The organism is Hyphomicrobium sp. DMF-1 (assembly GCF_027886585.1).
Taxonomy (GTDB): domain Bacteria; phylum Pseudomonadota; class Alphaproteobacteria; order Rhizobiales; family Hyphomicrobiaceae; genus Hyphomicrobium_C; species Hyphomicrobium_C zavarzinii.
In genome coordinates, this window is record NZ_CP115706.1 from 747,501 (window position 1) to 974,327 (window position 226,827).

Genomic DNA, 226,827 nt, shown 5'->3' on the forward strand with positions numbered 1-226,827 from the left:
CAGGTTGGTCGGAAATCAACCGTCGAGTGCAATGGCATAAGCCCGCCTGACTGCGAGACTGACAAGTCGAGCAGAGTCGAAAGACGGTCATAGTGATCCGGTGGTTCTGTGTGGAAGGGCCATCGCTCAACGGATAAAAGGTACGCCGGGGATAACAGGCTGATGATTCCCAAGAGTCCATATCGACGGAATCGTTTGGCACCTCGATGTCGGCTCATCTCATCCTGGGGCTGGAGCAGGTCCCAAGGGTATGGCTGTTCGCCATTTAAAGAGGTACGTGAGCTGGGTTCAGAACGTCGCGAGACAGTTCGGTCCCTATCTGCCGTAGGCGTAGGAGAATTGAGAGGATCTGACTCTAGTACGAGAGGACCGAGTTGGACGCACCTCTGGTGGACCTGTTGTCGCGCCAGCGGCACAGCAGGGTAGCTATGTGCGGACGGGATAACCGCTGAAGGCATCTAAGCGGGAAACCCACCTCGAGACGAGTTCTCCCTTGAGAGCCGTTGTAGACCACAACGTTGATAGGCCGGGTGTGGAAGTACAGCAATGTATGGAGCTTACCGGTACTAATAGCTCAATCGAACTTCGATCGCTCTCATTAAGCAATGCTCATCTTGGATCTCACGCAGCATGTCCGCGCTGACGCGCAGACTGCTCCGATGGGGCGGCATTTATGCCGGCGCGCCTTGTGCGCTCGGGCTTTGGCCTGAGTGACGGCGCGCGAAGATGAGCGTAGGAGCAAGCACGGAAAGACCAGAAATTCGCTACACGCTTCCGCTGACCTGGTGATTATGGCGGGGTGGCTGCACCCGATCCCATTCCGAACTCGGCCGTGAAACGCCCCAGCGCCAATGGTACTTCGTCTTAAGACGCGGGAGAGTAGGTCGTCGCCAGGTCTGCCGAAGCGTGCTGCGAATTCGAGTTCATCATCCTCTTCACAATGAAATTTAAAACGCCGCCTTGGCTCACGCCGAGGCGGCGTTTTTCGTTGTTTTGCGGCCCCGCTGCGGCGGCCGTGCCTGCTCAGGTGGCTGAGATGAGGGCGAGGCCCACCAGAGCGGCGATCGACATTGCCGTCGACAGGTTGATGTCGCCGAATTCTCGCACTTTGATCTCGCGGATAACCTCGCGGGTCTCGACGCCGCCGCGCGCCTCCGGCTCGCGAGCTCGTATCCAGTTCCAGAAAAATTTGAAGAACGTTTGCGAGCGGCGCCAGATCTCGAAAGGCGCGCGCTTCCACCCATATTTAACTCCGTAGATGGCGACTATGAGAACAGCGATCTGGAGGAGCGTCGAGACCCATCCGCTTATCAGAAACCAGATCAGCGACCAGGCAAATCCGACGGCCGACAGGATAAAAGAAAACAGCCAAGCAAGGATGTCCATGAAGCTCCACCCGCGGAAAACGTCGGCGCCGGTTGTCGGCTCGCGGAAACGTTACGGCCCACTCTGCAACCGGGTTCGCCCATTTCCGTAATGGTTGATGCACATACGCATTCCCTGAGGTGTGACAATGTTGTTCTCGAGAAAAAATACTGAAATGCCGACGCGAGAGACCGCGCTCGCGGGGCGTTCCGCGCCGCTTCGCACGGCAGACGAGCACTTCATCTTTGGGCGGCCGCTCAAGGGGCCATACCCGGATGGCCTCGAGACGGCGATGTTCGGTTTGGGCTGCTTCTGGGGCGCAGAGCGGAAGTTCTGGCAGCTCGGAGCCGGGATTTGGGTCACGGCCGTTGGGTACGCCGGCGGTTTTACCCCGAACGCGACGTATGAGGAGGTGTGCACGGGGCGCACGGGGCACAACGAGGTGGTGCTGGTGGTGTTCGATCCCAAGGTCATTTCCTATGACGCGCTGCTCAAGACGTTTTGGGAAAATCACAATCCCACGCAGGGCATGCGGCAGGGAAACGATGTCGGTACGCAATACCGGTCCGGGATTTATGTTTTCTCGGATGCGCAGCGCAAAACGGCGGAGGCCTCGAAGGCTTCCTTTCAGGAGCGCCTTTCATCTGCCGGATTTGGAAGGATTACGACCGAGGTTCTGCCGGCGCCGGAGTTCTTTTTTGCGGAGGATTATCACCAGCAGTACCTCGCCAAGGTGCCCCACGGCTATTGCGGCCTCGGCGGCACGGGCGTGACCTGCGCCGCACCGACCGGTGTCGACGCGGCGTGAGGTAAACTCTGTTATTATTCAGATGGTTGAGGTCGCGCCGATGGTCAATTTCGGTGCGACCTTGATGCGCTCGATTCTTCTCCACCGAGACGCCATTGTTTGGCGGCTGCATTTTGCGGCCGCTTGGGCCAGCGCGCTCTCACAGGATTGGCGCGCTACGGATCTGATTCAAATTTACCCAATTCACCATTGACTTAGTGCGCTGCACAATTTGGCCCTTATTGTGCAGTGAATGAACCAATTGATAAGCAAAAGACGAGGGTGTCATGAGCGCAAAGCGTTCCCTTTTGGCTTGTGCCGGTTTCGTGGCGGCGACGGTTGCTGCCGCTGAGGACTTCAAGATGCCGCCGGAGGTGACGCCGCAGTTGCGCGCGGCCTGCGAGACGGATGTCCGCCGGCTCTGCATTGGGCAAAATCCCACGGTTGCGAAGGTGAAGCGTTGCGTCGCGCTCAAGTATTTCCAGCTTGGCCGCAAGTGCCAGGTGGAGCTCGCGTCGCTCGGTTTCGGCGGGCGCTGAGCGCCCCTCCCACCTTCGGCTTCTTTCCCTGAAATGCCTATCGGCCGTCCGTTCGGGCGGCTTCTTTGTTTATCGGGCCGAAACGACGCCCTTCTTTTTTGCGGCTTTGGTGGCTGTTCACGTCTGTGTGATCAGGAATATCTCCCCGCCATTATAGGAAAATGCCCCCTCGCTGTTCTGGTATAACATCCCTACCGTGCTTTCCGTTGGTGAGGGCATTCCGCGGGGACGTTTCCAATGGAGTCGTCCTGGCGTTTGGCGCTCATCAGCGCTTGTTTCTTGAAAACCAGGGAGCAGACGAGCGGTTCGACTGGGAGATTTTCCTGCGAATTCTGCAGGCTCACAGTCAAGAGACCTCCAAGAGTCTCGATCGCATCCGAAATGCCAAAAATTCGCGTGGCGCGCCGTTTCGCATGAGGCTCCGAGGAGCGCCTTGTGCAGCGGATGGCGCAGCTTTGCCTGGTGAGCGCGAGAAGCGAGCCTCTGTAGCTAGGAGAGGAGACCGCAATGACTCATAAGCTAGGCCTGCTCGCGGGCGGCCTCATGCTCGCGATGCTGGGGATGTCCGCCCCCGCGTTTGCGAACGACGAGGTCGACAAGCGCGCGGCCGACCCCAATCAGTGGGCCGCGCCCGGACGCGACAACCACCTGACACGTCACTCGCCACTCAAGGACATCAACACCGAAAACGTCGGCAAGCTGCAGATGGTGTGGTCGCAGTCGACGGGCGCGCTGCGCGGCCATGAAGGCCAGCCGCTGTTCATCGAGGACGTCGGCGGCAAGCCGATGCTGTTCTTCGTTTCGGGCTGCCCCAACATGGCTCAGTGCAACATTGCACAGGGCATCGACCTTTCGGACCCCGACAATCCGAAGCAGATCTGGAACTACGTGAAGACGACGGACCGCGATGAATCGGCCGTGCCGCGCGCCTGCTGCGACACTGTCAACCGTGGCCCTGCCTTCGCCGACGGCAAGCTCTACTACGGTACGCTCGACGGCTTCCTCATCGCGCTCGATGCCGCGACCGGCAAGGAAGTGTGGGTGGTGAAGCACGCCTGGCCCGAGAAGGGCGAGACGAGCACCAGCGCTCCTCTGATCGCCGACAACGTCGTGATCCTCGGCTTCGGCGGCGACGAGTTCGCAGCTCGCGGTCGTGTTACGGCTTACGATCTCAAGGACGGCAAGAAGGTCTGGGAGTGCCACTCGACGGGCTCCGACAAGGACGTGTGCCTGACGCCCGAGACCAACAAGGCCAACCCGCACTACGGCACGGCCGGCAAGGACCTCGGCATCCACACGCACGTCGGCGAGGACTACAAGATCGGCGGCGGCGCGGCGTGGGCCTGGTTCAGCTACGATCCCGAGCTGAAGCTCGTGTATTACTCGACCGGTAACCCGGGTCTCTGGAGCCCCGCCTACCGCTGCTCGAAGAAGACGCACGAGGAGTGCAACACGGGCGAGTTCGACAACAAGTGGTCGATGACCATTTTCGCCCGCAAGGTGGACACCGGCGAGGCCGTCTGGGCTTACCAGATGACGCCCTTCGACCAGTGGGACTATGACGGCGTGAACGAGAACATCCTCGTCGACATGGACGTGGACGGAAAGAAGCGCAAAGCGCTCGTTCACTTCGACCGTAACGGCTTCGCCTACGTTCTCGACCGTGCGGACGGCACGCTGCTGCGCGCCCACAAGTACGTGACCGTGGACTGGGCCGAGAAGGTCGATCTCAAGACCGGCCGTCCGGTCAAGGTTCGCGAGCACTCGCCGCTCGAGCGTGGCCGCAACGTCTCGGCTTGCCCGTCGGCGATGGGCGGCAAGGACCAGCAGCCTTGCGCTGTCGATCCCGCGGAGCCGACCAAGTTCTATTGCCCCACCAACAACTGGTGCATGGAGCTCGAGCCGCAGGAGCGCACGCACACGCAGCAGGGCACGGTCTACGTGTTCGCCAACGTGTTCATGTATCCGGAGAAGCCCGGCACGACGGGCAAGATCAAGAAGTTCGACGTGCTGACCGGCACTGCGGACTGGGAGATTCCGGATCCGTATCCGAACTGGGGCGGCACGATGGTGACCGATGGCGGACTCGTGTTCTACGGTTCGCTGGGTGGTGACTTCCGCGCTGTCGATCGCAAGTCGGGCAAGATCCTCTGGCACCGCAAACTTGCCTCCGGCATCATCGGCAACCCGATCACCTACAAGGTGAAAGGCAAGCAGTACGTCTCGATCCTGGCCGGCATCGGCGGCTGGATCGGCGTGCCGGTGACGGCAGGCCTCGATCTCAACGACAAGTTCGGTGCGATCGGCGCGACGGCGATGACCAAGGCCGCCAACCTCGACAAGATCCCGCAGGCGGGCACGCTGTTCACCTTCCGGGTCTTCGAGTGATCACACGCTGAAAAGGAAACGCCCGGCGTCGACGACGCCGGGCGTTTTTGCTGTCTCGGATCGGGAAAGATGGCTCGGGATCAACGGAACTTGATCAACCGGAGCAGGTTGATTGCCTTGTAGGCCCGTGATCGCAACGATATAGAGTTACAATAATTCGCATGTACGAGAAGCGCGTGACGGTGCAGCGGTTCCCTATTCTGACGTCGATCCTCGCGGCGGGAGCCTTTCTGGGCTTTGCCGCCGTTGCGGCGTCCGCCGAAGAGCCGGGCTTTCGGGCGAACAAAGAGTTCGACGAGCTGACTGCCGCGGAAAAGACGGCGGCGCGGGCGGCAGGCAAGAAGGTTTTCGAATCCAAGAATTTCGGCGCGCTTCGCGTCTGTGGCGACCCTGGCAACATGCCGCTTTCGGCGATGGACGGCGGGGGCTTCCAGAACAAGATCATGGCCGTGCTCGCAAAATCGATGGGCGCGGAGGTGATCAACTTCTGGCGGCCCTATCTCGAGCGCGGCATCACACGCCAGACGTTCGAGACCAACGATTGCGACGTGCTCGTCGATATGCCGAGCGCCTACGGCGGGGTGCTGACGACGGTTCCGGTCTATCGCACGACTTATGTTCTCGCCTGGCGCAGCGATCGCGGGCTCGACATCAAGGGGCTCGACGATCCGAAGCTGCGCGATCTCAAAATCGGCGTCTATCAGACATCGGCGATCCGCGAGGTTCTGAAGCGGCGCGGGCTCAGCACCAACGTGGTGGTGCATACGGTGAGCCACAACGGCGACCTGCTGCCCGAGCAGCAGCCGACCTATCAGGTCCAGCAGGTCATCGATGGCAAGCTGGACGTTGCAGCCGTGTGGGGGCCGTTCGCGGGCTGGTTTCCGAAGATGAAGGGGGAGCCGCTGTCGGTTCTGCCCGTCAATCTCATGGATGATGACGTCCCGCTCGAGTTCGATCTTTCGCTTGGCGTGCGGCCGACCAACGTCGTGCTCAAGTATGCGCTCGACTACGCGCTGGAAGCCAACCGCGCCGAGATCGAGAATATCCTGCGCGACTTCGGCGTGCCGCTGGTTTCGTGCAGCAAATGCGTGGTGCCGGGCGATCTGCCTTCGCATGGCTCCTATACCAAGCCATTCGAGGTGAGCGAGGGGCCGAAAGTCGAGGCATCGCCCGATCAGCGGGTGACGCGGGAGCGGCTCGAGGCGTGGCTCGCTGAAGGCGCAGACGTGCAGGCGGAGCTCGCGAACGCGGTGCTGGCGGCGGACGAGGAGCGTATCCGTTTCCTCGTAGAGAAGGGAGCCGACATCAACAAGCCCGACGCGCAGGGCTATGGCGCGCTGCAGAGCGCGGCGCGCAACCGCAGCGACAAGATCATTCCCTTACTTGTTTCTCTCAAGGCCGACGTGAACGGGCGCGACAAGGACGGCTTCACTGCGCTGATCCATGCCGCGCAACGTAATCATGTGCCGTCCATCCGCGTGCTGGTGGCCAACGGCGCGGATATCGAAGCCTCCGTCGATGGCGGGTTCGGCCCCCTGTCGCTCGCGATCGAGGACGGGAAGCTCCTGGCGGCGAAGGCGTTGATCGAGCTCGGCGCCAATGTCAACGCCGCAGCGGGCACGGATCGCGTTACGCCGATCATGGTGACGGCCAGCCAGCTCGCGGTGGGCGAAGCAGCCAAGGAGATCGAGCGGCGGCAGGGGCTGAGGTCCACGGATATCGCGACGGCGCTCATCGAGCGGGGCGCGAACGTCAACGCCGTAAACGCGCAGGGCGTCAGCGCCTTGATGATCGCGGCCGCGCGCGGGAACATTCCGATGATCGGTCTGCTGTTGGAGGCGGGCGCGGATCCAAGCCTCAAGTCGAAAGCCGGCAAGACGGCGATCGATGTGGCGCGGGAGAACCTCAACGAGGACGCCGTGAAGTCGATCACGCTGTTCGAGGCGACCATTTCCGAGCGGTCACAGTCGCGCGGCGGAAAGGAGAAGCTTTGAAAAGCTCACGCCTGGCCCGCGCTTTTTTTGGAAATCTCTGCAAGCACGGGGAGAGAGGCGCAGGTGCCTCACTGCAACTCAACTGAAACTTCGAGGCGGATATCAATTGCCATGAAACGAGGGACCTAAACGTGAAAAGCAATTTCCTCACCCTGCTGCTCGCCGCAGCGGTTTCGAGCGGAGCCTTCGCGGCCGTCTGCGCCGCCGCCGACGAGCCTGCACCGGCTGCCAAGACGGAGCCCGCCGAGGCGGAGAAGAAGTCAGACGCGGCAGCTCCGGCCGCGGCCGACGCCGCCGGCGGCGCGCCGATGAAGCCGATCGACCGCGTGAACGCGACGGAGAAGGGCAAGCTCAAGAATCCCTTCGATTACAAGGATCCCAAGATCGTCGAGGAAGGCCACAAGATCTACATGGGTCTCTCCTGCAACGGCTGCCACGGTGGTGGCGGCGGCGGCGGCATGTGCCCGCCCTTGACCAACGAGACCTGGGTCTACGGCGGTGACGACGATACGCTGTTCCGCCTGATCGTGCTCGGCAGCCAGGAGCTGCAGAAGCACGGCTATGCGCGCAAGGGGCAAGAGGGCGTCGTGGGCCCGATGCCGCCCTACAAGGATCTGATCGACGACGAAGCCAAGCTCTGGAAGGCGATCGTTTGGATCCGCAGTGTCTGGAAGGGCCGCGAAGAAAAGAAGGTGTGGTGAGATGACCGCTTGGCGGCTGATGAACTTGGGCAAACGTATCACGCTCGGCTCGGCGGCCGCTGCAGCAGTTCTTCTGGGGTGGCTCGCGACCGTTCAGACGGCGCGGGCCATTCCGGAGGCCCCCACGGAAGCGGCGCCCGGCGCGCTCGTGACGAAGATCATGTTCGTCGGAAAGCGCTATGCCGAGCCGCCGCCTCTTTCTCTTCTCGACAAGGTTCTGACCGACGAGGGTCTGCAGGGCGCACGCCTCGCGATCAAAGAAAACAACATGACCGGGCGGCTGGTCGAGCAGCACTTCGAGCTGGTCGAGGTGATGGCCGGAGAGACGGAGGACATCGTCCCCAAAGTGCGGGCCGAGCTTGCCAATGGACACAAGCTCATCGTCGCCGATCTGGAGCCGTCCGACCTCTTGGCTGTCGCGGATCTTGCCGAAGCCAAGAACGCCGTCATCTTCAACGCCCGCTCGAGCAGCGACGATCTTCGCCAGCAGGAATGCCGGGTGAACGTGTTCCACATCACCCCCAACTGGGCGATGCGGGCGGATGCACTGGCACAATATCTCATCTGGAAGAAGTGGCGCCGCTGGCTCCTGGTCTACGGTACGACGCCGGGTGACAAGGAGTATGTGGCGGCGATCAAGCGCGCTGCGCAGAAGTTCGGCGCGAAGATCGTGGAGGAGCGCCCTTACGAGTTCGATGCCGGATCGCGGCGGACCGACTCGGGGCATCAGCAGATCCAGACGCAGATGCCTCTGCTCACGCAGGGGGCCCCGGAGTACGACGTGATCTTCGTCTCGGATGTGGGCGAGGCGTTCGGCGACTATCTCATGTTCCGCACCTACGAGCCACGCCCCGTCGTCGGCTCGCAGGGACTGCAGGCCGTGGCCTGGCACCGCTCGTTCGAACAGTATGCCGGCACGCAGCTCCAGAACCGTTTCGAGAAGCAGGCCAAGCGCGTGATGACCGAGCGCGACTACACCGCCTGGCTCGGCGTGCGCGTGGTGGGTGAAGCCGTGACGCGGACGGCGAAGAACACGCCGGAGGACGTGAACGCTTACATCCTGTCCAAGGATTTCGAGGTGGCCGGCTTCAAGGGGCTTGGCCTCACCTTCCGCAGCTGGGATCATCAGATGCGCCAGCCGATCCTGCTCTCGGGGCCGCGCGCGCTGGTTTCGATCTCGCCGCAGGAGGGCTTCCTGCATCAGAAGCACGTGGCCGACACTCTGGGCTTCGACGAGCCTGAAACGAAGTGCCGGATCTCAAAAAAATAATCCGAGGAGAGGAACCCCATGACGCGTATCCTGGCTGCTGCAACCATGGCGGCGGCGCTCGTATCCTTGTCTGTGTCGTCCACTTTCGCGGCGACCATTTTCGTTTCTAACGAGAAGGACAACACGGTCACGGTGCTCGATAGCGAGACGCTCAAGGTCGTGAAAGTGATCCCGACCGGCGCGCGCCCGCGCGGCATGGTGCTCACACCTGATTTCAAGGAGCTTCTCGTCTGTGTGGGCGACGACAACCGACTGGATGTCGTCGATACGGAAAAGCTAGAGGTGGTGCGGACGCTCGAATCCGGTCCTGATCCGGAACTGCTCGACGTGGACCCCAAGGGCGAGCGGATCTACATCGCCAACGAGGACGAAGGGTACGTCACCGTCATCGAGCGCGTGAGCGGGAAGGTGCTCGCCGAGATTCCGGTGGGCGTCGAGCCCGAGGGCATGGCCGTGTCGCCGGACAACAAGTTCACGGTCGCCACGTCCGAGCAGACGAGCATGGCGCATTTCATCGACAACGAGACGTTCAAGGTGACGGCGAACGTGCTCGTCGACACGCGGCCGCGCGTTGCGGAGTTCACGCGGGACGGCAAGCTCGTGTGGGTGTCGGCGGAGATCGGCGGCACGGTTGCGGTCATCGATCCCGTGACGCGCAAGATCGTAAAGAAGTTCGGTTTTGAGATCCCGGGCGTTCGCCGCGAGCTGATCCAGCCGATGGGCATCCGCTTCACCAAGGATGGCAAGACGGCCTTCGTTGCGCTCTCGACTGCGAACCGCGTGGCGGTGGTGGATGTTGAGACCTATACGCCCAAGCATTACATCCTGGTCGGCCAGCGGCCCTGGCACATGGCGCTCTCGCCGGATGGCGCGAAGCTCTACGTGGCCAACGGGCTCACCAACGACATGACGGTGGTGGATGTGGCAAGCCTCAAGCCCGAGAAGTCGGTGCCGGTGGGCCGCCTGCCGTGGGGTGTTCTGGTGAAGCCCTGAGGGCATCAGCGGCGGACTGCAGATAGATGCGGGCTACGCGCTGGGGCGGTTGGTCGTCGTGAATGCGGCGCGCGGGCGGTGCTGCGTCTTCTCCCAGATGTAGGGCGTGAAGGCGAGCTGGAACAGCGCGCGATAAGCGGCCAGCGACACGAGCAGCCAATAGACGGGCATCAGCAAAGCCGAAATCGCGAGCCTCTGGCGTCCGCGGCCGGCGACGGCCACACAACCCAAAGCCACGCCGGAGACATAGCCGAGCACCAGGTTGGTGAGCCCGATGACTTTCACCGCGTCTGACAGTGTGTGGTGGTGCGGCGCGCTCAATGGGCCGAACGCCAGCTCGGCCGCCATGACGGCATAGAACCACGGGTGCACCAGGGCGGAGAGGATGACGCCGCCCATCAGCACTTGAAGCCCGAAGAACTGGAGCCAACCGAGGTCGCGGGCGGTCCGCACCGGGTTTCTCATGTGGACCAGGTAGGTCTGCATCCAGCCCTTGAGCCAGCGGGTACGCTGCTTCAGCCAGGTGCGGAAGGTGGCGGGTGCCTCCTCCCAGGTGGTCGAGGTGAGCACCTTCACGGTCCATCCGCTGCGCGCGAGGCGGATGCCGAGGTCGGCGTCCTCGGTCACGTTGAAGGGATCCCAGCCGCCAACCTCTTCCAGAACTGCGCGTGGAAAATGGTTCGAGGTGCCCCCGAGCGGGACCGGCAGCGCCAGCCGCTGGAGCGTGGGGAGGAGGCAGTCGAACAGCACCGTGTATTCGATTGCGAACTGGCGGGTCAGCCAGTTCTCCTCCGCGTTGAGGACGTTGAGGCGGGCCTGGACGCAACCGAGATGCGGGCTCGCCGCGATCAGGCGTGAGGCGCGCCGCAACTGGTCCGGCTCCGGCACATCCTCCGCGTCGTAGACGACGACCAGATCGCCGGTCGCGCGTCGAAGAGCGTAATTGAGCGCGCGGGGCTTCGTGCGTGGCTTTCCGTCCGGCACGACGACGATGGAGACGTGATCAGGCAGCGGCGTCTCGGTCACCGCGCGGCGGGTTGCCGTGTCCGTCTCCTCGAGGATCAAAAGGATCTGAAGCCGCTCTGCCGGATAGTCGATGGCGGAGAGCGCCGAGACGAGGTCGCGCACGATGCCGGCTTCGTCGTAGAGCGGAACGAGCAGCGTGTAGCGCGGCAGCTCGACCGGGTGGGTTTCAATATCCTGTTCAGCGGCGTGGCTCTTGCTGCCGAAGGCGGTGTGCCAAAGGGCAGCGGTGCGGAGCGCGACAACGCAAAAGAACGGCAGAACGAGAAGGGCTGCGAGGGCAAATATGAGCTGATCGAGCGCGATGAGCGCGGCGGCGAGACATGCGGGAGGGAGAAGGGCGAGCGTCCACTTCTGCCATCTCCACGCCGCTTCTCCGGCGGAAAGCTCGGGGTGGCTTCGGCGGAGGCTGTTGACGGCGTGGTCGAGGTCGCCGCGCTCGCGCGAGCTATCCCAAGCCGGAACGTTCTGGGGACTGCGCGAGGTGCCGAGGATGTTCGCTCGCGCCGCCGCCGCATCTCGTTGCAGCGGCATGTCCGGGCCTCGGGGCTCCGGGTCCCAACTGCCGTCGAAATCTTGAGGCACCCTCGTCCCCCGAAGCGCTCGGCTTTATGCGCGCGATTTTCGGCCGCGCGCAGATGTAATGATCTTGCCATATTGCTTTCGATGTTAAATAGGGAGATTGCGTTTGCGCCGTTTCTCTTCGAGAGGCCTGCTGCATCATGACGTCCGAGACATCTCATTGCGTTGCAGCACGCGGCGCGGCGGGAACGCGAGGCAGGGCGCTTGCGTGGGCGATGGCGTGTTTCTGTCTGCTCGCCGGTGTGGGCCTCCTCGCCGCATCTGGCCACGGGCAAGAGAAGAGCGTCATTCCGGGCGCCGCCGAGGAAGCCGCGCCGGCGGAGCCTCGCCGCTTCGTCATCCGCTTTCTCACCGAGGGTGAGTTTCCGCCTTTCAACTACTACGACGACGAGGGCGTGCTCTCGGGCTTCAACGTCGATCTGGCGCGCGCGATCTGCCTCGAGGTGGGGGCGGCCTGCGATATCAAAGTGCGCCCCTGGGAGGAATTGCTGATCGGCTTGCGGCGCGGCGATGCGGATGCCGTGATCGCGGCGCACATGGTCACGGCCACCAGCCTCGCGGAGGTCGATTTTTCCGATCGCTATTTCTACACGCCCGGGCGTTTCGTCAGCCGGACCGGGAGCGGAATCACGGACATCAGCCCCGACGCGCTCGACGGCGTCAGCATCGGCGTGGCGAAAGGGACGGCGCACGAGGCATTCGTCAAAGCGTTCTTCCGCGACAGCCGGATCGTGCTGTTCGAGAACCCGGAGCTCGCGCGTGAGGGCCTGCAGCAGGGCAAGGTGGATTTGATCTTCGGAGATGCGATCAGCCTCGCGTTCTGGCTCAACGGGTCGCTCTCGCGGCAGTGCTGCGAGTTCAAGGGGGACGCGTTCCTGGAGCCCAAGTACTTCGGGGACGGGCTCGCGGTTGCGCTGCCGCGCAACGATCCACAGATCAAAACTCTGATCAACGGCGCCTTGAAGCGGGTCCGGCAAAGCGGGCGTTTCCAGGAGCTCGTCGAGCGCTATTTCCCGGTCCGCATTTACTAAGACCGGCGCAAACGTTGCGGTTGGGGCACGCCGCGGTGTCGCGGGCCGGCCATTGTCATACTCCTGAAATGCAAATCCCTTTGTAAGGGAGCCTAAGGATACCCGCAGACGACGCGGATCGGAGGCTTGCCGATGGGGATCGAACGCTCATACCGGACACTGTTCATTTCGGATGTGCATCTCGGGACACGTGCCTCTCAAGCCGAAATGCTCCTCGACTTCCTCAAATATAACGACGCTCAGACGATCTATCTGGTTGGCGACATTCTCGATTTCTGGCGGATCAAGCGCGGCGCGATCTGGCCTCAGGCGCACAACGACGTGCTGCAGAAGCTCTTGCGCAAAGTCCGCAAGGGCACGCGGGTGATCTATATCCCCGGCAACCACGATGAAGGCATCCGCGACTACGCGGGCATGCACTTCGGCGGGATCGAGATCGAGCGGCAGGCCTTTCACACCACGGCCGACGGACGCCGCTTTATCGTGCTGCACGGCGATGAGTACGACGTGGTGGTGCGCTACGCGCGCTGGCTCGCGTTCCTCGGAGATCGCGGCTACGAGCTCGCGCTGTGGTCCAACTGGCCGCTGAACTTCATCCGGCGCCGGCTGGGGCTCGGCTACTGGTCGCTCTCGGCTTACCTCAAGCATCGCGTGAAGACGGCGGTGAGCTTCATCGGCGAGTTCGAGAAGAACCTGGCGGAGGAAGCGTGCCGGCATCAGGTGGATGGCGTGATCTGTGGGCACATCCATCACGCGGCCAGCCGGGATATCGGCGGCGTTCACTACATCAATACCGGCGATTGGGTCGAAAGCTGCACGGCGGTGGGCGAGACCGAAACCGGCGAGATGGAGCTGATCCGGTGGCTGGATGTGGTGCGCGAGCGTAGAGAGGCTCCCGTGGCGGATGCGGCGCTTCAGGCCGCCTGATGCGAATCCTGCTCGCAACCGACGCCTGGAGCCCTCAGATCAACGGCGTCGTGCGCACCTATCAGCGGCTCGCCCACGAGCTTCAGCTCATCGGGTCCGAGCTGGTGGTGCTGGGGCCCGAGAATTTCCGCCGCGTGCCCTGTCCGAGCTATCCCGAGATCGGCCTTGCCGTGCCGGATCAGCGCCATTGCTCGAAGCTGATCGAGAATGCTCGGGTGGATGCAATCCACATCGCGACTGAAGGCCCCGTCGGCTGGATGGCGCGCGCACACTGTCTGCGCCGGCGCCTGCCGTTCACGAGCAGCTTTCACACGCGGTTCGCGGATTACGTGAGCGCGCGCTGGCCCATTCCTGAGTCCTGGGTCTATGCGTTCCAGCGCCGCTTCCATGCCCGCAGCGCGGGCGTAATGGTGGCGACCGAGAGCTTTGCCGCCGATCTCAGGCGGCGTGGCTTCGAGCGGCTGCTTCCCTGGACGCGCGGCGTGGATACGGCATTGTTTCGTCCCCGGCCGGTGCGGCTCTTCGGAGAGGGGCCGGTTTTTCTCTATGCGGGCCGCGTGGCGGTGGAGAAGAATATCGAGGCGTTTCTGCGTCTCGATCTCCCCGGCATTAAAGTCGTCGTGGGGGATGGGCCGCAGCTCGCGGAGCTCGAAGCGCAGTATCCGGAAGTGATTTTCACGGGCGTGCGTGAAGGCGAGGGGCTTGCCGCCTGCTACGCCTCGGCGGACGTTTTCGTGTTTCCGAGCCTCACCGATACGTTCGGCATGGTGATGCTGGAGGCGATGGCGAGCGGTGTTCCGGTCGCGGCGTTTCCGGCGATCGGTCCGAAAGATCTCGTCACGTCCGGCGTCTCCGGCATTTTGAGCGATGATCTCAGGACGGCCGCACTCGCCGCGCAGGCGCTCGACCGGGCGCAGGTGCGCGAAAAGGCAATGGCATTCACGTGGCAGGCGGCCGCCAAGCTCTTTCTCGCGAACATCGACACTGCGCTCGCGCAGGCGCGCCAGCGCGGCGATAGCGTCTCGCGGAATTTCCCCATGGCACGCGCCAGGTCAGTCTAGGCCTGCGTCCGCCGGGGCCTTGCGGCTCTGTCTTCTTACAAATTCTCAATTCTCAGGAATTGCTCTGGCCAGCGATTCTGAATTGGCTATGCTCACCCGCTCTCGGGAAGGAAAGGCGCACGGTTTGCTCGCTCGCCAGCCCGCAGGAATACACGCTCAGGCACGGCTGCGCGGGTGGGGGGACCGGGCTTTCATGTCATCTCGTTGGATGCTCGGCGTGCATGGACTTGCTGTGTTGCTGCTCTTGCCGCTTGCAGCGGATGCGGCAGCGGCCAAGTGCCGGATACGCAATCCGGACGTGTCGATCGCGGGTGTGATGCTGACGGATGCGGAAAGCGCAATCGCGGTCGTGGGCAGCAACGCGAAACTGATCGAGAGCGAGGACGATCTTCCGCACGCGCGCTTCGTCTCGACCAATGGCGTCGAAGAGTTGGTGCTGTTCGCGCCCTACGGAGCGGTGGCGGACGAATATGCCGAAGCCGAGGTGCGGTATGCGGGGCCCGAGGCGCTGGTGCTCAAGGATCTGCCGATCGAGAGCTTCAAGACGGGCCGGGGTGTTCAGCTCGGCATGAGCGTCGCGGAGGTCCAGGCGCTGTTCGGAACGTGCTTCAAGTCACGCCAGAAGACGGGACCGGATCTGTTTTTCGAATACGAAATCGAAAAGGCCGATCGCGATCCCGAACTGACGAAGTTCGGCTTTCCCGTCTATTACGCGGAATACGAGTTCAAGAACGGCAAGCTCGTGCGTTACCGCTTCGGGTTTGCCTTTCCCTGAAAGACCGGCTCGGGACTGGTCTTGAGAGCGGGCTCTCGACCGCTCGTCTCAGCGAGGGCGGCGCGGTCCGCCGCCGGGGCCAACCGAGGACGGAGGGGGACCCGAACGGGCGTCCTTATGGCGGAAGTTGATGCGACCCTTCGTGAGGTCGTAAGGCGTCATCTCGACGGTGACCTTGTCGCCGGCGAGAATGCGAATGCGGTTCTTCTTCATGCGCCCGGACGTGTAGGCGATGACCTCGTGTCCATTGTCGAGCTTCACGCGGCAGCGGGCGTCGGGCAGCACCTCCTCCACCACACCTTCGAACTCGAGCATCTCTTCTTTCGCCATTCACACTCCCTGGGCGATCCCGACAGCAATCAAAGTAAGTATAGAGGATACTTCAGCCCTGCCGATGGCAACGGCGCGAGCCGACAGAACATGGCCTCATTACGATCTTGCAAAAGCAACGGGGAGCAGACACCGCCGCTCCCCGTGCTCGTCCGTTTTCTCTTGGCTCAGAGCGGACGCAGGTTGACGGCAGCGATCTTGCCGTTGCGCCCACGCTCGGTCTCGTACGCGATCTTCTGGCCTTCGCGGAGAGTCTGCAGCCCGGCGCGCTCTACGGCCGAGATATGCACGAACACATCAGCCCCGCCTTCTTCGGGCTGAATGAATCCATACCCCTTTTGACCGTTGAACCACTTTACAGTGCCGTTCGACATTATAGTGCCTCCAAAGCATCGTCATATCTCCGGACCCGATGACCGGAGAGTCATCAAATCGCGCGATGGAGACTTCTAGTTTCAGCGTGGGGCGCTGTCGCAGAGTGAACCAAGGCGTGTTCGATGGCCTTATATGAACCGGCTTTTCTATAAAGGCAAGATGTTGCACGGGGACGGAGGAGCATGATCTCGAAGCTGTTTTACCGTCGGTAAATTGAACAGCATGAGTAAATGAACGCGTTTCTGTAGCACATCTCTGGTGTCTGCTCTTTATCCGGGCACTAATTCTATGACGAAGGCGCAAGAGCGAGAATAGAGGCAAGTCCCTCTTTCAGATCGGTCTAAGCAACTTATGTAACGCGCTCTCCCGGCTGGGTTATTTTTTTTTGGATCAAACTTCGGGTTTTCCCGGAGCCGCCTCCCGTCCGGGGGCGGGCAACCTGCTTTCAAGGGCAGTTGCAAATGCGAAGACACGCCCGTATAAGTCCCGGCTGAGCCGCCCGGCGGGGCATGCCGTGGCGGCTTTTCATGCTTTTACTATCCGCGCTTTCCGCAAAAAGCGTCCCTCCTCCCGTGGCGAACCGCCTGGCGAGGCGGAGGGTTTGTCCAGCCGTTCGCGGCCGGACTGCGGAGCGCTTCGAACTCAAGGAGAGCAAAATGCCCAAGATGAAGACCAAGAGCGGCGCCAAAAAGCGCTTCAAGATGACTGGCACCGGCAAGGTGAAGGCGGCTGCCCAGGGCAAACGCCACGGCATGATCAAGCGTCACGCGAAGTTCATTCGCGACGCGCGCGGCACCATGGTGCTGAACGACAGCGATGCGAAGATCGTCAAGAAATACATGCCCTACGCCCGCTGAGCTCAAGTCGAGCTCGCCTCAGTCCATTCCAGTCATTAAGGAAGCAAATCCATGGCTCGTGTAAAACGCGGTGTTACCGCTCACGCCAAGCATAAAAAGGTTCTGAAGGCCGCCAAGGGCTACTATGGCCGCCGCAAGAGCACCATCCGCGTCGCCAAGCAGGCCGTCGAGAAGGCGCTGCAGTACGGCTATCGCGACCGCAAGCGCCGCAAGCGCACGTTCCGCGCGCTCTGGATCCAGCGCATCAACGCTGCCACCCGCGAGCACGGCCTGACCTACGGCCGATTTATTCATGGCCTCTCGAAGGCCGGTATCGACATCGACCGCAAGGTGCTGGCGGATCTCGCCGTTCGCGATGCGGCTGCCTTCAAGGCGCTCGTCGAACAGGCGGCTGCAGCGGCAGGCAAGGCTGCCTGACCTTTCGTTTCGTGCTCGATAGTCTTGGCCGCGCGATGTCCGGGGTGACGCCCCGGTTTCGGCGGCCTTTTCCTACGCCGCCCACCCAAGGGCCACTGATGGCAGGCATGGCATGACTGGCACGACCGAACTCGACACTCTAAAGGACGAGCTTCTGGGGCAGATCGCGGCGGCGAAGGATCTTGCGCAGCTCGAGGCGGTGCGCGTCGCGGCGCTCGGCAAGAAGGGGCGCATTGCCGAGCAGATGTCCAAGCTCGCGACGCTGCCGCCCGATCAGCGCAAGGCCTTCGGCGCCGCAAACAACGCGGTGAAGGAGGCGGTTACCCAGTCGCTCGAGGCGCGCAAGACGGATCTCGAGGCGGCCGCTCTCGAAGCCCGGCTCGAGAGCGAGCGGGCGGACGTGACGCTTCCTGTGCGGGCGGGACCGGAGGCGCTGGGGCGCATCCATCCGGTAAGCCAGGTGTTCGACGAATGCGTCGAGATCTTCGCCGATCTCGGTTTCGATGTGGCCGAGGGGCCGGATATCGAGACCGACGACATGAACTTCACCAAGCTCAACATTCCGGCCGAGCATCCCGCGCGGCAGGAGCATGACACCTTCTATTTTCCGGCCAAGCCCGACGGCTCGCGCCTGCTCCTGCGCACGCATACGAGCCCGGTGCAGATCCGCACCATGGAGAGCCGTAAGCCGCCGATCCGCATCATCGCGCCGGGGCGCGTCTACCGCTGCGACAGCGATCAGACGCACACGCCGATGTTCCACCAGATCGAGGGGCTCGTCATCGACGAGACGACCCACATGGGACATCTCAAGTGGGTGCTCGAGGAGTTCTGCAAGGCGTTCTTCGAGGTGTCGGACGTGAAGATGCGCTTCCGCGCTTCGCACTTTCCTTTCACGGAGCCTTCGATGGAGGTCGACATCGGCGCGGAGGCGATCGGCAAGCCCGGCCAGTGGCTCGAAATTCTCGGCTGCGGCATGGTGCATCCGAATGTGCTCAGGAACTGCGGTCTCGATCCCGAAAAGTACCAGGGCTTCGCCTTCGGCATGGGCCTCGACCGGCTCACGATGCTGAAATACGGCGTGCCGGACCTACGCGCGTTCTTCTCGGCGGATCTGAGGTGGCTGCGCCATTACGGCTTCTCCGTGCTCGACGTGCCGACGCTCGGCGGCGGACTCTCCTCTTAGGCGGCGCGCGTGGGTTCACCCCGATGAGATCCAGGATCGCCGCTTTCTCGCTCTGCCTCCTCGGCGCTCTCGCTTCGGGCGGGGGCGCGGCGCGAATTGCGGAAGCGGGGGACGGGCGTGAGTCTGTTTCGCTTGCGCGCGCCGACCGGGAGCATCTGCTGGCCGGCATGCGCCGCTATCTCGACAGCGTCCAGGGCATCGTAGACGGTCTCGCACGCAGCAACATGGCTGCGGTGGCGGAAAGTGCGCGCAAAGCTGGCGCGGCCATGGTGTCGGATATCTCGCTCGTGGCGATCGTCGGCTTGCCGCCGGATTTTCTGCTGGCCAGCATGGCGACGCATCAGAAGTTCGACGAGCTTGCAGACGAGGCGAAGGCGGGGGCGACGCGGATGGCCGTGCTCGACAAGCTCAGCGGAATTCTGGCGACCTGCAACGCCTGCCACGAGACTTATCGCGTCGCGATCCGGTGACGCAGCCGGGCATCCGGCGGTTGTTTTTCGCCTCGGGCCACATGGGCTCGGGCGACTACGGTCTAGAGAGGAAAGACGTCCATGAAGTTCACGCTCTCCTGGCTCAAGGATCATCTCAAGACCAAGGCGACGGTCGAGGAGATCTCGACCAAGCTGTCGGCCATCGGGCTCGAGGTCGAGAGCGTCGAGGATCCGGCCGCGAAGCTCGGCGCGTTCCGCGTCGCGCGCATCGTGGAGGCCAAGAGGCATCCCAACGCCGACAAGCTGCAGGTGGTGCAGGTCGAGGTGGAGAAGGGCCAGCCGCTGTTCGAGGTGGTGTGCGGAGCGCCCAATGCGCGCGCCGGCATGATCAGCGTGTTCGCGCCGCTTGGCACTTACATCCCGGGCTCCAAGATCACGCTCGAGAAGAAGCCGGTGCGGGGCGTCGTCTCCAACGGCATGATGTGCTCGGCGGCGGAGCTCGAGCTCGCTGAGGACAGCGAGGGTATCCTGGATCTTCCGGCCGAGCTCGCCGAGCAGGTGGGCGCGCGCTACATCGACGTAGCGGGCCTCAACGATCCCGTGTTCGAGGTGAAGCTCACGCCCAACCGTCCGGACTGCACGGGCGTGCGCGGCATTGCGCGCGATCTCGCGGCGGCAGGGCTCGGCACGCTCAAGGACGAGAAGACGATCTCCGGTGTCGAGGGCAGCTTCGACAATCCGGTCGCGGTGAAGCTCGACTTCGCGAACGGCACGGAGGATGCGTGCCCGGTGTTCGCGGCGCGTCTCGTCAAGGGCGTCAGCAACGGGCCGTCGCCGGAGTGGCTGCAGAACCGGCTCAAGGCCGTGGGGCTTCGGCCGATCAATGCGCTGGTCGACGTCACCAACTACATCAGCCAGGATCGCGGGCGTCCGCTGCACGTCTATGATGCGGACAAGCTCAAGGGCGCAGTGCGGGCGCGGCTTGGCAAGGGGGGCGAGACGTTCCAGGGCCTCGACGGCAAGGAGCACACCGTCGACGAGACGATGTGCGTGATCGCGGACGACAGCGGTCCGCTCGGCCTCGGCGGCATCATCGGCGGGGAGGCGTCGGGCTCGACCGAGACGACGACAAACGTGCTGATCGAGAGCGCCTACTTCGATCCGCTGCGCACGGCGGCGACCGGCCGCAAGACCGGGCTCGTCACCGATGCGCGCTACCGGTTCGAGCGCGGCGTCGATCCCGAGAGCGTGCTGCCGGGGCTCGATCTCGCGACGCAGATGATCCTCAAGCTCTGCGGCGGTAAGCCATCCAAGGCGACGGTTGCCGGGCGCGTGCCGGATACCAAGCGGGCGATCGTGTTCGAGCTTGCCCGCGTGGAGAAGCTTTCCGGCCTTTCGCTGCCGGCGGACGAGATCAAGACGATCCTGGAGACGCTCGGATGCGTGCTGGTGGGCGGGGGCGAGACGCTCGAGGTCACGCCGCCGTCGTGGCGCCCGGACATTCATGGCTCGGCGGATCTCGTCGAGGAAGTGGTGCGCATCGCGGGCATCGATCGCGTGCCGGCGACGGCGCTGCCGCGCATGAGCGGCGTGTCGCGGGCGGTGCTCACCGACAAGCAGAAGCGCGCCCGGCGCGCACGCCGGCTGCTCGCTGCACGCGGCCTCGTCGAGGCGGTGACGTGGTCGTTCCTTCCCAAGGATCAGGCTGACGCGTTCGGGACGGGTGCTACGCTCGTCGAGCTTGCCAATCCGATCTCGGTCGATCTCGCCGTAATGCGTCCGAGCCTGCTGCCGGGCCTGCTGACCGCCGTCGAGCGCAACCGCAATCGCGGGTTCGCGGACGTCGCGCTGTTCGAGCTGGGGCAGGCCTATCGGGGCGACAAGCCGGAGGATCAATACCTTGCGGCGGCAGGCGTGCGGGCCGGAACGGCCGGTGTCTCAGGTGGCGGGCGCCATTGGGACAGCAAGGCTCAGGCAGTTTCGGTGTTCGATGCCAAGGCCGATGCGGCCGCCGTGCTCGCGGCGCTCGGTATCGACGCAGGCAAGGCCCAGGTCACGCGCGATGCGCCCGCCTGGTATCATCCGGGCCGGTCGGGCACGCTGCGGCTCGGGCCCAAGACCGTGCTCGCGCATTTCGGCGAGCTGCATCCGCGGACGCTTGCGGGCCTCGACGTCGAAGGCCCTGTCGTGGGCTTCGAAGTGTTCCTGGATGCGCTGCCGCCCGAGAAGAAGAAGGGCCGCGCCAAAGCGCCGTTCGCGCAATCGGATCTGCTGCCCGTGCGGCGCGACTTCGCGTTCGTTCTCGATCGCGGCGTCAATGCAGGCGATGTGGTGCGCGCCGCGCTGGGTGCCGACAAGGCGCTGATCTCGGGCGTCTCGGTGTTCGACGTGTTCGAGGGGGGCGCGCTCGCGGCAGAGGGCAAGAAGTCGGTTGCGATCGAAGTGACGCTGCAGCCGACCTCGGAAACGCTGACCGACAAGGACATCGAGGCCATCTCCCAGAAGGTCATCGCGGATGTGAAGAAGGCCACTGGCGGAGAAATCCGGAGCTAGGACGTTTCAATTTCTCCGGCATCACCGCCGCCGCCTCTCTGTCTCGGATTGATGTCCCCTGTTCGACAGTCCTGTTGCCAGAGGATCATTCCTGGTATGAGACTGCCCGCGGAAGTGCGGGAGATACGAGATGGTTGCTGACGTCGGCACGGATACCTCGAAGCCTTTGGTTCTGCCCAAGCCGGATTTGCATCACATCATCGTGGTGGGCGGCGGAGCGGGCGGCCTGGAGCTGGCGACGCGGCTCGGCGACAAGCTGGGGCGGCGCAAGAAGGCGGCGATCACGCTGGTCGACCGCTCGCGCACGCATATCTGGAAGCCGCTGCTTCACGAAATCGCCGCGGGCAGCATGGACGTCGACCGGCACGAGGTCGAGTACATGGCGCAGGGCCACTGGCACGGCTTCAAATTCCGCTATGGCGAGATGATCGGCCTGGACCGGGCGCGGAAGCTCATCCACCTGGCGCGTACCGTCGACGAGGACGGGCGCGAGATCACGCCGGATCGCTGGCTTCCCTACGACACGCTCATCATTGCCGTCGGCAGCGTCTCGAACGATTTCGGCGTGCCGGGCGTGAAACAGAACGCGATGATGCTCGATACGCCCGAGCAGGCGGAGCGCTTCAACCGCCGCCTGATCAACGCCTGCGTGCGGGCCAATACGCAGCCGGGCCCCATTCGGCCGGAGCAGCTCCACGTGGCGATCATCGGCGCGGGCGCGACGGGTACCGAGCTTTCCGCCGAGCTGCACGGCACGGCGCGTGGCGTCGTGGCGTTCGGTCTCGACAAGATCGATCCGGAGAAGGACATCCGCATCACCCTGATCGAGGCGAACGATCGCATCGTTCCGGCGCTCCCGCCGCGCATTTCCCAGGCGACGGCCGAGATCCTGACGGGGCTCAACGTCGATATCCGCACGAGCGCTCGCGTGACGGAGGTGACCGAGCACGGGGTGAAGCTCGCGAGCGGCGATTTCATTCCTTCGGAACTCGTGGTGTGGGCGGCTGGCGTGAAGGGGCCGGACGTGCTGAGCAACCTCGACGGGCTCGAGGTCAGCCGGTCCAACCAGCTCATCGTCAAGCCGACGCTCGAGACCACCTTCGATCCCAACATCTTCGCTTTCGGCGATTGCGCCTATCTGGTGCCTCCGGGCGAAACGCTCGCCATTCCGCCGCGCGCCCAGGCGGCGCACCAGGAGGCGTCGCATCTCGTGAAGCAGCTCAAGGCGCGTCTCAATGGCGAGCCGTTGAAGCCGTTCGTCTATCGCGATTTCGGATCTCTGGTGTCGCTCGGCGACTACTCGACGGTCGGAAGCCTCATGGGCTTCGTGACCGGGCGCAAGATGCTGATCGAGGGCTTCGTCGCGAAGCTCATGTATCGCTCGCTCTACAAGATGCACGAGACGGCCTTGCACGGATATTGGAAGGTGATGCTGGATTCGATCTCGCGCCTTCTGACGCGCCGCACGGAGCCGCACGTCAAGCTGCATTAGGGAGGCAGCGGGCAGGGCAGTAAGGCAGTGGGGGCGTGGAGATGGTGCAAGAGGTGAATGCGGCCGGGGGCTGTCTCTGCGGTGCCGTGCGTTTCAAGGTCCACGGCGTGCCGATCCGCATGGCGCAGTGTCACTGCCGCGATTGCCAGCGCGCGTCCGGCACCGGCCACATGTCGAATGCCATCTTCAAGACGGCCGACGTCGAGGTCTCAGGAACGACGGCCAGCTATGCGAGCACGGCCGACAGCGGAAACACGCTCACCCGCCATTTCTGTCCGACGTGCGGCGGCCGCCTGTTTCTCTACAGTGCAGCGCGGCCAGGCATGATCGTGATGGCGGCCGGGGCTTTCGACGACATGAGCTGGTTCGAGCCGCAGATCGTGCTCTACACGAAGAACAAGCCGGCCTGGGATCTCGTGAGCGAGGCCGTGCCGCATTTCGAGGGGATGCCGCCGCCCCCGCCGCCGAAGGCTTGAAAGCCGGGCGGCTGACTATTGCTTCAAATTTTAAGAAAGCCTTCAACTAGGGATTGACGGGGCTTTGTTATCCTTACTCCGCGGGCCATGAGGGATCCGATGGAGGGCGCACCCGTGTGTGAGCTCAGTGTCGTCTTAATGTTCGTCGTAGCGCACATCGTGGCCTGGGCCGCGCTCGGCGGGGGCTGGCGAGGTGCCGCCAGGGCTCCGTTCGCCGTGCTCGTTCCCGCCGTCGCGCTGATCGTCCTCAACGCGGTGTTCTACGACTCCTACAACGATCTCCTGATCAAGATCTGGGCTTTTCTGAGTTGGGAGTTCCTGTATCTGCTCGGCTATCTGACGTTGCGCATCATGACGCGCGCCTCGCCCGTGCGGTCGTAGGGTACGTCCGGTTTTCGGTGTTCGAGGCTAGGGCTTGCCGCGCAGATAGCCGATGCGGCCGCCGGAGGTCTCGCGCAGCCGTTCCAGGTGATCCAGAAGCTCCCGGGGATGGAGCGGAAGCCCGGTCATCCTCACATGATCGTCCTCGAGCGCGGCGAGCGAGGGCATGATCCCTTCGGCCGTCTTGTGCAGCATGGCGATGGTGGCGACGCACGAGCGGGTCATGTTGCGCGGGACCTTCGGGATCGCGCTCGAGATCAGATTGCGCGCGCGGTCCGACAGATAACTCGACAGGCGGCCGAACACGGCGATGAGCTTGATGAAGAAGTCCTCGCGGAAGCGATAGCCCCGCGTCTCCATCCATTCGAAGAACTTGGTCATGATCATATCCTGCCGGCGCAGGATTGGCGTGAGGCGGTAATCCTGCCACTCGGCCACGAGATCGAAGCGGGGATCTAAGTCGATGTCGCCGGGGGCGAAAGTCTCCCTGGCCTTGACGCCCACGCTCTTGAAGAAGTCCTTGTTGCTGCGCGTATCGAGCCGCGTCTTGAAGGCGGGCAGCTCCACCGCGCCGTCGCTGGCATCGGAGAAGGCCTGCGCGACCAGCTTGGCGCAGAACAGTTTGCGGCGGCCCTTGAGGCGCATGCTGAAGTCGTAGGGGATGTGACGCGCTTCGCCCGTCTTGGTCGCTTGGATGCGGGCATATGCGAGGGCTGCGGCGCGGGCTGCAAGATCCGCATCGCGGAAGCGGTAGAGCACCGCGCGCCCAAGGCCGTGGTCGAGCACGTGCTCCAGCGTGTTGATCACCGAGCCGTCCTCGATCAACGCCTCGACGACCCAGTGCTGGCCCTTGCCGTCGATGTGGATGATCGCGATGTGGCTGAACTGGGTGTCCACGTCGCCGATGCGGGCGATGGCCGCGCTGTTGTGCGCGCTGCCGCGGACGAGGAGCACGTCGCCCGAGCGGAAGGGGATGTTCTGGCCGGTGTAGAAGGCGGGATTGACGAGGGTGTTGTAGGCCTTGCCGGTGAAGCCGCGTCCGCCTTTCTCGCCCGATGCAAGATGCGGATTGCCGGCGGCGATCTCGCCCAGGATGTCGGAGCCGTAGCGTGCGATGCGGAACACGTCGCGCAGCGCGATCTCGGCCGGGCGCGTCAGCAGGCCTTTCGAATGCCAGACGGCGATCCGGTCGCGCAGACGCATGCGTCCCCTGAACAGCTCGCCCAGGAGCGCGGGGGCGGCTTTTGTGATCTCTCCGCTGCCTGTCGTCACGTCGATGGAGTTGAGGAGGTCGTAGAGCGTGCGGAGCGCGGCTGCCAGCTCATCGGGCGTCTCGAACTGCCGGTCCGCCACGATGCTGAATTGGGCAAGACGCTCCTCAAGTCCCGTCACGACAGACCGTTGCACAACACGCCCCCTTACTCGCGGCCCGCTTCGACACGGGCACTGCCCCTTGGCCAGTATGGCATTCTACTACGACAGCTCTGCCCGCGGAAAATGCTCCGGGTTCTTATTAAGCGCGGGCTTTGCGTGCGGAATAAGGGCCGGACGCCCCGTTGGGGCGCCCGGCCTCGATTCTATCCGCGGCGAAGCGCGGCCAGAAGCTCTGGGGTGGGGTAGGAATCGGCCGGGAGCTTATATTTCAGCTGCATGGCCTTGATGGCCTGCCGGCTCTTGAGGCCGATCAGGCCGTCGATCTCGCCCACGTCGAAGCCCCGCGCGGTGAGAAGGCGCTGCAACTCCTTGGCCTCGTCCTGGGTGAGGGTGGGGATGCCCTCGCGTCCGCGCCGCATGGCCGGGGCGCCGTTGATGCGCGTTGCCAGGTAAGCGGCGGTGGTGGCGTAATTGAGAGACTGGTTCCACTGCAGATAGACGTTGAAATTCGGGAAGGCGAGGAACGCCGGTCCGAACCGGCCCATCGGCAGCAGCAAGGAGGCGGGTAGCGCGTCCTTCTCGAGCGGCGCGCCGTCCGCCTGCGTCACGCCCCACGCCGCCCACTGCGAGCGCGGATGCGTGATGGCGAGGTCCGACTGATCCCAAGGCATCTGCTCCGGCACGCGCACCTCCTGGATCCACGGCTCGTTGGGCCGCCAGCCGAGGTGGGCCATGTAGTTCGCGGTGGTGCCGATGATGTCGGTCGCGCTGTCGAACAGGTCCGGGCGGCCGTCGCCGTCATAGTCGATGGCGTGCTCAAGATAGCGGGTGGGGAGGAACTGGGTCTGCCCGATTTCGCCGGCCCAGGACCCGATCATCGTGGAGGGGGTCATGTCTCCGCGATCGATGATCTGGAGCGCGGCCTTGAGCTCATCGCGGAACATTGGGCCGCGGCGGCAATCGTAGGCGAGCGTCACGAGCGAGCGCATGATCGGCAGCTTGCCCATACCGGCGCCGAAGTCGCTTTCGAGTGCCCAGAACCCGGTGATGACGCCGGGGTCGACTCCGAACTGCTTCACGGCGCGATCGAAGGCCGCGCGGTTCTTCTGGATCTGCGCGCGCCCGTTGGTGACGCGGTTCGGGGTGGCCAGCTTGGCGGAAAAGTCGAGGAAGCTCTGCGAGAAGAAGCCCTGGCGGCGATCGCGCGAGATGACGCCCTGGTCGGGCGTCATGCCGTCGAGGGCGAGCGAGATGGTGCGCTGGCTGATGCCCTCGGCGGCGGCCTCGCGGCGGAAGTCACGCATCCAGGTGTCGAAGGCCCAGCTCGTCTTGCAATTGCGCGGAGCGGCGGGCGGCGGCATGCCTTTGGTCGAGACGCGTCCACCGGTCGCCTGGCCGACAGCCGGGGTCTGCACGGCAGCCGGAGTGGCAGCAGCCGGCGTTCCAGCGGGGGGCGCGGCCGAAGGGGCCGCGGCCTCGCCCGCCAGGGGGTCGCCCGCGTCGGGCGCGGGCTGCGCCTTCTTCTTCTGCGGCTTTGCTTTCGGTGCCTGGTCGGTCGGGCCGAATTCGATGCCCCCTGCCATCACGGAGGATGCGGGGAGGAGAGCGGCTGCGGCGAGAGTTGAGAGGGTGGCGGAAAGAAATAGAGCAAATCGCATTTCGGTCCTTCCGGATCTCGGGTTCGCCGCCACTCATGCCGACCCATGTGGCGCCGTCAAGACTCAAGCCCCCCGGCTGTTTTCCTTGAGTGCTGATGATTTCCGGTGAGTACCGGTGGCCCGTTGCCGCATAGAGTGACGCAGCGCGGAGATCCGCGGCGCCATTTCCGTTTTGTCGGAGGGGTTTCAGGCACTTCCGATGAGAATGCCGACCGCGAAGACGATGAGGCCGCCGGCCACGACCTCGACGGTTGCTCGCATGAACGGGGTATCCATGTAGCGGGCGCGGATCCAGGCGATGGTCCAAAGCTCGATCAGCACGACGACGGCCGCGACGCCGGTGGCGGTCCAGAAATCCGGGATCAGGTAGGGAAGCGTGTGGCCGAGGCCGCCGAGGGCGGTCATGAGGCCGGTGATGGCGCCGCGAATCCATGGGTGTCCGCGGCCGGATATCAGGCCGTCATCGGCCATGGCCTCGGCAATTCCCATGGAGATGCCAGCGCCGACGGAGGCGGCCATGCCGACCAGGAAAGTCGCCCAGGTGTCGTGGGTGGCGAAGGCGGCGGCGAAAATGGGCGCCAACGTGGACACCGAGCCGTCGATCAGGCCGGTGAGACCCGGCTGAACGTACTGGAGCACGAACGCGCGCCTCTCCGCCTGCGCTTCCTCCACACGGGCGTCCGCCGAGATGCCGGTTTCCCGAAGGCGAACGGCCAGGCTCGCGTGTTTGTCCTCGGCCGCGATCAGGTCGCCCAGGAGCTTGCGGATGGAGGCGTCGGTGGTGCGGGCAAGGATGGACCGGTAGAAGCGGCCCGTCTCCTGCTCCATGGATTCCGCCTGGGCGCGCACCTTCTCGAGCCCCAGCGGGCGAACCATCCAGATCGGATCGTGGCGTATGAATCCGCGGACATCCTGCCGGCGGATCAAGGGGATGTGGTCGCCAAATTTCTGGCGATAGAGGTCGATAAGCCAGCGGCGATGCTGGTTCTCCTCCTCCGCCATCTCCGTGAAGAGCTTGGCGGAAGCGGGATAGGTCTCCTCGAGGGCGTGGGCATACTCGGAGTAGATGCGGCCATCCTCCTCCTCGAGCGCGATGGCAAGCGCCAGCACCTCCCGCTCGTCCAGATCCTCGAACCTGCGCATGAACTGCCCCTTTTTGCCCAAATAGTTTAGAATAATTCTAATTAACAGAGCTATGCGATGCAAGGGCGCGAGACCCGGCGCGACACTCCGCCGAGGCCCGGATTTTCGCCGATTTTGGGAAAAGCGACGCGGTCCGCGCCCCAAGCTTGTGAGACCCAAGCGCGAGGTGATAAGGACGCGCGCATGACCGACATCTCATTGATCCGCAACTTCTCCATCATCGCCCACATCGATCACGGCAAGTCCACGCTTTCGGACCGCCTGATCCAGATCTGTGGCAACGTTTCGAACCGCGAGATGAAGGAGCAAATCCTCGACTCGATGGACATCGAGCGCGAGCGCGGCATCACGATCAAGGCGCAGACCGTGCGCCTCGACTACAGGCACAAGGATGGCAAGGTCTATCAGCTCAATCTGATGGATACGCCAGGCCACGTGGACTTCGCCTACGAGGTCTCCCGCAGCCTCGCCGCGTGCGAGGGCGCAATCCTGGTGGTGGACGCGAGCCAGGGCGTTGAGGCGCAGACGCTCGCCAACGTCTACCAGGCGCTGGACAACAATCTCGAGATCCTGCCGGTTCTCAACAAGGTGGATCTGCCGTCCGCCGACGAGGACCGCGTCAAGCAGCAGATCGAGGACGTGATCGGCCTCGATGCGTCCGACGCCGTCGGCGTTTCCGCCAAGACGGGTCTCAACGTCGAGGCCGTTCTGGAAGCCATCGTCGAGCGCCTGCCGCCGCCGAAGGGCGATGCCTCGAAGCCGCTGAAAGCCATGCTGGTCGACAGCTGGTATGACGCCTATCTCGGCGTCGTCGTTCTCGTGCGCATCATCGACGGCACGCTGAAGCGCGGCCAGAAGGTGCAGATGATGGCCACCGGCGGCCACTATCAGGTGGAGCGCGTCGGCATTTTCCGTCCCAAGCAGGAGATGCTGGATCAGCTGGGCCCCGGCGAGGTCGGCTTCTTCACGGCCGCCATCAAGGAGGTGGCCGACACCCGCGTCGGCGATACCGTGACGGATGAGAAAAACCCGACGCCGGAGCCGCTACCGGGCTTCAAGCCGGCGCAGCCGGTGGTGTTCTGCGGACTCTTTCCAGTCGATGCGGCGGACTTCGAAGATCTGCGCGATGCGATGGCGCGGCTTCGGCTGAACGATGCGAGCTTCTCGTTCGAGGCGGAAAGCTCCGCGGCGCTGGGCTTCGGCTTCCGTTGCGGCTTCCTCGGCCTCCTGCATCTCGAGATCATCACCGAGCGGCTCGAGCGCGAGTTCAACCTCGATCTGATCACGACCGCGCCCTCGGTCATCTATCACATCCATATGACCGACGGTTCCGTCGTCGAGCTGCACAATCCGGCTGACATGCCCGATACGGTCCGTATCGATCACATTGAGGAGCCGTGGATCGAAGCGACGATCCTGGTGCCGGACGAGTATCTGGGCTCCGTGCTGAAGCTCTGCCAGGATCGCCGCGGGCGCCAGAAGCAGCTTACCTACGTCGGCACGCGCGCCATGCTCGTCTATGAGCTGCCGCTCAACGAGGTGGTGTTCGATTTCTATGACCGCCTCAAATCGGTTTCGCGCGGCTATGCGTCGTTCGACTATCAGATCAAGGGCTACGAGGAGAACGAGCTCGTGAAGCTGTCGATCCTCGTCAACGACGAGCCGGTCGATGCGCTTTCGATGATCGTGCACCGCACGCGCGCGGAAAGCCGTGGCCGGTCCATGTGCGAAAAGCTCAAGGAACTGATCCGGCCGCACCTCTTCAAGATCCCGATTCAGGCTGCTATCGGCGGCAAGGTGATCGCGCGCGAGACCATCAGCGCGCTGCGCAAGGACGTCATCGCCAAGTGCTACGGCGGCGACATCACGCGCAAACGCAAGCTGCTCGACAAGCAGAAAGCGGGCAAGAAGAAGATGCGCGAGTTCGGCAAGGTGGAGATCCCGCAAGAGGCCTTCATCGCCGCCCTCAAGATGGACGAGAACTGACGCAGACGCGGGACCAACAATTTCTGACGTGTGTCTGGGCCCCGGCCGGCCGTGCGTAGCGTGGCTTCGCCATGACGCCGGGATGACGGCCTAGCCCTGATGCAGGCCGATCCAGCCACACTACGATCGCATTCAACGCCAACTCGATAGACACCTAGAAAGGATATCTCATGCCCACGATGACCGATCAGCGCCGCAAGAAGATCCAGGCTCGCCAGCGCAAGGCCAAGAACGCGCTGAAGCGCGAAGCCAAGGCGACCAAGCGCGCGCGCAACAAGGCGAAGTAAGGCGAGGGCTCGCTCGCAGACGACGGCCTCGCGCGAGCGGGCGGGTCGGCGGGGGCCACGAGGCTCTAGCGAATGAAAACGGAGGGCACCGGCCGGTGCCCTCCGTTTGCGTTAGGTGGCCATGATCGAAGCGTGTGCGCTCAATCCCAGCGGCGCGTGAGACGGCGGACCTGGGGCATATCGAACACGTCGAAATAAGGGCTGGTGCCGGGCGCATAGTCTTCGGCGTATTTGTAGCCGCCATCGCACCAGGGATTGCCATAATAGCCGTAGGGGCCATTGTAAGGCTTGCAGTCGCGTGCGACCTCGCGATCGCGAACCGGCTTGCGCTTGCCGTGGGCAAAGGCGTCGGCCGGCGTCATGGCGAAGGCGGCAATGCCAAGCGCGGCGATTGTCAGCAGCGGTTTCAGGGTCATGGGGCTCGGCTCCTGTCGGAAAGCACTTGCTCGGTATTTGGTACCCACTGGCTGATTACGCAAGAAACGGGTCAGGGCATTCCTGAGGTTTGCTTCCTACCTGTGACCATTAAAGCGCGTTCGATTCGGACGGACGCGCGAGTTTTCTCGATTTACTCGAAGTGACGATACCTGACGATGGCCTGAACCGGCGCTAGCCCCCGTGGATCGCGCCGGTCGTGGTCTGTCACTCGGCCGCGGTATCGAACGCGTCGCTCTCGATCATGGGCAGCGTCAGCGCGTCGATCTCGTCGAGCGCCTTGCCAGCGATGCCCTGCACGTCGCCGTACATGCCGACGGTGGCTTCGATCACGCCTTTGATCTGCGCCTCGCGCTTGGCCCAGAGCCGGGTCATGGCCTTGCGCTCGCGATCGAGGTCGGCCTGCATGTCCGAGAACTTCTCGACGATCGCCTCCACGCGATGGCGGAAGCGTGGGCCGGTGAGGTACTCGTAGACCAGCTCCATCTTGGTCTGCTGGCCCTCCTTCGAGTGGCGCGCGGCGGCAAGCTCGACCAGCGACTGGCGGAGCGCGATGGCTACGGGAATGGCGCAACGCGAATCCGTGACCCAGATGCCGTCGATCAGATCGAACGTATCGACACCCTTCGGCAGCGCGTTGGAGACGAGGAGCGCGATCTCGGCCTTGGCGGCGCGCTGGTCGCCGCGCAGCTTGGCGAGCCAGCCGTCGCTCCAGTTCTTCGTGCGCTTCGATTCCCATAGGATGGTGCCGCACGGCTGATCGAGCGGGCCCATGACCCGCTGCAGCACGTCGCCGCCAAACTCTCCCTTCGGGACCGCCTCGATGAGATCGCGGGGGAACTTGCCGCGTAGCGTCTTCTCGAGCTCGAGCTCGAGGGCTTCGCCCTGGAGTTGCTGCGAGCCCTGCTCGGCCTTGCGCTTCAAGTCCTCGATCTGGCGCTGCATGGAGGAGATCTGCTCCTCCTTTTCGAGGACGCGCAGCTTCAGGGCCTCCTCGGCTTCGAGCTTCGCTTTCTGGCGCACGTCTCCCAGCGAGTCCTGCACGCGCTTCTCGATGGTCAAATCCATCTCGCGCTTGGCGTCGTCCAGCTCGCGTTGCTTGCGGATGAGGTCCGCCTGCACCTTCTGCGCTTCGGCGAGCTTGCCGTCGCGCTCGCGCAGGACCTCCTGGAGATCCTGGAGCTGCTTGTTCTTCTGGTCCATGTCGGAGGCGACGAGGAGTTTCGCCTTCTTGGTCTCCTCGGCGGCGATACGCTCCCGCTCGGCCTGGACGCGGGTGGCGACCTGCTCGGCAATGGCGGCCTTCTCCTTCGCGAGGGCCGCCTGCTGGTTGCGGATCTCCGCTTCGCGCCTGGCGACCTCGGCATCCTTCTCGGCGAGCGCCTGCTCGAACTTCCTGCGCGTCGCTTGGATGATCGGCGCGGCGAGCTGTTCCGTGAGCTTGATCTCGGTGCTGCAGCTCGGACATTTGATGGCGGGCTCGGTCATGCCGTCCTTTCGATGCTTTCGAGTTCAATACGGATTCGCGAATCCGAATCCCTCGCGGGCCTCTCGGGGAGGCTCACTTAGGCGTGGCTGCCGACGCAACCGGTCAGATGATTTCGCGAGTCGATGTTCTCTAAATGTTCTCACCCTTTCCCCTGCCGGTCAACAGCAATCTTCGGGGAAGTGGCGGATACAAGCGAAGGCGCCGCCGCGGCCAGCGCCTTCGATTTGCTGCGTTACTTGCCGCGCTTGGCCAGCCATTCCTTCATAAAGGCGATCTCCGCTGTCTGGGCTTTGACGACCTCCTCGGCGAGTTTCCGCACCTCGGGGTCCTTGCCGTATTTCAGGACGACCTCGGCCATGTCGATCGCGCCCTGATGGTGGGGGATCATGCCGCGCATGAAGTCCACGTCGGCGTCGCCGGTCAGCGGGATCGACATCCCCGCGTGCATCTTGGCGTTCACGGCCTCGAAGGCTTTCGCCGCGTCGTTTGCGGGTTGGGCGGCGGTCTCAGCGTGATGGTGCTCGTGCCCCGCGTGCGGGTCTTCGGCCCGGGCGTAAAGCGGCAGGGCGACGGCCGTCAGGGCTGCGAGGGGAATAGCGAGAAGATGCTTCATCAGGGCTCCCAAGTTTAGGCCGCTCTCTCCGCGGCGCATGCGAAAGGTTATGCAGGTCGTGGCGATCAACGATTGACGACGGTCATCATCGCCTCGGGGTAGCGGGTGCCGGAGGCGGCGCCCGCAGGGAAGGCGGCTTCGATCTCCGCGAGTTCGCCGGCCGCGAGCGTGATGTCGGCGGCGCGCGCATTTTCCTCCAGGTATTTGCGGCGCTTGGTGCCGAACAGGGGCACGACGAACTCGTCCCTGCCGAGCAGCCACGCGAGCGCCAGCTCCGAGGGCGTGACGCCTTTTGCGGCAGCGATTTCGCGCACCTTGCCGACGAGCTTCAGGTTCTTGGCGAAGTTCTCGCCGGTGAAGCGAGGGCTGGTACGGCGGTAGTCGGCCGGCTCGAAATCGTCGGGGCTCTTGATGGCGCCGGTCAGGAAGCCGCGGCCGAGAGGGCTGTAGGCGACGAAGCCGATGCCGAGCTTGCGGCAGGCTTCCAGGATGCCGTCCTCCTCGGGATCGCGCGTCCACAGCGAGTACTCGGTCTGCACGGCCGTGATGGGATGCACCTTGTGAGCGCGGGCGATGGTCTCCGCGGAGGCCTCGCTCAGTCCGATGTGGCGGACCTTGCCTGCTTTCACCAGCTCGGCCATGGCGCCGACGGTCTCCTCGATCGGCGTCGCGGGGTCCACGCGGTGCTGATAGTAGAGATCGATATGATCGACGCCGAGGCGTTGGAGGCTGCCTTCGACGGATTTCCTCACGTACTCCGGCCTTCCGTCGATGCCGCGCGCGGCTGGGTTCTTCGGATCGCGCACGATGCCAAACTTGGTGGCAAGGAAGACGCGGTCGCGCTTGCCCGCGAGCGCGCGGCCCAAGAGTTCCTCGTTGGTGTGAGGCCCGTACATGTCGGCGGTGTCGAGGAAAGTGATACCGAGCTCGATCGCTCTGTGAATGGTGGCGATCGACTCCGCGTCGTCGCGCTGGCCGTAGAAGTCGGTCATGCCCATGCAGCCGAGTGCGAGTGCGGAGACTTCCGGCCCGTTGGGGCCGAGCTTGCGGGTTTTCATGTGAGCTCCATGGCGTTCAAATTTGCGTTGGGCCGCAGCGAATATGGGGGCCGGATGCCTCCGGCAAAGCCCCTCTCAGGGGCCGAAAGGCCAGTGTGGACGCCGTCCATCAGCCTGCCCACCAAGTGTTTCCCGACATGATTGCCGTTCAGTCCGGCTATATGTGCAACATATCCCGATGATCATTGCCTCATCTGACCTTGTTAAAGTGTCGCACACGCTGGCTGAATTGCTCTGCACTGAGAGTGACCGACGCGTGGCCGGGCTCGCTCGTTTTCGTCGCGTTTGGCTGGAGGCCTCCGGTGCGCGAATGCCCAGAAGGGCAAGGCAACCATACTTGGGAGACGAAACGATGAGGAAAGTACTTCTGATTGCAGCAGCGGCGATGATCCCGGCCTCTGCGGCTCTGGCCGATTGGGCAAGCAGCTTCAAGACCCTCGACACCGACGGCAACGGCCGGATCAGCCGTACCGAATACGAAGCCAACGTAGCGAAGCTGAAGCTCGATCCGGCGCCGACCTTTACGGCAATGGATGCCGACGTGAACAACGGCGTCGACGAGGATGAATGGGCCGCTGCGGAGAAGATGGCGAAGGCCTTCCCCGTGTCGTGCAAGTCGTCCGGCGAATCCTGGTGCCCCAAGCAGTACTGATACGTTCGTACGCTCAGACCTAACCCGAAACCCGGCAGGCAACTTCCGGGTTTCGGAGACGCTGTGGCGGCGACGGCCGGTCTGGCCGGCCACTTCGAGACACGTGACGCACTCGGCAACGGCGTCATGCGCTGGATCGATGTGGAGCGGCAGGTGGGCGGGTGCGTCATGCACTGTCGATCACTCTCACACTCGGCTTGGTTAGAGCCTCGCGTCCGCGGCGGGATGTGAGGTGGGGCGCCCGTTCGCATAAGCGGGGTGCGGGCGCAGGCGCCCCTTTCTGCCGAGCGCCGCTACGTTGCGAAGTCTGCCCCTGCCAAGCGGCCGGCATTCATAGCTCCACGCGGTTCAAGCGCAGCGCGTTTGCGACCACGCTGAACGATGACAGCGACATCGCAGCGGCTGCGATCATCGGCGAGAGAAGCACGCCGAGGACGGGATAGAGAACGCCCGCTGCGATCGGCACGCCGGCCGCGTTGTAAACGAAGGCAAAGAACAGGTTCTGGCGGATGTTGGCCATCGTGGCCGCGGAAAGTGCGCGGGCGCGCACGATGCCGTTGAGGTCGCCTTTGACCAGTGTGACGCCCGCGCTTTCCATGGCGACGTCTGTTCCGGTACCCATGGCGATGCCGACATCGGCTGCGGCGAGCGCCGGGGCGTCATTGGTGCCGTCTCCTGCCATCGCCACGATGCGCCCTTCCCGCCGCAAGCGTTCGACGACCTTGCTCTTGTCCTCGGGCAGCACCTCCGCCTCGACATTCGCGATGCCGAGCGTGCGTGCGACCGCCTCGGCCGTCGTGCGCTGATCACCCGTCAGCATCACGACGCGGATGCCGGCGGCCTTCAGCGCGGCGATGGCCGCGGGCGTGGTGGGCTTGATGGGATCTGCGATAGCGATGAGGCCCGCCACCTTGCCGTCGATGGCGACGAAGATGGCTGTTGCGCCTTCGCGGCGCAGCTCGTCCGCCGTCGCGTCGAGGCTTCGCGTGTCGATCCCGGCATCCGCCATGATCCTGACGTTGCCGATGACGATCTGGCGGCCTTCGACCTTGCCGACGACGCCCTTGCCGACGGGGCTGTCGAAGCCTTGGGGCTCGGCGAGGGCGAGGCCGCGCTCCCCGGCGGCGGCGACAATGGCCGAAGCAAGCGGATGCTCGCTGCCGCGCTCGAGGCTCGCAGCAAGACGCAGGAGGTCGAGCTCTGCTACGCCGTTCGCGGGGCGGATGGCGACGACGCGCGGCTTGCCCTCCGTCAGCGTGCCGGTCTTGTCGACGAGCAGCGTGTCGACCTTCTCCATGCGCTCCAAGGCCTCGGCGTTCTTGATCAGCACGCCGGACTTTGCGCCGCGCCCGACGCCGACCATGATGGACATGGGCGTGGCGAGGCCGAGCGCGCAGGGGCAGGCGATGATGAGCACCGAGACCGCCGCGATGAGACCATAGGTGAGCTTGGGCTCGGGGCCCCAAATCGACCACGCCGCGAAGGCCAGCAGCGAAACGAGGATGACGGTGGGGACGAACCAGGCCGAAACCTGGTCCACCAGACGCTGGATCGGCGCGCGGCTGCGCTGGGCGTCAGCCACCATCTGCACGATACGGGCAAGCACGGTGTCGCGTCCCACCTTATCGGCCCGCATGACGAAGCCGCCGGATTGATTGGTGGTGCCGCCGATGACGGCATCACCGATGGTCTTGGTCACGGGCATGGACTCGCCGGTCACCATGGATTCATCGATGGCGCTACGGCCTTCGAGGATCTCGCCGTCGACGGGGATGTGCTCGCCGGGGCGCACGCGCAGGCGATCGCCGGAGGCGACCTGATCGAGGTCGATGTCCTCGTCGGCGCCGTCGGAGCGGATGCGGCGTGCCTTCTTGGGGGAAAGGTTGAGGAGCGAGCGAATGGCGCCGCTGGTCTTGTCGCGGGCGCGCAGCTCCAGTACCTGGCCGACGAGCACGAGCACGGTGATGACGGCTGCTGCCTCGAAGTAGACGGCGACCGATCCATCATGCTCGCGCATCGAGGCAGGGAATAGGCCGGGCCAGAGCGTGCCGACGATGCTGTAAATCCATGCCACGCCCGTGCCAATGGCGATGAGCGTGAACATGTTGAGGTGGCGCGTCTTGATCGAGGCCCAGCCGCGCTCGAAGAACGGCCAGCCCGCCCAGAGCACGACGGGGGTGGCGAGCGCGAGCTGGATCCAGTTGGAATTCTGCCGGCCGATCCAGTGATGCAGCCCGGTGAGATGGCCGCCCATTTCGAGGGCGAAGACGGGGAGCGTGAGGGCGAGCGCGAACCATAGCCGCCGCGTCATGTCGGCGAGCTCTGCGTTCGGCACATCGTCGGCGGTCGCGACCTCGGGCTCGAGCGCCATGCCGCAGATCGGGCAGGAGCCGGGGCCGACTTGGCGAATTTCCGGATGCATGGGGCAGGTGTAGATCGCGCCAGGTTCTACCGGTTCCGGCTCCTTGGGGGGCTCGAGGTATTTCTGCGGGTCGGCCGCGAACTTCTCGCGGCAGCGCGCAGCGCAGAAATAGTAGGTGTGCCCTGCGTGGGTGTGCTGGTGCTTGGCCGTCTTGGGATCGACGGTCATGCCACAGACGGGGTCTTTGACGCCCTCGCATGCCTGTGCGCCGTGATCATGATGATGAGGCTTGGCCGCGTGAACGGGCGCGTTGTGCTGGCAGCAGCACCCCTGTTTCGGCGTTTCCTGCTGGGTCATGACGTTTTCTCCGCCGCAAACTTTCGGACAGCCCCTCATGGGGCTCTATACCCTGTGGGGGTATGTATTGACAGATATACCCCCATAGGGTATCCGTCAAGGCATGATGAAAGCATCGAAAGCCGCACGTCTGAAACGCCTCTCGCGCATCGAGGGACAGGTGCGCGGGCTTGGCCGGATGGTCGAGGAGGATCGTTACTGCATCGACATCGTCACGCAGATCGCGGCGGTGAGGGCCGCGTTGCGGCGGGTCGAGGAGGACGTGCTGCGCGATCACATCTCGCATTGCGTTGCGCACGCGATGGCCAGCGGCGACGCTGCGGAGCAGAAGCAGAAAATCGAAGAGCTGATGGACGTGCTGGCGCGCAGCGCGCGCTGATCAGGGCACGTCAGGAGCGGTTTGTTTTTTCCGGGAGCGCGCTAGGCCGTATAGGCGAGACGCAGTCCGCCCCAATGGCGTTCCTTGATCATGATGGGCGCTGAGATGTCGACCATGGGCACGTAGTTGCCGCCGCCCATGTCGCGCATGTAGGTCTGCACGAGAAACGGGCGATGATTGCGGCCGGCGCCGAGACCCACGCGATCGTTGAAGATCCTGCGGTTGCGGCAGTGGGCGGCATTCCAGATCGGGTCATTGCCCTGGGGCGATGAGAATTTCGTGTTGTGCGTCGGCAGGAAGCCGTTGCCGTCCACCGGCGCGCAAAAGACGACTTTGTTGTCGAAGCGCAGCGCTTCATCGATGATCGGCGTGATGATGCGGTCGAAGACCTCGATGTAACGCGTGCGATACTGCTGCGGATTGGTGCCCGCGATCGGCACGTAGGTGGTGTCGAATACCTGATCGAGTGTCGCGTCTCCGCGGTCGACAGCCGCCTCGAGCGCTTCGGATACGATCTTGGCGCGCCGCATCACCTCCTTGGCGAACGGGCTGTCGTCGGTTTCGACGCCGGAGCCGATGCTGATGGTGATCAGAGCTTCGCCCGATCTCTGAAGCTCGCCCAAGCGTCCCTCGATGCGCGCGATGTTCTCGGCCGACTGGCTGAAGCTCGCCGACATGTCTTCCACGCCCTGGATCAGGGAGCGGCTGCGGGTGTCGATCGAGGCGGCCGCGGTCTGGATGGCCGAGGTGTCGGCGACGATGTTGTTCACCGTCGCTTCCATGGAGTCGAACGTGGCGGATATGAGAGAGGTGCTCTCGTCGACAGCGTGCGCCAGATCCGCGCTCTTAGTGCCTTTTTCGATCAAGAGGTTGGCCTTGGTGGTCAGGTCGCCGACCGTGATCGAGATTTCGCGGGTTGCGATCGCCGTTTGTCCGGCCAGCGCTTTCACCTCGCTCGCGACCACCGCGAAGCCGCGTCCCGCAGCGCCCGCACGCGCCGCCTCGATGGTGGCATTCAAGGCGAGCAGGTTCGTCTGGTGCGTGATGGTTTCAATGCCGGCCGCGACGATCGACACCTTCTTCAGGGCGTCCTGGAAGAGACGCAGAAGCTCGCGCTGCTCGGAAACGGTGGTGGTTAGCGCGTCGATGCTGGCGATGGAGGCGCGGATCGCGGTCATGGAGTCCGCGATCTCTTTGCTGGTGCGCTGGGCAACCTCGAGGCTGTTCTGGGCGCTGGTGGCAACGCGGGCGTTCTCGGTTCCGAGATCGCGCATGTCGGTGCCGATCTCGATCATGCGGGCGGACTGGGTGGCCATGCGCGTGCTCAGCACCTTGGCGTTGCATGCGATGTCGACGATCTGGTGCCCGACGCCTGTCGCTTCCTCGGCGAATACCTTTACAATGGGAGTCAAGTCGCCTGAACCTGCGGGATCGGAAGCGCAGGACGACAGCGGATCTAGCACAGCGGTGTGAGACGGGTGCTTTGTCATGCGGCAATTGGTACCTGATTCGTGAACCTAAATTGTTGATCCAAGGCTTAGACTTAAGTCCATCAGTCGGCCCATTGTCCGGGTACACCTAGGTCCGAGACAGGCTCGGCCGTCGGATGAGCTCGAGAGGAGTGTGACGCATGTCATTCGATTTTTCGGCAAGCCTCAGCAGGCGCTTCGTGCTCGGGCTGGCGGTGTCGGGCGCGGGGCTTCTCGTCTGCGGGGGACGCGTGAACGCGACTGCGCTGCCTCAGATGGTGGTCCATCGTGATCCGACGTGCGGATGCTGCCACAAGTGGGTCGAGCATCTCGTGGCGAACGGTTTCCCGGTCACGGTGAACGACGTGCCGGGGATGAGAGCGGTAAAAGCCAAGCTCGGCGTTCCGCCCGATCTCGCCTCATGCCACACGGCGGAAGTCGATGGCTACGTCGTCGAGGGGCATGTGCCGGCCAGCGCCATCAAGCGTCTCATTTCGGATAAGCCCCAGGCGCGCGGATTGGCCGTGCCGGGGATGCCCGTCGGCTCACCGGGAATGGAGGGCGGCGAGCCCGAGACCTACGACGTCATTCTGTTCAACGCCGATACGCGCCAGACATTCGGCCGCTATCGCGAGGACAAAGCTGTTTGAGGCGGGAGCTGCCGCATCGCGGTAGCGTGCCCTTGCGCTTCCATACCGTTAACAGCGGATCGTGGCTCGCGCGCCAGCGTTTGCGGAGAGGGAGGTGCAAGGCGAGCGGTGCGAAGCTCTTCTTCCTCGCCTAGACGACGCGCCAGCATTGCGTAAGATGGGCCTTCACCGGCCGCTTGCCTTCGATGCGCTGTGGCTTATTCCGACGCGCAGCCGCTGGAGCGACGCAATTCATTTCTCTCTGAAGCAAGACATGAGCAAGAAGAGTGTTCGCCAGCGGGAAATCGTTTCCTTGCTTTCCGATCAGCCGACGTTGCGCGTCAGCGAGCTGGCGGAGGCGCTTCGCGTCACGACGGAAACCATTCGCCGCGACCTCGACGAGCTGACCGGCCGGGGGCTGATCAGCCGGACCTACGGTGGCGCGATCCTGCGCAAGGCCGCGGAGCCTTCGGTTGCGCAGCGGCACACGCTTCTGATCGAGGAGCGCACGCGGATCGCAAAGACGGCGTGCCGGATGTGCGACGGTGCGCGCGTGTTCATGATGGGGTCCGGCGCGACCACTCTGCATGTGGCGAGGCGCATGGCGGCGGGCATGCAGAACGTGACCGTCATCACGCATTCTTTTGCGATTGCGACGGCGCTTGCCTCCAATCCGACCATCACCGTGCTCATGACGCCGGGCTTCTATCATGCCGGTGAAGGGGCGATGTTTGGGGCGCAGACGCTGCGGTTTCTGGAGCAGTACAATGCGCAGTGGGTCATTCTCGGGGCGAGCGGTCTTGCGCCCGAAGGGGCCAGCGATGCCCTGATCGAGATGGCGGACGTCTATTCGGCGATGATCGAGCGCGCCAACCGCCGGATGATCGTGGCCGACGGTTCCAAGTTCAATCAGATGTTCACGGCGCGCTATGCGAGCTGGAGCCAGGTCGATTTGCTGGTGACCAACGAGACGCCGAACAGCGTACTGTTCAAGGCCATGCAGGTGGCCGAGGTCGAGCTCAAGATCGCGGAAGCAGACTAGAGAGCTTTCCTCCGATGCGGCGGGTTCCGCATCGGAGCTCGGTTCGCTGCTTCAGGCCGCCGGGAGGGCCGAGAGGGTGTCGGCAAGGCGGTCGACGAAGATGTCGGCCTCCTCCTCCGAGAGCGACAGCGGCGGGCGAACCTTGAGGGTGTTGCCGAACTTACCGGCCGCGCCGATCAGCACGCCACGATCCTTGAGACCGTTGATCACGCTCGATGCCACCTCGGCATCCGGCTGGTCCCTCTTCCCGGACCGGCAAAGCTCGATGCCGAGGAAGAGGCCCGCGCCGCGAACCTCGGCGATGCGGTCGTCTTTCGCCGCGAGGTCGCGCAGGCGCTCCTTGATGTGATTGCCCTGGCGGAGCGCGTTCTCCTGAAGCTGCTCCTCGTCGATGACGTTGAGCACGGCCATGCCCGCCGCAGCAGCGACGGGATTGCCGCCGAAGGTGCTGAAATAGCCGGTATCCTCGCAGAAGCGCTCGAGCAGCTCAGGGCGCGTCACGAGGCCCGCCATCGGGAAGCCGTTGCCCATGGGTTTGCCCATGGTGACGACATCCGGCATCACATCGTGGCGGGCGAAGCCCCAGAAGGCATCTCCGGTGCGGGCAAATCCAGGCTGTACCTCGTCGGCGATGTAGAGGCCGCCGGCCTTGTGAACTGTTTCGATAGCCTTGCGCAGGAAGCCGGGCGGATCGGCATAGACGCCGTCGCTCGAAAAGATCGAGTCGCAGATGAAGGCCGAGAGCTTGTGGCCGCGCCGCCCGAGCTCCGCGATGGCGCGCTTGATGTCGGCGGCGAAGGCGTTCTCGATCGAGTCGCTCTGTCCGGCGTTCGAAGGCGCGGCGACCGTGACCACGTGATCCGGCAGGCCGCGCCGCTTCAGGGCGGAGGGCGAGATGTCGGAGATGATCGAGGTGTTTCCGTGATAGGCGTTCTCGGACACGATGATGCCGGTTCCGCCCGATGTGGCCGCCGCGATGCGGAGCGCGAGGTCGTTGGCCTCGCTACCGCTGCACGACAACACCACGTTGGAGAGCGATGCGGGGAATCTGGCTTTCAACGCATCCAGATAGAGATCGACGACGCTGTTCAGGTAGCGCGTGTTGATGTTGAGGCGGCCGATCTGGTCCGTTACCGCAGCCACGACGCGCGGGTGGGTGTGACCCACCGAGGGGACGTTGTTGTAGAAATCGAGGTAGCGCTTTCCGTCGGCTGCCGTCATCCAGGAGCCGCTGGCGGAGACCACCTCGATCGGCTCGCGATAGAACAGCACCGCGGAAGCACCGACGTTGGCGATGCGCCGTTCGAGAAGGGGGTTGAGCGCGCCGGTGTGAGCACCTGCATCGAACGCGTTCATGTCCAGGATCTGGCGTGCTGCCGGGAGCACCTTTACGTTCTTCTTAGCCATGTCGGCGAGCACCTATCGCTCTGTTTTTGAAAGGAACGCCTCGGCGAGCTCTACGGTGCCGTGCGTGAACGGCGCGCCGAGAGACTGTGCCGTGGGTGTCTCGGCGTGGCTTGCCACCCAAGCCGTGAGAAGAAAGCGCCGCAGAAAAACGAAAGTCGGGATGGCCGCTACGTCGGCTGCCGACAGGGGCGCGACCGAGCGGTATCCCTCTGTCCACGACTCCAGAAGCTCGGGGACGATCGGCTCGTGCTCGAAGAAGCTCACGGCGGATGCGAAGTCGTAGACGAACCAGCTGAACCCGCAGTCGTCGAAATCGATCACGCCGAGGCGGTCGCCGTCGACCAGCAGGTTCGCCAGCCGAAGATCGGCGTGGATGAGGCCGAAGCGTTCGGGGCCTTCGCCGAAGTCCGCGAGGAACTTCTGGAGTGCGCGGCTCGCCCGCTCGAGAATGGACATGCCGACGGCATTGAGGCCGAGCGCTTCGCGCCAGTCGCCCCACAGGGGAGACGAGCCGAGCATGGTTTCGTAGTGCCAGGTCTTGCGGCGGAACGTGCCGGGGCGCTTCCAGCCCTGGGCATGGCGGTGGAGGCGGGCGCTGATGGCACCCAGCTCGCGGAAGCCGGCGACGATGCCGTCGCTCGCCTGGGACGGCTCGGCGCCGCTCATGAATTCGAAGGCGACCACATCGCGATTGTCGCCGGCGGCGAACATGCTTCCGATGTAGCTGCCATCCTTGCGGGCGAGGGGTTTGGGAGTTGCAACAATGCCTTCGCGCCGCAGGTCGTGAATCCACTGGAGCTCGGATTCGATCTCCTGGCGGGTGTGATAGCCGGGGCGATGGACGCGCAGGATGACGGGCTGACCGGTGTCAGGGTCGACGGCTTTGAAGGTGGCGTTTTCCGAGAGATTCAACGTCGTTACGTTGCACTGCGGTGAAAGCCCCCATCCTTCCGTCAGGCCGGAAAGGCCTTGGCGTAGTTGCTCGACGAAATTGTCCTCGTACATGCCTGCCATTGGTCGCGCCCTGCTTTCTCGCTACCGATGGAGATAAAGAAAATTTCTGCGTTCTGCAACATTCCGCTTGCGTTTCACAACAATTCCCGTTGATCCTACGCTCAATCCGGCGTGACGCGACACGCGCGCGGCGGATCAAGACAAGGGCCGCAAAAACAATGGTCCAAAGGTTTCTAGGGGAAACACCGCCTAACCGTCCCAGGGAGAGGTTTGATGGAGCTCACTCGTCGTCATTTCACGAAAGGTATGGGAGCCGTCGCGGGTCTTGCCGCGTTCGGATCCGCGCGCCAGGCCTTCGCCGCGCGCGAGAAGGAAATGAATATTCTGTGTTGGGAGGGCTACAACACCGACAACGTGCTCGGTCCCTTCCGCAAAGCGTTTCCCGGTGTGACGACGCGCGCGGAAAGCGGCACGTCCGATCCGGACATGATCAACAAGCTGCGCGCGGGCGAGCTCAAGGTCTGGGACCTCATCAACGTCAACCAGCCGTGGGCGCGCCAGCAGCTCTTCCCCGAGAAGCTGATCAAACCGCTCAACAAGGATCGTTTTCTCCCCTATTTCGCGAAGATGTCGCCCGAGTTTTCGGCGCCCTATCCGCTGGCTTTCGCCGAAAGCGGAGAGCTCATCGGAATGCCGCAACGCTACGGGCCTTTCTGCTTCGTCGTGAATACAGACAAGATCAGCCGCGAAACGGCCGAGGATCAGGGCTGGTCGATCTTTCTCGATCCGGCAATGAAGGGCCGCTACGGCATCCTCACCTACGACAACTGGAACGTCATCCATTTGTGCCTCACGGCGGGCGTGGATCCGTTCAAGTCGGTCGGCGCGGAGGGCGTCACGAAGTTCACGGAAACGACGAAGGCCGTGTTCGCCGGCGCCAAGATGCTCAGCGACGATCTCGTGGCGATGAACACCGCGCTCATCAACGGCGAGATCGATGCGTACTTCACGGGCGGCACCTATACCGCGAGCCCGGCTCGCTTCGACGGCGCCACCAACATTCGCGGAATCACGCCCAAGAAGGGTCCGGTGGACGGCAAGGGCGGCGTGGTCTGGGTGGAGCTGACCTCGGTCGTCAACAACCCGAATGTCAGCCCGCTCGCCGAGGACTTCCTGGAGTTCGTGCAGAAGGCGGAGATCGCCAAGGCCGTGAGCTTCGCGGAGGGCACGTACAATCCGGTGAGCCAGATGGGCAATCCGGAAACCTTCAAGCTGTGGAACAACACCGAGCTGGACGCGATCCAGTGGGATAGCCTGTCGGAAGAGCTTCATCGCTCGGCAGACTTCTCGGTGGTTCCCGACTACGACGAGCTGCTCAAGATCTATACGGCGGCGAAGCGTCGATGAATATCGCAGCACCGGTCCGCCTTCCCGACGGGAAGGCGGACCTTTCCAATTTTAGCGACACGTCTAGACTGACCCACATGAATGTGAATGCGCCGCCTATCCTTCGCGTTGTCGATCTCAAGAAGACTTTCGACAGCTTCACGGCCCTCGATTCCGTGAACCTCACGGTGGCCGACGGCGAGTTTCTCGCCATCGTCGGACCGTCGGGTAGTGGAAAGACGACGCTCATCCGGCTGCTCGTCGGCATGGAAGAGCAGACCAGCGGCGAGATCTGGCTGCGCGACCGGCGCATCGACGACGTGCCCGCCAACCGGCGGCCGACGTGCATGGTGTTCCAGTCGCTCGCGCTGTTTCCGCACCGCACGGTCGGGCAGAACATCGAGTTTCCACTCAAGATCCGCGGCGTCGATCCCGCCGCGCGCCGGGCGCGTGCGCTCGAGCTGCTCGATCTCGTGAGGCTGCCGCAGCACTACTACGATAAGCGCATCCAGCAGTGCTCGGGCGGCGAGCGTCAGCGCGTGGCACTTGCGCGTGCGCTCGCGTTCGATCCCGAGATCCTGTTCTTCGACGAGCCTCTGTCCGCACTCGACTTCCGGCTGCGCAAGATGCTCGAGAAGGAGCTCAAGGATCTTCACCAGAGAACCGGTAAGACCTTCATCTACATCACGCACAGCCTCGAAGAGGCTATGGTGATGTCGGATCGCATTGCGATCATGCGCTCTGGCCGGTTCGAGCAGCTCGGACCGGCGGAAGAGATCTACGCCAAGCCCAAGAGCCGCTTCGTCGCGGAATTCATGGGCGAGGTGAATCTGTTTCGCGCGAACGGAAACGGCAAATCCGTTTCTTTCGAGCATGTCACGGTGGATCCCGTCGCGGCCGCGAAGAGCGGACTGAAGCCGGGGTTTCAGGGTTACATGATGGCGCGCCCGGAGAGCGTGCGGCTCTTGAAGCCCGGCGAAGGCGCGGACGTGACGGCCAAGGGGCTCGTCGAGTCCGAGTACCTGCTCGGCTCGCGCGTGCAATACCTCGTACAGCTCGACAGCGGCTACAAGGCTACGGTCGAGCTTTCGCGCGAGAACCGGGTGACCTGGGAGCCGGGCTTGAAAATGGGCATCGGTTTCGACCTCGATCGCACGCATCTCATCCAGGAGGCGTAGCGTGGAGCGGATCAACCAGCGCCTCGGTCTTCTGAGCGCTCTTCCGGTCGGCGTTTTCCTGGCGGCGGGATTTCTTGCGCCTCTCTGCGTCGTGGCTGCCTTCTCGGTCATGCCGCAGAAGGTGTTCTCGCTCGCGAACCTGCCGGATTTCTCCTCCTATGCGATCATGCTGCAGGAGGGATATTGGGAGTCGCTGCTGATCTCGCTCGCGATGGCTTTCGCGGCGACGTTCATCCTCTTCCTCATCTGCTGGCCGCTCGCGTTCGCCATGGCGAAGGTGTTCGGGCGCTTCACGCTGGTGCTCACCATCGGCGTGGTGATGACGCTGTTCGTCTCGGAGAATATCCGCCTGTTCGGCTGGGTGCTGACCTTGATGAAAGGTGGTCTCATCGAGGGCTACTGGCGGAACTGGACGGGACAGTCGTTCGACGGACTGCTCTACAACGTTCCCGTCATCATCTTCGGCCTCGTCTACGTCTATTTGCCGTTCATGCTGTTTCCGCTGGCGCAGGGCATCTCGATGGTGCCGGATGATGCGCGGCAGGCGGCCTTCGATCTCGGCGCGACGAGGTGGCAGATCTTCCGCGAGGTCGAGCTGCCGCTTTCGGCTCCCGGCATCGTCGTCGGCAGTCTCATCACCTTCGTGCTGACGGCGGGTGCCATCGCGGAATCGAAGCTGCTCGGCGGGCGCGCCGTGATCGTCATCTCGGACGAGATCGAGCGCGCGTTCACCTACGGCCAGAACTGGCCCCTCGGCTCGGCGCTCGCCATGACGCTGATCGCGGTGGTCGCGTGTTTCGCGATCGCGGGCGTGACGCGCATCGATCTCGACAGCATCATGGGGAGGAAACGCTGATGCATCCTTCCAAGTCGGGCCGCATCGGCCTCTATCTCTATGGCGTGCTCATTCTGGCGTTTCTTTATCTTCCGCTGGTCGCCATCGGCTTCGCGTCGGTCTCGACGGCGCGCTATCTCTCGTTCCCGATCCGCCAGTACACCACGCAGTGGTATGCCCAGGCGCTCGAAAGCGACACGGTTTCGGACCTGCTGTGGATCTCGCTCCAGGTGGCGACGATCGTGACCATCGTGTCGATGGTGCTCGGCTTCTTCGGCGCGCTCGCTTTCGCGCGCTACCAGTGGCGGTTCCGGCGGCTCTATCAGAAGCTCATCCTGCTGCCGATCTTCTTTCCGCAGTCGGTTCTCGGGCTCGCGCTGCTGATGTGGTTCAATGCCATCGGCATCACGCCCACGTGGCACACCGCCATTATCGCGCATCTGGTTTGGATCGCGCCGATCGCGACGCTGATCATCGCGATCCGGGCCTACAGTTTCGATCCGGCGCTGGAGGAAGCGGCTCGCGACATGGGGTGCTCCACGTGGCAGACCCTGCGGGAGGTCACCATTCCGCTGCTGATGCCGGGCGTGGTGTCGGCGGGACTGTTCTCCTTCCTTCTGAGCTGGGGGAACTTCCCGCTTTCGCTGTTCACCACGGGTGCGGATCTCACGCTGCCCGAATGGCTCTATGCCAAGATGGTATCTGGCTACTCACCGCTCGTGCCGACCGTCGGCATGCTCTCGGTGGCGGCGTCCATCGTGCTCGTCGCGCTTGCGCTCACGGTGCCGCTGCTGATCAACCGCTTCACGCGCAAATCCTCGGACTGATACGGGAGACTTAGACAATGCTGACGTCAATTGCCGGCCAGAGCGTCATCGTGACCGGTGGCTCGAAGGGAATCGGAAAAGGCATCGCCAAGGTGTTCGCCGCCCAAGGCGCGAAGGTGATGGTCACGGCGCGCGGGCTCGCCGATGCGGAGGCCACCGTCAACGAGATCCGCAACGCGGGCGGCACCGCGGTTGCCCACGCGTCCGACGTTTCCAACTGGGAGAGCGTGCAGGGGCTCGTGGCCAAGACCATCGAGGCCTTCGGCAAGGTGGACATCCTGTGCGCCAACGCCGGCGTGTTCCCGCAGAAGAAGATCGTCGAGTTGACGCCCGAGGATTGGGATCAGGTGCTCAGCACCAATCTCAAGAGCACGTTTCTCTGCGTGAAGGCGTGCATTCCTGCCTTCGAGAAGGCGGGCAAGGGGCGCGTCGTGGTCACCTCCTCGATCACCGGGCCGATCACGGGCTATCCAGGCTGGTCTCACTACGGTGCCTCGAAAGCGGGACAGCTCGGCTTCCTCAGAACGGCGGCCATGGAGCTTGCGCGCTACAACACCACCATCAACGCTGTGATGCCGGGCAACATCATCACCGAGGGTCTGCAGGATCTCGGCCAGAGTTATCTCGACGGCATGGCGAAGGCCATTCCGCTGAAGCGGCTCGGCAAGGTGGAGGACATCGGCTACGCCGCGCTGTTCCTCGCCTCGCAGGAAGCTTCCTACATCACCGGACAGACGATCGTCGTTGACGGTGGACAGATCCTCCCGGAATCTGTGGAAGCGATCGACAGCATCTAAGATAGTTTGTGATACCAGCACCCCGGAGCCGGAAAGCGGCTCCGGGGTGCTGTCAAAAAAGAAGCAGGCAGATGGGCAGATATTGGGACGTCTATAACGGATGGCTGGCCGATCCCGAGGCTTTCTGGGGGGAAGCGGCCAAGGCGGTCGACTGGTTCAAGCCTGCCGACAAGATCTTCGACGCGGGCAGCGGACAATATGGCCGCTGGTTCGCGGGTGCGGAGTGCAACACATCCTACAACTGCATCGATCGCCACGTGAAAGCGGGGTGTGGTGCGCAGCCTGCGATCATCTATGACAGCCCGGTCACGGGCACCAAGCGCACGGTGACCTACGCCGAGTTGCTCGACGAGGTGGAGGTCTTCGCGGCTGCGCTCGCCGGGCTCGGTGTCACCAAGGGCGATCGCGTTGTGATCTACATGCCGATGGTGCCCGAGGTCGCGGTGGCGATGCTCGCGGCGGCTCGGCTCGGCGCGATCCATTCGGTTGTGTTCGGCGGGTTCGCCGCGAACGAGCTCGCCGTGCGGCTGAACGATGCGAAGCCGAAGGTCATCGTCTCCGCGTCTTGCGGTATCGAGCCCAAGACCATCGTCAAGTACAAGCCGCTGCTCGACGCCGCCATCGAGATGGCCGCGCACAAGCCCGCGCATTGCGTCGTTCTCCAGCGTCCGATGGAGACGGCCGCGCTCAAGGCCGGCCGCGATCTCGATTGGAGCGAGCTTGTCGCGAAGACCCGCGAGAGCGGGCAGAAGGCGGCATGTGTGCCCGTCAAGGCGACAGACCCGCTCTACATTCTCTACACGTCAGGCAGCACCGGGCAGCCGAAGGGTGTCGTGCGCGACAACGGCGGGCACATGGTGGCGCTCACGTGGACGATGCGGAACATCTACGGCGTCGCGCCGGGAGACGTGTTCTGGTCCGCGTCCGACGTGGGCTGGGTGGTCGGCCATTCCTACATCATCTACGGCCCCCTTCTGAACGGCAACACGACCATCATCTACGAGGGCAAGCCCGTAGGCACACCCGATGCCGGCGCGTTCTGGCGTGTGATCTCGGAGTACAAGGTGGCGGCGTTCTTCACCGCCCCCACGGCGCTTCGAGCCATCAAGAAGGAGGATCCGACGGGAAGCCAGATCGCGAACTACGATCTTACCGGCTTGCGCACGTTGTTCCTCGCGGGAGAGCGTGCCGATCCCGATACGGTGCGCTGGGCGGAGCAGGCACTCGGCATTCCCGTGATCGACCATTGGTGGCAGACGGAGACGGGCTGGGCGATCGCGGCCAACCCGATCGGGCTCGAAGCCTTGCCGGTGAAGCCCGGCTCGCCGACAGTTCCGATGCCGGGCTACGACATCCACATTCTCGACGAGGATGGGCACGCCGTGCCGCAGGGGCAACTCGGAAACATCGTCGTCAAGCTGCCGTTGCCGCCGGGCTGCCTGCCTTCGCTCTGGAATGCGGACGAGCGTTTCGGCCCGAGCTACACCGACCATTTCCCCGGCTATTACAAGACCGCAGACGCGGGCTACCGCGATGAGGACGGCTATCTCTTCATCATGGGACGCACGGACGACATTATCAACGTCGCTGGCCACCGGCTTTCGACGGGGGCTATGGAGGAGGTGCTGTCGTCTCACAAGGATGTAGCGGAGTGCGCGGTGATCGGCGCGGCGGATGCTCTCAAGGGCGAGCTTCCGGTCGGCTTTATCGTGCTCAAGGCCGGTGTCGAGCGCGACGCGAAGGACATCGAAAGCGAGATCGTGGCGCTCGTGCGCGAGCGGATCGGGCCGGTTGCGGCGTTCAAGACGGTGCGTGTCGTAGGGCGCCTGCCGAAGACGCGCTCCGGGAAAATCCTGCGGGGCACCATCAAGAAGATCGCCGACAAGGCGGACTTCAAGATCCCCGCCACCATCGACGATCCGGCGATCCTGGACGAGATCGGCGCGATCCTGAGCACGCGGCCGATTGCCGGGTGAGGCGAGGCGCGGAACCGCAACGCGTGCCTTGTGTTGGATTGGGGTTTTATGAGGCGCGGCCGCCGAGGCGGACGCGCGCCTCGTTGTCTTACATCAGGGCATTCTTTAGTGTTGTCTGGCGGGCGGGGAACAGAGGCCCTGGCTAGACGGAGCCGCACATGACAACCGAGGATCCAGTCCCGGTCAGCGGGCGACAGATACCCCTTCTCCTTCAGATACTCGGGCTGAGCTCGCTTCTCGGGGTGGCCATTGGCGTCGCTTTCGTCTCGGTCTTGCTCTTGACCAACGTGGCGGGGCTCAAGGATCTGATCGCGAGCTCCAGCGAGCCTTATCTCGCGCTTTTCCTTCTCTATTTCTTCAATGGGCTGACCTTTTCGAGCGTGACCATGGGCGTCACGATCATGGGGCTGCCTTGGGACAAGCCCTAGCCTGCCCGATGTCGTGATAACGATCTGATTTAATTTGGGCCGCAATCGTCGGCGGCGCGGGGCGTGGCTCTCAGGCTGGACATCTCGTTGAGGTGGGCCGGACTATCCGCTGAACTCCGAAGCATCGCAGACTCTGTTCCTGCCGAGTGCCTTGGCTCGATAGAGCGCTTGGTCCGCCCGCTTCAGCAACACCGCAAATTCACGTGCATCGCTGGGAAAGCTCGCAATTCCGATACTCACGGTCACCAGTTGGTCAAGGCCGGGATGAGGACTGTGTTCCACGGCTGCACGCACGCGCTCCGCGAGTGTCTGCGCGTCCGGGCGGGATTCAGGACATAGCAGCACGAACTCCTCGCCGCCAAAACGGAACAGTTCATCGTCATCCCGCTTCACCTTGGCAATCGTCTCGGCGACGCTACGCAGCACACGGTCACCGGCAAGGTGCCCGAAGTTGTCATTGATGCTCTTGAAGTGATCGACATCGATCATCATCAGGCTCACCGTCAATCCCGCACGTGATGCAACCCGGAGCATCGCGGGCCCTTTGGCGTCAAGTTGTCCGCGATTCTGCAACCCCGTCAGAGAGTCCTTACCCACGCGCGCGACCAGCTTCTCGTAGTGGTGCCGGTAGGTCAGCCGGTCGAAAACATCTCCCGTTGTGTGCGCCTCGCTGCGGAGTTCGCCGCGCTCAACAAACGCCAAATAGGCCGATACCATGAGCGTAAAGAAGACCGCTGCGCCCATCTTGGCAATCCAGCCGCCGTAGAACGCCGAAATCGGCACGCCCGTCACGTACTTCAGGCCGGCATAGAAAAGAACCTGGTCGAAGCTCAAAACAATGGCCAAGCTTATAAACATGCGGCCTGGAATGGTGTTCGTCACAACCGCGCCTAAACGCTCGTAGATCAGCACCAGGGCAATGAGGTCGATGAAGAGAAGGCCCGTGCCCCAAACCATGAGCAGGCCGATCTGGTCAATGAACTGGAGGTCTGAATTGTAGCCGGGCAGCCCCGCCGGGTCGCTGTGAAGGCGTAGGAACGACGCCAACGCCACCATAAGGAGGTTGCCGACCAAGAGCCCGTAAACGGGCTGGCGCATGCTCTCCGCATCTTCCTTGATGTAAAGAAGCAGAAAAAAAGCGAGCTTGCCCGTGAACATAACTGTCGAGCCGGGCGAAATCAGGCCGAACGGAAGCTCTATGAAATAGACGGCGGCAAGATAAGTCTCGAGAAAATGTATCGCACCGATGACGCAGAAGAAGACGCCAATACCGATGGTCTTCCTCTTGTAGAATATGTAGGCCAAGCCGACGAAGTAGACGATGGCCTGCCCAAGCAGCAGCAAAAACCCAGACATGTCGTCGCCCCCCAAGATGGCCAGCCGCACTAGCCTCACGCGGTCGCCACTTCTCATAAACGCTCAAGAGAATCAACGCCGGGATAACGCCCCCGACCAAGACCCGCGCTGTCTCGAGCGCGGTGTCGTGTGGTTTTGTGCGATGAGCTTTCTTCACGGCCTGTGCTGGCCACTGGCCGGCCGCGAGGCTGCGTCCTAACGCCAGCCGGGTTTAGCCCACCCCACCCAAGGTGACACGACTTAAGCGCTGACGGATGTCATCTTCCTGACGATGATCCCGATCGCGTCACGCGGGCCAGGGCTCGCCGCGCTCGACGGGCATTGGTTGCGCGCCGGCTGAGCGACGCAAGCTTTATCGATGACAGACCGGCAGGGGCGACACTGAGGCTCACGACGACATTTTGCCGGATTACAGTTTCGGGTATGCCGGCTCAATCCGACCGCCAATGGAAGATGTGCGCGGCGGTCGGCCATCAACGCCACATCCGCGGTCTCAAGGGCAACGTCGGAGCCGCCGCTCCCATGACGCTGCCGACCGTGGCGTTTGCCATTGCCGGCGCGTCGGTCGCGCCGTCACCGACCATTGCGACCTTTGTCTGTGCCCGCAGTTTACGGATCGCTTCCAGCACGGTGCTCGGCGTCGTTATGGCAAGCGCGCACGGGGTTTGCGGCCACGAGGCCTGCCATTGCAGAGCACGGGCTTCAGAAGGCGGCCAGAGAGCTTTAAAAAATCAATTGCTTAATTGGTGGACCTCTCCGGAGAAATGTCGAACCAAGTCTTTGATGAACTTGCCAATTGGGAGGAAATTTTGAAGAGTTCCTCACTGGCGGACCGAACGCGCTCAACACCATAAAATAACTCCGCTAGGTGGCCTCCTTTCTGTCTCGACGCCAAAGCAGGCGGGCGACACCGTCGTCGCCGCCTTCGATCAACGCACCCCAGATTGGATGGGGCAGCGTTGGATCGTCGATCTTGATGCGCAGGTAGGTCTCCTCGGTCCCGTTGCGCTTGCGCCGCCAGGCGACGCCGATCTCGTTGGTGCCGGTCGTGATGCGGAAGTCAGGACCGCTGTCTCCTTCCTTGCGGTCGTTGGCCATGATCAGCACTTTGGCATTGATCATGAGCGTGCGGATCGTCCCAGAGTACCCGTCCTTGACGGCTGAGAAGGTTCCTATGACTGACATCGGGCCTGGGCTCCTTTGCGATATGCGGTTGTCTCGATGGCGGATGGCTCTGATTAGTTGGCAGCGCTGGCGCGGTAGGGTCTAAGGACAATGTCCTTGTGAACGATGACACGGAGCGGCCAGCCAGGGCGCACGGTGATGGTCGGCTGGACGTTGAGATTGCGCTCGATGAGCCGCTGGCCAGCTCGATTCGTGGTCGTCTGCGTTGAGAGCTGCAGGGCGCGGATGAGATCGCTGTCGGATGAGCCGAAGGCGAGCTCGCTTCCGACACCGAGGACGGTGGCCAGCGCCACACCCTTGAGTAGCTTCCAGGTGTGCAGATCGACCTCGTCGGCAAGGCCTGCATAGCCGCCAGTGTCGGTCGCGGGGAGATTGTCGATGACCACCGAGCTGCCATCGGGGAGGATGATGCGCTGCCAGACGACGAGCGCGCGTTCCTGGCCGAAGGCGACGACGTTGTCGTACTTGCCGATCAGTCTCGTCCCTTGGGGGATCAGGAGAAATCGGCCGGAAACAGTATCGTAGATGTTCTCTGTCACCTGAGCAGTGACGAAGCCGGGCAGACCGGAGTTGAGCCCGGTGATGAGGCTTGCGGCGATGACGGTTCCGGCCATCAATTGAAAGGGTGAGGCCGGCGTCTGCAAACCGTGCGGATTGTAGATCTCTTTGTCCGGCCCCGACTTGAGGAACGCGAGCTTGCGCGTCGCCTCGGTCGGATCGGTTCCGGTGTACTCGAGCTCACCCGTTGCGAGCGCTTGTGCCCGCTCCGTGGCGCGTAGCAGGGAGAGCGTGGCGAGGCCCCCATCGGCCGTGGGCGTGCTCGAGCGCGGCGTCGGTTCGGATTGTGCACCGCTCGGCGTCGAGTCCTGGGGCGGCTGTTTGAGCTGCAGACGAAAGAACACCTGCGATTCCCGAGCCTGCCCCGCCATGCGGGCAATGCGTGCCTTTTCCGCGCTCTCAGCATCATCGAGCGGCAGGCCGGTGTCGGGCAAGATGAGCTTGGGCACAGCCGGCGGCGTGCTCTGGGGCGCGGGGTTGGCTGGCCGCACGCCTTCGTACGTGGCCGGTAGCTTGCTGAGCCCGTCGGTGATCGGCTTGTTCTCGACGTTGATGAGCTCCTGCCGCTCGGCGACCTTGAGGCTTGGTGGCTTCAGGGCTACGAGCACGATCCCGGAGAGGAGCATCAGGAACACCGCCGCGCCGCCGATCAGGACCTTGCGATTGATGCGCGTCACCGGCTGCGGACGTGCGCGCAATTCCAGCGTCTCCGGCGCAGCCTTCGTCTCTTCCGGCTCTTGGATCTGGTCGGTCTCGCTCATGAGCGAGTCTCCCGCCAGATCGCGTCCGTGCGGACAATGCGAACCACCCGCTGCGGCTCGGTGCCAAGCCTCAGCTCTGCGGCGGCGAACAGCCTGTCGACGATGTAGGTGGTGCCGCGGACACGGTAGTTGACGAGCGCCGACTTTCCGTCTGGGCCAATGATGAACAGCGGCGGGGCTTCGCTCTTGGATATGCCGGATGGGAACTGGATATAGACCTTGTTGCCATCGTCGAATACCTGTCGCGGTTTCCACGGCGCATCGCCTTCGATGCGATAGCGGAAGCGCAACTCGTCGATGTTGATGCCGCCGTCGGCGATTGCGGCCACGGCGAAGGCGGCTTCCTCGCTCTGCTTGCGCAGGGAGACGAGTTCGGCGGCGGGATAAGTCCACGACACCGAGGCCATGTACGTTGCCTCGGAGGAACGCATCTCGAGATGATAGGTGCGTCGATCCGTGGTGATGACGAGGTTGGTCTCGAGGTCGGCGCCAACCGGCTTCACCAGGATATGGACCTGAGCGTCCTTGCCGTCGCCGCTGCTCGTGTCGCCGACGACCCACCGCACCGTATCTCCAGCCGAGACCGAGACCAGCTTCTCGCCGGCCTCGAGCGCGATGTCCGTTACCTGGTTGACGGCGGCGTAGAGCTGATAGAGCGCGCCTTTGGTATACGGATAGACCTGGATGGCATTGATATAGCCGTCCTTAACCGGCTCAAGGCGCGCTGCCTCGTTGGCTCCGGTCACGCGATCCGCTGGCGGTCGCGTATCCTTCTTCTTGCCGGCGTCCTTTCCGACGGGCTTGAGCTGGCCGGGAAGCGGCAGCGGTGTCGGAACCTCGACGTAGCGCACCGGCAGCTTGGGATCTGGCTCGCGATGGGCGGCCATCGCCGGGCTGTCGAAGATCGGAATCTCGGGGACCTTGATGTTGGTGGCGCAGGCGCCGAGCCCGATCGATGTCATGAGGAGGGCGACGAGGGTGCGGTGGGTACTCATTTGGACTCTCCCGTGGTGACGTCCTGCGACCAGTTGAAGGCGTGCACGTAGATGCCGAGCGGGTTCTTGCGCACAGCATCGACGGTTCTCGGTGGGGTGAGAGCGATGGAGAAGAGGCCGGTGAGGCGCTTGGTGTCCTTGAGTGCGCCGCCCTCGAAAGTGCGCTCGGTCCAGCGTACCTGGAACGAGGAGTCCGAGGCCCGCACGATGCTCGTCACCTCGACGGCAACGGTTTGGCGGCCGATACGGGCAAAGGGGTCGTTGTCGCGGGCGTATTCATTGAGCGTGACCGCCGCCTTGTCGGTGACGAAGTCGTAGGCCTTGAGCCAGTTCTGGCGCACGACCACGGGATCGATCGAGAGTGCGCGAACGTTATCGATGAAGCGCGCCAGGTGATAGGCGATCTGCGCGTCGCTGGGCTTGTAGCTCTCGTCCGCTGGGCCAACGGTGCGGGCGCCGCCGCGCGAATCGACCTCGACGACATAGGGGACGACGCCGCTCGTACGGCCCATCCAGAACAGGATGCCTGCCAACAGCAGCGACATGCCCAGATTGCCGAGCGCCATCAGGCGCCAGTTGTGGGCCTGGACGCGGGCGCTGCCGATCCGCTCGTCCCAGGCTTGGGCGGCCTTCTGATATGGCGTGACCGGCTCCGGTGTCTCGCCGTAGCGCAAGGCCGATCGCTTGAACACCATGGTGGATGTCTCCTTCTAGCTCTTGTTTTTGAGATCGGGGCCGCCACCGCTTGCCGGGCGGTCGCCATCGCGAAGGGCATGAGCCGCCATGAGGCCGGCTTGGGTTATGCGTTGGCGGCGGGCGAGGCTTTGCGCCCAGGCCGGTGGGCTGGAGGCCGCGGCACTGGCCGCGGCTGCGTCTCCGGCGTGACCGGAGCTGTCGGATCCCGATCGTGGTGAGGCATCGCGGATTCCTTGCGCGGCGCCCTGCCGGAAGGCTGTCGTCACCGGCGCCGCGAATGCAGCGGCCATCCTGGATGCCGGTGCGGCCATGGTAGTCCGTGCGACACCGGCCATGCCGCCGGCCTCATAGGCCGCGCCAACGCGTCCCGCGAGTGAGGCTGCGGCTCTGGTCCCGCTACCGGCCGCGCTGCCAGCCAACCGCGCAGTACCCGTTGCAGCCAATCCGCCGGCTACACCAGCGCCGCCGATAGCTGCCGTGGTGGCGACCGCTGCGCCAGCACCGAGTTGAGGCGCACCGGAGATGAGACCGGCCGCAATGGCGGGCACATAGATGGCTAGTCCGAACACGGCGATGGCTGCCAGGATGCACGACGCGGCCTGAGTCAGCGTCACTTCGCCGGTTGGACGGATCACGGTTCCGAACAGCGAGGCGCCGATGCCGACCACGATTGCCAGCACCATGAGCTTGATACCGGAGGAGATGACGTTGCCGAGCACGCGCTCGGCGAGGAATGCCGTCTGACCGAACAAAGCGAACGGCACCAGGACGAAACCGGCGAGCACCGTCAGCTTGAATTCGATGATGGTGATGAAGAGCTGGACTGAGAGCACGAAAAAGGCGAGCAGCACGATCATCCACGCCAGCATGAGGACGGCGATGGTGACGAAGTTCGAGAAGAATGTCGTGAAGCCGATCAGCTCGCCGGCTTTCTCCAGCAGCGGCTTCGAGGCGGTGAAGCCTGTGGAGGCGACAAATCCCGGGCGCATGAGATCGGCGGCCGTAAGTGACGTGCCTGATGCCTTCAGGCCCAACCCAGCAAACGAATGAAAGACGATATCGGCGAGGCCCTGGAAGTTGGACAGGAGCAGCGCAAAGAAGCCAACGTAGAGCACCTTACGGATGAACTGTGCGATAACGTTGTCCTCGCCCATCAGCGCCCAGAAGAGGCCGGCGAGCGTGATGTCGATCGCGATCAGTATGCTCGTTAGGAATGCGACGTCGCCGGCGAGGAGGCCGAATCCGCTGTCGATGTAGCGGCTGAAGGTTTCCGTGAAGCGGTCTATGATCGCTAGGTCGTCCATGTCTGCGCGCCCCGTGCTACCGGCAAGGCTCCGCCAGCGGCACAAACTGCGTTGGCCGTTGGGGACATCAGCTAGAGAAGGTTGGGGCGGGTCAGGTGAGCATCACCGTTCTGGCGCCACCCGATGTCTGGGAGATCGGGCAAGGCCATGATGCTGGAGAGGTTGATGCCGCGTGAATGAGGAAACGCCGCAATACGCGGGAGCGATCGGGAACTCTAGGTGGAATGCAGGAAGATGCTTGTGAGCAAGCAGATTTTGATCTTTCTCTAGCCCCGGAGGAGTGAGTTCTCAGACCGACGAGAAGCCGACATCGCTGGTGTCGACGGCCTGCGCTAAACAGCGCCCTCTCGGAGAAGTCCCCTTCGTGGGGTTGAGCGGACGTCGGCGTACGACGGTCGAGCGTGGGTCCGCTAGGTCGTGTAAGTATTCGCCCGCTGATTCCGTTCAACGAAAGTGAAAAAACCCGTCACCGCCGGTTACTAATGCTCTGCTATCAGATAGGCTGCTGGAGGGGAAGCGACCACTGAGCAATATCAAAAATGCGGATCGTCTATCTAGAAGTTGAGAATTTTAGAGGCATTAAGAAGCTTAGTTGGTCTCCCTCCGCCAAGTTCAATTGTCTCATTGGCCCGGGCGACTCTGCAAAAACAACAATCCTCGATGCCATTGAGCTGGTGCTGACGCCGCGCTCCTATGCGTTCGCAGACGATTCCGATTTCCACAATCTCGACTACAATCAGCCCATAAGGATCGTGGCGACCATCGCAGGATTGCCTCCTGAATTCATTGCCGATGATCGGTATGGCCTCCATCTTCGAGGCTGGAACGCTGACGCTGCCAAGGTCGAAGACGAACCGAGGGCGGGCTTGGAGAGTGCGCTTTCGCTGCAACTAACAGTCGATAAGACCCACGAGGCGCGATGGTCGGTGTTCAACGACAGAATTGCCGCCGACCAGGAAAGCGATCCGCCGTCTCTGAAATACATAGACGCGCAGACACTGGCGACGACGCGGCTTGGCCCCTATGCCGAGCGGCATCTTGGATGGGGCCGCCAATCGGTCCTCAACCGTTTGGGGGACGCAGCGGAAACCCTGGGCGGTCAGATGGCAGACGCAAGTCGCGCCGCCCGCGAGGCTTTCACGAAAGGCAATCCGTCAGTTTTCAAGGACACCGCCGAACGCGCAGAGAAGCTAGGCAAGCTTTTCGCTGTTCCAATTCGCGACAAGTATGGCGCTGCGCTGGATGTGCAGGGCGTCAACATATCGGCTGGCGGCATTTCCTTGCATGACGGCAAGCTGCCGCTGCGCCGTCTTGGCACCGGCTCCTCTCGCCTCATTGTCTCTGCCCTGCAGCACGACGCGAGTGGTTCACACGTCGCGCTGATTGACGAGATTGAACATGGGCTGGAGCCTCATCGTATAGCGAGGCTTCTGAAGTATCTCAAAGCGCCGGCTGATGCCGGCAGCACGTCACCCTCGCAGATTTTCATAACCACGCACTCTCCCGTGGTGATCCGCGAGTTGAATGCTGCCGATATTTTCACGGTTCGTGCCGAAGCGGGGATGGTGCGCGTCACCGCTGCCGACGCGGCGGCAGCCGACCCCAATACTGCGCAAAAGCATCTGCGCGCGGCCCCGGACGCGTTCCTCGCCCGAAAAGTGGTAGTTTGCGAGGGGAGGACCGAGCAGGGGCTCTGTCGCGGGCTCGACGCTTACTGGAGTTTGCATGAGGGAAAAGAGTCGTTCGCTCTGCGCGGCTTGATCGAGATTAACGGAAATGGCAACGCGAGCGCGCTGGTGCTTGCAGACCACCTCGCCAATCTCGGATATGACGTTTTTCTTCTGTTGGACACGGACGAGAGGGCCGACGAACAGAAGCTCACCGAGCTGCGCGGTAAAGGCGTTCGTGTCCATGAGTGGCCAGACAATGTTGCGACCGAGGAGCGGATATTCCTCGATGTGCCCTGGGCAAGTGTACAGGCGCTCGTAAAATTTGCGTGCGAGTGCGTTAATGCCGACAGCGTGATGGCGCAGATCAACAAGGTGGCTAAGGCCGCTGGCGCAGCCGAGCTTTCCAGTCTGGACTTGCCGACCACGCTCGACACCGAAGCCATGAGATCCATCCTAGGCAAAGCGGCAAAGAACAAGGATAGGCCCTGGTTCAAGGACATCACCCGCGGCGAGGAGCTTGCCGCCATATTAGGCCCCGTACTTGCAAAGATTCCTGACAACCCGCTTGCCCTTGGCATGGGCGCTTTCCGCGCGTGGGTCGATGGCTGAAGATGCGGACCGAAAAATCGCCGAGGAGGCAGCGGAATCCGCGCGAGGGAGCATTGTCGCGGCGGCTGGCTGCGGAAAGACGGAGCAGATCGCGCGGGCTACTTCGCTCGGCAATGGCCGAAGACTGATTCTCACTCATACACATGCCGGAGTAGATGTTCTACGGGCCCGGCTGGCGTTTCACAAAGTCCCCCGGTCACGCTACCGTCTTGAAACCATCGCCGGATTTTGCCTGCGCTACGCGGCAGCTTTTCCTGTCACGTCGGGGCTGAAGACCTCCAGTCCCGCCAGCGATGCCGAATGGCGCGATGTCTACAAAGCGGCGTCTCAGTTGATCATAAACCAAGCGGCGGACGAGATACTGAAGGCCTCTTACAGCGGCGTGTTCGTGGACGAGTATCAGGACTGCTCTCTCGCCCAGCATGATGTCGTCAACGCGCTCTCAAGGGTGCTCCCCGTATGCGTGTTCGGCGACCCCTTGCAGGCGATCTTTGACTTTAAGGGTCAACAGCCGGTCGATTGGGACAAGGACGTATTTCCTGTCTTTCCGAAGAAGGGCGAGCTGCTGACACCCTGGCGATGGCACAAGAAGGAGAACCCGAAATTTGCGGAGTGGCTTGCGATGGTCCGCGTAGCGCTCGACGCCGGCGGGCATGTTGATCTCGCTGGCCGCCCCCCATGCGTGAACTGGGAAGCACTCCCGACCGATCAGAACCGCCGCACGATGAAAATCGTCGAGGTCTGCAAGCGCGTGCGCGGCGAAGCGGGGAACGGATCCGTTGTCGTCATTGCGGATGCGTCGAGCATCGGCATTCAGGCGTACATCGCCAAGCAGCTTTCAAAGACCGGCTATTCCAAGATTGAACCGGTGGGCTGCGAAAGCCTCTACGCATCCGTGAAGAAGCTGGAAAAGGCCAAAGACTTTAAGCAACTGCAGGAAACCGTGAGCTTCATCACCGATTGCATGACGGGTGCGGAGGAGACCCCATACCTGGCGGCGGTGAACGCACGGCTGGAGGGACGCCGCGCCGGGGCTGCAAAGTTCGGTGACCTGATCGATCTCGGCGTGGCATTCCTGGCCAACCCCACTTTTCAAAATCGCCTTGCGCTTCTCGACGCATTTCATCAGCGCGAAGAGTGTTACTGTTTCCGGCGCGAGATGTTTCATGCGATGCGGGCGGCGCACCTGCTGTGCATCAGCCGCCCCGGCCTCGCTCTCGCCGATGCCGTTCGCGAAACCCAGACCCGGGCGCGTCATGCGGGGCGTGTGGTTCCCCGGCTTTCCGTAGGCAGTACGCTTCTCGTCAAAGGTCTCGAATTCGATCATGCTGTGGTCGTGCACACCCCCAAGATGACGAGGCGCGATTGGTATGTGGCGCTAACCCGGGCAACGACCGGCCTGACGGTCCTTTCCCCGACGCAAAAATTCGAGCCAGCGGCTTAGGGCATTCTGTCTGTGACAGCTGGCCTATCGGAGAAGATTGCCGGCTCGCAACGTAAGTTATTGACATACTTGTATTTATTTTGGTGCGGGACCGACGTGTATAGCCCGATGTCTACTTGTATTATAAATAGCGTTGTGTGACAGGGGACTAGACCATGAAGTCTTTCCAGAACATGGTCGAGGATACGCTCCTTAAGGACGGGCCGGTCCTGTCGTCGATCCTCGCCAAAAACTTGGAAGCGTCCGGCCTTACGCCGGAAGCGGCACGTCAGCGGATATCGAGGGCGAACGGCAAGGTACGCCGGTTGTCGGGCCTGCCATTTCCGAAGCGCGCCAGCATTCTCTACCACGAGGCCACGTATAACTCCGGCAAGTACTGGAACCAGCTAGTCAAGATTACGATTGGGTCGAGCCCTGCCTATGGCCCCGCGCTCGCTGCAGTAATGGCCCGCGACGGCATCGTACCGGAAGCTCATTTTGCAATCATCAGCGGATCTCCGCAGGCCCAGAAGGGACAACTTGCAAGCGAGACGGTCCTGAGCCGCCTTGTTGCTAACGGCTTTTTCAAGAGGCTTCACATTGAAGGGATCGGCCCATGCATAGCGCTCGATGCTAACGGCCAGATTCAACACGCCAAGAGCACGGAGCTCACGGCCCGTCTTGTGACCGAGAACATGATGCTTCTTGCGGTCAGGGACTGGGCCAGAAATCTCGGCATGGCCAGCTACGATAAAATCACCTTGCGCACCGACGCCAAGCTTCCGAAGTACGGCACTTTTCACTGGGATCTCTGCGGACCATCCTACATCCGTCCCCTCGCGACCCGGGAGAAGGATGGAAAGCCCACGCCCGGATTCTTCCTATGCGATGTCATGGCAGGCAACGCCATAAACGCGAACGGCATCGCGGCCTTCGTAAGGAAGTGCAGCATGCTCTCGGGGCTGAAAAATCTTCCGCCCATGATGCCGATGCTATTGGCGGATGGCTTTACCCGCGAGGCGTTCAACCTTGGGCGCGGGCACGGCATACTCATGACGACGCCGACCAATCTGTTTGGGGCGGAAGTGGCGACCGGCCTGCGAACGCTTCTGCAATCGGTGACAAAGGCCGCGGCAGTGGCTACCGAACAGCCGGAAGTCATTCCCGAGCTTTTCAGCAAGCTAAGTCACATTGAGGGAGCAGCCGCGAATCTTCGCGGCGCTCTTTTTGAAATGATCATGGGTCATGTTGTCTACGCGCGGGAAGCGGACCCAATTGAGATTGGCAAACGCATCAAGGACCCCTTGAGCGGAGCGAGCGCCGAGATTGATGTGTTCCGCGTCAAGGAACGGCAGGGAGTATGGATTTACGAGGGGAAGGGTCACCAGCCTTCTGAAATTGTCGATCTCGTCACGGTGGAGAAGTGGGTCAAAGACCGCGTGGCGCTGATCTACAGGGTGTTGAGCGCAGAGCCACGGTTTCGGGAAAGCGAATTCCATTTCGAGTATTGGACTTGCGGCACGTTCTCCGCCGAGGCGCGCGCTTTTCTAGAGAAAGCGGCAGCGAATACGCATCGCTATACGATCTCTTACAAGGACGGCGCTGCAGTTCGACAGTACGCCTCGCAGATAAGATCAACCTCGATCATGCAGACGCTGGATCAGCATTATTTCAACCATCCAATCTCGCGGTTCGATAAGAAGTATGACGCGACGGAGTCGCTGCTTCGCGTTCAACTCGACACGCCGACACTCATAGCGGACATGCGATCGCGCGGGATCGACGAAAGCCTTTAGTTTTATTGACGTGCCTGGGACGACGGCGCCGCGATGCATCCGCCGACTGACGTCAACTTGCAGGTGAGCAGCGGACCTTTGCCCGCTCAGTCACAATAACACAGATGACACTGAACAGAATGAAGGTCTTGCGCGTTCGTTGGAGGCCCGGTCGAGCCGGGCTTTTATGGCTGTTCGCGCAAGGGTGTAAGGAGCCCGCCGCCCACCAAAGCGAGACCGGTCAAGGAGACTCGTCCGAAGGATCATCCCCAGGATCCCAATCAATGGTCCATTCAACGGGACCACCAGCCCAATCATGCGGGGGAGGAGCTTTGTAGTCATGATTCAATTGGGTGACGAGGAAGTTTACGCGCACGGAAAGCACACCTATCTCCGCGACGAGCCGCTTCTGAACCTCGGCCGTAAAGTCCTCCAGCTCGACGGGCTGTGGTGCATTCTTTATTAGACGGGAACGAACTGGAGGAAGCCCTGCCTCTGTGAATTCCATAATGTACTGAGAGTGGAGCAATTCGTTTCGGCGAATTCTTTCTCTATCGACCGCGCTCATTAGCGCTTGGAATGATTGTACCCATCCGGGGCGCGCGTGAACGCGATCAAAATCCGGAGAGGTCAAAACAATTTTCGTAACCTCCTTGATCCGATCATCGAAGTTCATCTTCGCGATTTTTTGCTGACGCTTAGTCCGATTTTCATGGCCGTAAGCGAGCAACAGAATCTGATCGAGCTTGGCCTCGATGTACTGGAAGATAAAGACATAGCGGCCGATGGCCGCAAACATCGCTTCGGTGTCGTCTTCCGTCCACAACGGTGTTGGTGAATTAGTGTTCATGAATCGGCTTGCTGGCTGGCAAGGAAGCTTCAGCAAACGCTATCAGGATCTGGAATGTACGCAACGGCGTGAGATCGCCTCCGTCGCGGATCTTTTTTTGGGATGGCTTCCGACCCTTGGCCGAACACATCCTTCGTGCTCTCGCGAGCGACAGGGAAGGATTGAAACTCAATGATCCGCAGGACCCTCTCGAGCAATTCAAGAAGCAGGGTCAGTTCGGAAGTGCGTACGGCGCGTCCTGTAACCAAGGCGGGGCCCGAGCAGTTGCCAATCCTGGCAGCGTCCAGGCATCACCCCAGACTCAACGCCCGCTTGAAATCGAACGGTAATCGTCGGGCGCCTAGACGCCTCCACGTGCGCTGTTGATAACCGCATGGGCTGACGGTGATAGTGCTTTGCCGCAAAGCGGCGCTGGGCATACTGCCGGACTGGCTCGCGAGAGAGGGCTTCTGAATGCCGCCTGAAACCACAGTCATCCGATGCCTAGACAGCGTAAGGGCTCAAGCTGAGAATGCCGTCAGCGCCCAGGCGGAGCGCGCCTTCGATAGCGTTTATAAGGGTATGGCGCGCGCAATTCGGCAGGCAGCGGTGTACACGACGCCTCGCCAGCTCGATTACATCTATAGTTTCGCCACTCATGAGAAACGCAAGGCGTTCGGGCAGAAGCTTCGATCAGGCTCGCATGCCCTGTTCCTAGGTGATGGCAAGCCCGAACCCTACCAGCTTTTCGTCGTTCCCGGCGAAGACGGGGAAACGTGGGTCTTCCTCGCCAGCAAGGAGGGAGACAATGGTAGTCTAGTAGTATTTCAAGCCATGTCAGGCGGCAGTCCGCGCCCCACGAATCCCGTGATCAAATTTAGCTTTAGCCGCGAAGGCGTGACAGCCGAGAATAGCGCGCTTTGCCAAGCACCGTCCCTCCCTCGCGACTCTATCGCGGAGCTTGGTGGGTTCTATTGGAGCGTCCCTGTGTACTTCAACGAGATGCTAAGCACGCCGACTTATGGCGATGGCGTCAAGCACGTGACGATTCTCGATCCGAGGTTGTTTGTCCCGTAGGTAGGGTTCAGGACCACTGCACCGCAACTTCAAAAAACGATCGGTCGCTAGGGCCATCGCATAATCGTCGCACTTTAGCATGTTTCCGGCTGCTGAAGCGCTTACTCCTGCGGTCGAAGACCCTTCTCCCGCTGGTCAAATGACCGCTTCCTCGGCTTTGCATCGATATCAAGCTGGTTCCATAACGGCGCTGGCTATCCAATTTTATGGATGCTTATTGGCTCGACATATATCCCGTTCCGGCCCCGACAAACGACTTAAACCGCTGCCGCCCTTCATCCTCGGTTGCCAACTCTCGCGCGCGAGCAATGGTCTCTGACCGCGCCTGCGCTGCAACCAGGCTTTGGAGTGCGAGAGACTGCTTGACACCAAGCCCTGTGAGCTCGTTGCCGGCTTGCGTGGCTTCCAATGCTCCGGCCGCGTCGCGTGAACGGCTCAAGGCGTCGCCGAGCAGGTGCGCGTCATTCTCGATCCCGTCGGCAATTTCGCCCTGAAGGAAAGCTGAGCGCTGGAAGGCCGCGTAGCTCTCTTCCCATCGCGAGCGCGCATTGCGCAGGGATTCGTCGTAGGTCAGCGCGGCCGATGCCTCCTTCGGAAACATTTGCTGGTAGTTGTTCTGCGTTTCCTGTAGCCGCATCGCAATGCCTTCGCCGGCGCGAAGCTGGGTCTGGATGTCCGTCAATGATCGCTGAAGGTCGGGCGACAGCGTACCCTGAAGGCGCATGAGGTTCTGATCCATGCGCAGGATCATTTGGGCTTCGTTCTGAAGCGTGCGGATCTGATTGTTGATTTGCTCGAGCGCGCGCGCTGCCGACAGCAAGTTCTGGCTGTAGTTGCTTGGATCGAAGACGGTGTATTGCGCGATCGAAGATGTCGCAGAGCTTGCGATCAGGCCGACCGCGATTGGAATCCTGGTAAGAATCTTGCGTATTGGCTTCATCGGTTGTTCCTCTTTGATTTGCTGGGCACGGCCCGGAATGGAGAGAGGCGTTGAGGCATCGGCGGACCTCCTGGCAGTCCCGGGAGCGGCGTCTGATCCACCGCCACTGCCGGCACATCTGGCCGCAGGGCCTCCGTGACGTGCTCGCCGACACCGGCACTGAGTATTTCTACCGACCGTCTCTCGGATGGCGCTGTATTCCGTGTGGTGAGCGATGCCGGGAGAGGTGGTGGCGTAGTTGGCGGCCGCCACTGCTGGATCAGGTCGCCTGCCCAAGCGAGACCTTTCGCGGTCAGGAAACGTGCAGTGAACCCGCTGGCAGACTCCTCTTGCAGGCAGTGGTCGATCAGTTTCTGGTCATCGGGCGAGGAGGCGCCGCAGAGCGCCAGCGCTACCGGCCCGAGGCCGAGCTCGAACAGGCGATTGCCGCGCGCGGTTTGAGCATAATAGTCGCGCTTCGGCGCGGCGACTGAGAGAATCTCGATCTGGCGCTCGTTGAGGCCGAAACGCTCGTACACCGCTCGCGCCTGCGGCTCGCGGGCGCGGTCGTTGGGTAGAAAGATGCGCGTCGGGCAGCTTTCGATCAGCGCCGGCGCAATCGTCGAGCGCTCGACGTCGGCCAATGATTGCGTGGCGAACACAACGGAGACGTTCTTCTTGCGCAATGTCTTCAGCCATTCGCGGATGCGAGCCGCGAACAGCGCATCGTCGAGGAAGGTCCAGGCCTCGTCGAGGACCAGCAGCGTCGGCCGGCCATCGAAGCGTTCCTCCAGACGATGAAACAGGTAAGTCAGGACCGGCGGAATCAGCGCCTTGTGTCCCATTAGTGCCTCGAGCTCGATATGCAGAACGTCGGCCGCGGCGATCTGTTCTGAGGCGCCATCAAGGAGCCGGCCGTAGGCGCCTTCCAGCGCGTAGGGTGACAAGGCAGCAACCAAGGGCGCGGATTGGATCAGCACGGCGAGGCCAGTCAGCGTGCGCTCGGCCTTCGGCGCCGAGGCGAGACTCTGCAGCGCTGTCCACACGGCATCCTTCACGTCCGGCGTCACGCGCACACCTTCGGCGGATAGCAGGGCCGTCACCCATTGTAGGGCGAAGGCGATTTCGCCGGGCTCGTCAATGCGGGAGAGCGGCTGCAAGGAGAGCGATCCCTCAAGGCCGAGCTCGACGCTGGCTCCATTCATGGCCAGCGTGGCAGCCCGTGCGGAGCGGCCGCGGTCGAACATGATGACCTGCGCCCCGATGAAGCGGCGGAACTGCAGGGCAAGCAAAGACAGCAGCACGGATTTGCCCGATCCGGTGGGGCCGACCACGAGCGTGTGGCCGACATCGTCGATATGGAGATCCAGCCGGAACGGTGTGCTGCCGCGCGTTTCCGTCACCATCAATGCTGGTGCGTTGAGGTGCCTGTTCATGGTTGGTCCGGCCCAGACAGCCGAGACCGGCATCATGTGCGCGAGGTTGATCGTATGTACGATCGGCTGGCGGATGTTGGCGTAGGGATTCCCGGGAAGGGAGCCGAGCCAGGCTTCGACGGCATTCAACGTCTCGCGGATGGTGGCGAAGCCGCGGGTGTTGATGATGCGCTCGACGGCGAGCAGCTTCTCGTTGGCGAGCTGCAGGTCTGCGTCGGCGATGACGATTGCCGTGGTGAGATAGCCGAATGCCACGTCGTCGGCGCCGAGCTCCTGCAGGGCCTCATCGGCATCCATGGCCTTGTTGTCGGCGTCCGTGTCGACGAGGGCCGACTCGCGGTTGAACATGACCTCGCGGAGCACGGCGGCGACGGATTTGCGCTTGGCAAACCACTGACGCCTGAGCCGAGACAAGTTGCGTGCGGCTTCGGTCTTATCGATCCCGATCCAGCGCGTGGTCCAGCGGTAGGAGAAGCCGAGGTCGTTCAGTGCGTCGAGCAGTCCCGGCACGGTCGCGTTCGGGAAGCCGAGCACGCTCAGGATCCTCAGGTGCTGACTGCCGAGTTTCGGGTCGACACCGCCGAGAAACTGCCGATCACAGAGGATGGCGTCGAGGTGGGCCGGGATGTCCGGAACGGCCACAGGATGGCGCGTGTCGGAGATGGTGCCGTGCAGGTAGGTCAGCGTCCCCATGTCGTCGAGCGCTTCGGCCTCGGGAAGAATAGAAGCAAGCATCTGGAGCGCACGGTCGGTTTCGGTAATGAACCAGGCGAGCTGCGCGCGGGGCGTGGTCTCGATGTTCGCCTCGGCGCTGCGCTCGTACAGGAGCCGTTCGGCCTGCGATTCGCGTTCCGGCGGCGGCAGGTAGAGGAATGTGAGGTAGTAGCGGCTCTCGAAATGCGTGCCGTCGGCACTGAAGGCGGCATGACGCTCCTGGTCGACGAGCCAGGATGCGGCGTCCTCAAAGCGCGCCCCTGGATACTGGTTGGCGGGAATTCGTTCGGCCTCGAAGAAGAGTGCCCATCCGGAGCCAAACCGCTTCAGGATGTTGTTGAGGCGCGCAGTGACCGAGACGAGCTCGGCCTGTGTGGCGCTGTCGAGATCGGGGCCGCGGTAGCGGATGGTGCGCTGGAACGATCCGTCCTTGTTCAGCACGACGCCGGGAGCGACCAGACACGCCCACGGGAGGTAGTCCGCCAGGCTGGTTGTCTGCTTGCGGTACTCGGCGAGGTTCAGCATGAGAGGGCTCCCTTGTGGCGGGCGTGACGGGACAGGACAGTCAGGAAGGCCGGGTCCTTGCGGGTGATCCAGACTGCAGCGGCGTGGCCGGCCAGCCAGATCAGAAGCCCCGCGATCCAGAGCCGGAGCCCGAGTCCGATGGCCGCGGCCATGGTGCCGTTGAGGATCGCGAAGCTGCGCGGGGCGCCGGCGAGCAGGATCGGCTCGGTCAGGGAGCGATGCAGGACGACCTCGTAGCCAGGTACGAGACTCGATGGGTGACGCATGAGGCGGGTTCCTTGATCAGTGGATGAGGGCGCCGCCGGCAAAGGAGAAGAACGATAGGAAGAACGAGGTGGCGGCGAAGGCGATGGAGAGGCCGAATACGATTTGGATCAGCCTGCGCATTCCGCCGCCCATGTCGCCGAAAGCGAGGCTCAAGCCGGTGACGATGATGATGACGACGGCGATGACCTTGGCGACCGGGCCTTCGATCGACTCCAGGATGCGCTGAAGCGGGGCTTCCCAGGGCATGCCGGAGCCGGCGGCGTATGCGGCGGTGCCGAGCACAGCAACGTGGCTGACCTGGGCGGCCAACGCCATAAGGAACCGGGTTTTGGATCGGATCATGTGCGCCTCTCGTCAGATGGTGTGCAGGGTGGGTCGGCCGATCGGTGTCAGTTGGTAGTTGCCGTCGTCATCGAGGCCGGTGAGCTCGAGCAGCGTCTCGATGCGGCGCGCGTTGCCGCGGCCGGCGATGAACACGATGATGTCGATGGCCTGGACGATGAGATCACGAGGGACCGTGACTACGGTCTCCTGGATCAACTGCTCGAGGCGGTAGAGGCCGGCCTCGGCCGAGTTGGCATGGAGTGTTGTGATGCCGCCGGGGTGCCCGGTGTTCCAGGCCTTGAGCATGTCGAGCGCCTCGGGGCCACGTACCTCGCCGACGACGATGCGGTCCGGCCGGAGACGCAGCGTCGAGCGGACGAGGTCGGCGAGCGACGCCACGCCCGGTTTGGTTCGCAGCGCAACGCAGTCGGTCGCGGCGCACCTGAGCTCGCGCGTGTCCTCGAGGATGAGGATGCGCTCGTTGCAGTCGGCCACTTCCGCCAGAAGCGCATTGACCAGCGTCGTCTTGCCGGACGACGTGCCGCCGACAACAAGGATGTTCTTGCGGTCGCGGATTGCTGCCTGCAAGGCATCGGCCTGCAATGGGGAGATGATGCGGGTGGCCACGTAGTCCGGTAGGCGGTAGAGGACGTCAGCGGGTTTGCGCACGGCGAAGCACGGTGCCGTGGCGACGGGTGGCATAATGCCCTCGAAGCGCTCTCCGGTCTCTGGCAGCTCGGCAGAGACGATCGGTGCGTGCGCGTGGACCTCGCGGCGGACGTGAGCGGCAACAAGGCGGATGATGCGTTCGACTTCGGTGCTGCCGAGCCGCTCGCCGGTGTCCTGGCGGCCAACGCTCGCGCGCTCGATCCAGAGCTTGCCGTCGGGATTGACCATGACCTCGATCACGGTCGGATCGGCCAGCGCCGCAGCTATGGTTGCGCCGAAGGCGGTGCGCAGCATCTGGCGGCGCCGGCCTTGGGCTTCTTCGGCGGCCGGTAGGGACAGGAGGTCAGCCATGATCGTTCTCCTCGAGGGGATGCGCGCTGGATGCGTGGCCGTTGCGATCCGTGGGATGACTAGTCGTCGATGTGTCGTCCGGCGGCTTCGCGAACAGATCGGTCTGCGCCACGGGAATGGTCGCGATGACTTCCGCAACGAGACGTTCGTTCTCGGCAACGCGGCGGCCGACCTCGGTGAGGAGCACCTGGTAACGCTCCCTCCCGAGTAGGCGCGCGGGCTCCTGCTCGTCCTGCGGTAGCGGCGGCGTCACGGTCAGGAAGTAGCGAACGAAGATCGCCAGCGTTTCGGTGGCAACGGCCATCTCGCGCCGGAGTCCGGCGACGACGCGGTTGAGCTCGTTGAGCCGGCGGGCAAGCCCCTCCTCGAGGCCGGCATGCTGTTGCGGCTCCAAGGCTGCTCGCAGCGCTTCCTCGACCAGGGCGGATTTGGCGCCATTGCGCTGCTGCGCGATCAGGTCGAACCGCCGGGCGAGCGGGCGCGAGATATAAAGAGTGTAGCGCTTCTTGCTCATGTCAGAGACGCAGCCCCGGGAACTGGATGATTTCGTTCTGATTGTCATCCGCCGGCGCTGTTCCGATTTGGGGTGTCGCCTCCGTCAACTGGGCCGCAAAGAGAGGCAGGTCGCCGACGGGACGCTCGGCTTTGATGGTCTTGCGCCGTGCGATCTCTCGCGTGCGGGGAGGTGGATCCGCATCGCCCCCGCTCGAGGTCACGAGGTCTGCCCAAGCCTTGTCGAGACGGGGATCGGGACTGCGGATGCTATCCGTCCAGGCGTGCGGTCGCATCGGACCGTCGCCCTTCTCTCTGCCGGCCACCTCCGGCGCCGGCAAACACCGATCCAGGAAATTGCGATCGTCGTAGTAGCGGAGCTTTCTTGCGCGGATCGGCGGCACGCCGGAGACGAAGACCAGCGCGTCGTCCTGTGGGAGCTGCAGCACTTCGCCCGGCGTCAACAGCGGACGTGGCGTTTCCTGCTCTGAGACGGACGTATGCGACAGCCAGGCCGCCAAGCGCTTTCCGGAGAAGTTGGTTTGTGCGCGTTGCTCGGTTGCAGTGCCGAGCGCATCGGACAGGCGCCGGGCGGTGCGTTCGTCGTTGGGCGCGAAGGCGATCCGCACATGGCAGTTGTCCAGGATTGCGTGATTGGGGCCGTAGGCCTTGTCGATCTGGTGGAGCGACTGCGCAACGAGGAAGGCACGCACGCCGTAGCCCGCCAGAAACGCGAGCGAGGACTCGAAGAAGTCGAGGCGGCCGAGTGCCGGGAATTCGTCGAGCATCAGTAGGAGCCGGCGGCTCGGCGCCTTGTTGGGGTCGGGCAATGTCTCGGTCAGGCGGCGGGCGATCTGGTTTAGGATCAACCGCACGAGCGGCTTGGTCCTGGAGATGTCCGACGGTGGCACGACCAGATAGAGGGAGATGGGTCGTTCCGGCTCCAACAGGTCGGCGATACGCCAGTCCGAGCTGGCGGTGTTGGCGGCAATGAGCGGATCCCGGTAGAGCGCCAGATAGCTCATGGCGGTCGAAACGACGCCGGAGCGCTCGTTCTCGGACTTGTCGAGGAGTTCGCGCGCGATCGAGGCGACGACGGGATGCGCCATCGGTTCCACCTCGGTGCCGAGGTGGTTGGTCGTGAGCATGATCTTGAGGGTGCGCAAGATGGAGCGCGCGGGGTCGGCCAGGAAGGTTGCGACGCGCTCCAGGGTCTTTGCCTCTTCCGCGTAGAGCACATGCAAGATGGCGCCGGTCAGCAGCGCGTGGGCTGTCTTCTCCCAATGGTCGCGCCGTTCTCGGGCGCCTTCGGGATCGACCAGGATGTCGGCGATGTTCTGGACGTCGCGTACCTCGTGCGTGCCTTTGCGCACCTCCAGCAACGGGTTGAAGCGGGCTGACTCCGGATCGGTGGGGTCGAAGCGCAGGCAGTGCGAAAAGCGTGATCGCCAGCCTGCTGTGAGGGCCCAGTTCTCACCTTTGATGTCGTGGATGACGGCGGATCCGGTCCAGCTCAGGAGTGTCGGCAGCACGAGACCAACGCCTTTGCCCGAGCGCGTCGGGGCGACCGCAAGGACGTGCTCCGGGCCGTCATGGCGCAGGTATCGCTCGTCGTAGAGGCCGAGAACGATGCCGCTGTCGCCGAGCAGATCCGCGCGCATCACATCGGAAACGTCCGCCCAGCGGGCAGAACCATAGGTCGTCGACGGTGTCCTATGGCTCGCCCGCCAGGCGGCTCCCCCGAACGCGAGCGCGCCGCTCAGCAGCCCCCCGGCTGCAGCAAGGGCGCCCGCGCGCGCGAACACGTGCGGCGCTTGGCCGTCGAACGCGAGCCACCAGGAGAAGAGCTGCCACGGGGCATAGATCCTGGTGTTCGCGAACTCGAGCCAGGCGGCTCCGAGTGCGGGTTGATAGAGGAAAATCGCGGCCGTCCACTGGGTCGCGATCCACATCGTGGCGAGGGACACGCCCAACGCCATCGATATTTGAAGGGGATGAAATCTGGTCGACATGACGGCCTCGCCTCGCTGTGCGCTAATGCGCTCGTTCAGGCTCAGCGTGTCGTTGGCGCGATGTCAGGTCGATGCGGAAACGGCGCAAAACGCGGGAAGCAGAAGGCGTGTGCGGGAAGTGGAGGGAAGCGCGACTAATGTAGGTCGCGCGCTTGTATGACCGCCAGGGCGCTGGGTGAGTTCCGCTTCAGGTTCAAGAACGATCATCAACAAGCGTAAGGGGAGGTCACCTTAGGGCCAATAGCGGTCATTCGCAGCAAAAACTTTCGCGCCTCAACGAGTTCGTAGACCACGTCCGCATTCGGGTGAGGAGCGGGCATCAATCTCTTTCGGCGAGCCGAAGCCAATGACCCGGAGCGGTCTTTCTCGACGGAGCAACAAATGTCCGTTTGAGCTTGTCAAGCGATCAGTCTCCTAGAGGCGGAAGCGTCACAGACATATCTCCCGGCGTGTTGTCGCTGGAGTCGCTATACCACCATTGCCAAGTTCGGCTGGCGTTGCTATTATTCGCACATGAATACGAATATCGGAATGCGCGCTTCGTGCGCGAAGTCGGATGACGCTCTCTGCGAAGTGCCGTGCTTCAATGGGAAGCTGGTCCAGAAGCTAAAGGCGAAAATGCCTGCTGAGGAACCGCTTGATGAGGCCCAGAGGCTCTTCGCTGCTCTCAGTGATCGAACGCGCATCAAGCTCCTACTCGCCTTAGGCCCAGACCGAGAACTCTGCGTTTGCGACTTGGCTCATGTGGCTGGGACCACATTCTCAACCGCCTCCCATCATCTTCGAAAACTTCGTGATCTTCGCCTTCTGACCCATCGAACCGATGGCCGAATGTCATTCTATGCGCTGCGCGATCCGCGCTTGGCACAGCTCGTGGCTCTCGCGCTTGGCCACAGAAAAGCGTGAAGCCGGGAAGACTAGTCATCACCACCGATCACCCGGGGCCTGCATGAGGTTGGGAAGAAGCTTGTTTGCGCATGTACTGGCTGCTTGTGTCCTGTTCGGCTGCGAAGCGGCGACGGCCGCAGACCTCGCGAACTGCTGCGCGGACATTGAGGCGCGCATTGCGGAGCTGGAGACCGCCGGCAAAGGCAGCCGCAAGGTCGATCTGACGGTCTATGGTCAGGTCAACCAGGCGATCATGGCCTGGGATGACGGCTACGAGCGCAATGCCTACCTCGTCACCAACGATGCCTCGCGCACGCGGTTCGGCTTCCGCGGACAATCGAAGCTGAACAGCCACCTATCGGCCAGCTTCCAGATCGAGGTCGGCGTGCGCTCCCTCAACTCCAAGCGCAGCGACCAGCTCACCACCCGCTCCGGGCTTGATCTTCGCCGCGCGTGGTGGGGTGTGACGAGCAAAACTCTGGGTACGGTCCAGGTCGGTCGCGCCATCACTGCCCTTGAAGAAATCACGGAAGCCAATCTCGCCGGGACGAACCGGGCCGGGAAGTACTCGGACGTGGAGGACAGTGGCCTTGGCCTGCTGCTGCGTCCGAAGTCCACCCCAACGCTCAGCCGGGTGGCGTGGCGGCGCCTGCTCAAGCATACGGGCAACCAGCCCGGCGAAGGCGATGTCCAGTCCGGTATTCGGTATGTTACGCCGACGGTCGCCGGCTTTTTCATGAGCATCGCTTGGGGCGCCGACGACTTATGGGATGCAAGCCTCGAATACGAAGGCCAAGTGTCCGACTTCAAGGTGGCGGCAAGAGCCGGCTATGGAGCCTCCACAGATGGCAGAGAGGGTGCAAGCTTCGAGTGCGTGGCCACGAATCTGGCGTCAGCTCCGAACGAAGCCGACTGCGCGACGCTCGGCGGATCGCTCAGCATCCTGCATGAGCCAACCGGCCTCTATGCCAAAATGGCGGGGGGATGGTTCAAGGACCACAATGTGAAGTACGCGCCGTTCTTTGCGAACATGAGTCCTGACGCAACGAGCACATTCTGGGCCTTCGAAACCGGTATCCAAAAGGACTGGCTTGACCTCGGCGCGACGACGATCTTCGGCCAGCTCTACCAGGTGGACGGCGGCGCCAATGCCCGTCTGACGGTCGAAGCGGACGATGCGATAAATCCGATCGGTGCTGACGCCGGCCTCTATGCGAGCAAGGTGGAGATGTGGGGCGTTGGCTTCACGCAGGATATTTCGAACGCGGCTATGAAGCTCTATGTCCTCTATCGCCACTATGATGCGAGCGTCACGCTCGCAGGGGCAGGTCAAGTCAAGGCATCAGAGCCGCTTGAGAACTTGGATATCGTCATGGCAGGCGCCCTCATCAGGTTCTGATTGAGAGCATCGCAGCGATAGGCACACGCGGCCATGTCGGCATGGAGATCATTTTCAGTCATCAATCGTCTTCCTGGTCGATGACAGGTCCTGGGACGAACCTGCCAATTGGCCAAGGTTCGCTACGGGCCAAAAGCAGATCTCAACGATGCTGCCAGACCTTCACAGCCGACAGGACGAGAATGGCCGCAAGGATAGGAAGCAGCACCGCGCCCGACACGACCCCGAGTAGCAGGCCACCGATGAAGGTGCCAACCAGAGAGCCTGCCGCCATAACAAGCAGGAAACTCTTGTTTTTGCCGATCACCGCGAAGCTGCCATCTTGGCTGTAACGCGTGAAGCCCACCAGCATGGTCGGAAGGCTGACGGCAAGCGACAGACTACCCGCTAACTTGATGTCCGCACCGAACAGCAGCACCAGCGTTGGGATCAAAAGCTCGCCGCCTGCAACTCCGAGCAGGGACGCCACCACGCCAATCGCAAAGCCCGCCACCACTCCTGCGACAGCCAGCGGTATGCCGGAAAGGGAAGGACCTGATGGGGCGGCCGCGTCATGCGTAAACAGCAGGACCGCCGCTATCACAACCAATAACACCGCGATGATCTGATACAGCAGCTCCTGCTTCATCTTCACCGCCCAGCTCGCGCCGCACCAAGCACCCAGCAGGCTTCCGCAGAGTAGGTTCACGATGATCGGCCAGTTGGCGGCAATCGCCGAGAATGGCACGGTCGCAGCGCGGAACGGCAACGCCGACGCCACCACCACCAAGCTCATTGTCTTGTTTAGGATCACCGCTTCAAGCGCTGCAAAACGGAACAAGCTGATTAGCAAGGGCAGCCGGAACTCGGCGCCGCCGAGGCCGATCAAGCCGCCAAGGGTACCGATGAGTGCGCCAGCGCTGAAGGCCGATGCAGGTTGCTTGGCGCCTATGCCAGTTTCAGACCTTTGATCCATCGGGTCCCGCTCAATATGGGCCGCTGCGGTTATATCTTTTGGGATATATCACTGTCGATGGTTGATTGGTCTCATCAGCCCGATGTCCGCTTAGGGTCAAACTGCGAAGACGATCTACTTCTGAGTGATGTCCACTTTAAAGCGGAAACCGAACATCTGCTTACGGTCACTGGGAACGTTTCTGATGGGACGCGAGGTTGGGGGTGGGACGGCTGAATGAGTTGGGGGTCTTTAGCTGCGTCTGGGAAGGCCTCGTCCTCGATCCAAGCTCCACGTCACGCGGTTGGGACCGATCATGCCAGAAACAGCGCGCCCCCTGAGCGGCTCGAGCGCCGGGCGCCACGGTGCCAGCGTGAAGGTGTCCTGACGGTGGATCACGGCGAGCTTGCCGGTGGGCGTGGCAATCGCGTGATCGTACACGCCGGTGATGCGCACTCCAGGCTCTGTCGGCACATAGGCGGCGTTTAGCTCGCGCGAGACTTGCTGGACGATGCGATCGGTCTCGGCGTTGCGGAGGATCCGCATCATGTCGGGATTTGGTGTCAGACCACCACCGGGCGCGATCGTTGCGACGCGGCGCTCGACCAGCCAATCTCTTCTCGCGGCCAGTGCGGTTCGCATTTGGCTGGCGAAGCCGGGCGTTCCCGGCTCGGGTTGCCATCGTGAGAGGATGGCTTCGTCAAGCCAGGTCGGACCGTCGTAGGTCGCCTGCTTCTCGAGCGCGACGGGCGAGAGCACTTGTAGCTTGGGCACCGGCGACGGCTTACCGTCGAGGCTGTCTCCGGCCAGCGTCACGATTGTCCCGCGCATAGGCGCGTCGGTGGGCTTGAGGCGGCCGAGCTCGGCGTAATGCGCGCGTCCGTCCATGGCGTCGATCACGACCCATGTGTGATCGGAGATCTCGTCGACGAGACCGACGCCCACGACTTTGCCGACCAGCGGGGTCTTCCGGGGACCGCGCTCGAATAGGGCCATGGCGGCCGCGCCACGTTCGATCCCGGCTTCCTGCAGGGCGCGCTGCATCATCTTGAACTTGTCGGCACGTTGTCCGAGCTGGCGAAGTTTGCCCTCCATCTGGCTATCGAGTGCCCAGACGCCCTGTTGCCGTTCGTCGGCGAGGCCGAGCCGCTCCAGGGTCTTGAGCCGGCCGACCCGGAGCGTGTGCTGTGTGGGATCGAGCTCCTCGGCGGCTGTGACGACCAGAATGTTGTCCTTGGAGCGGCCGATGAGCGCGCGATCGAGGCGCGTCAGTCGTTCCTGGCCGACCTCGTTGAAGAGCTTCTGCATACGCTCGAGCTGGGTTTCCGGTCCGAGCTCCAGGGTCACGAGGGATTGGGCGCGGGCCCGGACACCATGGGCGATGTAGTCGCGCGCCATCACCAGGTCCTTGCCCTGATCATCCTTGCCGCGGAGGACGACGTGAGTATGCGGGTGTCCAGTGTTGAAATGATCGACCGCCACCCAGTCGAGCTTCGTGTCGAGGTCGCGCTCCATCTGGGTGAGGAGGTCACGGATGAACGGTTTGAGGTCGCTGAGCTGTGCGCTTTCGTCGGCGGAGACAATGAAACGAAATTGGTGCGGGTCGTCGGCCGAGCGGGCGAGGAAAGCACTACCATCGACGTCATCCCCATTGGCGTCATAGAGCCGTCCAGGGGCTCCCTCTCGGGTGACGCCATCGCGCACGATGTATTTCATGTGCGCCTGTGCGGCGCCGAGGTCGCCGTTCAGGATCCGCGTGTAGCGCGCTTTGACGATGACGCGTCGGCTCCCGGGTGCAATGAGCCCCGCCGCAGCCCGCACGCCTGTCCCCATGCCGCGCGTCAGGCTGCCGGGTGCGATGTGTCCGCGCTGCAGCACCGCCCTTGTGCCCGTCTTGCCAGCCTGGCGGAACACGAGCGCGGCATGCCGCTGTGAACGGCTGCTGCGACTATCGCGAATGCGACCGAGCTTGGGATCGAAGTCGTCTTGCGCCATGTCGAACCTCGCAAGTTGCGGTGGTGGCAAGACGAGATGGCGTGGCGATCGCCGCGTTCAAGATGGCGTCAAGTTGTGTGCTGATTGCGCAAAGGAATATCGAACACTGACGGTATGGTCGCTTTGTTGACGTCGTCCGTAAGTCGACCCTTGCACGATCTGACGGGCAGATGACGTCAGTCCTTTATCTTGATGTCCGGAAATGCTCTCTCAGACTTCCCGCAACTTCCTTTGTCGCGCTCGCTGGTCCGTTCAGCAGTTTGGGTGGTCGAGGCACACGCAGCCGGATCATTTCCGGCGAGAGTTGCGCACGGCCAGGCGTTGCCAAAAGCGATCCGTCAGACCGACAAGGAGCAGCGCTGCGGTGTCGGGACAGCCACACAGGACCGTTGCAACCGTTCGACAGGGCGCTCACGCTGCTCTCAGCGAACCCGATCGCGGGAGCGTTACGCAACCGAGCCGGCTACGGTCTGCAGCCGCCGCGGCTACAGCGTGCGCCGTATCGGAGAGCCGAAAAGGAGTGGCCGGACGTGCCGCGCGTTGCGCGTTCGGGCTGACGTCAACCGCCCCCAGATCGGTGGACGATGGTCTGACGCTATGCACCGACGCTGCTCCAGGCGGCGTCAGCGCCGTGGTGGGGCGGGTGGGTGGGGGAGGCTGGCGGACGAACGTCGCCACAGAAAGAGCCTCCGCGCCGCGGTGAGCGGCGCGGAGGCGAAACCCGGTTAGTCCTGCGGGGTCCAGATCAGCGCGTAGGTGTTCGGATCGGCCTGACCGGCAGCTCGGCCGAGGTTGGCGTAGAGCGTCTTGCCGAACTCGGGAGCGGAGATGGAGAGCGAGATGTACTCCTTGCCCGAGGTCTGTCCGATCCGCTGCCAGCCGGCGCCGATCTCGATGCCCTGGGCCAAGACGCGGAAGTCCGGCTGGGTCTCGGTCTGCTTGTCGCCGACGGGAAGGATGGCAATCGATGCCCGGAGGGAGAGGGTGCGGAGCTCGCCTTCGTAGCGTCCGTCCTCGCGCTTCGTGACGTAACCGATGGTAGCCATGATGCTGATCCTCACGTTGTTCCGACGGAGGCCTATTCCCCCGCCAGCGCGTGCAGATCGTGGCGGGCTGGAGCCTGAGGCACCCGCAGGGCCGGAACGCAGTGGAGGACCCGCGCGCAGCGCGGGTTGCCGCTAAGGCGATGCCTGCCACATCGTCGCACAAAGCTTGGCGGGGAAAGGGCCTCCCGGCCACGGCGAGAGGATGGTGGCTTGGCGCTCGGTTCGCGACTAACGAGGCCTCAGCGGAGGTAGGCCGCAGCACACTCGACTCAGCCGACAGCGATGCGGAGCTGAGCCGCCGATCGGGACACCTTTCCGCGTCATGGTCTTAGTGGCTGAGGCGCCGACGGAGAAGAACGGGCCGAGGGCTCGCAACAGATGCGCTGTTCGGCTTCTGGGGCAGGAGCGTGCCACGGGCTCCGCGGAAGGGATCGTTACACGCATGTGCCGAGACGCCGGTTCCCTCTTGCCGGCGGCTCGGTCGCGCGGCTGATCGAGGCCGCGCGATAGAGCCCGACCGCCCGAGATCATGGGATCGAGGGCGGGTCCGCCCAGACTTCACTGAGTCTCTGCAACCTGCTCATTATTGAACCGTGACGACGTCAGCCAACCTCGTGTATCGCCTCGCGAACTGACGTCGCCGGAGGCGAATGTTTATCTTGTCCAATCACCTAGAGAATGTCAGTCCAGCCAAGGGTTCAGGTTTATCGGACAAGCAAAACCAGGATGGCGGTTCCGACGACATGCCTAGCATACAGCGGGCTAACACAGCGGCAGTCGGAGCTCGCAAAATTATCTGCCAGCAGGAGGAGTTCGCTGTTCTGCGGTGGCTCTGCACGAAGGATCCACGTTGCTCGTCGTATTTAATGCGCTGCGGCTACTCGCTTTTAGCGAACCTGTTTTAGCTGCACCGAAGTAGTTGTTCTACGCAACCTTCACCGTGACCATGTGCCCATAGATGTCCGGCTTCTCGCACCACGCTTAAACGTCGTCGGCCATCGCGGTGATGCCTGCCTCGATGTCAGCCGGAGCAAAAATCCTCCAAGAAGGTAGTTTGGCTACCGGACGATTTTCGTTCCGGTTCGGCACGCGCCCAACGTTGGCGAGCAGTGTCGAAGCGAAACTAACAGCGAACACCACCCCCTCACAGGAGCTGACGATAGCCTCCGCCAGAGAGCCATAAGCCGCGCTTCAGCGCGCGGCGAATGCGATCTTTCAGCGCGGTGCTTGAACTCCGCCACGCCTCCTGCGTACGCTTTGATCCAAAGATAACCCCTGAAATATCACGATATGTTGCGCCGACACAGTGACCGTCGAGAGCAATGAGAGCATCACGCATCTGGAGACTTGTTGCCGTCCACCCCTGACCAACCGCCACGGGCGCACCTCCCGGACAAAGAAGAGCACTCAACGCTGCAAGGGAGTCACGCGCGCGATCAAGCTGAGCAAGACCTGGCACCCGGAGCGTGACGCGAACCGCACCGATCAAGACGGAACATCCATCGAGCGCAACCGGAAGGGCGGCAGCGTCCTTCTCGAAAAGGAGATGCTGTAGACCTTTGGCATCGATCAGGAGCCGCTTTGCATTCTTGTGAAGCTCGAGGCTTAGATCGTCTGCAGTGCAAGGATCGCGCTGGCGCTCGGCACTTCCCTGTAGGGAAAGCGCCACGGTATCAGGAGACCAAAATACGTGACATTGAGGGGCAGGCTTTTGAGGATCGGCGAAAGGAGCACAAGCCCCACGCTTCGGCTCGGCACGAGCGACGCCTCAACCGACACAGGGCAATCCCGGTCTTATGCCAACAGAATGATGGGCACCCGGCTCTGCAGAGTTTGTAGTCGCGCTGATAGACCGGATTGCGGCGCAAGAACTCCCATCCCCATCCTGTCCTCGGCAAAGTACGAGCATATTCGTACGCGCTGACGTGAGGTGGCCAGGCCGGGCCGACATAGAACCTCTTCCTTGCCTTGGAATTCATCCAGAGACATCGAGCCGGCACGGCTCGCCCCTTGGAGAGAGGCCGCACCCCTCTTCATCGGTTGAAACCTGATTCAGAGATGATCGGAACGCTAAGGTACACGACCGCCTCCCCCGCAATACATCTTCAGCTTATCGCCACGTCTTGTAAGTTGTCCTTGTCCTCATTCCTTCATCGTGAATGAAAGAGAAACCCTCGTACCTTGAGGGCACGAGGGTGAAGGTGAGAGTTCTTGGACACGGGCGAGAGATTGGCTCTCAGGTCGGCGTCAATAGATCGAGCAACAAAGAGCGTCGCGCTTCATCTGCTGTGCATTCAGCCCACTCGCGTACCATCTGCATGGTCGTCAAGGGAACGACACCAGCCTGCAGAAGCCGATCGACTGTGGGGCTCTGTGCATGCTTGTCACAGCTCAAACAAGCATCCATGAGCACAAAGACATCGAATCCATCGGCAAGCGCATTGAGCGCCACAAACGTAATATTACCATCGAGCCAGAAGCCGCAGAGCACAAGACAGGCTCTGTCCTCTTTGGCAAGCGCAGCGCCGAGCCCGCTGGTGGACCACAACGATCCGGCGTAGCTGGCCTCGTGAACGCGAGACCTCGAGCGCTCACAAGGTTGTATTATCCAGTCTCGCTCGCTTGTCGGATTGCCGTCGATCACAAAAAATTCTGGCACATCGAGAATTCTCGCAGCCTGTTGAAACAAGGCGTAGCGGCCAATAAGAGAGTACTGACCGTCGTCATCGATATCGCTACGTTCGACGTTACGACGAACGGGATCAATCAACAGCAAGCTACATTCCTCAGGCTTAAGGAGCGGCGCCATAGGTGCATCTCTCCGCTAGTTCCGCGAGATGAAAGTAAACGGTCCATGCCTCAGCTGCGGGCGCCATCGATATGTGCGGCGCTAGAGTGACTCAGCGCGGCCGCCGCATCCGCGGTCAACCGATGAGGCATGTTCCGGGAAGAGGAAGGGTCACTTGCATTGCTGCTTACTCGCTCCGCAAGGCAAATTGCTCATGCTTGGCGCCGATAGAAGCGCAGCAGCTGGGCGTTGATCGCGACAATGACCGTGCTGGCCGACATGAAGACAGCGGCAACGGCAGGCGTCATCAGAAACCCCGTCCCGAAAGTAATGCCTGCGGCCATCGGGATGGCAATTGCGTTGTATCCGGTCGCCCAGATCAGGTTCTGCACCATCTTGCGATAGGTCGCACGTGACAGACCGAGGATCGCGGCTACATCGCGTGGATCGCTTCTGACCAGGACCACGTCGGCCGATTCCACGGCAACGTCGGTGCCAGCGCCGATGGCGATCCCGAGATCAGCCACGACAAGCGCGGGTGCATCATTCACGCCGTCTCCGACCATGGCGACCTGAAGTCCGCGCGCCTGCAACTCCTTAATTTTCTCCGACTTCTGATCCGGTAGCACTTCGGCAAAATATTCGCTGATGCCCAATTCCTCAGAGACCGCCTGAGCAACTCCCTTTGCATCGCCGGTCAGCATGACGGCATTGACGCCGAGCCTCCTCAGCTCGGCGATGGCCTCCTTCGATTCCGGCCTGACGATGTCGGCCAATGCAAACAGGGCGCGTGGCTCTCCGTCGCGGACCAGAACGACGACGGTCTTTCCCTGCCCCTCCAACTGCTTGAGGCGCGCGCTGGCGACCTCCTTTCCGAGACGGGCAAGATGGCCGGGGCTGACGATACGGATATCTTGGCCGTCCACCTTGGCGACGATTCCCTCACCGGTGATATTGCGAACATCGCTGGCCTTCAGGACACGCAAATTCCGGTCCTTGGCCTCGGCGACAATGCCATGGGCGATCGGATGCTCAGACTGGCTCTCGGCGGCGGCGGCAAAGGCGAGCTCCTCATTCTCGTCTTTGCTGGCGAGCAGCACAATGTCGCTTACCCCAAAGCGGCCCTCAGTCAGCGTGCCAGTCTTGTCGAACACCGCGGCGTTGAGATTTCGCGCCCGCTCGAATGCGGCGCGGTCGCGGATCAGAAGCCCGTTGCCGGCGCTCAGCGACGTGCTGACGGCGACCACGAGCGGTACTGCAAGGCCAAGCGCATGCGGACAGGCAACGACCATTACCGTCACCATCCGCTCCAAGGCGAATTCGAGCGACTCGCCAAGAAAAAGCCACGCGACGAGCGTGCCGAAGCCGACGGCCAGTGCGATGTAGGTTAGCCAGGAGGCCGCACGGTTGGCGATGTCCTGCGTTCGCGACCTTGTGGCCTGCGCCTTCTTCACCAAGTCGATAACCTGGGCGAGATAGGTTGCGTCGCCAGTGGCAGTCACCTCGATGGTCACGGCGTTGGCACCGTTGATCGCACCGCCGATCGCGGTGGCACCCACGGTTTTTGAGACGGGGCGGGATTCGCCCGTCAGCATCGCCTCGTTGAAGCCGGAGGATCCCTCGACGATGCTGCCGTCGACGGGAACTTTGGCGCCCGGTCGGATGAGTACCCGGTCGCCCGGCTGCAATGCGGAGATGGGGACCTCGTGTGTCGTGCCGTCGGCGTCAATTTTCGTGGCACTATCCGGAAGCAGCCGCACCAGTTCTTCGAGCGCCCGCGACGCACCCATGACGGACCGCATCTCGATCCAATGACCGAGGAGCATGATGGCGATCAGCGTCACCAATTCCCAATAGAAGGATTCCCCGGGGAAGCCGAACGTCGTCGCGGCCGAGAAGAAATAGGCCGCTGAGATCGCGAGTGCGATCAGGGTCATCATTCCGGGCTGTCTCTTGCGCAGCTCGGACGTAAAGCCGGTAAGAAAGGGCCATCCGCCATAGACGTAGGCGACGGTCGAAAGTGCGAAGAGGACGAGCCCGTCGCCCGGGAAAGCCAGCGCGTCGGCAATGCCCAGCCAATGCTGGATCATCGGCGAGAGCAGCAGGACAGGCGGCGTCAGGACCAGCGTGACCCAGAACCGGCGTCGGAAATCGGCGACCATGGCGGCATGATCATGACCTCCATGCCCCGCATGACTGGAACCACCGGCGGTGACGACAACAGTTTGATCCTTGGAAACGCTGCTGAGCTGACCTTTGCCGGCGTGGTGGTCATGATGGGTGTGGTGACCGTGATCCGTGTTCATGGCGATACGTAACCTGTAAGAGGTTGAGGGTAAGCAGCACTTGCGCTGCGATGAACAGATCGACGGCAACTAGAGGAGACGAACCTCACCGTACGCGTGACGCTCGACATGAGCGATAAACGACTCCGCTGGCTCGGCCCGCGTGCAATCGATGGCCGTAGCCGTCTCGTTGTCAAATGCTGTGTTGCTGTTGCCGCGCGCGATGGGACGGCTGCGCTCGCCTCGACGGACGGACACTCGATCAGACGGATAACATTTATCCCAAAGTCGGCGGAGGTGGTGAGCGGGGTAGCTTCAGGCTGTTGCAGGTTCATACGATCGAGAATCCTGAAGCATTTTTGCAGCGCGAGGACAACTCACAGCTCCACTCCGGCCGCGCCCGAACCGGACGTACGGACGGCGATGAGACGGAAAAACACATGATGAGCACCCGATCGGAATCGCTCGAGCGCGAGTTGGCTCTCCGATCTTGATGTCCCTCCTAGTCTATACCGACCCCAGATTAAGGCTCGGATCTGTATCCCGACGTTTCTAAACTGTTACAAATTATTGCGTGTTGAGGACGATCAACCATTTGCGGGCTCGCGCTGCTAGAAAGTCCACATATCGGGCCGAGGCTGACGATTGACCTTTCAGCGAACGAGCCTTCGCCCAACAGCCGATCAAGAAGCGCAAGGCAGGCAAGAATGTCTGCCTGCCTTGCGCATGATGGAGAGAGAAAAATGACCAGCCTGACCCGTTTCCTCTCGATTGCGACAGCAATGCTCGGAGTCATCGCCATCGTTCCCACGGCAGCGTTTGCGCAAACAGCCCAAGAGCATGAGCAGCACCATCCTCAAGGCGCGACCGAAAATGCTGCGCAGCCCGAGCCGGCGCCGGTCGACAAGGGTCAGAGTCACTCCGAGACGCAGAAAGGCGGCATGATGGGAGGGGACATGATGGGCCGCATGATGCAGGGTGGCATGGGGATGAAGGACGGCTGCCCCATGATGGGCATGATGGCCGGAGCAAACGCGACGCCCGAGATTGAAGACCGTGTTGCCTCGCTCAAGGCCGAGCTTGCCATAACCGACACTCAAAATGACGTCTGGACCGCGTACGCAGCGGCATTCAAGAAAGATCTTGAGAGCATGCGCACGGCCCACGAGACGATGATGAAAACGATGGGCGCACAGTCCCCGGTCCAGCGGCTTGATCGGCATTTGACCATGATGGAAGGACGGGTCACGGCGCTGAAGGAGGTCAAGCCGGCATTGGCCAATCTCTATGCGGCGCTCGACGACAACCAGAAAAAGGCGGCCAACAAGCTCCTCACCGGAATGGGGTGCATGATGTGAGCGCTGCGCGCTGTTGCTGCCTCAAACCGCAATTCCGGAGCCGCGCGACATGGAATCCTTAGACCTGAGAGGCCGGAAGGCTTTGGTCATCGGCGTCGCAAATGCCGAGAGCCTCGCCTGGTGGGCAGCCAAACATTTTCGCCAAGCGGGCGCCGACCTTGCCATGACCTATCTGAACGACAAGGCCAAGCCCCATGTCGCACCTCTGGCCGAGGAGCTTGGAGCGGATCTTCTCCTACCCTGCAATGTCGCCGTTCCCGGCCAGCTCGAAGCTGTCTTCGACGCCGTCAAAACCAAATGGGGAAAGTTGGATATCGGCTTTCACGCCATAGCCTGGGCGCGCAAGGAGGATCTTCACGGACGGCTGACGGACAGCTCCGCTGAAGGCTTCTCCGAATCGATGCTGATCTCCTGCCACTCCTTCATTCGCATGGCGCACTTTGCCGAGCCCTTGATGACCGATGGCGGTAGCCTCACCACCTTGAGCTACTACGGCGCCGAGAAGGTCGTCGATCACTACAATGTCATGGGGCCGGTCAAAGCGGCGCTCGAGGCCTCTGTCCGCTATCTCGCTCATGAGCTTGGACCGCGACGTATTCGCGTCAACGCCATTTCGGCAGGGCCGATCAAGACGCGTGCAGCGTCTGGCATAGCGCATTTCGACGAGCTACTCGCGGACGCTGCAGCCAAGGCCCCGCTGAGGCGCACCGTCGACGCTTGCGAGGTAGGACGCGTCGCGGTCGTCCTGGCGAGCGATTACGCAGCGTCGATCACAGGCGAGGTCGTGCATGCCGACGCCGGATTCCATGTCGGCGGAATGGTGCTTCACTGATGAACGCTGCTGTTGCCGACCTATCGTTGAAATGAGGAGTTTCATGCACCCGCACAATGAAAATGATGACGGACAGACCGCCACCGCGCAACGAAGCTTCTGGAGGTCGCGCGCGTTTCTTGTGTTTCTCGCCTTTGCCACTATGGCAGCAGTTCTGCTTTGGAGCGAGCACCGGGCGCACTTTCTTGGTGTCCTCCCCTTCCTCTTCATCTTTGCGTGCCCGCTCCTGCACATCTTCGGCGGGCACGGCTCCCACGGACTTCATGGCGGGCATCGGTCCGACAAGAAAGGTGAACGGTCATGAGCGAGAGTGCGCCGGCCTATGGACTTTGGGGACTTGTCCTCATCAATTCCGTCGTCTTTATCGCTTTCGCGTTCAGCTTTTTCAAGCCGCAGACGGCACGCGATTGGCGCTCGTTCGGGGCCTTCAGCGCTTTCTTAGTCGCCTTGTTCACGGAGATGTACGGGTTTCCGCTCACGATCTATTTCCTGTCCGGGTGGCTCCAGAGCCAGTACCCGAGTATTGACTGGCTCTCGCACGACGCGGGGCATCTCCTGGAAATGCTCTTCGGCTGGAAGGCGAATCCGCACTTTGGGCCGTTTCATCTCCTCAGCTTCGTGTTCATCGGCGGAGGGTTTCTTCTGATATCGGCCGCATGGCAGGTACTGTATCAGGCTCAGCGAAAGGGTGAGCTGGCGGTCACAGGTCCCTATGCCTATGTGCGGCACCCCCAGTATGTGGGCTTCATCCTGGTCTTGTTCGGCTTTCTCCTCCAATGGCCGACCCTGCTCACTCTCGCCATGTTTCCGGTCCTGGTCTGGATGTACGTCCGCTTGGCTCGCGAGGAGGAGCGCGAGGCTGCAGCGACGTTTGGAACGGCGTACGAGAGTTACGCGGCGGCAGTGCCTGGATTTCTTCCATCGCTCCGCGCACGAGCTGTCTAGCGGCCAATTCATCTTCCATATCCTGCCTGAGACACTGTAGACAACCGCGTCGTTCCCAGCGATACGGAAGGTTGCTCAGGTGGCTTGGCGAGCCTCTGTGGAAGATGAATTGGAGGAACAGCAGCTCGATGTGTTTTTCTGCTGAAGCCAGTTTGACGGCTGCTGCCGCCCTCATACCTGCTGGAGTGATTGGGGTCCACCGAGCTTATCGCACTAATCCCAGCTACTTGGCATTCGCAGCCCTGCCGGTGCTCTTTGGCCTCCAACAGCTCTTTGAGGGGTTTGTCTGGACGGCGGGCAGCCTGCGTAACGACGCGTGGATTGAGCGGTTTTCCCTAGCCTACATGTTCTTTTCTTGGCTGGCGTGGCCGGTGTGGGTCCCGCTCATGACTTACTTCATGGAGCCATGCAAGCGGCGCTACATCTACCTATTTTTCGCCATCCTGGGCGGGATGGTCGGGGCAATGCAATATCTTCCGTACTTCGCCCACGACGGCTGGCTGGTGACGACTTTTCTTCCTCATGCCATCGCCTATCAAGGAACCGTGTTGTTCGATTTCATAATGCAGCGAGAACTGACCTATGCGGTCTACCTTTTCGTTATCATCGCTCCCCTGGCTACGTCGTCCGATCGAAATGCCCAGATATTTGGCCTCCTCATTTCCGTCGTGGTGATCGTTGTGTTCCTCTTTTTCCGCTACGCATACATCTCCGTTTTCTGCTTCGGAGGGGCGTTGGCGTCCGTCTACATCCTCCACGTGATATTCGCGCAACCCCCGGCTCAGCCGGTAGAGGCCCACTCGGCGCGCTGGTGAGCCGGCTGAGACAACGGGACACGCGCCGCCAGTGGTTTGAATTGGACGCTTAGCCTCGCGCCGCGAACGCCCTCTCAAGGGCCCGTTTGCTAGTGCGCCGACCCGCGAAATAATTTGTAACAATCGAGAAACGTTAGGAACGGGCGGAGCTGGTTAGCTTCTGTTGCAACGCGACTCGGAGAGTCTTCGTCCAATGCTGAGAAGAATGCAGGGAAGAGCGGGCTTGGCGCCGGCGGGACTTGTCGCCGGCCTGATGGCAGTCTCCTTTCTCGTCGCTCCGGCTCAGGCGCATGAGTGGCCCTGGCGGGACCGCGTTCTTCCTAACCCCTATGCCGGCAGAGACCCTTCGGATCCTGGTTCAGCAAGTTCCCGCCTTGGCTACCAGCCAACAACCCAAGAGCTCAAATCGTATCGGCCCGTTGACCCACTCCCGTGGCGAGACGTGAACAAACGTGTGAGTCCGAGCGCCGGTTCGACAAAGGGACACCAGCACTAGGTGCGCACTGCATCGAACGCAGACGGGGGGTGCAGCGCGGGGGCGCTGCAATTGCCAACACCGGGGGAAGTAGGCGAGTGCAAAAACGAGCAGTAATGATCGCAGCGGCTGCAATAAGTTCTCTGGCGGGCTGTGCGAATTTCTCTCCTGACGGTGGGATGTTCACCGTCCAGGCAATTTCGTCGGATGTGCTCGCCAAGGACGTTACGCGCATCTCGACAGAGGATGAAGCGCGTGCTGCGCGCGAGCGCGTTCGCACGCTGCTCTCACAGACATTGGATGCGGAAACGTCAGTTCAGATCGCCCTGTTGAACAATTCCGGCCTGCAAGCCGCTTTCGCCGAGCTCGGTGCGATGGAGGCGCAGAAAGTCAGTGACAGCCTGCCGCCAAGCCCAACGTTGTCATTGGCACGTCTTGTCACCTCAGGTGAGCTTGAGATCGAACGACAGGTTCTTGTCAACGTCCTGGGCCTCCTGACCTTGCCCAGGCGCCGGGAGTTGGCCGAGGGGCGCTTTGAGCAGGCCCAGTTGGAGGCAGCGGAAACCGTACTGAGGCTCGCCGCCGATACCCGCCGTGCCTACCACAGAGCCGTCGCATCGGCCCAGGCCGTGGCGTTTCTGGATGAGGCTAAAAGAACCGCGGAAACATCATCCGAGCTTGCCAAGAAGCTCGGCGAGACCGGGGCTCTGAACAAGATTGGCCAGGCCCGGGAACATGCGTTCTATGCAGAGCTCGGCGCGCAACTGGCGTCAGCGCGGCTGCGCAACGCCTCGGATCGTGAGCGGCTGACCCGCCTCATGGGCCTGTGGGGAGGGGATATCAATTATCGCCTGCCGGGCAAGCTCAAGCCGCTGCCGTCGGTTCGAAGCGCAGGCGAGATCGAGGCGGAGGCGGCGAGCAAGCGCATCGATCTGGAAATTGCGCGGATGGATCTCGACCTCCTGGCAAAATCCTACGGCCTCACCCACGCAACCCGCCTCGTGAACGTGCTCGAGCTGCGCGGGATGTCCAAGTTCGAGCGCACTTACGAAGGCGCCGCCGGCGGCGGTATCGACAAGGATAAAGCCAAGTGGCGGGGCATTGAGGTCGAATTCCAGATTCCGCTCTACGACTTCGGCAAAGCGCGAACGCGCGAAGCCGAGGAACGCTACATGCAAGCGGCGCATCGCCTGGCCGAAAAGGCCGTCAATGTCCGCTCGGAGGTGCGCCAAGCCTACACCAGCTATCGCGGCACCTACGACATCGCTGTGCACTATCAGAATGAGGTTCTGCCGCTCCGGAAGATCATCTCCGAGGAGACGCTTCTCCACTACAACGGCATGCTGTTCGACCTGTCGCAAATCCTGATTGATGCGCGCGAACGCATTGCCAGCAATATCGCGGCGATCGAGGCCAAACGCGACTTCTGGCTGGCGGCGACGGATCTGCACGTCGCCGTTGTTGGCGGTGGCGTATCGGACGGCGCCGGAGAGAGCAGCCGGGCTGTTGCGTCGGCGGCCGGAAGCGGGGGCGGGCACTAGCCTCGGGAGAAAGTGACGATGAACGCCAATGATCATGACGTGTCTCGCCGGAGATTTCTCAGGACCTCCGGGCTGGCGCTTGTCGGCGCAGCTGCGGTGAGCGGGCGTGCTGCGGCGGCGGCGATCCCCGAAGCGCCAACCCAGTCTTCGCCCCTGATGCAGCCGCCTCTCGTCCCAACGTCAGGCCCAGATTATCAGCCGGTCGTGACGCTCAATGGATGGACGTTGCCATGGCGGATGAACGGGGATTGGAAGGAGTTCCATCTCCTCGCCGAACCGGTCGTCCGCGAGATCTCGCCGGGCATGAGGGCGCATCTGTGGGGCTACAACGGCCAGTCGCCCGGCCCGACGATCGAGGCCGTCGAAGGCGACAAGGTTCGCATCTTCGTGACCAACAAGCTCCCCGAGCACACAACCGTCCACTGGCACGGCATATTGCTCCCGAGCGGGATGGATGGCGTCGGAGGTCTTGTTCAGCCGCACATCAAGCCGGGACAGACGTTCGTCTACGAGTTCGAGCTCAAGAAGAGCGGCACCTTCATGTACCACCCGCATGCGGACGAAATGGTGCAGATGGCCATGGGCATGATGGGCTTCTTCGTCGTGCACCCGAAAGACCCCGCCTTCCGTCGCGTCGACCGGGACTTCGTCTTCCTGCTGGCGGCATACGACATCGAGCCGGGCGCCTATGTGCCGCGCGTCGCGGAGATGACCGAATTCAACATGTGGACGTGGAACAGCCGCGTCTTCCCTGGCATCGATAATTTCGTCTGCGCCAAGGGAGATAAGGTCCGCATACGCTTCGGCAACCTCACCATGACCAATCATCCGATCCATATGCACGGCTATGACTTCAAGGTGTCGTGCACGGATGGCGGCTGGGTTCCCGAGGAAGCCGCATGGCCCGAAGTCACCATCGACTGCGCCGTCGGCCAGATGCGAGCCTTCGATTTCGTAGCGGACGAGCCAGGCGACTGGGCGATTCATTGTCACAAGTCCCACCACACCATGAACGCGATGGGGCACGATCTGCGCAACTACATCGGCGTCGAGAAGCGTGACATCGCGGCAAACATCAAATCTGTCGCGCCAGACTACATGCCGATGGGTACGGCCGGCATGGCCGACATGGGCGAGATGGAAATGCCCCTGCCAGACAACACGCTGCCGATGATGACCGGCTTCGGTCAGTTCGGGCCCATCGAAATGGGCGGCATGCTGTCGGTCGTAAAGGTCCGGGAGGGGCTTCAGGCGGGCGATTACAAGGACCCCGGCTGGTACAAGCATCCCGAAGGGACGGTTGCCTACGAGTGGAAGGGTGTTTCCCCAACTGATGTGCCGAAAGCCCCTGGCGAACCCCTCAAGGAGAGCCAAGGCGAGATCGAATTGAACGTCGTCAAGCCCGGACGCAAGGGCGACCACGACCATCACTGACAGGAGAACACATGCTTCGATTCTCTTCCCTTGGCGTTCTTACGGCGATCCTACTGACCCCCACGTCTGTTTGGTCGCACGGCTCCTTTGCTGCCGGCGAGCCCGGCGATCCCAGCAAACCGGCGCGCACGATCGAGCTGAACATGATCGAAGGAAGCGGAATGATGGGCTACAGCGTCAACCGCGTCGAGGTGAAGAAGGGCGAGCAGATCCGTTTCAGGATCACGAATGCCGGTGCGCTTGCGCATGAGTTCATGCTCGACTCCATCGAGCGTAACGCCAAGCACAAGATCGAGATGCAGAAAAACCCCGAAATGGAGCACGACGATCCCAACGGAGTACGGCTCGAACCCGGAAAGGTTTCAGAGATCCTTTGGAAGTTTGAAAACGAGGGGACTTTCGAATTCGCTTGCCTCATCCCAGGACACTATGAAGCAGGAATGCACGGCACCGTGGTTGTGAAGCCCTAGACGGAGGAGAGTTCTTAGAGATGATGAAATCGCTCAAAGCATCGGTTGTCGCAATCTTGCTGCTTGCATCTCCGTCTCAGGCCCTGGCCGATGAAGTTGGCGCATTGGTCAACGGCCAAGTCACGAAAGTCAATCCGGATACAGGCAAGTTGACCATTAAACACGACGCCATACCGAATCTCGATATGGATGCCATGACCATGGTCTTCAAAGCAGGCGACGGTGTTAACGTGGGTGACGTAAAGCCGGGTGATAAAGTTCGCTTCCGCGCCGAGAAGATCAATGGTCAGATTACCGTTACACAAGTCGAGAAGGTGAAGTGATACAAGGGATGAAACCGGTAGCGGAATGCCGCTACCGGTACATGCCGGCTCTATCCACCGGCGTGCAATCGACGAGATCCGTGCCATGAACCACAGTGGCGACCCTGATATCGTGAAAAGCGACCCCGGCAATAGACTGACCGAAGCGTCGGCGGAACATCATGTTCTGCTCGTTGACGACGACGCAGAGCTGCGCCAGCTGGTCGCGAAGTTTCTGCGTGCAAATGGCCTTCGCGTGACGACAGTCCGCAGCGCACCGGAGACGCGCCACGCCTTGTCCTCGATTCCCATAGACCTGATCATCCTGGATCTCATGCTGCCCGGCACGTCCGGCCTCGATCTCTGTCGGGAAATTCGTAGGACGTCGATGATACCGATCATCATGCTGACCGCGAAGGCCGATGAAGCCGACCGGATTGTTGGCCTCGAGATCGGCGCCGACGACTACGTGACCAAGCCCTTCAGCCCGCGCGAATTGCTCGCCCGTCTCAACGCGGTGCTGCGCCGAATAGCGGTCGACACAGGCGCACGCAATCGAACCGCCGTGCGGGAATATCAGTTTCAGGGTTGGATCCTTGACACTCTGAAGCGTGAGCTAACCAATCCAGAAGGCATTCTGGTCGATCTCAGCACCGGCGAGTATGATCTCTTGTTGGCGTTCGTGGAGCAGCCGCAGAAGGTACTGTCCCGCGAGCACTTGCTCGACGCCGCGCGCAACCGTATCGCCACCGGGTTCGACCGCAGCATCGACGTCCAGATCAGCCGCTTGAGGCGCAAGATTGCCCCGGGCGACGACGACCACGCCATGATCAAGACGGTGCGGGGAGCCGGTTACATGTTCTTACCGACGGTCACGTGGTCATGAGGCTCTTGCCGCGTTCGATCGCGGGACGCTTTCTCACGCTTCTCTTTGCCAGCATCTTTATTCTGCACTTGGGGAGTATCGGCCTCTATCATCTCGCGCTGAAGGCAGAGCTCGACATTACGAACGATCGACGCCTTGCGGAACGGCTCGCTTCTGTGAAGCGCGCGATTGCGCGCGAAGCGCCAGACAGACGGGAGGAGCTTGCGCACGCTCTCTCGGGAGGCCCCCTTGAGATCCACTGGAGCGAAGGGAAATCCCCGCCCACACGAACCGGCATCGCTGCCGATACCTCGCTCCTCAAGGAGAAGCTGATTGCCGCCGCACCTGAGCTCGCGGCGAACGACATCGCCATAGCGGCAGCCACTCCTCTACCCGAGCACGCGTCCGCCACGCGGTTCCTCCTTGTCTCCATGCAGCTCGATGATGGAAGCTGGGTCGAGGTCACCGCAACGCGCAACATCGAGCCGCGGACAGGAATCATGCAGATTGCTCTGTCCACGACTATAATGGTCCTCGGTGTTCTCGCTGTCGCCGCCTTTTTCATCCGGCAGCTCACCCGGTCGCTTCGGTCTCTGGCCGACGCCGCCAATCGACTCGATCCAAACGCCGGCGCATCCCCGATCGAAGAAAAAGGACCGAGCGAGGTGAAAGCGCTCAGCATCGCGTTCAACGACATGCAACGGCGCGTCAGACGTCTCGTTGAGGACCGAACGCAGACGCTCGCGGCCATTTCACACGACTTGAAGACTCCCATCACACGCATGCGCCTGCGCAGCGAGGAGATTTCGGACCACGAGCTTGTCCGCGCCATAGCAACCGATCTCTCCGATATGGAAGCCATGCTCGACAGCACGTTGGCTTTTCTCCGCGGGGACCAGATCGCCGAGGAGAAAAAGCAGATCGATCTCGGTTCTCTGCTCGAGACCATCACGACCGACCTCACCGATCTCGGCCATGACGTTGCCCTCGTCGCAACGGCGCCGGTTGTCGTGCGCGGCCGCCATCTCGCGTTGAAACGGGCGTTCTGGAACCTCACCGAGAATGCGGTGAAATATGGTGGGCGCGCGAGAGTGACGCTGCAGCCGAGATCCGGTGGCGCCATCGTTTCGATCGACGACAACGGACCCGGAATTCCTGACGACGAAAACGAGGCGGTGCTGCGCCCGTTCTACCGGATCGACAACTCGCGCAACCGAGAGACGGGAGGTGTTGGCCTTGGCCTTACTGTCGCCCACTCCATCATCACGTCCCACAATGGCGAGCTGACGCTTGCAAACCGCGACAAAGGCGGCCTTAGCGTGACGGTGATCCTGCCAGGCTAACGGCTAATGCCTCGCTGGTCCGGGGGCCGCGCGTCAGCGATGGGCCAGACCCGCGGTCTGGATCGACAAGCGGCTCAGGCGCAGCGAGAACCATGTGAAAATGACCACATCGATCAGCGTTGCGATCGTGGCCTGCACCATTACGATGACCTGAAACACCGACAACGTACTTTGCCCCCGCATCCAATCGACAAACGCGTAGACCACGACAAAGAGGGGCAAGAGCGAGACCAGAATTTCGATCATGGAATGGGTAACACCTCCGCGCGGCTGGGCGAGAACCGCACGCGCCTGTAGCGCGACGTAGGCCAGCGCGATGACGCCAACCCACGAGACGTGCCACATGGCAGCATCCGCGGCTTCGATTTGCGGAGAATGTCCCCACCAGAGCACATACCAGAGCAGACCGGCAAAAATGATGGGCGCGCCGTGATTGAGGAAGAATCCGATCGCAGCGTGCATTGCACGCTGCCACGCGGTGGCGCCGTCGCCGGATTTGGTCGCTGTCACTGGCTAACCCTCATAAACTCAGATTCCAACTCCGGCTTCTTCGCATTCGGTCCGCATCGACCCGCTCGCTGCTAGCGAGCCCTGCCGCCACAGCAGCCGCCGGGCTGGCCGCTCTTTTGAGGGGCGGCTCCGTGCTTTGCATCGCTTGTCGGAGCAGCGTGCTGCTTATCAGCCGAGCTCACGCTGTACTCCTTCGAGTGGTGGCCACCACAACATGCGTGACCGTGGTTGCCATGCTCAACATGACCGCTTTCGACCGTAACCTTAGACATATCCATTCTCCTCGTTCTTCGCAGCCTAATGGCCCATCACGAGATGGGCCTCTTGTTAAATACGCATCGGGAACGTGTGCGGATTGCATTTCACATCATCCGCCGTATGTGTTCGTGAATGTTCGCTCTTGGGCTGCGTCGCGCATACGGCGTGCCGTTTCCCAGAACGCTGAAATTTCGGCGATCAGCTTTCGTTCCTGTGCCATGAGCGGATGATCATCGCGCATGGCGTGACGATTGCTGGCTACGGCATCCGCGAGCACGCCGAAGGCGCTCATCCACGGCATGAACCGCTCCGACCAAAGATAGGTCCTCACGCGCATGGGATGTAACCATTGCATTGAATGCGCGAACCACGGGTTCGCGAAAGCCTTGACCCATGGGCTCACGAACGTGCGGTAGAGATTCTCGTTGAACTCTGAAACCTCACGGACGCGCTCGAACGCACCGCGCGGATACTCGAAGTGCAGATCCTCGACGTTGCGCGCCTCGAACCGCACCGCATATTGATCCTTCGCACAATCCGGATCCCCGGTCGGATTGTCGATCTTCATCTCGTAGAGGCCAGGCGCGAGCGCGTCGATATCGCAGAGACTTTCGAGGATCGCTCGATGCTCGAAGCGAGCAACACCGGCCGAGACGAAGATGCCGAGATGACCGACATGCGGATTGGTCAAGTAGACGATCCGTTGGCCAGCCTTCTTGAGGGCATCGGTCGTCTTGTAGACGGCCGGGATCCATCCGAGCGCCTGATGAGGCGGGGTGATGTTATCGCCGTAGGACGCGAAGATGACGAGCGGGTTCTTGATGCTCGTGAGATCGATCGTGCAATGCTCGTCGACACGGATACGGCCTTGCTCGAGCTTGTTGCCGACGAACAAATCTTCGACGATCGATACCATTTCCTCGCCGCTCAGCCGATAGAAGCCGTTCCACCAGCGCTCGAAATCGAGAAAGCGGTCGGTTTCGCTGTCGATCTTGGTGAAGAGGTTGGCGTATTTGTCCCATAGGGCATTGCCGGGCTTCAGGGCCTCGAAGTTCTGAACAAGCCAGGCGCCGTCAAAACGGTCATGGTTCAGATCGGCGAGGAAATGCGTCAGCCAAACGCCGCCAACGAACCCTCCGGCAAGCCGCATCGGGTTTGCGCCAGCCTCGCCCTCCCAATACGAGAGGGGCGAGCCATTGAGGACAACAGGGCCAGTCAGGCCTTCGCAATGCGCCGACAGAAGCGTCGCCGCCCAACCCGCCTGACAATTTCCATACAGCACCGGCGCCTTGCTATCGTGGCGGCCGGACACGACCTCAACGAATTGGCGTAGCGCTTCGAGCACGTCAGGAAGCGTCTGGTGCGGAGAGGGCTCGGGGAAGAAGACGACGAAATAGACAGGGTGGCCCGTATGCAGCGCCACGCCAACCTCGGAGTCGCGCTTGAAGCCACCAATGCCGGGACCATGCCCCGCCCTTGGATCGAGCACGATGACCGGAGGCTTTTCCGGATCGACGCAATCGTCCCAGCAATCGTCACCAACCTCCGTTATTCGCAAGAGGGCATAGTTAGCCGGGCGATCGAATGTGCGCGCATCCAGCAGCATCTCGTATTTGAAGTTGACGAGCGGCGGCAGCCCCGCCGCCTCGTGCTCGAGCATGTTGTTTGCGCGCCGGCGCAGGACGTCGAAGAACAGGATCGTCCGCTCCAGGACATCACGCTGGTAGTCGAGCACCTCGAAAGGGGAGGGAATGGCCTCAAGCCCTAACGATCCCGCACCAGCAACTGTCTCGTGGTGCTGGGCTTCCTTTTTGCTCCGAGCTGGAAGCGACGGCGAGGTCGGACGCGGCGCAGACGCCTTAGCTGACACGCCGACCGTATGGTGGCCTGACGGCGGGTCAATCGAGTGCGACTTCTTTACTGCAACCATGACAATCTCCGTCTAACCGAGCGTGCGAAGACGCGTTCGGCAGATATTTCAGATGTCAGACGGCCACGTCCTTAGCCGACCGAGTAAATCCTACGCTGGAACTTGGTTTTCCAATTGATCCGGGTCAACGGTGACTGAACTCGCAACTTCGTGGCGTGGCAGATTGTTGAGTCACAAGCCAAACTGTTCACGTTGGTCCTTAAATCGCATTAGCTTGATGGCAGGCTAAACGTTCCAGTTGTTGGAAGGTCAAGCGCTGAACGGAAGGTATAAATTATGGTTCAAATTGGCGATGCCGCCAGACTGACAGGCGTCCCGGCCAAACTCATCCGGTACTACGAGAGCGCGGGGTTGCTGAGCCCGTCTCGACGGCGGGGGAACGGTTACCGGGTCTTCGATGAGCGAAACCTGCATGAACTGCGCTTCATCAAGCGCGCCCGCTCTCTCGGCTTTCCGATCAAGCAGATCGATCTGCTGCTCGGTCTCTGGCGCAACAAGAAGCGGTCGAGCCGCAAGGTCCGCGAAATGGCCGTTCGCCATCAGGAGCAGATCATCACTCGCATGGAAGAACACCGCGCGATCATAGACGTGCTGGGCCGCCTCATTGCCTCCTGCAAAGGCGATGACCGGCCGGAATGTCCCATCCTGGATGACCTGGTCTCACCCCGCAGCCGCCCTTGACGACCGTTTGAACACGAGCCGATCACGCTCGAACCATGAACCATTGGGGGGCTATGCCGTCTTGAAGCGAAAAAGCCAGGTTGCAGCGGAGAGTGTTGCCGCCGCAATGAGCGCCAACGGCCAGAGATGAGCGGCAACGACGTCGATCGGCAGATCCTTCAGGAAGGAACCCTTGGCGATGACGACAAAGTGCCTGACGGGATTGAGGAGCGTCAGCGTCTGCAGCCAGTCCGGCATATTGGAGACGGGCGTCGCGTATCCGGAAAGAAGGATGGCCGGCGCAAGGAACATGAATGACCCGATGATGGCCTGTTGCTGGGTCGAAGCGAGCGCCGATATGAACAACCCGATCCCGATGATGGAAAGAAGATAGACGAGCATCGCCGCATAGAGCAGCAGCATGGAGCCCTCCATCGGAACCCCAAGCACATACATGGCGATCAGCATGATCGTCGAGGTCTCGGCAACGGCGATCAGCAGGGCCGATGCGGCCTTTCCTGCCAGGATCTCGACGGATGTCAGCGGCGACACGAGAAGCTGCTCGAAGGAGCCCAGCTCTCGTTCCCGAGCCACGGATAGCGCGGACACCATCATCGCGACACTTGTCGTCAGGACCGCGAACAGGCCGGGCACGGTCGACCAGAGCGTATCCGAGTTCGGGTTGAACCAGGTGCGCGCCACGACGAGACCCGGCGGATCGCGCACCCCACCCAATTCGGATACTTCGGCATTCATCCGATCGACGATTTCGACGGCATAGCCCTGTACTACCTGGGCGGCATTTGATCGCCGTCCGTCGAGCAGAAGCTGGATCTGAGCCGGCTGGCGGGCTGCAAGCCTGCGCGAGAAGTCCTGACCGATATGGAGCACGGCCAAGGCTTCGCGGGAATCGATGGCGGGTGCGATCTCGGCGACATTCGCCAAGCGTATGATTTCGGAAAATTGCGGCGAGCCCTCGAATCGCGAAATCAGCTCGCGCGAGAGAACGCTGCGATCCTGATCCAGCACCGCGATGGGCACATTCTTGACCTCCTGCGTCGCGGCGAAGGAGAAGACCAGCACTTGGATCATGGGCGCAATCAGAAGGATGACGCGATTACGACGGTCGCGCCAATTGGCCAGAAGCTCCTTGACGATCAGAGACCAGAGAGCTGTGCGCATGGTTCAGTCCAGCCTTGTCTTGGTCTTGAGAGCGGTGAGACCGATGTATAGGGCGGCAATGACCGACATCCCGAGGAGACTGGTCCAGATAACGCTCCATACGTCTCCTGCCAGAAACAACGTCTGCAGACCGGAGACGAAGTATCGCGCGGGGACCGCATACGAGATGACGCGGAGGGGAAGAGGCATTCCGGCGATCTCAAATACGAACCCCGATAGAAAAAAGCTCGGAAGGAAGGCCGAAATCATTGTGCTCTGCGCGGCGACAAGCTGATTGCGAGCCAGCGTGGAGATCAGCAGGCCCTGCGCCAGCGCGGTAACGAGAAAGACGGCCGACATCAGCGCAAGCACGGCAAAGGACCCGCGAAATGGCACGCCGAAGAGAAACAGGGCTGTGCCCGTCGCCAGCGCCATAGTGAGCATTCCGAGTACGAAATACGGAACAAGCTTGCCGACCAGGAGCTCGAATATCCCAACCGGCGTCGCAAGCAGCGCCTCCATCGTGCCCCGCTCCCATTCCCGCGCGACGACGAGCGCCGTCAGCAGCGCGCCGATCAGCATCAGGATAATCGCGATGGAGCCAGGGACGAGGTAATGGTGGCTCGCGACCTCGGGGTTGAACCAGACCCGTTGCCCGACGGAGATCGGGGGGGCAAAGCGCTCGCCGCGCACAATCGCTTCTTGGGCGAGCCAGTTGCCCCAGGCGCCTTGAATGTAGTTGCGCACCAGAGTCGCCTTGTTCGGATCGCTGCCGTCAACGAGGACCTGGATCGGCGCCCGATCTCCGCGCGCCAACTGCGTGGAAAAATTCGACGCAAGCACAACGATCCCGTCTATGCGACCGGTGATAAGGTCGTTCTCGACCTCGCGCCGGTCGCGCGTCGTGCGCACCGAAAAGAGCGAGGAGTTCGTGAGCGATGCGGTGAAGCTTCCGGTCGCCGGCGTGGCATCTTCGACCACGAGGCCGATTGGAATGCGCCGGGCGTCGAACGAGACGCCATAGCCGAAAAGAAAAAGAAGCGTCAGGGGCAGAATGACGGCAATGATGATCGTGCTCGGATCGCGCACGACTTGACGCGATTCCTTGCGGATTAGAGCCAGGATGCGACGGACGCGATCCGCCGATGCGACTCGGGTGGTCTTCATGCGGCAACCTTGGTGTCGTCGGCCTCGACGAGCGCGATGAATGCGTCTTCCAGCGTCGGATCGGGCAGGAGCGGGGTCCGCACGCTACCTTTGAGATCGTCCGGTGAGCCCGTGGCGATGATACGCCCGCGGTAGACGAGTGCGATACGATCGCAGTATTCCGCCTCATCGAGAAAATGCGTCGTGACCAGCACGGTGACGCCTCCATCGACGAGAGCGTTGATATGAGCCCAGAATTCGCGGCGCGTCAGCGGATCGACGCCCGACGTCGGCTCGTCGAGAAACAGGACCGGCGGCTCATGCATGACCGCGCAGGTAAGAGCCAGCCGCTGCTTGTAACCGGCCGGAAGGAGCCCCGCATTCGTGTTGAGGTACTGCCTCAGCCCGAACGCTTCCATCACCCGGTCGACGGCGCGCTGGCGATGTGCACCGGCAAGGCCGTAGACCCCGGCAAAGAACGCCAGGTTCTGGGCAACGCTCAGGTCGCCGTAGAGCGAGAATTTCTGCGCCATGTAGCCGAGCCGGTTCCGCGCCGCAGACGTCTGCACGGTGACATCGAGGCCTGCGACGCGCGCCACGCCGGAGGTCGGACGCAAGAGACCGCACAGCATCTTGAAGGTCGTGGATTTCCCCGCGCCATTCGGACCGAGGAGACCGAAAATCTCGCCCTTGCTGATCGAGAACGAGATCCGGTCTGCCGCCGTAAACGACCCGAAGCGACGCGTCAGCTCCTTTGCCTCGACCACGGCGCCCGCGGACCGCACCCCGCGATCCACGCTCGCTGCGAGCCGGGACACGGCCGGTGTGGCGCTGCCGAGCAGGTCGACAAACGCATCCTCGAAACGAGGCGGCACGGGGACGATCTCCACTTGAGCGGCATCCCTGAAATTCTCAGCAGACGGCGCAGCCACGCCCGCTGCCATGACGATGCGTACATTCGCGCCCTGGATGACGCCGTCGATGATGGACGGCTTCGTCACGGCAGAGGCAAGAACCGCGCGTCGTTGCCCACCGGCGTTGCGGATGTGGAAGGTTCGCCCGACCATGCGTTCGGTAAGCTCAGACGGCGGGCCTGAGTAGATCGGCATGCCGTCGTTCAGCAGAAGCACCTGCTCGCAGCGCTCGGCTTCGTCGAGATAAGCGGTGCTCCAGACGACACCGATGCCCTCACTCGTGAGTGTTCGCACCATGCGCCAAAGCTCGCGACGCGAAACAGGATCGACCCCGGCGCTCGGCTCGTCGAGAAGCAGGAGACGCGGAGTTCGCACGAGAGCACAGGCGAGCCCGAGCTTTTGTTTCATGCCTCCTGACAGGGCGCCCGCGAGACGGTCCTGAAACTGGGCAAGGTTCGTAAAGGCAAGAAGCCGCTCGAATGCCGAACGCCGCTCATCCCCGACGACTCCCCGCAGGTCGGCATAGAGCGTCAGGTTCTCGATCACCGTCAGGTCCTCGTAGAGACCGAACCTCTGCGGCATGTAAGACACGACATCGCGGACCTCGGTCGCGTCCGAGATTGGATCGCGGCCGCAAACTCTAAGCGTGCCGGAATCCGGTTTCAAAAGCCCCATGATCAGGCGAAGCAAGGTCGTCTTGCCGGCGCCGTCCGGACCGGCGAGTCCCGTGATCCCTCCACCCATGATCGCGGTCGACAGCTCGGCGACCGCTGACGGCCCGTCCGCATCGAACCGCTTCACGATCCGATCGAGCTCGACCAGTGCCTCACTCATGGAGCCGTGCCTTTGTCGACCTTAACAAACACCGTCACCGGCATCCCCTGGAGGAGCCCGCCCGTCTCCCCTTCGACGACAATGCGCATCCGATAAACGAGGCTCGTGCGGAGCTCCTTGGTCTCAACGGATTTTGGCGTGAACTCGGCGACCGGAGAAATGAAACCGATCTGTCCGCGATAAGTCTTGCCTGCGTCGGTCGCGACCTCGACCGGCATGCCCGGCCAGATGCGGCCGAGATCGGGCTCGGCGACATAGGTCCTGACCCAAACCGGTGCGGTGATGGTCACGGCATAGATCGTCTCCCCGACGCCGACGATGGCGCCGGGCTCACGGACACGGGTCAACACCACGCCCCCGCCGGGTGCTACCAGATTGGCATCGGCCAACCGGCGTTCGGCCTGTGCGAGCGACGCATTCTCTGCCTCGAGCTGCGACTTCGCCGCATCGATGTCTTCGCGTCTGGGCCCGAGTTCGGCGAGCTTCAGGCTCTCCTGCGCGGACTTGAGCGCCGCCCGCGCCTGTTCCGACGCTGCGGTTGCTTCATCGTGGCGTTGATGAGCCGAAACACCACGCTCTGCGAGATCCTGCTGCCGGCTCAATGTGGCTTCGGCCAGCGCAACGGCGGCCTCTCGCTCGGCGACAATGGCGCGCGCCTGGGCGATCTCTTCCGGCCGCGTACCGTTCTCGAGGCGGGCGACGACCGCCGTTTGGGCATCCACGCGGGCCCGAGCCAGTCGCACCTCATCTGCGAAATACGACGTGTCGAGCGAGGCTATGACCGTCCCGGCCGTGACCCTGTCACCCTCGTCCACTTTCATCTCGGCGATCCGGCCTGCGACCTTGAAGCCCAAATTGACCTGGCGGATATCAACGTTGCCCATCAAGGTGACGACGTCGGCGTCGCTGGATCGAAAGCCGATCAACCCGCCCCATGCGATCAGGCCAAGAGCGAGAGCCGCTAAGCCGACTCCGATCCCTCGTTTCGTGCCAAGAAAATCCATGAGCCCCTTCTCCGCCATTGTAGTGCGGGCAAGATTCAACGAGCTTCGAGAGTGAGCCGCCAGTGAAAGTGGAAAGTCGCTTACAATACAAAGAAAGACGGCGTCTTAGTCAGCGATCATCCCGCTTTTGAGATGGCTTTCATCGAAAAGAGAAACGAGATCGGGATCCGGCAGCTCGCCGTGGCGGTTCTTTCCGTGGAACTCGCATCGCGAAAGCAGGTCCCGGATAACGTTCAGCCTTGCCGCCCGCTTGTCGTCGGCGCGCACGACAATCCATGGGGCGAACACGCCATGCGTCCTCGAGAGCATCTCGTTGCGCGCCTCGGAATAGTGTTTCCAGTGCTTTGTTGCCTTGGCATCGATCGGACTGAGCTTCCACTGCCGAAGTGGATCCTTTCTGCGACGTAACAGGCGCTTTTCCTGCTCCTTTCGGCTGATATCGAGGTAGTATTTGAGGATTGTGAAGCCGCAGTGCGCAAGCAATTGCTCGAACGTCGGCACCGTCTGCATGAACTCGTCATACTCCTGCTCGGTGCAGAAGCGCATGACGCGCTCCACGCCGGCTCTGTTGTACCAGCTCCGATTGAAGAGAACGATCTCTCCGGCGATCGGAAGGTGCTCCACGTAACGCTGAAAATACCAGGACTTGCGGTCTCGGTCGGATGGAGCTCCAAGAGCGACGACGCGCGTCTCGCGGGGACTCAAATGCTCGACGATGCGCTTGATCGTTCCGTCTTTTCCCGCCGCATCACGGCCTTCGAAGATCAGGAGGACCTTCTGTCCGTTCCTGATGACATGCTTCTGGAACTTGACGAGTTCGACCTGGGCACGGTGGAAGGCTCGCTCGTATTCCACGTCATCGTCGTCTTTCGGAGTGGGCATAGTCGAAGTACCTATTGGCAACCGTGGTCAAGGAAGGTTCATCACGACCGCTCAAGCGCCAGCGCGACGCCCTGTCCGCCTCCGATGCACAGCGTCACGAGCCCCCGCTTGATACCCCCACGGCGCATCGCATGAAGGATCCGTGTTGTCAGGATCGCGCCAGTGGCGCCGATCGGATGGCCATGGGCAATGGCGCCGCCCTCGACATTGACGAGATCTTCGGGCAGCCCGATTTCGCGGATAAGCGCAATCGCGATGGCAGCAAAGGCCTCGTTCACCTCGGCACGCTCGATATCGGCAAGGCGCCAGCCCGCACGCTCGAGCGCTTGCCGAACCGCCGGTACGGGGCCGAGACCGAACATGCCGGGATCCACCGCGCCGACGCCATAGGAAACGAGGCGCGCGAAGGGCTCGAGCCCGTGCTTTTCAGCCCATTTCGCGTCGGCAACGATCATCGCGCCCGCGCCCGCATTGAGGCCTGGAGAATTTCCAGCCGTGATCGTCCCGTCTTTGCGAAACACGGGCTTGAGCTTTGAAAGGGATTCCGCCGTCGTCTCGGGCCGATTGTGCTCGTCTCGGTCGAACGCCGTTGGCTGTTTCTTACCGGGCAGCGCGACGGAAACGATCTCGCCGTTAAAATGGCCCGCGGCTTGCGCCTCCGCAAAGCGCTTCTGCGTTCTCAGCGCCCAGGCGTCCTGGGCCTCCCGGGTGACTTGGTACTTGGCGACGAGGTCCTCCGTGTGCCAGCCGGAGTGCTGACCGGAGAAGGCGTCATTCAAACCGTCGCGCAGCATGCTGTCGTAGATTTGCGCGTCCCCCATGCGATAGCCCCATCGGCCTCCGGCCATCAGGTAGGGCGCTTGGTCCATATTCTCCATGCCACCCGCGATGGCGCAGGAGACGTGGCCAAGCATCACCTCCTGGGCGGCAGTCACGATGGCCTGCGCGCCTGAACCACACACGCGGTTTACCGTCATGGCGGGCACTTCGACGGGCATACCCGCGCTGCGCATGGCTTGCCGCGCCGGATTCATTTTTGCACCGGCCTGGACGACCTGCCCCAAGACGACTGTGTCCACGTTTGCCCCGGCGAGCTTGGCGCGTAGGAGCGTCTCCCTGATAGCGACGCCACCGAGATCCGATGCCGGGACTGCTTTCAAAGAGCCGCCGTATGTCCCGATCGCCGTACGAACAGGAGCACAAAGAACGACGTTGGACTTGGCCATACGGAGAACTCCAATTTGAGCGGCCAAGACGATCCGACTTCAGGACGCGTCAGAGAGCCCTGAGCGTCCCGCCTGAATAAGGTAGCGAGTAGGGGCAACGTCGTTTCTCATAGACTTCTGACGCGCTGATCGCACACGCAAGACAAGGTGGCTCCCAATCCTAAAGAGCATGCAGCACTCGCTTTTGGACGGTCAGGTTGATCCCAGTCAATGGCGTAACAAAATGTAATGGTTCAGCAATGGAACGAAACACATTGAGCTTCGAGCCCGACGCCTGCTTCATGACGAGCCGGATCACAAGACCCACCGCTCGCATATCCTGGAAAGGACCGTGATAGGATCGATCGTCCATGCCGTAGCGCTCAGGTGCTCGCATCGGCTTCGGCAGCCGGAATTTTCGAGCCGGCTCCCCTTGCGGGAGACCGGCTCGCACAAATGCCCCGTATGCTAGGTGCGCGAAGGGGATTTCGGCTGCGAGGCCGCGTCCCTGCCGCTACGCGGCAGGCCAACATGATAGCCCGGTTTGTGGTGAGCGAGCACGATTTCGGGCCTATCAGGCGAAGTAGCCGCGCTAACCTTCAGAGACGCCCGTGACGTCTGTTTCTCCAACGCCGGCACGCTTGGGGCTGGGCCCCTAACTTGACTATGCTGCGCGTCGTGATGCCCACGCTTCGAAGCTTGTTTTGCCTTCTTTGAAGCGATCGAGACACGATCATTGTGCTCGTGCGGAACCGCGTAGGGCGCACCCTTGTAGGGAAAACGCCAAACAGGCTCGGCCATTACCTGACCGGCGACGGTACTGGTCAGAAGGGCGGCGGCGGCGAGCTTCAAAATGAAGCGGGGGAAAGCTGTATTTGACATGTCCTGTTGTCCTTGTGTTATCGCACGCGCCCCGCTCTGGGACGATCATGCCGATGCAAGTGAGTTCGAAACAGAGACGCGTTCGGTTACATGGCTCGCATGAAAAAAGGCGCCATGCCGATAGAGGAAAGCAAGCGCACCAGGACATGACTCAATGCACAAGCCCGTCGACCTCCCGTCGATCGCGCTCGGATTTCGCTCGCTTGCCCTGGCCAAATCCGCCCTCGCTCAAACCGATCAAATATTTTTTGAAGGTCTGTAACCAAAAGCCGCTCGAGAACGAATAGACTTGTAGAAAGAGATACAGGGACTGCCAGTGACCGCGAACGAGGCCGAGCTAAAGCAATTGATGATGGCCGGCCTCGAAGGCGATTCGGCTGCATATCGCACTCTTCTCGACCGGCTGAGCCGGCTTCTGCGCGGCTATTTCAGGAGCAGGTTGGCCCGCATCGGAAGAGAGGCCACAGAGGCAGAGGATGTGATGCAGGACGTGCTTATGGCGCTACACACCCGGCGGCATACTTACGATCGCAACGAGCCGTTCATGCCGTGGGTGTACGCCATCGCCCGCTACAAGCTTATCGACCATCTGCGGCGCACGCGCGCCGCGTTGGCCAACGTGCCCTTGGACGATGCAAACGAGCTTGTCGCTCGAGAGGATAGCGCCGGAGCGGAAAGCGGGCACGATCTGCACGCACTTTTGCGCGAGCTCCCGGACAAAATGCGACGTGCGATCCAGTGCGTGAAGCTCGAAGGATTGAGCGTAGCCGAGGCGGCAGCGCGATGCGGCATGTCAGAATCGGCGGTAAAGGTGAACGTACATCGGGGATTGAAGCATTTGGCAGCGTCCATTGGGCGGGAGAAGAGAACGTGAAGACGGACGATTTGATCACCTTCCTCAGCACGAACGTCGAGGCTGTCGACCGCCAGCAAATCGCGCGGGAGATCCTTGCAACGATCGCGATTGGTGCGATCGCGGTGGTTGGCGTGATATCGGTCGTGCTTGGCGTTCGCGCGGATCTGTCGCAAACAGAACCGTTGATGTTCTTACTGTCGAAGCTTGCGTTCGCGGCGGGAATTGTCGTCGTGGCTTCAATATGCCTTATGAGGATGGCCCGCCCAGGCGGGGAGGAACGGGTGTCGATTGCGTGGATAGCATTGCCGTTTGTCGCAGTGATGCTTCTTGCTGTAATCCGCCTCGCGTTCGCTCCTGCGTCACACTGGAACACGATGATCATGGGAGATCAATGGCTCGAATGCCTGCTCTCCGTTCCCATCATTGCCGTTGTGCCGTTTATAGCCGTAGTTTGGGTCATGCGGAGGATGGCACCGACCAACCTTACACGAGCCGGCGCTCTCGCCGGGCTCGTCGCTGGTGGTTTGAGTGCAGTCGGCTACGCGCTCCATTGCACCGACGATTCACTGCCGTTCGTTGCCTTGTGGTATGGCGGCACAATGACCCTATGCACCTTTGCCGGTGCGAAGCTCGGACCCCGCCTCTTGCGATGGTGAGCCATCCCTCTCCACTCGTTGCGCGCACTGACTCATGCAATTTGAGATAAGGCATCCGCCTCTTGGGATTCTGAGGTCTGCTAAATGCGTGTTTCTAACCCAAGTATATTGACCACCGCTTTTCAGAAGCGAGATCAAATCCAGAAGCCGTTGATATGTATCAAGGCTTATTTGTCAGCTAATATTGTAAAAATGAGGTCATGGATCAGCCACTGTTGACGAATTCACGTCAGGAGCCCTTAATAGAGCACGACTTCGGAGTCTGAATGCGCTTCATCCGGTCCGTACTTGTAGTCTTGCTCGTTTTCAGTCTCGCGGTGCCACCTGCGGTGGCTAAGGTTGGCTTTGCCCTTAAGGAAGGGCCCTCATCCTCTCGCGAGACGGCGGCCCACAAGATGGCGGCGATGCCGGATTGCCACCATGCGATGCAAGAGCGCGCTCAGCACGAGCCCGCGCAGCACACGCCATCGAGCCACAAGCCTGCAGGTCACAAGTGCCCCGACTGCGACAAACACGGCTCGTGCCAAACAGATCTATGCCAGCTCAAATGCTTCAAGGTGCTGGGCGCTGTGCCTGACGAAAGCCGCGCAGCGCTGATCGTCTCACAGCGATATGATTTTCTCGTTCTGCTGGCCGCCGAGCCACTGAGCTGGAAACCGCGAATACCCCCTCCCCGAAGGTGAGATTGCCATCGCGCTTTGGCGCCGCGAGCGTTGTGGCTTGCGGCCGCTTGAACGTGTCCGCGCGCCATTGAGCGCGCTCTGCAATCTCATTCGGGAAGGACCAATCCATGAGCAACTTCAAGACGGCCCTGGCTACCGCCGGGCTTATCGCGCTTTCCGCGCTCTCGTTCGCCCGTGCCGCCGCCACGGACTATGAGTTTCAGCCGCTCACGCAGACTGTGAAGAGCGGCGCCGGCTCCGAGCTCGCCGTGCGCCTCGTCGACAAGCGCACGAGCACACCGGTTTCGGGTGCGGTGGTGTTTCGTACGCGCCTCGACATGTCTCCGGACGGCATGGGCGAGATGGAAGCCAAGCATGAGCCTTTGGCTTCGGCGGAGGCCGGGATCTACCGATTCAAGGCCGATCTGACGATGGCCGGCCGTTGGGCCCTCAAGCTTCAGGCCAAGGTTCCCGGTGAGGCGGAGACGATCGAAGGCTCCGTCATCTTTCAGGCGAAGGACTGAAAGCCATGATCAGGATGCTCGTCCCGGGAGCAGCGATTGCGCTGCTCCTCGTGAACGCCGATACCGGCATTCGTCTGGTGACCGGCACTGCGGCGCAAACGGCCATGGCGCAGACCCATGTCCATGATCAGTCGACCTCCGGCGAGACCGATCGCAAGGTGCTTTATTGGAAGGACCCCGACGGCAAGGCGGATTATGCGCCGGCTCCGACGAAGACCAAGGACGGGCGTGATTTCGTGCCCGTCTACGAGGACGAGGAGACGACCCTCGCCCCCGAGCCGTCCGCTGCGGCGCCCGAACAGGCTGAAAGAAGGGACCGCAAGATATTGTTCTATCGCAATCCGATGGGTCTGCCGGATACGTCGCCCACGCCTAAGAAGGATTGGATGGGAATGGACTACATTCCCGTCTACGAAGACGAGGACCAGGGCGGTGCGAGCGTCACGGTAAGCCTCGACAAGGTCCAGCGGTCGGGTGTGCGCACAGAGGAAGCCCGCATGGTCAAGCTCGTGCGGCCCGTTCGCGCGCCCGCCATCGCCAAGCCCGACGAACGGTCCATGCGCATCGTGTCCTTGCGCGCCGACGCCTTCATCGAGAAGCTCTACGTCAACGAAACGGGCCAGAGCGTCACGGCAGGCGAGCCGCTGTTCCGGCTCTACAGCCCGCAGATGGTAACGGCGCAGATCAACTACCAAGTCGCCGCCCGCGACCGGACGGGAACAGGGACGAGAGGAGCGGAGCAGCAGCTCCAGAATCTCGAGGTCCCCTCATCGGTTCTCGATACGCTCCGTAGCACCGGCGAGCCCGTCATGTCGATCGACTGGCCTTCGCCGGTCTCGGGCGTTGCGATGGAGAAGCGCGTCGTCGAGGGTCAGATGGCGCGCATGGGCGACGAGCTGCTTCGTTTCGTCGACCTGGAGACTATCTGGGTCATCGCCGATGTTTCTGAGCAGGACCTCGCCGCTGTTGAGATCGGGATGCCGGCAAAGATCCAGTTCAAGGCCCTGCCTGACGAGCCTTTCGACGGCCGTGTCACATTCATTCTGCATGAGATCGATCCGGCGACGCGCACGGGAAAGGTCCGCATCGAGGTAAAAAATCCGGAGCATCGCATCAAGCATGAGATGTACGCTGATGCGGAGATCGAATCGGGCGCGAAAGAACGGGAGCGCCTCGCGGTTCCTACCTCCGCCGTCATCGACAGCGGCAACCGGCAGGTCGTTCTCGTCGCGCGCGGCGAAGGTCGGTTCGAGCCGCGAGCCGTGAAGCTCGGCGCGAGAGGCGACGAACTCGTGGAGATCCGCGAGGGTGTGGCTGCGGGCGAAAAGGTCGTGGTCGCGGCAAACTTCCTGATCGACGCGGAAAGCAATCTCAAGGCAGCCCTCTCGAGCTTCTCCGGAGACGCGGCCCAAACACCCGCACCAGAGGAGCAGCCGAAATGATCGCGCGCCTCATCCGCTGGTCGGCCACGAACCTCGTTCTGATCTCGATCGCTTGCATGTTCGCTGTCGCCGCCGGAATCTACGCCGTTCGCCACGTGCCGCTCGATGCGATTCCCGATCTCTCCGACACCCAGGTCATTGTCTATACCGAGTATTCAGGTCAGGCGCCTCAGGTCATCGAAGACCAGGTCACCTATCCGCTGTCCACCGCGATGTTGTCGGTGCCGAGATCCAAGGTGGTTCGCGGCTTCTCGTTCTTTGGCGTCTCCTTCGTCTACGTCATATTCGAGGACGGCACGGACATTTATTGGGCGCGTTCCCGTGTGCTCGAGTACCTGTCCGCCGCGGCTCGCAATCTTCCGTCCGGCGTGACGCCGTCGCTCGGCCCCGATGCGACCGGTGTCGGCTGGGTCTACCAGTATGTCGTCATGGCCGCGAAACGCACCCTAGCCGAGCTTCGCTCCACCCAGGATTGGCAAGTGCGTTTCGCGGTCGCCCAGGCGGATGGCGTCGCCGAGGTCGCAAGCGTCGGCGGTTTCGTGCGGCAATACTCGGTTGTCGTCGATCCGCGGCGGCTCAAGGCCTTCGGAATCCCGTTGACCAAGGTGCGGGAGGCGATTCAGCAGTCAAACATGGACGTGGGAGGCCGCGTCATCGAGCTGGCGGAGACCGAGTTCATGGTGCGCGGCCGCGGCTATCTGCGCGGGTCCGCCGATCTCGAGACCATCGCACTCAAGGCGGAAGGCGGCACACCTGTTCTGCTGCGCGACGTGGCCAGAGTGGAGCTGGCGCCCGACGAGCGCCGCGGCGTCACCGAGCTCAATGGCGAGGGCGAGGTCGTGTCCGGCATTGCCGTGCAGCGCTACGGCCAGAACGCCTTGTCGGTGATCGACAACGTCAAGGCGCGACTCGCGGACATCGAGGACAGCCTGCCGGAGGGAACCGAAATCGTCCCCGTCTACGATCGTTCGGATCTCATCCGCCGCGCCATTGCTACGCTGAAAACTACGCTCATCGAGGAAAGCGCCATCGTTGCGCTCGTGTGCGTCGTCTTTCTTTTGCACGTTCGCAGCGCGCTGGTGGCCATCATTACGCTTCCGCTCGGCGTCCTCATTGCCTACGCCTGCATGTATGCGCTCGGCTTGTCCTCAAACATCATGAGCCTTGGCGGCATTGCCATCGCCATTGGCGCCATGGTCGATGCGGCCATCGTCATGATCGAGAACGCCCACAAGCATCTGGAGCGCGCGCCACCTGGCAAGCCGAGAACCGAGATTCTGATCGAGGCAGCGAGCGAGGTAGGCCCCGCGCTCTTCTTCTCGCTGCTCATAATTACCGTGTCGTTCCTGCCGATCTTCGCCCTGGAAGCTCAGGAGGGGCGTCTGTTCCACCCGCTCGCGTTCACCAAGACCTTCGCAATGGCGGCGGCTGCGCTGCTGTCTGTCACCGTGGTTCCCGCGTTGATGGTACTGTTTGTGCGCGGGCGTATCGTCTCCGAGCGCAGCAATCCGGTGAACCGCTTCCTTATCTGGATCTACCGTCCCGTTATCAAGGGCGTGCTCCGAGCCAAGGGACTGACGATCACCCTCGCCTTTGTCGTTCTTATGGTCAGCGTGTGGCCCGCGATGCGCCTCGGATCGGAATTTATGCCGAGCCTGAACGAGGGCACACTGCTCTATATGCCGACCACGCTGCCCGGCCTTTCCATCACGAAAGCCAGCGAGCTCCTGCAGACTCAGAACAAGATCATCAAGTCCTTCCCGGAGGTCGAGAGCGTCTGGGGCAAGGCCGGCCGTGCCGCTACCGCGACGGATCCTGCCCCCACCGAGATGTTCGAGACAGTCATCAATTTGAAGCCGGAGACGGAATGGCGGAAGGGTCTCACACTCGATAGGCTTATCACTGAGATGGACACGGCGCTGCAGTTCCCCGGCGTGTCAAACGCATGGACCATGCCCGTCAAGGCCCGCATCGATATGCTTGCAACGGGAATCCGTACGCCAGTCGGCGTCAAGGTGCTCGGCCGCGATCTTTCCGTTATCGACGGCCTCGCGCGGGAGATCGAGGCGGCGATCAAATCGGTGCCGGGCACGTCGAGCGCGTTCGCCGAGCGCATAATCGGCGGCTACTATCTTGAGATCGAGCCTGATCGCGAGCAGCTCGCACGCTATGGGCTCATGATCGGCGACGTTCAGCAGGTCATCGCATCCGCGATTGGCGCCGAGACGATCACGACTACAGTCGAAGGTCGCGAGCGATATGGCGTCAGCCTCCGCTTTCCCCGCGACGTGCGCTCCAATCCGGACGCAATCGCGCGCGAGGTCCTCGTGCCGTTGCCGAACGGTGCGTCCATCCCCCTGGGGCAAATTTCTCGCGTCAAGCTCACGCAGGGCCCGGCCTCGATCAGAACCGAAAATGCGCAGCTCGCCGCCTACATATTCGTAGATGCCCGCGACCGCGACCTCGGCAGCTACGTCGCCGACGCGCGCCGCGCCGTAACCGAAAGAGTGAAGTTCCCGCCCGGCTACTACGCAGTCTGGAGCGGGCAGTTCGAATACTACGAGCGGGCCAAGCAGCGGCTCCTGCTCGTCGTTCCGGTCACGTTGCTGTTAATCTTTCTGTTGCTCTATCTCAATTTCCGCCGCGTCGCCGAAACTCTAATCGTGATGTTGTCTCTGCCGTTCGCGCTCATTGGCGGACTTTGGCTCATGTGGTGGCTCGGGTTCAACCTGTCAGTCGCCGTCGCCGTCGGATTCATAGCGCTGGCGGGCGTCGCGGCGGAGACAGGTGTCATCATGCTGATCTATCTCCAGCACGCGCTCGATGAGCGCCGCCGCATCGCCGAGCAGGAGCGGCGCAATCTTACCCACAGCGATCTGCACGCCGCCATCATGGAAGGTGCCGTCGAGCGCGTGCGGCCGAAGATGATGACGGTCGTCGCGATCATGGCCGGCCTGTTGCCGATCCTGTGGAGCCACGGCACCGGCTCGGAGGTCATGCAGCGCATCGCCGTCCCAATGGTGGGCGGCATGATCTCGTCGGCAATCCTAACGCTCGTCGTCATCCCGGCAATCTATGCGGTCGTCCACGGAGCGGCATTGAAGCACCAAAAGACAGCACATTCGGTCAGTGCTCACGTCGGCTCTTTAGATAGTTCCTGAGGTAAGGTGTTTCGCCGTCAGACAACATCCTTTGGCTGCACTTCGTTTGTGTGCGAAACAGGATTCGCACACTCCGGCGAGTTCAACTCACCTGAGAGACGTTACTCAGTAAGCGAATAATATTTCTGCGATACCTAAGACACAGGACCAAATTACCGAGACGTGCCCATTTGGGCACTGAGACACGGGGTGGTTAAATCCCTGAAACGAATGGTCGGAACGGGGGAGATTGAACTCCCAACCCCAGGCCCCCATACGGGAACAGCGGTCCCGATGACGTGCCTGGTATGCAGGGGACCGAAATAGCGGCTGTCGAAGCTCGCCGGATGATCTGCCAGCAGGAAGACTTCGCCGTCCTTGACGATGCGACACCCTTGCCAAGCAGGGAGTGGCTCGCTTACGGTTGCAGCACGGGCAACGAGTTGACCCCGCAAAAAAACGTGGGCTCCGAACCGGCAGACGCGGTCGCCTACGGTGCCAGCGACCGGCTTGATCAGCAGCGCCGAGCGCGGAAGGTATCCGCGCTGATCCGCGAACTGTGCGATTGCGTCTGGAAGGCGGACCAGAGCAAGTTCTTCGAAGTTGGGGCGTCGTTGCACGGCCCCGTAAAGCCCAGTTTCCACGCTGGGCGATACGTTCCAGACAAAAAACACCATTGTACCCTGAGGCGCCGGCGCCATCAGAAAGGCAAGCCCGATGCCCATACCGACCATAGGGCGTGTCCTCATGGCTTGCGTCCTGATGACGATTGCCGGCGGGCGCGCTCGGACCACTCGAGCAACTCCTTGCGGTGATAGAAAACTCGGCCACCGTGCTTGCGGAACGACGGTCCGCTGCCCTGCCAGCGCATGTTCTCGAGCGTATGCGCCTTGAGCCGCAGAAGCGCAGCGGCCTCCTCGGTCGTTAGTAGCGGCAACCTTTTGAGCGTGGCCATCTTGGGACTCCCGACTGAGTTGGTACTGCCGGGAAGGGTGGCGGGAAGCCGCACGCATGGGGAGTGTCGTTTGTCGATTGATGGGAAACGCCACACCACGCTTGCAGATCTCGTACAGAAGGAAACCCAACCGCCGATGGCATACGTTGATTGTTCCCTGCACGGCATGCTTTCTGATCCCAGCCCCTGTTCGTCTGGCGGGCCACCTTGCTTGGGACACCTGAAAATAGGCGTCCAGAAAACAGTTGCTATAGAGGACGCGAAGCGGCGCCTAAGTGCCGCCGACTTTGCGAAGGTCGATGAGCGGGATGCCGAGCCTGCGCGCCTTGTCAGCGAAGTTGTCCTGGATTCCGTTGCCAGGGAAGATCAGCGCACCAATTGGAAGCACGGCAAGGATCGCATCGTTGCGCTTGAACGGCGCCGCCTTGGCGTGCGCGGTCCAGTCGGGCTTGAAGGGGATGTGCGGCACCTTGCGCTGGTCGGCCCAGCAGGCGGCGATGCGCTCCGCGCCGGTCGATCCGCCTCCATGCAGGAGCACCATGTCGGGATGCTTCGCGTGCACCTTGTCGAGGCGGTCCCAGATCAGATGGTGATCGTTGAAGTCAAGGCCGCCTGACAAGGCGATCTTCGGACCCTGCGGGAGCATGAGTTCGGTCTCGGCGCGGTGCCTCGCGGCGAGGAAATCGCGGCTGTCGATCATGGCCGCGGTCAACGTGCGGTGGCTGACCAGCGATCCCGCTCGTGGCAGCCAGACGCTGCCGGTATGGGTTGCGAACAGCTCGGCCGCCTGGTCACGGAACAGCTCCATGGCGTTGCGACGCTCGATCAGGGTGAGCCCTTCGGCGATAAGCCGTTCGAGCTCAACGGAGCGAACCTCGGAGCCGTCCTGGATGCGCTGGCTCTTCTTCTGCGCCCGCTCGTTGCTGTCGAGGGTGCGCTCGATGCGGCCAACGGCGCGGTGGAAGAGATTGACCGTCGACCAGAGCAGCGACTCGAGATCGGGCTCGAGACGCGTGTCGCTCATGGTGGCGACCAGCGCATCGAAGATGTCGGCCACGGCGCCGGCGACGGTGTTGCCGTCGGGCAGAGGCCGCGGATCGGACTCGTCGTCGAAGGGACGGTGCGCGTAAAGCTGGAGCTCGGCGAGGACGTGATTGGTCGCCGACGACGTATGTGGGGGCTCCAGGTCGAGGCTGCTGGTCATGGGAGGGCTCCTGTGCCGGTTTGGCCGCGCCCATCGCGGCCTTCCGGCGATCCCTCACGGCGGGCGGCGCGGGCCTGCACCGCGGGCGCGCAGCGACCGCGGCCGGAGCGGCAGCGGAGGACGGCGAGCACGGCTTTCTTGTCTCGCGAGGAATGGCGGCGCGTCAGCGCCGCCAGGGGAAGAAAGCCGCGCACAGCCGTTGCGGGGCCGGGCCGGCTGCCGTCCGATCGCCCCTTGAAGGCCGGGCGCGGCCCTGCGGCAGAGCAAGCCGGGGCGCGACTGGCCGCGATCGGAGCTCAGGCGCTCGTCAGGAGCGCTGGTCTATTGCCGGAAGGAGGAAGCGGGCGACGTCCTCGGGTGCGAGCTGCGGGCGTGCGATGGCCCGCAGGTCCTCGAGACCGAAGGCGACGAGGTCGTCGTTGAAATCGCCGAGGCGTGGCGAGAGCGGGATCGCCTCGATCCCGGCAGCTTCAGCGCGGCTGGTCAGCGTTGCCACGGCAGTGTCGCCGGCGGCGTCGGGGTCGCGGGCGATGTAGAGGCGACGCAGCGTGTCCGGGAACAGGATGGCGGCCAGATGCGGTGCCGACAGCGCGGCCAGCATCGCCGTGCCTGGAAGCGCCATACGCAGGGACAGGATGGTTTCGATGCCTTCGCCGGCCGCCATGACGTCGCCTGCCGCGCCGAAGCGGACGGAGTTGCCGAGCAACGTGCCCATCGCACGGCGCGGCATGTCGATCGGCGCCTTGCCGAGACCGGAGACGTCGAGCCATGTGCGCTGCACGCCGGTGATGGTGCCGGCGAGGTCGGTGACACGGGCGATCAGGGCCGGTCGGCTCTCGCGCGCAGCGGTGTCGGTCGCCCGGTAGTAGCAGCGTGGGTGGAAGCGGAGCGCATCGGTATCGTGCAGCCGATCGATGCCGCGATGGCGCAAATAGGTTGCAGCCAGCGTGCCGGCGATCGGCTGCGAGGCGGCGAACAGCCGGCGTGCCGCCTCGGGCGATCCGCTGGGAGCCGCGGTGGCCGGTGTCTTGGACTGCGGCTCGGGCTCGGGGCGCGGCAGGCTCAGGAACCGGCGCGCTTCGTCGGCAACGTCGCGGAACTCGAGCAGGCCGCAGGTCTCGCGGATGACGTCGAGCAGGTCGCCATGCTCGCCGGTGGCGGCGTCGGTCCATTTGCCGGCCGCTCCGGTGCCGCTCTCGGGACCGAACAGGCGCACGTACATGGATTGTCCGGGCGTGTTGCGGACGTCCCCGACAATCCAATGGCGCCCGACCCGCCGGCCGTTGGAGAGATAGTGACGGCACACCGCCTCGGCCTCGCGCGCGAGGCGGTGTGCCAGATCGGTGGCGGATGAGCGCATGGTCATCTGCATAGGACCCATAGAGACATCACGTCCAGACGCTCCGTTACGGCGCTATGTCGGTAATCTGAAGACGGCGCCAAAGAGACATATGTGTCCATCAGGACTCTCCTGAAACAAAAAGCCCGGCACGGGGCCGGGCGAGCCGAGTTGAGAGGGCGGGCGGCAGCCGAAGCTGCCGCCTCCCATGGTCTATTCGGCAGCCATGATGCGCGATGCTTCCGCGCCGTTGTTCTGTTCCAGGTCCGCCGTCCGCAACGGATCGGGCAGCCAGCCGGTGCCGTCGAGCAGGCGTTCGGCTTCCTTGGCCATCTCGACTTTCTTGATATGGGCGATGCGGTCGGCCGCCTTGGCGCCCTTGGCCTCGCGCACGGCGTCGAGGATGCGTGCCTTGGTCACGCGGCCCAGGTAGGAGTCCACGGTGGGCGTCCATCCGGCGGCCGCCATGTCGAGGCGCACGGCGGTGGCGAGGCGATCGGCATGCTGCAGCGCTTTCGGCCGGCGATCGTAGGATTGATGCACGGCGTTGATGGTGAGTCCCACGCAGTGGGCTAACAACGCTTGCCGGCTGTCACTGTCGAGATCGGCCAGCACGTCCCACAGATCGGCGGGGTTCTTCGGCATCTGGCCGGCCCAGTGCTTGTGGCGGGCGTCGATAGCCTTGGCGGACTGGGAGTCCGCAAGACCGGATGCGGCGCCGAACAGCACGCTCTTGGCCTCGATCTCGAGGCAGGTGTCGAAGCCGTAGCGATAGAAGAGCTTCAGGCATAGCGCATGCAGGGCCGCCCGGAGCGCCACGTCTGGGTCGGTAGCGACCGCATCGCGCAATGCCAGCGTGCGGTGCGTGGTGAGCTCCGTGAGGAGGCGGTCGGACAGCGGGCGCACGCCCTCGTCCTCGTCCGGATCGTCGACGGCGGGCTCATCGTCCGTATCGGCTTCGATCCCGGTAGCGGTCGTTCTTTCCGAGCCGGGTGCGTCGTCGTCGGAGTCGCCCTCGGCGCCTTCTGCTTCGGACTCGTCCTCGGGCTGGACGTATCCGCGCTCTACGTGGAGCACGCCCGCGCCGTCAATGCTGACGAAGGCGCCGGCGCGCGCGATCTCGTCCGGCTCATAGACGACAGGGCGCTCGTCGAACGCCGTCAGCGCGGTCTCGATTTCGCCAAGCCGCTGGTCAACGTCTTCCGGGATCTCGTCGGCTTCGGCGTACATGGCCTCGAGCTGGTCGAGCTCGGCCTGGAGTGCATCGCGCGCCGCGACCTCCTCTTCGCTTATCGGCACCTCGCGCCCGCGCAGCCGGCGGAGACCATAGGTGTGGCCGTAAGGAAGCTCGGGCGCCACCTCGATCCATTTCCAGCCCTCGGCCCGGATGGCGTCGGCTTCGCGCTCGAGCTTGTCGGCGACGAGCTTCTCGAGCAGGGCCGGCTCCTGGAGCCAGCCGCCGTCATCGGACTCGAACAGGTCGCGCAGGATCGTGCCGCCCGCTTCCTCGTAGGCCGTCGTGCCGACGAACAGCGCCCGCTTGTCGGAAACCCGTACCGACCCTTCGGTGAGCATGCGCCGGATCTGATAGGGCTCGCTTCTATAGGACCGCTGCAGGGCCTCCCACACCTGCTCCTGGCGCGCATGGTCGGGATTGACGGTGAAGGCCATGAGTTGGTCGAGCGTCATGCCGTCCTCGGCGTAGACGTCGAGCAACGACGGTGCCACCGCCGCGAGCCGTAGGCGCTGGTGCACGATAGCGACCGAGACGAAGAAGGCGGCGGCGATCTCCTCCTCGGACTGGCCTTTCTCGCGCAGGGTGAGGAAGGCGCGGAATTGATCGAGCGGATGCAGAGGCGCGCGCTGCACGTTCTCGGCCAGGCTGTCCTCCTCGGCGATGCCGCCGGTGCGGATGACGCACGGAATGGGTGCGGTCTTGGGAAGGCGCTTCTTCTTGATGAGAAGCTCGAGCGCCCGGTAGCGTCGTCCGCCGGCCGGAACCTCGTAGAGTCCGGTCTCGTTGCCGTCGGCATCGCACACCGGGCGCACGGTGAGGCTCTGCAGCAACGTGCGCCGGGCGATGTCCTCGGCCAGCTCCTCGATGGCGACGCCGGCCTTGATACGCCGAACGTTAGACTGGCTGAGGACGAGCTTGTTGAATGGGATGTCGCGCGAGACGCTGAGCGCGATTTTGGGAAGGGTTTTGGCCATTTCGGGGTTCTCCACGACGGGCGGCCCGAGACTCTCTCGCGACCTCCAACCCGTCACGAACTCCACACCCCTCTCTTCCTCTGGCCTGCTTCGCACCGGGTGGAACGGCACGCCGCGCGCCACGCTGCGTGCCGTTGGAAGCGAGCGGGACTCACTCCGTCTGTCGCAGCGCCCCGGCTGCGGCCTTCAGAAGCTCGTCGTCGAGGACGATGCGGCCGGCCGTGTGCGCGGCTGCGGCATAGACCGACAACGGGAACGTGCCCTCGAACCAGAGGTCGCGCTCGATGCCGAGGCCGAGCGGAAGCCGCACTGACGCCATCTCCGTCAGGCTGAAGGCACCAAGCTCCGGACAGCCGAAGCCAAGGTCGGCGAGTCCGAACAACGTGTCGTTATCCTCGTCGAGTTCGGTGACGAGCCAGGTCGCGGCGCCGAGGGGATTGAAGAACTTGACCACGGGGACGTGATCGACATCACGCAGGCGCCCGTTAGCGAGCAGGCGTTCGTGCAGCTCCGGGGTGAGGAGGATCATGCCGCCCTCCGTCCATTCGAGGCTGTGTCGCCGGCTTCGGGCAAGAAACCCAAGAGATAGTCGGCGGCCTTGCTTGCGAGCGATGCGGCACGGACGATGGCGCGGTTGTCTTCCCGCAGGACCTCCAACCACGATCCGATGTAGTCGGCATGGCGGACGGTCGGCGCGATGCCGAGCGCGGCGCAGCAGAACGCCGCGTTCATCTCGGCGACCAGCTCCTCGAACGCGTATTTGCGGGAGCCGAAGGCCCCCGCGAGATCACGGTTCAACCGCGAGGCATGTCCCGAGGCGTGGCCGAGCTCGTGCAAGGCGGTCCGGTGCCAGTTGATCGGCTCGAAGAACGCGGCCGGTGGCGGCACCTGCACGTAATCTTCGGACGGCGTATAGAAGGCCCGGTTGCCACCGATGCGGAAGTCGATGCCGGTAGCCTTGATCAAGGCATCGACACGCGGCTCGATGGTGCCCGGAGGGGGAGGCGGCGCGACGGTTGCGATCTCGTCGGGCAACCCATCGCACTGGTCGGTGTTGAAGACGGTGAAGCGCTTGAGGAACGGAATGGCGCGGGCTTCGCCGCCGCTGGCCGCCGCGCGTCGCTTGGCGTTGTCTGGTATGAAACGGTCGGCATAGACGACGGTGATGCCGCGCTCGCCTTTGCGGACGTTGCCGCCGAGCGCGAGAGCTTGGCGAAACGTCAGCCAGCTCTGGCCGGCGTAACCCTGCTCGATGACTGCGCCCCAGAGGATGAGGACGTTGATCCCGGAGTAAGTGCGGTTGGTCGACGCGTTCTTCGGCATCGCGAGCTGCGCCTTGGCGGACTGCGTGCCCCAGGGCTGCACCCAGGGCACACGGCCATCCTCCAGCTCGGCGATGATCTTGTTGGTGATGTCGTCGTAGAACGCGGGCCGGTTGCCGCCGGCACCAGTAGGAGAAGGGGATTTGGACATCGCGGGCCTCCACGACGGGCCGGCAAGAGCCTCTCTCTCGCCACCTCGAGCCCGTCACGGCGACCACCGCCCACCTCTGTCTCGTCTCCACGGCAGCCGGCCGGACCTCGGGCACGGGACCTCGCGCGGCTGGAATGCGCCGACACCTGGTGCTCATGGTCCTGCGCCAGGTCCGTAACCCGCATGGGCCGAGACCCGCGACTCTTGCCGGGCTCGCCTCCGGCAAGACGCGGGGCTCGGGCGCGTGGCCCGGGCCGCAACGGGCCACGCGGTAGGGCCGACCGCGGCCCTCTTGGCCGCGGGGCGCCCAACAACAGCGGATGAGGACTCTGCGAACGGTGACGACACCCTCGCCGACCCGCGCCACGCGCTCACTCTTCGCGAAGCAATTCCAACTCCAGCTGCGGAATGGTCTGGTCCTCGCTCGTCAGTTTGGAGACCGACACCCCGACGAGGCGCACGCCCACCGTCACCGGATACACTGTGCGAACCAGTGCCACGCTGAGCTCCCGCAGCCTAGTTTGCGTCGTGACTGGCGATGAAACCGTCCGGCTGCGCGTGATCAGCCGGAAATCCGTGTACTTCACTTTCACCGTGACCGTGTGCCCGTAGGTCGCCGTCTTCTCGCACCAGGTCCACACGTCGTCGGCCATCGCAACGATACCGGCCTCGATGTCGGCCGCAGCAAACAGGTCGTCCGAGAAGGTGGTCTCGCTGCCGGACGATTTCCGTTCCCGGTTCGGCACCACCGCCCGGTGATCCTCGCCACGCGCAATCCCGTAGTACCAGGCCCCTGACTTGCCGAAGTGCTCCTCCAAGAACGCGAGCGTCTGCCGCTTGAGGTCGGCGCCGGTATGGATGCCGAGCGCCTTCATCTTTTCGGCCGTCACCGGCCCGACACCATGAAACCGTTCCACCGGCAGGCCATCCACGAACACTGGACCTTGGTTGGGCGTCACCACGAACTGTCCGTTGGGCTTCCTCTGGTCGGAGGCCAGCTTGGCAAGGAACTTGTTGTAGGAGACGCCGGCCGAGGCCGTGAGGCCAGTCTGCTCGAGGATGCGCGCGCGGATCTCGGTTGCGGTCTCCGAGGCGGTCGGGATGCCGCGCAGGTTCTCCGTCACGTCCAGGTAGGCTTCGTCCAGGGACAACGGCTCCACCAGCGGCGTGTAGGCGTGGAAGATCTCTCGGATCTCGTTCGATACCGTCCGATAAACATCGAACCGCGGGGGGACGAACAGGAGCTCCGGGCACTTGCGCAGCGCGGTGGCGGACGGCATGGCCGAGCGAACGCCGAAAGCCCGCGCTTCATAGCTCGCCGCTGCCACGACGCCGCGCTTGACGGCGGAGCCGACCGCCACCGGCTTTCCGCGCAGGTCGGGGTTGTCCCGCTGCTCGATGGACGCATAGAAGGCGTCCATGTCGATGTGGATGATCTTGCGCATGGGGCGAGTTCACACCAAAACGCGTGCGAGAGCTACCGCCCTGGCCTCTGTGACAACCGCAAACATTGGATCAATAGCAGATCCACGCCGCACGTCCGCTGATGGCTGTTAGATATGTCATCGACGCTAAGGCTTGTCGCATCACGACTGCCATCGAATGTTTCTCTCTCTACGGCCGCATCAACCACGTTGCGGAGGACACGAGGTTCCTGCGCCTGCCTTCAACTACTCCCAAATTCCCACGTTTTTCGCGTTTTCCTCGTTGCCGCGAACGCGTGCCGCCGAGATGCTTGGTCGAGCCTTGCGCCGATAGCGGTGCGCAACCAGACAACTTCGGACGTGCATGAGAAAGAATGACAACAAAGACGGAAGCACCACACCGTCGGCCGCGCAGCACGATCAGCAGCGCATAAATCCGGGGACGACGGGCGACGGGAATGTTGCGGGTGAGATCGCGCCGGCAAAGCTCGAAGCCTATCTGGCTCATCTGGAACATTTCGATGTTCCGCTTGAGGTGAAGATCGAGATGATTCGCGCTTTGCAGCAAATCATGCAGAGCTTCGTCGACCGCGCTTTTGGCGACGATCCCGCACAGCTTGCATGCGGCGATCCAATCGACGCCAATGTGCGTTCGGGTCCCGACGTGCTATGAAGTGAGCGTGGGGAGTCCCCACAAATCTGACCTATTAGCTAGCGACTTTTCGATATCGCGCGAGGCGCCGGAGGAGAGAGTGGTTGACGAATGAATACCGCACTCGTCGTGACAAAGGCCCTGATCTATTGCCGCGTCTCGAGCTCGAAGCAGGCGAGCGAAGGGCACGGCTTGGATCTGCAGGAGATGCGGTGCCGGCAATATGCCGAACGCTTGGGCTATGAGGTTGAGGCGGTCTTTCCAGACGATGTCTCCGGGGGCGGCGACTTCATGAAGCGGCCCGGCATGGTCGCCTTGCTCAGCTATCTTGATGCCCAACGTGGACACAAGGACTACGTCGTCATCTTCGACGACCTGAAACGGTTCGCTCGCGATACGGAGTTCCATATCCAGTTGCGGCGCGCATTCCAGAAACGCCGTGCTCGCGTCGAGTGCCTTAACTTCCGCTTCGACGACACGCCAGAGGGCAAGTTCGTCGAAACGATCTTCGCCGCACAAGGCGAACTTGAACGCGAGCAGAATCGCCGCCAGGTGATCCAGAAGATGCAGGCGCGTGCCGCTCGCGGCTATTGGGTCTTCTACCCCCCGATCGGCTATCGGTACGAAAGGGTCTCCGGTCACGGCAAGCTTTTGGTACGCCGCGAGCCATTGGCAAGGATCGTCAAGGAGGCGCTGCAAGGCTATGCCAGCGGCAGGCTCGAGACCCAGTCAGAGGTGCAGCGGTTTCTCGAGGATCAGCCCGAATGGCCCAAGGATCGGCACGGCGGCGTCCATCCCGAGCGTGTCGCCGAATTGCTCGCTCGCCCCGTCTATGCCGGCTACATCGACTATCCGAAATGGGGATTGAACTACGTCCCTGCTCACCATGAGGCGCTGATCTCATTTGAGACTTGGCAGGCCATTCAGGACAGGCGGCGCGGCGCCGCGAGGGCGCCGGCGCGCAAGGACATCGGCCACGACTTTCCTCTGCGCGGCTTTGTCACTTGCGCCTGCTGCGGCGAGGCGATGACGGCTTGCTGGTCCAAGGGGCGGAGCCGCAGCTACGGGTACTACCTGTGCGATACGAAGGGGTGTCCTGAATCGCGGAAGTCTATTCGTAAGGAGGTGGTCGAAGGCGACTTCGAGGTTTTGCTTACAGGGCTGGTTCCCGCTCAAGGGCTGCTCGAGCTGGCTCTGGACGTGCTGCGCGATTGTTGGGATGCGCGTATCACCAAGGGGCGTCAACGGCTCGCCTCGCTTCAGGAGACCCTGCGCGACATCGAGCGCAAGGTCGATCAGTTGCTCGACCGACTGATGAAGGCGAGTGGTGTGTCTGTGATCACCGCCTATGAGCGCCGTGTGCGTGAACTCGAATCGCAGAAGGCGTTGACCAGCGACCGCATCGCTGCGTGCGGCAAGCCACAGGCCTCGTTTGAAGAGACTTATCGAACCGCCTTGAGGTTTCTGAGAAGCCCTTGGAAACTGTGGTATTCCGAGCGCATCGAGGACCGCCGAGCGCTCCTACGCTTGGTGTTCGCCGAACGTCTGGTCTATGTCCGAGGCAAGGGTTATCGAACCGCTAGAATCTCTATGCCGTTCAAGCTGTTAGGTGACGAGATTCTGCGCAAAACCGGAGTGGTGGAGCCGAGGGGAATCGAACCCCTGACCTCTGCAGTGCGATTGCCCCCGAGAACTTTCCGACAGGTTCTGCAGCGTTCCACGACGTGCATGATAACGCATTGATTTGCCGTATTTAATAGACTTTAATCCGGCAATCTGCAATAACTTCGTTACTCGCGACGCACCGTTTCCGTGCGTGACAGGTGCGTGACAGAATTCAGAACCCCTGCATTCTGGCGCCCTCTACCCCTGACCTCTTTTCTACCGAGTCTTGCAGATGCCCACGCTGAAGGCCAATCACCGCGTGATCGCCGCCGCAAAGCCCGTTGGCGGCAAACGCACCCGCTACCGCATCGAAGGCGTCGAAGGCCTGTGGCTCGACGTCAGCGCTACAGGGCGCCGTTACTGGTATGTCCGTTACCAGCCGGGCGGCCGCCAGACCCGCACGGAGCGTTGGTACCGCCTCGGCGACGCAAGCTCAGTGGGGCTCGCCGACGCCAGCACGCGCGCGCGCGACATCCTTACGGACGCCTACGCCAAGGAGAAGGACCCCCATGCGGAGCGCGCCGCCAAGCGCTCCGAGACGCTGACCTTGGCCGACCTTTATCAGGACTGGTACGACCGCCACGCCGAGCCATCGCTCGCGCGCGCCGCAACCGACCAGTCGATTTACCGGACCCATCTCGAAAACGGTCTCGGCAAGGAGAGGGTCGCCACGCTCAAGCGCGCGGAGATCGGCAAGTTGCGCGACAAGGTCGCCAAACACTCCGGCCCTATCGCGTCCAACAATGTCCTGATCCTCGTCAACCGCGTGCTCAACTGGGCCGTCGATGAAGGCCTTATCGAGTTCAATCCGGCGGCACGGCTTCGCAAGGTCGGACAGGTGAAGCCGCGCGAGCGCGTCTTATCCGAAGACGACATCGTGAAGTTCTGGAATGCGCTTGCGGCGATGGAGACCATGACAGGGGAGCACATGGCCCGTGGTGAGGCCGGCCGCATGCTCAGTCCTGCCACACGCTCGGTCTTACGACTCTTGCTCCTGACCGGGCAGCGCCGCAGCGAAATCGTCCAGGCCGAGAAATCAGAGCTCGAACTGAACATCGCGGAACCCGTCTGGACCATTCCGGGCGAGCGCACCAAGAACGGTCTCCTGCATCGCCTCCCCTTGTGCCCTAGGGCCAAGGCCGAGTTCGCGAAGGCCGTCGCGGCAAGCCCTGCCGGGAGCCGCTACGTGTTCCCCTCACCCGTTTCCGAGGAGGACGAGCCGATCCTGGCGACGACGGTCACGCGCGCCATGGACCGGCTGGTGACGCAGCTGAAGATGAGCAAGGCCTCGCCGCATGACCTGCGGCGCACGGTTGGCACCGAGATGGCCCGTCTTGGCTTGCCGGTGCACGTGCGCTCCCTCGTGCTCAATCACAGTCCCATGAGTCGCGGCATCACCGACGCCGTCTACAACCGCTACGCCTATGACAAGGAAAAGCGCGAGGCTCTGATGGCCTGGGAGGAGCGCCTGCGGCAGCTCACGAGCCCTATCCCCAGTTCCGTTGAAAAAATATACGTGACTTAGTTTACATGGGACTGAAGCCATGAGATGACCGTTCCGGCGCCGCTCGAACTCACGAGGTCAGCATGACGAAACCCGGCAAACCCGCAGAGCAGGCTAAGGCGCGCGCTGGAAGCAAGCCGGTGATCCGCGTTGTAACGCCCAGACGGCATACGGAGACGAGTGAAAGCAAGCGTATGTCGAAGACCGCAGGCCAGCCGGAAACGCTTGATCGGGAGCGCCTCCGCTCCTTCCTCACCCAATCTCCACCAACCGCCCCAAGGCGCGATGCTGAACGGCCGACGTTCCTGAGCGATGCGAAGGCCGCGTTCGAGCGTGCCGCCGATGCGGACGGGCTCGATGCGCAACAGCGCATCGCTGCACTTCGGGAGCTATTACAGACTTACGAAGCCCGTACGGCCTCAACGCTTCCGTTGCCAAGCAAAGCCCCCCAGTTGTGGGTGGATCGTGATCCTGCGCTGAAAGAAAGCCCGGCCGCCTTTACCCGCCGGGTCTATGGGCCGTGGATCGGCACCGGCTTCACACGCCCGCAGCTCCGCGCGCTCGATGACGCCCTCTACCACGCCCTTTCGGTGTGGGAGCACCGGCACCCCGAGGACACCATTAAAGACCTCCCTACCCTCGCCGAGGTCATCGACAGCAAGATCGCCCGGTTGGCCGATGAGTTCTCCCCCGACGAACTGCGCAAGCTCGGGGCCACCCTGCAGACGCGCTTACGACGGTCCAAACAATAGGCAGCATTGAGTCTCGTCAGCGTTTTTCATGCCGCTAGGTCGAGAATCACTATTTTTCACCGCCCATCACTGTTTTTCATGAGCAGCCAGTTCTGAGAGATCCGGAGCCAATAGAAAAACTAGACTAGACAATTTTATCATTGCGCGTTATGACAAAGACACCGGCCAGAACGGCCGGACGTCTCGCGTCGCCTCCCGACAAACCCCGATACATGCAGCTGACGCCCCTCCCCCGGGCGCAAAAGGAGCCCCCATGCTTGAACCGAACATGAGCAGCATGATCCTCGCGGATCTCAAAATCCTGACCAAGAAAGAGCTAAGAGAAATCGTCCCCTACACGCCCCAGCACATCCACAGGCTCGAAAAAGCCGGCAAGTTTCCAAGGAGACTGCAGCTCGGTGCCAACAGGGTGGGCTGGAAGCTCTCGGACATCCAGGCCTGGATCGACGGCAGAACATCACCGGCAGTCAACTACCTGGAAGACGACGAGATCCCCTATTGAAGATGCCCGCCTCCGAGTCTCTCGGGGGCGGGTTTTTTTACGGAATGGGCGCGAAATCCGGCAGCGCCAGCGGCAACGACGCCTGATCCGACTCGGCTTGACGCAACTTGTAGCCCTTCACGAAGGCCAAGCGGTCGCCGTTGAACATGAAGCGGATGTTGACGAAGAACTGACCATCGATGGTGCTGCGGTACAGGAAATCTTTGTCAAGCAACTCGCGTAAGCCGCGAAAATACGTGGTCTTTGGCAGGTTATGGTCCCGCGTGCTGAGCAGAACCGAATCCTGACCGGGCCGCTCGCGCAGTTGATTGTAGACAATCTCGAACACCGCGAGCCCTGCCTTCGAGAGGCCAGCCGCCTGCTTCAAGCCCGCTAGATAGAGCTTCACAAAGCGCTCCTTGTCGACCTCCTCGAACTCATACGAGATGGCCCCTCCCCGCCCCAGAATCTCCCCGGTTCCGTTATCGACCACGAAGCCTTTATGCTCATCACCGATTTGTACGCGCTTGGTGCGGGAAATCTCGGCGCTGCTGGGAATTGAGGGATTCACCCGATATAACGGGACCCCGTGTTTCGTGGTGACGGCTTCGGAATGTAATAAATTTCCCATTTTTGACTCGTGAAAATGAAACTGTTGTTCCAACAACATGAACAACAATTCCCAATAAGGCAAGTCGAATTTGGGAATTTATTTCAATTATCCGGGAATTAATTTTCTGAATCTGGGAGTCGCTATGGCTGATTTCTGCGCCTCCCGAGAGATTCCCTTCTTATCATATAAAAAGGGGGCGGCGCGAAGCGCTCCCATCCCACAGGGGGCCGTAGCAAGCGACGCCCCACCCCGAAGAGATCGCGAAGGGTGAAACTATCATCCTAAAGACCGTCCATCATCATGGTCGAGAGAAAGTGGGCTTGCCAGGAGGGTGCTAAGCCAGACATCTACCTCCAAATTCCGCCACTGCCCTCATCCAAAATTGTGAGCTTGAGCGCTCGTGCTGCTGCATTCAAAGCGTCGAAGCGGCCTACTCTCCCCAGCTTGAGCGTGTCGCGGTCGACCGATAGGCCAAGCCATCCACCGACGGATGCTGGTCCAGACTATCCGTGCCTAAGATTGGGCGAGGAACGCGCCGCACGATCAGTCATGCAGACAAGCCTTCGTGTCTTTATGTCTATTTGCCGAACAGCTGACTGGAAGGCATGGCGACATTCCATTTTGTCTTCTTTCCTAAATCTCTACTCTGAGACGATTACACATTCACCTCTATCGACATGCCGTTATGATGACATGTCGTGTGGACTGCATGCATTCAGCTCGGCATGCTGATAAGTAGTATATATTTCAAAATTGGATCTCGACATTTATTCAGCGCAAGATCGCTGCATTCCAAAATGCATACAATTCAGCATGGAGATATAACGGCAATTAGAAATGACTTGCCAACAAAGAGCGAATCTTCAACCATGATTGCAGATACACCTAGATGTAGACATCGCAACATGAAGACATTGAGTTTCATCTGCCAAAAAGGGGGGACCGGCAAAACGACCCTCGCACTCAACATCGCCGTCGAGGCTATGCGCCGGGGCTTCACCGTGGCCGTCATCGATCTCGACCCCCAGCCAAGCGCATGTGCTTGGAGCGACCTGAGGGCCACCCGCGATGAGCCCGTGGTCATCGACGCGAAGCCCTCGCGACTTGCAGCAGCCGTCGAGACAGCGCGGGCGCAGGAGGGTCTCGACCTCCTGATCATTGATACCGGCGGTCGAACGGAGGAGGGGGCCTTCGCTGCCGCAAAGGCTTCGGATCTTGTCGTGGTGCCTGTGCAGCCGTCCGCCGTCGACCTCAAATCGATACCCGCTACGAGAGACCTGATCGCAATGGCCGGTGCGCCGAAGGCGCTCGCGGTGATCACGCGCACGAAGCCTTTCGGCACACGGCACAAGGAAAGCGCAGCGTGGCTCGGTCAGTCAAAGATATCCGTCTCGGATACCGTCATTGGCGACCGCATTACATTTCAGGATGCCTATGCCGCGGGGCAGGGGGTCTCCGAGTACGCGCCGTCATCGCGCGCGGCGGATGAGGTCGGCGAACTCTTTCGAGACATCGCAATCCGCCTAGGATTGAAGTCAACACGACATGCCAACAAGAAGAAAAGTGGAGATGTAGACAATGGCAAGCAAACGACCAAACCTCGCCGCGCTCGTTGAGGCGGCTGGCAGCGTGCGCATCGAGCCGGTTCGTAAGACGATGCCGGCGGCACCCACCAACCAGACGGAAAGCAGGGCAGGGGAGGGGAACGGCAAGCCTCACGCCCCATCGCGGATCGGGCAGAAGCCCATCACGGCATTCTTTCCCGAAGAAGTCCGCGTTCAGCTCAAGATGATGGCCGCCGAACAACGCCAGAGCATGGAAAGCCTTATAGGCGAAGCGCTCAACGATCTGTTCGCAAAATATGGGAAGCCCGAACTCATTAGCCTCAGGTCCCAGGCCCAGTAATTCCATCCACCATCCCTAAACCCTTTATATTTCAGACACGATGAAGATCACGATTTTTGGTAGCGGTTATGTGGGGCTGGTGACGGGGGCGTGTCTGGCCGATATCGGGCACAACGTCGTGTGCGTAGACCGTGACGAAGCCAAAACCGAAGCGCTCAAGCGCGGTGTCGTGCCCATTTACGAGCCGGGCCTTGATGCCAAGATCGAAGCGAACGTTAAAGCCGGCCGCCTGCATTTCACGACCGATGCCAAAGAAGGTGTGGAACATGGCCGCGTTGTTTTCATAGCTGTCGGCACCCCGCCGGATGAAGACGGATCCGCCGATATTTCTGCCGTTCTTGCGGTTGCCAAAACCATCGCCATCTACATGACGGAACCCACCATCGTGGTTACAAAATCCACGGTCCCCGTGGGCAGCGCCGATCAGGTGCGCGATGTGATGGAACAGACATTGAAGGCGCAAGGCAAAACCGTACCCTTCGATGTGGCATCCAACCCCGAGTTCCTCAAAGAGGGCAACGCAATCGAGGACTTCGAAAAGCCCGATCGAATTGTGGTGGGCGTAGCCAATCACGCAACGGCCGAAGCCCTGCGCGAGATTTACGCGCCGTTTAACCGCAGATCCAATCGCATGGTGGAGATGGATATCCGCTCGGCCGAGCTTACGAAATACGCGGCAAACGCCATGCTGGCCACCAAGATCAGCTTCATGAACGAACTCTCCAATCTTGCCGATGCACTGGGCGCCGATATCGAACAGGTGCGTGTGGGCATCGGGTCCGACGCGCGTATCGGGTACCACTTCATTTACCCGGGCGCAGGCTACGGCGGCTCGTGCTTCCCCAAGGATGTAAAGGCACTGGCTGCCATGGGCCGCAAAAAGAACGTGCCCGTCAAACTGGTCGAAGCGGTTGAAGACGTGAACGAACGCCAAAAGCTGGTTCTGGTCGATAAAATCGACAAGCACTTCGGCAAAAAGGACCTTGCAGGCAAGGTATTTGCCTTGTGGGGACTTGCCTTCAAACCGGCGACCGACGACATGCGCGAGGCGCCCAGCCGCGCCATCATGGAAGCCCTGTGGGCGCGTGGCGCCATCGTCAGGGCCTACGATCCAAAAGCGATGGAGGAATGCCACCGCATTTACGGCGACAGGGCTGATCTGGTTCTCTGCGCGTCCGCAAACGAAGCGGTAACCGGCGCTGACGCGCTGGTGGTCGTGACGGAGTGGAAGGAATTTCAGGCCATCGATGCCGAGGATCTCAAAGCCCGCTTGAAAACACCCGTCATATTCGACGGGCGCAATATCTACGATCCCGAGAGACAGGCCCAGTACGGGCTCTTGTACTACGGAATCGGCCGCGCCGCGTGATCTGTCTCAGCGGTCCTCCGGTGTGCCATTCTCAGTGGCCCATTTCATCAGATGATGTCACGCAGTAGAGCAGAGCTCCAATCTTCCCGTTTTCATCTGCAAGCTCGCTCATAAGCTTTCTTCCTCGCATAATTGCCTTCTCAATCTTGGCCCGCTCGCGCGCGGCCATCTTACCATCGTCTAGAGCAGCAATAAGCTTGTCCGTCGACGCTGCAGCATCTGCGAGGGCAATGCCCAACCGTTCATGGCTGAGGCGAAACTCGTCCAATATCAAAACGAAATCACTCATAATTCACCTATGAATCGAAATATGAAAAAGAATTGCACCCTACACTTCATATTGAATCTACATATCGAACGTGCCAAAAACAACTGAACAGACGACCACGACACTTTGAGAGCCACGTGCTATTCTTGATAACTCCCGTAATTGTAGCTCTCCTCGGACTGTCTTTACGCAACACCTGGCGCGGTAGTATTGACTGTCTGCCTACACTAGGCTGGCTGTTCTTGATGGCGCTGCCGTATTCATTTGAGTATCAGCTCCTAGACCCGTCGTCGCGCAATCTCCAGGGAGCCATTATCGGCGCTGTGGCCCTCGTATTTTTCGCCGCGGACATGGCATCGCATAAGCTCGAGGGATCACTTCGGTTACTCCAGTGCAACGCGAGCGCGTACGGTTCGAGACAGCGTCGCGCGGCCGCTGCTCTTGCAACTTGCTTCATAGTGGCCGCCGGTGTGCATCTATCCCAAGTCCAGTCGATTCCGCTATTTCACGTGTCGGAGCTGGGCGAAACTCCATCCACCTTGCTTGGCCTGCGAAATGAGTTTTCGCGCTATCTGGACGTCTCACCACTTCAAAAGTATCTCATCAATTCTGCTCCGTTCGTGTTTGGAGCGCCGTCAATTCACTTACTTCTAGTTGCCGGCTCCCCCATAGCAGCAGGATTGCTTGCGGCGGTCGTCGCCGTCTACACAACCCTCAGCTCCGCCAAAGTCCCGTTCACAATCCTCGCGTCCGCGGTGGTTCTCAGCGTGCTTCTGATAAGGAGCGGCCACCATAAGCGCCACGCGATCAGATCTGCTCTGATTGCGGTACTTATCGCGCTCTCCGCCTTCGCCGTACTGAGCGGCCGCGTCCAGAGCGGTGGACTGCTGCAGGATCTAGGCAGCAAACTCTCGGCGCCTTCGACAACCTCATTTCACCTTGGGGATTATGTCCGAGATCGCGCCGCCGAGACCGAAGCTCGCTCGACGAAGGTCGCTCACCTTGCTGATTACTTCTTGTATCGTGTCATATTCACACCGGCCGAAGTTAGTTCGCGATGGTACGAATATTTCCATGACCACCCCATCGCCGAGCGACGGCTTGAGCGCCTCGTGCCCCATCCGGAGACCGGTGTCCCGATACACCCTGCTCAGCTCATTGGTATTGAAGTCTATCATCAGCGCTTCCCAGATAAGTACCCCATAGAAACCTTCGCGTATGCCTCGTTTGATGCCGATGCGTTTTCTCGTTGGGGCGGCGGTGGGTTGGCTCTTGCCCTTCTTGCTATTGTTGTACTTCGCTTAGCGCTCACGCTTGCCGACGATCAAAACACTGCATCAGCTGGCGCCTTCAAAGTATCGGGACTGGTGCTTCTCGCCAGCCTGCCGGCAACGGCATCGGTTCAGTCGATCATCATCGCTCACGGATTTCCACTTTTGATTCTATTCGCGACCGCCACCAATGTGCGCTGGCAAGCCATCGCCTCCGTGCTTTCTCGTGGCGATCGCGCGAACGATTTGTCCAACTAGCAGGTGAAGTTTACGATGCGACTACCTTGGAAGTTAAAGTCATTTGCGTTTTCACTCATTGATGTCTTGCACGCAGACCCGCTGTTATCTTGGCTCCAAAAGAACGTTACACGCCGGTCTCGAATTTCGTTCGACCGGCTCTCGGACGACTGGAAGTTCCACGAAGCGGCTCTAAGGCTTCTTCCACGGCGCAGGGTCCTCGAATTCGGGGCAGGGAAGTCACTCGTACAAAACTTGTATCTCTCTCGGATCTGCGAAAGTCAGGTGGTCGTCGACATAAACCCTATGTTCGACCCTGAGCTCGCCAACGAAGCCGCGCATTGGCTAAAGACCCTCACCGGCCGGCCGATGCCCGCAATAGGCTGCGCCAGTGATCTGTCGAACTTCAACATCACCTATGTTGCGCCGCTTGACATAGCGAAGAGCACGCTTCCGGATGCCTCATTCGACGCCTGCATTTCCACGAATACAATGGAGCACATACCGGAGCCGCAGCTGCGAGCGATCCTCATCGAGCTACGGCGCTTGCTTGTGCCCGGCGGCATGGTCAGTGCCATCATCGATTACTCCGACCATTATTCGCATACAGATCCAACGATCGGTCGGTTAAATTTCCTAAAATTCACTGATCGCCAGTTCGAGCGCTACAATCATCGTGCGCACTATCAAAACCGCTTGCGACACAAGGATTATGCTGGGCTGTTTCGAAGCGCCGGCTTCGAAATCGAGCATCAAGAGGTACTAGGTTTGGCGGAGCTGCCAGAGGCGATCGCGTCTGATGATCCGCGTCGCCGCGACCCAGACTTTGCCGGCACCGCCGGACGCTTCATTGCTAGAAATCCAGCACGTTAGCCATGCGCATCTGGATTTTGAACGTTGGCGAAGAAATACCTACAGATCCGGGTTCGCCTCGATTGCTGAGGGCGGCAATTCTCGCTCGCGAACTAACTCGCCGGGGCCACCAAGTCACGTGGTGGAACTCGTCCGTCAACCATCAGCAAAAGATCCAACGCGTTGCTCGAACCACCTCACTCGGTGTTACCGATGGTCTTGAGACAGTCCTTCTTTGGGGCAGGCTGTATGGCTCTAATCGGTCGCTCGCTCGGATCGCCAGCAACTTCGAGTCTGCAGCCGCTTTCCTCATGGAGTCACGCCACCGGGAAGTGCCCGACATCATCCTTGCTGGCTATCCGACAATCGAACTGGCTGCGGCGGCCCTTTTATACTCTCGCCGACATTCCGTGCCGTTTGTTGTGGATTTCCGCGACATGTGGCCAGACATCATTAAAGATGAGCTCAAAGGATTTCGCCGTATTGCCGCGGCGCCTCTCTTGCTTCTCTGGCGCATGATGAAGAAATGGATTGTGTCACGTTCAACTGCGGTTGTGGGAGTGACGCAAGGCTTCGTTGATTGGGCGCTTGGTACCACCGGCGTCTCGGCTAAGGACGTGACCCGGGTATTCCATCTGGCTGTTGATCCGTGCCAACCGGCTCCTGAGCGCATCGAAGAAGCAGAGAGCTATTGGACCAGCCTCGGCATCATAGATGACGGCTCTACTGTCATTCTCACCTACGCAGGTGCCTTCAGCGAGCGCTATGACTTGGACACTTTGGTCCGTGCCGCATGTGAACTGCCGAAGGAATACAAGCGCCGCCTCAAGATCGTGCTGTGCGGTCGCGGTGACATGAGCGTGCCCTTGCGCCATTTGGCAGCGGGACAGCCGCATATCATTCTACCTGGATGGCGAAGCGCCTCTGAAATTCGAGTCCTACTAGGTCGCAGTCACATCGGGTTGCTGCCGTACCGTTCCACCAAAGACTACGTGTGTCACTTCCCTAACAAGGTCGGTGAGTACCTCTCGGCGCAATTGCCTATCCTAACCGGCCTGACGGGGCAGACGCGCCAACTGTTGGAGGAGAGGGGGATCGGTTATTTCTATGACGAGTGCTCGGTACAAGCTGCGAAGCAGGCCCTAATTGCCGTCGTCGATGGTCGTGAAGCATTGCTAGGCATGCGGGGGAAGGCCCTAGAGGCCTATGCCGAACTGTTCGATCCAAAGCGAATCTACCCTGAGTATTGCCGCTTCATCGAGCGGCTGGCCGACCCCAATGTGGCTTGATCGCGCAATATCTCGTCCAATCGATTTAAGGCTTGTGGGCCTCCTGCTCAGCGTTGCCGCGTTTGTCTCTGGTCACCTCTCCTTGGCCCGTCTGGTGCCATCTTTGGCGGAATGGCCTGGGTGGATTATCGAAGCGCGCACTCCTCTGTTATTCGCGTCCGCAGTCGCAGCGGTTATGTCGCTGTGCCGCAGCCCGTTCACTGGGCGCGATTTCAAGGTTCTACTGATCCCGGCGCTTTACGGTGCGTTCACTCTCGCCTACGTGTTCTTCCCGTTCCCGCTTGTGAGAACGAAGGTCGACATCCTGTTCGGACTAACGAACTTTGCGCTTTTCGTCTGGCTTTACGATCCAAGATACCGCAACGCTCTTGCCGCCTGCTTCATTGGCCTATCGAGCGTACTCATAATCGCTGGGCTCGTCCTCATGGGGGACGGTGAACGGCTCAACTTCGCCGGCAGCCCGATCACTCTGGTCAGACTGGCCGCTGTTTCTATGTTCCTGCTGCTCTTCATGGAAGGGAGGGCGTGGCTGCGCCTCGCGCTTGTGGCCCTGCATGGGTTTGCTCTCGTCGCGAGCGTCCAACTGTCGGCTTTCGTCGCCATCGCTCTTGCTGCCGCCGCTACACCTCTCATCTTCATCAGCAAGACCATAATGCCGCGCAATATTATCACCAACGTTATGGCGCTTGCGCTTGGCTGCGCCGTAGGCAGTGCAATGGCCTATTCCGACATCAGCGGTAAGCTCGCGTTCCGACTGAAGCAGAATGAAGCCGCGCCGGTCGCAACTCAGAAGCCCACCAGCGCTCCGATAAATCGCGGTGCGTTCCCCGGGGGGATCATCAGATCAGACGTACCTTACGACGACACGTTGATGCCCGTGACGATGCCCAATTTCGATAAAGACACTCGAGTCTGTATCGACGATCGATCCGACCGCATCAAGCTTTTCGCGGCAGCTCTCTCAGTTAGTAACCAGGCACCAGACAAATGGGGGTGGGGAGATCAGGCATTCATAATGCCACTAACGCGCTTCGGCTCGGTCGGCATTCACAAGCAGCCTCACAACATCTTCCTCGACGTGCTCGTCACGCGCGGTCCGTTCTTCCTGGCAGGGTTCATCGCGTTACTGTATGTTGCGGCCATCCAATCGATGGTTGCTGCTTATCGCAGTCCTACATCCGCGCCATTCTTGATCGCCGCGGTATATATCCTCCTTGCGGCCCAGTGGACCGGCGATTTCTTCGACTTCCGCTGGTTCTTCCTGCTGATCGTCCCTGTAATTGGAGCAGCATACGCATCCCCGGCACTGTCCCCGTCGCGCAAATCGTTGTTGGATGAGATCTGACGACACTTAAGCAAGTAGTCATGTCGACATGTTGAGAGAGGAGTTTTGAAACGGCTCCCGAAAAATGGATGTTGCTCTTACTGAAGGGCTCTGCCGGAAGGCCTCGGATGCTCAGTGGATATTAACCCGATCACCCGTTGGACTCCCGCAGATACGGACATACGGTTCTTCGTATGTCCCGAGCCGTCTTTCGTTTGTCCGTCGCCGATGAGCGGCTGACCTTTCTTCACGCCGAGCTGCATGACGCCGGCGCTCGTTCTTCCCACCAATCCCTGGCCTTGTTGCCCGAGTGCGTCCTGCACCTGCTGGATCATTCTTTGGCCAAGGGCACGCGTGTGGGCTTTGGCGTGCCCATGACGCTTCTTGACTACGGCAGTGGCCACAGCACCCTCGTCGACTGGGTCGGCCGCATCATCGATGCGCACCACAAGCGCCTTGGCGTCATGCATGTTCGCGCCACCACACGCGAACTGTGGGAGGAGGTTCTCCCGTCCGTGACCTTCGTGATGGAGCGCTACGGGCAAGGAATGCTAGAGGGCGAGCTCGTTGCCGCCTACGAGCAGCAATTCGGGGTGGCCAAGTGGCCGAAGACCAAGGTCGTGAAGTTCGATCCTGCGATTCCCAAACTGAGCAAGCTCTCGGTGACGGAGGCACACTTCGCCTACTGTATCGATGTGCTGGCATCCGTGCCGGTACTCTCACGGCATATGGGTACGCCGGTAAGGCCGCTCGCCAATACGCTCAATCTGCTGGCAGCCCTATCACGGGGCATCTTCATGGTGACGCCCAACAGCCTGTCGCCTGAAGCCCTGACGCACCAGCACAACCCCCATTGCACCATCATGAGCGGAGAGGAGTGGCACGAGACCCTGAAGCTCTATTGGAGCGAGCGGGCCTCGCCCGTTCTCTCGCGTGACATGACGGCCGTGGCCTTCACATCGTGGGAGCCATCACGGGATGTCCAGAACCTGCAGTACCAGTTTGCTGCCACCTACGGACTCATCGACCGCTTCCCGCAGCCATCGGCAGATTTGCCATCCGCTAGGTATCGCGCGTTGAAGGCGCTGCAGAACCACAAGCTCACGACCATCTTCGAGAACGCCCAGTGGTGGGCCGGTCTGCACCCGGGCGCAACACTGCAGCAAGGCTTCCACGCCGTTCTGCAAGGCGTGCGGTTGCCGATCGCAGAAGGGGGTGCTCATCACGCCGGGAGCGCTTGCGACTGTGCTAGAGGCCTCAACTTGAGAAATAATCCACAGAAGATTGGTTTTTTCTCACGTAGTGGGAATTTCTGAAGTTTAAGAAAGTGAATGCCGCATCCGCCGTGCATCGGCGGACCGGGCTGTCGTGAACGGAGCCCCGAAAGGTCTCCGCCATCCGGCTTCCATCCCTTGCGGAGTGCTGCAGTGCAGCGTGATCGCGAGTCATGCTCCGACATCATCGCCCTCGTGGTTCAACAGCCAACGAAGGAGATGACCATGACCACAGCTCTCAAATACACCACCCATGAAGGCACCCAGAAAGTCGTGCCGCTCGATACCGTGCGTATCATCCGACCCTTGAGCGACGACGAGAAGGACCGTGCCAAGGCAAGCCTCAAGGAAAAGCGCAACATCGATATCGATACCGACCGCGTCTCGGTCCGCATCGAGTTCACCGACAAGACCTCGAAGCTTGCCCGCGAGAACCTTGAGGCCTTGCGCGCCCAGGGCGTTGCGCTCGTGAACCTGGGGTCCGAACGCTACGTGCCGGCAGCCAACATCACGGCGGCGGAGGCGTTCTCCAAGGAAGATGCCGATCGCCTGAAAGAGGACGAATACACGCTGAAGCAGACTTTCCGCGCCAAGGTCGAGACCAAGGCCGGCACCATCCTCTCGTCGGCCACGCCGCAGCAGGTGATGGACCGCCGCGCCAAGGCGCTCGAAGCCTCCAATACCAATGCGGCTCCGGCAGCGGCCCCCAAACCCAAAGTCGCGTAAGATCCCATGCGCCACATCACCATCCGGCGCGTGTTCTCAGATGCCACACTGGCTCGTCTCGATTTTGACGAGCCAGTGTCGGCTCTCGACCCTGCGACCGGCATTCTCCTGCACTACCGCTACGAGCCCGATGTCGGTGGCGTCTTGCGCCTGTTCGGGCCTGCCCTTGGCATTGCCCCGATCGTCGTCGGGTGCACGGCCAATGACATCAACACGGTCTCGACCTTGCTCCTCGACGGCATACGCCTCCAGATCAACTGACCCGTGCCTTGCGTTCGCCAACTCCGGCACTTATTCAGCGCCGCTATGAACGCAGAAACCATCCATAAAACCCGCCCCATCGTCGCCATCGGCGACGTGCACGGCATGACGGACCTTCTGGCCGAGGCTCTCGCAGCGGCGGATGCAGAAGGCGCGTTTCCCGTGCTTCTGGGCGACCTCGTCGACAAAGGACCGGACAGTGTCGGCGTCCTGCGCATGGTGGTGCCGCGCTTGGCCGCCGGCACCATGGCCATCGTCCGCGGCAATCACGACGAACGTCTCTTGAAGAGCCTGACCAAGCCTGACGGCAAGAAGACCCGCGTGCTCGCCGACCTCATGGCTGCGGCCGATGCCGAAGAGCTTGCCGCGCAAACGAGTGCTGCGCTCGCGGCCGCGCCTTATTGGATTTCCGTGGCGGGGCATATTCTCGTGCACGGTTCTTTTCATCCGGAAATGCTGAATTGCCCGTCGAGAGGGCAGGGGACAGACGTCCCGCGCAAGCTCAAGGCGCTCTCGCTCTATGGCGAGACCGATGGCAGCCTCAATGACGAGGGCTATCCCATACGCACCTATGCATGGGTGAGCCGCATCCCCGAGGGTCTCACCGTCGTCGTCGGCCACGACACGCGCCAGATGCACGAGCCGCTCGTGGTCGATAACGGGCAGGGTGGCCGCGCCGTGTTCCTCGACACGGGTGCCGCCAAAGGTGGACGCCTGTCGACGTGGACCATACCGGCTCTGGCATAACCGCTGCTTCGCGCTTGGGCTTCGCTCTGAACTCACCAAGGGGATAGCCCGCCACCCCTCTCACGCCGCCGTGCTCGCCACGTTCATGCGCGAGCGACGGACGGCTCCGAGGGGATGGTTCCAAGCAGAATTCTGCCTTCGGCCGTTTTCTTGGGATCCGATCCCGCACGTTCATCCGGTCACCCCGAAATTGGTTGGGTGTCTGTCTTGGGGTGAGGCGACGCTTTCGAGCCCGCGCAACCGGCCCCAGTCATTGCCGCCGTTGATGCCATCGCGCGCGAGGCCTGCAAGGCCGCTTGCTTCAGTCGCTTTGCTCCTTGCAGCTGCGCGCCGCCAAGGCGGTGCGGCCACGGCCGCAGCCATTGCACGCCACGCTTGTCCGCGATGGCGGGGAAACCGGCGTCAGGGGCCGCGATCGGCGCGGTTCCGCCAAGAAAGGACGCCCCACCCATGACCAAAACTCTCACCAACTCGGATCTCGCCCAGTTCACCGGCACCGAACAGCTCTACCGCCACAGCCTGGTTCGCCACATCGTCTACACCGATGGCGCCCGCCACGTGGCCCAGGCCGGCGAAGCCTACTGGCTGCTCGACAAGATCGCCTGCGCCCAGCTCGAGCCGCACGTTTCCAGAGAGGAGTTCCAGCTCTGGACCCTGACGGTGAACCAAGACCTCTCGGCCGAGCTTGTCTGCACCGATGGCAACGAGGTCACTGTCACAAGCGAGAAGATCTCATTCACCGACTTCCCGCTGCCAGTCATCAAGCTCTACGTGGTCAACAACACCATCCTGGTGCCGAGCGAATACTGAATCCTTTGCGCCTCGCTCGGACTGACCGGGCGGGGCGCCTATTTGGCGAGGAAATTGCCGTCGCCTCGCGGTGACGGTACATTACGCCGTCTGCAACGTCTCGGCAGGCAAGCGGAACCACTTAATAGCTATGGAAAACCGTAGCTCAAGCTAGTGTGAAGTGTATCCAATGTGTACACTTCCAGGATGACCAAAGACGTTGGCCTCCGAATCCGTGTGGATCGCGACCTAAGAGAGAGCTTCATCGCAGCCTGCAAGGCAGACGATAGGCCTGCCGCACAGGTCCTGCGCGATTTCATGCGCGCTTACGTGAGCGAGCGTAAGGCCGCCAACGGCACCGCCCGCAAACAGGCCCGGCGTGCATGACTGTTCCTCCCAACCCCAAGATTTATCATATCGTGCATGCTGACCGGCTGCCCTCAATCATACGTGACGGTCAGCTCTGGTGTGATGCCGAAATCATTCGGCGCAATCCGCCAGGAACCACAATCGGTATGGGCAGTATCAAGGAGCGTAGGCTCAACGAGCTGGAGCTCTCAAGCCATCCCGGCCTCAGGGTGGGTTCCTGCGTCCCCTTCTACTTCTGTCCGCGCTCAGTCATGCTCTACCTGATCCATCAGGCTAATCACCCAGAGCTTACCTATCGCGGCGGACAGGCACCCATCGTCCACCTTGAATCGGATCTCCGGATGGTTGTCGCGTGGGCTGCTCAGAACGAGAGGCGATGGGCCTTCACACTCTCCAATGCCGGCGCCCGCTACTTCGAAGATCGCAGCAGCCTCAGTCAACTCGGGGAGATAAATTGGGACGCCGTGCGTACGAACCAGTGGGCAGGCAACGGAGTTTCCAGAACTATGAAAGAAGGCAAGCAGGCGGAATTTCTAATCGAGAATTCATTTCCATGGTCGCTTGTGGAGCGAATTGGTGTAATTTCCCAACAATATTACGGAATTGTTGGTGAGCATTTGGCGGCAGCAGAACACAAGCCGCATAGGCAAATCCTGCGTGAATGGTACTATTGAGAAAAGGAGGGCGCGGTCATGATCAGATTCACAACGGGCGATATCCTGCAAGCAGACACCGAAGCCCTCATCAACACCGTGAACTGCGTCGGCATCATGGGACGTGGCATCGCGCTCCAGTTCAAGAATGCCTATCCTGCCAACTTTAAGGCTTATGAGGCGGCATGTAAGCGCGAGGATGTGCAACCGGGCCGCATGTTCGTGTTCGCAACCGGCCAGCTGACCAATCCGCGCTTCATCATCAATTTTCCCACCAAGCGCCATTGGCGCGGCAAGAGCAGGATGGAGGACATCGATTCTGGCCTCGTCGATCTCGTGCGAGTCATTCGCGAATATGGCATTCGCTCTATCGCAATTCCGCCGCTCGGGAGCGGTCTTGGCGGGCTGAACTGGTCCGAAGTGCGTCGGCACATCGAACATGCCTTAAGTGAGCTCGCGGACGTGGAGATCGTCGTCTATGAGCCGGGTGGTGCGCCGCAGGCCGAACAGATGGTGCATAGCCGAGCCGTGCCGAGCATGACACCGGGCCGGGCTTCGCTTGTGGGCCTTATGGACCGTTATCTCAGAGGACTTCTCGATCCCTTTGTGACGCTGCTCGAAGTTCACAAGCTGATGTATTTCATGCAGGAGGCGGGTGAACCGCTCAAGCTCAAGTATGAAAAAGCCCCATATGGCCCTTATGCCAACAACCTCCGCCACGTTCTCAACCAGGTCGAAGGCCATCTGATTTCGGGCTATGCCGATGGCGGCGACGCGCCAGCGAAGCAACTTGCCCTCGTGCCTGGTGCTATAGACGATGCCCGCAAGCTCATCGACGATATGCCAGAGACTCGGGCGCGCTTGGCCAAGGTCACCGATCTCGTAAGCGGCTTTGAGAGTCCATTCGGCTTGGAGTTGCTAGCCACCGTACATTGGGTTGCGAAGCACGAAGCGTCTCAGTCCTTAGACGAGATCGTCCAGAAGACTTACGCCTGGAACGACCGCAAGAAGCGCTTCACGCAGCGTCAGATCCGATTGGCTGTGCAAGTGCTTGAAGGCTACGGCTGGATCGAACCGGTGTCGACGAAGCATTAGGCTGGGTCCAGTCTGCGTCTGACCTGTAGCGAGGCGAAGCATCCGCTCGAACTTCGGGACGTTTATCCACATGCCATAACTCCTGCCTAACATCGACGATTGACGTCACGCGTCCAAGTTCGCACACTCCCTTTACGGCAGGATAAGGGAGCTGCTCATGCCACAAAAGCCGGTCCATCCAGGCAAGTTTCTCGCAGATGAGCTTGCCGCCCTAGGCATCACGCCGACGGAGCTTGCACGGCAAATCGCTGTCCCCGCAAACAGGATCAGCCAGATCATCAACGGAAAGCGAGCCATTACGGGGGACACCGCACTTCGGCTAGCCCATTGGTTTCGCACACGGCCAGATTTCTGGATGAACCTCCAGTCAGCGCACGACGTGAGCGTCGCTAAACAATCTGCTGGGACAGCAATCTCAGCGCTCCCAACAAAGACCGCACGACTTACCGAAAGAAAACTCAATGCTCGATAAAGCCCCGAAGAATACGTCCCTAGCAGACTTCATCTGGAAGAACGCCGACGACCTGTGGGGCGACTTCAAGCATACCGACTTCGGCAAGGTGATCCTGCCCTTCACGCTGCTTCGTCGTTTGGAGTGCGTGTTGGAGCCGACGCGCGAGCAAGTGCTCGCGAGCCACAAATCCATGAGCGGTCAGGGTATCGATGTCGATGTCGTTCTGCGTCAGCAGACTGGGTACCCATTCTACAACACTTCGACGTACTCCCTCGCCACCCTAGGGGGGACGAAAACGCGCCAAAACCTGGAAGACTACATCGCTCATTTTAGCGACAACGCCCGCATAATCTTCGAGCAGTTCGATTTCGCCAACACCATCGCCCGCATGGACAAGCAGGGTGTTCTTTTTCGCATTTGCCAGAATTTCTCTACAATTGACCTACACCCAGATGCCGTCCCCGAACGAGTGATGAGCAACGTCTACGAGCATCTCATTCGCCGGTTCGGTGCAGAGGTCAACGAGGCGGCTGAAGACTTCATGACGCCCCGGGACGTGGTGCATCTCGCCATCGAGTTGCTGCTTGATCCTGATGATGAGCTGTTCATCAAGAACCCCGGTTTGATCCGGACGCTTTACGACCCAACTTGCGGCACCGGCGGGTTTCTTTCGGATGGCATGGAACACGTCAACAATCTGCGTGATCGCTACAGTATTGCGCCGGTAATTGTTCCGTACGGCCAGGAGTTGGAACCCGAGACCCACGCGGTTTGTCTCGCAGGCATGTTGCTCAAGACGCTCGAGTCCGACCCGGGTCGCGACCTATCCAAAAACATCAAGTTGGGTAGCACACTCTCGAACGACCAACTTTCCACCGAAAAGTTCCACTACTGCGTCTCGAATCCGCCCTTCGGTAAGCCATGGAATAAGGATGAGGATGTCGTCGTTCGCGAACATGCCGAAAAGAAGTTTGAAGGCCGTTTTGGCCCCAAACTTCCGCGCATCAGCGACGGATCTATGCTCTTCTTGCTGCATCTAGTGAGCAAGCTAGAAAGCCCAAAGAAGGGGGGCGGTCGCGGTGCCATCGTACTCTCAGGTTCCCCTCTTTTCAACGGCAACGCCGGTCAGGGCGAGTCGGAGATACGGCGCTACCTACTAGAGAACGACTTTGTTGAAGCCATCATCGCATTGCCGACCGAGATCTTCTTTCGCACAGGGATCGGCACCTACATCTGGCTTGTGTCTAATAAAAAGTCAAAAGCCCGCAAAGGGAAGGTGCAGCTCATCAATGCGACGGAGCTTCACACGGCCATGCGCAAGAGCGAAGGCAATAAACGTCGTGAGATCAGTGCTGAGCAGATTCGGAAGATCGTAGAAATCTACTCGGCGTTCGAGACGACGAAGGAGAGCCTGATCCTGAAATATCAGGACTTCGGGTATCGCAAAATTAGGGTTCTACGCCCTCTGCGGATGAACATCGTCATTTCACCAAAGGGCTTGGAAAAGCTGAAGGCGGAGAAGGCCTGGCAAAAGCTGACCTCCGATCAGCAGGCCGCTTGGTCCCATACTCTCACCGGTCATATGGACGAGGAGCACGAATACGGGTGGGTCGAAAACTTTGCCAAGGAGGCTTCCAAACAGATGCCCGGACTAGGCAAGGTTGGTAAGCCTTTCGTGAACGCGTTGCTAGTGGCCTTTGGGGTGCGCGATCCCAAGGCTGAGGCAGTGATCGACGATGATGGGAACATCATCCCCGATGACGAATTGACAGACTTTGAGAATGTGCCCCTCGGCACAGACGTAAAGGATTACTTTGCGCAGGACGTCTTGCCGCATGCGGACGATGCCTATATCGACGACACTTATCGCGATGAACACGACGGCAAAGTTGGCATCGTCGGTTATGAGATCAACTTCAACCGCTACTTTTACGAATTCAAGCCACCCCGTGACCTGGATGAGATCGACGCTGAGTTAAAAGCAGTGGAGGTCGAGATTGCTGCGATTCTGGCGGAGGTTACAGAATGAAGGCCAAGTCCGTGACCTACGATGCCAGTAGCTGGAGGCACTTTCCGTTCTGGCGACTAGCGAAGCAAAAATCGATCTCGAACCGACAGGACGAGGGTCTTCTCTCGGTCTATCTCGACAGAGGGGTTATCCCGTATTCCGAAGGCGGAGGTCTCGTCCATAAGCCGGCTGAGAGCCTCGAAAAATATCAACTCGTCGAACCCGGCGACTTTGTGCTCAATAATCAACAAGCTTGGCGGGGTTCTGTCGGCGTATCGGATCACCGCGGAATTGTTAGTCCTGCCTATTTGGTTTTCGACCTGGACCGAAAATTAATTTATCCTAATTTCGCAAAGCATCTCTTCCGTGACCGATGGTATGTCGATCAATTCATGCTGGCGTCCCTGAGTGTTGGTGACATTCAACGGCAGATAAAATGGCCCCATCTGCGGAAGATCTCTATCGCCCTTCCCAGCATGCACGATCAGAAGCAGCGCGCCCGTTTACTCGATCGGGAAACAGCCCGCATAGATAGCCTCATCGAGAAGAAGGCACGCTTCATTGACCTGCTCAAGTGGAAGCTGGTGGATTTCGCGGATCTCTGCGTGACGGGGCGGGACCAACCCGATCGAAAGATGAAGAAAGCGGATATTCCTTGGGCTCCGCTGATCCCTGATGAATGGAAAGTCAAAAAGGCAAAGTACCTCTTTCGAGAGATGGCCCGCCCAGTCCTTCCAGAGGATGATGTGATCACGGCTTTCCGTGACGGCCAAGTCTGTTTGCGTACTAAGCGCCGGACAGAGGGGTACACCTTCGCCGATAAAGAGGTCGGATATCAGCATATATGCAAGGGTGATCTTGTTATTCACACCATGGATGCCTTTGCTGGTGCGATTGGCGTTTCGGAAGACGATGGAAAGGCAACGGGCGAATACTCGGTTTGTGCTCCTCGGTCGCGCGACATCTGCCCCGAGTATTATGCGCTATTATTGCGATGCATGGCGCGAAGAAACTACATCTATGTTCTCTGCCCGGCCGTTCGTGAGCGCGCACCGAGATTTCGATTTGTACGCTTCGCTCCTGTTCTGTTACCCGTCCCTTCGCAGGCTGAGCAACGAACGATAGTAAACCGCATCGAACAGAAAGCAACGCGCCTTAAAGCACTCATTGTTAAGACCGAGCGCAGCATCGATCTATTAAAGGAAAAGCGCTCTGCTTTGATCACCGCGGCCGTAACCGGCAAGATCGACGTGAGGGCTGCGGCATGACTGAACTCCACCATGAAACTCACTTCGAAGCTTATGTTGTGCAAAAGCTCGTCAAGCAAGGTTGGCTGCTTGGGGAGACCAACGCTTACGACAAAGACTATGCCCTGTATCCCGAAGACTTGGTTGGTTGGTTGAAGGACACCCAGCCTGGCAAATGGGACAAGTTAGTGGCGCTGAACGGTGATAAGGCAACCAAGGTGCTTATGACCCGCCTCGAACAGGCACTGGATAAGCATGGGATGGTGCAAGTCTTGCGTCGTGGCTTCGACATCGCCGGTTGCGGTCATATCGACGTCAGCGAAGCGGCCCCCGAGGACAAGCGAAACCAGGACGTTCAGCATCGATACGCGTCGAACCGCTTACGTGTTGTTCCGCAGTTGAAATATCACCCGGCACACGAATACGCGATCGATCTATGCTTCTTCTTGAACGGCCTGCCGGTTGCGACCGTGGAGCTAAAGACTGATTTCACGCAGTCCTCTGAATCCGCCAAAGAGCAATACAGGAAAGATAGGCTGCCCACCGATCCGCGAACGAATCGGAATGAGCCACTCCTCACATTCAAGCGCGGCGCGGTCGTCCACTTCGCCATGTCGGACAGCGAAATCTGGATGACGACAAAGCTCGCTGGCGAGAACACCTTCTTTCTGCCCTTCAATAAGGGGCGCGACGGTCGGGCTGGTAATCCCGCTCGCGCGGATGGCGAGTATCCTGTTGCATACTTTTGGGAAGAGATATGCCAGCGGGACGCTTGGATTAGGATTTTTCAGAACTTCGTCTACGTAGAGAAGAAGAACGTCGTTGACTTGAAAGGAAACTGGTCCGTCAAGGAAACGCTTATCTTCCCACGGTTCCATCAGTGGGCAGCGGTGAACACCATGATCGCCGACGCCAAATTGAACGGTCCTGGCCAAGCCTATCTCTGTGAGCACAGCGCGGGTTCCGGTAAAACTTCGACTATTGCTTGGACAGCCCACGATTTGATCAAGCTACGTCAAGATGACGGAACACCGATCTTCAACGCCGCTATCATTGTCACGGATCGGACTGTACTGGATAGCCAGCTTCAGGATGCCGTGCAGCAAATCGACCATCAGATAGGACTGATTGCTGCTATCGATAGAGAAAAATCTTCGAAATCCAAGAGCCAGCAACTCACGGACGCACTCCTAAAGGGCATCCCGATAATCGTCGTGACGATCCAAACCTTCCCCCACGCCATGGAAGCCATCCTCACGGAGCAATCTTTGAAGGACAGCAACTTCGCTGTGATCATCGACGAAGCTCATGCCTCGCAGACGGGGACCACAGCATCGAAGCTGCAAGCAACCCTGGCCATGAACTCCAAGAAGGCAATGGAGAGCATGACGGTTGAGGAGCTGCTCGCCGAGATTCAAGCCTCCCGCGCTCGCCCGAAGAACATTTCACAGTTCGCGTTCACGGCGACGCCCAAGCACTCTACGATGATGTTGTTCGGCCGACCGAAGGACCCCGCGAAACCGGCGTCTGATGAAAACCTACCTCAGTCATTCCATAAGTATCCTATGCGCCAAGCCATCGAGGAGGGCTTCATTCTCGATGTTTTGGGTGGGTACATTCCCTACAAGACGGCCTTCAATCTAAGTAAGGATATGGTCGACAGGAAGCGTGTCGATGGGAAGGCCGCCAAGCGAGCGCTCGCGAAGTGGATGACGTTGCATCCGACCAACGTAACACAGAAGGTGCAATTCATCATCGAACACTTCTCGGCCAACGTCAGACATCTTCTCGACGGCAAGGCTAAGGCCATGGTCGTGACCAGCTCCAGAGCGGCAGCTGTTCGCTACAAAGCGGGCTTCGACTCATTCATCGAGAGGAACCCGCAATATAAAGACATCAAGACCCTCGTTGCATTCTCTGGACAGCTGACCGGCAAAGAAGTCACCCATGCAGACGACGATCGCCTAGCTGGTGATACCTTCGCGGCAGACGACGATGCCCTCTATTCGGAAGACACGATGAATGCGCAGGTAAAAGGTCAAGACCTGCGCCTTGTTTTCGACCGGCCCGAATATCGCGTGATGTTAGTCGCAAACAAGTTCCAGACAGGCTTCGACCAGCCCAAATTGGTCGCCATGTACATCGACAAAAAGATCGCCAACGACGTCGAGATTGTGCAAACGCTCTCGCGCTTGAACCGCACGTTCCCTGGCAAAGACCAGACGTTCGTCATCGATTTCGTGAATGAGCCCGAAGTCGTGAAGCGCGCCTTTGCTAAGTATGATGCCGGAGCTCAGATTGACGAGGTGCAAGACCTTAACGTCATCTACGAGATCAAAGAGCGGCTCGATCAAGCGGGGATTTACGACCTAAGAAGCCTGGAAGCCTTTAAGAATGCTCGCTTCAAGACTGTGAAGGATCTCACGTCTAATCGCGACCCTCAACACAAAGAGCTATTTTCGGCGACACAAGCACCGACCGACCTTTACAATGACCGCTTGGCTAAGCACCGCAAAGAGGTCCAGGATGCCGAAGCTGATTACCAAAAGGCCAAGGATGTTGGTGACGCCAACACAATGAAAGCGGCCGATCATCGGCGCCAGCAGGCCACTCAGGAAATAGGCGTACTAACGGAATTCAAATCCGGATTGAGCCGTTTCGCCCGAACGTATGCCTACATCGCCCAGCTCCTGGATTTAGGCGATCCAGAACTTGAGAGTTTCGCTGCATTCTCGAAGCTATTGGCAAAGCGTTTGGATGGTATCGCCCCTGAAAATGTCGACCTGAGCGGTCTGAGCCTCACAGGCTTCGATATCAAGGCAAGGCAGCAAACCACCACGGGCGGCGGCGACCAAGGTGACAAGGAGGACGTAATTCTCAACCCCGTCGGAGCCGGAGGCAGGCAGCTCCCGGGCGGGACGCCGGTATATCTCCAGGAGCTGATCGAGAGATTGAACAAACTGTTCGGACAGGCTGCCCCGCTCAAGGATCAGGCCCAGTTTGTGAACCATGTCGCATCGATTGCACGCGACAACAAAGTTGTCATGGCGCAAGTTGAGAAGAGCGACAAAGAGCTTGCGATGAAGGGCAACTTGCCTGGTGCTGTTCAGCAGGCGGTTGTCCGAGCGATGACATCAAATAACGCCCTGGCGACAATACTTTTGAAGGCTGACAAGCAGGCAATGGGTATTCTCACAAACGTCGTGTACGATCTCCTGAAATCAGGCGATTTGATCGACACAGAGCAGCTGTAGATGCCCGGTTGTGTTTCCGTAATCTATATTATCACTCTGCTCCGTCTCAGCGGAAAACAGCCATTCCGCCCCCTGCGATTTTCCGAAACTCCCCCATTCAATGCGCTTGAACCGTGAGGTGGATCGCGCCTCGTGTCTCCTCGTCTCGTCGCCCCGCAAGCTGTCTCTTATGATGCCGACTGTGCGCCGGTGCGCGAACGCTTCAAGGGCTGAAGCCCTCGGCTTTCGGCTGCGCCGGCCGCCTCACCTTGAGGGGTTCGGTTCCGCGCCCGCTTGTACCCCGTCGCCTTCGTCCGGCATCGAGACCGCAATCATGCGGGCCTCGTCAGAGAAGAAGGAGTCCACATGTCCGAATCCCTCACCATTCCCCTGAACAAGCTCGCGCCGTGGAGCGGCAACGTCCGTAAGACCGGCGTTCGCGACGGTATCGACGAGCTTGCTGTCTCCATCGCATCCCACGGCCTGCTACAGTCTCTCGTCGTCCAGACGGGCAAACGCGGCAAATACGAGGTTGTCGCTGGCCAAAGACGCCTTCTCGCCCTTCAGAGCCTCGCCAAGGACGGCACCATTGCGAAGGACTATCCCGTCCCGTGCATGGTCGTCGAGAACGACGCGATTTCGACGGAGATCAGCCTTGCCGAGAACGTCGTCCGCGCGCCGATGCATCCTGCGGACCAGTTCGAAGCGTTCCATGCCTTGGCCGAGCAGGGTGAAAGCCCGGCTGACATCGCCGCACGCTTCGGAATTTCCGAAATTGCGGTGGCGCAGCGCCTGAAACTCGGTCGCCTCTCCCCTGTCATCCTCGAAGCCTACCGCATGGGCCAGCTGACGCTTGAAGCCGCGCAGGCCTTCACCGTCACCGACGACAGGGCCCTGCAGGAGCGTGTCTACTCGCAGCTCACGTCCTGGAACCGCAGCGCGCACACCATTCGCGATGCCCTGACCGAGGACGAGGTTGCCACGACCGACAAGCGTGTGGAGTTCGTCGGCCTTGATGCCTATACCGCCGCAGGTGGCGTCATCCGCCAGGACCTCTTCAGCGAGGACGGCGAAGGCTACGTGGTCGACATCGACCTTCTCGACAAGCTCGTCTCCGAGAAGCTCCAGTCCACGGCAGACCAAGTCGCGGCCGAGGGCTGGCTCTGGGTCGAGACCTCTACCGAATGCGACTATCAGGCTCTCTCTCGCTTCTCGCGCCTTCACCCCGAAGTCGCCGAGCTGAGCGCTGACGAACAGGCCGAGTACGATGCCCTCTCGGACCAATACGACGCTCTGGTCGACAGCGACGACGATGCCGACGAGACGCCTCTTGCCGAGGTCGAGCAGCGGATGGACGCCATCACGGCCAAGACCCAAGCGTGGCCTGCCACCACCCTCTCGGTTGCGGGCGCGATTGTCACCATTGCCTATGACGGCAAAATCCGCATCGAACGTGGGCTCGTGCGCAAGGAGGATCTGCCCAAGCTTCGCAAGTCCGACGCTGCCGTCGAGACGGATGCTGCCTCCGAAGATGACACCTCGTCCGAGCCCGGCCTCTCGGCGAAGCTCGTCGAGGAACTGACCGCGCATAAGACGGCTGCGATTGCCGCCTGCCTCATCGACAATCCCGATGTGGCACTGGCAGCTGTCGTCCATAAGCTGGTGCTCGATGCCTTCCATCTCGGCTACGCAAGCGAAAGCTGCCTCAAGCTCTCGCTGAGCAGCCCTGCCCTAACGAGTGCCTTGAGCAAGCCTGAAGCCTGCACCGGGCTTCTCGCCATCGAGAAGGCTCGCGAGAACGCCGGCGAGTACGTCCCTGGGTCACCATCCCAGCTCTGGACATGGTGCCTGGAACGTTCGCGTGACGAACTCCTGCAGCTCCTTGCCCTGGTTGCCGCCAAATCGGTCGATGCCATCCAGCACAAGGCCGACAGGCCTAACTCGGGTCGTCTCAAGCACGCCGAGAGCCTGGCCATCGCGCTTGGTCTCGACATGACGGACTGGTTCAAGCCGACTGCCGAGTCCTACTTCGGCCGTGTCAGCCGTACGCAAATCCTCGCGGCCATCGACGAGGCCAAGGGCGATCACGCACCGTCCCTCGACAAGCTCAAGAAGGCCGAGCTTGCGGCCCGTGCCGAGCAGTTGCTCGCCGGTACCGCCTGGCTTCCTGAACCGCTGCGCAGCGCTTCCACTGATGCCTCTTCAGCCGACGATGAGTCCATCGCGCTTGCTGCCGAGTGAAACGTCAACGCCGGCTGCGCCGCAAGGTGCAGCCGGTATTTCTTGCTGCGCTGCCTTTTCGGCACGGGCTTCGCATACCAGACACATCCCCTTGCCACTTCGGCCCGCAGGCGGGCTCTCCAAAATGCCGACCGTGCGCCGGTACGCGGTCGCTGCAAGGGCTCGCGCCCTCGGCTTCGGCTTTGCCGGCCGCCTCACCCTTTGGGGTTCGGTTCCGCTTCCCGCTCATGCCCCGTCGCCTTCGTCCGGCATCGAGCCCGCACCCATTGCGGGCCTCGCAGCACGAAGGAGATCGTCATGACTGCATTATCGAAACCCCGCACCGAACGCCGCGACATCCACGCCGAAATCACCGCCAAGCTCATCGCCGCCATCGAGGCTGATCCCGGTCGTCCGTCCCTGCCGTGGCACCGTTCATCGGCACCGTTGTTCATGCCGGAGAACGCCTTGACCAAGAAGCTCTACAACGGCATCAATATCGTGAGCCTCTGGGTTGCAGCCGAATGCCTTGGCTACACGGCTCCTATCTGGGCCACGTACCGCCAATGGTCGGAGCTTGGAGCGCAGGTCCGCAAGGGCGAGAAGTCGTCCCTTGTCGTCTTCTACAAGGAATACGAGACCGACCCCAATCCCGACGATTCCGACGACGACGGCAAGCGCCGTGTCGCGCGTGCGTCCTACGTGTTCAATGCTGCCCAGGTTGACGGCTTCTCCGTACCAGATGCCCCGATGCCACTTGGGCCTATCGAGCGCATCGAAGCCGCTGACCAGTTCATCCGCGCGACCGGAGCCTGCATTGAGCGCGGTGGCGAACGCGCATTCTATCGTCCTTCTACCGATACCATTCACATGCCGGACGAAGCCCTCTTCTGCGGAACCGGCACCATGACCCGCTCGGAAAGCTACTTCGCCGTCCTCTGCCACGAGGCCATCCACTGGAGCGGCTCGGACAAGCGCCTCGCCCGTGAATTCGGGAAACGGTTCGGTGATGCCGCCTATGCCGCCGAAGAACTGGTGGCTGAAATCGGCAGCGCGTTCCTGTGTGCCGAACTCGGCATTACGCAGGATACGCGCGCGGACCACGCCCAGTATCTGGCGCAGTGGCTCAAGCTGCTTAAGGACGACGATCGCGCTGTCTTCACGGCTGCTGCCAAGGCGTCGGAGGCGGTTGCCTTCCTGAAAGTCCTCCAGTCCTCACGCTCCAGCGGCTAGGTAGTGCTAGGCCACTACACACAGAACATCCGACAACACTGCTTCTATTTGCCGTTCGACCGCAGTTCTTGCTAAGACGCATGGGTGAAGGCGTCAGGGGAGTGAGCTATGGACCTTCCATCACACCGAAGTCGGGCTTCAGCGGAACTCAGCGGAAGCCTTGTCAAAGCCGTTCTGTGGTTGGTGTTGGCACTAGTCGGCTTGTCTGCTCCATATCTCATCGCCACCGATTTTGCCCCTGCTTGGCTTCAGTGGCTGTTGACAGGCTCTGGTGGCAATGGCCAGGCTTGGCAGCTCTTGGGCGTCATGGCCCTTGGCATTAGCCTCATGGAAGGTTTGCGCTTTGGATCCGATCGCTATCAGCTGCCCATGTTATCTCGGGCTTCTGATTGGATTTCGTTCGGGCTCGTTGGCTTGTTGTTTTTAGGAGGGTTTGTCTTCTCGGCCCTTATCATCGGACTGCTTGTCGGCTTGTTGGCATCCTGGCTCGCGAACATGGCACCCGAAGGGATCGCCAACTATCTTCGATACCTCGACCGAGAGCCCGGTTCTCTTGTGGTATCGGGACTCATCTCCATCTTTATTGTGGGAACATCCATATCAACCTATAGGAGGAGACGCCGGGACGACGCTGAGGAAGGCAGGATACCTGCTATTGCATCTTCTATTTACGATGTGTGCTTGCCTTTCTTCTTCTTAGCCATGATCGCCCTAAAGGCTTTTGTCTGGGTCGGCATGGCGATCATCGCGCTTACCCTTTGGGTTCCTGAGTCTATTAAGCCCTATACGGCTTGGCTTGATGTTCATTCTCGCGAAATTATCGCGACAGCTATATGCGCCAGTGTCGTCGCCCCATTCGCTATCCTCGCTTATCGTCGTCGATCAAAAGATACCGGCGATCATCAATCCAGCTTAAATGAAGCGTGTTGGCCGGTGTTCTGGGTTCTTACGTGTTTTGGCCTGTCCATCCTTCTGTTGGCAGTTGCAGCATCGCTGCTTGCCTAGGCCACGTGACCACATAAATCCGCCGCTAACGCTTACATTGTTCTCCCAAATAAACCTCCAGCCAGTGCATCATCAGTTGTTGTAGGCCCTCGTTGCCGAGCGTCATCGTCGCGATGATGGCCTCGGCATTCCGGCGATCGAGGTCGCGCGCGAGCCGACGCGCAACGTCCTGAGCGAACTTCTCAGGCCCCTTGTCGTCGTACTCGTCCTGCTCCAGCTCCGTCGCGATGTCGTAGCGATTATAGCCGAGCAGCATGGCATAGAGTTGCCGCCGGTCGAGCTCGTTGCCGAGCCTTCCAAACAGATTGTATTCGAACCCTACGTTCCTCTGCTCTGCGACATCGAACAGGAAGTCCATGAATCTCGACTGGCCCCATTCGGAGTCGGGCGTGCGCGTGATGACGCGCAGGAGCATATGAACCAGCTCGTCGAGGTTCGCAAAGTTGATCTGCTGTTCGAAGAACGGCTGCATCGCCTCGTGCAGCTTGCGGTCAATCCGAAGCGTGACTTCAACCTTGTCGTCCGTTTTGCCTGCTGTCGCGTCCGTCATGTCCCGCTCCCTGCCCTGCCCTCGGCCCGCAACACCTCGCACCAGTGGAACACGGCTTCACGCTCGTCCGGTGCAAGGCCGAATAGGATCGGTCGCAGGACCAGCCACCGTGCTGTTTCGGTCGCGCCCTGGTCATTGAGAAGTTGCGCCAGCCCCAGAAGGTACTCTTCCCTCTCCTGAGCCGTTGCACGCGGCGGCCATTGCGCCGTTGCCGTGGAAGTCATCGATTGCCGTCCTGTTGTTGGTATGCGCCCGGGATCTTGCGCACTTCGCCTTCAGCGCCGTGCTTGGTGCGCGCCTGCTGTTCAATCCCGGACCTTGTCTCACCTGCCTTCCGGCATCCGATCGAATTACGGCGCGTTCATGGTCGCCGGTGAGAAGCACAACGAGATCAGCCCACACGTTTCGCCATGTGCCTGCATGTTGAGTTGCATGCAATCCGGCATGTTCGCTTTCTCTTGGCTCAGCACTCCTCTCTCTTGCTCGGGGACTTCAAGGCGCAATCCCGCGACGGCCTTCAAGGATGGGGTCTAACCGAACCCGATCGCTATGGGTCAACAGGCTGCCCGATCCGTTCGCCCCCCGGGGCAAAGCCGGGGGCTCCCGTGTGGCCTGTGTGACCCGCTCACGGGCGTCGGTTTTCACGTCCCCATCAGGCCGAGCGTGGTGCTTGGCCAGAACCCGACGAGATACGGAGCAAACAATGAGCAAGAAACAAAGCGAAACCAACCGGCCGACGCACGCCATCTGGCAAGTGCAGGGCGAAGGCGACAAGGCGCGGTGGTCGCGTGTCGGTGCCGCCTGGCTGCACGGCGACAAGAAGGGCGCCAACCTCAAGTTCGACTCGATACCGCTCAACGGCCGCGTGGTGGTCCGCGAAATCACCGAGCAGGACAACGCTTCCGGCGAATACAACGCCGCTGCTGCCGAAGGGGGTGCGCAATGAGCCCCCTTTACCTCAACGCCAACGCCGAGGACGCCTTTGACCTGTTTATCGGCACCGCCATCGGCCGCGCAGAAGACCTCTACCTCATCGACGGCGAGATGGCCTTTCGCAGATACGGCGGCACCATCGAGACCTTTGATGCCGAACTCGCCTACACGGGAGGTCAGCCATGACCTCCCCCACCCGGCACCGCTACCGCGTCTACGTCCACACATGGGACCGCTTCACATGCGCCTTCGAGGCAGAGAGCGCCGAGGACGCCATCGAACAGGCCAAGACCGAGCTTTACAGCACCGGCACCATGGGTTTCGAGCACGTGGCGCGTGAGTTCGGCGGCTACGATGCCCGCCTCACAGAGGAAGGAGTGCAGCCATGAGCTTCGCAACTCCGACCTCTTGGGTTCGTACCGAGCCTTCAGGCTTCACGCCACGGCGGCTCCCGAACGAGTTCTACCCGACACCGCCCGAGGCCACCCGTGCGCTGCTCTCCGTCGAGAGCTTCGATGGCGATATCTGGGAGCCCGCATGTGGTGACGGGCGTATCGCAAAGGTCCTGACCGACCACGGCCATGCCGTGGTCAGCACGGACCTCAATGAATACGGCTTCGGCGAGGCGGGAGTGGATTTCCTGCGCGAACGGGAAGCCCGGGCCAAGCACATCGTGACCAATCCGCCTTACGGATACGGTCTCGCCGACCGCTTCATCCGCCGTGCGCTTACGCTGACCCAGTGGACCGGTGGCAAGGTCGCGATGCTGCTCAACATGTCCTCGCTCTGTCACCGGCAGCGTACCGACTGGTGGCGCGAGATCCCGCCCGCTCGGCTCTACGCCATCGACGACATCGTCTGCTGGCCCGAGGACCGCTACGGCCCCCCGCCCCGCTACTTCACCAAGCACCGATACGTCTGGGCCGTCTGGACCCACGGCCACAAAGGCCCGCCAGCCTTCTGGTGGCTCTCCGGCGCGGAGTTCCGCGCGCCGACTGCCAGCAATTCATTCAACCGTTTGAACTCAAGGAGTTTCGCATGACCAATCCCACTTCGCATGCCATCACGGCCAATATCGGCCTTATCGAACAGCGGCTGTTCCGCGCCTCGACCCTCGCCAACGCCGCCCATGCGGCAGCCAAGCGCGGCGAGCAGAACCTCGCTATCGGTACGCTCTTGCCCGTTGAGCAGGATCTGGCCGACGCCGAGGCACTGTTGCGCACCGTGTTCGTGCTGCATCGGTCGCGTCCGGACACCACGCAGGCGGGTGTGCAATGAACCCGCAGGTCTGGACCTTCCGCACCATCGACGAGGACGCGTTCATCGCGAGGTTCAGCCCGAGGCCGAACCATCTCGACCTCAACGCCAGCTTTGATTTCGGAAACGGTGGGTGCCTGTTCTCGGCAAGAGGACCGGAGTGGACCCATGTCCTCTCGCAAGACCGGCAACGGGTCTGGACCGTCCTTGACGGCGACGAGGGCAGCATCGTGATTGAGAGCGGTCTACACTACGTCAACCGGCTCGGCTTCATCGTGACGACGGAGCCGGTCGAGAACCGCGTGACCTACACCGTGCCATTGGAATGATGGCACCTACGCAAGATGCAGCGGAGGCCTGACGCCGCGACCAAGCGGCGTCCTCCGCATTCAATCGATAACTCGCCGCAGTGGGACCGGTGCGGGAGACTGGATTGACGGCATCGCCCTTGGCTCTGGAGCCTTTCTCTGCCCCATGAGGTCCCGCGCGGTGGCAAGAGCCTGATTGAGCGCCACGGTCAGGCGATGCGCGTAGTCGCGACTGCACTGCCGCTCGAACACCTCAGTGCTGCCGTTCGTGAAGAAGAACACGACCTCGTAAAAGTCGCGATCGTCCAGCACTTCCTTGAGCCCTTGTGGGTAGTCGCCAAAGAACGGCTTCGGCTTGCTGGTATCGACCACGAGTTCGAATCTCTTGGGCCTGCCTCCCGTCCACGAGCCCCACGGGGAGTACTCGATGCTCTGGATGAACGGCACCCCGTAGTCGATGACGACCGAGTTTGGTCTCCCCTGCATGGGCCGTGGCTGGTCGAACAGAAACGCGAAGGAATAGTCGTTCCGGTAGTCGGCATACCGGAGACCAACGCCGTAGGCCTGCTGCGTCACGTAGTTGAACAACGGGACGTGCTCGACCTCCGCGAGGTATTTGAGACGGCTCATGTCACTCTCTCCAGTCGCTGCATGTAGATAGGGGGACGCCCGGGTACGAGTACGAGCTGCCGCCCGGTCTCTCGTGAGAACCATCTGGTGATCTCATTGGCGTCCAGCAGCCGCGCGCTGCGCAGCTGCTCGCGCAGGCCCATATCACCGTGCTGCATGGCATTGCCCGATACGCGCGACTGCTGACGTTCCATCACCTGCGTCGCGCCCAGCATCTTCGAGAGATGTTCCGTGGTGGTGTAGTCGGCGTTGCCGAAAGCCTGAATGACCCCTGCGTTGCCGAGAAACGTCTCCCAGGACTTCGGGTAATGGGTCTGCAGCTGTGTGAGGTCCTGAAGGACACTCCACAGCTTGACCCCAAAGCCGGCCATAAGGCCGGCAGCGGTCTCTATGGAGCGCATATGTCCGAGCGCGGGAAATTCTTCCAGTACGAACCACACAGGTAGCGCCCCGCGCGGAACCGGCGCCCGCTCCATGGCGGCAAGGGCCTGCTGTACGACCAAGCGCAGCCACCTGTAGTGCGTGCCCATGCGCATGCCGGGCAGCACCAGATACAGGCTGAGCTTGCCGCTGCGCAGGTCGCCGAGCCTGAAGTCCGAGCATTCCGTGACGCGCGCCACGTCATCGAGCGGCGCTGTCTGCTCCTGTGCCGTCGAGAGGATGCCCTGCAGCTCCCTCCCCCCGCTCTCCTTCTTGCCGAGGAACGACGCGCCGATATTGGCGACGATACCGTCGAAGGCAGCGGAATCGACCATGGCCGTAAAGAGCCTGTCGAGTTCGGCCGGGGTCGCATTCAAGAGGCGGCGCACCTCACGAAGTGTTGCCGCCTTGGGATTGGTCGCTAGCAGATGCAGGACGATGCCGCGGATGAGGTTCTTGGCGCTATCGGTCCAATGCGGGTCCTTGGGATTGCCGATGATGAGGGCGTCCGCCAGTTGCGCGGCGTCCGCTGCAATGTGCTCGCGCCTCCCCTGCCCCAGTTCGGCAAAGGGGTTATGGGCGGCCGTCGGCACGCCCGTTTCCCCGAAGGGGTCAAGCACGAAGCACTTCTGACCCATGCGCCGGCGATGTTCGATGGTCGCGCGCGCGAGCTCGCCCTTAGGGTCGAGCACCACGACCGAGCCAGGGTACTGGCGCAAGTTCGGAATAAGGACGGTCGAGGACTTACCTGCGCGCGATCCGGCAACGGTTACGACATGACGGTCATCGTCGCGGCCAAGCACGCGACGCTCCCATTTGCCGAGCATGACCATTCCGGGCTTCCAGTCCCACGTAGGGCCCAACTCCCAGGGATGGCCCCACGTCTCCGCCGGGGGCGTTTCGGGGCGGCCCTCACGGCCGCTCCCACGAGGCGGGAATTCAGTTGCGAGCATGGCTGCGCACTCCGATGGCGAGGAGCAGCGGTGACGAGCGTCACGCTCGTCCAACCGCGTCAAACAAATCATCGGCCGTCACCGGCCGCGCCATCATCGCTAATTAAAAAATATCGCCCAGTAAACGCGCTGGCATATTCGGCTATATCGCCGCTAATTCAGAAATGTTCTGCGATATTTCCATAATTAAAGCGCTTGCGAGCGCGAATAAAAATTGGGAATAACTGAAACAATACGCATTGAAATCCAAACTTGTGAAAGCACCATGAGCAGTGGGGTAGCGAGATGTGGTTTTGGCAGCCAAAACCCACTCGCCAGGGAGAGCCGCTCCGCTCTTCCCCTGGACCCCTCCCAGTCAGGACGCACCTTACGGGCGTCCCGAACCCTAACCCTTATGAGGCAGTCAATGACACGAACTACAAGCCCAATGCCCGAACGCAGGACACACCGCATTACCATCCGCATGACCAAGGGCGCTTACGGCGACCTGGTCACCAATGCGAGGTGCTGCGGCACGTCGGCAGCCAACTACGCGCGCGTGCTTCTCCATGAGGCGAGCCCGCCCCTAGCGCCCCCACAGGAGCCGGACCGGATGCATGTGGTTCTCATCAACGAGCTCAAGCGTATCGGCAACAACCTGAACCAGCTCACGCACGCGGCCAATGCCGGGCTACCGCCCCACGCAAAGTCGCTCACACGAACGCTTCAGGAGTTGATCGCGGTGCTCCTTGAGAATGACCTGACCGGACCCCGCATCCGTGAAACCCTGAAAAGGCCCATCGCCAATGATTCCTCGCCTTCACAAAAGGGGATCGAGCTTCAAAGGGGCGTGCGACTATATCCTGCACGACCCGGACAAGAGTTCGACGCGTGATCGCGTAGCCTGGGTGATAACACAGCATCTCGGGGACACGTGCCCCGATGATGTCTGGGCAACCATGCGGGACACATGGGCCGCGCGCAGCCGTCTCAAGCTGGCTGCCGGCGTCGAACTCCGTGGCCGTGACAACCGGGCTCCCGTCCTCCACTACACCCTCTCCTGGCACAAAGACGACAACCCGACACCCGAGCACATGCAGAAGGTGGCGCTTGAAAGCCTGCTTGCGTTGGGACTGGGCAGCCATCAGGCCGTCATTGCCGCCCATACCGACAAGGAGCACCTGCACGTCCACGTGGTGGCCAATACGGTCAACCCCGAGAACGGCCGGACGGCGGATCTCAAGTTCTCCAAGCTTCACTTCTCAAGATGGGCCGAAGCGTATGAGCGCGAGCACGGCATTCACTGCGAGGAGCGCATTCGGAATAACGAGGAACGCAGGCTGGTCGCGCAACACCGCGCCAAGGAAGCGTCCCAAATCCTCATGGCGCGCGAGAATGCCATCAAGCTGCCAGAACCTGCGCCGTACCTTCCAATCAAGCATAGGCCGGTGCAGCGTGCGGAGTGGTTCGACAAAAAGGACATTACCGACCGCATGAAGCGCCTTCGTGCGGAAATGGACCTCCATCACAAGGTGGAACGTAACGCCACATGGCAGCGCCAGAAGAAAGCACGCGATGCCCTCGATGAAAACACCAAGGCTGCCGTCGACAATGTGCGCCAGCATATGGCCGACAAGTACCGGGCAACCTGGCGCGAGCTTTACAAGGTCCAGAAGCGTGAGATGAAGCACGTGGAACGCATCGCCACGCATCCATTGGAACGCGCAGTCTATGTTTACTCACAACGCGACCGTCTTGGACGTGGGAGCCCCCTGACCCTCCGGCAGATGGTTCCGCTGATTACGAACCACGGCAAACTGCTCGATGCCGTCGACAGGGTCCACGCGCGCGAGCGCCGGAACATAGCGCAGATGCAGAAGGTCGAGCAGAAGACCTATACCGACCGCATCATGGCCAACCACACGAGAGCCTTCGAGACCCTAAAGGCCCGCCAGACGGTCGAGCGCCAGATCGAGCGCGACGGCCATTATCAGAAGACACGCGCAGTCACGTTCCAGGTGGCCAAGACTTCCCTTGCACAGGAGCACACGCGCGCTGTCGCCGTGGAGATTGCAGCACCGATGCCTGCGTTCCGCCGTGCTCCAGCACCAGCACCCGAGCAGGCGCTTGCACCGAAAGTTCAGGCTCCGCCCAGGATCGCGCCCAAGGTCGTGCCAGCATTCGAGAAGGCTGCGGCCCCGCCTACGGCTCCGGCCGTTCAAGCTGCGTTCGAGAAAGCAGTCGGCCCAACATTGTCGCGCGCCGAGCAGATCAAACGAGAGATGGAAGCGTGGAGGAAAAGGAACGAGGGTCGGGATTTCGGGCGAGAGCTGTAACAGTCCTATCGAAGCAGCTCAGCTGCAGTGCTGACCCATAGGCCATAGGCGCTCAGTCTGCTAGCTCGTTACGCGCCTGCCGCCGTAGCACTTGAGGAGGCTGCCCAAATGCGCGCAAGAATGCGCGCCGCATGTGGTCTCCATCGGTGAACCCTGTCTGTCGGGCAATCGCTTCGATTGGATGACGGCTTTGCTCCATCAAATCTCGCGCTACTTCGATACGGAGGTTTTCAATCGCCTTCGCGGGCGACTGTCCTGTTTCTGCACGGAAGGCGCGGCTGAACTGCCTCGGACTGAGATGCGCTGCGTCAGCTAGGTCGGGCACTCCCAATGGCTTATGCAGGTTCTCACGTGCATAGGCGAGCGCAGCTTGAATTCTGTCGGTCTTTGGCGCGAGTTCCAGAAGATTGGAGAACTGCGATTGGCCGCCGCCGCGGCGATGGTAAAGCACCAGCTTTCGCGCCACCGACTTGGCCGCATCCGCTCCAAGGTCATTTTCGATAAGAGCTAGTGCCAAGTCTATCCCTGCCGACATTCCTGCGGATGTCCAGACCTGCCCGTCGTTGATGAAGATGCGGTCCTCATCGACTTGGGCTTTCGGAAACCGGGCTTGCAGATCGCGTGCATGGAGCCAGTGCGTGGTAACGCGGCGGCCATCGAGAAGGCCAGCTTCGCCAAGCACGAACGCGCCAGTACATATCGAAGCGATGCGGCGATACTTGCGCGGTGCCGACCGTATGAATGCTATCAAGCCCGGCGACAAAGGTTTCTCGAACGATGCACCCCCGACGATCAGTGTATCACCGCGTTCCTGGCTGAGGGGTTCGCATTTCAGAGGTAGCCCCGAAGAGGTGCTGACAGCGCCACCCTTCTCAGACATGAACCTAAAATCGTACTCAGCCTTACCTTGCACGGCGTTGGCTGTTTCGAAAACCGCGACGGCAGCCAATGCCATCGCGGAATACCCTGGATAGATCACGAAGGTCACGCGGCGCATGTTCGGCTCCATGGCTCAAATTGACGGATATATGACATTTAAGCCGCCGCGCGGCAAGTGTAGTTTCCTTCCGAGCAGATGCATCTGAGGCAATCGGAGGAACAAAGTGATGTGCAATCCAACAACGAAAGGTATCGCGGTCGTGACGGGGGCTTCCACTGGGATGGGAGCAGTGTATGCCGATCGTCTCGCAAAGCGCGGCTATGACTTGGTGCTCGTTGCCCGCAATGAAGGGCGGCTAAAACAGGTTGCCAGCCGAATTTGGGAAGAGACGCGCCGTGAGGTGACCGTTCTTCCTGCCGATCTCAACAACCCAGCAGACCTTGCGAAGGTAGAAACCCTGCTGAAGACCAATGAAGCCATTACCATGTTGGTCAACAATGCGGGCGTAGGATCCGTCGCGTCGGTCCTACAGGCGGATGTCGCGACTGTTGATGCAATGATTGACCTCAACATCAAGGCTCTGACGCGGTTGACCTACGCCGTCGCACCGGCTTTCGCGGCGCGGAAAAATGGCACCATCGTCAACATTGCTTCGGTCGTAGGCATTGCGGCCGAGATGTTGAATGGCGTGTACAGCGCCTCCAAATCCTACGTCATCAGTCTGGGCCACTCCCTTCAAAAGGACCTCGCCGACAAAGGCGTGCGTGTGCAAACCGTACTGCCGGGGGCTACTGCTACCGAGTTCTGGGATGTGGCAGGCTATGCGGCGCAGAAGACGGCAAGCATCACGATGTCGGCAGAGGACGCCGTTGATGCAGCGCTAGTCGGCCTGGACAAGGGTGAACTCGTTACCATTCCCGGGCTGCACGATGGCGATGCGTGGGAGCGTTGGGAGGCAGATCGCCGAGCACTATCGAAGAAGTTCGGAAATGCGAAGCCAGCCGACCGCTACGAGGTCAAATCGCCTCAAGCCGCCTGATCGGACTACACTGCTTGTCACGCAAACTCAGTAAGGGGCCGCAAATGCGGCCCCATTTTTAGCGGTGATCCGATGCCCTATCTGCAGCTTGATCTAAATGGATTTTCGACGCAGCAAGAGAAGAAGCGCTTGGCGGCTGCGATGAGCAAGACATATGCACGAATGATGTCGGTCGAGATTCAGTGGATTACCGTCGCAATCCATAATCTGAGCGAAGGTGCGATTTGGCGGACATCGCAGAAGGGTGACCTTGAGCCTGCTTCTGTGTTGCTGCTCGATATTCGAAGGGGCCGGACACCCGAGCTTCGATTGGAACTCGCCAAAGCCCTGTGCGCTGATTGCGCCAAAATTCTGCGGCGCCCCGAGGATCACTTCAACGTCGTCTTCACGCAACATGCTGGGGATGAGATGTACCACGCAAACTTGGGTGGCTACAGCCCTGAATGGAAGCCGCCCGAAGGCTGAAAACAAACATTCGTCCAACACGTGTCACCCCAGCCCGTGCTTCGCTGTTCGTTGGAGCCTGCGAAGTTCGGTTACGTCAGTGATCACACCGACGAAACCCTGCGCCGTGGCCGGAGATGGCACGTCGGGATGGTAGACGACTTCGACCGTCCTACCCCCCAAATCGAGATCGAATGTCACCGTCTCGCCGCCTATGGCGCGAAGCATATTGGCGTGAGAGCGGGCGAAAATGTCGGGTCCGAGGACGTCTTTCGGATGCTTCCCGATGACATCGGATGGTTGGCGCCCATAAAGATCTGCGTATTTTTTATTGACGAACCGGTACTTCAGCTTCTCTCCATGCCCCACGACATGGGCAACAGCAGAAGGCGCATGGTCGGCAATCGTCGTCAATTCCGTCTGTGTTCGCCTGAGCAAGAGAGCCAAGCCCACGACGGCTGCCAAGAGACCAAAGGTGATCACCGGATACATGGCTCAATGCGTACCTAGCCCGAACTATTCATGGGACATTGAGACGTAAGGTGATGGGCGGCGACGAAGCAGTTGGTTTGGCCTAAGGTTCTGGTACGAAGCATCCCCCCGAGCCGTCTATGCGGCGCAACCGGCCATCGCCATGCAGTCTACATCGTTCCTCCCCGGGCTGTCGCCCGTGCAATCGAAGTCGCTCACAGCCGCGCAGGACGCCGGCAATCTCAGCTCGAACGGTGGCGCCATAGTGCTGCGCGAGGCGGCGATGCGTCTTGGGCTCGCCGACGTCATCGCTGGTCCGCTGCCCGAGACGCGCAATCCGCTGCTTGTGACGCACAGCTATGCCGACATGGTGATGGCGCGCATGATCGCCATCGCCTGCGGCTACGAGGATGCCGATGATCTCGACGACCTGCGCCACGATCCGGCGCTGAAGATCGCCTGCGGACGTGCGCCTGATACAGGGTCCGCTCTGCCGAGCCAGCCGACCATCTCGCGCATGGAGAACCTTGCCGATCTCAAGGTTCTCTACCGCATCGGCATCAACAACATCGACCTGTTCTGCCGCAGCTATACCGCTGCGCCTGCCGCCATCACGCTCGACATTGACGACACCGACGATCGCGTCCACGGCGGCCAGCAGCTCGCGCTCTTCAATACGCACGCGGGCGGGCACTGTTTCCAGCCGATCCACATCTTCGAGGGCAACTCGGGCAAGCCGATCCTGTCACTGATACGGCCGGGAAAGCGGCCTTCCGGTGCCGAGATTGCGCGCGTACTCCGCCACGTCATTTATCGCATCCGCCGACGCTGGCGACATGTGAAGATCCTCGTTCGCGGCGACGGCCACTACTGCGCGCCGGAAGTGCTCGATCTGCTGCGCAAACAGCGCTGCGACTACATCCTCGGCCTGCCGACGAACCGGACCCTGGAAGCCCATGCCGCGCCGTGGCACGAGCGGTGCCGAATGCGCTGGAAGCCAAGCCTCGTGCGCATGCGCCGCTTCCATCAACTTAAATACGCGGCCGGCTCTTGGTCTCGACAGGAGAAGGTCATCGCCCGTGTGGAAGCGACAGCACTCGGCACCGACGCGCGTTTCATCGTCACCAATCTGCAGGGACGGGCCAAAGTTCTCTACGAGAAGGTCTACTGCGCGCGCGGCCGTATGGAGAACCTGATCAAGGATTTGAAGCTCTATACGCGCTCCGACAAGACCGCATGCCACCGCTGGCAGGCCAACCAGTTCCGTCTCTTCTTGCATCAAGGCGCCTACTGGCTGCTTCATTCGGTGCGGCTCGCAGCACCCAAGAAGTCGCGCTGGCGCGGCGCCACCTTCGCGACGATCCGCAATCTGCTGGTTAAGATCAGTTGTCGGGTCGAGGAGTTGCGCACCAGGATCAAGCTGTCATTCCCACCGCACCTTCCACACGCAGCCGACATCGCCCTGATCGCTGCACGTCTCTGCCCCCAGGCGCCGTAAGCGACGCGGCCGTGGCCGCCGCAGTCCCCCTTCCGCCAACCCTTACGTGTTCCAATCCGAGTCACCGAGAACCACCGCCGATCATCCCGGCCGACGACGCGCGCCTCAGTCCCAGCCTCCCGCCGCAGCTGTCCGCGACGAATAGATCAGGCTAGCACTTCACAGGGCCCAATGCGGTGGCCGACCTGGACTTCGGTCATGGTCATGTTCTTGCCGCCCATCTTCATTTCTATGCGCCCTCGAAAATCCTCCGGCATGATTTGATAGCGAGCGTGCCCGGCGGCAGCGTTGACGCCCTGGCAGGCGACATCGAACGATAGTGTGTCGCTCGATGAGTCGACATTCGACGCAGGGCATTTTCCGAGGGGATTATTGTTGCTGAGGACCACAAGACCAAGTGTCTGCGACTGATCGGATCCCAAGCACAGACGCTCGATCTTGCGGGTGCTGGTGTCGATCACGTGCGGCAATTCCAGCCTGACTTCGATTTCGTAAGCGCCATCTTTCAGGCTTGGCCCGGCGTACGCCGGAGATAGAAATGCAGAAACGATCATAAGGGCGGCCAGCATCCGTCGCATCGTAGCCTCCATGCTCAACGGCTTCTTGTAGAGCACGCGTGTTAACGGGGAACAATCCGGTTCTTGCTCTCTAATTCGAGCCAGACCCAGGGCCGTAACAGAGTCCGGGTTGGGGTCATCTGCGCGGTTCCACGCTTGCGTGCTGCCGGCTGCACTCCAAAAACGGATCAATAACCTCAAGGCAAATCGCACCGAGCACGTGAAGAGCGGGATGGATACGTGGAAGCGGAACGAGTTCCATGACTTCGGACGCAAACTCTGGAAGCACATGAACCCTGGTCCCCACTTTTGAGAAGCCTGCCGCCTTGCTCCCGCCCGTCAAGGCCAAGCCTTTAGGGCGCGCGGCTAGCGCGGCCTTGACCGCCGGTGCGCGCGGCGCCTTGTCTCCATGGCTGGGTCGGGACGAAGGGATGGCCGCAGGTCGAACAAAGGGATGGCCCCTTTGCGCAAGGATTCAAGGGCGGTTTTGCGGTCAGGAGGAGAAAGAAAAAGCGCGTAAACACAGGCCTTTACGGCGGTTTTCAGATGCGTGAAGTTCGGTCATTTGATAGTATGTTGAAGTGCAATCCTGCGCATGAGTAGAGCAGTATCCATGACGAGTAACGTCTCCGAGGTCTCGATCCGCTTTCCGGACCTCACAGCGGCAGAAGCCGCCCAATTGGCCCAGGAGTGCCGCCGGGAATTTCTCACAGCTGGCGCCACATCCTCCAGCATCCGCATCGCACGTACCGACGCCGAGGCCATGGATCTCGGTGGCGTGCTTGTCCTTGCGGCCGGAGGGTCACTATTCGGCGGACTCGTCAACGACCTTGCCAAGGACTTCGCGAAGGGTGCGGCCCACAAAGCCGGTTCAATGATTCTCGAATGGCTATGCCGCAAGTACGGTACGCGCGCGGAGATTTGTGAGGGCGGCAGGCCCATCACGCGAATTGGCCATGCGTCTGTCAAAACCGGCATGAGCCGCACTGAACATTCCAGGCCGCCGCAGAACCTCTCGCGACTTGGCCTTATCATCCTTGGAGCAAGCACCTATCCGGGCATGGAAGGCCTCGACAATCCTGCCTTCGCACGCTCCGCCAATGCCGCGCGCGAGCTGTTCTCCCCTGCCCGCACTGTGTTCCGTGATGTTGCGATCCTGGACCTCTTCGACAAGGACCTCGGCACGGCCGCGATTGTCGACGCCATCGACGAATTCCTCTCGCGCGAGACGGATCTCAACGACCTCCTCATCTACTATTGCGGCCATGGCAGCTTCCTCAAAGACCGCACTTACTTCCTGACGCTTCGCGGTACGCGTCTCGGGCGAGAATCAACGACCGGGCTCAAGCTTCGCGACCTGCGCCACGACCTGGAGCACCATCTGGTCGACAAGCGGCTCTACGTCGTTCTCGACTGCTGCTTCTCGGGTGAAGCCGTCAAAGAGTTCCAGTTCGATGCAACCGGTGCCGGCCGACTGGTCGAAGGACAGGTGCATGAGGCCATGCCGGCAACCGGCTGGGCGGTACTAACGGCATCGTCAGCCTCGATGCCCGCGATAGCGCCCAAAGGCGAAGACCTCACCATGTTCACGGGCGCCCTCACCTCCGTCCTCTCCGATATCTCGGACGGCAGCCCATCTCGCCTGACGCTGAGCGATCTCATAGCCGAGGCCAATCAAGCGATCCGGCGCAAGCACGGGCTCAAAGCCGTGACGCCCCAGTGCCATGTTCCCCGGCAGGACAGCGGCGATGTCTCGCGCATACCTTTGTTCGTGCGCGGGATGCCGGAGCCAGAGCCTATCGCTCCGAGTTTATCGGCACCGTCAGCGAAGCTCTCCGACGAACAAGTTGAAAAGCTGATCGACGACGGACTGAGAGTTGGCCGCAACCAACTATGTCCCTGCGGCTCCGGTCAGAAGTACAAGCACTGCCACGGCCGCTTCAAGTAGTGCCTTCTAGCAGAGACGCCGCCACTCGCTTGAACGACCTCATTTGTCACGCACCGCCCGGATCGTGCAGCAGCGCATCGCGCCGCGGAATACGCCGGAGCGCGCATCCGTGCGTGACAGGTGCGTGACAGAGCGCGTTTAGTTTCGGAGGGATTCTGCTAAGTGGCTGATTTGATTGGTGGAGCCGAGGGGAATCGAACCCCTGACCTCTGCAGTGCGATTGCAGCGCTCTCCCATCTGAGCTACGGCCCCTAAAGGCATGGGATCTTGGCGACGTTTGCACCGGCCCAAGAGGATCGGTGCGGTCGCTGCCTGAAGTTCGCGCATTTACCGTCCGCTTTTCCGCGTTGTCAAGGAAGGGGATAGGCGGCTCCGGCTTGGAACAGCGGACTGGCTTGTCCGGAGGGGGCGCAGGGTGTGCGCCAAGCCCCACGGCGGCTTGCCGCCTAGCGCCTCACCCGTTACACGTCGTCAGATGAAGCGGTATCCGATCCGGATACCCGCTTCCGGTTGAAAAGGGGCGACGCGGCGACGGGGAGCGCGGCAAACCCTTGGCGTACGGGAAAGATCCGTCGAAAATGCTCGTGGAGCCGGTTCGGTCTTGGTTCAATCGCGAAACGTCTCCAGCTTTCTGTTTTGCCGTGCTTCTTGTCGGAGACAGGGTCCCCACTTCTCCGGAAGCACTCTAGGATTTTGCGCCCAATGATCGAGCTGCTCGGCTTCATCAGCTATCTTATCGATCTCTACGTCTACATCGTGCTGGCCTCGGTCATTCTGAGCTGGCTCATGGCTTTCGGGGTCGTCAATCCCTACAACCGGTTCGTCAGCTCGCTGGCCCAGGCGCTCGCGGCCGTGACGGAGCCGCTGCTGCGGCCGATCCGGAACGCACTGCCGGACCTCGGGGGCATAGACATTTCGCCGCTCGTGCTGCTGCTCGGCTGCTTCTTTATCCAGCAGGTGGTGCTGACCAATATCGCTAAGCTGTTCCTGTGACGGGGATTGCCGGGACAGACACCCCGGCCTCCGTTCACCGGCGGGCGGGCGCCGGGTGCGTCATCGTGCGCGTGCGTCTGACGCCGAAATCGTCCAAAGATAGTATTGACGGCATCGAAACGACCGCCGAGGGGCCTGCCCTGAAGGCCAGGGTGCGTGCGGTGCCCGCCGACGGGGAAGCGAACGCTGCGCTCTTGAAGCTTCTGAGCGGATGGCTCGGAGTGGGAAAGAGCAGCTTGCGGCTCGCCCAAGGCGGCAAGTCGCGCGTCAAGTCGGTCGAGATCACCGGCAATGCAGACGAGATCGAAGCGCGGTTGGCCGAAAGGCTGGCCGCCTTCTAGTTACGGCTACGACTAGGGCAACGCAAAAAAGAGGAAGGGAACCATGGCAGCCCAGATCATCGATGGCAAAGCCATCGCAGCAGATGTTCGCAAGCAGGTGGCGGCGGACGTGAAGGCACTTCAGGCCAGCCATGGGCTTACCCCGGGGCTCGCGGTGGTGCTCGTGGGCGAGGACCCGGCCAGCAAGGTCTATGTGAAGAACAAGGCCGAGCAGACCGTCGAGGTTGGCATGAAGTCGTTCGAGCACAAGCTGCCCGAGAGCACCTCCGAGGAGGAGATCCTGGCGCTCGTGCAGAGCCTCAACGCCAACCCGGAGGTGAACGGCATCCTGGTGCAGCTTCCGCTGCCCAAGCATGTCAACGCCGAGAAGGTTCTGAACACCATCGATCCCGACAAGGACGTGGACGGCTTCCATCCGACGAACGTCGGCCGGTTGTGGATCGGCGAGCGGACGCTGGTCCCCTGCACGCCGACCGGCTCGGCGATCCTGGCGAAGCGCGCGGTTCCGAGCCTCAAGGGGCTCCATGCGGTGGTGATCGGCCGCTCGAACATCGTCGGCAAGCCGATGGCCGCTCTGCTGCTGCGCGAGAGCTGCACTGTGACGATTGCCCACTCGCAGACGAAGGATCTTCCGGGCGTGGTGCGCGAGGCCGATCTCGTGATCGCGGCCGTGGGCCGTCCCGAGATGGTGAAGCGCGATTGGATCAAGCCGGGCGCGATCGTCATCGACGTCGGCATCAACCGCGTGCCGGGTGAGAACGGAAAGACGAAGCTCGTGGGTGACGTGGCTTACGCGGAGTGCGCCGAGGTTGCGGGCGCGATCACGCCTGTTCCGGGCGGCGTCGGCCCTATGACCATCGCGTGCCTCCTGCAGAACACCGTGACGGCAGCGAAGATCCAGAAGAACATCAAGGATTAGGCAGTAGGCAGTAGGCAGTAGGCAGCAGATGGGAGAGCCTGCGGTTCTAGCGAACCGCAGGCTTTTTCATCTGGAGCGTCCGTACGAGGGCATGAAGCATTTTGCCGATGCTCTCGGCGTCGGTAATCAGAGCGATTGCCTGTTTCCCTTCGAGCATTTCAAGCCGTGCCGCCAAAAGCAGGTGGGTTTCGAGCTCTCGCAGAAATCCCCTCGCGGTTTTCAAGAATTGGACGTAGGCGCCGGTGCTTTCCCGGCCGTAGCCTTCGGCAATGTTCGCCGGTACAGAGGCTGCCGCGCGACGGATCTGGGACGTAAGCCCATAGATTTTTCTCCGCTGCCCGCTGCCTTCTCCCATTCCCCCCTCACGCAACCCGCTCCTGCCTCAACGTCTCGCCGCGGTAGGAGAGGGCTTCGGCGATGTGGATGCGGCCGACGGTTTCGGCGCCGTCGAGGTCAGCCAGAGTGCGGGCGACGCGGAGGGTGCGGTGGAAGCCGCGGGCGGAGAGCTTGAGCGTTTCGGCGGCCTGGCGAATGAGGGTGATGCCTGCCTGATCGGGCTCGGCGGTTTTTTCGAGAATGTGGCCCGTGCATTCGGAGTTGGTGCGCAGTTTCGGGGCGCCGTGCGCGAGGAAGCGCGCACGCTGGCGTTCGCGAGCGGCGGTGACTCGGGCGCGCACCTCGGCGCTGCCTTCGTTGGGCGGCGGCAGCACGAGATCGGCGGCGGAGACGGCCGGCACCTCGATCTGAATGTCGATGCGATCGAGCATGGGGCCTGAGATGCGCGCCTGATAGTCTGCGGCGCAGCGCGGGCCGCGTTTGCAGCTCTGCCCCGCGCCGCCTCCGCACCGGCAGGGGTTCATGGCGGCCACAAGCTGCATGCGGGCCGGATAGGCGATGCGATGGTTGGCGCGGGCGATGATCAGCTCGCCGGTTTCGAGCGGTTGACGTAGCGCATCGAGTACCGCTGGCTGAAACTCGGGAAGCTCGTCGAGGAAGAGGACGCCGAGATGGGCGAGGCTCGCTTCGCCGGGACGCGGCCGCGTTCCGCCGCCCACCAGGGCTGCCATGCTGGCGGAATGGTGAGGCGCGCGAAAGGGACGCTCGGTGCAGAGCTTTCCGCCCATCAGCTCTCCGGCGAGGCTGTGGACCATCGAGACGTCGAGCATCTCCGGCATTGCGTAGCAAACGCACCAAGTCTCGACTGGAGGAACTCTAGCTGATTTGCGAGTCTGAGGGCGAACAAGGGCCAATGATACAGTATGTCATTGGCCAAAACGCTCTGGAGTCGTTTGCTTGGCAGAACCTCACGTCATCACCGCGTTGTCTCGGAAGCGCGCCGAGCTATCCGGTGACATTGAACGGATGCAGCGCGAACTAACCGCTGCGATCGCGTCTCTAGAAAAGCTGGATGCAACGCTTCTCTTGTTCGACCCGACTTATGAGATCGCCAGCATCAGGCCGAAAGCATTCCGTCCTCCCGATGATTGGTCGAAGCGCGGGGAGATGACCCGGATCATCCTGGGCATCCTGCGGAAGGCGACAGAGCCGCTAACGTCCTCAGACATCGCGGCTCAGTTGATTGCAGAGCGAGCGTTAGAGCCCACAGACAAGCTGCAACGGCTGATGACTAAAAGGGTAGGAGTCGCTTTGCGTGGGCTCAGAGATAGAGGCATCGCAGCATCTTCGCCGGGGCCGGGAATGAGCGTGCTGTGGTTTTTGAACTGACGGGAAGTTGTTGCATCCGTGCAACCTGCTGGGGATTGTCAGCGTGCGATCCATTACATTTGAACGCGAATAGGCTACGACGACTCAACTTCAAGATTCTGTAGGCCTCAAATGCTAGAGCGCGTCTGCCACGCTGATGGCACGTTTCAAGAACTCGAAAGGCAATGGACCGAGCAATGCGAAGCCTACGATGAGGATTTAGCGGCTTATGCGGCCCCTCACCTCGAACTCGCTAAGAAGATCTCGGAAGAAAATCCGCAAGATTCGAAGTACGGCATCTTCGCCCTTAAATCCGGCGGGGAATATTCCTGCTTGATGCACGTTAATGTTGCGCGCCTTCCAAAGACTGAGGGTAAGACGCTACGCATCTTGTGGATTCTTCTCGCTCCAAAGTACGATTTCGAAGATATCGAAAGAGAGCTGTTGGCTAGACTTTCTGCTGAAATCGTGCTTGGCGCCCTCGGCCTAGCTGCAGGAGCGCTAGGCTCCGATCAGATTAAGGTTCATCTCGGAAATATCGGCGACAGACAATACTTCACAGGATTTTGCGCAGCTCTGGTAGGGGCCGATGTGGTTGCTGAGGCAGCGATTCGAGGCAATTGGCTACATGTGAAACAGTAGCCTAACGTGCGACATACTGTCGCAGTCAGCCTCACTCAAGACATTTAGTTGCTATATCTCGAACGTAACAACCCAGTAAGAGGTTTGGAGTTAAACGTGAGTTTCGACGCTAGGAGACATACAATGGCAACCGCGCATGACGCCGTGCTCGCTCAAGCGATCTACGACGCCTTTCTTAAGGCTGCGCATGCTATGAGCGACGAACAACTCAAATCTATGTCGTGGTTCGGTCGAAACGTAACCGCTCTCAAGGCCGCGGCTTAGTCTTTCCCACGCTGCCAGTATCCCTTCCAATTCCGCGACACTGGATGCGCCATCGCAAGGCTGACAATGCGCTTTGCGAGCGCTCCGTTGTCGAGACGGCGGTGATCCTCCATCCAAGCCGCATGGGCTGCATACTGATGCAGATGCTGCGGGCTCACATGATGATGCTGGCCGTCCACCATCCGGCGAAGGCGAGCTAAAAAGCTTTCCGCTTGGTTCGTGCATGCGCCGTTGAGCGAGTAAGCGACTTGGTGATTGATGCGGTACGCCTTGAACTTCGCGTGCAGCGCATCCCAGTGCGCAGCTTCGTCAGCGTGAAGTTCTGAACCGGGCGCTACGACCTTCGCGACGAACGCGACGCCATCCGCTTCTGACTTTGTGACGGTCGTCATCGTGCGGCCCTTGCGTTGGCGCGCAACAACGACGACGCGGCGCTTGCCGGTCTGGTTCTTCGCAAGGCGGCGATCAATGCGATCCTCGGCGCGATTTGCAGGGCGGATGTGGCCACCGAAGTAGGCGCCATCGACTTCAACGGTGCCATTGAGTTCAGCGCCGCTGATCTCTGAAGCCATTGCTTCGCGCAGCTTGTGCGCGAGAACGAATGCCGTCTTGTGCTGGCAGTCGAGATCCCGAGCGAGTTGGAGCGCAGAGACTCCCTTTGCGCCGTTGATCAGGATGACGATCGCCGCGAGCAGATCGGTGTAGCTCATCTTGCGGCTGGCAAGGATCGTTCCCGACGTTGCGGAGAACTGATGCGAGCACGCCTTGCACTTATGCTTGCGGCGCGTCGTGATCTCGTAAGCCTCAGTGTGATTGCATTTCGGGCAGACCGGCTTGCCCTCGGTTTCCGGCCAACGCATCTGCTTGAAGAGGCCCCAAGCCTTGTCCTCGCCCATGCAATAGACCTCGCGGAGCGAAATGCTCCGGGCCTTTGCTGTGAGGAGGAAATGGGTTGGCATCATCAAATCCGATGTAAAGTACATCAGATATGATGACATTACACATCGTTGTCAATGGCAAAAACATCGAATATGATGATTTTCTCATCTGATTCGATGGTGCACATGCGAGACGACGATTGGGCGGAACGCGCCAAGGGCCTTCTGAAGGCCGAGCTAAAGCGCCGAAACGTCGGCTATCGGGAGTTGGCCGATAAGCTGACGGCAATGGGCGTGCCTGAGAGTGAGCGGAACATAGCGAATAAAATCAGTAGGGGCGGCTTTACCGCTGCGTTCTTTCTGCAATGCCTGTCCGCAATAGGATGCTCCGTCGTCCGGTTGGACGATTTGCAATAACTGTGGAATCCGGCAGCGAAGGGGGACGCGCGGACTATACAGAATCTGTATAATCCACGCGTTGCTAATCCCTCATCAGAGGGGAGCCGGTAATCTCCGGGTGTGTTGCCAAAACACGCAGATCTCCTTTCTGTTGACGCTTCCGGGCTAAGGACGCGGGGTTAGTGAACTGGCGGGAGGATCGAGCAACGCTACACCAGCGCCCGATCCCCCCTAGGCTAGACCGGGTACGAGCCGGTTTCGCCGTTTGATAGAGAAGGCCTCGCCACTTCGGTTGCGGGGCCTTTCTCTATTTTGACCTTGCGCGCGTAGTTGTTGCCAACCTTGTCGAGGTCGCCCCGGTTGGCGGCACGCCACAGTTGCGGCGAGACGAACTCACTCTTTACATCGGGCCACCAGGTGCGACGGATGAAGTCGGTTATCTCCGGGCAGCTTGCGCACGGCTTGCCGATGGCTTCGAAAGAGGCGAGCGCCTCATTCGCCATTTCCAAGATCGGTGGGATGCCGTCGGGCTTCCGTTTCGGTTTGGATTCGAACTCCAAAGACGAAACGACGTTTCCGACCGCGTCGGCGAGCGTCTTGACTTGCTCCGACGGTAAAAGCGCAGTGACGACGCGCTCCGCAATCTGGAGTTCTCGATCGGCGGCCTCAAGATCTTGCTGTTCCTGATGCAAGTCCGCGATCGTGCGTACGATGTCGGCGCGGCGCTGCCGATTGGCGTCGCGCTGCACTCGAATGCGTTCGATTGTTTCAATTGGCGTGCTCATAGGGGCGACTCTCCGCGAGTCGTCACTCCATCTCAATCTCACCCACTCCATCACCTGTGCATGAAGGGGATGCTTGTGCACAGGGCCTGTGGGAAACATCGGGGATTATTCAGAGCGACACCGACTCGCTCTAATGTGCAGCCGTCTGACATCCACATGGAGACACGTCATGGCACGCAACGAGAAGACGTCAAAATCCGTCGCTACGAAAGCGTCTAAGATCCTGAGCGATCCAAAGTCGACTAAGTCGGAGAAGTCAGTAGCGGCTTCGGCGCTGTCGCAGGCCCCGGATCGCGGCGGCAAGAAGAAGTGATCGCTTCGACCTCTTCCAATCTCTCAATCGACACGACGCAGCAGGCGGGGATCACCATGACCCCGCCTGCTTGCATGTCGGCAGAGTCGATGTCCGCCATCGACTGACAGATGACCTTGGCGTTATCGCCATCTGTAAGAAGCCATCCGACTGTTGTGCATTTCACCGGCTTCGGAGCGGGGATGTCGTGAAGGAACATCCATCGCCCCGCTGGCTGACGGCTGTCCTCCCACGTGATCAGAACGAGGGGGCAATCAGTCATTCGAGATCGCCCTTGGTGCGTTTGCTACGCAATGCCGAGCATCTCCTCGGGCGTGAGCGGGGGAAGGATCGACGGGAGGCGGGCGGCGAGCATGGATTTTCCCGATCCCGGCGGGCCGATCATCAGCAGGTTATGTCCGCCGGCAGCCGCGACCTCGAGCGCACGCTTGGCGCTTTCCTGACCGCGGACGTCGCGGAGATCGGGAAGAGCGGTTCGGTCCTGCTCGAGGGCGGGCTTGGGGCGCGAGAGCGTTTGCAGCCCTTTGAAGTGGTTGACCAGCGATAGAAGGTGAGGAGCGGCGAGAATGTCGGCGTCCTCTCCGGCCCAGGCTGCTTCCGAACCGCAGGCCTGCGGGCAGATCAGCCCTTTGCCCATGGCGCTGGCGCCAATGGCGGCGGGCAGGGCGCCGGGGATCGAGCGGATCGATCCATCTAGCGCCAACTCGCCAATGGCGGCGTATCGCTCGATGGCGTCGGGTGCGACGGCCTCCATGGCGACCATGAGTGCGAGCACGATGGCGAGATCGAAGTGGCTGCCCTCCTTCGGCAGGTCGGCGGGGGCGAGGTTTACGGTTATGTGCTTGTAAGGGAGGCCCAGGCCGACCGCGTGCAGCGCGTTGCGCACGCGCTCCCGGCTTTCGGCGACGGCTTTGTCGGGCAGGCCGACGATGGCGAAGGTCTGCTGGCCCGGGGTAATCCGCACCTGGACTTCTACGGCGCGCGCCTCCACGCCCACGAACGCAACTGTTGCGATGGTCCCGTACATCTCACCCCCGGCGCGGCTGTCATCAGTAGGGGGAACGCCTGACCCGGGAATATCCGTCGCGAAAGGCTGTGCGAAACGCCGGTACCGCCAGAACCTCGCCTCGCGAAGTGCGTTCTATCTTCCGTCGTCTCTTGGATTTTCTCAGGGAACTTTCGAAATGGCCGGACCCAGTGCGAAGTGCAGTCTCATCCCCTGCCTCGGCTACAAGGATGCCGACGCGGCGGTCGATTGGTTGTGCGAGGCGTTCGGCTTCGAGCAGCATGCGGTCTATCGCGACGACGCGGGTCAGGTGGTTCATGCTGAGCTCACGTTCGCGAACGGCATGATCATGATCGGGCCGGACAACGGGGGTGAGTTCGGGAAGCTCGTCATGACGCTGCCCGAGCGCGCGGGCGGGCGGTGCACGCAGACCCTCTACGTCATCGTCGAGGATGTGGACGCGCACTATGCGCGGGCTTCCGCGGCGGGTGCGGAGACCGTGATCGCGCCGCGGGGAGAGAGCTACGGCGGGCGCAGCTACTCCGTCCGCGATCCCGAGGGGCACGCGTGGAGTTTCGGCAGCTACGATCCCTGGGCGGCGTCCACGACGTCCTGAATGCTTGGGGCGTAGTGGACGCGGGGAGATCTGAGCCCCGCGCTGAGGAGGGCACGGCGCACGTTCGGGCGAGCCGCGGTGAAATACACTTTCGTCCCTGCGCCTTCGAGCTGGTGCACGAAGCCTTCCAGGGATTTGGCGGCGGTGCTGTCGACGAGGGGCACGTCGGCGAAATCCAGGATGAAGGTTTTGGGGTGCTCTCCGATGCGGTCCAGCACGCCGCGCACGGCGGCGGTGGCGGCAAAGAAGAAGGCGCCCGAGATGCGGTAGACCACGACGTCACGACCATAGGTGGCGGGCTCGTAGCGCGTGCGCTGCTCTCCGGCCGTATCGGCGGCATCGTCCGCCACGAGGGCGTGCCCCGTTTCGACCTCCACGTTCTCCGCCATGCGGTGCATGAAGAGGAAGGCGCCGAGCGTGACGCCGACGGTTATGGCGATCGTGAGATCCTCGAAGATGGTGAGGAGGAAGGTCGCCATGAGAACGGTCGCGTCTCCCCAGGAGGAGCGCAAGAGGGCGGCGAACTCCTCTTTCTCCGCCATGTTCCAGGCGACGACGGCCAGTACGCCGCCGAGGCTCGCGAGGGGGATGTAGGCGGCGAGCGGCGCGGCGACCAGCAGGAACAGCAGGATGTAGACCGAGTGCAGCATGCCGGAGACCGGCGTTCGCGCTCCGGCGCGCACGTTGGTCGCGGTGCGCGCGATGGTGCCTGTCACGCACATGCCGCCAAAGGTGACGGCTGCGATGTTGGCGGCGCCCTGGGCGACCAGCTCGCAATTGGAGCGGTGCTTGCGTCCGGTCATGCCATCCGCCACGACGGCCGAGAGCAGGCTTTCGATGGCGCCCAAGAGGGCAATGGCGAGGGCGTCCGGGAAGACGGCGCGCAGCTTGGCGAGATCGAACGAGGGGAGCGAAGGGGAGGGCAGCATGCGCGGCACCTCGCCGAAGCGCGAGCCGATGGTGGCGACATCGAGCTGGAAAAGCGCCGTGAGCAGCGCCGTCACGGCGACGGCGATGAGCATGCCGGGCCATTTGGGCTTTACCCGGCGCAGGCCGACTATGAGGACGACGGCAAGCAGCGACAATCCGATTGCGGCCGGGTTGAACGATCCGAGCGCGCTCCAGATGGCCGCGAGCTTGGGGGCGAGGGCCGCGGGCTCATGGGCGAGATCGAGGCCCAGCAGCTCTTTCATCTGGCTCGCGAAAATGATGACGGCGATGCCCGCCGTGAATCCGACGGTGACGGGCAGGGGGATGTATTTGATGTAGGTTCCGAGCCGCAGGAAGCCTGCGAGCATCATCAGCAGGCCGGCCATGGAGGTTGCGAGCACGAGACCGTCGTAGCCGTGCCGTTCCACGATGGCGGCGATCAGCACGATGAAGGCGCCCGCAGGCCCGCCGATCTGGAAGCGGCTGCCGCCGAGCGCCGAGATCAGGAAGCCGCCGACGATGGCGGTGAACAGCCCCTTCTCCGGGGAAAGGCCCGAGCCGATGGCGATGGCCATCGAGAGGGGGAGCGCGACGATTGCGACGGTGAGGCCTGCCAGCGCGTCCGCTCCGAAGTCTTTCGCGCCGTAGCCTTCACGCAGGAGCGTGATCAGCTTCGGCGTGAAGAGCTCGCGAAAGGTCGGCGCAGGCGGTTTGCGCGGGGGTGACGCGGACGCGTCCATGGATCCGTCTCCTTGATCAAGGAGCGGCGGGATCGTCGGCTCGGGTGTCGGCGGTCGCCGTCGCAACGAAGTCGCGGCAGGAGTAATAAGCGGTTCGAATTCTACAGAATTCGGCCACGTTCAGGTGTGCATCTTTAGGCCATAGGGCGTGCGTGTCCGGTTCGCAATCGTCGCAGGGCGCACTCCTGCATTTTTCTGTGCTTTGGGAGACTGTCCTTGTGAGGTCGTTTAGATTTGTGGCCGGACTTCTTGTTGCCGCAGGTTTTCCATTTGCCGGAGCGGCTGCGGATGATGCGATTTTGACAGACATCACCTGGCTGGCTGAGGACATCGAGGGGCGCGGCGTCGTCGACAACGTCGCTTCCACGTTTCGTATCGATGCCTCCGGAAAGCTGAGCGGGGCTGGCGGCTGTAATCGGATTTCCGGCACGGCGAAGATCGCCGGAGAGAAGATCACCATCGCGCCGCCTGCAACCACGCGCATGATGTGCCCGCCCGCGGTCATGGACCAGGAGCAGAAATTCCTCGGCGCGCTTACGCGGGCTCGCAGCTACAAGCTGGAAGGGTCCATCCTAAGATTGCAGGGAGAGGACGGCGCCGAGCTGCTGCGACTGGTGAAGTCCGATTAATCCACTCCGCGCTATCACCGCGCGAACCCGTATCGCCGAGTGCGAGCCGGCGATACGGAGAGAGGTCCTCAAATCTTTGCGACGGTGCCTGCGGGACGGCATGTCCAGCGCTTCACGTACCAGCGCGGATGCTCGTCGGTCCATTTGGCAATTTCAGGCGCGGCGCCCATCACGCACTGCATCGGCGTCATGCTCTCCGCTTGAAAGATGAGGCCGACATCCTTGCATTTGCCGGGTTCGGCGGTGAGGCAGGCAATCAGTGCGAGCTCGATCATCGATAGGACCCTTTTTCTTTGGCATTGAGCGCTCCTCAAGGCCGGACGTTTCGGTTCCCATCGTCGTTCTTATCGTTATTGGAAGCGCAGACATGCGGGCTGCGCTTCAAAGATTGTGGAGTGACTCTAGGTTTTGATACTTCCCGTCCCTACCAACAAAAGGAGATTTGTAATTCGGCTACGCCATTTCCAGTCCGGATAATGTCGCAGCCAAAAAGGTGCGGCGAATTTCCGGGCTTTGTTCAAATAACAATGGGCTTGCTGTTTCTAGAGCAAAAGCAACGTCAAAACGCTCGCTGCGCAGACGGCAATAAGGGTGGATTCGACGGGGCCGAAGCGATGGTCCACCCATCGGGGTAGGGCGTTGTAGCGCGGGGCATGACGCGCCAGCCAGAGCGAGCCGAGAAAGATCCAGCTCAGGATAAACCCGATCAGGGCGAGGGTCGCGATGCCGCTTGCGTTTCCGGGGGGCTCGGGCACGAGGGCAATCATCAGCGCGACGCCCGCGAGGCTGAACACCAGGAGAGCGGCGACCAGCTTCAGCGTCTTTCGGAAGCCCGGCGGATCATTGATCCATTGCCGGCGCATGCCGGCGATCGACGCCGCCCCGAAGGCGAGGAAGAGAACGATTTTCGACAGTGCCGTGTAGTCCACCCGCGTGCCCCTTTCGGGCTCATGTCCCCAGAGTCTGATGCTCCGCTCTAATCGAACGTGATGCAATCGTTCGGGTGCTGCACTTGCTCAGGTCTGTATCCATTCTGCCACTGGCAAGATGTAACTCTGGCGAGATTACATAAGTAGGGAACTAGTCCCGTAGGCAAGTTCCATCCGTATGTTCACTGTAGGGGTGAAACGTTATTGCGTTTTGCCTAACTGCCATCAGCGCGCGGGCAAAGCTGACAAATAACGGTACAGATTGGGCCCGCTGACGCCTTTTGACGGGAACTGTTCCGCATCGGTGTCGGGAGGGTCTGACGGGAGGACAGTCAATGTATTGCGTATCGCCTGGCGCATCCGCCCCAGCATATCTGCCACATTCGTCTTGTCCGCCCGAGGGGCCGCCCTGGCTTTGAAGCCAGTGTGAGGCCGCGCGCTAACGCGCTCCAACACCTTCGCCTTCCAAAAAAAAAGAACCTCGCCAACCAACATCTTCGATGGGGGAAGATATGACTCGTTTTGCGTTCAAGCCGCCTGTCCGTCTCGGCAGTGCGGCCGCTTCACTCTCGCTGGCGCTCATGCTGAGCGTTTCCGTCTCGCATGAGGCGATGGCCGCATGTGCGCCGAGCTCAACCTTGACTGTCGGCATCGAATGCGAGGGGGAGCAGGAGAACACGTCCCACATCACCATTACGGATGGAGGAAACGCGGGCGACAAGTTTGCTCCGGGGCTGGTCTCGGATCTGTTCGCGAACTCGGCACTCAATGCATCCTTCACGCCTGCGACAGCCATCACGGTCAGCGGTATTCTCGTCACCCCTATCGATGGGGAGGGAAACCTCAAGAACAGCGGCGACATCGAAAATACGATGTCGAACGACAAGATCCTCGACAACGCGGTCAAAACGACCGCGAAAACAACCGTCCATGTGCCGCCTGGAGGTTGGGGTAGCAGCACGCCTTCCGGCACGACGACATACACGGTGACTGACAAGGATGGCGCCGTAACGACGGTGGCACGGGCCGCTACTGCCGCCGAGATCCGGGCGATCACGGCCGCGCCGGTCGTCAACGGTGATGGGAGCAAGGACTACGCGAGGACGTTCGGTGCCGATACCATTTCCTCGTCGTCCAACGTTGCCAACATCATTGGGATCAACGCAAACGACGACGGCGAATACAACATCGAGAACACCGGGAACATCAAACTGAGTCATGCCGGCGTCGGCCAGCTTTACGGCATCGCAGGAAACGGTGATGTAGAGGAACTCAATGTCACGAACTCCGGAAAAATCGAGGTCGAACGCGACAGCATTGTCATCACCCGCCTCAGGAGCGACGCCATTCAGGCGCGCCCGGACGATGTCACGGCGAGTGTCGGGACGATCCCAAATGCCGGTCTGCAAGTGGCGGCTGGCGTTTTCGTGGAGGAAGAGCTCGAGTCGTTCTCGCTAGATAATGAAAAGAGCGGAACTATTTCCGTTTCCGGAAGCCTGGCTGCTGGAGTCTACAGCCGCGCTGCCGAATTCAGCCTCATCAACGATGGCCTCATCGAGCACACGGATGGGCCTGGCGGCGGTATCGCCATTGCCGCCGTCTCCGATTCCGGCATCACGAGCACAGCCGAGATCGAGAACCGCGGCACGATCTCGGGCGATATCGTGATGACGAACGGTCACGCGCTCCGCTGGTGGGGTCTCAATGTGCTCGGCCCAATCGATGCCAGCACGGCTCTTCAGAAAGACTACCTCCGTATCAACTCTCAATTCGGCCAGCTCGACTCGACCATCGTCAACAGCGGGACGATCACCGGCGATTTCTACTACTCGAACGGCGCTCATGTTCTGAGCAACGAAAGCGAGGGGACAATCGAGGGCGACATCCATGTCGATCAGAGACGGACGCTGGCGCCCGGCAGGTCGTGCACGGTCGGCAGTGAAGGCTGCTTCGCCACGGGAGTAGTAGTCGGCGATGCCGTGCAAGGCAATCCGGCCCACGGTGAGCTGCCGGCCAGCGAAAACTCGGCGTCAATCGTCACCGCGGTCGACAACAGTGCCGCCGTGATTGCGAATCCCGATCTCGGGATTGCAGGCGCTGCCGCCGGCGCAACTCAGTCCGCCACATTCGATATCTCTATCTGGGGTTCGAAAACCTTCACGCTGGAAAACGCCGGAGACATGGAGGACGTCGACCTCACGATCTTCACCAGCCCCGCGACCACGATCTACGGGTTCGACGTCGCCGACAGCCGCAATGTACTCAAGCCGCACATCTTCGGTGGAGGCGCGGGGTCCACTGCCGCGTTGCCTTCGGAGAACAGCGGCTTCATCGACGATCTCACCGTCGTCGACGTGGACAACAGCGGCAACGTCACCGGTGGGTCGCTCAGCCGGACGACGACGATCGCTCCCGTGATCGACAGCGTCGTGAAATCCGGCGAGTGGTATCTCGTTGCCAAAGAACTCGATGCACTGAACGTGGGAGACACTCCCGAAGTCGAAGGCACGGTGCTCGTGAGCTGGACAGCGGACGCCGCTGCGGGCGCGGGCGGGGATTCGCTTGCGATCCAAGCCACCGTTGCCGACGCTTCGAGTGTTGAAGGCCTGTCCAAGCCGGGCATCTCGGCTCTCAACGGGTTGCTATCCGTCGAGGACAGCGACTCCGATGCGGGTGCCTTGGCGGGTGCCGTCCAGAATCTCTCGGAAGAGGACGACGTGCGCAAGGCCGGCGAGCAGTTGAAGCCGGAGACCAACTACGCCACGCAGCAGGCTGCAATCTTGCTCAACCAGGTCACCGGCCAGCATATCGAGGCACGCCTTGCCTCGGTCGGCGCAACCGGGTCCAGCGGAAACAGCTTCCCTCAGCCGTCTGGACTGGGCATGAAGCAGAATGATCCCAACCGGTCCAACCTCGGCGGATCCACGCCGAGCGTCGATGCGGGGCCGTCGCAGGGAGGCGGCGCTCTCTGGGGCCGAGCCTTTGGCGTCGGCTTCAATCAAGACGAGATCGAAAACGTCGACGGCTACGACGCGCGCCTCTACGGCATCCTCGCAGGCTATGACAACTGGGCCGCACCCGGCGTTCGTGTCGGCGTGGCGATCGGATATGCCAACACGGATATCGACGGAGAGGGCGACACGAAGGCCAACAAGACCGGGATCGACAGCTATTTGGCCGAACTCTATGCCTCCTACAGGGGTTCGGGCTGGTATGCGACGGGCCGCACCGGCTTCACGTGGCACGACTACGAAACGACACGCGTTCTGAGCGTGCCTTTGCAAGACGTAGCAAAGGGCGATCACGAGGGCGATCAATACAATGCTGCGTTGGAGCTGGGTGCGCCGATGCACGTCGGCGGCGGCAACATTCTGACGCCGGTCGCGTCGTTGACGTACTCCAAGCTGCGGCAGGACGGCTATAAGGAGACCAGCGACGCCGGCATGGGGCTCTCCGTCGGCGATCAGAACAACGACTCGCTGGTGTCGGGTCTCGGCCTGAAGGCGCTGGTGCCGATCGCTGTCGATACTGTGCTCGAGGCACGGGCGCTTTGGTTGCACGAGTTTTCGGACGATGCGCAGGATGTCACGGCGAGCTTCGCGGCCGGCGGCGCGACATTCACGGCCGCGGGGCCAGGTGTTGGGCGCGATTCAGCAGCGCTGGGCCTGGGTCTGCTGGCGCAGATCGGGCCGGAATCGACGTTCCAGCTCAACTACGACGCCAATATCCGCGAAGACTATCTCGCTCATATCGGGTCGGCGCAGTTGTCGGTCCGCTACTGATCGTGCTTCGGCGCTCCGGCTCGATGGCGGAGCGCCGAACGATCTGCTTACGGGGTCGCCGTCAAGCGGTCTTGGCGGCGACCTTCGTCTCGATGACGTCCCAGATGCGTGCGGCGATGTCTGTGCCGCCGAATGCCTTCACCTGGCGGATGCCAGTCGGCGAGGTGACGTTGATCTCGGTGAGGAAGCCGCCGATCACGTCGATGCCGGTGAAAATCAGGCCGCGGCGCTTGAGCTCAGGTGCAAGACGGGCGCAGATCTCGCGCTCGCGATCGGTGATCTCGGTTTTCGCTGCCGTGCCGCCGACATGCAGGTTCGAGCGGGTTTCACCTTCGGCCGGCACGCGGTTGACGGCGCCCGCGATCTCTCCGTCGATCAGAATGATGCGCTTGTCGCCGTTGCGGACCTCGGCGCGATATTCCTGAACCATGAAGGGCTCGCGGAAGACGGTTTGGAACAGCTCGACCAGGGAGGCGAGGTTGCTGTCCTCGGGGCGGATGCGAAACACGCTCGCGCCGCCGTTGCCGTAGAGCGGCTTCACGATGATGTCCTTGTGCGCCCGGCGGAAGGCCAGCACGTCGTCCAGCGAGCGGGTGACAAGGGTCGCCGGCATCAGGTCGAGAAAATCGAGAACGAAGATCTTCTCGGGCGCGTTGCGAACGTGCGCTGGATCATTCACCACCAGCGTCTTTGGATGAATGCGCTCCAGGAGATGCGTGGTGGTGATGTAGGCCATGTCGAAGGGCGGGTCCTGCCGGAGCAGAACCACGTCCCAGTTGGCGAGATTTTCCCGCCGCGCGTCGCTCAGCCGGTAATGGTCGCCGAGCTTGTCGACGACGTTGAGGCTGTGGCCGCGGGCGAGCAGCCGGTCGCCCTCGAGCGCGAGGTTGGGCGGCGTGTAGTAGAAGATCTGGTGACCGCGCCGCTCCGCCTCCAGCAGGATGGCAAACGTGCTGTCGCCGCGGATGTCGATCCGCTCGATGGGGTCCATCTGGCAGGCTATGCGAAGCGGCATTGGTCTCTCAGGCCTTCTCGTCGCCGGTCATGACCCGGCCCATCCATTCGTCGATCGTGATATGTCCGGCCCGTTCGACGGCTGCGGTCTCGTGCGGGCGCAAGGTGTCCTGCATCCCGTCGATGCGCTTCCATTCGCAGAGGGGCGTCTCGGTGTCCGCGCGCGGCACATAGCGCGAGGCGGACAGCTTCTTGTAGCGGTGGATGTAACGAGGGCAGTTCATCCACACGTCGGAAACCGCGACTTTCACGACAAGCTCGGCCTCCTTGAAGAGCCCCATGAGCGGGCCCTCCTTCAACACCTGTGCCTTGCCCTGCAATCTCAGGCGGAAGGGGCGCTCGAAGTCGATGAACAGGCAGCCGATCTCGCCGTTACCCGCGATGTTGCCGGTGGAGTAGTGCATGCCGTTGCCGTCATAGCTCGGAAAGGCGAGCGTGGTGGCATCGAGTACTCTGACGAAGCCGGGATCGCCGCCCTTGTAGGATACGGTCGGCCGGCCGTTGTGGTCGGCGGAAGCGAGGAAGAACATGTCGCGGCTTTCGATGAAGGCGCGCGCGACATCGTCGATCTCAGTCTTGGCGGCGATCGCTTCCACGCGATCCGCCATCGTGCGGCTCTCGAAGAGATCCTGGAACTCGCGATGCTTTGGTCCGTAAAGCCTGCTCATATTTCCTCCTCGTCTCTCGTTCCTCTCCGTACCCCTGCGTCTTGGCAACGCTTCGATTTTTATGGGGCGCGTTAAATCCATCTTAACCGGAAAAACCAGATTTTCTCCATAGTTACCTGCGGGACAGCGCGCAGGCGCGACATAACCTAGTTTCTGCGTCATGCAAGGCCGATGGAGATTGCCATGACGCCTCAGACCTCGATTGCCACAGCCGTGACTTTCAAACCGGTCCGCGTTGCCATCGCGGCCATTCTTCTCACGGGCGCGCTTAACTCCCAGGCCGGCGCCGTCAGTCTCGGCGTCAAGCTCGCCTGCGCTTCCGATTACTACTCCTATTGCAGCCAGCACGCGCCTGGAAGCACCGCGGTTCGCCAGTGCATGCGTTCGCATGGGCCGCAGCTCTCCAACCGCTGCATCAACGCGCTCATCTCCGCGGGAGAGGTTTCCAAGATCGAGGTCGATCGCCGTCGTGCTGCGGCGATGGCCGCGAAGTCGGGCCGCTCCAAGACTGCATCCGCGGACTGATCTTCCATCCCTTTCCAGAACGAATTGAGGGCGCGACCCGGTTGGATCGCGCCCTTCGTTATTCCGGCCGTCTTCGATATCGGACTTCGCGCGACTACTTCTTGTCGTCGTCGTCCTTTTTGCCGTAGGTGGCCTTGATGCTGTCGATGCCGGCCTTGAAGATGCCGTCGATGGTGCTGCGAGCTTCCTTGTCCTCCTTGCCGTCAGCGGCATCGTAGGTGGAGCTCCATACGACGTTGATCTCGTCGAGGTCGTCGTCATCGGGGGTGACGGAGAACTGTGCCTCGTAGTTCTTCACAGGAAGCGGGCTCTCGACGATGGAATAGCGGTAGCTCATTGCGCCGCGGTCGAGGAGCTTCTCCTTGATCTTGCCGCCGTCCTTCAGGGTCAGCGTGCGGAAGGTATCGTCACCCTCCTTGCTCTCGTCGCAGGCTGCTACTGCCGGGTGCCATTCCTTGATCGCGCACCAGCCGCCCAGCTTGTCCCAGAGCGCTTTGCGCTCCTCTTCGACCTTCTTTTCGTCGACGTTGAGCTCAAGCTTCTTGGCCGAGACGAGGCTCGCGGCGGAAGCCACTCCGGCTCCCACGGCCAGCGCGCCCGCTGCCAGCATTAGCGCGATAATCGATCTTCTCATGGCGTACTCCCGTGAAGGGCCCATTGAGGCCTCAGTTTGCAAATGCGTTACACTGTAGCGTATAAAACATCCGGTGTGCCGGCAGGAAGTCCTGGCAATCACAAATGTTCGTGTGGTCGAGAAAATTCCCGGCTACAGGCCATTCTCGAGATGCCGGGGCCAGCCGCGCCCAATCAGGAACACGATGTCGAAGCCCAGCTCATGGGATTGATAACGCGTGTGCTGGGCGAGCCAGAGATCGGCAGCCCTGCGAATGCGGGCGCGTTGCTTCGCGGTGACGGCGGCTTCTGCCGCTTCCAGGGTGGCGCGTTGCTTGACCTCGATGAACGCGAGGCGGCGGCCCCGCACGGCGATGAGATCGATCTCGCCGAGGGGCGTTTTTTCCCGGCGCCCGAGAATGCGGTAGCCGCGCAGGCGCAGCGCCAGCGCCGCGATCCATTCCGCATGACGGCCGAGTTTGTATCTGGCGCGGCGTTCCTCCCTTAGACGATCCTTGTGCGGAGGAGGCGCCGGCATCCCGTTCAACTCCCCGCGCGGCGCTTGAGACCCAGGGCTACGTCGTAGACACGGGCTTTGGGGACCTTCAGCGTGTCGGCCACCATGCGGGTGGCGTCGCGGATGCTCAAGCTTTCGAGCGCGGGGGCGAGGCTTGCTTCGATGGCGGCGTCGGTAACCTCCGTCTCCTGCGGGGGGGCGACGACGATCACCACCTCGCCTTTCGGAGGATCAGCCGCGAAGTGGCGGGCCAAGCCGGTGAGAGGCGCGCGGCGGACATCTTCGTGCAGCTTGGTCAGCTCGCGCGCGACGGCCGCTTCGCGGTTGCCGAGTTCCTCGGCCAGATTGGCGAGCGTGTCGGCCGTTCGCGTGGGGGCTTCGAAGAAGACGAGCGTGGCAGGAATGGCGGCCAGCTCGGCGAGCCTGGATTTTCGTGCGCCCTCCTTGGCGGGCAGGAATCCTGCGAAGAAGAACGCGTCGGTCGGCAAGCCGCCCACAGTGAGTGCGGCGAGTGTCGCCGAGGGACCGGGTACGGCGACGACGGCATGCCCCGCGGCGGCGGCATCGCGAACGAGCTTGAAGCCTGGATCGGAAATCAGCGGCGTTCCCGCATCGCTGATGAGTGCGATCGAGCGCCCGGCCTCCAGCTCCGAGAGGATGCGGGGGCGCTGCTCCTCGGCGTTATGCTCATGATAAGGACGCAGGGGCGTGCGGATCGCGTAGTGCGCGAGCAGCGTGCGGCTGTGGCGGGTGTCCTCGCAGTAGACGACATCGGCGCGCGCCAGGGTTGCGATTGCGCGCAGCGTCATATCGGCCAAGTGGCCGATCGGGGTCGAGACCAGATAGAGGCCCGGGCCCAGGGGCAGGCCAAGCTGGCGCTCGATTTCGAACCCGACGCGGCTTGCGGTCGCGAGGCTGTTTACCTTCTCGTTCTCGGGAGGCTCGTCTCTCATCTTTCCGCCCCTAACCCGGACTAGCTTCCCACTCCATCCGGACAGACAGTCGGGCGATGGCCGTGTCGCGGCACCTCTCTTTCACTCCTTTGCCGTGGAAAAACCAAGAGATATTTGGATTGCCGTGACACAATTCACTTCACGCCCCGGCGCTTGGCCTGTAACCAGAGGCTCTTCAGGATGCTTGGCCGCCTCTGTCGCCGGCCAGGTATCTTTTGCAATCATCTTCCCTGGTCATGGTACTCTCGGCGTGACGTTGTTTTCTACCGGCTGCAGAGGACCGCACTCATGATCGACGCCGGACCTCCAGTCCGTCCTGCGGGATGGCGCGCGCGGCTTCGCGCGGCGGGGCGTCTCGCGTGCCGCGCGGCTGGGGGCATGGCCGCGGCTGGCCTGGTTGCAGCCTGTGCCACCAATCTCGGCAGTCCGACCAGCGACGTGACGGCGGCGCTGGGCGATCAGAAGGGCGCGCCAGCAATGGGCGGGAGGCCGCAAAAGCCCGTGCGCATCGGTATGCTGCTGCCTCTTTCGGGCTTCGGGCCGCAGGCCTCGACGGCGAAGGGCATGAAGCAGGCGGGCGAGCTTGCGCTGTTCGAGCTCGACAATCCGCTGGTGCAGCTCATCGTCAAGGACGACAAGGGCTCTCCGCAAGGTGCCGCACAGGCGGCACAAGAAGCTATCGGAGAAGGGGCCGAGATCATCGTTGGCCCGCTGACGGCGCAGGCGACGCAGGCGGTGGCGGCGGTGGCGCGCAAGGCTAACGTGCCGGTGCTCGCGTTTTCCAACGACCGGCGCGTGGCCGGGAACGGGGTCTATCTGATGAGCTTCCTGCCCGAGCAGGAAGTGGATCGCATCGTCGCCTACTCCGTGGGCCGGGGGAAACGCCGCTTTGCGGCGCTGGTGCCGGATGACGCTTATGGCGCGGTGATCGAGCCCGCGTTTCGCCGGGCGGTGGAGCGGAATGGCGGGGCGCTCGCCGTTGTCAGCCGCTATCCGCTCGAGCCCAACGCGATGCTGTCACCGGTGCGGGCGCTGGCTGACGAATTGAAGCAGAGCCAGGATTCGGCGGCGCCCATCGATGCGCTGCTCATTGCCGGCGGCGCGGACGTGCTGCCGCAGATCGATCCCATCCTCACCTATTCCGGCATCAGCGCCGATCGCGTGCAGTTGCTCGGAACGGGCGGCTGGGATTTCCCGAACGCGGGGCGCAGTCCGGCCTTCGTGAAGGGCTGGTATCCGGGACCGGATCCGCATGGCTGGGCCGACTTCGCGCAGCGATTCTCCCGCTCCTTCGGGCAGGCGCCGCCGCGTCTCGCGAGCCTTGCCTACGACGCGGTGAGCATTTCCATCACGCTGTCTTCAGCGGAACCGGGGCAGCGCTTCACGCCGCAGGCCTTGACGCGGGCCTCGGGATTCACGGGCATCGACGGCAGCCTGCGCTTCCGTGCGGATGGGCTGCCGGAGCGTGCTCTCGCCGTGCTCGAGCTTCAGACTTTCGGTGGCAACGTGCTCGACCCCGCCCAGGCCACGGCGCCGGGAGACGGCCGCGTCACGGCGGTCGGCGCGCAGTAGCGTGGCGCGCTGCGATCCGGTTTTTCCAGGTCAGATCAGGCGGCGTTGAGCGCCCGGTTCTTGGGGCGTGTCGCCGCGTTCTTCCTCGAAAGCTCGAGGAGCGCCTCGATCGAGGTTTCGAGGCGGATGTCGTCCAGCGTCTGGACGCGCCCCTGCTCGAAGCTGGCGTAGCTCATCAGCGGCCTTAGCTCATCGCGCATCCGGTCGATGACGTACGTCAGTGCGTCGAGTTGCTCGCCCGCGGATTTGTGGAAGCCGACCGCGGCGTGGGTTCCCGTGTCTGCCGCGACAAGCGGCTCGGTGGCGAGCGCCCAAGTCAGGGGCTCGTCGAGGAGATCGGCCTGCTCGATACGCAGGGCGGGTGCGGTCTCGTTTGCCGGTCTGGCCTTCGCCGTCCAATCGCGAACGCGGCCGGCGAGCTCGGAGTCGAACCTCGCCGATACAGAGGTCCAGGCCGTCTCAGCGATCCGGCGGATCTGTGCCGCTGCCTTGCTGGCCCGGGCGGGCAGGCGGCGTCCTTCGTCCAGCACGAAGAAGAGGAGATCCTCGTACCAGAAGGGACCGGGCGTATTGAGGCGGAAACCAAGCATGGGCGTCTCGTGCGCTGTAACACCAACGCGAAAACCATGGCGGCGCGTGGCGACGCATCCTGTCTTCGCGGCATTTCGGTGGGCACTCGAAAACTGTGCTTATTCGCGGCTTTAAGCAAGACTATTCAGTTCGTAAGGTTTTTGTCTGCGGCAAAATTTTGAAAACTATTCTGAAATTGTATGGCTAATAAAACGTAACCAGATTGAAGCTCCGCCGGATTTCGCGCCTTTTTTGCCCGCGTGGTTCAGTGCCCGGCAGGGCGCGGGGCTTCGGTTGACGGCGGGGGAGCGTAGGAGGCGGGAAGCACGGGTGTGCGCGGCCCAAGCTTGCCGCGGGAATGTCCGGCGGGCAGTTTGTCGTGCAACTTTTCCTGAGCCGCATTGCGCGCCGGCGACGGACCCCGATAGCGGTAGTGGCCGGTGATCTGATCGACGAACAGCGCGTCCTCGAGTTGCGGACCCCAGCCTCTGTTGTGGATGATCATCGGCCGTCCGGATGGCGCGATCACGGACGACACCATGGCGATGTGCGAGCGCGAGCGCTGGTTCTGAGGCCGGTAGTAGGTGACGATGTCGCCGGGGCGATAGTCTTCCGCGAACGAGGTGATGGGCAGGCTCTCGCCCTGGGCGGCGAAGAAGCGGCGCAGCACCTCGGTGCGGCGATGGTCGATGTTGGTATCGCCACTGCCGGAGCGGGCTTGATGCACGAGGGCCTGGAGGTCGAACCCCAAGGCGCGGTAGGCGCGCACGATCACGTCAGTGCAGACGCCGAACAGGCTCGGCACGTCGCCCATGGGAAATGAAATGCGCCGGTAGGCGTCGTTGTAAATGACAAAGCCGCCGGCCTGAGCCTCCGCGGCTTGCGCGAGGTGCAGGCCGAAGGCGTCTCCCGTGAGCGTCTGGCCTCCGGCGCTCGCGTAAGCCGGAGACGATGCGCTTTGTCTCGCAGTTCCTTGCTCGATGGAGCAGATGCCCGCGAGCACGGGATTGCCGTGCTCGTCGGCATCGTAAGTGTCGATCACGGCAGGCGGGACCGCAGGGAGATCGTCACGCGGTGCTAGCGCGGGCGAGAGGAGCGCCAGTTTCGTATCACGCGATGGCGCCGGTGCGGGTGCAAGAGGAGCCAACTCGGCGATCCCGGTACGGGGGGCTAGTACGGCCTCCGGCCGCGGAACGAGTGCCAAGGGTGCTTCGGAAGGCCGGGCTGCGATTGTGCGCCCGAGCGGAGCGGTGCCGACAGTTTCGGACGCAATCAGTGCTATGGGCGGCAGCACCGCAAGGTTTGGGGTGACCTCATGCGCGACGGTGCGAGGCAACGCAGCGAGCGAGGGGCTGCTTGTTATGTTGGGGCGGACTGGGGCGATCTCCATGTCCGGGGCGCCGACCACGACGATGTAGGACTGCAAGGTGCGCACCGATTGGTGCACGACGATCGCCGATGCCACGAGCAGGAACGGCAGGAAGAGGAGGGCGAGGGCTTCCCGCTCGTCGGACGAATAAGGCAGCGAGAGCGCGCGCGCCTCTGCGCCGATGCGGCGCAACTTCGCGCCGACGTCACGCGGAGACATGCGGCGGGCGAGAGCGGAAAGATCGCGCGCTTCGCCGCGGATGAAGGCGAGGCTGGACGTGCCAAAGGCAGAGACGCGGCGCTCGGCCGTGCGGAAGATGTCACCGAGACGAGGCTGCTTTCGCGGAGCGGCGTAGACGCGGCGAGGCGGAGCCGCCGGCTTGGGAGCACGGTGCCTGGCCCTCGGCTTCTGCTTGCGCGACTTCTTCACCTCGATCCCCGAAATACGGGAGAAATCAATTGCTCAATTCTAGGTTATAACCCGATGTTTCACCATCGGAAAAATTGGTTTACGAATGATGGCATGACGGATGTTTCAGCCCGTTGCTTCAGTATCCCACTTTTTGTCGGATCTGCAACGCATCCAGTCCCTGCCTGTGCAAATCGCGAAGCGACGTGTCGCGTGCGCTTTTCGAAAGTTTGCGTCCTTCGGCGTCCGTCAGCAGCCTGTGGTGATGGTAGACCGGCTCGGGCAATCCCAGCAGAACCTGCAGCAGGCGCTGGAGGCTCGTCGCGGGGTAGAGATCGCGGCCGCGAGTGACGTGGGTGATGCCCTGGCGCGCGTCGTCGACCGTCACGGCGAGGTGGTAGCTCGCCGGCACATCCTTGCGCACGATCACGGCGTCTCCCCACTCCGCCGGGTCCATCTCGATGCGCTGGGGGCGGCCGTCCTCATCCAGCTCCGTGAAGGTGACCAGGCGCGACCCCGTCATGCCCTCGAGGGCATTCAATGCGCGATCCATGTGAATGCGGAGCGCGAACGGCTCGCCGCGCCCGAGGCGAGCGGCGATCTCCGGTGCCGAAAGGTGCTTGTGGAGGCCGGGGTAGAGCGGGGCGCCATCGGGATCGACGGCATGAGGCGCCGATTGGGCCTTCTCGGCGATCTCGCTGCGCGTCGCGAAGCAGGGGTAGAGGAGGCCCGCACGCTTCAGCCAGTTTGCCGCTGCCTGATAGGTTCCGAAATGCTCGCTCTGTCGCAGCACCGGTTCTTCCCACTTTAGGCCGAGCCAGGCGAGATCCTCGAAAATCTGCGTGATGTGCTCGTCGCGGCAACGGGTGGTGTCGATATCCTCGATGCGCAGCAGGAAGCGTCCGCCGAGTTTCTGCGCCATGTCGAAACCGACGAGCGCGGACAGCGCGTGGCCGAGGTGAAGCTCGCCGTTCGGGCTCGGCGCGAAGCGCAGGACGGGCTGTGCGCTCATGCCGTCAATCGCATTGTCCGGTGCGGCCGGCGCCGGGAGAATAGGTGGGCGCTATCGCTTCGACGATGCGGTCGTAAATGTGCCGCTCTGACACCGGGTAGAGGAGCGCCCAACTGTTGATCAGCCGTCCACCGCAGGTGAAGCTCACGCGCTCGTAAAAATGCATGTCGCCGCGCGTACCGGAGATGATGAAGGAGCGCTTCTTCACCGGCGCATAGTCGAGGTCGGCGCCGCTGTAGTTGTCGGAGAGAAGCTGAGCGCGGTATTCGGCGAGAGAGGCTTCGGCGTCATTGGGAAATGCGCCGACGATGAGCCGGGCGCCGCCGTCGCGCGAGACGAGGATACGGCCGTCTTCGTCGTTGGGGCCGCTGTTGCGCGATGTGAAGACCGATCCGGGATAGGCGATCATGAATCCATGCCGGTCGCTCTGGATGGTCTCCCAGTTTTTGAGCTTCTCGCGTGCCGCCAATGCCTCCGGTGCGATCAGCGATACGCCAGCCAGGAGCGCGGCCAACAGCATGTGTGGGGATCCCGATTCTCTCAGGTTGTGCCGCATCACACCCTCTCTACGCGCAACACACTCACTATTCGCAATGCTCTTGCGCGGCGTTTGCAAACGCCGGGTTCCACATTACTTTGAGCGGGAAGCGGCGAAAAGCGTGGAGCGCGTCACACCTCGTGCGGAAAATCGATCGCCCACAAAAATCCAAGCGTGGCGCCGCGACGATCGAAACGATCGCGGACATCCGCAAAGGCGTGAGCGGCTTGCGGAAGATCTGCCCGGCGATGCGGCGCGTGCACGACCTCGTCGGCGATCCTCCTCTGCGACGGCTCGAACCCGGGTTTGCGGGGCTCGCGCAGGTTGTCGTCGGCCAGCAGCTTTCGGTCGCAAGCGCGGGCGCGATCTGGAAGCGCACGGCGCAGGTGGTGGAGCCATTCGAGGCGGCCACGCTTCTCCGGCACGACGTTGCCCGGTTGCGGGCGGCAGGGCTTTCGCAAGGCAAGGTCAAAACGCTGCGCGCCATCGCGGATGCGATCGTATCGGGTGCGCTTTCGCTCGATCGCTCAGAGGCTGAAGAGGACCTGCGTGAAGCCCTTCTCGCCATCAGCGGCGTTGGGCCGTGGACGGCGGACATCTACGTCATGTTCTGCCTCGGCGCGCAGGATGGCTTTGCGGCGGGCGATCTCGCGCTGCAGCTTGCCGCGCAGCGGGCGCTGGGGCTCGATGCGCGCCCCGGCGTGCGTGAGCTGGTCGACATTGCGGAGCGCTGGCGTCCTTGGCGCGGGATCGCGGCGCGACTCTTATGGTCGCTCCATGCCTATCGGGACCGCGACGCGTGAGGCGGTCATCCAAAGGGCATTTTTCCTCGTAATAGCTCTATGATGGTGCGGTTGCGAACGCGAAAGTGGACCCGTTGTCCCCGGGACCTTCACAGAGGTGACATGCGTCGCTAGTATCCGCTCCCGAAAGCGGGGGTGACGCCTCGATTCGACGAACCGACTGGAAGCAAGCTCGTGAATGCTCATGCTGCCACGCCGGAAGCGTTTCCGGCACTGGTTCTCAACGCCGACTTTCGGCCCCTGAGCTACTATCCTTTGTCGCTCTGGAGCTGGCAGGAGTCGGTGAAGGCCGTATTTTTGGATCGCGTCAACATCGTCTCCGAGTACGACCGGACGGTCCGGAGCACGACCTTCGAGATGCGGCTTCCCTCTGTCGTCTCGCTCAAAACCTACGTAAAGCCAGCGCTTTATCCGGCATTCACGCGGTTCAACGTGTTTCTGCGCGACCGCTTCTCATGCCAATACTGCGGCTGCCGCGAAGATCTCACCTTCGATCATCTCATCCCGCGCTCGCGGGGCGGACAGACGCGGTGGGACAACGTCGTGACGGCGTGCGCACCCTGCAATCTCGCCAAGGGTGGTGAGATGCCGTGGGATGCAGGCATGCAGCCGTATCAGATGCCGTACCGGCCCACGGTTTTCGAGCTCCACAGGAACGGGCGGCTGTTCCCGCCCAACTACCTGCATGATAGCTGGCTTGACTATCTCTACTGGGATACGGAGCTCGAGCCTTAGGCTGCGGTGCGTCTTTCGGAAAACCGACAGTTTCGTTTTGCCTGGACCCTCGTCTCGGCCGGGGTGCCGTGCGTGCGCTCGTCAGCTACCGGTCTATCGCGCGCGGACGGAAACGCAAAAAAAAATGGCCCCGTTTCCGGGGCTAGGATTGGAAGGTCTAACAAACAAAGTCTGCTCGGGCAGGGCGCAGCTCAGGCGGCGCGCTTCTCGGGCTTCGCGCACAGGACGAAGGCGATGGCTTCGACGGCCTTGCTCCAATCTCCGGCATCTGCGGTCTTGGCCTCGGCGCCGAATGCGCGCATGGCATCTTTCGCCGTTCCGCCATCGCGGAAGAAACGGGCGCACGATTGGCGCGCAATGCCTACAGCCTGATGCCACTGCATGGGATTGATGTGCTCGGGGATCATCGGATCGCTCCTTCTTTGACGCGATAATATGTCGGCAAGCACACCAGTTTTCTTCAGTGCCACTACGCGTGACCGGATCATGTGGCACCAACTGGGACTGATGTCAGGTGCCTGGTATGCTTGCCTACTCGTTGGAAGCCCTTTCGGGGCCTCCGAATCTCAGGGTCGAGAAACGCATCACTCCGGGGCTCGACCTCATTCCCGTTACTTGCTGTCCTGATGCTGGCCGCTCGCGGAGACCGTACCTCCGTCTCGGGCACCAGGGTTGGACGCCGCCAAAATTACGCCGACGACATCCTGCAACGAACGCCACGCACTTTCTTCATGCATACGCTTCACTCACACTCTGACGCTTTCACTGCTTGTCCGGCGCGTTGAGGGTAGGCCTCGCCCCGTCGGAGGGGGACTTCGAGGCGGGCCATCGAGCCGGCTGGAACGCATACGCGGGACGCTTACTAGGGGGTGCGAGCCGCTCGGCCATACGCTCGAACTTTTTGGTCCGAGCAGCTCGCTTCATTCGTTCGAACACGCCGCAGAGCGTGCTCTTGGGGGATGCAGAGGGGTACGCAAAATCTTCTGTACGCAACGCAACGGTACGCAACTCAGGGGAACGCTTACGCAACTCAACGGCACTCGGTACGCAACTGACGCAACGCTTACTCAAATGGTTCCTGAGAACGGAACGGACTTCTGTTGATAACGTCTGGCCGGAGCCCTGAAGCTCTTCCATTCGCACGACAATCCGGTTCCGGGATGTTTCGAGCGGGACAGTGTCTCGGGATCCAGTTTCCTGGTGCCCCTCGTTCCCCCTGCTCTTCGACGCCTCACCCCGGCACGGTACACTCGCCACACGCGGTACGCTCAACTGGAAGTTCCTTTTGTGTTCCGCGAATGAGAACAATTAACCGTGACACTGTGGCCACGCGAAGGCGCAAAATTGTCTGGCCGACGAAATGATCTTGACTTGATGTGAAATCGCCACATGCGACGCATGCAAGCGCTTCACCTGTCTGGCTTTTCGCGTTCCTGACCGCTGTTGTTGATAACTCGGCGGCTCCAGGGGCGAGGTTGGGGCCTCTCGGGAAAGGGCGCCGGGCGGCTCGCGCGCCGGGGGAAGCGGCTTCGAAAAGGGGCCGGGTGGATACCAGTCCCGATAACCAACAGAGGCGATCTCAGTCGACCGCGCCGGGTGCGGCACTATAGCTTCCGTTCTCAGATGATCCTCAGAGAGCGGCCCCATGAGCGGACAATTACATGAGCAATTCGAACGGCCAGAGCACCCGCTGCCGTCGGATCGTTCCACTGGACTGGTGTTCACGGCTATCGCGCTCGCCGTGGCCTTTTTCTGGCGGTCCCACACGGCGGTATTAACCATCGCGGCGGGGCTTGCGGTGGTGCTGGCTGCCATCAGCCTGCTTCAGCCTTCTCTCCTGCGTCCGTTGAACATCCTCTGGATGCGCTTCGCGATGCTGGTGAGCAAGATCATGAACCCCATCGTCATGATGATCCTGTTCCTGATCGCCATCGTGCCGGCAGGGCTCATCATGCAGCTTTCGCGCGATCCACTTCGCCGCCGCAAGGGTGACGGCAACACGCATTGGATCGCGACGAGCGCGTCCGAGCGCGCCTCTCTTTCGAACATGAAGAACCAATTCTAGCGGCAGGATCGAACCTGCTGCTCAGGCCATCGTCATAGGGGAAACGTCATGCTTTCGCTGTTCAAGGAACTGTTCGCCTACATGGGGGCCCGCAAGAAGTGGTGGCTCTTCCCGATCATTCTCGTGCTGCTCGTCGTCGGCGGCCTTCTCGTGCTGGCGCAGGGATCGGCGATCGCTCCGTTCATCTACACGGTCTTCTGACGGGCATTGCTTCGCTCGTGTCCGGCATTGCGTCGCGGGCGTGCGGTCGTTTTGCACGCTCATTCTGAAACCTGGAAACAAAGCTCATGCGCGTACTCGGTATCTCGGCTTTCTATCATGACAGCGCGGCCGCGTTGCTCGTGGACGGCAAGCCTGTTGCAGCGGCGCAAGAGGAGCGCTTCACGCGCAAGAAGCACGATCCGGGATTTCCGGAAAACGCGATCCGCTATTGCCTCGAAGAGGGCGGTATCGATCTCGACGACGTCGATCACATCGCGTTCTTCGAGAAGCCGCTGCTGAAGTTCGAGCGCCTGCTCGAAACCTATCTCGCCAACGCGCCGGCCGGTTATCGATCTTTCAAGATGGCGCTTCCCGTCTGGATCAAGGAGAAGCTGTTTCAGAAAGTCGGCATGGTGAAATCGCTGACGCCGCTCTCCCGCTCCGGCAAGGGAATCGAGGAGAAGCTGCTGTTCGCCGAGCACCACCAGAGCCACGCCGCATCGGCGTTTTTTCCCTCTCCGTTCGAGGAAGCCGTTGTTCTCACGCTCGACGGCGTCGGCGAATGGGCGACGACTTCGGTTGCGATCGGGCGCGGCTCGACGCTGGAAACGGTGCGCGAGATTCACTGGCCGCACAGCATCGGCCTGCTCTACTCCGCGTTCACGTACTACACGGGCTTCAAGGTCAACTCCGGCGAATACAAGGTGATGGGCCTCGCGCCCTATGGCGTGCCGAAATATGCGGACCGCATCCTCAATACGCTGATGGACCTCAAGGAGGACGGCAGCTTCTGGCTCGACCAGAAGTATTTCAACTATGCGACCGGCCTCACGATGACCTCGCGCGCCTTCGACGACGTGTTCGGCGGGCCGCCGCGCAAGTCCGAGACGCCACTCACGCAACGCGAGATGGATCTCGCGGCCTCGGTGCAGGCTGTCACGGAAGAGGTGATGTTGCGCATCACGCGGGATCTCGCCAAGACCTACGGCATCTCCAATCTCTGCATGGCAGGCGGTGTCGCGCTCAATTGCGTCGCAAACGGCAAGATCCTGCGCGATGGGCATTTCAAGCGCATCTGGGTGCAGCCGGCGGCGGGCGATGCGGGCGGTGCGCTGGGTGCGGCCTATGCGGCCCACAGCATTCACGCGAAGAAGCCGCGCGTGGCGACGAACGGCGCCCTCGACGGGATGCACGGCGCGTATCTCGGGCCGGCCTACACGCAGGCCGATATCGAGCAGCGCCTCAAGAAGGCGGGCGCCAAGTTCAAGACCTATGACGACGCGGGGCTGCTCGAGCGCACGGTGGACGCGCTGGAGGCTGGACATGCCGTCGGCTGGTTCCAGGGGCGCATGGAGTTCGGTCCGCGTGCGCTCGGTGCGCGCTCGATCCTTGGAGATCCGCGCAATCCAGAAATGCAGCGCAACCTCAACCTCAAGATCAAGTATCGCGAGAGCTTCCGTCCGTTCGCGCCGTCTGTTCTCGCGGAGGATGTTTCCAACTACTTCGATCTCGACAGCGAGAGCCCGTACATGCTGCTCGTCGCCGACGTGGTCGAAGGTCGCCGGCGTTCCATGACCGAGGACGAGACGAAGCTGTTCGGCATCGACAAGCTCAACGTGCCGCGCTCGGACATTCCGGCCGTGACGCACGTCGACTACTCGGCGCGCGTGCAAACGGTGCACAAGGAGACGAACCCGCGCTATCACGCGCTCATCTCCGCGTTCAAGGCGCGCACGGGCTGCCCCGTCGTCGTCAACACGAGCTTCAACGTGCGGGGCGAGCCCATCGTCGGCACGCCGGAGGATGCGTTCCGCTGCTTCATGGGCTGCGAGATGGAGACGCTGGTGGTGGGCAATTGCGTGCTCGACAAGAGCGAGCAGGATCCGTCGCTGCGCGTGGACTACAAGGACAAGTTCGAGCTCGACTGACGCGGCCCGCGATGACGCGGATCGTGCGGAGTTCCGTTTCCGGTTGCAACGAGGTGGCGCGCGATGGTGGCTGAAGCAAACAATCGGCGACTGCTTCTCGTCGCGGGTAGCGTGTGCTTCATGCTGCTCACGCTTCTGTTGTGGCTCACGGCCGATACGGAGCCGACGACACCGTCCACGCGGCGGCTGTTCGGTCTGTGGCGAATCCGGACGATCGTTCCGGCTCTCGCGCTCGCCGTGATCGGAACCGGGTTCCTGCTCGCTGCGTGGTCGCGTTCCCGCCTGCTCGCCTATCTTTCCTCTGTGTTTGCTATCGTCGCGACGCTCGGCGCTCTGGAGGCGCTCGGCGCCGTGGGGCTCGTCTCCTGGGAGGCGATGTTCAAGCCTCGGGTCGACGAGCTAGGCAGCCTCGGCACCAAGCGCGAGCCGAACATTGATAAGCACGGGACCACGCACCAGGACACGGCCTCGGCGTGGGGGCTGCCGAGCGACCCGATCCCGTTCCAGTATCGCACCGACCGGCATGGCTTCCGTAACGCGATCGATCGCGAGGGCGGCGAGATCATCCTGCTCGGGGATTCGATCCTCGTCGCTGCGCTGGTGCCGGTCGAGAAGACGCTCGGCGCGCGGCTTGAAGCGCTGACATCGCGGACTACGCAGCAGATCGCACTCATCGGCATCGCGCCGCAGGAGGAGCATGAGCTTTTCTGGGAGACCGCGCCCGACCTCAAGGGCAAGCGCGTCGTCCAGTTCATTTTCGAAGGCAACGACCTTCTCGATTCACGCCGCTTCGAGCGCATGAAGAGCGGTGGTGCGGCGCCGACCCCGGAAGGGGGGCTTCTCCACGATCAGATCTGGAAGATGCTGACCGCGGCGACGGACGGCCAGCAGGGCGTGCACGGACTTCGGGTGTGCACCGTCAACGATCAGCTCTACACGTTCCTGTGGGCACGCAACTCCTTCGAGGGCGTCGAGAGCGAGGTGGAAAACATCACCCGCTCCCTCGATCAATTCGGAGAGCGGGTGCGCGCCGCGGGCGGGCAGTATGCGGTGGTGTTCGTGCCGAACAAGCTGCACGTGCTGGCGGGGCTCTGCAGGTTCCCCGCGGAGGGCGAAATCAAGGATCCGGCTCAACACATCGGCCAGCTTCGTGGGCAGCTCGAAGCGTGGGGTGCCAAGTCCGGTGTTCCGGTTCTCGATCTTACCGATCCCTTGATCGCGGTTGCGCGCGAGGGAAGGGTCCCCTGGTTCTGGGGCGATACCCACTGGAACGAGACCGGGCATGAGGTTGCGGCGCGCGCACTAGCAGATTGGCCAGCCCTCAGCGCGGCACCCTAGAGCCTTCGAGATACCGGGCGCTTTGCAGTAGCGGCCCCTTTCAGGTCAGGGGCCTTCGGCGGCGAGGAAGGCTGCCTTGATGGCGCCGGCGAAGGCGAGCAGCGAGGCGATGACGTTCCAGCCTGCGAGGGAGAGGCCGGCGAAGGTCCAGGCTGCTTCGTCACAGCGGACGACGCGGGTCTGGTCGAGGCCGCTCAGCAGGTCGGACGCGGAGGTGGGGAGTGCCTGGGCCGTGCCGCATGTATCGGGGCCGGGCCAGAATTTCCACTCGACGCCCGCGTGATAGACGCCGAGCCCCGCATTGCCCAGGAACGCGAGCGCAACCACGAAGAAAATCAGCGCGGCGACCCGGGGCTTCTCAGATACCAGCGCCATGGCGATGAAGAGCAGAGGGATCGAGGCATAGTACGCATACCGCTGCATCAAGCAGAGCGGGCAGGGTGCCAAGCCGCCGAGGTGCTCGAACGCGAGCGCTCCCAGAATGACGCCGGTGGCGAGGAAGAGCGTCAGGCCGCCATAGCGATAGGCGGCGGTTTTTTCCGGTAGCTCGGTTGTCAGCATGCGCGTGGCTCCTCGGGGCCGCCCTGCCGGCGGACCCCTACTCTAGAATACATATTTGATGGCGACGAAGCCCAGAACCAGCAAGACTACGAACACCGTGGTGACCAGGGTCAGCCGCTTCTCGATGAACTCGCGGATCGGCTCGCCGAAGAAATAGAGCAGGCCCGCCACCAGATAGAAGCGCATGGCACGTGCGATGACGCTCGCCAGCATGAATTCGATGAGTGGCATGTGGGTGACGCCGGCGGTGATGGTGAGCACCTTGTAGGGGAACGGCGTCATGCCCTTGATGATCAGGATCCAGACGCCCCATTCGTTGAACCAGTTGGTGAACTCGCCGAAGCTCTGCGCCTTGCCGTAGAACTCGAGGATGGGACGGCCGATCTGCTCGAAGAAAAAGTAGCCGATGCCGTAGCCGAATGCGCCGCCGATGACCGAGCCGATCGTGGCGACGGTGGCATACCACCACGCCTTGGCGCGCTGAGCGATCACCATCGGGATCAGCATCACGTCCGGAGGGATGGGGAAGAACGAGCTTTCGATGAAGGACACCCAGAACAGGGCGTGGGGAGCGCGGTCGTTGCGCGCCTTGGCCATCATCCAATCGTATAAACGCCGCATCATGATTGTGTGTCCCCCGGGAGAGCGCCAACGGCTGATTAGAGCAGGATCGCTCCGATTGGAAGGGCGCCGTCTGGTGCAAAAGTGGCCGGAGTCCTGACGGGAGCTTGTGTCATGAGCTTGACGGCGGGCCGAGCGGTTCGAAGCTCGCGGACAGCTCCAGTACGAGCTGGTTGAGGATGAAGCGTCCGGAGGGCGTGGCGCGGATGCGGCCTTCGCGGGCGAGCGGGCGGGGCTTTGCCGTGACATGGGACGGGGCGAGGCCCGGCCCGAGGCACGCGCGGATCTCGTCCAGGCCGCCGCTTTCAGGGTGTCGCGGCGGGTCGACCCATTCCATAAAACCTTGCGCGATGAGGGCATCGACGACGGACTTGCGTGGCGCGAGGCGGCCTAGGCTCGCGAGCCGCGCGAGATCGATGCCCTCGGACAGCCGCAACCCCATCAGCATCATCTCGTCGGTACGCGCGGCCGGAGAGAGTGTCTCCGTCTCGACAATGCCGGTGCCGGTGCGCTCGACCTGGTCCAGCCAGCGTTCCGGGCTCCGCTCGGTCATGGTGGCAAGATGGGCGCTAGGCGCGGCGAGGCGGCCGTGAGCGCCGGGGCCGACGCCAGCGTACTCGCCGTAGCGCCAATAGAGCAGGTTGTGGCGGCTTTCCTCTCCTTCGCGCGCGTGGTTCGAGATCTCGTACTGGCCGAAGCCGGCGGCGCCCGTCAGTTCCTGCGTCAGCTCATAGAGATCGTGTGCGGCCTCGGCTGCGGGAATGACGAGCCGCCCTTTGGCGTAGAGATCGGCGAAGCGTGTCTCAGGCTCGATGGTGAGCTGGTAGAGCGAAAGGTGGTCGCCGGCCATCTCGATCGCTTCGGCAAGCTCGGCGCGCCAATCCGCGAGCGTCTGATCAGGTCGCGCGTAGATGAGATCGAAGGAGAAGCGATCGAAGGTGCGGCGCGCGATCTCCACGGCGGCTTTGGCCTCGGCGACCGAGTGGATGCGTCCCAGGCGTTTCAGGTCTCCTTCTCGCAGGGACTGCACGCCGATGGAGACGCGGTTGACGCCGGCTGCGCGATAGCCCGCGAAGCGCGCGGCTTCCACGCTGCCGGGATTGGCTTCGAGCGTGATCTCGGCATCCGCATCGACGGGCCAGAGCTCCGCGATGTGATCGAGGATGGCGCCAACGGTCTCCGGCTTCATGAGGGAAGGCGTGCCGCCTCCGAAGAAGATCGACGATACGGTGCGCGCGTTCCTGCCGCTCTCGGAGGACGACGCTCCCGCGATGAGGCGCGCGACGTGGTCCAGCTCGCGTTTGTAGGCGGCGAGATAGCGCGGCTCGTCCCAGCCGCCGAAGCGGACATGGCTGTTGAAATCGCAGTACGGACATTTCTGCGCGCAGAACGGCCAGTGGATGTAGACGCCGAAGCCCGGCTCTCCGTCGTTCTGGAGTATGGTGGTGTCGGTTGTCATCGGCTGGCCGCGAGGAGCGCGCGGGCCAGGGTTCGCCAGCGGGGCTCTGCGTCCGGGACATCGGCGGCGGAGGCCGCCTTTTCAAGGGCGGCGAGAAACGCGGCGAGGTCGGCCGCTTTCCACTCCGGCGCGTTCCGCGCGAAGTCCTCGCGCAGGCCGGAGATGAAGCGAGCCAGCTCGGCCTGCGTGGAAAGATTGCGGGCGGCGGCTTCGAGAGCTTCGAGATTGCGCCCGGATTTGGGGGCGGCGTGCTGGGGCTTCACCTGCTCCAGGCAGTCGCGCTTGAACGCCTCGAAGGCGCGCGTTCGGTGCGAGATCGCATATTTGGATGCGGGCTCCATCTCGCCGAAGGTGAGGGTCTCTCCGTCCGCCACGAACATGGGATCGTAGCCGAAGCCGTTGCCGCCGCGGGTAGGCCAGACGAGTGTGCCGTAGACACGGCCTTCGAACAGGCGATGCTCTCCCGTCGGCCACGCGAGGCAGAGTACGGAAATGAAGTTCGCGCGGGGGGCGGCGCCGTTCCAGGCCCCCTTTTCCGAGAGCGCGTCGTGGACGCGGCGCATGGCGAGGCCGAAATCCTTGCCCGGTCCTGCCCAGCGGGCGGAATAGATGCCGGGGGCGCCGCCGAGCGCCTCCACCTCCAGGCCGGAATCGTCGGCGAGCGCGGGCAGGCCCGAGCCCTCGGCGGCCGCGAGTGCCTTGAGGCGCGCGTTGCCCTCGAAGGTGGGCTCGGTCTCCTCAGGTTCGGCGAGGCCGAGGTCACCGGCAGAGACGGCATCGAAGCCGTAAGGCGCGATCAGCTCCTTGATCTCCCACACCTTGCCGGGATTGTGGCTCGCCACCACGAGACGGCTTCCAGGCGCCAACTGCTTCATTCGTCAAATCCCCAGATGCGCGGCTCGGCGAACTCGACGGAGTTGCCGGCCGGGTCGCGCACGTAAATCGAACGGCCGCCCGATGGCCAGGTGAAGTCTGCCTCGATCGCGACGTCGAAGTCGGCGAGGCGATGGCGCCAGGCTTCGATCTCGAACGAGGTTGCCGCGAAGCAGACGTGGCCTTCGCCTTCCGCGCCGTGGGCCGGCACGGGCAGGGGGCCGCCCATGGATTTGCGCGTTGCTTGCGGGTTGAAGATCAGAAGCATCTGGCCTTCGAGCTTATAGAAGATGTGGCGGCCTTCGGTCTTGGCATAAAGCTTCAAGCCCAGCACACCGCTGTAGAAAGTCTCCGCGGCGGCGAGATCGCCGGCGTAAAGCACGGTTTCGAGGATCGCAGTTGGCGGCATCTGGTGATTTCTCCTCTTTTCCCGCGAGGCTGAGGAGGGGCTAGTTGAGCGCCCACAGGAATATCACGGTCGACAGGGCGCCGAGTGCGGTCCGGATGGCGTGGAGACCGCCCCACTTCTCAATGAGTGCGCGCGTGTCGGGGCCGGCCGATCCGGAGGGCGTGGCGAGCAGCCGGGTGTTGGTCGGCATGATGGCGATGAGGGTGAACGGCCAGTTGGCAATGATGACGAGGCCGCCTGCGATCCAGCGCCAATCGCCGGTGGTCCACCAGGCCGAGAGCGCGAGAAGGAAGCCGATCACGGCGAGCGGTGCCTGCATGGCGAAGCCGCGCTTGTAGCTGGGTTTCCATTCCGCCAGCAGGGCGCGGTCATCGAGCTGAAGGCGAGCCGGTTGCTCGGCGAAGTTGATGTAGACGGCCGCGCCGGTGAAGACGGCGGCCGTGACGAGAGCCAAGTGCCCAGCGAGCATGGCGTGCTCCTGTTCTCAGGCGGTCGGCAGCAGGCCTTGGTTCAAGACGCCGTCAGGCCACCGTGAGCTTCTGCAACTCGACCAACTCGGCGATGCCCTTGCGGGCGAGCACCATCAACTGGTCGAAGCTTTCCTGGCTGAAGGCGACCGTCTCGGCCGTGCCCTGCACCTCGACGATGCCGCCGGCCCCGGTCATGACGAAGTTCGAATCCGCGTCCGCGGCCGAGTCCTCAGCATAATCCAGATCGAGGACGGGCGCGCCTTTGTAGAGGCCCGCGGAGACGGCGGCGACGTGGTCGCGCAGGACCCCGTCCTTGACCATGTCCCGCAGCTTCATCCACTGGATGCAGTCGTGGAGCGCGACCCAGGCGCCGGTTATGGCGGCAGTGCGCGTGCCGCCGTCGGCCTGGATGACGTCGCAGTCGATGGAGATCTGGCGCTCACCGAGCTTGGGGAGGTCCACGACGGCGCGAAGGGCGCGGCCGATCAGGCGCTGGATCTCCTGGGTGCGTCCGGACTGGTTGCCGACCGCGGCCTCGCGGCGGGTGCGCTCGCTGGTGGCGCGGGGCAGCATGCCGTATTCGGCCGTGACCCAGCCTCGCCCCTGGCCCTTGAGCCACGGTGGAATGCGCTCCTCGAGGCTCGCGGTGCACAGCACATGGGTGTTGCCGAACTTGATGAGGCAGGACCCTTCGGCGTGCATGGACACCGCGCGCTCGAGGGAGACGCGGCGAAGCTCGCCTGGCTGGCGTTTGGAGGGGCGCATGGGATCTCGATTCTCTATGGAGGATCAGGGGCGCGCAGGCGCCCTCACCCCTCGTATCCTGGTAATTCGCGCGACCCTACGGGAGGGCTCAGTCCGGATCAACCTCCAATTCCGGGCCTGCTCGCCGGTCCGGGGGCTCTCTTTCCGACGTGCACGCTCAACTTAGCGGCGGGTGTTCGCGGGGGTGAACTTGGTCTTGCATTGACGAGCAGCCTCGCCATTTTTTAGGGTCTCCCGCGACGGCCGACGCCGCATGACCGGTAACTCGATGTCCGACCCTCAATCCGAAATCAAAAAGCTCAGTGAACGCTCGCGCACGATCCTTCGCGAGATCGTGGACAGCTATCTGGCGACGGGCGAGCCCGTCGGCTCGCGCAACCTGTCGCGCGTGCTGCCGATGGCCCTTTCGCCCGCGTCGATCCGTAACGTGATGAGCGACCTCGAGCACGCGGGCCTCATCTATGCGCCGCACACCTCGGCCGGGCGGCTGCCGACGCAATCCGGGCTCAGGATGTTCGTCGACGGCCTCTTGGAGGTCGGCGACCTCAGCGAGGAGGAGCGGCGGAAAATCGAGGCGCAGATCGCCGTCAAGCGCACCAAGTCGCTGGACCAGGTGCTGATGGAAGCCGGCGAGATGATCTCCGGCCTTTCCCATTGCGCGGGCGTGGTGCTCGCGGAGAAGCAGGTCGCGCGGCTGAAGCACATCGATTTCGTGCCGATCGAGCCGACCAAGGCGCTCGTCATCCTCGTTGACGAAGACCAAAACGTCGAGAACCGGTTGATCGACATTCCGGCCGGGCTTCCGCCCTCGGCGCTCACGGAGGCTGCGAACTATCTCAATGCGCACATCCGCGGGCTCACCATTCCCGAGGCGCGCGCCTCGATGGAGGCGGAGCTGGGTCAGGCGCGGGCCGAGCTCGACAAGCTGACGCAGAAGGTGATCAAGGCGGGGCTCGCCGAGTGGTCAGGCACGCTGGACGATCGCAAGAGCCTGATCGTGCGCGGACAGGCCAATCTGCTCAAGGATCTGACCGCGATCGAGGACTTGGCGCGGATTCGACAGCTTTTCGACGATCTCGAAACCAAGCGGGACCTGTCGCAGATCCTGGGGCTCGCGGAACATGCCGACGGCGTGCGCATTTTTATCGGCTCGGAGAACAAGCTGTTCTCGCTTTCCGGCTCGTCGCTGATCGTCGCGCCGTTCCACGACGGAGACCGCAAAGTTGTCGGCGTTTTGGGTGTTATTGGCCCGACGCGGCTCAACTATGCCCGTATCATTCCGATGGTTGACTATACGGCGCGGCTGGTTAGCCGCGTGCTGGCTTGATTTTTCCTGGTTGGCGGCTGATATCGGGCGCACGTGTGCGCCTTCGGTGGCCGTTCGATCGGCCGCACCCGAGACGGCGTTCAACCCAGTTCGCATCGACGCGGAGATGTCATGGCTGACGAGACGACGAATCCCAATGCAGCAAGTGGTGCGGGCGAAGCTCCCTCCGATGCGCCTGCCAACGCGGCCGAGGAGGTGCTGCGGCTCGGAGCGGAGGTCGATACCCTCAAGGGACAGGTTTCGGATCTGACCGACCGCCTTCTGAGGGCGCATGCGGAGATGGACAACGTCCGCAAGCGCCTCGAGCGCGAGCGTGAGGAAACCGCGAAGTATGCGATCACCAAGTTTGCCCGCGACGTGGTGAACGTCGCCGATAACTTCGAGCGCGCCATCCAAGCGGTGCCCGCCGGCGCGGCCGATCAGGACGCCGCGCTCAAGGCGCTGGTCGAGGGCGTCAGCATGACGGAGCGCGAGTTCCTCAACGTGCTCGAGCGCAATGGCGTTCGCCGCATCACCCCCAAGGGGGAGCCGTTCAACCCGCACCAGCATCAGGCGATGATGGAGATGCAGAACGCGGACGTGGCCCCCGGCACGATCCTCGAAGTCTACCAGTCGGGCTACGTGATCGAGGATCGCGTGCTCCGTCCGGCCATGGTGGTCGTGGCAAAAGGAGGATCGAAGCCTTCCAAGGCCCCGGCCGCGGAGGGGGCGGACGAGGCCGGCGGCGGAGACGCGCCCGCGTCCGAGGCCTCGCCGGGGAGCGACACCTCGGTCTGAGGGCGCGCTCTCACGTCAGGGCGCGCGGGCAGGGTACCGATCGGTAACACTTGATCAAGCATATCGAGTGAAAGCCGGCCGTCTCCCGCGCGCTGAATTTCATGCCGGATGCGGCGCTTGGTAGCGGCCGGTGCTCTGGGGTCGAATTGATGCCTCAGGCCGTTGTCTTCCAGCGATTTGCGCCGGCAACTGCAGGCATGGCGCCATTTGCCCCCGCGGGTTTCAGCGCCATGAGCGCCATTCCCGCAAAAGGCTTGCGCGAAGCGCCGTGAGGAGTGTTAAAGCAGTGGCCCCAAAATTGATGCTGCGACGGTGAGCGGTGCCCGTTGTGCGCCGAAAACCTCGCCCTATATAAGTTCGCATCATCAATTGTTCTCCTTGGGGACCGTATCCCAAGCCTCCAAATCCGGAGGCTAACGGACAAAACCGGGCGCCGGCCTAATTTGGGTCCGGACGGTCTGCCGCAACGAAGAGGAATTTCGGAGACATGGCAAAAGTCATCGGTATCGACCTCGGCACAACCAACTCGTGCGTCGCTGTCATGGATGGGGGCAAGCCCCGCGTGCTCGAGAATGCCGAAGGCGTGAATACGACGCCGTCCATCGTGGCCTTCGCGGACGATGGCGAGCGTCTTGTCGGCCTTCCGGCCAAGCGCCAGGCTGTCACCAATCCGACCAACACGTTCTTCGCGATCAAGCGCCTGATCGGCCGTCGCTACGACGATCCGATGGTCGAGAAGGACAAGAAGCTCGTTCCCTACACCATCGTGAAGGGTCCGGGCGGCGATGCCTGGGTGGAAGCCCACGGCAAGCAGTATTCGCCCCAGCAGATCTCTGCCTTCATTCTCCAGAAGATGAAGGAGACCGCGGAAGCCAAGCTCGGCGAGACCGTGACGCAGGCCGTGATCACGGTGCCTGCCTATTTCAACGACGCCCAGCGTCAGGCGACCAAGGATGCCGGCAGGATCGCCGGGCTCGAGGTGCTTCGCATCATCAACGAGCCGACGGCGGCTGCGCTTGCCTATGGCCTCGACAAGAAGACGGGCGCCAAGACGATCGCGGTCTACGATCTCGGCGGCGGTACGTTCGATATTTCGATCCTCGAGATCGGCGACGGCGTGTTCGAAGTGAAGAGCACGAACGGCGACACGTTCCTCGGCGGTGAAGACTTCGACATGAAGCTCGTCAGCTATCTCGCCGACGAGTTCAAGAAGGAGCAGGGCATCGACCTGCGCAACGACAAGCTTGCCCTGCAGCGCCTCAAGGAAGCTGCGGAGAAGGCCAAGATCGAGCTTTCCTCGTCGCAGCAGACCGAGATCAACCTGCCGTTCATCACGGCGGATGCTTCGGGTCCGAAGCATCTCACGATGAAGCTCACGCGCGCCAAGCTCGAGAGCCTCGTGGACGATCTCATCGTCAAGACGCGCGGCCCGTGTGAGCAGGCGCTCAAGGATGCCGGCCTCAAGGCTGCGGAGATCGACGAGGTCGTGCTCGTCGGCGGCATGACGCGCATGCCGAAGGTGCAGCAGGTGGTGAAGGAGCTGTTCGGCAAGGAGCCTCACAAGGGCGTCAACCCAGACGAGGTCGTGGCTGTCGGTGCGGCGATCCAGGGCGGCGTCCTCAAGGGCGAAGTCAAGGACGTGCTGTTGCTCGACGTGACGCCGCTGTCGCTCGGCATCGAGACGCTCGGTGGCGTGTTCACGCGCCTCATCGATCGCAACACCACCATCCCGACCAAGAAGAGCCAGGTGTTCTCGACGGCTGAGGATGGACAGAACGCCGTGACGATCCGCGTGAGCCAGGGCGAGCGCGAGATGGCTGCCGACAACAAGCTGCTCGGCCAGTTCGATCTCGTCGGCATTCCTCCGGCGCCGCGCGGCGTGCCGCAGGTCGAGGTCACGTTCGACATCGACGCGAACGGCATCGTGCACGTTTCGGCCAAGGACAAGGCAACCGGCAAGGAGCAGTCCATCCGGATCCAGGCTTCCGGCGGTCTCAGCGACGAAGAGATCCAGGGCATGGTGAAGGATGCCGAGGCCCATGCGGCCGAGGACAAGAAGCGGCGTGAGCTGGTCGAGGCCAAGAACCAGGCCGAGGCCCTGATCCACTCGACCGAGAAGGAGCTCACCGACAACGGCTCCAACCCGGCAGTTGCCGCGGTCAAGGCCGATGTCGAGAAGGCGGTCGAAGCCGCGAAGGAGGCTATTGCCTCCGACGATGCGGAGCGGATCAAGTCCGCCACCACGGCTCTGGCCCAGGTCGCCATGAAGATCGGCGAGGCCATCTACAGCGCCAAGGGCGGTGACGCCTCGGGCGCGGGTGAAGCCTCCGCGAAGGACAGCGCCGATGACAACGTCGTCGACGCCGACTTCGAAGAAGTGAAGGACGACAAGAAGAAGGCAGGCTAACGCCTGCTTGCGACCCCTTCTCTCCCCGCAGGGTCCGGAGCGGCGACGCTTCGGCCGGGCGGGGAGAGGCAGGGGTTTTTTGCAGGACGCAGAAGATCCCATTCTCGTCGTGTTCGAGTTGCGGCCCTCGCTGGCCGCAAATCCTTGCGCAGCCAAGCGTGGATTGTCGCTAATCCTTTGTTTTGGCGTGCCTCTTGAAGGAAAGCCGTTTCACTTTTTTCCTGGAGGCACCCGAGGCCCGTGTGGATTGGCGCTGCGTCCGGCTCGGAAGTGCTGCGGCAGGCGATGGGTGGGGCTTTCCGCGATAGTGCTTGCTTCCAGTCTTCGCCCGCCGGATAGAATGCCGCCCCATGGCCAAACGCGACTATTACGAAATTCTTGGTGTTCAGCGCACCGCGAGCGAGCAGGATCTCAAGTCCGCATTCCGTAAGCTCGCAAAGGACTGCCATCCCGACCGCAATCCCGGCGACAAGGATGCCGAGCAGCGTTTCAAGGAGCTCAACGAGGCCTATGAAGCGCTCAAGGATCCGCAGAAACGCGCGGCCTATGACAAGTTCGGCCATGCCGCGTTCGACCAGAGCATGGGCCGCGGCCATCCTGGCGGCGGTTTCGGGCCGGATTTCGCTTCGTCGATGTCGGACATCTTCGACGATCTGTTCGGCGAGTTCATGGGCGGGCGGCGTGGCGGCGGCGGGCAGCGGAACCGCTCCTCGCGCGAGCGTGGCGCCGACCTGCGCTACAACATGGAAATCACGCTCGAGGAGGCATTCGCCGGCAAGGCGGCCGAAATTCGCGTGCCGACCAGCATCTCCTGCGAAACATGCTCAGGAACGGGCGCCAAGGCCGGCACCAAGCCGTCGCCGTGCCCCACCTGCGGCGGCATGGGCAAAGTGCGCGCCAGCCAGGGCTTCTTCACCATCGAGCGGACGTGTCCGACCTGTGTGGGGCGCGGCGAGGTGATCGACGATCCGTGCCCGGCCTGCTCCGGTGCGGGGCGGGTCACGCGCGAGCGTACGCTGCAGGTCAATATTCCGGCTGGCGTCGAGGACGGCACGAAGGTCCGGCTCGTCGGTGACGGCGAAGCGGGGCTCAGGGGCGGGCCGCCCGGTGATCTCTATATTTTCCTCTCGCTCAAGCCGCACTCGTTCTTCCAGCGCGACGGGGCGGACCTCTTCTGCAAGGTGCCGATCTCGATGACGACGGCGGCGCTCGGCGGGCAGATCGAGGTGCCGACACTCGAAGGCGCGGCTAGCCGGGTGAAGATTCCCGAAGGCACCGAGAGCGGCAAGCAGTTCCGGCTCAAGGGCAAGGGTATGCCGGTGCTGCGCTCGAAGGTCGTGGGCGACATGTACATCCAGGTGGACGTGGAAACGCCGAAGAACCTGACGCGACGCCAGCGCGAGCTGCTCGAAGAGTTCGAGCAGGAGAGCCACAAGGGTACAAGCCCCGAGAGCGCCGGCTTCTTTGCGCGCGTGAAAGACTTTTTCGAAGGCAAAGGCGGCTAGATTTGTTCCGTTCAAGGTGGAAACATCCGGTTCCACCTGAGGCGGGGACAGGGCAAGCTCGCTCGCCGATGGGATTTGTCGCGATCAAGGAGACCCCATGAGCCTTTCCTCCACCAAGCTCCTCTTCTTCGCCGGCAGTGCGCGGGAAGCTTCCCACAACAAGCGCCTGGCGCGGCTGGGTGCGGAGATTGCGGAGGTGAATGGCATCGCCGCGACGTTTGCCGATCTCGGGGACTACCCGCTGCCGCTCTACGATGCGGACCTGCAGGCGATCGAGGGCATTCCGGACAACGCCCGGAAGCTCGAGGCGCTCATGAAGGTTCACACGGGCATTTTCATCGCGTGCCCGGAATACAACGCCTCGATCACACCGTTGCTCAAGAACTCGCTCGACTGGGTGAGCCGCGTGCGCATCGACGGCGAGGAGCCGATGGCCGTTTTCAAGACTCGTGTTTTTGCCCTGGGATCGGCTTCCCCCGGTGGCATGGGCGGTCTTCGTGGCGTAAATACTGTGCGGACCGTTCTCGAACTCGGTCTCAACGCGCTGGTGCTGCCGGATCAGTTCGCGGTTCCGAAGGCGGCTGAGGCGTTCGAGGACAACGGTCACCTCAAGAACAAGGAAGCGCAAGAGCGGTTCAAGCAGCTCATCCAGAAACTTGCGCGCGCGGCTCATGTCCTGCACGGCTGATCGATGACCCATACCTCGCCCCAAGACCATCTCATCGTTGCTCTCGACATGCCGACCGTCGAGGAGGCGCGCCGGCTCGTGGCCGTGCTCGGCGAGAGCGTGACCTTCTACAAGGTGGGCCTCGAGCTGCTGTTTGCGGGCGGGCTCGATCTCGCGCGCGATCTGAGGCGGCAAGGCAAGCGCGTGTTTCTCGACATGAAGCTGCTCGACATCGGCAACACGGTCGAGCGGGCCGTCGCCAATGCCACCGAGCTGGATGTGACGTTTCTCACGGTCCATGGGCACGACCTCAAGACGCTGAGGGCGGCCGTGTCGGGGCGTGGCGGGAGCGGGTTGAAACTGCTTGCGGTCACCGTGCTCACCAATCTGTCGGCAGACGATCTCGCCGAGCAGGGATCGCGCTTCTCACCCGCAGATCTCGTGCTGCGCCGCGCGGAACTCGCCTATGCCGCCGGCTTTGACGGGGTGATCGCGTCGGGACAGGAGGCCGCGCGGATTCGTGCGGCGACCGGGCCGAAATTCCTCATCGTCACGCCCGGCATTCGTCTGGTCGGCAGCACGACCGACGACCAGGAGCGCGTGATGACGCCGGATCATGCCATCGCGGCCGGCGCAAACCACATCGTGGTGGGGCGGCCGATCACGCAGGCGGACGATCCGAAGGCGGCTGCCGAAATGTTTCTGCACTACATCCGAGAGGCGTTGGCCCGTTCCCCGAACGGGGCCAAGGGCATCCATTAGACCCGCGCGCCCGACGACCATCCATCAAACGAATTCAGAAAAGAGGAACGAGCCATGGCCAAGGGATATGTGATCGCGCACGCCGTCGTGACGGATGCGGAGAAGTGGGGGCAGTACGTCGCGAAGTCGAAGGTCGCGCTCGACAAGTACGAGGGGCGGCCGATCGTGCGCGGCGGCAAGTGCCAGATCATCGAGGGCAACGGCACGCAGCGGAACGTGGTGCTCGAGTTTCCGAGCTACGAGCATGCCGTCGGCTACGCCACGAGCCCCGAGTACGCCGAGGCCAAGGCATTGCGCCAAGGTGCTGGTACAATCGATATTACTGTGGTTGAAGGCGTTTGAAGCCCAGGTTGTGCCTTGTACCCGCCAAATTCATCGTTCAGTACTTCTTTACTTTTCCGATCTTAGGGTTGGATAAAGAGGTGATGAATGGCCAAGCTTCTGTACACACTCGAGGATCATTTCGATGTGGTGGCTGTAGAGCGTAAGGGCCACCTTTCCGGTTTGCTGAGCCTTGTCCTCAGCCGCGTGTTCGCCATCGCTGGCGACGTCGTCCGGGCGAAAGTTCCTAACGGGTCCTACTAGGGCGCGATTGCGCGTCCGGGGTAGCCCGGGTTGCTTCAGGCTCCAGGCTTCGAAGCGATCACAGTCGGTTCCGTCGAACGCCGGTTCAGGGGCATCCCCTGGCCGGCGTTGGCATTTGTGGACCTTCGTTCGCCGACGGGTGATTCGCGTGAAACATCCGCTCGCGCAGGGCGCTCTCCGTCTGCGGTGTTTCTCTACCCGTGCCCGCGCTTCACGATGCCGGGGAATAGGGCGTGCGCTGGTCTTGGGAGGGGCGCTATAGTCGCGTTCATCCCTTTTCGAGACGGATCCTTCATGCCTCACATTCCGACCGCCGGGGACCGCACGCCGTGGCGGGCATCGGTGCTCACTCTCTTTCCTGAAATGTTTCCGGGACCGCTCGGCTTCTCGCTCGTGGGGCAGGCGCTGGAGGCGGGGCTCTGGTCGCTCGCGCTTCATCAGATCCGTGACTGCGGCATCGGGCGCCATCGTGCAGTGGACGATACGCCGACGGGAGGGGGCGCCGGAATGGTGATGCGGGCGGATGTGCTCGCCGCGGCCATCGACCAGGCGCGTAGCGTGGCGCCGGATCTGCCGCTGATCTACATGTCGCCGCGTGGGGCACCTTTCACACAGGCGCGTGCACGTGCGCTTTCGGAAGGGCCGGGCGTCATGCTGCTGGCCGGCCGTTTCGAAGGGATCGACGAGCGCGTGATCGAAGGGCGGGGGATCGAGGAGATCTCGATCGGCGACTATGTGCTCTCGGGCGGGGAGCTTGCGGCGATGACGCTTCTCGATGCGTGCGTGCGGCTCATCCCCGGCGTGCTGGGGGCGGCCGACAGCCTCACGCACGAGAGCTTCGAGGGCGGGCTGCTCGAATACCCTCAGTATACAAAGCCTCGCGAGTGGGAAGGGCGTGCGACGCCCGAGGTGCTGCTTTCCGGAGATCACGCGCGCATCGCGGCATGGCGGCGTGCGGAAGCCGAGCGGATCACGCGCGAGCGGCGGCCGGATCTTCTGGCGCGCAAGACGAAGACGTAGCGCACGAAGCTTTACGCGTCGATGCAGGGCGAGCCGGCCGAGGGGCGATTGCCACCTTGGGAGTATCCGTCAGCGCGCGTCTGATTTTTCGCTTGCGACAAATCGTGCGCGCGAGACTTTCTGACGTGCGGCGCGCCGAAATCCGACACGTCGCAAGCACCGCTTAACTCCTGCGCCCTAATGATTCCTACGAATGAAGGATTTTCACCGGGGGACGGGAATGAAGGGTCAGGTTTCGCTAAAGGGTCGGCTGGCGTTCAACCAGATCGACGAGAAAACCTGCGAGACGATTCGTCAGCACAAAGATTTCATCATGGCCGAGCTGCCGGCGATCCTCGACACGTTTTACGATCACGTCGGACGGTTCGAGGAAACGCTCAAGTTTTTCGGCTCGCGCGAGCACATGAAGGCGGCGAAGGCCGCTCAGATCCGTCACTGGGCGACGATCATGGACGGCCGCTTCGATGCCGCCTACGAGACTTCGATCCGGAGGATCGGAGAAACCCATCATCGTATCGGCCTCGATCCCTGCTGGTACATCGGCGGCTACAATGCCCTCATCTCGGGGTTATTGAAGGCGATTGCCGACAAGATGGCACCGGCTGCGAAGGGACTGTTCGGCCGGACCACGGGCGGCGGCGACGCGCGGACGGATCTGCAGATCGCCATCAACCGCGTGGCGCTGCTCGACATGGACTACGCCATCAGCGTCTACATCGAGGCGGGGCGGCGTGATCTGGGTGCGCTGGCATCTTCGGTCGTCGAGATGGCTTCCACCGTCGCGAGCACGACGAACCTGCTCGAAGGCGCGGCTGACCAGCTTTCCTCCTCCGCCAGGGCCTCGACCGATCGCACCACGGCGGTCGCTGCCGCTGCCGAGGAGGCCTCCACCAACGTGCGCGCCGTGGCGGCGGCCGCGGACGAGCTCTCTGCGTCGGTGCAGGAGATCGGCCGCCAGGTCGCGACGTCCACGGAGATGGCGAGCCGCGCCGTGCAGACCGTGACGGAGACGTCCAGCAAGGTGCGCGATCTTTCCGAGGCCGCCACGCAGATCGGGGCCGTGGTGGAGTTGATCAGCAGCATCGCGCGGCAGACGAACCTGCTGGCCCTCAACGCCACCATCGAAGCGGCGCGTGCCGGAGAAGCGGGCAAGGGATTTGCGGTGGTCGCGCAGGAGGTGAAATCGCTCGCCTCACAGACCGGCAAGGCGACGGCCGAGATCGGCGCGCAGATCAGCGCAATCCAGGCCGCAACGTCACATGCGGTGTCGTCGATCAACGCCATCACCGCGGTGATTTCCGACATGAGCACGGTCACCACGACCATTGCCTCGGCCGTGGAGCAGCAGGGCGCGGCCACGAGCGAGATCGCGCGCAACGTGCAAGAGGCCGCGCAGGGCACCGTCGAGGTGGCCGCGAACACCACCGGCCTGACGGACGCGGCGTCCTCGACCAAGGCCTCGGCCGAGCAGGTCGCGGTTTCGGCCAAGGACATCGCGGCGAAGGCCGCCGAGCTTCAGGAGCTGGCGGCCGGGTTCATCGGCAGGGCGAACGCCGCCTAAGGGCGTTTGCGGGCGGTTTGCCCGGCAACGTGGAGCATGCGGGTCACATCCCGGCGCTGAAGCTTCTCCAGGCGCCGGGCTCTGCCTTCCTTTGCTTGCGCAATCCGGTCCGGACGATTTATCGAGGTGATACAACCGCGGTTCCGAGCGCCGGATGGTTGTGACACCGTCCAGGACCGGAGACCAACGCGACGATGGCTGCTGACTCGACGTCGATCAATCTCGCCCACGCCGTGGCCCTCCTCACGGCGAGCGTCGTTGCGGTTCCGCTGTTCCGCAAGCTGGGGCTCGGCTCCGTGCTCGGCTATCTGACGGCGGGCCTGATCGTGGGGCCTTTCGGTTTCGGTCTCTTCAGCGATCCCGTCGCGATCCTCCATGTGGCGGAGCTCGGGGTGGTGATGTTCCTATTCATCATCGGGCTCGAGATGCGTCCGGCGAAGCTGTGGGCCTTGAGACGCGACATCTTTGGGCTCGGGCTTGTGCAGGTGGTCACGTGCGGGGCGATGCTGTCGGCCGTCGGCATCTATCTCGGCGGTCTTTCAATGCCCGTGGCCGTGATCGGCGCCATGGGCTTCGTGCTGTCGTCTACGGCGGTGATCATGAAGATGCTCGACGAGCGCGGCGAGACCGCGACGCCGGGCGGGCAGCGCGCGGTTTCCATTCTCCTGCTCGAGGATCTCGCGATCGTGCCCTTGCTGGCGCTGGTCGCTTTTTTTGCTGCGCTCGACGGCAACAGCGCGGGCGAGACGCAGCCCGCGTGGGTCAGCATCGGTATCGGCATCGCGGCCATCCTGGCGGTGGTGGCGGCCGGGCGATGGCTGCTCAATCCGCTGTTCAATCTCGTGGCGACGCTTGGCGGGCGTGAGATCATGCTCGCTGCGTCGCTGATGGTGGTGCTGGGCGCCGCGCTCTTCATGCAATGGGGCGGGCTTTCGATGGCGATGGGCGCGTTCCTCGCGGGCGTGCTGCTCTCGGAATCGACGTTCCGCCACCAGCTCGAAGCCGACATCGATCCCTTCAAGGGCTTGCTTCTGGGTCTCTTCTTTCTCAGCGTCGGCATGTCGCTCGATCTTTCGCTCGTGCTCAACGAGTGGGCGATCATTCTTGCGGGCGTGGCCGCGTTCATGGTCGCGAAGGCGACCGGCATTTTCCTGATCGCGTTGCTGTTCGGATCGAGCTGGCGGGAGGCGGTGCTGCGCGCGGCGCTGTTCGCGCAGGGCGGCGAATTCGCTTTCGTGCTCTATTCGGCCGCGCTCAGCGCAGGCGTTTTCGACCAGCGCTCGGCCGCCGTCATGAGCGCCATCGTCATACTCTCCATGGCGCTGACGCCGCTGATCCTGCTGCTGCTCGATCGCGTCATGCCGAAGGAGGAGGTTTCGCTCGACGGCGTGGATCTGGCCGAAGGGCTCAAGAACCGCGTGCTCATCATCGGGTTCGGACGCTTCGGACAGCTCGTCAGCCAGCCGTTGCTGGCGCGCGGCGTGGACGTCTCGTTGATCGAGATCGACGTCGACATGATCCGGGCCGCCGGCAATTTCGGGTTCAAGGTCTATTACGGCGACGGGACGCGGCTCGACGTGCTGCGTGCGTCCGGCGCGGAGACGGCGGAGGCCATTCTCGTCTGCGTCGACAACCAGGAAGCCGCCGACAAGATCGTGCAGCTCGTGAAGTCCGAGTTCCCCGTCGCTAAGCTGTTCGTGCGCTCGTTCGATCGAGGTCACACGCTGCGGCTGATCGAGGCGCGGGTGGATTATCAGATCCGCGAGACGTTCGAATCCGCGCTCGCGTTCGGCAAGGCGGTGCTGGTGGGGCTCGGGTTCGATCCGGCGGAGGCGGAGGCCACGGCGCGGGACGTGCGCAAGCGCGACGACGAGCGCCTGGCTTTGCAGCTCGTTGGCGGGTTCACGGCCGGGCGCTCGCTTCTGCGCGGGAACATGACGACGCCGGAGCCGACACCGCTGACGCAGCCGAAGACCAAGGCCACGCCATTGAGCCCCACGACGGCCGAGGTGATGGACAAGGACAAGGCGCCGAAACCCTAGGGTTCTCTGCAGATCATGCCGCTCAGCGGCGGTATGCAGCGAGGAAGACGCGGACGGCCGATCCGATCACCTTGCGGATCTCGTCGTCGGAGACGGGCTCCTTGGTGACGCCGTAGAGGCGGGGACGGAAGACGGTTGCCTGCGAAAGCTCGAGGAACTGGGCCGACGCCAGTACGCTGTCGTCGATTTTCAGCGTGCCTTGGGCGACGTGGTGCTCGAGAAAGTGCGCGAAGGCTTCCACCAGCCTCATCGCGCCCGCGTTGAAGAACTCGCTGCCGACGTCAGGCATCCGCTCGGCCACGCCGATGACGACGCGGTGGGCGGCCAGCACATAGGGCTGCGAAATCCGCTGCAGCATCTCCGTGCCGAAGGCGACGAGCGTTTCCTCCAGAGGCCTCGCGGTATCCAGGATCTCGATCAGATCGGCGATGTTGCGGTCGCGCCGCTCGGCGCAAATGGCCGTGAACAGGTGCTCCTTGTCCTGGAAGTAGACGTAGAGGGTCGCTTTCGACACCTGGGCCTCACGAGCCACGTCGCTCATGCTGGCGGCATCGAAGCCGAGGGTGGAAAAAACGCGCCCCGCCCCGTCCAAGATCTGCCTGCGCTTGAGAGGGTCTGTCCCCGCCGGGGGACGGCCGCCACGACGGAGGTCTGAGGGCTCTCCGCTCTCAGGTTCGTCTTTTTGCAATGATTTCAATCTGCTCATCGCCAGCCTGTGCAAAGGTGTCACGGATCGAACCAAACGGTTCAGTTCGGTATTGATATTGTCGTATTTCTGCTCTATGTCAATAGCGAACTGAACTGTTTAGTTTAGATTGAATTCTGTTTGGATCGACACCCATGTCAACCGCCAAAGCCATTCGCTTCAAGGATCCGAAGCTCGAGCCTGTCGAAACGCCCCTTCCGGGTGCGCGTCTGGCCGGTCCCTCGGCTCAGCCGCCGCAGCCCCCGAAGGGCATGGCGCAGCATGACGCCGTGTCTCCTGTGGAGGCGCGTGCGGATCGTGAGGTGTCGCCTGCCGAGTCAGATGCGACGAAGGGCGGCGCCGGGGCGGCCCAAGGCGAGGCACCGCGCTCTCGCAAGAAGCTCCTGCTTGGAGGCATTGCGGCGGTCGTGCTCGGGGCGGGTCTCTGGTTCGGCTACGACTACATCACGGTCGGGCGATTCATGGTCTCGACCGACGACGCGTATGTGGGCGCGGACATGGCTCTGATCTCGCCCAAGGTCGCGGCCAATGTGGCCGAGGTGCCGGTCGTCGAGAACCAGTCCGTCAAGGAAGGCGACGTGCTGGTGCGGCTCGACGATGGCGATTTCCAGCTCGCGGTTTCGCAGGCCGAAGCGAAGCTCGCGACACAGCAGGCCGCTATCGCGACATTCGATGCGCAGATCCGGGCGGCGGAGGCAACGCAGCAGCAGATGCGCGCGCAGCTTGATGCCGCCAACGCGACCGTGCTCAAGGCGGAAGCCGACTACGAGCGCACCAAGCCGCTTGTTGATCGCGACGTGACGTCGAAGGCGACCCTTGATGCCGCAATTGCCGCGCGCGATACGGCGCGGGCGCAGGCGAAGGCCAGCGCAGCCGCGATCGAGACGGCGGGCGCGAACATCGCGCTGCTCAAGTCTCAGCAGAAGCAGGCCGAGCAGGTCGCCAAGGAATTGGATGTCGAGGTTGCCCGCGCAAAGCGCGATCTCTCGTTCACCGTGATCCGCGCCCCGTTCAACGGCGTGGTCGGCAACAAGAGCGTTCAGGTGGGCGACTACGTCACGCCCGGCAAGCGGCTGGCTGCGGTTGTGCCGCTCGACAAGGTCTACGTCGATGCGAACCTGAAGGAAACGCAGCTTCGCGGCGTCAAGGCCGGCGATGCCGCGCACATCAGTGTGGATGCGCTGGGCGGCGAGGTGGTCGACGGCACCGTGGAGAGCATCGCGCCGGCCTCGGGCTCGCAGTTCTCGCTGCTGCCGCCCGAGAATGCGACGGGCAACTTCACCAAGATCGTGCAGCGCGTTCCGGTGCGGATCGCGGTGCGGGCGCCGGATGCGCTGGGCAAACTGCGGCCCGGCCTCTCGGTGGTCGTCAGCATCGACACCCGCGCAGCGCACAAGGCGGACGGACAGCAAACCGCCAGCCACATCGAGTAAGCCCTCGCCGGTTCGAGCGCAGCCATGGCCCATTCAACCACCATCGACGAGATCCCGCAGGTTTCCGGGGCGGCAAAAGGCGAGACGCTTGCCTGGATCGGCGTCACGCCGCGCCAGCTCGCGGGCTTCCTCGCGATGGTGTTCGGCATGTTCATGGCGATCCTGGATATCCAGATCGTCTCCGCGTCGCTGTCGGAGATCCAGGCTGGACTTTCGGCGAGTGCCGATGAAATCCCCTGGGTGCAGACCTCCTATCTGATCGCAGAAGTGGTGATGATCCCGCTTTCGGGTTTGCTCGCGCGGGCGTTCTCCACACGCGTGCTGTTCACGGCATCGGCGGTCGGTTTCACGATTGCGAGCGCGCTCTGCGCCACGGCGACGACGATCGACCAGATGATCGTGTATCGCGCTTTGCAGGGCTTCATCGGCGGCGGCATGATCCCCTCCGTGTTCGCGGTCGCGTTCTCCCTGTTTCCGGCCTCCAAGCGCGGCATCGTCTCGCCGATGATCGGACTGGTGGCGACGCTCGCGCCCACCATCGGTCCGACGGTCGGCGGCTATCTCAGCAACGCCTTCTCCTGGCACTGGCTGTTTCTGGTGAACGTCGGGCCGGGCATCCTTGTCGCGGTCGCCGTGTTCTTTCTCGTCGATTTCGACAAGCCGGACCGGTCTCTGCTCCGCCGCTTCGATATCGTCGGCTTCGCGGCCATGGCCCTGTTCCTCGGCTCGATGGAGTACGTGCTCGAGGAAGGGCCGCGCTACGACTGGTTCGACGACGCTACGATCATGACATTCGCGGTGCTGTGCGCGGCGGGCGGCCTCCTCTTCTTCTGGCGTGCGTTTACCGCTGAGCAGCCAATCGTCGAGTTGCGCGCGTTCCGAAACCGCAACTTCGCGTTCGGCTCGGCCTTCAGCTTCATCATGGGCATCGGCCTCTACGGGCTCACCTACCTCTACCCGGTCTATCTCTCCCAGGTGCGCGGCTACGATGCCCTGATGATCGGCGAGACGATGTTCGTGACCGGCATCGCCATGTTCCTGACCGCGCCGATCGCGGGGCGGCTGTCGCAGATGCTCGATCCGCGCGTCATGATGCTCGTCGGCTTCATGGGATTTGCGCTGGGCACATATGTGGCGTCCGGCATCACGGCTGATTGGGATTTCCATGAACTGCTGCTGCCGCAGATCCTGCGCGGGTGCTCGCTGATGCTGTGCATGGTTCCAATCAACAATCTTTCGCTCGGCACGCTTCCGCCGGAGCAGCTCAAGAATGCCTCTGGCCTCTACAACCTCACCCGCAATCTCGGCGGCGCGGTGGGTCTGGCCGTGATCAACACCATGCTCAACAACCGGATGGATCTTCACCTCGCCCGGCTGCACGAAAGCGTTTCGTGGGGGCGGGCAGCGGCGGAAGAGACGCTGGCCGGGCTCACCCAGCAGTTCTCGGCGCAGATCGCCGACGGCGACCAGGCGGCCCTCAAGCAACTGGCGCTTCTGGTTCGCCGCGAGGCCAGCGTGCTCGCCTTCTCGGACGTATTTCTGGTGCTGACGGCCCTGTTTGCAGGCATGGCGCTGCTGGCTATGTTCATGCGCAAGCCGGCCGCGCACGCCGGTGCGGCGGGCGGGCACTAACTCCGTTTTTTCTAGGGGTGGCCCGCGTCAGGGCGGGAGCGGCAACTCGAGTGCGCTTATGAGCTTGTCGGGGCCGGTTGCGGGGTGAAGGCGGCCCTCGACAACCCGCCGAAATTCGGTTATAGGCCCAGCCAACAAATTCCCCCATCGAGGGTTGCTCCACAAGGAGCCGCACGAGCCGCGCTCGCCGGACTAGCTCCGCGTCGCTGCTCCTCTGCATTGATATACAAACAAAAAGGAATGAAAATGAACATCATTCAAGAGATCGAGCGCGAGCAGATGGATGCCGTGCTCCGGACCCGTTCGGTGCCCGAATTCTCGCCTGGCGATACCGTCAAGGTCATGGTCAAGGTGATCGAAGGCGAAGGCAAGAACCAGTCGGTTCGCCTCCAGGCCTACGAGGGCGTTGTGATCGCCCGTTCCGGCGGTGGCATCAACGAGAGCTTCACCGTCCGCAAGATTTCCTACGGCGAGGGCGTGGAGCGCGTGTTCCCGGTCTACTCGCCCTATATCGCCGAGATCGAGGTTCTGCGCCGCGGCAAGGTCCGCCGCGCGAAGCTCTACTATCTCCGTGGCCGCCGTGGCCGCGCTGCGCGCATCTTCGAGCGCACGGACGTTCGTGCCCGCCGCCTCAACGCCGCCTGGAAGGGCTTCAAGAAGCCGAAGGGTGATGTCGATGATCTGACGCGCATCAAGGGCATCAACGCGGATCTCGCGGCCCGGCTCAAGACGCTCAACTGCTACAAGTTCGAGCAGGTCGCGAACTTCTCGGATGAGGACATCTCGAACGTCGACGAGGCACTGAAGCTCAACGGCCAGATCGAGCGCGACAACTGGGTTGGCGAAGCTCAGAAGATCGTAACGGAAGCTGCCGCTGCCGAGGTTCCGGCCGAGGAAGGCAACTAAGACCGGCTGGGGCTCCGCTCTGTGGCGCTCCAAGGGACAAGATAACGGCGGCGGCCTCCGGGCAGCCGCCGTTTTGCTATTCGCCGCGTGCAAAGGTCTACGGCCGGGAGCGTTGCACGGCGACCGATTTGGACTACATTCACTTTCGAGCACGTCGAGAGTTTTTCGTTCCCTCACGCACAAGGGCCCGCACGCCATCATGTCCAACGTCGAAGTCACACGCGCGGCGCGCGAGTCGACAGCCATCAAGCGCCACGGCGCCGAGGCTTTTGCCGCAATGCGCAAAGCCGGGCAGCTCGCGGCGTCCGCGCTCGATATGATCGCACCCTACGTTCAGCCCGGCGTCACCACCGAGGAGCTGGACGACCGCGTGCTCGAGTTCGCGCTCGATCACGGCGCTGTGCCGGCACCGCTCAACTACCGCGGATTTCCGAAGTCGATCTGCACATCCATCAATCATGTGGTGTGCCACGGCATTCCCGGACCCAAGCCGCTGCGCGAGGGCGATATCGTCAACATCGACGTGACGCTGATCGTCGACGGCTGGCATGGCGATACGAGCCGCATGTATGCGGTGGGGGCCATCAGCCGACGCGCCGAGCGCTTGATCGAGGTGACCTACGAAGCACTGAAGATCGGTATCGCGCAGGTGAAGCCCGGCAACACGACCGGCGATATCGGCGCGGCGATCCAGGAATTCGCCGAGAAGGAACGCTGCAGCATCGTGAGAGATTTCTGCGGGCACGGGCTCGGCCAGGTGTTCCACGACCGGCCGAACATTCTTCATTACGGCGAGGCCGGAGAAGGCGCGGTGATGGAGCCGGGGATGCTGTTCACCATCGAGCCGATGATCAACCTCGGAAAGCCGCACGTTAAGGTCCTGGCGGACGGGTGGACGGCGGTGACGCGCGATCGCGAGCTGTCGGCGCAGTTCGAGCATACGGTGGGCGTGACCGAGACCGGGGTCGAGGTGTTCACGCATTCGCCGGCCGGCCTCGAGTGGCCTTCTGCCCGCAACGGATAGCCGAGCGGGCATATGCAGGGTCCTGGCGCGAGAGATCCGAAAGCAAATGCCGCGGTCGCGCCGCCGGAGGCGGAAGCCGATGCGCCGGGCAGCGGCGTGCAAGGCTCGTTTCTCGAAGCCTCTCAGCCGCTCTACTCAGGGCACAGGCAGCGGCTCCGCGACAGGTTCCGCAAGGCGGGCGGGGATGCGCTGCCAGACTACGAGCTGCTCGAGATGGTGCTGTTTCGCGCCATTCCTCGCCGCGATACCAAGGATCTCGCCAAGCGGCTGCTTGCCAGGTTCGGCTCGTTCGCCCAAGTGGTGAATGCGCCGGACGCGCGCCTCAAGGAGATCTCGGGTGTGGGCGACGCAGTCATAACGGAGCTGCGCTTGATCCGCGCCGCGGCGCTCCGGCTGATGCGGAGCGAGATCGCGAGCGGGCCTCTGCTTTCGTCCTGGACGCAAGTGCTCGACTATCTCAAGGCGGTGCAGGGCTACGAGCATCGCGAGCAGTTTCGCATCCTGTTTCTCGACAAGAAGAACCACCTGATCGCGGACGAGATCCAGGGCCAGGGCACGGTCGATCACACGCCGGTCTATGTGCGCGAAGTGGTGAAGCGGGCGCTCGAGCTTTCCTCCACCGCGATCATCCTCGTGCACAATCACCCTTCGGGCGATCCGACGCCCTCGCGTGCCGACATCGATATGACCCGGATGATCGTCGATGCGGGGCGTCCGCTCGGCGTCCAGGTTCATGATCACGTGATCGTGGGGCGCGGAGGATACGCGAGCTTCCGTTCGCTCCGCTTGATCTAAGATACCTGCGTTTTGATTGAATCATTTCACCATTCCTTTTCACGATGAGAGTCTATCGGCTTTCCCTTCTCTCCCTTTTTCGTGGAGATATGATTTTCCGATAGGGCTCGTGCAAAGCGAATTGCAGGAGATCTCCGGTCGATGACGATGTTCTTCGATCGACGGCTGAGGACACGGCCTGTGCGGCTCGACGGATTTCCGCCGGCGCTGGCGGGCGACATCGCTTACAGGCGTTTCTGCCAGCCGAAGTTTTCGTCGCGGCGCAGGCCGGACCATGCCGTGCTGGTGGAGCGTGCGCGGTTTCATCTCAGGAACGCGCGCTGGGTGCGCGTGCCGACGACCCAGGGCTGCGTCCAGGCTTACGTATTCGAGCCGGATGCGGGCGTGCCGGATCGCGGCGGCGTGCTGATCGCCCACGGCTGGACGAGCGAGGCCTCGTTCATGGCCGTGTTCGCCGAGCAGCTTCGGCGCGCCGGCTTCCGCGTGGTGGCGTTCGATCAGCCCGGGCACGGAAAAAGCGGCCGGGAGCGGGCGAGCCTCATCGACTGCTCGCGCGCGCTGCTCGATGTGGTGCGGACGCTCGGGCCGCTGCGGTTCGCGGTCGCCCATTCGATGGGCGGGCTCGCGGTTCTGCTCGTGGGTGAAGGGGCCCCGCCTCTGCCGGGCGGGCATTCCTTCGAGCGTTATGTGCTCGTCTCCTCGCCGAACCGGTTCTCCACGGTAACCGGTGAGTTCGCCGAGGAGCTGGGGCTCGGGCGGGTGGCGAGGCGCGCCTACGAGCGGCACCTGGAGCGGATCGCGCATCGCTCGATCGCCTCCTTCACCGCCGCCAATCTCCTCTCTGCCGTCAACCGGCCTGCCCTCGTAATCCATGCCCGGGACGATTTGGAGGTCACGTTCGATAATGCCGAGGAAATCGCGGCGGCGTGTCCGCAGGCGGAGCTGCGGGCGTTCGATGGCCTGGGACACAGGAATATTTTGTTCGCGCCGCCCGTGATTCGCGCAGCGTTGTCCTATCTAACGGACGGCTGACAACTCTTCCCTTGCGTTCGGCAGGGCTCGCGCTCGCCCGTCTCCTTGATTATATGAGGGCAGCTATCGCGCCCGGCGGCGCGACTCATTGGGGGGCCGCGGGTCGCGCGGTCCGGAAGGGTCGATCATGAGCACCACCAAGCACTCACGCGTCATCATCCTGGGATCGGGGCCGGCCGGCTACACCGCCGCCATCTATGCCGCCCGCGCGATGCTGAAGCCGGTCATCATCCAGGGCAACCAGCCGGGAGGCCAGCTCACCATCACCACCGACGTGGAGAACTATCCGGGCTTCGCCGACGTGATCCAGGGTCCGTGGCTCATGGAGCAGATGAAGGCCCAGGCCGAGCACGTCGGCACAGAGATCATCATGGACCACATCGTGAAGGTGGACCTCGGCGTGCGCCCGTTCCGTCTCGATGGCGATTCAGGCGATCGCTACACCTGCGATGCGCTGATCATCTGCACGGGTGCGCAAGCGCGCTGGCTCGGTATCCCGAGCGAGCAGACCTTCAAGGGTTATGGCGTCTCCGCGTGCGCAACGTGCGACGGCTTCTTCTACAAGGGCAAAGAAGTCGTCGTGATCGGCGGTGGCAACACCGCGGTCGAGGAGGCGATCTTCCTCACGAACTTCGCGAAGAAGGTGATCGTGGTGCACCGGCGCGACCATTTCCGTGCCGAGAAGATCCTGCAGGACCGCCTGTTCAAGAACGACAAGATCGAGGTGGTGTGGGATAGCGCCGTCGAGGAGATCGTCGGCGTCGAGGAGCCGCGCTCGGTCACCGGCGTGAAGCTCAAGAACGTGAAGACGGGCAAGATCACCGAGCGGAAGGTGGATGGTGTGTTCGTCGCGATCGGCCACGCGCCCGCGACGGAGCTGTTCAAGGGGCAGCTCGAGACGACTCCGTCGGGCTATCTGATTACGGCGCCGGATTCGACCGCGACGGCCATTCCCGGCGTGTTCGCGGCGGGCGATGTGAAGGACGAGGTCTATCGCCAGGCCGTGACGGCCGCGGGCATGGGCTGCATGGCGGCTCTCGAAACCGAGCGCTTCCTAGCCCAGCATGAGACCACGGCCGCCGCTGCGGAGTGATTGGTCGCGATGGGCATCACGGATCCCGGCCCGCGCCGGGATCCGTATAACTCGACTTCAGAGCTTGTAGGCGACGACCTTGCCGTCGACCATCATCGGGACGATGAGGGTGCGCGTGCTCGAGATGAACCCGATGTCCGCGCTTCCCTGGCCGAGCGAGAGAAGCTCCTTGGCGCTGCCTGAACGGGTGATCTGGAACACCTTGCCTGCCACCCAGTCGCTCACGATGTAGCTGTCGGCGTCGAAGGGCTCGAGCCCGTCGAGATGGCCGACCGGCTTGCCGTCTCCGAGGTTGGCGATGGCCTTGTCGCCAAGGCTTACGGTGAGGAGATGGCCGGGTGTCTTGGTGGAGAAGTCCGCTCCCATGCCCTCGCCCCAGGCGGCGACGACGAGCTTGTCACCTTCGATC

Annotated in this window: 215 protein-coding genes, 1 tRNA gene, 2 rRNA genes and 3 pseudogenes (2 of these 221 running past the window's edge); 132 read left to right on the forward strand and 89 right to left on the reverse strand. The window is 62.1% G+C overall.

What is annotated here, in order from left to right; all coding sequences use genetic code 11:
- Positions 1-593 (forward strand): 23S ribosomal RNA (locus tag PE058_RS03320); it begins 2,221 nt to the left of the window's first position.
- Between the two features lie 188 nt (positions 594-781).
- A 5S ribosomal RNA gene (gene rrf / locus PE058_RS03325) occupies positions 782-896 on the forward strand.
- 127 nt (positions 897-1,023) lie between these two features.
- On the opposite strand, the gene PE058_RS03330 is transcribed toward rrf, so the two are convergent.
- Positions 1,024-1,386: a hypothetical protein gene (locus PE058_RS03330; RefSeq protein WP_020084045.1), complete on the reverse strand. Its 363-nt coding sequence runs from the start codon at positions 1,384-1,386 to the stop codon at positions 1,024-1,026.
- 127 nt (positions 1,387-1,513) lie between these two features.
- On the opposite strand from PE058_RS03330, the gene msrA reads away from it, so the two are divergent.
- The 7 genes from msrA (at position 1,514) to PE058_RS03365 (ending at position 10,037) form a co-directional block, all read left to right on the forward strand.
- Positions 1,514-2,173: a peptide-methionine (S)-S-oxide reductase MsrA gene (msrA, locus tag PE058_RS03335; protein WP_271029830.1), complete on the forward strand. Its 660-nt coding sequence runs from the start codon at positions 1,514-1,516 to the stop codon at positions 2,171-2,173.
- A 266-nt stretch (positions 2,174-2,439) separates the two neighbouring features.
- Positions 2,440-2,691 carry a hypothetical protein gene (locus PE058_RS03340; protein WP_271029831.1) on the forward strand — a complete coding sequence of 84 codons (252 nt, stop codon included), beginning with the start codon at positions 2,440-2,442 and terminating at the stop codon, positions 2,689-2,691.
- 507 nt (positions 2,692-3,198) lie between these two features.
- Positions 3,199-5,079, forward strand: a complete 1,881-nt coding sequence (locus tag PE058_RS03345; RefSeq protein WP_271029832.1) for a PQQ-dependent dehydrogenase, methanol/ethanol family — start codon at positions 3,199-3,201, stop codon at positions 5,077-5,079.
- A 161-nt stretch (positions 5,080-5,240) separates the two neighbouring features.
- Positions 5,241-7,073: a quinoprotein dehydrogenase-associated putative ABC transporter substrate-binding protein gene (locus PE058_RS03350; protein WP_271029833.1), complete on the forward strand. Its 1,833-nt coding sequence runs from the start codon at positions 5,241-5,243 to the stop codon at positions 7,071-7,073.
- Between the two features lie 131 nt (positions 7,074-7,204).
- A complete protein-coding gene (locus tag PE058_RS03355; protein ID WP_020084050.1) occupies positions 7,205-7,774 on the forward strand; it encodes a c-type cytochrome in 570 nt (189 codons plus the stop codon).
- 1 nt (position 7,775) lies between these two features.
- Positions 7,776-9,044, forward strand: coding sequence for an ABC transporter substrate-binding protein (locus PE058_RS03360; protein WP_020084051.1), 1,269 nt, complete (start codon positions 7,776-7,778; stop codon positions 9,042-9,044).
- Positions 9,045-9,062: 18 nt separating this feature from the next.
- Entirely contained in the window at positions 9,063-10,037 is a 975-nt protein-coding gene (locus PE058_RS03365) for a PQQ-dependent catabolism-associated beta-propeller protein (RefSeq protein WP_020084052.1), read from the forward strand.
- 33 nt (positions 10,038-10,070) lie between these two features.
- On the opposite strand, the gene PE058_RS03370 is transcribed toward PE058_RS03365, so the two are convergent.
- The gene (locus PE058_RS03370; RefSeq protein ID WP_271029834.1) at positions 10,071-11,594 is read right to left on the reverse strand and encodes a glycosyltransferase; all 1,524 of its coding nucleotides are present in this window, start codon (positions 11,592-11,594) and stop codon (positions 10,071-10,073) included.
- Between the two features lie 188 nt (positions 11,595-11,782).
- Between PE058_RS03370 and PE058_RS03375 the strand changes: the two genes are divergently transcribed.
- The 4 genes from PE058_RS03375 to PE058_RS03390 all read left to right on the forward strand — a co-directional run bounded on the left by PE058_RS03375 (position 11,783) and on the right by PE058_RS03390 (position 15,436).
- Positions 11,783-12,673: a transporter substrate-binding domain-containing protein gene (locus PE058_RS03375; protein ID WP_245257597.1), complete on the forward strand. Its 891-nt coding sequence runs from the start codon at positions 11,783-11,785 to the stop codon at positions 12,671-12,673.
- Positions 12,674-12,805: 132 nt separating this feature from the next.
- Positions 12,806-13,600 carry a UDP-2,3-diacylglucosamine diphosphatase gene (locus PE058_RS03380; RefSeq protein ID WP_271029835.1) on the forward strand — a complete coding sequence of 265 codons (795 nt, stop codon included), beginning with the start codon at positions 12,806-12,808 and terminating at the stop codon, positions 13,598-13,600.
- Positions 13,600-14,661 carry a glycosyltransferase family 4 protein gene (locus PE058_RS03385; protein ID WP_020084056.1) on the forward strand — a complete coding sequence of 354 codons (1,062 nt, stop codon included), beginning with the start codon at positions 13,600-13,602 and terminating at the stop codon, positions 14,659-14,661. The genes PE058_RS03380 and PE058_RS03385 overlap by 1 nt, the downstream gene beginning before the upstream one ends.
- 193 nt (positions 14,662-14,854) lie before the next feature.
- Positions 14,855-15,436 carry a hypothetical protein gene (locus tag PE058_RS03390; RefSeq protein ID WP_156827161.1) on the forward strand — a complete coding sequence of 194 codons (582 nt, stop codon included), beginning with the start codon at positions 14,855-14,857 and terminating at the stop codon, positions 15,434-15,436.
- 48 nt (positions 15,437-15,484) lie between these two features.
- Here PE058_RS03390 and infA read toward each other — a convergent pair whose 3' ends face one another.
- Both infA and PE058_RS03400 read right to left on the reverse strand, forming a co-directional pair.
- Positions 15,485-15,766, reverse strand: coding sequence for a translation initiation factor IF-1 (infA, locus tag PE058_RS03395; protein WP_026867740.1), 282 nt, complete (start codon positions 15,764-15,766; stop codon positions 15,485-15,487).
- Between the two features lie 167 nt (positions 15,767-15,933).
- A complete protein-coding gene (locus tag PE058_RS03400) occupies positions 15,934-16,140 on the reverse strand; it encodes a cold-shock protein (RefSeq protein WP_020084059.1) in 207 nt (68 codons plus the stop codon).
- A 657-nt stretch (positions 16,141-16,797) separates the two neighbouring features.
- On the opposite strand from PE058_RS03400, the gene rpmI reads away from it, so the two are divergent.
- The 8 genes from rpmI (at position 16,798) to PE058_RS03440 (ending at position 23,934) form a co-directional block, all read left to right on the forward strand.
- On the forward strand, positions 16,798-16,998 hold the full coding sequence (gene rpmI / locus PE058_RS03405) for a 50S ribosomal protein L35 (RefSeq protein WP_020084060.1): 201 nt from the start codon (positions 16,798-16,800) through the stop codon (positions 16,996-16,998).
- Between the two features lie 51 nt (positions 16,999-17,049).
- The gene (rplT, locus tag PE058_RS03410) at positions 17,050-17,415 is read left to right on the forward strand and encodes a 50S ribosomal protein L20 (RefSeq protein ID WP_020084061.1); all 366 of its coding nucleotides are present in this window, start codon (positions 17,050-17,052) and stop codon (positions 17,413-17,415) included.
- Positions 17,416-17,527: 112 nt separating this feature from the next.
- Positions 17,528-18,601, forward strand: coding sequence for a phenylalanine--tRNA ligase subunit alpha (gene pheS / locus PE058_RS03415; RefSeq protein ID WP_020084062.1), 1,074 nt, complete (start codon positions 17,528-17,530; stop codon positions 18,599-18,601).
- Between the two features lie 23 nt (positions 18,602-18,624).
- Positions 18,625-19,071, forward strand: coding sequence for a cytochrome c (locus PE058_RS03420; protein ID WP_020084063.1), 447 nt, complete (start codon positions 18,625-18,627; stop codon positions 19,069-19,071).
- An 81-nt stretch (positions 19,072-19,152) separates the two neighbouring features.
- Positions 19,153-21,585 carry a phenylalanine--tRNA ligase subunit beta gene (gene pheT, locus PE058_RS03425; RefSeq protein WP_271029836.1) on the forward strand — a complete coding sequence of 811 codons (2,433 nt, stop codon included), beginning with the start codon at positions 19,153-19,155 and terminating at the stop codon, positions 21,583-21,585.
- 130 nt (positions 21,586-21,715) lie between these two features.
- Entirely contained in the window at positions 21,716-23,077 is a 1,362-nt protein-coding gene (locus tag PE058_RS03430; RefSeq protein ID WP_020084065.1) for an NAD(P)/FAD-dependent oxidoreductase, read from the forward strand.
- 41 nt (positions 23,078-23,118) lie between these two features.
- The gene (locus PE058_RS03435) at positions 23,119-23,553 is read left to right on the forward strand and encodes a GFA family protein (protein ID WP_040497799.1); all 435 of its coding nucleotides are present in this window, start codon (positions 23,119-23,121) and stop codon (positions 23,551-23,553) included.
- 114 nt (positions 23,554-23,667) lie between these two features.
- Positions 23,668-23,934, forward strand: coding sequence for a hypothetical protein (locus PE058_RS03440; RefSeq protein WP_156827162.1), 267 nt, complete (start codon positions 23,668-23,670; stop codon positions 23,932-23,934).
- A 27-nt stretch (positions 23,935-23,961) separates the two neighbouring features.
- On the opposite strand, the gene PE058_RS03445 is transcribed toward PE058_RS03440, so the two are convergent.
- The 3 genes from PE058_RS03445 to mbfA form a co-directional block, all read right to left on the reverse strand.
- Positions 23,962-25,341, reverse strand: coding sequence for a YiiX/YebB-like N1pC/P60 family cysteine hydrolase (locus tag PE058_RS03445; RefSeq protein ID WP_156827163.1), 1,380 nt, complete (start codon positions 25,339-25,341; stop codon positions 23,962-23,964).
- Positions 25,342-25,511: 170 nt separating this feature from the next.
- Complete coding sequence (locus PE058_RS03450; RefSeq protein ID WP_271029837.1) at positions 25,512-26,966, reverse strand: lytic murein transglycosylase; 1,455 nt, start codon at positions 26,964-26,966, stop codon at positions 25,512-25,514.
- 186 nt (positions 26,967-27,152) lie between these two features.
- Complete coding sequence (gene mbfA, locus PE058_RS03455; protein ID WP_271029838.1) at positions 27,153-28,109, reverse strand: iron exporter MbfA; 957 nt, start codon at positions 28,107-28,109, stop codon at positions 27,153-27,155.
- Between the two features lie 183 nt (positions 28,110-28,292).
- Here mbfA and lepA point away from each other — a divergent pair, with 183 nt between their 5' ends.
- Entirely contained in the window at positions 28,293-30,095 is a 1,803-nt protein-coding gene (lepA, locus tag PE058_RS03460) for a translation elongation factor 4 (RefSeq protein WP_020084071.1), read from the forward strand.
- Positions 30,096-30,522: 427 nt separating this feature from the next.
- Here the strand turns inward: lepA and PE058_RS03465 are convergent, their stop codons facing one another.
- The 4 genes from PE058_RS03465 to PE058_RS03480 form a co-directional block, all read right to left on the reverse strand.
- Positions 30,523-30,798 carry a hypothetical protein gene (locus PE058_RS03465; protein WP_020084073.1) on the reverse strand — a complete coding sequence of 92 codons (276 nt, stop codon included), beginning with the start codon at positions 30,796-30,798 and terminating at the stop codon, positions 30,523-30,525.
- 226 nt (positions 30,799-31,024) lie between these two features.
- Positions 31,025-32,305, reverse strand: a complete 1,281-nt coding sequence (locus tag PE058_RS03470) for a DUF2130 domain-containing protein (protein ID WP_271029839.1) — start codon at positions 32,303-32,305, stop codon at positions 31,025-31,027.
- A 233-nt stretch (positions 32,306-32,538) separates the two neighbouring features.
- A complete protein-coding gene (copM, locus tag PE058_RS03475; RefSeq protein ID WP_020084075.1) occupies positions 32,539-32,919 on the reverse strand; it encodes a CopM family metallochaperone in 381 nt (126 codons plus the stop codon).
- Positions 32,920-32,984: 65 nt separating this feature from the next.
- Positions 32,985-33,977: an aldo/keto reductase gene (locus tag PE058_RS03480; protein ID WP_271029840.1), complete on the reverse strand. Its 993-nt coding sequence runs from the start codon at positions 33,975-33,977 to the stop codon at positions 32,985-32,987.
- Positions 33,978-34,329: 352 nt separating this feature from the next.
- Here PE058_RS03480 and PE058_RS03485 point away from each other — a divergent pair, with 352 nt between their 5' ends.
- Entirely contained in the window at positions 34,330-34,629 is a 300-nt protein-coding gene (locus PE058_RS03485; protein ID WP_026867742.1) for a hypothetical protein, read from the forward strand.
- 331 nt (positions 34,630-34,960) lie between these two features.
- Here the strand turns inward: PE058_RS03485 and PE058_RS03490 are convergent, their stop codons facing one another.
- Positions 34,961-37,348 (reverse strand): heavy metal translocating P-type ATPase, encoded by a 2,388-nt coding sequence (locus PE058_RS03490; RefSeq protein ID WP_271029841.1) that lies wholly within the window; start codon positions 37,346-37,348, stop codon positions 34,961-34,963.
- Between the two features lie 103 nt (positions 37,349-37,451).
- Here PE058_RS03490 and PE058_RS03495 point away from each other — a divergent pair, with 103 nt between their 5' ends.
- Entirely contained in the window at positions 37,452-37,727 is a 276-nt protein-coding gene (locus tag PE058_RS03495) for a metal-sensitive transcriptional regulator (protein ID WP_020084079.1), read from the forward strand.
- Between the two features lie 41 nt (positions 37,728-37,768).
- Here PE058_RS03495 and PE058_RS03500 read toward each other — a convergent pair whose 3' ends face one another.
- Positions 37,769-39,139: a methyl-accepting chemotaxis protein gene (locus tag PE058_RS03500; protein ID WP_271029842.1), complete on the reverse strand. Its 1,371-nt coding sequence runs from the start codon at positions 39,137-39,139 to the stop codon at positions 37,769-37,771.
- A 218-nt stretch (positions 39,140-39,357) separates the two neighbouring features.
- Here PE058_RS03500 and PE058_RS03505 point away from each other — a divergent pair, with 218 nt between their 5' ends.
- Entirely contained in the window at positions 39,358-39,846 is a 489-nt protein-coding gene (locus tag PE058_RS03505) for a DUF411 domain-containing protein (protein ID WP_271029843.1), read from the forward strand.
- A 253-nt stretch (positions 39,847-40,099) separates the two neighbouring features.
- Positions 40,100-40,867 (forward strand): DeoR/GlpR family DNA-binding transcription regulator, encoded by a 768-nt coding sequence (locus PE058_RS03510; RefSeq protein ID WP_271029844.1) that lies wholly within the window; start codon positions 40,100-40,102, stop codon positions 40,865-40,867.
- Between the two features lie 51 nt (positions 40,868-40,918).
- On the opposite strand, the gene PE058_RS03515 is transcribed toward PE058_RS03510, so the two are convergent.
- Complete coding sequence (locus tag PE058_RS03515; protein WP_271029845.1) at positions 40,919-42,274, reverse strand: aspartate aminotransferase family protein; 1,356 nt, start codon at positions 42,272-42,274, stop codon at positions 40,919-40,921.
- Between the two features lie 12 nt (positions 42,275-42,286).
- Entirely contained in the window at positions 42,287-43,288 is a 1,002-nt protein-coding gene (locus tag PE058_RS03520; protein ID WP_020084084.1) for a phosphotransferase enzyme family protein, read from the reverse strand.
- Between the two features lie 213 nt (positions 43,289-43,501).
- On the opposite strand from PE058_RS03520, the gene PE058_RS03525 reads away from it, so the two are divergent.
- The 7 genes from PE058_RS03525 to PE058_RS03555 all read left to right on the forward strand — a co-directional run bounded on the left by PE058_RS03525 (position 43,502) and on the right by PE058_RS03555 (position 50,655).
- Positions 43,502-44,635, forward strand: a complete 1,134-nt coding sequence (locus PE058_RS03525) for an ABC transporter substrate-binding protein (RefSeq protein ID WP_156827164.1) — start codon at positions 43,502-43,504, stop codon at positions 44,633-44,635.
- Positions 44,632-45,792 (forward strand): ABC transporter ATP-binding protein, encoded by a 1,161-nt coding sequence (locus tag PE058_RS03530; protein WP_020084086.1) that lies wholly within the window; start codon positions 44,632-44,634, stop codon positions 45,790-45,792. The genes PE058_RS03525 and PE058_RS03530 overlap by 4 nt, the downstream gene beginning before the upstream one ends.
- Before the next feature lies 1 nt (position 45,793).
- The gene (locus PE058_RS03535) at positions 45,794-46,648 is read left to right on the forward strand and encodes an ABC transporter permease (protein WP_271029846.1); all 855 of its coding nucleotides are present in this window, start codon (positions 45,794-45,796) and stop codon (positions 46,646-46,648) included.
- Positions 46,648-47,454, forward strand: a complete 807-nt coding sequence (locus tag PE058_RS03540; RefSeq protein WP_020084088.1) for an ABC transporter permease — start codon at positions 46,648-46,650, stop codon at positions 47,452-47,454. Before PE058_RS03535 ends, PE058_RS03540 begins: the two co-directional genes overlap by 1 nt.
- Positions 47,455-47,471: 17 nt before the next feature.
- The gene (gene fabG / locus PE058_RS03545) at positions 47,472-48,251 is read left to right on the forward strand and encodes a 3-oxoacyl-ACP reductase FabG (RefSeq protein ID WP_020084089.1); all 780 of its coding nucleotides are present in this window, start codon (positions 47,472-47,474) and stop codon (positions 48,249-48,251) included.
- Positions 48,252-48,322: 71 nt separating this feature from the next.
- Positions 48,323-50,227, forward strand: a complete 1,905-nt coding sequence (locus PE058_RS03550; protein ID WP_271029847.1) for a propionyl-CoA synthetase — start codon at positions 48,323-48,325, stop codon at positions 50,225-50,227.
- A gap of 158 nt (positions 50,228-50,385) precedes the next feature.
- Positions 50,386-50,655, forward strand: coding sequence for a hypothetical protein (locus PE058_RS03555; protein WP_271029848.1), 270 nt, complete (start codon positions 50,386-50,388; stop codon positions 50,653-50,655).
- A gap of 102 nt (positions 50,656-50,757) precedes the next feature.
- On the opposite strand, the gene PE058_RS03560 is transcribed toward PE058_RS03555, so the two are convergent.
- Positions 50,758-52,011 (reverse strand): GGDEF domain-containing protein, encoded by a 1,254-nt coding sequence (locus PE058_RS03560; protein ID WP_026867746.1) that lies wholly within the window; start codon positions 52,009-52,011, stop codon positions 50,758-50,760.
- A gap of 377 nt (positions 52,012-52,388) precedes the next feature.
- Positions 52,389-52,649: pseudogene (locus PE058_RS03565) on the reverse strand (heavy metal translocating P-type ATPase); the annotation flags it as partial.
- On the opposite strand from PE058_RS03565, the gene PE058_RS03570 reads away from it, so the two are divergent.
- The gene (locus PE058_RS03570; RefSeq protein ID WP_271030646.1) at positions 52,534-52,824 is read left to right on the forward strand and encodes a hypothetical protein; all 291 of its coding nucleotides are present in this window, start codon (positions 52,534-52,536) and stop codon (positions 52,822-52,824) included. The pseudogene PE058_RS03565 and the gene PE058_RS03570 overlap by 116 nt on opposite strands.
- Positions 52,825-52,875: 51 nt before the next feature.
- On the opposite strand, the gene PE058_RS03575 is transcribed toward PE058_RS03570, so the two are convergent.
- From PE058_RS03575 to trbL, 5 genes are read right to left on the reverse strand one after another with little or no spacing between them, the layout of a single operon-like run.
- Positions 52,876-53,196, reverse strand: coding sequence for a DUF736 domain-containing protein (locus tag PE058_RS03575; protein ID WP_271029849.1), 321 nt, complete (start codon positions 53,194-53,196; stop codon positions 52,876-52,878).
- 53 nt (positions 53,197-53,249) lie between these two features.
- A complete protein-coding gene (locus PE058_RS03580) occupies positions 53,250-54,515 on the reverse strand; it encodes a TrbI/VirB10 family protein (RefSeq protein WP_271029850.1) in 1,266 nt (421 codons plus the stop codon).
- Positions 54,512-55,510, reverse strand: coding sequence for a P-type conjugative transfer protein TrbG (trbG, locus tag PE058_RS03585; protein ID WP_271029851.1), 999 nt, complete (start codon positions 55,508-55,510; stop codon positions 54,512-54,514). The genes PE058_RS03580 and trbG overlap by 4 nt, the downstream gene beginning before the upstream one ends.
- Entirely contained in the window at positions 55,507-56,205 is a 699-nt protein-coding gene (trbF, locus tag PE058_RS03590) for a conjugal transfer protein TrbF (RefSeq protein ID WP_271029852.1), read from the reverse strand. Before trbF ends, trbG begins: the two co-directional genes overlap by 4 nt.
- A 15-nt stretch (positions 56,206-56,220) precedes the next feature.
- Positions 56,221-57,510 (reverse strand): P-type conjugative transfer protein TrbL, encoded by a 1,290-nt coding sequence (gene trbL, locus PE058_RS03595; protein ID WP_271029853.1) that lies wholly within the window; start codon positions 57,508-57,510, stop codon positions 56,221-56,223.
- A 539-nt stretch (positions 57,511-58,049) separates the two neighbouring features.
- Between trbL and PE058_RS03600 the strand changes: the two genes are divergently transcribed.
- From PE058_RS03600 to PE058_RS03610, 3 genes are all read left to right on the forward strand, one after another.
- Positions 58,050-59,789 (forward strand): ATP-dependent nuclease, encoded by a 1,740-nt coding sequence (locus tag PE058_RS03600; RefSeq protein WP_271029854.1) that lies wholly within the window; start codon positions 58,050-58,052, stop codon positions 59,787-59,789.
- Positions 59,782-61,233 carry a UvrD-helicase domain-containing protein gene (locus PE058_RS03605; RefSeq protein ID WP_271029855.1) on the forward strand — a complete coding sequence of 484 codons (1,452 nt, stop codon included), beginning with the start codon at positions 59,782-59,784 and terminating at the stop codon, positions 61,231-61,233. Before PE058_RS03600 ends, PE058_RS03605 begins: the two co-directional genes overlap by 8 nt.
- A gap of 155 nt (positions 61,234-61,388) precedes the next feature.
- Positions 61,389-63,008 (forward strand): hypothetical protein, encoded by a 1,620-nt coding sequence (locus PE058_RS03610; RefSeq protein WP_271029856.1) that lies wholly within the window; start codon positions 61,389-61,391, stop codon positions 63,006-63,008.
- Between the two features lie 220 nt (positions 63,009-63,228).
- Here the strand turns inward: PE058_RS03610 and PE058_RS03615 are convergent, their stop codons facing one another.
- Positions 63,229-63,837: a hypothetical protein gene (locus PE058_RS03615; RefSeq protein WP_271029857.1), complete on the reverse strand. Its 609-nt coding sequence runs from the start codon at positions 63,835-63,837 to the stop codon at positions 63,229-63,231.
- A 453-nt stretch (positions 63,838-64,290) separates the two neighbouring features.
- Between PE058_RS03615 and PE058_RS03620 the strand changes: the two genes are divergently transcribed.
- Positions 64,291-64,893: a hypothetical protein gene (locus tag PE058_RS03620; RefSeq protein ID WP_271029858.1), complete on the forward strand. Its 603-nt coding sequence runs from the start codon at positions 64,291-64,293 to the stop codon at positions 64,891-64,893.
- Between the two features lie 214 nt (positions 64,894-65,107).
- Here the strand turns inward: PE058_RS03620 and trbJ are convergent, their stop codons facing one another.
- From trbJ to traG, 7 genes are read right to left on the reverse strand one after another with little or no spacing between them, the layout of a single operon-like run.
- The gene (trbJ, locus tag PE058_RS03625) at positions 65,108-65,833 is read right to left on the reverse strand and encodes a P-type conjugative transfer protein TrbJ (protein WP_271029859.1); all 726 of its coding nucleotides are present in this window, start codon (positions 65,831-65,833) and stop codon (positions 65,108-65,110) included.
- The gene (gene trbE / locus PE058_RS03630; RefSeq protein WP_271029860.1) at positions 65,830-68,487 is read right to left on the reverse strand and encodes a conjugal transfer protein TrbE; all 2,658 of its coding nucleotides are present in this window, start codon (positions 68,485-68,487) and stop codon (positions 65,830-65,832) included. Before trbE ends, trbJ begins: the two co-directional genes overlap by 4 nt.
- Positions 68,481-68,753, reverse strand: a complete 273-nt coding sequence (locus tag PE058_RS03635) for a VirB3 family type IV secretion system protein (RefSeq protein WP_271029861.1) — start codon at positions 68,751-68,753, stop codon at positions 68,481-68,483. The genes trbE and PE058_RS03635 overlap by 7 nt, the downstream gene beginning before the upstream one ends.
- A gap of 16 nt (positions 68,754-68,769) precedes the next feature.
- The gene (locus PE058_RS03640; RefSeq protein ID WP_271029862.1) at positions 68,770-69,096 is read right to left on the reverse strand and encodes a TrbC/VirB2 family protein; all 327 of its coding nucleotides are present in this window, start codon (positions 69,094-69,096) and stop codon (positions 68,770-68,772) included.
- Positions 69,097-69,108: 12 nt separating this feature from the next.
- Positions 69,109-70,098: a P-type conjugative transfer ATPase TrbB gene (gene trbB, locus PE058_RS03645; protein WP_271029863.1), complete on the reverse strand. Its 990-nt coding sequence runs from the start codon at positions 70,096-70,098 to the stop codon at positions 69,109-69,111.
- On the reverse strand, positions 70,091-70,612 hold the full coding sequence (locus tag PE058_RS03650) for a hypothetical protein (RefSeq protein WP_271029864.1): 522 nt from the start codon (positions 70,610-70,612) through the stop codon (positions 70,091-70,093). Before PE058_RS03650 ends, trbB begins: the two co-directional genes overlap by 8 nt.
- 1 nt (position 70,613) lies before the next feature.
- Entirely contained in the window at positions 70,614-72,602 is a 1,989-nt protein-coding gene (traG, locus tag PE058_RS03655) for an IncP-type conjugal transfer protein TraG (protein WP_271029865.1), read from the reverse strand.
- 618 nt (positions 72,603-73,220) lie between these two features.
- On the opposite strand from traG, the gene PE058_RS22035 reads away from it, so the two are divergent.
- A complete protein-coding gene (locus tag PE058_RS22035) occupies positions 73,221-73,508 on the forward strand; it encodes an ArsR/SmtB family transcription factor (RefSeq protein ID WP_442908679.1) in 288 nt (95 codons plus the stop codon).
- Positions 73,489-74,889, forward strand: coding sequence for a porin (locus PE058_RS03660; protein WP_271029866.1), 1,401 nt, complete (start codon positions 73,489-73,491; stop codon positions 74,887-74,889). The genes PE058_RS22035 and PE058_RS03660 overlap by 20 nt, the downstream gene beginning before the upstream one ends.
- A gap of 142 nt (positions 74,890-75,031) precedes the next feature.
- Here the strand turns inward: PE058_RS03660 and PE058_RS03665 are convergent, their stop codons facing one another.
- From PE058_RS03665 to PE058_RS03685, 7 genes are all read right to left on the reverse strand, one after another.
- Positions 75,032-75,844 carry a sulfite exporter TauE/SafE family protein gene (locus PE058_RS03665; protein WP_271029867.1) on the reverse strand — a complete coding sequence of 271 codons (813 nt, stop codon included), beginning with the start codon at positions 75,842-75,844 and terminating at the stop codon, positions 75,032-75,034.
- 231 nt (positions 75,845-76,075) lie between these two features.
- On the reverse strand, positions 76,076-77,818 hold the full coding sequence (locus PE058_RS03670) for a DUF3363 domain-containing protein (protein ID WP_271029868.1): 1,743 nt from the start codon (positions 77,816-77,818) through the stop codon (positions 76,076-76,078).
- A 725-nt stretch (positions 77,819-78,543) separates the two neighbouring features.
- Positions 78,544-78,864: a DUF736 domain-containing protein gene (locus tag PE058_RS03675; RefSeq protein WP_271029869.1), complete on the reverse strand. Its 321-nt coding sequence runs from the start codon at positions 78,862-78,864 to the stop codon at positions 78,544-78,546.
- 1,144 nt (positions 78,865-80,008) lie between these two features.
- The gene (locus PE058_RS22040) at positions 80,009-80,533 is read right to left on the reverse strand and encodes a DNA -binding domain-containing protein (RefSeq protein WP_442908671.1); all 525 of its coding nucleotides are present in this window, start codon (positions 80,531-80,533) and stop codon (positions 80,009-80,011) included.
- Positions 80,534-80,537: 4 nt separating this feature from the next.
- Positions 80,538-80,843, reverse strand: a complete 306-nt coding sequence (locus PE058_RS22045; protein ID WP_442908672.1) for a transcriptional regulator domain-containing protein — start codon at positions 80,841-80,843, stop codon at positions 80,538-80,540.
- A gap of 257 nt (positions 80,844-81,100) precedes the next feature.
- Positions 81,101-81,673 carry an isochorismatase family protein gene (locus PE058_RS03680; RefSeq protein ID WP_271029870.1) on the reverse strand — a complete coding sequence of 191 codons (573 nt, stop codon included), beginning with the start codon at positions 81,671-81,673 and terminating at the stop codon, positions 81,101-81,103.
- Positions 81,674-81,864: 191 nt separating this feature from the next.
- Positions 81,865-83,814, reverse strand: coding sequence for a heavy metal translocating P-type ATPase (locus PE058_RS03685; protein WP_442908680.1), 1,950 nt, complete (start codon positions 83,812-83,814; stop codon positions 81,865-81,867).
- An 866-nt stretch (positions 83,815-84,680) separates the two neighbouring features.
- Here PE058_RS03685 and PE058_RS03690 point away from each other — a divergent pair.
- The 11 genes from PE058_RS03690 to PE058_RS03740 all read left to right on the forward strand — a co-directional run bounded on the left by PE058_RS03690 (position 84,681) and on the right by PE058_RS03740 (position 94,317).
- The gene (locus PE058_RS03690) at positions 84,681-85,295 is read left to right on the forward strand and encodes a Spy/CpxP family protein refolding chaperone (protein ID WP_271029872.1); all 615 of its coding nucleotides are present in this window, start codon (positions 84,681-84,683) and stop codon (positions 85,293-85,295) included.
- Between the two features lie 49 nt (positions 85,296-85,344).
- On the forward strand, positions 85,345-86,127 hold the full coding sequence (gene fabI, locus PE058_RS03695; RefSeq protein ID WP_271029873.1) for an enoyl-ACP reductase FabI: 783 nt from the start codon (positions 85,345-85,347) through the stop codon (positions 86,125-86,127).
- A gap of 142 nt (positions 86,128-86,269) precedes the next feature.
- Positions 86,270-86,431, forward strand: coding sequence for a DUF2933 domain-containing protein (locus PE058_RS03700; protein WP_271030592.1), 162 nt, complete (start codon positions 86,270-86,272; stop codon positions 86,429-86,431).
- Positions 86,428-87,072 (forward strand): methyltransferase family protein, encoded by a 645-nt coding sequence (locus PE058_RS03705; protein WP_271029874.1) that lies wholly within the window; start codon positions 86,428-86,430, stop codon positions 87,070-87,072. Before PE058_RS03700 ends, PE058_RS03705 begins: the two co-directional genes overlap by 4 nt.
- Positions 87,073-87,200: 128 nt before the next feature.
- Positions 87,201-87,887 carry a DUF6629 family protein gene (locus PE058_RS03710; protein WP_271029875.1) on the forward strand — a complete coding sequence of 229 codons (687 nt, stop codon included), beginning with the start codon at positions 87,201-87,203 and terminating at the stop codon, positions 87,885-87,887.
- A 591-nt stretch (positions 87,888-88,478) separates the two neighbouring features.
- On the forward strand, positions 88,479-89,903 hold the full coding sequence (locus tag PE058_RS03715; protein ID WP_271029876.1) for a TolC family protein: 1,425 nt from the start codon (positions 88,479-88,481) through the stop codon (positions 89,901-89,903).
- Between the two features lie 18 nt (positions 89,904-89,921).
- Positions 89,922-91,337, forward strand: coding sequence for a multicopper oxidase family protein (locus PE058_RS03720; RefSeq protein WP_271029877.1), 1,416 nt, complete (start codon positions 89,922-89,924; stop codon positions 91,335-91,337).
- A gap of 11 nt (positions 91,338-91,348) precedes the next feature.
- Entirely contained in the window at positions 91,349-91,807 is a 459-nt protein-coding gene (locus tag PE058_RS03725; protein ID WP_271029878.1) for a cupredoxin domain-containing protein, read from the forward strand.
- 20 nt (positions 91,808-91,827) lie between these two features.
- Positions 91,828-92,130: a copper-binding protein gene (locus tag PE058_RS03730; RefSeq protein WP_271029879.1), complete on the forward strand. Its 303-nt coding sequence runs from the start codon at positions 91,828-91,830 to the stop codon at positions 92,128-92,130.
- Positions 92,131-92,215: 85 nt separating this feature from the next.
- Positions 92,216-92,995 (forward strand): response regulator, encoded by a 780-nt coding sequence (locus tag PE058_RS03735; protein ID WP_271029880.1) that lies wholly within the window; start codon positions 92,216-92,218, stop codon positions 92,993-92,995.
- Positions 92,992-94,317 (forward strand): ATP-binding protein, encoded by a 1,326-nt coding sequence (locus tag PE058_RS03740; protein ID WP_271029881.1) that lies wholly within the window; start codon positions 92,992-92,994, stop codon positions 94,315-94,317. Before PE058_RS03735 ends, PE058_RS03740 begins: the two co-directional genes overlap by 4 nt.
- A gap of 33 nt (positions 94,318-94,350) precedes the next feature.
- Here PE058_RS03740 and PE058_RS03745 read toward each other — a convergent pair whose 3' ends face one another.
- The gene (locus tag PE058_RS03745; RefSeq protein WP_271029882.1) at positions 94,351-94,827 is read right to left on the reverse strand and encodes a hypothetical protein; all 477 of its coding nucleotides are present in this window, start codon (positions 94,825-94,827) and stop codon (positions 94,351-94,353) included.
- A 367-nt stretch (positions 94,828-95,194) separates the two neighbouring features.
- The gene (locus PE058_RS03750; protein WP_271029883.1) at positions 95,195-97,015 is read right to left on the reverse strand and encodes a DUF3141 domain-containing protein; all 1,821 of its coding nucleotides are present in this window, start codon (positions 97,013-97,015) and stop codon (positions 95,195-95,197) included.
- A 276-nt stretch (positions 97,016-97,291) separates the two neighbouring features.
- On the opposite strand from PE058_RS03750, the gene PE058_RS03755 reads away from it, so the two are divergent.
- Positions 97,292-97,696 carry a MerR family transcriptional regulator gene (locus tag PE058_RS03755; protein WP_271029884.1) on the forward strand — a complete coding sequence of 135 codons (405 nt, stop codon included), beginning with the start codon at positions 97,292-97,294 and terminating at the stop codon, positions 97,694-97,696.
- A gap of 51 nt (positions 97,697-97,747) precedes the next feature.
- On the opposite strand, the gene PE058_RS03760 is transcribed toward PE058_RS03755, so the two are convergent.
- From PE058_RS03760 to PE058_RS03785, 6 genes are all read right to left on the reverse strand, one after another.
- Positions 97,748-98,857: an ABC transporter permease gene (locus tag PE058_RS03760; RefSeq protein ID WP_271029885.1), complete on the reverse strand. Its 1,110-nt coding sequence runs from the start codon at positions 98,855-98,857 to the stop codon at positions 97,748-97,750.
- Between the two features lie 3 nt (positions 98,858-98,860).
- Positions 98,861-100,003, reverse strand: a complete 1,143-nt coding sequence (locus PE058_RS03765) for an ABC transporter permease (RefSeq protein ID WP_271029886.1) — start codon at positions 100,001-100,003, stop codon at positions 98,861-98,863.
- Positions 100,000-101,730, reverse strand: a complete 1,731-nt coding sequence (locus PE058_RS03770; protein ID WP_271029887.1) for an ATP-binding cassette domain-containing protein — start codon at positions 101,728-101,730, stop codon at positions 100,000-100,002. Before PE058_RS03770 ends, PE058_RS03765 begins: the two co-directional genes overlap by 4 nt.
- Positions 101,727-102,734 (reverse strand): HlyD family efflux transporter periplasmic adaptor subunit, encoded by a 1,008-nt coding sequence (locus tag PE058_RS03775; RefSeq protein WP_271029888.1) that lies wholly within the window; start codon positions 102,732-102,734, stop codon positions 101,727-101,729. The genes PE058_RS03770 and PE058_RS03775 overlap by 4 nt, the downstream gene beginning before the upstream one ends.
- 105 nt (positions 102,735-102,839) lie before the next feature.
- The gene (gene ppk2, locus PE058_RS03780; protein WP_271029889.1) at positions 102,840-103,616 is read right to left on the reverse strand and encodes a polyphosphate kinase 2; all 777 of its coding nucleotides are present in this window, start codon (positions 103,614-103,616) and stop codon (positions 102,840-102,842) included.
- Between the two features lie 41 nt (positions 103,617-103,657).
- On the reverse strand, positions 103,658-104,842 hold the full coding sequence (locus tag PE058_RS03785; protein ID WP_271029890.1) for a thiolase family protein: 1,185 nt from the start codon (positions 104,840-104,842) through the stop codon (positions 103,658-103,660).
- Between the two features lie 1,177 nt (positions 104,843-106,019).
- Between PE058_RS03785 and PE058_RS03790 the strand changes: the two genes are divergently transcribed.
- The 6 genes from PE058_RS03790 (at position 106,020) to PE058_RS03810 (ending at position 113,004) form a co-directional block, all read left to right on the forward strand.
- Entirely contained in the window at positions 106,020-106,577 is a 558-nt protein-coding gene (locus tag PE058_RS03790; RefSeq protein ID WP_271029891.1) for a sigma-70 family RNA polymerase sigma factor, read from the forward strand.
- Positions 106,574-107,215, forward strand: a complete 642-nt coding sequence (locus tag PE058_RS03795; RefSeq protein WP_271029892.1) for a DUF1109 domain-containing protein — start codon at positions 106,574-106,576, stop codon at positions 107,213-107,215. The genes PE058_RS03790 and PE058_RS03795 overlap by 4 nt, the downstream gene beginning before the upstream one ends.
- 266 nt (positions 107,216-107,481) lie before the next feature.
- The gene (locus PE058_RS22050; protein WP_442908673.1) at positions 107,482-107,898 is read left to right on the forward strand and encodes a CopL family metal-binding regulatory protein; all 417 of its coding nucleotides are present in this window, start codon (positions 107,482-107,484) and stop codon (positions 107,896-107,898) included.
- 107 nt (positions 107,899-108,005) lie between these two features.
- A complete protein-coding gene (locus tag PE058_RS03800) occupies positions 108,006-108,401 on the forward strand; it encodes a FixH family protein (RefSeq protein ID WP_271029893.1) in 396 nt (131 codons plus the stop codon).
- A gap of 5 nt (positions 108,402-108,406) precedes the next feature.
- On the forward strand, positions 108,407-109,843 hold the full coding sequence (locus tag PE058_RS03805) for an efflux RND transporter periplasmic adaptor subunit (protein ID WP_271029894.1): 1,437 nt from the start codon (positions 108,407-108,409) through the stop codon (positions 109,841-109,843).
- Positions 109,840-113,004 carry an efflux RND transporter permease subunit gene (locus tag PE058_RS03810; RefSeq protein ID WP_271029895.1) on the forward strand — a complete coding sequence of 1,055 codons (3,165 nt, stop codon included), beginning with the start codon at positions 109,840-109,842 and terminating at the stop codon, positions 113,002-113,004. Before PE058_RS03805 ends, PE058_RS03810 begins: the two co-directional genes overlap by 4 nt.
- A gap of 152 nt (positions 113,005-113,156) precedes the next feature.
- Here PE058_RS03810 and PE058_RS22055 read toward each other — a convergent pair whose 3' ends face one another.
- The 8 genes from PE058_RS22055 to dinB form a co-directional block, all read right to left on the reverse strand.
- The gene (locus tag PE058_RS22055) at positions 113,157-113,732 is read right to left on the reverse strand and encodes a S26 family signal peptidase (RefSeq protein WP_442908674.1); all 576 of its coding nucleotides are present in this window, start codon (positions 113,730-113,732) and stop codon (positions 113,157-113,159) included.
- Entirely contained in the window at positions 113,729-113,938 is a 210-nt protein-coding gene (locus tag PE058_RS03815; protein WP_271029896.1) for a helix-turn-helix domain-containing protein, read from the reverse strand. The genes PE058_RS22055 and PE058_RS03815 overlap by 4 nt, the downstream gene beginning before the upstream one ends.
- A 271-nt stretch (positions 113,939-114,209) precedes the next feature.
- On the reverse strand, positions 114,210-115,142 hold the full coding sequence (locus tag PE058_RS03820) for a DUF2493 domain-containing protein (protein ID WP_271029897.1): 933 nt from the start codon (positions 115,140-115,142) through the stop codon (positions 114,210-114,212).
- A gap of 307 nt (positions 115,143-115,449) precedes the next feature.
- Complete coding sequence (locus PE058_RS03825) at positions 115,450-116,502, reverse strand: DUF7146 domain-containing protein (RefSeq protein WP_271029898.1); 1,053 nt, start codon at positions 116,500-116,502, stop codon at positions 115,450-115,452.
- Between the two features lie 192 nt (positions 116,503-116,694).
- Positions 116,695-118,692 carry a ParB/RepB/Spo0J family partition protein gene (locus tag PE058_RS03830; RefSeq protein WP_271029899.1) on the reverse strand — a complete coding sequence of 666 codons (1,998 nt, stop codon included), beginning with the start codon at positions 118,690-118,692 and terminating at the stop codon, positions 116,695-116,697.
- 151 nt (positions 118,693-118,843) lie between these two features.
- Complete coding sequence (locus PE058_RS03835; RefSeq protein ID WP_271029900.1) at positions 118,844-119,221, reverse strand: DUF2958 domain-containing protein; 378 nt, start codon at positions 119,219-119,221, stop codon at positions 118,844-118,846.
- Positions 119,218-120,165 (reverse strand): ArdC family protein, encoded by a 948-nt coding sequence (locus tag PE058_RS03840; RefSeq protein ID WP_271029901.1) that lies wholly within the window; start codon positions 120,163-120,165, stop codon positions 119,218-119,220. Before PE058_RS03840 ends, PE058_RS03835 begins: the two co-directional genes overlap by 4 nt.
- Before the next feature lie 371 nt (positions 120,166-120,536).
- Positions 120,537-121,610 (reverse strand): DNA polymerase IV, encoded by a 1,074-nt coding sequence (gene dinB, locus PE058_RS03845; RefSeq protein ID WP_271029902.1) that lies wholly within the window; start codon positions 121,608-121,610, stop codon positions 120,537-120,539.
- 343 nt (positions 121,611-121,953) lie between these two features.
- Between dinB and PE058_RS03850 the strand changes: the two genes are divergently transcribed.
- From PE058_RS03850 to PE058_RS03870, 5 genes are all read left to right on the forward strand, one after another.
- Positions 121,954-122,262, forward strand: coding sequence for a hypothetical protein (locus tag PE058_RS03850; protein WP_271029903.1), 309 nt, complete (start codon positions 121,954-121,956; stop codon positions 122,260-122,262).
- 90 nt (positions 122,263-122,352) lie between these two features.
- Positions 122,353-123,984 carry a recombinase family protein gene (locus tag PE058_RS03855; protein ID WP_271029904.1) on the forward strand — a complete coding sequence of 544 codons (1,632 nt, stop codon included), beginning with the start codon at positions 122,353-122,355 and terminating at the stop codon, positions 123,982-123,984.
- Positions 123,985-124,138: 154 nt separating this feature from the next.
- Entirely contained in the window at positions 124,139-125,431 is a 1,293-nt protein-coding gene (locus tag PE058_RS03860; protein ID WP_271029905.1) for a tyrosine-type recombinase/integrase, read from the forward strand.
- 62 nt (positions 125,432-125,493) lie between these two features.
- The gene (locus PE058_RS03865) at positions 125,494-126,162 is read left to right on the forward strand and encodes a hypothetical protein (RefSeq protein ID WP_271029906.1); all 669 of its coding nucleotides are present in this window, start codon (positions 125,494-125,496) and stop codon (positions 126,160-126,162) included.
- Between the two features lie 253 nt (positions 126,163-126,415).
- Entirely contained in the window at positions 126,416-126,664 is a 249-nt protein-coding gene (locus tag PE058_RS03870; protein ID WP_271029907.1) for a helix-turn-helix transcriptional regulator, read from the forward strand.
- Between the two features lie 37 nt (positions 126,665-126,701).
- Here PE058_RS03870 and PE058_RS03875 read toward each other — a convergent pair whose 3' ends face one another.
- Positions 126,702-127,313 carry a hypothetical protein gene (locus PE058_RS03875; protein ID WP_271029908.1) on the reverse strand — a complete coding sequence of 204 codons (612 nt, stop codon included), beginning with the start codon at positions 127,311-127,313 and terminating at the stop codon, positions 126,702-126,704.
- An 812-nt stretch (positions 127,314-128,125) separates the two neighbouring features.
- Here PE058_RS03875 and PE058_RS03880 point away from each other — a divergent pair.
- Genes PE058_RS03880 through PE058_RS03890 form a run of 3 tightly spaced genes read left to right on the forward strand, consistent with a single transcriptional unit; the run spans position 128,126 to position 130,530 of the window.
- Entirely contained in the window at positions 128,126-128,872 is a 747-nt protein-coding gene (locus PE058_RS03880) for a ParA family protein (RefSeq protein WP_271029909.1), read from the forward strand.
- Positions 128,835-129,161 carry a ribbon-helix-helix domain-containing protein gene (locus PE058_RS03885; RefSeq protein WP_271029910.1) on the forward strand — a complete coding sequence of 109 codons (327 nt, stop codon included), beginning with the start codon at positions 128,835-128,837 and terminating at the stop codon, positions 129,159-129,161. The genes PE058_RS03880 and PE058_RS03885 overlap by 38 nt, the downstream gene beginning before the upstream one ends.
- Positions 129,162-129,201: 40 nt before the next feature.
- Positions 129,202-130,530, forward strand: a complete 1,329-nt coding sequence (locus PE058_RS03890; protein WP_271029911.1) for a UDP-glucose dehydrogenase family protein — start codon at positions 129,202-129,204, stop codon at positions 130,528-130,530.
- Between the two features lie 31 nt (positions 130,531-130,561).
- Here the strand turns inward: PE058_RS03890 and PE058_RS03895 are convergent, their stop codons facing one another.
- The gene (locus PE058_RS03895; protein ID WP_271029912.1) at positions 130,562-130,819 is read right to left on the reverse strand and encodes a hypothetical protein; all 258 of its coding nucleotides are present in this window, start codon (positions 130,817-130,819) and stop codon (positions 130,562-130,564) included.
- A 224-nt stretch (positions 130,820-131,043) separates the two neighbouring features.
- Here PE058_RS03895 and PE058_RS03900 point away from each other — a divergent pair, with 224 nt between their 5' ends.
- The 18 genes from PE058_RS03900 (at position 131,044) to PE058_RS03985 (ending at position 153,085) form a co-directional block, all read left to right on the forward strand.
- Complete coding sequence (locus PE058_RS03900) at positions 131,044-132,327, forward strand: hypothetical protein (RefSeq protein ID WP_271029913.1); 1,284 nt, start codon at positions 131,044-131,046, stop codon at positions 132,325-132,327.
- A gap of 15 nt (positions 132,328-132,342) precedes the next feature.
- On the forward strand, positions 132,343-133,179 hold the full coding sequence (locus tag PE058_RS03905) for a class I SAM-dependent methyltransferase (protein ID WP_271029914.1): 837 nt from the start codon (positions 132,343-132,345) through the stop codon (positions 133,177-133,179).
- A gap of 2 nt (positions 133,180-133,181) precedes the next feature.
- Positions 133,182-134,447, forward strand: a complete 1,266-nt coding sequence (locus tag PE058_RS03910) for a glycosyltransferase (protein ID WP_271029915.1) — start codon at positions 133,182-133,184, stop codon at positions 134,445-134,447.
- A 34-nt stretch (positions 134,448-134,481) separates the two neighbouring features.
- Positions 134,482-135,792 (forward strand): hypothetical protein, encoded by a 1,311-nt coding sequence (locus PE058_RS03915; RefSeq protein ID WP_271029916.1) that lies wholly within the window; start codon positions 134,482-134,484, stop codon positions 135,790-135,792.
- Positions 135,793-135,986: 194 nt separating this feature from the next.
- Positions 135,987-137,087, forward strand: a complete 1,101-nt coding sequence (locus PE058_RS03920) for a hypothetical protein (protein ID WP_271029917.1) — start codon at positions 135,987-135,989, stop codon at positions 137,085-137,087.
- A gap of 183 nt (positions 137,088-137,270) precedes the next feature.
- The gene (locus tag PE058_RS03925; RefSeq protein WP_271029918.1) at positions 137,271-137,771 is read left to right on the forward strand and encodes a hypothetical protein; all 501 of its coding nucleotides are present in this window, start codon (positions 137,271-137,273) and stop codon (positions 137,769-137,771) included.
- A gap of 6 nt (positions 137,772-137,777) precedes the next feature.
- Positions 137,778-138,032: a hypothetical protein gene (locus tag PE058_RS03930; protein ID WP_271029919.1), complete on the forward strand. Its 255-nt coding sequence runs from the start codon at positions 137,778-137,780 to the stop codon at positions 138,030-138,032.
- Between the two features lie 45 nt (positions 138,033-138,077).
- Complete coding sequence (locus PE058_RS03935) at positions 138,078-138,779, forward strand: metallophosphoesterase (protein WP_271029920.1); 702 nt, start codon at positions 138,078-138,080, stop codon at positions 138,777-138,779.
- A gap of 450 nt (positions 138,780-139,229) precedes the next feature.
- Complete coding sequence (locus PE058_RS03940) at positions 139,230-139,589, forward strand: DUF6876 family protein (protein ID WP_271029921.1); 360 nt, start codon at positions 139,230-139,232, stop codon at positions 139,587-139,589.
- 362 nt (positions 139,590-139,951) lie between these two features.
- Positions 139,952-140,611, forward strand: coding sequence for a type II toxin-antitoxin system toxin DNA ADP-ribosyl transferase DarT (gene darT / locus PE058_RS03945; RefSeq protein ID WP_271029922.1), 660 nt, complete (start codon positions 139,952-139,954; stop codon positions 140,609-140,611).
- A gap of 18 nt (positions 140,612-140,629) precedes the next feature.
- Positions 140,630-141,685, forward strand: a complete 1,056-nt coding sequence (darG, locus tag PE058_RS03950) for a type II toxin-antitoxin system antitoxin DNA ADP-ribosyl glycohydrolase DarG (protein WP_271029923.1) — start codon at positions 140,630-140,632, stop codon at positions 141,683-141,685.
- Positions 141,686-141,842: 157 nt separating this feature from the next.
- Positions 141,843-142,157: a HigA family addiction module antitoxin gene (locus tag PE058_RS03955; protein ID WP_271029924.1), complete on the forward strand. Its 315-nt coding sequence runs from the start codon at positions 141,843-141,845 to the stop codon at positions 142,155-142,157.
- Positions 142,147-144,168: a type I restriction-modification system subunit M gene (locus PE058_RS03960; RefSeq protein WP_271029925.1), complete on the forward strand. Its 2,022-nt coding sequence runs from the start codon at positions 142,147-142,149 to the stop codon at positions 144,166-144,168. Before PE058_RS03955 ends, PE058_RS03960 begins: the two co-directional genes overlap by 11 nt.
- Entirely contained in the window at positions 144,165-145,415 is a 1,251-nt protein-coding gene (locus PE058_RS03965) for a hypothetical protein (protein WP_271029926.1), read from the forward strand. The genes PE058_RS03960 and PE058_RS03965 overlap by 4 nt, the downstream gene beginning before the upstream one ends.
- A complete protein-coding gene (locus tag PE058_RS03970; RefSeq protein WP_271029927.1) occupies positions 145,412-148,648 on the forward strand; it encodes a type I restriction endonuclease subunit R in 3,237 nt (1,078 codons plus the stop codon). Before PE058_RS03965 ends, PE058_RS03970 begins: the two co-directional genes overlap by 4 nt.
- A 345-nt stretch (positions 148,649-148,993) precedes the next feature.
- Positions 148,994-150,868 (forward strand): ParB/RepB/Spo0J family partition protein, encoded by a 1,875-nt coding sequence (locus tag PE058_RS03975; protein WP_271029928.1) that lies wholly within the window; start codon positions 148,994-148,996, stop codon positions 150,866-150,868.
- A gap of 297 nt (positions 150,869-151,165) precedes the next feature.
- Entirely contained in the window at positions 151,166-152,080 is a 915-nt protein-coding gene (locus tag PE058_RS03980; RefSeq protein ID WP_271029929.1) for an ArdC family protein, read from the forward strand.
- 108 nt (positions 152,081-152,188) lie between these two features.
- On the forward strand, positions 152,189-153,085 hold the full coding sequence (locus tag PE058_RS03985) for a hypothetical protein (protein WP_271029930.1): 897 nt from the start codon (positions 152,189-152,191) through the stop codon (positions 153,083-153,085).
- A gap of 25 nt (positions 153,086-153,110) precedes the next feature.
- On the opposite strand, the gene PE058_RS03990 is transcribed toward PE058_RS03985, so the two are convergent.
- The gene (locus PE058_RS03990; RefSeq protein ID WP_271029931.1) at positions 153,111-153,635 is read right to left on the reverse strand and encodes a hypothetical protein; all 525 of its coding nucleotides are present in this window, start codon (positions 153,633-153,635) and stop codon (positions 153,111-153,113) included.
- A gap of 703 nt (positions 153,636-154,338) precedes the next feature.
- On the opposite strand from PE058_RS03990, the gene PE058_RS03995 reads away from it, so the two are divergent.
- The 6 genes from PE058_RS03995 to PE058_RS04020 are packed head-to-tail and all read left to right on the forward strand — an operon-like array spanning position 154,339 to position 156,154.
- Positions 154,339-154,581 (forward strand): hypothetical protein, encoded by a 243-nt coding sequence (locus PE058_RS03995; RefSeq protein WP_271029932.1) that lies wholly within the window; start codon positions 154,339-154,341, stop codon positions 154,579-154,581.
- A complete protein-coding gene (locus tag PE058_RS04000) occupies positions 154,578-154,754 on the forward strand; it encodes a hypothetical protein (RefSeq protein ID WP_271029933.1) in 177 nt (58 codons plus the stop codon). Before PE058_RS03995 ends, PE058_RS04000 begins: the two co-directional genes overlap by 4 nt.
- On the forward strand, positions 154,751-154,957 hold the full coding sequence (locus PE058_RS04005; RefSeq protein ID WP_271029934.1) for a hypothetical protein: 207 nt from the start codon (positions 154,751-154,753) through the stop codon (positions 154,955-154,957). Before PE058_RS04000 ends, PE058_RS04005 begins: the two co-directional genes overlap by 4 nt.
- Complete coding sequence (locus tag PE058_RS04010) at positions 154,954-155,610, forward strand: hypothetical protein (RefSeq protein ID WP_271029935.1); 657 nt, start codon at positions 154,954-154,956, stop codon at positions 155,608-155,610. Before PE058_RS04005 ends, PE058_RS04010 begins: the two co-directional genes overlap by 4 nt.
- On the forward strand, positions 155,607-155,846 hold the full coding sequence (locus PE058_RS04015; protein ID WP_271029936.1) for a hypothetical protein: 240 nt from the start codon (positions 155,607-155,609) through the stop codon (positions 155,844-155,846). The genes PE058_RS04010 and PE058_RS04015 overlap by 4 nt, the downstream gene beginning before the upstream one ends.
- Complete coding sequence (locus PE058_RS04020) at positions 155,843-156,154, forward strand: hypothetical protein (RefSeq protein WP_271029937.1); 312 nt, start codon at positions 155,843-155,845, stop codon at positions 156,152-156,154. Before PE058_RS04015 ends, PE058_RS04020 begins: the two co-directional genes overlap by 4 nt.
- A gap of 60 nt (positions 156,155-156,214) precedes the next feature.
- On the opposite strand, the gene PE058_RS04025 is transcribed toward PE058_RS04020, so the two are convergent.
- Both PE058_RS04025 and PE058_RS04030 read right to left on the reverse strand, forming a co-directional pair.
- Positions 156,215-156,763 (reverse strand): hypothetical protein, encoded by a 549-nt coding sequence (locus PE058_RS04025; RefSeq protein WP_271029938.1) that lies wholly within the window; start codon positions 156,761-156,763, stop codon positions 156,215-156,217.
- A complete protein-coding gene (locus PE058_RS04030; RefSeq protein WP_271029939.1) occupies positions 156,760-158,016 on the reverse strand; it encodes a type IV secretory system conjugative DNA transfer family protein in 1,257 nt (418 codons plus the stop codon). Before PE058_RS04030 ends, PE058_RS04025 begins: the two co-directional genes overlap by 4 nt.
- 526 nt (positions 158,017-158,542) lie before the next feature.
- On the opposite strand from PE058_RS04030, the gene PE058_RS04035 reads away from it, so the two are divergent.
- The gene (locus PE058_RS04035) at positions 158,543-159,010 is read left to right on the forward strand and encodes a MobC family plasmid mobilization relaxosome protein (protein WP_271029940.1); all 468 of its coding nucleotides are present in this window, start codon (positions 158,543-158,545) and stop codon (positions 159,008-159,010) included.
- Positions 158,922-160,451, forward strand: a complete 1,530-nt coding sequence (locus PE058_RS04040; RefSeq protein WP_442908675.1) for a relaxase/mobilization nuclease domain-containing protein — start codon at positions 158,922-158,924, stop codon at positions 160,449-160,451. Before PE058_RS04035 ends, PE058_RS04040 begins: the two co-directional genes overlap by 89 nt.
- 52 nt (positions 160,452-160,503) lie before the next feature.
- Here PE058_RS04040 and PE058_RS04045 read toward each other — a convergent pair whose 3' ends face one another.
- Positions 160,504-161,448: a GlxA family transcriptional regulator gene (locus PE058_RS04045; protein WP_271029942.1), complete on the reverse strand. Its 945-nt coding sequence runs from the start codon at positions 161,446-161,448 to the stop codon at positions 160,504-160,506.
- Between the two features lie 109 nt (positions 161,449-161,557).
- Here PE058_RS04045 and PE058_RS04050 point away from each other — a divergent pair, with 109 nt between their 5' ends.
- Positions 161,558-162,370, forward strand: a complete 813-nt coding sequence (locus PE058_RS04050; RefSeq protein WP_271029943.1) for an SDR family NAD(P)-dependent oxidoreductase — start codon at positions 161,558-161,560, stop codon at positions 162,368-162,370.
- Positions 162,371-162,442: 72 nt separating this feature from the next.
- Positions 162,443-162,835: a tautomerase family protein gene (locus tag PE058_RS04055; protein ID WP_271029944.1), complete on the forward strand. Its 393-nt coding sequence runs from the start codon at positions 162,443-162,445 to the stop codon at positions 162,833-162,835.
- A 24-nt stretch (positions 162,836-162,859) separates the two neighbouring features.
- Here PE058_RS04055 and PE058_RS04060 read toward each other — a convergent pair whose 3' ends face one another.
- Positions 162,860-163,306 (reverse strand): PAS domain-containing protein, encoded by a 447-nt coding sequence (locus tag PE058_RS04060; RefSeq protein WP_271029945.1) that lies wholly within the window; start codon positions 163,304-163,306, stop codon positions 162,860-162,862.
- Between the two features lie 142 nt (positions 163,307-163,448).
- On the opposite strand from PE058_RS04060, the gene PE058_RS04065 reads away from it, so the two are divergent.
- On the forward strand, positions 163,449-164,783 hold the full coding sequence (locus tag PE058_RS04065) for an IS1380 family transposase (protein ID WP_271029946.1): 1,335 nt from the start codon (positions 163,449-163,451) through the stop codon (positions 164,781-164,783).
- 146 nt (positions 164,784-164,929) lie between these two features.
- Here PE058_RS04065 and PE058_RS04070 read toward each other — a convergent pair whose 3' ends face one another.
- Positions 164,930-165,361 (reverse strand): DUF3617 domain-containing protein, encoded by a 432-nt coding sequence (locus tag PE058_RS04070; RefSeq protein WP_271029947.1) that lies wholly within the window; start codon positions 165,359-165,361, stop codon positions 164,930-164,932.
- Positions 165,362-165,953: 592 nt separating this feature from the next.
- On the opposite strand from PE058_RS04070, the gene PE058_RS04075 reads away from it, so the two are divergent.
- Entirely contained in the window at positions 165,954-167,288 is a 1,335-nt protein-coding gene (locus tag PE058_RS04075; protein ID WP_271029948.1) for an SEC-C domain-containing protein, read from the forward strand.
- Between the two features lie 176 nt (positions 167,289-167,464).
- Here the strand turns inward: PE058_RS04075 and PE058_RS04080 are convergent.
- A tRNA-Ala gene (locus PE058_RS04080) sits at positions 167,465-167,540 on the reverse strand.
- A gap of 450 nt (positions 167,541-167,990) precedes the next feature.
- On the opposite strand from PE058_RS04080, the gene PE058_RS04085 reads away from it, so the two are divergent.
- From PE058_RS04085 to folD, 3 genes are all read left to right on the forward strand, one after another.
- The gene (locus PE058_RS04085; protein WP_020084093.1) at positions 167,991-168,281 is read left to right on the forward strand and encodes a YggT family protein; all 291 of its coding nucleotides are present in this window, start codon (positions 167,991-167,993) and stop codon (positions 168,279-168,281) included.
- 65 nt (positions 168,282-168,346) lie between these two features.
- Positions 168,347-168,622: a DUF167 family protein gene (locus PE058_RS04090; protein ID WP_271029949.1), complete on the forward strand. Its 276-nt coding sequence runs from the start codon at positions 168,347-168,349 to the stop codon at positions 168,620-168,622.
- A 43-nt stretch (positions 168,623-168,665) separates the two neighbouring features.
- Positions 168,666-169,541, forward strand: a complete 876-nt coding sequence (folD, locus tag PE058_RS04095; protein WP_020084095.1) for a bifunctional methylenetetrahydrofolate dehydrogenase/methenyltetrahydrofolate cyclohydrolase FolD — start codon at positions 168,666-168,668, stop codon at positions 169,539-169,541.
- A 46-nt stretch (positions 169,542-169,587) separates the two neighbouring features.
- Here folD and PE058_RS04100 read toward each other — a convergent pair whose 3' ends face one another.
- Both PE058_RS04100 and PE058_RS04105 read right to left on the reverse strand, forming a co-directional pair.
- Positions 169,588-169,896 (reverse strand): four helix bundle protein, encoded by a 309-nt coding sequence (locus PE058_RS04100; RefSeq protein ID WP_271029950.1) that lies wholly within the window; start codon positions 169,894-169,896, stop codon positions 169,588-169,590.
- Between the two features lie 7 nt (positions 169,897-169,903).
- Positions 169,904-170,710: pseudogene (locus PE058_RS04105) on the reverse strand (YifB family Mg chelatase-like AAA ATPase); the annotation flags it as partial.
- 124 nt (positions 170,711-170,834) lie between these two features.
- Between PE058_RS04105 and PE058_RS04110 the strand changes: the two are divergent.
- The gene (locus tag PE058_RS04110; protein WP_271029951.1) at positions 170,835-171,266 is read left to right on the forward strand and encodes a hypothetical protein; all 432 of its coding nucleotides are present in this window, start codon (positions 170,835-170,837) and stop codon (positions 171,264-171,266) included.
- 111 nt (positions 171,267-171,377) lie between these two features.
- Complete coding sequence (locus PE058_RS04115) at positions 171,378-171,887, forward strand: hypothetical protein (RefSeq protein ID WP_271029952.1); 510 nt, start codon at positions 171,378-171,380, stop codon at positions 171,885-171,887.
- 260 nt (positions 171,888-172,147) lie between these two features.
- On the opposite strand, the gene PE058_RS04120 is transcribed toward PE058_RS04115, so the two are convergent.
- On the reverse strand, positions 172,148-173,110 hold the full coding sequence (locus PE058_RS04120) for an IS1595 family transposase (RefSeq protein ID WP_271030593.1): 963 nt from the start codon (positions 173,108-173,110) through the stop codon (positions 172,148-172,150).
- Positions 173,111-173,215: 105 nt separating this feature from the next.
- Between PE058_RS04120 and PE058_RS04125 the strand changes: the two genes are divergently transcribed.
- Positions 173,216-173,446 carry a DUF6471 domain-containing protein gene (locus PE058_RS04125; protein ID WP_271030594.1) on the forward strand — a complete coding sequence of 77 codons (231 nt, stop codon included), beginning with the start codon at positions 173,216-173,218 and terminating at the stop codon, positions 173,444-173,446.
- Between the two features lie 218 nt (positions 173,447-173,664).
- Here the strand turns inward: PE058_RS04125 and PE058_RS04130 are convergent, their stop codons facing one another.
- Entirely contained in the window at positions 173,665-174,213 is a 549-nt protein-coding gene (locus PE058_RS04130) for a hypothetical protein (protein ID WP_271029953.1), read from the reverse strand.
- A 169-nt stretch (positions 174,214-174,382) separates the two neighbouring features.
- On the opposite strand from PE058_RS04130, the gene PE058_RS04135 reads away from it, so the two are divergent.
- A complete protein-coding gene (locus PE058_RS04135; RefSeq protein ID WP_271029954.1) occupies positions 174,383-174,526 on the forward strand; it encodes a hypothetical protein in 144 nt (47 codons plus the stop codon).
- 289 nt (positions 174,527-174,815) lie between these two features.
- Here PE058_RS04135 and PE058_RS04140 read toward each other — a convergent pair.
- Positions 174,816-175,553, reverse strand: a pseudogene (locus PE058_RS04140) (magnesium chelatase domain-containing protein); the annotation flags it as partial.
- 157 nt (positions 175,554-175,710) lie between these two features.
- On the opposite strand from PE058_RS04140, the gene PE058_RS04145 reads away from it, so the two are divergent.
- A complete protein-coding gene (locus PE058_RS04145) occupies positions 175,711-176,148 on the forward strand; it encodes a VOC family protein (RefSeq protein ID WP_271029955.1) in 438 nt (145 codons plus the stop codon).
- On the opposite strand, the gene PE058_RS04150 is transcribed toward PE058_RS04145, so the two are convergent.
- Positions 176,115-177,818: a SulP family inorganic anion transporter gene (locus PE058_RS04150; RefSeq protein ID WP_271029956.1), complete on the reverse strand. Its 1,704-nt coding sequence runs from the start codon at positions 177,816-177,818 to the stop codon at positions 176,115-176,117. The genes PE058_RS04145 and PE058_RS04150 overlap by 34 nt on opposite strands.
- A gap of 299 nt (positions 177,819-178,117) precedes the next feature.
- Here PE058_RS04150 and PE058_RS04155 point away from each other — a divergent pair, with 299 nt between their 5' ends.
- On the forward strand, positions 178,118-178,447 hold the full coding sequence (locus tag PE058_RS04155; protein ID WP_198011113.1) for an META domain-containing protein: 330 nt from the start codon (positions 178,118-178,120) through the stop codon (positions 178,445-178,447).
- 68 nt (positions 178,448-178,515) lie between these two features.
- On the opposite strand, the gene PE058_RS04160 is transcribed toward PE058_RS04155, so the two are convergent.
- Together PE058_RS04160 and PE058_RS04165 are read right to left on the reverse strand one after the other, a co-directional pair.
- A complete protein-coding gene (locus tag PE058_RS04160) occupies positions 178,516-178,722 on the reverse strand; it encodes a hypothetical protein (protein ID WP_020084101.1) in 207 nt (68 codons plus the stop codon).
- 267 nt (positions 178,723-178,989) lie between these two features.
- Positions 178,990-179,376 (reverse strand): hypothetical protein, encoded by a 387-nt coding sequence (locus PE058_RS04165; protein ID WP_271029957.1) that lies wholly within the window; start codon positions 179,374-179,376, stop codon positions 178,990-178,992.
- A 512-nt stretch (positions 179,377-179,888) separates the two neighbouring features.
- Between PE058_RS04165 and PE058_RS04170 the strand changes: the two genes are divergently transcribed.
- A complete protein-coding gene (locus PE058_RS04170; RefSeq protein WP_271029958.1) occupies positions 179,889-183,158 on the forward strand; it encodes an autotransporter family protein in 3,270 nt (1,089 codons plus the stop codon).
- Positions 183,159-183,219: 61 nt separating this feature from the next.
- On the opposite strand, the gene gshB is transcribed toward PE058_RS04170, so the two are convergent.
- Both gshB and PE058_RS04180 read right to left on the reverse strand, forming a co-directional pair.
- Positions 183,220-184,173 carry a glutathione synthase gene (gene gshB, locus PE058_RS04175; RefSeq protein ID WP_271029959.1) on the reverse strand — a complete coding sequence of 318 codons (954 nt, stop codon included), beginning with the start codon at positions 184,171-184,173 and terminating at the stop codon, positions 183,220-183,222.
- A 7-nt stretch (positions 184,174-184,180) separates the two neighbouring features.
- Positions 184,181-184,840 carry a pyridoxamine 5'-phosphate oxidase family protein gene (locus PE058_RS04180; protein WP_020084106.1) on the reverse strand — a complete coding sequence of 220 codons (660 nt, stop codon included), beginning with the start codon at positions 184,838-184,840 and terminating at the stop codon, positions 184,181-184,183.
- A gap of 183 nt (positions 184,841-185,023) precedes the next feature.
- Between PE058_RS04180 and PE058_RS04185 the strand changes: the two genes are divergently transcribed.
- Positions 185,024-185,365, forward strand: coding sequence for a hypothetical protein (locus PE058_RS04185; RefSeq protein ID WP_271029960.1), 342 nt, complete (start codon positions 185,024-185,026; stop codon positions 185,363-185,365).
- 94 nt (positions 185,366-185,459) lie between these two features.
- Here PE058_RS04185 and PE058_RS04190 read toward each other — a convergent pair whose 3' ends face one another.
- The 3 genes from PE058_RS04190 to rsmI form a co-directional block, all read right to left on the reverse strand.
- Entirely contained in the window at positions 185,460-185,999 is a 540-nt protein-coding gene (locus PE058_RS04190; protein WP_026867748.1) for an SRPBCC family protein, read from the reverse strand.
- 132 nt (positions 186,000-186,131) lie between these two features.
- The gene (locus PE058_RS04195) at positions 186,132-186,515 is read right to left on the reverse strand and encodes a YraN family protein (protein ID WP_271029961.1); all 384 of its coding nucleotides are present in this window, start codon (positions 186,513-186,515) and stop codon (positions 186,132-186,134) included.
- A gap of 5 nt (positions 186,516-186,520) precedes the next feature.
- On the reverse strand, positions 186,521-187,447 hold the full coding sequence (gene rsmI, locus PE058_RS04200) for a 16S rRNA (cytidine(1402)-2'-O)-methyltransferase (RefSeq protein WP_271029962.1): 927 nt from the start codon (positions 187,445-187,447) through the stop codon (positions 186,521-186,523).
- 288 nt (positions 187,448-187,735) lie between these two features.
- Between rsmI and PE058_RS04205 the strand changes: the two genes are divergently transcribed.
- Positions 187,736-189,019 (forward strand): penicillin-binding protein activator, encoded by a 1,284-nt coding sequence (locus PE058_RS04205; protein ID WP_271029963.1) that lies wholly within the window; start codon positions 187,736-187,738, stop codon positions 189,017-189,019.
- A gap of 35 nt (positions 189,020-189,054) precedes the next feature.
- On the opposite strand, the gene PE058_RS04210 is transcribed toward PE058_RS04205, so the two are convergent.
- The 4 genes from PE058_RS04210 to PE058_RS04225 form a co-directional block, all read right to left on the reverse strand.
- The gene (locus PE058_RS04210; protein WP_020084112.1) at positions 189,055-189,609 is read right to left on the reverse strand and encodes a hypothetical protein; all 555 of its coding nucleotides are present in this window, start codon (positions 189,607-189,609) and stop codon (positions 189,055-189,057) included.
- A gap of 245 nt (positions 189,610-189,854) precedes the next feature.
- On the reverse strand, positions 189,855-191,387 hold the full coding sequence (locus PE058_RS04215) for a DUF1287 domain-containing protein (protein ID WP_271029964.1): 1,533 nt from the start codon (positions 191,385-191,387) through the stop codon (positions 189,855-189,857).
- Positions 191,388-191,505: 118 nt separating this feature from the next.
- On the reverse strand, positions 191,506-192,378 hold the full coding sequence (gene gluQRS / locus PE058_RS04220; RefSeq protein ID WP_271029965.1) for a tRNA glutamyl-Q(34) synthetase GluQRS: 873 nt from the start codon (positions 192,376-192,378) through the stop codon (positions 191,506-191,508).
- 4 nt (positions 192,379-192,382) lie between these two features.
- The gene (locus tag PE058_RS04225; RefSeq protein WP_271029966.1) at positions 192,383-192,898 is read right to left on the reverse strand and encodes a hypothetical protein; all 516 of its coding nucleotides are present in this window, start codon (positions 192,896-192,898) and stop codon (positions 192,383-192,385) included.
- A 158-nt stretch (positions 192,899-193,056) separates the two neighbouring features.
- Here PE058_RS04225 and PE058_RS04230 point away from each other — a divergent pair, with 158 nt between their 5' ends.
- Together PE058_RS04230 and PE058_RS04235 are read left to right on the forward strand one after the other, a co-directional pair.
- A complete protein-coding gene (locus PE058_RS04230; protein WP_020084116.1) occupies positions 193,057-193,719 on the forward strand; it encodes a DNA-3-methyladenine glycosylase family protein in 663 nt (220 codons plus the stop codon).
- 174 nt (positions 193,720-193,893) lie between these two features.
- Positions 193,894-194,454 (forward strand): HNH endonuclease, encoded by a 561-nt coding sequence (locus PE058_RS04235; protein ID WP_026867749.1) that lies wholly within the window; start codon positions 193,894-193,896, stop codon positions 194,452-194,454.
- A 191-nt stretch (positions 194,455-194,645) separates the two neighbouring features.
- Here the strand turns inward: PE058_RS04235 and PE058_RS04240 are convergent, their stop codons facing one another.
- Complete coding sequence (locus PE058_RS04240) at positions 194,646-194,861, reverse strand: hypothetical protein (protein ID WP_020084118.1); 216 nt, start codon at positions 194,859-194,861, stop codon at positions 194,646-194,648.
- A 1,238-nt stretch (positions 194,862-196,099) separates the two neighbouring features.
- On the opposite strand from PE058_RS04240, the gene PE058_RS04245 reads away from it, so the two are divergent.
- The 4 genes from PE058_RS04245 to PE058_RS04260 all read left to right on the forward strand — a co-directional run bounded on the left by PE058_RS04245 (position 196,100) and on the right by PE058_RS04260 (position 199,986).
- Positions 196,100-196,519 (forward strand): hypothetical protein, encoded by a 420-nt coding sequence (locus PE058_RS04245; RefSeq protein ID WP_026867750.1) that lies wholly within the window; start codon positions 196,100-196,102, stop codon positions 196,517-196,519.
- Positions 196,520-196,567: 48 nt separating this feature from the next.
- The gene (locus tag PE058_RS04250; protein ID WP_020084120.1) at positions 196,568-196,720 is read left to right on the forward strand and encodes a DUF5989 family protein; all 153 of its coding nucleotides are present in this window, start codon (positions 196,568-196,570) and stop codon (positions 196,718-196,720) included.
- Positions 196,721-196,806: 86 nt separating this feature from the next.
- Positions 196,807-198,648, forward strand: a complete 1,842-nt coding sequence (locus tag PE058_RS04255) for a carbamoyltransferase family protein (RefSeq protein WP_271029967.1) — start codon at positions 196,807-196,809, stop codon at positions 198,646-198,648.
- A gap of 63 nt (positions 198,649-198,711) precedes the next feature.
- Complete coding sequence (locus PE058_RS04260) at positions 198,712-199,986, forward strand: alginate O-acetyltransferase AlgX-related protein (RefSeq protein ID WP_020084122.1); 1,275 nt, start codon at positions 198,712-198,714, stop codon at positions 199,984-199,986.
- Positions 199,987-200,031: 45 nt separating this feature from the next.
- Here the strand turns inward: PE058_RS04260 and PE058_RS04265 are convergent, their stop codons facing one another.
- The 7 genes from PE058_RS04265 to rph form a co-directional block, all read right to left on the reverse strand.
- Complete coding sequence (locus PE058_RS04265; protein ID WP_271029968.1) at positions 200,032-200,547, reverse strand: disulfide bond formation protein B; 516 nt, start codon at positions 200,545-200,547, stop codon at positions 200,032-200,034.
- 42 nt (positions 200,548-200,589) lie between these two features.
- Positions 200,590-201,171 carry a YqaA family protein gene (locus tag PE058_RS04270; RefSeq protein WP_026867751.1) on the reverse strand — a complete coding sequence of 194 codons (582 nt, stop codon included), beginning with the start codon at positions 201,169-201,171 and terminating at the stop codon, positions 200,590-200,592.
- 109 nt (positions 201,172-201,280) lie between these two features.
- A complete protein-coding gene (gene hemW, locus PE058_RS04275; RefSeq protein WP_271029969.1) occupies positions 201,281-202,627 on the reverse strand; it encodes a radical SAM family heme chaperone HemW in 1,347 nt (448 codons plus the stop codon).
- Positions 202,624-203,502, reverse strand: coding sequence for an RdgB/HAM1 family non-canonical purine NTP pyrophosphatase (gene rdgB, locus PE058_RS04280; protein WP_271029970.1), 879 nt, complete (start codon positions 203,500-203,502; stop codon positions 202,624-202,626). The genes hemW and rdgB overlap by 4 nt, the downstream gene beginning before the upstream one ends.
- Positions 203,499-203,909 (reverse strand): VOC family protein, encoded by a 411-nt coding sequence (locus PE058_RS04285; protein WP_020084127.1) that lies wholly within the window; start codon positions 203,907-203,909, stop codon positions 203,499-203,501. The genes rdgB and PE058_RS04285 overlap by 4 nt, the downstream gene beginning before the upstream one ends.
- A 40-nt stretch (positions 203,910-203,949) precedes the next feature.
- Entirely contained in the window at positions 203,950-204,378 is a 429-nt protein-coding gene (locus PE058_RS04290) for a DUF1772 domain-containing protein (protein ID WP_020084128.1), read from the reverse strand.
- A 52-nt stretch (positions 204,379-204,430) separates the two neighbouring features.
- Positions 204,431-205,144 carry a ribonuclease PH gene (gene rph, locus PE058_RS04295; protein ID WP_020084129.1) on the reverse strand — a complete coding sequence of 238 codons (714 nt, stop codon included), beginning with the start codon at positions 205,142-205,144 and terminating at the stop codon, positions 204,431-204,433.
- 253 nt (positions 205,145-205,397) lie between these two features.
- Between rph and hrcA the strand changes: the two genes are divergently transcribed.
- The 11 genes from hrcA to PE058_RS04350 all read left to right on the forward strand — a co-directional run bounded on the left by hrcA (position 205,398) and on the right by PE058_RS04350 (position 217,797).
- On the forward strand, positions 205,398-206,471 hold the full coding sequence (gene hrcA, locus PE058_RS04300) for a heat-inducible transcriptional repressor HrcA (protein ID WP_020084130.1): 1,074 nt from the start codon (positions 205,398-205,400) through the stop codon (positions 206,469-206,471).
- 111 nt (positions 206,472-206,582) lie between these two features.
- Positions 206,583-207,248 (forward strand): nucleotide exchange factor GrpE, encoded by a 666-nt coding sequence (gene grpE / locus PE058_RS04305; protein ID WP_020084131.1) that lies wholly within the window; start codon positions 206,583-206,585, stop codon positions 207,246-207,248.
- Between the two features lie 487 nt (positions 207,249-207,735).
- Positions 207,736-209,655, forward strand: coding sequence for a molecular chaperone DnaK (gene dnaK, locus PE058_RS04310; protein ID WP_020084132.1), 1,920 nt, complete (start codon positions 207,736-207,738; stop codon positions 209,653-209,655).
- Positions 209,656-210,005: 350 nt separating this feature from the next.
- The gene (gene dnaJ / locus PE058_RS04315; protein ID WP_020084133.1) at positions 210,006-211,160 is read left to right on the forward strand and encodes a molecular chaperone DnaJ; all 1,155 of its coding nucleotides are present in this window, start codon (positions 210,006-210,008) and stop codon (positions 211,158-211,160) included.
- Positions 211,161-211,257: 97 nt separating this feature from the next.
- Positions 211,258-211,848 carry an NADPH-dependent FMN reductase gene (locus PE058_RS04320; RefSeq protein ID WP_020084134.1) on the forward strand — a complete coding sequence of 197 codons (591 nt, stop codon included), beginning with the start codon at positions 211,258-211,260 and terminating at the stop codon, positions 211,846-211,848.
- A gap of 3 nt (positions 211,849-211,851) precedes the next feature.
- Positions 211,852-212,589, forward strand: a complete 738-nt coding sequence (gene pyrF, locus PE058_RS04325; protein WP_020084135.1) for an orotidine-5'-phosphate decarboxylase — start codon at positions 211,852-211,854, stop codon at positions 212,587-212,589.
- A gap of 54 nt (positions 212,590-212,643) precedes the next feature.
- The gene (locus PE058_RS04330) at positions 212,644-212,931 is read left to right on the forward strand and encodes a DUF1330 domain-containing protein (RefSeq protein ID WP_020084136.1); all 288 of its coding nucleotides are present in this window, start codon (positions 212,644-212,646) and stop codon (positions 212,929-212,931) included.
- An 87-nt stretch (positions 212,932-213,018) separates the two neighbouring features.
- On the forward strand, positions 213,019-213,174 hold the full coding sequence (locus PE058_RS04335; protein ID WP_020084137.1) for a hypothetical protein: 156 nt from the start codon (positions 213,019-213,021) through the stop codon (positions 213,172-213,174).
- Positions 213,175-213,468: 294 nt separating this feature from the next.
- Positions 213,469-214,194, forward strand: coding sequence for a tRNA (guanosine(37)-N1)-methyltransferase TrmD (gene trmD, locus PE058_RS04340; RefSeq protein ID WP_020084138.1), 726 nt, complete (start codon positions 213,469-213,471; stop codon positions 214,192-214,194).
- A 220-nt stretch (positions 214,195-214,414) separates the two neighbouring features.
- The gene (locus tag PE058_RS04345) at positions 214,415-215,755 is read left to right on the forward strand and encodes a globin-coupled sensor protein (RefSeq protein WP_271029971.1); all 1,341 of its coding nucleotides are present in this window, start codon (positions 214,415-214,417) and stop codon (positions 215,753-215,755) included.
- Between the two features lie 194 nt (positions 215,756-215,949).
- Positions 215,950-217,797: a monovalent cation:proton antiporter-2 (CPA2) family protein gene (locus PE058_RS04350; RefSeq protein WP_020084140.1), complete on the forward strand. Its 1,848-nt coding sequence runs from the start codon at positions 215,950-215,952 to the stop codon at positions 217,795-217,797.
- 22 nt (positions 217,798-217,819) lie between these two features.
- Here PE058_RS04350 and PE058_RS04355 read toward each other — a convergent pair whose 3' ends face one another.
- Positions 217,820-218,338 (reverse strand): TetR/AcrR family transcriptional regulator, encoded by a 519-nt coding sequence (locus tag PE058_RS04355; RefSeq protein WP_245257599.1) that lies wholly within the window; start codon positions 218,336-218,338, stop codon positions 217,820-217,822.
- A 299-nt stretch (positions 218,339-218,637) separates the two neighbouring features.
- Here PE058_RS04355 and PE058_RS04360 point away from each other — a divergent pair, with 299 nt between their 5' ends.
- The 7 genes from PE058_RS04360 (at position 218,638) to trxB (ending at position 226,418) form a co-directional block, all read left to right on the forward strand.
- Positions 218,638-219,936: an HlyD family secretion protein gene (locus tag PE058_RS04360; RefSeq protein ID WP_271029973.1), complete on the forward strand. Its 1,299-nt coding sequence runs from the start codon at positions 218,638-218,640 to the stop codon at positions 219,934-219,936.
- A gap of 24 nt (positions 219,937-219,960) precedes the next feature.
- A complete protein-coding gene (locus PE058_RS04365) occupies positions 219,961-221,568 on the forward strand; it encodes a DHA2 family efflux MFS transporter permease subunit (protein WP_271029974.1) in 1,608 nt (535 codons plus the stop codon).
- A 246-nt stretch (positions 221,569-221,814) separates the two neighbouring features.
- Positions 221,815-222,474, forward strand: coding sequence for a 50S ribosomal protein L19 (gene rplS, locus PE058_RS04370; RefSeq protein ID WP_026867753.1), 660 nt, complete (start codon positions 221,815-221,817; stop codon positions 222,472-222,474).
- A 199-nt stretch (positions 222,475-222,673) separates the two neighbouring features.
- On the forward strand, positions 222,674-223,498 hold the full coding sequence (gene map / locus PE058_RS04375; protein WP_020084145.1) for a type I methionyl aminopeptidase: 825 nt from the start codon (positions 222,674-222,676) through the stop codon (positions 223,496-223,498).
- Between the two features lie 12 nt (positions 223,499-223,510).
- Complete coding sequence (gene radC, locus PE058_RS04380; protein ID WP_020084146.1) at positions 223,511-224,293, forward strand: RadC family protein; 783 nt, start codon at positions 223,511-223,513, stop codon at positions 224,291-224,293.
- A gap of 141 nt (positions 224,294-224,434) precedes the next feature.
- On the forward strand, positions 224,435-225,325 hold the full coding sequence (locus tag PE058_RS04385) for an alpha/beta fold hydrolase (protein WP_020084147.1): 891 nt from the start codon (positions 224,435-224,437) through the stop codon (positions 225,323-225,325).
- Positions 225,326-225,452: 127 nt separating this feature from the next.
- On the forward strand, positions 225,453-226,418 hold the full coding sequence (gene trxB / locus PE058_RS04390; protein ID WP_020084148.1) for a thioredoxin-disulfide reductase: 966 nt from the start codon (positions 225,453-225,455) through the stop codon (positions 226,416-226,418).
- 57 nt (positions 226,419-226,475) lie between these two features.
- Here trxB and PE058_RS04395 read toward each other — a convergent pair whose 3' ends face one another.
- Positions 226,476-226,827, reverse strand: partial view of an SMP-30/gluconolactonase/LRE family protein gene (locus tag PE058_RS04395; protein WP_020084149.1) — the 3' end only. The gene runs 515 nt beyond the window's last position; only the last 352 of its 867 coding nucleotides appear in the window; the start codon falls outside the window, past its right edge; it ends in the stop codon at positions 226,476-226,478.

Bases quoted from the DNA above. Each gene is read 5' to 3' on its own strand.
- PE058_RS03330 (WP_020084045.1), bottom strand. From the start codon at position 1,386: ATGGACATCCTTGCTTGGCTGTTTTCTTTTATCCTGTCGGCCGTCGGA.
- msrA (WP_271029830.1), top strand. From the start codon at position 1,514: ATGTTGTTCTCGAGAAAAAATACTGAAATGCCGACGCGAGAGACCGCG.
- PE058_RS03340 (WP_271029831.1), top strand. From the start codon at position 2,440: ATGAGCGCAAAGCGTTCCCTTTTGGCTTGTGCCGGTTTCGTGGCGGCG.
- PE058_RS03345 (WP_271029832.1), top strand. From the start codon at position 3,199: ATGACTCATAAGCTAGGCCTGCTCGCGGGCGGCCTCATGCTCGCGATG.
- PE058_RS03350 (WP_271029833.1), top strand. From the start codon at position 5,241: ATGTACGAGAAGCGCGTGACGGTGCAGCGGTTCCCTATTCTGACGTCG.
- PE058_RS03360 (WP_020084051.1), top strand. From the start codon at position 7,776: ATGACCGCTTGGCGGCTGATGAACTTGGGCAAACGTATCACGCTCGGC.
- PE058_RS03365 (WP_020084052.1), top strand. From the start codon at position 9,063: ATGACGCGTATCCTGGCTGCTGCAACCATGGCGGCGGCGCTCGTATCC.
- PE058_RS03370 (WP_271029834.1), bottom strand. From the start codon at position 11,594: ATGCCGCTGCAACGAGATGCGGCGGCGGCGCGAGCGAACATCCTCGGC.
- PE058_RS03375 (WP_245257597.1), top strand. From the start codon at position 11,783: ATGACGTCCGAGACATCTCATTGCGTTGCAGCACGCGGCGCGGCGGGA.
- PE058_RS03380 (WP_271029835.1), top strand. From the start codon at position 12,806: ATGGGGATCGAACGCTCATACCGGACACTGTTCATTTCGGATGTGCAT.
- PE058_RS03385 (WP_020084056.1), top strand. From the start codon at position 13,600: ATGCGAATCCTGCTCGCAACCGACGCCTGGAGCCCTCAGATCAACGGC.
- PE058_RS03390 (WP_156827161.1), top strand. From the start codon at position 14,855: ATGTCATCTCGTTGGATGCTCGGCGTGCATGGACTTGCTGTGTTGCTG.
- infA (WP_026867740.1), bottom strand. From the start codon at position 15,766: ATGGCGAAAGAAGAGATGCTCGAGTTCGAAGGTGTGGTGGAGGAGGTG.
- PE058_RS03400 (WP_020084059.1), bottom strand. From the start codon at position 16,140: ATGTCGAACGGCACTGTAAAGTGGTTCAACGGTCAAAAGGGGTATGGA.
- rpmI (WP_020084060.1), top strand. From the start codon at position 16,798: ATGCCCAAGATGAAGACCAAGAGCGGCGCCAAAAAGCGCTTCAAGATG.
- rplT (WP_020084061.1), top strand. From the start codon at position 17,050: ATGGCTCGTGTAAAACGCGGTGTTACCGCTCACGCCAAGCATAAAAAG.
- pheS (WP_020084062.1), top strand. From the start codon at position 17,528: ATGACTGGCACGACCGAACTCGACACTCTAAAGGACGAGCTTCTGGGG.
- PE058_RS03420 (WP_020084063.1), top strand. From the start codon at position 18,625: ATGAGATCCAGGATCGCCGCTTTCTCGCTCTGCCTCCTCGGCGCTCTC.
- pheT (WP_271029836.1), top strand. From the start codon at position 19,153: ATGAAGTTCACGCTCTCCTGGCTCAAGGATCATCTCAAGACCAAGGCG.
- PE058_RS03430 (WP_020084065.1), top strand. From the start codon at position 21,716: ATGGTTGCTGACGTCGGCACGGATACCTCGAAGCCTTTGGTTCTGCCC.
- PE058_RS03435 (WP_040497799.1), top strand. From the start codon at position 23,119: ATGGTGCAAGAGGTGAATGCGGCCGGGGGCTGTCTCTGCGGTGCCGTG.
- PE058_RS03450 (WP_271029837.1), bottom strand. From the start codon at position 26,966: ATGCGATTTGCTCTATTTCTTTCCGCCACCCTCTCAACTCTCGCCGCA.
- mbfA (WP_271029838.1), bottom strand. From the start codon at position 28,109: ATGCGCAGGTTCGAGGATCTGGACGAGCGGGAGGTGCTGGCGCTTGCC.
- lepA (WP_020084071.1), top strand. From the start codon at position 28,293: ATGACCGACATCTCATTGATCCGCAACTTCTCCATCATCGCCCACATC.
- PE058_RS03465 (WP_020084073.1), bottom strand. From the start codon at position 30,798: ATGACCCTGAAACCGCTGCTGACAATCGCCGCGCTTGGCATTGCCGCC.
- PE058_RS03470 (WP_271029839.1), bottom strand. From the start codon at position 32,305: ATGACCGAGCCCGCCATCAAATGTCCGAGCTGCAGCACCGAGATCAAG.
- copM (WP_020084075.1), bottom strand. From the start codon at position 32,919: ATGAAGCATCTTCTCGCTATTCCCCTCGCAGCCCTGACGGCCGTCGCC.
- PE058_RS03480 (WP_271029840.1), bottom strand. From the start codon at position 33,977: ATGAAAACCCGCAAGCTCGGCCCCAACGGGCCGGAAGTCTCCGCACTC.
- PE058_RS03485 (WP_026867742.1), top strand. From the start codon at position 34,330: ATGAGGAAAGTACTTCTGATTGCAGCAGCGGCGATGATCCCGGCCTCT.
- PE058_RS03490 (WP_271029841.1), bottom strand. From the start codon at position 37,348: ATGACCCAGCAGGAAACGCCGAAACAGGGGTGCTGCTGCCAGCACAAC.
- PE058_RS03495 (WP_020084079.1), top strand. From the start codon at position 37,452: ATGATGAAAGCATCGAAAGCCGCACGTCTGAAACGCCTCTCGCGCATC.
- PE058_RS03505 (WP_271029843.1), top strand. From the start codon at position 39,358: ATGTCATTCGATTTTTCGGCAAGCCTCAGCAGGCGCTTCGTGCTCGGG.
- PE058_RS03510 (WP_271029844.1), top strand. From the start codon at position 40,100: ATGAGCAAGAAGAGTGTTCGCCAGCGGGAAATCGTTTCCTTGCTTTCC.
- PE058_RS03515 (WP_271029845.1), bottom strand. From the start codon at position 42,274: ATGGCTAAGAAGAACGTAAAGGTGCTCCCGGCAGCACGCCAGATCCTG.
- PE058_RS03520 (WP_020084084.1), bottom strand. From the start codon at position 43,288: ATGGCAGGCATGTACGAGGACAATTTCGTCGAGCAACTACGCCAAGGC.
- PE058_RS03525 (WP_156827164.1), top strand. From the start codon at position 43,502: ATGGAGCTCACTCGTCGTCATTTCACGAAAGGTATGGGAGCCGTCGCG.
- PE058_RS03530 (WP_020084086.1), top strand. From the start codon at position 44,632: ATGAATATCGCAGCACCGGTCCGCCTTCCCGACGGGAAGGCGGACCTT.
- PE058_RS03540 (WP_020084088.1), top strand. From the start codon at position 46,648: ATGCATCCTTCCAAGTCGGGCCGCATCGGCCTCTATCTCTATGGCGTG.
- fabG (WP_020084089.1), top strand. From the start codon at position 47,472: ATGCTGACGTCAATTGCCGGCCAGAGCGTCATCGTGACCGGTGGCTCG.
- PE058_RS03550 (WP_271029847.1), top strand. From the start codon at position 48,323: ATGGGCAGATATTGGGACGTCTATAACGGATGGCTGGCCGATCCCGAG.
- PE058_RS03555 (WP_271029848.1), top strand. From the start codon at position 50,386: ATGACAACCGAGGATCCAGTCCCGGTCAGCGGGCGACAGATACCCCTT.
- PE058_RS03560 (WP_026867746.1), bottom strand. From the start codon at position 52,011: ATGTCTGGGTTTTTGCTGCTGCTTGGGCAGGCCATCGTCTACTTCGTC.
- PE058_RS03570 (WP_271030646.1), top strand. From the start codon at position 52,534: ATGACGCTGCCGACCGTGGCGTTTGCCATTGCCGGCGCGTCGGTCGCG.
- PE058_RS03575 (WP_271029849.1), bottom strand. From the start codon at position 53,196: ATGTCAGTCATAGGAACCTTCTCAGCCGTCAAGGACGGGTACTCTGGG.
- PE058_RS03580 (WP_271029850.1), bottom strand. From the start codon at position 54,515: ATGAGCGAGACCGACCAGATCCAAGAGCCGGAAGAGACGAAGGCTGCG.
- trbG (WP_271029851.1), bottom strand. From the start codon at position 55,510: ATGAGTACCCACCGCACCCTCGTCGCCCTCCTCATGACATCGATCGGG.
- trbF (WP_271029852.1), bottom strand. From the start codon at position 56,205: ATGGTGTTCAAGCGATCGGCCTTGCGCTACGGCGAGACACCGGAGCCG.
- trbL (WP_271029853.1), bottom strand. From the start codon at position 57,510: ATGGACGACCTAGCGATCATAGACCGCTTCACGGAAACCTTCAGCCGC.
- PE058_RS03600 (WP_271029854.1), top strand. From the start codon at position 58,050: ATGCGGATCGTCTATCTAGAAGTTGAGAATTTTAGAGGCATTAAGAAG.
- PE058_RS03605 (WP_271029855.1), top strand. From the start codon at position 59,782: ATGGCTGAAGATGCGGACCGAAAAATCGCCGAGGAGGCAGCGGAATCC.
- PE058_RS03610 (WP_271029856.1), top strand. From the start codon at position 61,389: ATGAAGTCTTTCCAGAACATGGTCGAGGATACGCTCCTTAAGGACGGG.
- PE058_RS03615 (WP_271029857.1), bottom strand. From the start codon at position 63,837: ATGAACACTAATTCACCAACACCGTTGTGGACGGAAGACGACACCGAA.
- PE058_RS03620 (WP_271029858.1), top strand. From the start codon at position 64,291: ATGCCGCCTGAAACCACAGTCATCCGATGCCTAGACAGCGTAAGGGCT.
- trbJ (WP_271029859.1), bottom strand. From the start codon at position 65,833: ATGAAGCCAATACGCAAGATTCTTACCAGGATTCCAATCGCGGTCGGC.
- trbE (WP_271029860.1), bottom strand. From the start codon at position 68,487: ATGCTGAACCTCGCCGAGTACCGCAAGCAGACAACCAGCCTGGCGGAC.
- PE058_RS03635 (WP_271029861.1), bottom strand. From the start codon at position 68,753: ATGCGTCACCCATCGAGTCTCGTACCTGGCTACGAGGTCGTCCTGCAT.
- PE058_RS03640 (WP_271029862.1), bottom strand. From the start codon at position 69,096: ATGATCCGATCCAAAACCCGGTTCCTTATGGCGTTGGCCGCCCAGGTC.
- trbB (WP_271029863.1), bottom strand. From the start codon at position 70,098: ATGGCTGACCTCCTGTCCCTACCGGCCGCCGAAGAAGCCCAAGGCCGG.
- PE058_RS03650 (WP_271029864.1), bottom strand. From the start codon at position 70,612: ATGAGCAAGAAGCGCTACACTCTTTATATCTCGCGCCCGCTCGCCCGG.
- traG (WP_271029865.1), bottom strand. From the start codon at position 72,602: ATGTCGACCAGATTTCATCCCCTTCAAATATCGATGGCGTTGGGCGTG.
- PE058_RS22035 (WP_442908679.1), top strand. From the start codon at position 73,221: ATGCCTGCTGAGGAACCGCTTGATGAGGCCCAGAGGCTCTTCGCTGCT.
- PE058_RS03665 (WP_271029867.1), bottom strand. From the start codon at position 75,844: ATGGATCAAAGGTCTGAAACTGGCATAGGCGCCAAGCAACCTGCATCG.
- PE058_RS03670 (WP_271029868.1), bottom strand. From the start codon at position 77,818: ATGGCGCAAGACGACTTCGATCCCAAGCTCGGTCGCATTCGCGATAGT.
- PE058_RS03675 (WP_271029869.1), bottom strand. From the start codon at position 78,864: ATGGCTACCATCGGTTACGTCACGAAGCGCGAGGACGGACGCTACGAA.
- PE058_RS22045 (WP_442908672.1), bottom strand. From the start codon at position 80,843: ATGAATTCCAAGGCAAGGAAGAGGTTCTATGTCGGCCCGGCCTGGCCA.
- PE058_RS03680 (WP_271029870.1), bottom strand. From the start codon at position 81,673: ATGGCGCCGCTCCTTAAGCCTGAGGAATGTAGCTTGCTGTTGATTGAT.
- PE058_RS03685 (WP_442908680.1), bottom strand. From the start codon at position 83,814: ATGGTCGCCGATTTCCGACGCCGGTTCTGGGTCACGCTGGTCCTGACG.
- PE058_RS03690 (WP_271029872.1), top strand. From the start codon at position 84,681: ATGACCAGCCTGACCCGTTTCCTCTCGATTGCGACAGCAATGCTCGGA.
- fabI (WP_271029873.1), top strand. From the start codon at position 85,345: ATGGAATCCTTAGACCTGAGAGGCCGGAAGGCTTTGGTCATCGGCGTC.
- PE058_RS03700 (WP_271030592.1), top strand. From the start codon at position 86,270: ATGGCAGCAGTTCTGCTTTGGAGCGAGCACCGGGCGCACTTTCTTGGT.
- PE058_RS03705 (WP_271029874.1), top strand. From the start codon at position 86,428: ATGAGCGAGAGTGCGCCGGCCTATGGACTTTGGGGACTTGTCCTCATC.
- PE058_RS03710 (WP_271029875.1), top strand. From the start codon at position 87,201: ATGTGTTTTTCTGCTGAAGCCAGTTTGACGGCTGCTGCCGCCCTCATA.
- PE058_RS03715 (WP_271029876.1), top strand. From the start codon at position 88,479: ATGATCGCAGCGGCTGCAATAAGTTCTCTGGCGGGCTGTGCGAATTTC.
- PE058_RS03720 (WP_271029877.1), top strand. From the start codon at position 89,922: ATGAACGCCAATGATCATGACGTGTCTCGCCGGAGATTTCTCAGGACC.
- PE058_RS03725 (WP_271029878.1), top strand. From the start codon at position 91,349: ATGCTTCGATTCTCTTCCCTTGGCGTTCTTACGGCGATCCTACTGACC.
- PE058_RS03730 (WP_271029879.1), top strand. From the start codon at position 91,828: ATGATGAAATCGCTCAAAGCATCGGTTGTCGCAATCTTGCTGCTTGCA.
- PE058_RS03735 (WP_271029880.1), top strand. From the start codon at position 92,216: ATGAACCACAGTGGCGACCCTGATATCGTGAAAAGCGACCCCGGCAAT.
- PE058_RS03740 (WP_271029881.1), top strand. From the start codon at position 92,992: ATGAGGCTCTTGCCGCGTTCGATCGCGGGACGCTTTCTCACGCTTCTC.
- PE058_RS03750 (WP_271029883.1), bottom strand. From the start codon at position 97,015: ATGGTTGCAGTAAAGAAGTCGCACTCGATTGACCCGCCGTCAGGCCAC.
- PE058_RS03755 (WP_271029884.1), top strand. From the start codon at position 97,292: ATGGTTCAAATTGGCGATGCCGCCAGACTGACAGGCGTCCCGGCCAAA.
- PE058_RS03760 (WP_271029885.1), bottom strand. From the start codon at position 98,857: ATGCGCACAGCTCTCTGGTCTCTGATCGTCAAGGAGCTTCTGGCCAAT.
- PE058_RS03765 (WP_271029886.1), bottom strand. From the start codon at position 100,003: ATGAAGACCACCCGAGTCGCATCGGCGGATCGCGTCCGTCGCATCCTG.
- PE058_RS03770 (WP_271029887.1), bottom strand. From the start codon at position 101,730: ATGAGTGAGGCACTGGTCGAGCTCGATCGGATCGTGAAGCGGTTCGAT.
- PE058_RS03775 (WP_271029888.1), bottom strand. From the start codon at position 102,734: ATGGATTTTCTTGGCACGAAACGAGGGATCGGAGTCGGCTTAGCGGCT.
- ppk2 (WP_271029889.1), bottom strand. From the start codon at position 103,616: ATGCCCACTCCGAAAGACGACGATGACGTGGAATACGAGCGAGCCTTC.
- PE058_RS03785 (WP_271029890.1), bottom strand. From the start codon at position 104,842: ATGGCCAAGTCCAACGTCGTTCTTTGTGCTCCTGTTCGTACGGCGATC.
- PE058_RS22050 (WP_442908673.1), top strand. From the start codon at position 107,482: ATGCGCTTCATCCGGTCCGTACTTGTAGTCTTGCTCGTTTTCAGTCTC.
- PE058_RS03800 (WP_271029893.1), top strand. From the start codon at position 108,006: ATGAGCAACTTCAAGACGGCCCTGGCTACCGCCGGGCTTATCGCGCTT.
- PE058_RS03805 (WP_271029894.1), top strand. From the start codon at position 108,407: ATGATCAGGATGCTCGTCCCGGGAGCAGCGATTGCGCTGCTCCTCGTG.
- PE058_RS03810 (WP_271029895.1), top strand. From the start codon at position 109,840: ATGATCGCGCGCCTCATCCGCTGGTCGGCCACGAACCTCGTTCTGATC.
- PE058_RS22055 (WP_442908674.1), bottom strand. From the start codon at position 113,732: ATGAGGACACGCCCTATGGTCGGTATGGGCATCGGGCTTGCCTTTCTG.
- PE058_RS03815 (WP_271029896.1), bottom strand. From the start codon at position 113,938: ATGGCCACGCTCAAAAGGTTGCCGCTACTAACGACCGAGGAGGCCGCT.
- PE058_RS03820 (WP_271029897.1), bottom strand. From the start codon at position 115,142: ATGACCAGCAGCCTCGACCTGGAGCCCCCACATACGTCGTCGGCGACC.
- PE058_RS03825 (WP_271029898.1), bottom strand. From the start codon at position 116,502: ATGCGCTCATCCGCCACCGATCTGGCACACCGCCTCGCGCGCGAGGCC.
- PE058_RS03830 (WP_271029899.1), bottom strand. From the start codon at position 118,692: ATGGCCAAAACCCTTCCCAAAATCGCGCTCAGCGTCTCGCGCGACATC.
- PE058_RS03835 (WP_271029900.1), bottom strand. From the start codon at position 119,221: ATGATCCTCCTCACCCCGGAGCTGCACGAACGCCTGCTCGCTAACGGG.
- PE058_RS03840 (WP_271029901.1), bottom strand. From the start codon at position 120,165: ATGTCCAAATCCCCTTCTCCTACTGGTGCCGGCGGCAACCGGCCCGCG.
- dinB (WP_271029902.1), bottom strand. From the start codon at position 121,610: ATGCGCAAGATCATCCACATCGACATGGACGCCTTCTATGCGTCCATC.
- PE058_RS03850 (WP_271029903.1), top strand. From the start codon at position 121,954: ATGAGAAAGAATGACAACAAAGACGGAAGCACCACACCGTCGGCCGCG.
- PE058_RS03855 (WP_271029904.1), top strand. From the start codon at position 122,353: ATGAATACCGCACTCGTCGTGACAAAGGCCCTGATCTATTGCCGCGTC.
- PE058_RS03860 (WP_271029905.1), top strand. From the start codon at position 124,139: ATGCCCACGCTGAAGGCCAATCACCGCGTGATCGCCGCCGCAAAGCCC.
- PE058_RS03865 (WP_271029906.1), top strand. From the start codon at position 125,494: ATGACGAAACCCGGCAAACCCGCAGAGCAGGCTAAGGCGCGCGCTGGA.
- PE058_RS03870 (WP_271029907.1), top strand. From the start codon at position 126,416: ATGCTTGAACCGAACATGAGCAGCATGATCCTCGCGGATCTCAAAATC.
- PE058_RS03875 (WP_271029908.1), bottom strand. From the start codon at position 127,313: ATGTTGTTGGAACAACAGTTTCATTTTCACGAGTCAAAAATGGGAAAT.
- PE058_RS03880 (WP_271029909.1), top strand. From the start codon at position 128,126: ATGATTGCAGATACACCTAGATGTAGACATCGCAACATGAAGACATTG.
- PE058_RS03885 (WP_271029910.1), top strand. From the start codon at position 128,835: ATGGCAAGCAAACGACCAAACCTCGCCGCGCTCGTTGAGGCGGCTGGC.
- PE058_RS03890 (WP_271029911.1), top strand. From the start codon at position 129,202: ATGAAGATCACGATTTTTGGTAGCGGTTATGTGGGGCTGGTGACGGGG.
- PE058_RS03895 (WP_271029912.1), bottom strand. From the start codon at position 130,819: ATGAGTGATTTCGTTTTGATATTGGACGAGTTTCGCCTCAGCCATGAA.
- PE058_RS03900 (WP_271029913.1), top strand. From the start codon at position 131,044: ATGGCGCTGCCGTATTCATTTGAGTATCAGCTCCTAGACCCGTCGTCG.
- PE058_RS03905 (WP_271029914.1), top strand. From the start codon at position 132,343: ATGCGACTACCTTGGAAGTTAAAGTCATTTGCGTTTTCACTCATTGAT.
- PE058_RS03910 (WP_271029915.1), top strand. From the start codon at position 133,182: ATGCGCATCTGGATTTTGAACGTTGGCGAAGAAATACCTACAGATCCG.
- PE058_RS03925 (WP_271029918.1), top strand. From the start codon at position 137,271: ATGACCACAGCTCTCAAATACACCACCCATGAAGGCACCCAGAAAGTC.
- PE058_RS03930 (WP_271029919.1), top strand. From the start codon at position 137,778: ATGCGCCACATCACCATCCGGCGCGTGTTCTCAGATGCCACACTGGCT.
- PE058_RS03935 (WP_271029920.1), top strand. From the start codon at position 138,078: ATGAACGCAGAAACCATCCATAAAACCCGCCCCATCGTCGCCATCGGC.
- PE058_RS03940 (WP_271029921.1), top strand. From the start codon at position 139,230: ATGACCAAAACTCTCACCAACTCGGATCTCGCCCAGTTCACCGGCACC.
- darT (WP_271029922.1), top strand. From the start codon at position 139,952: ATGACTGTTCCTCCCAACCCCAAGATTTATCATATCGTGCATGCTGAC.
- darG (WP_271029923.1), top strand. From the start codon at position 140,630: ATGATCAGATTCACAACGGGCGATATCCTGCAAGCAGACACCGAAGCC.
- PE058_RS03955 (WP_271029924.1), top strand. From the start codon at position 141,843: ATGCCACAAAAGCCGGTCCATCCAGGCAAGTTTCTCGCAGATGAGCTT.
- PE058_RS03960 (WP_271029925.1), top strand. From the start codon at position 142,147: ATGCTCGATAAAGCCCCGAAGAATACGTCCCTAGCAGACTTCATCTGG.
- PE058_RS03965 (WP_271029926.1), top strand. From the start codon at position 144,165: ATGAAGGCCAAGTCCGTGACCTACGATGCCAGTAGCTGGAGGCACTTT.
- PE058_RS03970 (WP_271029927.1), top strand. From the start codon at position 145,412: ATGACTGAACTCCACCATGAAACTCACTTCGAAGCTTATGTTGTGCAA.
- PE058_RS03975 (WP_271029928.1), top strand. From the start codon at position 148,994: ATGTCCGAATCCCTCACCATTCCCCTGAACAAGCTCGCGCCGTGGAGC.
- PE058_RS03980 (WP_271029929.1), top strand. From the start codon at position 151,166: ATGACTGCATTATCGAAACCCCGCACCGAACGCCGCGACATCCACGCC.
- PE058_RS03985 (WP_271029930.1), top strand. From the start codon at position 152,189: ATGGACCTTCCATCACACCGAAGTCGGGCTTCAGCGGAACTCAGCGGA.
- PE058_RS03990 (WP_271029931.1), bottom strand. From the start codon at position 153,635: ATGACGGACGCGACAGCAGGCAAAACGGACGACAAGGTTGAAGTCACG.
- PE058_RS03995 (WP_271029932.1), top strand. From the start codon at position 154,339: ATGAGCAAGAAACAAAGCGAAACCAACCGGCCGACGCACGCCATCTGG.
- PE058_RS04000 (WP_271029933.1), top strand. From the start codon at position 154,578: ATGAGCCCCCTTTACCTCAACGCCAACGCCGAGGACGCCTTTGACCTG.
- PE058_RS04005 (WP_271029934.1), top strand. From the start codon at position 154,751: ATGACCTCCCCCACCCGGCACCGCTACCGCGTCTACGTCCACACATGG.
- PE058_RS04010 (WP_271029935.1), top strand. From the start codon at position 154,954: ATGAGCTTCGCAACTCCGACCTCTTGGGTTCGTACCGAGCCTTCAGGC.
- PE058_RS04015 (WP_271029936.1), top strand. From the start codon at position 155,607: ATGACCAATCCCACTTCGCATGCCATCACGGCCAATATCGGCCTTATC.
- PE058_RS04020 (WP_271029937.1), top strand. From the start codon at position 155,843: ATGAACCCGCAGGTCTGGACCTTCCGCACCATCGACGAGGACGCGTTC.
- PE058_RS04025 (WP_271029938.1), bottom strand. From the start codon at position 156,763: ATGAGCCGTCTCAAATACCTCGCGGAGGTCGAGCACGTCCCGTTGTTC.
- PE058_RS04030 (WP_271029939.1), bottom strand. From the start codon at position 158,016: ATGGTCATGCTCGGCAAATGGGAGCGTCGCGTGCTTGGCCGCGACGAT.
- PE058_RS04035 (WP_271029940.1), top strand. From the start codon at position 158,543: ATGACACGAACTACAAGCCCAATGCCCGAACGCAGGACACACCGCATT.
- PE058_RS04040 (WP_442908675.1), top strand. From the start codon at position 158,922: ATGATTCCTCGCCTTCACAAAAGGGGATCGAGCTTCAAAGGGGCGTGC.
- PE058_RS04045 (WP_271029942.1), bottom strand. From the start codon at position 161,448: ATGCGCCGCGTGACCTTCGTGATCTATCCAGGGTATTCCGCGATGGCA.
- PE058_RS04050 (WP_271029943.1), top strand. From the start codon at position 161,558: ATGTGCAATCCAACAACGAAAGGTATCGCGGTCGTGACGGGGGCTTCC.
- PE058_RS04055 (WP_271029944.1), top strand. From the start codon at position 162,443: ATGCCCTATCTGCAGCTTGATCTAAATGGATTTTCGACGCAGCAAGAG.
- PE058_RS04060 (WP_271029945.1), bottom strand. From the start codon at position 163,306: ATGTATCCGGTGATCACCTTTGGTCTCTTGGCAGCCGTCGTGGGCTTG.
- PE058_RS04065 (WP_271029946.1), top strand. From the start codon at position 163,449: ATGCAGTCTACATCGTTCCTCCCCGGGCTGTCGCCCGTGCAATCGAAG.
- PE058_RS04070 (WP_271029947.1), bottom strand. From the start codon at position 165,361: ATGCGACGGATGCTGGCCGCCCTTATGATCGTTTCTGCATTTCTATCT.
- PE058_RS04075 (WP_271029948.1), top strand. From the start codon at position 165,954: ATGACGAGTAACGTCTCCGAGGTCTCGATCCGCTTTCCGGACCTCACA.
- PE058_RS04085 (WP_020084093.1), top strand. From the start codon at position 167,991: ATGATCGAGCTGCTCGGCTTCATCAGCTATCTTATCGATCTCTACGTC.
- folD (WP_020084095.1), top strand. From the start codon at position 168,666: ATGGCAGCCCAGATCATCGATGGCAAAGCCATCGCAGCAGATGTTCGC.
- PE058_RS04100 (WP_271029950.1), bottom strand. From the start codon at position 169,896: ATGGGAGAAGGCAGCGGGCAGCGGAGAAAAATCTATGGGCTTACGTCC.
- PE058_RS04115 (WP_271029952.1), top strand. From the start codon at position 171,378: ATGCTAGAGCGCGTCTGCCACGCTGATGGCACGTTTCAAGAACTCGAA.
- PE058_RS04120 (WP_271030593.1), bottom strand. From the start codon at position 173,110: ATGCCAACCCATTTCCTCCTCACAGCAAAGGCCCGGAGCATTTCGCTC.
- PE058_RS04125 (WP_271030594.1), top strand. From the start codon at position 173,216: ATGCGAGACGACGATTGGGCGGAACGCGCCAAGGGCCTTCTGAAGGCC.
- PE058_RS04130 (WP_271029953.1), bottom strand. From the start codon at position 174,213: ATGAGCACGCCAATTGAAACAATCGAACGCATTCGAGTGCAGCGCGAC.
- PE058_RS04135 (WP_271029954.1), top strand. From the start codon at position 174,383: ATGGCACGCAACGAGAAGACGTCAAAATCCGTCGCTACGAAAGCGTCT.
- PE058_RS04145 (WP_271029955.1), top strand. From the start codon at position 175,711: ATGGCCGGACCCAGTGCGAAGTGCAGTCTCATCCCCTGCCTCGGCTAC.
- PE058_RS04150 (WP_271029956.1), bottom strand. From the start codon at position 177,818: ATGGACGCGTCCGCGTCACCCCCGCGCAAACCGCCTGCGCCGACCTTT.
- PE058_RS04160 (WP_020084101.1), bottom strand. From the start codon at position 178,722: ATGATCGAGCTCGCACTGATTGCCTGCCTCACCGCCGAACCCGGCAAA.
- PE058_RS04170 (WP_271029958.1), top strand. From the start codon at position 179,889: ATGACTCGTTTTGCGTTCAAGCCGCCTGTCCGTCTCGGCAGTGCGGCC.
- gshB (WP_271029959.1), bottom strand. From the start codon at position 184,173: ATGCCGCTTCGCATAGCCTGCCAGATGGACCCCATCGAGCGGATCGAC.
- PE058_RS04180 (WP_020084106.1), bottom strand. From the start codon at position 184,840: ATGAGCAGGCTTTACGGACCAAAGCATCGCGAGTTCCAGGATCTCTTC.
- PE058_RS04185 (WP_271029960.1), top strand. From the start codon at position 185,024: ATGACGCCTCAGACCTCGATTGCCACAGCCGTGACTTTCAAACCGGTC.
- PE058_RS04190 (WP_026867748.1), bottom strand. From the start codon at position 185,999: ATGAGAAGATCGATTATCGCGCTAATGCTGGCAGCGGGCGCGCTGGCC.
- PE058_RS04195 (WP_271029961.1), bottom strand. From the start codon at position 186,515: ATGCCGGCGCCTCCTCCGCACAAGGATCGTCTAAGGGAGGAACGCCGC.
- rsmI (WP_271029962.1), bottom strand. From the start codon at position 187,447: ATGAGAGACGAGCCTCCCGAGAACGAGAAGGTAAACAGCCTCGCGACC.
- PE058_RS04205 (WP_271029963.1), top strand. From the start codon at position 187,736: ATGATCGACGCCGGACCTCCAGTCCGTCCTGCGGGATGGCGCGCGCGG.
- PE058_RS04210 (WP_020084112.1), bottom strand. From the start codon at position 189,609: ATGCTTGGTTTCCGCCTCAATACGCCCGGTCCCTTCTGGTACGAGGAT.
- gluQRS (WP_271029965.1), bottom strand. From the start codon at position 192,378: ATGAGCGCACAGCCCGTCCTGCGCTTCGCGCCGAGCCCGAACGGCGAG.
- PE058_RS04225 (WP_271029966.1), bottom strand. From the start codon at position 192,898: ATGCTGTTGGCCGCGCTCCTGGCTGGCGTATCGCTGATCGCACCGGAG.
- PE058_RS04240 (WP_020084118.1), bottom strand. From the start codon at position 194,861: ATGATCCCCGAGCACATCAATCCCATGCAGTGGCATCAGGCTGTAGGC.
- PE058_RS04245 (WP_026867750.1), top strand. From the start codon at position 196,100: ATGAGCGGACAATTACATGAGCAATTCGAACGGCCAGAGCACCCGCTG.
- PE058_RS04250 (WP_020084120.1), top strand. From the start codon at position 196,568: ATGCTTTCGCTGTTCAAGGAACTGTTCGCCTACATGGGGGCCCGCAAG.
- PE058_RS04255 (WP_271029967.1), top strand. From the start codon at position 196,807: ATGCGCGTACTCGGTATCTCGGCTTTCTATCATGACAGCGCGGCCGCG.
- PE058_RS04260 (WP_020084122.1), top strand. From the start codon at position 198,712: ATGGTGGCTGAAGCAAACAATCGGCGACTGCTTCTCGTCGCGGGTAGC.
- PE058_RS04265 (WP_271029968.1), bottom strand. From the start codon at position 200,547: ATGCTGACAACCGAGCTACCGGAAAAAACCGCCGCCTATCGCTATGGC.
- PE058_RS04270 (WP_026867751.1), bottom strand. From the start codon at position 201,171: ATGATGCGGCGTTTATACGATTGGATGATGGCCAAGGCGCGCAACGAC.
- hemW (WP_271029969.1), bottom strand. From the start codon at position 202,627: ATGACAACCGACACCACCATACTCCAGAACGACGGAGAGCCGGGCTTC.
- rdgB (WP_271029970.1), bottom strand. From the start codon at position 203,502: ATGAAGCAGTTGGCGCCTGGAAGCCGTCTCGTGGTGGCGAGCCACAAT.
- PE058_RS04285 (WP_020084127.1), bottom strand. From the start codon at position 203,909: ATGCCGCCAACTGCGATCCTCGAAACCGTGCTTTACGCCGGCGATCTC.
- PE058_RS04290 (WP_020084128.1), bottom strand. From the start codon at position 204,378: ATGCTCGCTGGGCACTTGGCTCTCGTCACGGCCGCCGTCTTCACCGGC.
- rph (WP_020084129.1), bottom strand. From the start codon at position 205,144: ATGCGCCCCTCCAAACGCCAGCCAGGCGAGCTTCGCCGCGTCTCCCTC.
- hrcA (WP_020084130.1), top strand. From the start codon at position 205,398: ATGACCGGTAACTCGATGTCCGACCCTCAATCCGAAATCAAAAAGCTC.
- grpE (WP_020084131.1), top strand. From the start codon at position 206,583: ATGGCTGACGAGACGACGAATCCCAATGCAGCAAGTGGTGCGGGCGAA.
- dnaK (WP_020084132.1), top strand. From the start codon at position 207,736: ATGGCAAAAGTCATCGGTATCGACCTCGGCACAACCAACTCGTGCGTC.
- dnaJ (WP_020084133.1), top strand. From the start codon at position 210,006: ATGGCCAAACGCGACTATTACGAAATTCTTGGTGTTCAGCGCACCGCG.
- PE058_RS04320 (WP_020084134.1), top strand. From the start codon at position 211,258: ATGAGCCTTTCCTCCACCAAGCTCCTCTTCTTCGCCGGCAGTGCGCGG.
- pyrF (WP_020084135.1), top strand. From the start codon at position 211,852: ATGACCCATACCTCGCCCCAAGACCATCTCATCGTTGCTCTCGACATG.
- PE058_RS04330 (WP_020084136.1), top strand. From the start codon at position 212,644: ATGGCCAAGGGATATGTGATCGCGCACGCCGTCGTGACGGATGCGGAG.
- PE058_RS04335 (WP_020084137.1), top strand. From the start codon at position 213,019: ATGGCCAAGCTTCTGTACACACTCGAGGATCATTTCGATGTGGTGGCT.
- trmD (WP_020084138.1), top strand. From the start codon at position 213,469: ATGCCTCACATTCCGACCGCCGGGGACCGCACGCCGTGGCGGGCATCG.
- PE058_RS04345 (WP_271029971.1), top strand. From the start codon at position 214,415: ATGAAGGGTCAGGTTTCGCTAAAGGGTCGGCTGGCGTTCAACCAGATC.
- PE058_RS04350 (WP_020084140.1), top strand. From the start codon at position 215,950: ATGGCTGCTGACTCGACGTCGATCAATCTCGCCCACGCCGTGGCCCTC.
- PE058_RS04355 (WP_245257599.1), bottom strand. From the start codon at position 218,338: ATGAGCGACGTGGCTCGTGAGGCCCAGGTGTCGAAAGCGACCCTCTAC.
- PE058_RS04360 (WP_271029973.1), top strand. From the start codon at position 218,638: ATGTCAACCGCCAAAGCCATTCGCTTCAAGGATCCGAAGCTCGAGCCT.
- PE058_RS04365 (WP_271029974.1), top strand. From the start codon at position 219,961: ATGGCCCATTCAACCACCATCGACGAGATCCCGCAGGTTTCCGGGGCG.
- rplS (WP_026867753.1), top strand. From the start codon at position 221,815: ATGAACATCATTCAAGAGATCGAGCGCGAGCAGATGGATGCCGTGCTC.
- map (WP_020084145.1), top strand. From the start codon at position 222,674: ATGTCCAACGTCGAAGTCACACGCGCGGCGCGCGAGTCGACAGCCATC.
- radC (WP_020084146.1), top strand. From the start codon at position 223,511: ATGCAGGGTCCTGGCGCGAGAGATCCGAAAGCAAATGCCGCGGTCGCG.
- PE058_RS04385 (WP_020084147.1), top strand. From the start codon at position 224,435: ATGACGATGTTCTTCGATCGACGGCTGAGGACACGGCCTGTGCGGCTC.
- trxB (WP_020084148.1), top strand. From the start codon at position 225,453: ATGAGCACCACCAAGCACTCACGCGTCATCATCCTGGGATCGGGGCCG.